The organism is Serratia sp. PF-27 (assembly GCF_030053255.1).
In the GTDB taxonomy this organism is placed as follows: Bacteria; Pseudomonadota; Gammaproteobacteria; order Enterobacterales; family Enterobacteriaceae; genus Serratia; species Serratia bockelmannii.
In genome coordinates this window covers 57,672-284,679 of the sequence record NZ_JASGBT010000022.1, presented here as the reverse complement: position 1 = coordinate 284,679, position 227,008 = coordinate 57,672, and the positions used below count along the sequence as shown (strand labels likewise).

Sequence of the window (227,008 nt, the reverse complement as noted above, 5' to 3'; positions counted from 1 at the left end):
CATAGTGGTTGGGCAGCGGCAGCGCTTTGCTGACGGCATCCTCCACCAGCCACAGCCCGGCCAACCCGTTGTAAACGTGCGGCGCCATACGGTTTGGGGTGTTGGCGTGGTACCAGCAGGTAGCCGCCGCCTGACGGATGGGCAGCACCGGCGACCAGTCAACGTTGGGCGACATCATGCGCGGCGCGCCGCCCATCAGGGTGCCCGGCACCTGCAGACCGCTGATGGTCATCGCCACCGGCTCCTGCAGACGGTTGCTGTAAATCAGTTTGACGTCGTCACCGCTGTAAACCCGCACCGTCGGCCCCAGGTACATGCCGTTGATGCCCCACACCGCCGCTTTGCGGTTATCCATAAACGCCCAGTGGGCGCGCTGCAAGGTCAGGAACAGCGGCTGACCGCGGCGAGACTCCAGCAGCGGAGGAATGGGTAACGGGATCTGCGTTCCGCTCGCTTCAGCCCTCAGCGGCACGGCGCCCGCGCACAGCGCCAGGCCCGATGCCTGTAAAAACTGACGTCGACTGAGTGACATATCTTCTCCATGAAAAGCAATAACTAAACCGTGTGCAAAACCCAAACGCCCGCCAATCAAGATTAGCAGGCGTTCAGGCGTTAACGGCGCTGAACGCCAATTAAAACCTTATTCTTTGAAGCCGGTAGACTCTTATTTTTTGGCGGCGTTGCGCTGGGCGACTTCAGCGTCCAATTCGGCGATTTTCGCCTCCATCAGCTCGCGGCAATGGGCCGCCAGCTCGCGCACGTTTTCTTTGCCGTATTTGCTGGTATCCACCGGCGCCAACATCTCGACGATCACATGCCCGTTATTCCAGCGATTAAGATTTATATTACCGCTGGTGGTGGATACACAGATCGGTACAATCGGCACGCCGGCGGCGATGGCCGCGTGGAACGCGCCGGTTTTAAACGGCATCAGCCCACGGCCACGGCTGCGGGTTCCTTCCGGGAACATCCAGATAGAAATGTCTTTCTTCTTGAACTGCTCCGCCACCTGGGCGATGGTGCCGTGCGCCTTGGCGCGATTATCACGATCTATCAGCAGATTACCGGTCAGCCAATACAGCGGGCCGAAAAACGGGATCCATACCAGACTTTTTTTACCGACGGTCACGGTGCGCGGCTGCACAATATTAGAAGCCGTCACCATGTCGTAGTTATTTTGGTGGTTGGCGATATAGATGCACTTGCCGTTGTTGGCCGCATCGGCCGGCACGCGGGTTTCAACCTTGATGCCGAACAGCGTCGACAGGCGGCCGAAAAGATGGCCGAAGGTCGCCACATGGCGGGGGTTGCGCGGGCTGAACAAGCAATAAATAGAACCGAAAATACACACCAGAATACAGAAGAGAGTGGCGAGAACGGCACGCAAAATCAATAACATAACAACCTCATTAGCACACTGCCAACGCAGTTTACTTCGCTGCGCAGATTCCTTTACTCATTATTTGCCGGCCGGGCGATAAGCACGCCCATGTCGCCCGCATTTCTCGCTATTTTCCTGCCAGGCGGCAGTACGCACAATAATTTTATGCGCAGAAATGTTAACTATTTGGAAAATAAACGCCAGCAAAAATAAATAAGGCGGCCACAGCATGCTGCGACCGCCCGTTAACGCTAGCGCCAACGCTTACTCTTCGCTGTCGCCACCCGACGCCCGCACCGGCGCATCCACTTCGACGCGATCGATGCGCTGCAGGCCACGCGGCAGCTGGGTACCCTTGCGGCCGCGCTCCGCGCGGAACTTCTGCAGATCTTCCGGGCGCAGCGTCAGCTTGCGTTTGCCAACGTGCAACGTGACGGACGCCTGCGGCGGCAGCACGAACAGCCAGGCCAGCTTGTCTTCACCGGCTGCGGCCTGCGCCGCCGGAATGGAGACGATCTTATTGCCCTTGCCCTTCGACAGCTGCGGCAGATCGGCGACCGGGAACATCAGCATGCGCCCGGCGGCGGTGATCGACAGCAGCATATCGTCTGCGCCGTGAATTTCCATCGGCGGCAGCGCTCTGGCGTTGTCCGGCAGCGTGATCATCACCTTGCCGGCGCGGTTGCGCGCCACCAGATCGTTGAAGGTACAGACGAAGCCGTAACCGGCGTCGGACGCCATCAGCAGCTTCTGATCGTCGGCCGCCATCAGCACCTGCTCAATGGTGGCGCCCGGCGGCGGTGTCAGCTTGCCGGTCAACGGCTCGCCCTGCCCGCGTGCCGACGGCAGCGTCATCGGATCGAGCGCATAGCTGCGCCCGGTAGAATCGATGAACACCACCGGCTGGTTGCTCTTGCCGCGTGCCGCACCACGGAAACTGTCGCCGGCCTTGTAGCTCAACCCGGCAGGATCGATATCGTGGCCCTTGGCGCTGCGCACCCAGCCCATTTCCGACAGCACAATGGTCACCGGCTCGGACGGCACGAAGTCATGCTCGCTCATCGCCTTGGCTTCCGCACGCTCGGTCAGCGGTGAACGGCGATCGTCGCCATAGGTTTGCGCATCGGCCTGGATCTCTTTCTTGATCAGCGTATTCAGCTTGCGCTCGGACGCCAGCAGCGCCTGCAGCTGATCGCGCTCTTTCGCCAACTCATCCTGCTCACCGCGGATCTTGACCTCTTCCAGTTTGGCCAGGTGACGCAGTTTCAGCTCGAGGATCGCTTCCGCCTGGGTATCGGAGATGCCGAAACGCTGCATCAGCACCGGCTTCGGCTCATCCTCGCTGCGGATGATGTGGATCACCTCGTCGATGTTGAGGAACGCCACCAGCAAACCTTCGAGGATATGCAGACGCTTGAGCACTTTCTCGAGGCGGTAGTTCAGGCGGCGGCGCACCGTATCGCGACGGTAGGCCAGCCATTCGGTGAGGATCTCCACCAGCCCTTTCACCTGCGGGCGGTTGTCCAGACCGATCATGTTCATGTTGATGCGGTAGCTGCGTTCCAGATCGGTGGTAGCGAACAGGTGATTCATCACCTGCTCCAGATCGATGCGGTTGGAACGCGGCACGATCACCAGACGCGTCGGGTTTTCGTGGTCGGATTCATCGCGCAGATCCTCGACCATCGGCAGCTTCTTGGCGCGCATCTGGCTGGCGATCTGCTCCAGCACCTTGGCGCCGGAAACCTGATGCGGCAAGGCGGTGATCACCGCGCTGCCATCCTCTTTCTTCCACACGGCGCGCATGCGCACCGAGCCGCGGCCACTCTGGTAAATTTTGCGAATCTCATCGCGCGGAGTGATGATCTCGGCTTCGGTCGGGAAGTCCGGCCCCTGCACGAACTCGAGCAGATCATCGAGCGAGGCGCCCGGTTTGTCGAGCAGCGCCACCGCCGCGGCGGCGACTTCACGCACGTTGTGCGGCGGAATGTCGGTCGCCATGCCGACCGCGATGCCGGTGGTGCCGTTCAGCAGGATGTTTGGCAGACGCGCCGGCAGCATCTTCGGCTCTTGCAGCGTGCCGTCAAAGTTCGGGATCCAGTCGACCGTGCCCTGGCCCAGTTCGGCCAGCAAGACTTCGGCGTATTTGGACAGGCGCGATTCGGTATAACGCATCGCCGCGAACGACTTGGGATCGTCCGGCGCCCCCCAGTTCCCCTGGCCGTCCACCAGCGGATAGCGATACGAGAACGGCTGCGCCATCAGCACCATGGCTTCATAACACGCGCTGTCACCGTGCGGGTGATATTTACCCAGCACGTCGCCCACGGTACGGGCGGATTTCTTGAATTTGGCGCTGTTGTTCAGCCCCAGCTCAGACATGGCGTAGATGATACGGCGTTGTACCGGCTTCAAACCGTCGCCAATGTACGGCAACGCCCGATCCATGATGACGTACATGGAATAGTTCAGATAGGCGTTTTCAGTGAATGTGTGCAGCGGTAAACGCTCTACACCGTCATGAGTCAGATCACTCATTACTCAATTATCCTCAGACCGTGGCTTGGCAATCCCTTGGACGACAAAAGGCATCGCTTGTCGATTCTGCCCGCGATAGTAACCCATCTGCGGGGTAGCTGTCACAGTTGGCGCAAGGATCGCCGGCGACGGCCAATTCCGCGATGCGGTTTATGCAAAATTTCGCTACCTGGCGGCTTCTTTATTGACTGGCAGTCAACACTGTTGTGCGCCGGATCGCATTTTTACTTGCCTGACTAACGATTACACTCGTCACCAGCGAGATGGTTTCCGCCTTTTCGGCGGGAAGCATGCCATATCTTAACTCTGACGGGAGCCGCGAAAGATGAGCAATATCCTGATTATCAACGCTAAAAAACAATTCGGCCATTCCAACGGCGAACTCAACCAAACCCTGAGCGACGTGGCGGAAAGCTTCCTGCGCGATCTGCAGCACGATGTGCAGGTCACCGTGGTCGACGACGGCTATGACATCGAAGCCGAAGTACAGAAATACCTGTGGGCCGACGCGGTCATCTATCAGATGCCGGGCTGGTGGATGGGCGAACCCTGGATCCTGAAAAAATACATCGATGAAGTGTTCACCGCCGGCCACGGTAGCCTGTATGCCAACGACGGCCGCTCTCGTTCTGACGAAAGCAAAAAATATGGCTCCGGCGGCCTGATCCAGGGCAAAAAATACCTGCTGAGCCTGACCTGGAACGCCCCGCTGGAGGCCTTCACCGATCCCGATCAGTTCTTCCACGGCGTCGGCGTCGACGGCGTTTACCTGCACTTCCACAAGGCCAACCAGTTCCTGGGGATGGAGGCGCTACCGACCTTTATCTGCAATGACGTGATAAAACAACCGGATATCGAAGCGGACATCGCACATTATCGCGAGCATCTGGCGAAAATTTTTGCTTAACTGACGCAGAACATACTCATCAACGAGGTAAGCATGATCACCGTAATCGCAGAAATCAAAGTGAAGCCCGGCCACCGCGCCACCGTACTGCAAGCCATTGAAAAACTGGTGCCGCTGGTACTGGCGGAAGACGGCTGCGGCGAATATACGCCGATGGTCGACAGCAATACCCAGGCGCCGTGGCAGAAGCGGTCGCCGGATTCGGTGTTCATGCTGGAGAAATGGGAAAGCATGGCGCATCTGGAAAAACACCTGGCCATTGAGCACATGCTCAAACACCGCGACACCCTCAAGGACAGCGTGCTGGACACCGAGATCTACATCCTGGAAAACGCCCTGTAATCCGTGTCTTATAACGTCTGCGCGTCGATGTGCGCGCTGACGTAGTCCAGAAAACAGGTGATACGCGCCGCCAATTGCGTATTGCGGTAATACACCGCATTGATTGGCTGGCGCACGTCCAGCGTCTCCTGCTCCAGCAACGTCACCAACTTGCCGGCTTCCCGATCGCGCCGGGTCATAAAGTCTGCCAGCTGTACGATCCCCTCGCCCCGCAGCGCCAATTGCCGCAGCGTTTCACCGCTGGACGCCGAGATCGTTGGCGTGATGGTGAAATGCGGCGCCTGGCGATAGCGCAACGGCCACTGGTTCAGTGATTCCGGCTGGGTAAAACCGAGCAGACAATGCCGATGCAACGCCTCCACGCTCTGCGGCGTGCCGTGCTGCTGCAGATAAGCCGGGCTGGCGAGGATGCGCAACCGGCTGGCGCCCAGCGCGCGCGCATGAATGGTCGAATCACGCAACGCACCGATGCGAATGGCAATATCCGTGCGTTTTTCCAGTAGATCGATAACCAGGTTGTCAGTATTCAGCTCGAGCGAAATTTGCGGATAACGTTCCCTGAACCCCGCTACCAGCGGCACGATGACGTGCTCCATAAAAGGCGCAGCCGCGTTTATCCGCAGTCGCCCGGCCGGCATCTGCCGGCGCACCGCCATTTGTTCTTCGGCATTTTCCACCGAGTTGATGATCGTACGCGCATGGCTCAGGAAGCTCTGCCCTTCTTCGGTCAGCTCTAACCGGCGCGTAGTGCGGCGCATCAGGGTGGTATCGAGCTTATTCTCCAGGCGGCTGAGCGCACGGCTGATGCCGGAGGTCGTCTGGCCGAGCCGATCGGCGGCGGAGGTGATAGAGCCGCTGTCGACCACCGAGGTGAACGCCAGCAATTCTTCGAGCGTGATCTTCATGCATTCCGGCCCTGGTTATCGGGCGCCGCATGAACGCCCTGCGGGAAAGCAGGCCCGGCGTTCACCGGGCCAGGGTCAGGCTCAGACCGCCAATTCGGCCATGTCGCCCTTGTCTTGCAGCCAGTTCCGGCGATCTTCCGAACGCTTCTTGGCCAACAGCATGTCCATCACCGCCAGCGTCTGATCGACGTCATCCTCTGCCACCGTCAGTTGCACCAGACGGCGGGTATTCGGATCGAGGGTGGTTTCGCGCAGCTGCAGCGGGTTCATCTCACCCAGCCCTTTAAAGCGTTGGACGTTCGGCTTGCCCTTCTTGCGCTTCAGCTGTTCCAGCACGCCGGCTTTCTCTTCTTCATCCAGCGCGTAGAACACCTCTTTACCGAGATCGATACGGTACAGCGGCGGCATGGCGACATAAACGTGGCCGCCTTTCACCAGCGAACGGAAGTGGCGCACGAACAGCGCGCACAGCAGCGTGGCGATATGCAGGCCGTCGGAGTCCGCATCCGCCAGGATGCAGATTTTGCCGTAGCGCAGCTGGCTGAGATCTTCGCTGTCCGGATCGATGCCGATCGCCACGGAAATGTCGTGCACTTCCTGCGAGGCCAGCACTTCATCCGAGGAGACTTCCCAGGTATTCAGGATCTTGCCCTTCAGCGGCATGATCGCCTGATATTCGCGATCGCGCGCCTGCTTGGCCGATCCGCCCGCCGAGTCCCCTTCCACCAGGAACAGTTCGGTCATGGCCAGATCCTGCGAGGTACAGTCCGCCAGCTTGCCCGGCAGCGCCGGCCCGCTGGTCAGCTTCTTGCGCACCACTTTCTTGGCGGCGCGCAGACGGCGCTGGGCGCTGGAAATCGCCAGCTCGGCCAGCTGTTCCGCCGCCTGAACGTTCTGGTTCAGCCACAGGCTGAAGGCGTCTTTCACCACGCCGGAAACGAAGGCCGCGCACTGACGCGAAGAGAGACGTTCTTTGGTCTGCCCGGCGAACTGCGGATCCTGCATCTTCACCGACAACACGTAGGCGCAGCGATCCCAGATATCCTCCGCCGACAGCTTCACGCCGCGCGGCAGGATGTTGCGGAATTCGCAGAACTCGCGCATCGCGTCCAACAGCCCCTGACGCAGGCCGTTGACGTGGGTGCCGCCCTGCATGGTCGGGATCAGGTTGACGTAGCTTTCGGTCAGCAGCTCACCGCCTTCCGGCAGCCACAGCAGCGCCCAGTCGACCGCTTCGGTGTCACCGGCGAAATTGCCGACGAACGGCGCTTCCGGCAAGGTGATCAGGCCATTAACCGCTTCCATCAGGTAGTCGGTCAGGCCGTCCTGGTAGCACCAACGCTGCTCGGTGTTGTTCACCTTGTCGATGAAATAGATCTCGACGCCGGGGCACAGCACCGCTTTGGCTTTCAGCAGGTGAGTCAGGCGCGATACCGAGAAACGCGGGCTGTCGAAGAACTGTTCGTCCGGCCAGAAGTGCACGCTGGTGCCGGTGTTGCGTTTGCCGCAGGTGCCAGTCACCGTCAGGTCTTGCACTTTGTCACCGTTTTCGAAGGCGATGCCGTAGACGTTGCCGTCGCGGCGCACGTTGACTTCCACCCGCTTCGACAGGGCGTTGACCACCGAGATCCCAACGCCGTGCAGGCCGCCGGAGAACTGGTAGTTTTTATTCGAGAATTTACCGCCGGCGTGCAGCCGGCACAGGATCAACTCAACCGCCGGCACGCCCTCTTCCGGGTGGATGTCCACCGGCATGCCGCGGCCGTCGTCGATCACTTCCAGCGACTGATCGGCGTGCAGGATCACGTCGATACGTTTGGCGTGACCAGCCAACGCTTCGTCGACGCTGTTATCGATCACCTCTTGGCCGAGGTGGTTTGGGCGCGTCGTGTCGGTATACATGCCGGGACGACGGCGCACTGGTTCTAGACCGCTGAGTACTTCAATGGCATCAGCGTTATAGCTGGATTGAGTCATCGTTGATTATTTTTTCGTGGTTAAAGGGAGGTGCCGGAACGGTCCGTCAGACCGCGTTTAGCCCTAAAAAATCCACAATCTGGGGGAAGTAGTGCTCGAAACCGACGAAGGCGTGGTTTCCACCCGACTCCACCGTTTGCCGACACGCGGTGTAATACGCCACTGCCTGGCCGTAATCGAGAATTTCATCGCCCGTTTGCTGCAGCAGCCAGATTAAATCCGGCGACTCCAAGGGATCGATCTGCATCACTTTCAGATCGTAAACGTGCCGAGACTCTAACACATATTGCTGGCCGGTGTAGGGGTTCTCGTTGGCGCCGAGATAGTCCACCAGTAGCTCAAACGGCTTGACCGCCGGGTTGACCACCACCGCCGGCAGGGAAAAACACTGCGACAGCCAGGTGGCATAATAGCCGCCCAGCGATGAGCCGACCAGCCCGAGCGTTTGCCCGGCGCGTTCCAGCACCATATTTTCCAGCATCTCGGCGGCCTCCGCCGGAAAGGCCGGCAGCTGCGGCACCAGCATCTCGATGTCGGGATGGTGCTCGGCCAGCCAGGCCTTGAAGGCCACCGCCTTGGCCGACTGCGGCGAACTATTGAAACCGTGCAGGTAGAGCAGCGTCGAAGGCATCAGTATCCATCCGAGTCCATATCGGGGCGGAAATCGTCGTTTTCCAGGCGGAACACCTGCGTCTCGACGCGGCCGTCCGGCAGCAGATCGAGGTAACGCCAGCCGGGGGAGACGTCGTCGATGGTAAAGTTAGTGCAGTGCGGCTTGAATTGCACGCAGGTGGACGGCGTCGCCAACAGGCGCCGGCCCTGCCATTCCAGATCCAGATCCTGATGAATGTGCCCGCACACTACGGTATTCACTTTCGGATAACGCAGCAGGATCGCGCCCAGCATATGCGGGTTGCGCAGGCTGTGCTGATCGAGCCAGGTGCAACCGGACGGCAGCGGATGATGGTGCAGCAGCAACAGCGTATAGCGCTCGGGGTGAGCCTGCAGGCAGCGCTCCATCCACTCGAGCTGATACTCGCTCAATTCGCCGTGCGGCACGCCGAACACCTGGCTGTCCAGCATCAGCACCTGCCAGTCGTCGCCCAGCAACACCTGTTTGGAAGGGGCAATGCCGGCGGCGGCCAACGCGTCGACCATCGCCGGTTGGAAATCGTGGTTACCCGGCAGCCACACGCAGGGGGCCGGCAATTGCGCGATGCCGGCGGCGAAGTGGCGGTACGCCTCTTGCGAATGATCCTGCGCCAAATCTCCCGTGGCGACGATCAAATCAACGTCGCGGCGCTGCGCCTGGATGGCGTCCAGCACCGCGTGATAGCTGCGATAGGTATTGATGCCGAGCAACGTCTCGTGTTCGCCGGCAAAAAGGTGGGTATCTGTTATTTGTAGAATCCTGACCGCGGCCCCACTCGCCACGGGCAGTTTAAACAGGCTTTCCAAATGGTGTCCTTTGTTATTTCAGTCTGTCTAACAAACCGGAACCGCCATCGCTCCATGCGCCAAACAGTAGCGCAGCCAATCAGCAAGAAACTGGTTAATTTGATGCTTTTCGTCGCGTTGATGCAACTTTTTATTAGGATAATCATAACGCGCTTTAAAGCGGTAGATCTGCTGACTGGAACACACTTCCGCAACCATGGCGTCATGGTACAACCGCACCGTCATCGCGGGCAGGCTCCAGTAGCTGACCGCCGGAAAGATCTGCTCGATCTCCACCAGCGACGTGTAACGCGTGGACTCAACGATGGTCAAACGATAGCCGGCGCCGTTCACCTGATAAGTCACCGTTTCGCCCGCTTCATCGTTGCGCGGCAGCAAGCGGCGCAATTGCGCGAAGTTGGTTTCGCACAATCTCATCATTTCGGGGAAATCAGGGGTATAGCGCTGTTTCATTAGTTGGCCCACTCTTTTCTCAACGATTCATGGTGCAACGCCAGCCATTGCAATGCAATCACTGATGCGGCGTTATCGATCGCGCCCTCCTCTACCCAGCGGTAAGCCTGCTCGCGGCTGACCACGTGGACGCGGATATCTTCATGCTCTTCCGCCAGACCGTGGATGCCCTCGGCGGTGCGGGCGTCCACTTCGCCGACCATGATCGACAAACGTTCGCTGGTACCGCCGGGGCTGGCCAGGTAGCTCAGCACCGGCTTACAGCGCCCGACCACCACGCCGGCCTCTTCCTGCGCTTCGCGGCGGCACACGTCTTCGACGCTTTCGCCGGTTTCGATCATACCCGCCACCATTTCCAGCAGCCAGGGCGAATTACGGGTATCGACCGCGGCGATGCGCAGTTGTTCAATCAGCACCACTTCATCGCGCACCGGATCATAGGGCAGCAGCACCGCCGCATGGCCGCGCTCGAAAATTTCACGCGTGATTTCAGGGCTCATTTCGCCATTGAACAACCGATGGCGAAACCGGTATAAATTGAGTGAAAAAAAACCACGGTACAGCGTCTCGCGTGCAATAATTTCTACATCTTTTTTATCGAAAGTAACGGGCGACGGCTGCGAACGGTTCATGCGCGAATTCTCCTGCTTGAGTATGCCGATAAAATAAACGGTTTTGATGACAGAAACAGCGGGACTCTCCGCCGCGGCTTTATGTTAGGCTGTTTCTCGCCGCCGGATGCGGCACGTTTGTGCGCTCGCAGGTAATAGCGGGAAACAATCCGGATTGTCAGCCATAATATCAGCTGCAGTCGACCGGGGCAGTACGCCAAGGTAAATGGGCGGTCTGAAAGGTAAAAGTTACGTGAGATGGCACATTCAGCCACCTGATGCGTACCGCAGACTCTGCTAGAATCGGCAACTATTTCGTCTATCGTCAGCGCTAACATAGCAATATTGCTGCACAACAAGGAATGCAAATGAAGAAACTGCTCCCCCTTCTTATCGGACTGAGCCTGGGCGGCTTCAGTGCAATGAGCCAGGCAGAGAACCTGCTGCAGGTCTACAAACAGGCCAGGGAAAGTAACCCGGATCTGCGCAAAAGTGCTGCTGACCGCGACGCCGCATTCGAAAAGATCAATGAAGCGCGCAGCCCGCTGTTGCCGCAGCTCGGTTTAACCGCAGGTTACGATTACACCAACGGTTATCGTGACAGCAATGGCGTTAACAGCAACGTGACCAGCGGTTCGCTGGCATTGACGCAAACCCTCTTCGACATGTCGAAATGGCGCCAGCTGACGCTGCAGGAAAAGACCGCCGGCATCTCCGACGTCACCTTCCAGACCGCAGAGCAGTCGCTGATTCTCAACACCGCCACCGCTTACTTCAACGTGCTGAAAGCGATCGACACGCTGTCCTATACCCAGGCGCAGAAAGACGCGGTCTACCGCACGCTGGATCAAACCACCCAACGCTTCAACGTGGGCCTGGTGGCGATCACCGATGTGCAGAACGCCCGTTCGAACTATGATACCGTGCTGGCGGCCGAAGTCTCCGCTCGCAACGATCTGGATAACGCGCTGGAAACGCTGCGCCAGGTGACCGGGGCCTTCTACCCGGAGCTGGCCTCGTTGAATACCGATCGCTTCAGTACCCAGCGCCCGGAAGCGGTGAACAACCTGCTGAAAGAAGCGGAAGCGCGCAACCTGAGCCTGCTGTCCGCCCGTCTGAGCCAGGATCTGGCGCGTGAGCAAATCCGCGCAGCCCAAACTGGCTATATGCCGACGATTGACGTCAGCGCGTCGACCGGCATCAGCAATACCAAATACAATGGCTCCAACACCGGCGGCGCGAATGCCGCACGCTACAGCGACTCCGATGCGGGCCAAAATAAGGTCGGCATCAGCTTCAACCTGCCGCTATACAGCGGCGGCGCGACCAACTCGCAGGTCAAACAAGCGCAGTACGGCTTCGTCGGCGCCAGTGAGCAGTTGGAAAGCTCCCACCGCAGCGTGGTGCAGACCGTGCGTTCGTCGTTCAACAACGTTAACGCCTCGATCAGCAGCATCAACGCCTACAAACAGGCGGTGATCTCCGCGCAGAGCTCCCTGGACGCGATGGAAGCCGGTTATCAGGTCGGTACCCGCACCATCGTCGATGTGCTGGACGCCACCACCACCCTGTATAACGCCAAACGTCAACTGTCCGACGCGCGTTATACCTATCTGATCAACCAGCTGAACATCAAGTCGGCGCTCGGCACGCTGAACCAGAACGATCTGCTGCTGCTGAATGGCGCGTTGGGCAAACCGGTGTCGACCGCGCCTGACGCCGTCGCACCGCAAAACCGCGCGCAGGACGCCTATGCGGACGGTTATCAGGACAATGCGCCGATGCAACAAACCGCGGCGCCGGCACCGGCGGCCACTCGCGTATCCGCGCCGGCCGTTACCACCAGCCAACCGGCTCGCAACAGCGGCAACCCATTCCGTAACTGATACGCGCACGTTGATAAACACGGGGTCCGGCCTGCGCCGCGCCCCGTTTTTTTTTTGCCCCGATTTCCCCGCTTCTGCCCACCGCCTCACAGCCGCCGCTACACCAGGTGGTATCATCTTCACTCTCGTTTTCGCAGCCTGGATGAGGTTCGATGGACAACGATTCACGCTGGCAGCGGCTGATTAACGACGGTGAACTGCCGCCGCCGCTGCGCCCGACACAAGCCGTTTACGCCTCCTGGCTACGCTGCCGCAGCCTGATGCAGCCAGACGTTTGGCAGGCACCGCACCGCGCTCAGGGCGCCACCTTCGAATCGATTTGCCGCCGCAAGAACGATCTGCTGACGCTTGGCCAGGCGGCGCTGGAAGACGCCTGCGAATACATGGAGCCGCGACGTTGTCTGTTGCTGATCCTCGACGAGAGCGGCTGCACGCTGTGGCATTGCGGCGACGCCCAAACCTGGGAGCATTTGCAGCAACTGGGATTCGCCCCCGGCGCTTACTGGGCCGAGGGACAGATCGGCACCAATGCACCGGCGCTGGCGGCGGCGGAAGGCCACCCGGTACGGGTGAGCGGTGAAGAGCATGTGCGCCAGGCGCTGCACGGCTGGTCGTTCTGCGCCACGCCGGTCTACGACAACAGCGGCCGCCAACGCGGCTCGATCGCCCTGGGTTGCCTGCTGCCCGATTGCGCCGCCGGCGATCTGTCGCTGACGCTGGCCATCGCCCGCGAAATCGGTAACTCGCTGAACGCCGACGGCCTGCTGGCGGAATCCAACCGCCATCTGAATCAGCTTTACGGCCTGCTGGACGGCGTGGACGACGGCGTCATGGCCTGGGATCACCGCGGCTACCTGCAATACATCAACCAGCGCGCCGCCGGCCTGCTGAAGCTGGACGAACAGCAGAGCCAGGGCAAGCCGCTGACGCAGCTGTTGACGCTGCCCGTGCTGCTCAAGCGCGCCATCGCCGATCGCCAACCGCTGCAACACGTCGAAGTCACCTTCGAAAGTCAGCGACAATTTATCGCCGCCTTGCTGACGCTCAAGCCGATTTTCGACGGCGATCGCTGCAGTTTCATCGCCCTGCTGCACCCGCTCGAACGGCTGCGCCAGTATGTCAGCAGCCAGCTGGGGCGCGTCAGCCACAGCTTCGAACAGATGCCCTCCACCTCGCTGGAAATGCGGCGACTGATCCGTTACGGGCAGCAGGCGGCCAAAGGCCAGCATCCGATCCTGTTGCGCGGGGAAGAAGGCGTTGGCAAAGAGCTGCTCAGCCAGGCTATCCACAACGCCGGCGAACGCGCCGCCGGGCCGTATATCGCCCTCAACTGCCAGCTGCTGACGCAGGCGCAGGGGCTGCGTGAACTGTTGGGCAGCGACGCCAGCGAAGAAGAGGCGGGCCAGCTCAGTAAATTCGAATTGGCCAACGGCGGCACGCTGTACCTCGAACAGATCGAATACCTGCCGGCGGAGATGCAGTCGGCGCTACTGCAGGTGTTGAAAACCGGCGTGGTGATCCGCCTCAATTCCAGCCGGGTGATCCCGGTCGATGTGCGTGTGATCGCCGGCAGCGCCGCCGATCTGCCGCTGCTGGTGCAGCAAAACCGTTTCCGCCGCCAGCTATTTTACAGCCTGCAGGCGTTCGAAATCCTGATCCCGCCTCTGCGCCAGCGGCTGAGCGATATTCCGCTGCTGGTCAAACACCATTTGCGCACGCTGGAGCTGCATTTTCAGTGTCGCTTCCGGGTCGATGACGAGGTGATGGCCCAGTTGGCGCTTTATCTGTGGCCGGGCAACGATTTGGAACTGAAAGGGGTGGTGGAGCGCGCGGCAATGATTTGCCACGGCCACCACATCCAGTTGGCGGATCTGCCGGCGCACCTGCTCGGCCAGCCGTCGCTGCTGGAAAGCGATCCGCAGCCCGGCGCACCGCTGTTGACGCTGACGGACATGGAACGCCAGGCGATCCTGCGCGCGGCGACCGTCAGCCGTGGCCAGGTGACGGAGATGGCGCAGCTGCTGGGCATCGGCCGCACCACGCTGTGGCGGAAGATCAAACAGCACGGGATCGACATCCGCCAGTTCAAGCTGCGTGCCTAGTGGCTGAGCTGCAATACCCCGCGCGCGGCGTCCAGCATCGCCTTCTGCCCGCTGCGGGTTTTGCTCAGGCAATCCTGCATGCCGACCACCATCGGAATGCCCATCGCCTTCGCCAGAATGGCGCTGTGCGACAGGGCATTGCCGCCGCTCAGGCAGATGCCGAGCACCAGCCGCCTGTCGAGCATCACCACCTCCGAGGGCATCAGCTCGTCCATCACCAAGATTGACGGTTCTGCGAGCGCCATGGCCGGCAGCGGTAGCCCCTGCAGATGGCACAGCGTGCGGCGCAGCATGTCGCGCACGTCCAATTCGCGCGCCCGCATGTAGTCGTCATCCAGCTCACGGTACTCTTCGGCGATCGCCCCCAGCACCTGCCGCCAGGCCTGCTCGGCGCAGCACAGCTGCTGCGCGATGCGGGTGTAAGCCGCCTGCTGCAGATCCGGATCGTCCAGCAGCATGCTGTGGGCGCCGAAGATCGCCGCCTGCGGCTTGCCGATCAGCGTGCCGGTACGCTCCGCCAGCCGGTTCAGATCGCTCAGCGTGTGCTGTAGTGCCTCCCGCAGGCGTTGCTGTTCGCCCAACACCTCGTCCGCACCAATCCGTCGATCGACGGTTGGCGGCCAGAAGCTGTGGGCCTGGAACACGGGTCCGCTGGTGACGCTTTCCGCCACCGGGATACCGTGCAGCGAAGGCTGCTGCCGCTCGGAGACCGTCTCGCCGAAATGTTGTTCCGCCAGCGCTTTGAACGCCGCCAGCGCCTCGTCCGCCTGCGCACCGTCGGCAATCAGGCGAACGGTGTCGCCGTGACGAACCTGCAGCAGCGCCAGCTGATTGAGGCTGCGCGGATCGACGCACTGCCCCTGCTTCTCCAGCACCAGCTCGGCCTTGAACGGCGCCAGCGTCTCGACCAGCCGCGCCGCCGGGCGCGCATGCAGCCCGTGCGGGTTCTGCACCGTCCAGGTTACGCTTTTGCCCTGCGCCAGCGGCAAGGCCACGCTTTTCGCCGTCGGTGAAGCCTCACCCAGCTGTGCCTGCTTGGCCTGCAGCGCCCCCTGCGCCTCCGCCACCACCTGTTCCAGCGAAGCACCGGAGTTGGCGGCCACCACCGCCGCCAAGGTGCCTTCAACCAGCGGCGCCGCGCACAGCCGCGCTTTGGCGGCCAGGTCCGGGTCCAGCAGATCGAGCGCGGTTTCGGCACTGAGCAGCGCGCTGCCCAGATCCATCAGCACCAGAACGCCGTCGCCGTCGGCGACCGCTTCGATCGCCTCCATCACTTTGACCGCGTCGGTACCGATCGGGTGCTGCTCGTCATCCACGCCCGCCGCCAGCGCCAGTTTGCAGCCGTCGCCGCGCATCATCTGCCGCGCCAACTGCTCAACGCCGCGCGCCAGCAACGCGCTGTGCGAAACCACCACGATATTAATCATCTCGCCTCCTGCTAACTGCCGGCGACCTCGGCCAGCGTTTTCATCATCAACATCACCGAAGTGGCGCCGGGATCCTGGTGGCCGATGCTACGCTCGCCCAGGTAACTGGCCCGCCCTTTACGCGCCTGCATGGTAATGGTGCTCTCCACCGCCCGCTCGGCGCTGTCGGCGGCGCGCTGCAGCGCCTCCGCCACGCTCAGGTTCTGCTGCGCGGCCTGGCCGAGGCTTTCCACCACCGGCCACCAGACGTCGCACATGGTCTTGTCGCCCGGCTCCGCCTTACCGCGCATCACCACGCCTTCCACCCCTTCCTGCATCACCTGATGCAGCTCCACCAGATCCAGGCTTTGCTTGGCGTTCGCCGCCTGCGCCGCGCGGATGAAGAAGGTGCCGAACAGCGGACCGCTGGCGCCGCCCACGCTCGACAGCAGCGTCATACCCGTGTTTTTCAGGATAAAGCCGATATCCTTGTCCGCCACCGACGGCAGCTTTTCTACCACCTTATTGAAACCGCGATTCATGTTCAGACCGTGGTCGGCATCGCCGATCTCGGTGTCCAGTTGGGTGAGAAAATCGCGCTCCCGGCTGAATACTTCGCCGCAACGCATCAGCCAATCGACGACCTGTTGTTTGGTCAACGCCATAATTCCTCCTCAGCAACCCCAACGCAGCGCAGGCGTTTTCACCGGCGCATCCCACAAGGACAACAGCTCGTCGTCCACGTTCAACAACGTGATGGACACACCCTGCATATCAAGCGAGGTGCAATAAGAACCCACCAGGTTGCGTTCGATAATGATGCCCGCCTCGGCGCAACGCTCCGCCAATCGATGGTAGACGCCATACAGCTCGGACAGCGGCGTGGCACCCAGGTTATTGACCAACGCGATCACCCGATCGCCGCGCGTCAGCGGCTGCTTGGTCTGCATCTCGTCGCGCCACTCGCCCTGCTGACGATCCCAGACGCGGATCGTGCGCTGATAGTGGCCGTGGTCGATCAACGTATGGAACATGTCGTCCACCGCCGCGTTGAGCGTGGTGAACGTGCGGCGCGCAATGCCCGGCTCGCCGTGAATGCCGACGCCGAACTCCATCTCGTTCTCCGCCAGGGTGAACGACGGTTTGCCGGCGGCGGGGACGGTACAGGCACCCAGCGCAATGCCAATCGAATGCCCGTGGTTGTTGATGCGATGCCCCAGCGTCACCACGCTGTCCAGATCGTCGCCGCGCGCTGCGGCGGCGCCCAGCAGTTTCTCCATCAGCACGGTGTTGGCCACCCCGCGTCGCCCAGCAGTGAACAGGCTGTCTTTGACCGCCACGTCGTCATCCACCAGCACCGTCGCCACCGCGACGCCGCTGTCGTGCAGCAGTTCGGTGGCGGTTTCGAAGTTGAGCACGTCGCCGGTGTAGTTCTTAATCAGCAGCAACACGCCGGCGCCGCCGTCGATCGCCTGACCGCACTCGTACATTTTATCCGGCGTCGGCGAGGTGAAAATCTCGCCCGGACAGGCGCCGTCGAGCATCCCTTCGCCGACGAAACCGCAGTGCATCGGCTCGTGGCCGCTACCGCCGCCGGACAGGATCGCCACCTTGCCCGCCACCGGCGCGTCGGCGCGGGTCACGAACACCGGATCCGCGTGCACCAGCAACTCGGGATGGGCCTCCGCCAGCCCCTGCAACTGCTCTTCCAACACCGACTCGACCTGATTAATCAGTTTTTTCACGATGATTTCCTCTGTAAGCCCAGGGGCGCGGCGCACCGCGCCCCAACGGTATCAATGACGCTGCAGCCAGGCGGCGCCCAGCCTGTCCGCCGTCAGGATCGCCGCCTGCACGCCCGCAGGGGTGACCTTGAACGGCATGTTGTGAATGGTTTCGCCGGCGGCGCAACTGGCCTCGGCCACCGCCATCATCTTCGCCGTCGCGTCGCCGGTGACGCCCATCTGCGCCAGCGTGATCGGCAGGCCGATGTCATGGCAAAACGCCAACACGGTTTCAATCTGCGCCATCGGGCTGTTCTGCAATACCAGCTGCGCCAAGGTGCCGAACGCCACTTTTTCGCCGTGATACAGGTGGTGGCACTCTTCCAGCACGGTGAAACCGTTGTGAATGGCGTGCGCCGCCGCCAGCCCGCTACTCTCGAAGCCGATGCCGCTCAAATACGTATTGGCCTCAATAATGCGCTCCACCGCTTCCGTTACCACGCCGGCCTCGACCGCCAGCTTGGCCTTCACCCCTTCGGCCAGCAGCGTGTCATAGCACAGCCGCGCCAGACTGAGCGCCGCCAGCGTCGATTTGCCGCCGGCCATGCTGGTGGCCTGAGCGTCGAAGCAGGCCTGCGCCTCGAAATAGGTGGAAAGCGCGTCGCCCATGCCGGCGACCAACAGGCGCACCGGCGCGTTGGCGATGATGGAACTGTCCATCACCACCATATCTGGGTTGCGCGGGTAGATCAGGTATTCGGCGAATTCGCCCTGTTCGGTGTAGAGAACCGACAGCGCGCTGGTCGGCGCATCGGTGGAAGCAATGGTGGGAATGAGCACCACCGGCAGCTGTTGGTAGTGGGCGACGGCCTTGGCGGTGTCGAGCGTCTTACCACCGCCGACGCCGATCACTCCGCGGCAACCGTGGGCCTGCAGCTCGCGGCCGAGCCGGTCTATCTCTTTGCGGCAGCACTCGCCGTTGAAGCGGGCCGCGTGATGTTTCACGCCGTGCTGCTGCAGGCTGCCCATTAGGGTGTCGCCCGCCAGCTGCATCACGAAGTCGTCGGCGATCACCAGGTAATGATCGGCGAGGGATTTGGCGTATTCGCCGACGACGGCTAGCGCATTGGCGCCCTGAATGTATTTACCTGGTGACTGGATGATTCTCAACATAACCGGATCCTTGTAGGGAGTTGGCGATGGTAACGTTCAGATATCAGGTGATGACGCGCCGACTTCGCCGTCGGCTTGTTGTTGTGCTTCGACTATGAGCGCCTGCCATCCGCCTGGCGAGCTTCGCGATTTTTGTTCCATTATGGAACATCATCATAGCGATAACGTTTCATGATGAAACGCCAACGCGCGTTTTTTCGCCGCGAAAGCGAACTGGCGCACACCCCAACGTATAACTGCGTAAAGAGTGGATTCTACGGGCGTTTCAGCTTTAATTTTGACCATGTTTCCCCTATCCTTAGCGCCACTACTGGGAAAGGGCGAAAACAGCCCGCATGATGGGATTGATAACGATGAAACGGACAAAAAACATCAACCAAGAGACGTTCCGCAAATCCTGGCGCAGCTACCGTGTCGCGCCCGTGGCCTTGGCGATCAGCGCCGTCTTTATGCTGGCCGGCTGCGAGAAGAGCGATGAAACGGTCTCCCTGTATCAGAATGCCGATGACTGTTCGCGCGCTAATCCTTCAATGAGCGAGCAGTGCACCACCTCCTACAACAACGCCCTGCAAGAAGCGGCGAAAACCGCGCCGAAATACGCCACCCGCGAAGACTGCGTCGCCGAGTTCGGCGAAGCGCAGTGCACCCAAGCGCCGGCACAGGCCGGCATGGCGGCGGAATCGCAAAGCAGCGGCAGCTTCTGGATGCCGCTGATGGCGGGCTACATGATGGGCCGCCTGATGGGCGGTTCCGGCTTCGCGCAGCAGCCACTGTTCACTTCCAAGAACGCCGCCAGCCCGGCGAACGGCAAGTTTGTCGACGCCAGCGGCAAGAGCTACGGCCCGGCCACCGCCGGCGGCCGCACCATGACGGTGCCGAAAACCGCCATGGCGCCAAAGCCTGCGGTCACCAACACCGTGACCCGCGGTGGTTTCGGCGAGACCGTGGCCAAGCAGACCAGCATGCAGCGCAGCAGCGCCACTTCCAACTCCGGCTCTCGCAGCATGGGCGGTTGATGCATGAAACGTATTGCTATTACCGAGCGCCCGGACTGGCGTGAAAAAGCGACCGAGTTCGGTTTCCGTTTCCACACCATGTACGGCGAGCCGTACTGGTGTGAAGACGCCTATTACCAGTTCACGCTGGCGCAGATTGAAGAGATCGAAAACGCCACCGCCGAGCTGCACCAGATGTGCCTGCAGGTGGTGGAAAAGGTGGTCGGCAGCGATGAGCTGATGGCCAAGTTCTGCATTCCGAAACACACCTGGGAGTTCGTGCGCAGTTCCTGGCGCACCAACCAGCCGTCGCTGTATTCGCGTCTCGATCTGGCCTACGACGGCGTCAACCCGCCGAAGCTGCTGGAGAACAACGCCGATACGCCAACCTCGCTGTATGAGGCGGCCTTCTTCCAGTGGCTGTGGCTGGAAGACCAGATCAACGCCGGCAAGCTGGATCCGGAATCGGATCAGTACAACAGCCTGCAGGAGAAGCTGATCGAGCGTTTCGCCGAGCTGAAAGCGCATCACGGCTTCGGCCTGTTGCACCTGGCCTGCTGCCAGGACAGCGAAGAAGATCGCGGCACGGTGCAATATCTGCAGGACTGCGCGCAGGAAGCCGGTCTGCCGACCGAGTTCCTGTTCATGGAAGAGATTGGCCTCGGCGAGAAAGGCCAGTTTACCGATCTGCAGGATCAGGTGATCGGCAACCTGTTCAAGCTCTACCCGTGGGAATTCATGCTGCGCGAGATGTTCTCCACCAAGCTCGAAGACGCCGGCGTGCGCTGGCTGGAGCCGGCCTGGAAGAGCATCATCTCCAACAAGGCGCTGCTGCCGCTGCTGTGGGAAATGTTCCCGAACCACCCGAATCTGTTGCCGGCTTATTTCGCGCAAGACGATCATCCGCCGATGGATCATTACGTCACCAAGCCGCTGTTCTCACGCGAAGGCGCCAATATCCAGATCGTCGAAAACGGTCAGGAAGTGGCGCGCGTCGATGGGCCGTACGGTGAAGAAGGCATGATCGTGCAGCAGTTCCATCCGCTGCCGAAGTTCGAAGACAGCTACACGCTGATCGGCAGCTGGCTGGTGAACGATCAACCCTGCGGCATCGGCCTGCGCGAAGATCGCGAACTGATCACGCAGGATCTGTCGCGCTTCTATCCGCACACCATCCTCGGCTGATCGCCCCGCTGAAGACAAAAACGCCAGTCTCTGACCGGCGTTTTTTCTTTACCCCACCTGCACCGACAGCATGCTCAGCGCCCCCATTTCGATACCGTCGATCGGCACGCTGATGGCCTCTTTTCCATCCCAGCCGCCAAGCACGTACAGCAATGGCAGATAGTGTTCCGGCGTCGGATTCGACAACGCCGCGCCCTCATGGCGCATGAAATCCACCAGCGGGTGGTTGTCGCCCCGATAGCGCAGGTTATCCCGGACAAAGTTATTGAACGATTCCGCCCACGGGTAGGCGCTGGTATCGCCCTGCCATTTCACCATGCGCAGGTTGTGTACCACGTTGCCGCTGGCGACGATCATCACCCCCTCATCGCGCAGCGCCGCCAGTTTACGGCCCAGCTCATAGTGATAGGCTGCCGGCTGCGTGCCGTCGACGCTGAGCTGCACCACCGGGATATCGGCATTGGGATACATCTTGATCAATACGCCCCAAGTACCGTGATCCAACCCCCACTCACCGAGATCGGCCGTCACCGGCACCGGCGCCAGAATGTGCTGCAGCTGCGTGGCCAGCGCGGGAGAGCCCGGCGCCGGATAACGGGTATCAAACAGCGCCTGCGGGAACCCGCCGAAGTCGTGAATGGTTTTGGGTTTTTCCATCGCGGTGACCGCAGTGCCGCGGGTGTACCAATGCGCAGAAACCGCCACGATCGCCTTCGGACGCGGCAATGACTCACCCAACGCACGCCATGCCCGGGTGTAACGGTTGTCTTCCAGCACGTTCATCGGGCTACCGTGGCCAAGAAACAGTGCAGGCATACGAGAGGTGTTCATAGGGGGATCCTTAGTTCAAATTGTGCTATGGCGTTACATTACGCGCTTTGCCGCAGCAACACAGCCGGATAACCGTGATGATGATATTCAATAAATTTGAATTAAAAAGCACAAAAATGCACCGGCCAACAGAAAGTTAAAAAATACATACTTTTCAATTAATTAATAAATTCTGTGAATACCATGGCATTACTGCCACACAGATCTAATTTGTGAACAATTTATGTATTTTTTGTTAACACAGTCGATACACTCCTCTTTCAGTCGACAGGGTGTTGGCAGCCCGTCGGCGCTACGGGAATCACGTCTCACCAAGGAGGAATTCATGTTCAGACTCACACTGGCAACCCGCCTGGCGCTTTCCATGACCTTGTTCGCCACGGGGGCAGTCGCCGCCGACGCGGTGGACAACGCGCCGCTGACGCAGCGCGAAGACCCTTACTTCCTTCAGGCGCAAGCCCAGCTGCAACAGCGGCTGAAGCAGACGCCAAACACCAACCGTGCCAAAAACGTCATTCTGGTGGTCGGCGACGGCATGGGATTTTCCACCGTGACCGCCGCCCGCATTTTTGAAGGGCAGCAGCGCGGCGTGGACGGTGAGTCCAACGTGCTGGCCTGGGAGGCCTTCCCCTATCTGGCGGCGGCCAAAACCTATTCCGCCGACGCCCAAATCACCGACTCCGCGCCCAGCGCGGTGGCAATGACCACCGGCGTCAAAACCATCAACGATCTGATGGGCCTCAACCATACGGCCACCCTCAACAATTGCGATGACCAGCAAACCAAGGCCGTCACCACGCTGTGGGAGATGGCCGCAACGCTCGGCATGGCCACCGGCGCCGTGACGACCGCGACCATCACCCACGCCACGCCGGGCGCCACCTATGCCCATATCGCCAACCGCGACTGGGAATCTGACGCCAAAATGCCGGCAGATGCTCTGGCCGCAGGCTGCCGCGACATCGCGCGCCAGCTGGTGGAAATGAAGTACGGCAACGGGCTGAACGTGGCGATGGGCGGTGGGCGCGCCAACTTCCTGCCCGACAGCGTGAGCGATCCGGAATATCCCGCCAAAACAGGCGCCAGAAAGGATGGCCGCGACCTGACGCAGGCCTGGCTGCAGCGCTACGGCGAGCGTGGGCAATACGTATGGAATCAGGCACAGTTCGATAAAATCGAGCCGGGTAAGGTCGACCACCTGTTAGCCCTGTTCGAGCCATCACACATGAACTTCGAGCACGATCGACGGCAAGACGCGGCGGGAGAACCTTCACTGGCAGAGATGACCGGCAAGGCCATCGATATTCTGGCCAGGAATCCCGAAGGCTATCTGTTGCTGGTAGAAGGCGGGCGCGTCGATCACGGCAGCCATAACGGCAACGCCTACCGCACGCTGAGCGACGCGGTCGCCCTGAACGAGGCGGTGAAAACCATCGTCGGCAAGGTCAACCTGGACGAAACGCTGGTGATCGTGACCGGCGATCACAGCCACACGCTGACCATCGCCGGCTATGCCAAGCGCGGCAATCCTATCCTCGGCATTTCCGTCGGCGTCGACGGTAAACCTCGGCTGGGCAGCGACGGCAAGCCCTACACCACCCTCGGTTTCGCCAACGGTCCCGGCGGCACAATCCCGCTGGCCGAGCGCCCGGCATTGACCATGGAGCAAACCACCGCGCCCGACTTTATTCAGCCGGCGCTGGTGCCGCTAAAAAGCGAGACGCACGGCGGGGAAGATCTCGGCATCTACGCCATCGGCCCCTGGGCGCATCTGTTCCAGGGTACGGTTGAGGAGAACTACACCTTCCACGTGATGAATTACGCCAGCCGCATCGGCGAACGCCTGTCAGAGCGGTAGCCACAAAAAAAGCCGCGTAACGCGGCTTTTTTATCGTTGAAAGCGGCCGGCTATCAGCTGGCTTTTTTCTCGTGCGCCTGGCGGTAGGCCACCAGATCTTCGATGGTCAGCACCACCATGTCGTGCTGTTTGGCGAAGGTAATCACTTCCGGCGCATGCGCCATGCTGCCGTCGTCATTGGTCAGTTCACACAGTACGCCGGCAGGTTTGAAACCGGCCATGGAGACCAGATCGATGGTCGCTTCGGTGTGGCCGCGACGGCTCAGCACGCCGCCCGGCTGCGCACGCAGCGGGAACACGTGGCCCGGACGGTTCAGGTCGCTCGGCTTGGCGCTGTCTGCCACCGCCGCGCGGATGGTGGTCAGGCGATCGGAAGCGGAAACCCCGGTGGTCACGCCCTGCGCCGCTTCGATGGTCACGGTAAAGGCGGTCTGGAACTGGCTGGAGTTGTTGGTCACCATCATCGGCAGTTCAAGCTGCTGACGGCGTTCTTCGGTGATGCACAGGCACACGATACCGCTGCCGTGGCGAATGGTCAGCGCCATCTGCTCAACGGTCATGGTTTCCGCGGCGAAGATCATATCACCTTCGTTTTCACGATTTTCATCATCGAGCACCATTACGCCGCGCCCGTTGCGCAGTGCGTCAATCGCGCGTTCAACGCGTTCTGTCGGCGTGCCGAAGTCTGAAAGTAGCGTCTGATTCATGGTAAAAAACCTCATTAAAAATTATGGATTACCAGAACCAGGGCGATCTTGAGGAGTAGCTAGCAATAGCTAAAAAAATAACGCAAGCGGGCGCATGCCCGGCAGATACCGTTACTCTCTCCCATCCGGACTATAACCGTCGGCCCCGGAATTACACCGGATCTGCTGACCTCTAACCGGCCTTTACAGGCTGGCTGAGCGCTCGCGGGCTTTCACCGTAGAAGGTGATTTACCGCCGGTGGGGACTTTCACCCCGCCCTGAGAATAAGCAAGATGACTATAACGCTAATGGATAGACAGGGCAATTGGCAAAAGCACAATTCGGCCACGCGCGGCGAATGCGCTTAATGGTGTTTATCCGGCGGGCAACTCGCATTACACTAAGCGGCAGCTATTAAACTCTGAAAGGGATACGCCATGATTGACCCGAAAAAAATCGAACAAATCGCACGCCAGGTTCATGAGTCCATGCCTAAAGGCGTTCGTGAATTCGGGGAAGACGTTGAGAAAAAAATCCGTCAGGTCCTGCAATCGCAGTTGACCCGCCTGGATTTGGTTAACCGCGAAGAGTTCGACGTGCAGACTCAGGTGCTGTTGCGCACCCGCGAGAAGCTGGCGCTGTTGGAACAGCGCATGGCCGAGCTGGAAAGCAAACTGAGCACGGCGCCGGCAGCCAAGCAGGAAGACGAATAATTCCCGCGAAGGGCGCGCACCTGTATGAACCGCGCGCCCTTGTTCTTTAGATTACCCGGCGTTAGCCGCGCCCGTCTTTAATCGCTTTGATGATGTTGGTGGTCGACAGGCCGTCTTCAAAGTTCAACACTTTGACATCGCCGCCGTTGGCCCACACTTCCGCACTGCCGGCAATCTCTTCCGGTTTGTAATCGCCGCCTTTCACCAGCAGATCCGGCAGAATGTCGGCGATCAAGCGCTGCGGCGTGTCCTCTTCGAACGGCACCACCCAATCCACCGCTTCCAGCGCGCCCAGTACAATCATGCGGTTCTCCAGCGCGTTGACCGGGCGTGTTTCCCCTTTCAGGCGCTTGGTCGACGCATCGCTGTTCACCGCCACGATCAGGCGATCGCCCAGCTTGCGGGCGTTGGCCAGATAAGAGACGTGGCCGGCATGCAAAATGTCGAAGATGCCGTTGGTCATCACCACTTTTTCGCCGCGCTGACGCGCCTGCGCGACGGCATGCTTCAACTGCGCTTCGGTCATCACGCCAAAACCGGTCTCGGCGCGGCCGCGCACCGCGTTTTCCAGCTCGATCGGCGACACGGTGGAGGTACCGAGCTTGCCCACCACCACGCCGGCGGCAGCGTTGGCCAGGAAACAGGACTCTTCCAGCGAGTTACCGGCGGCCAGCGAGGCGGCCAGCACGCCGATCACGGTGTCGCCGGCGCCGGTCACATCAAACACTTCCTGCGCCTGGGTCGGCAAGTGCAGCGGTTCAACGCCCGGCTGCAACAGCGTCATGCCGTGTTCTGAACGGGTAACCAGCAGCGCCGACAGCTCGAAATCCGCCACCAGCTTCATGCCGCGTTCCACCAATTCCGCTTCATCCTTGCAGTGGCCCACCACCGCTTCGAACTCGGACAGGTTCGGCGTCAGCAGCGTCGCGCCGCGATAGCGCTCGAAATCGGACCCTTTCGGATCGATCAGCACCGGCACCTTGGCGGCGCGCGCCAGTTGGATCATGCCCTGCACCTGGCTGAGCGCGCCCTTGGCGTAATCGGACAGCACCAGCGCGCCGATCTGCGGCAGCGCCTGCTGAATACGCTCCAGCATCGGCTGTGGATCAACGTTGGAGAAGCCTTCTTCGAAGTCGAGACGGATCAGTTGCTGGTTGCGGGACAGCACGCGCAGCTTGGTGATGGTCGGATGGGTCGGCACCGAGACGAAGTCGCAGCGCACGTTGACTTCATTCAGCTTGGCGCTCAGCGCCCGCGCCGCATCGTCGATGCCGGTCAGGCCCACCAGACGGGAAGTGGCGCCCAGCGAAGCGATGTTCATCGCCACGTTAGCCGCGCCGCCGGGACGCTCTTCGATGGTATCGACCTTGACCACCGGCACCGGGGCTTCCGGTGAAATGCGGCTGGTCGGCCCATACCAATAGCGATCCAACATGACGTCACCGACCACCAGCACACCGGCGCGGCGAAAATCAGGCAGCGTAACTTTCATCCGATAACTCCAAAAAAGAACAAAATTTTAGTGGCGCAGATATTACCACAGACCGCCGGAATACCCGCAAAAAGGTATTAATCCAGCCATTTGGCCCAGCTGGCGCGTACCTGTTCGCGCTCGGCGGCAAACAGCCCGCTGCCGACCTTGCCGGAATGCTCCTGCAGCGCCAGGTGGTGGATCTCGTCGCGCATGGTGACATAGGCCTGGGTCAGCGTGCGCGCTTCCTCTTCCGGCATGATGTCGTAATTGGCCATCAGCTCGAAGATGCGCACGTTGTCCGACCAACGCGTCAGGCGCGGTTCACCCGGCGCATAGCGTAAGACCAGATATTGGGCGATAAATTCGATGTCGGTTATGCCGCCCTCATCGGTTTTGATATCAAACAGATCGCGCTGCTTGCTGCCGAGATGGTTGCGCATCTTTTCGCGCATCTCGCGGACTTCGCGCTTCAGGGTCTCCACATCGCGCGTTTTGCACAGGATCTCGCGCCGGATTGCGTCGAACTGCTGATGCAGCGCCGGGTCGCCGTGCACGATGCGCGCGCGCACCAGGGCCTGATGCTCCCAGGTCCAGGCTTCGTTTTGCTGGTAGTCGGCGAACGCCTCGACGGTGCTGACCAGCATCCCCGCCGCGCCGGAAGGCCGCAGGCGCGCGTCCACCTCATACAGAATGCCGGAGGAGGTGCGAGTGCTGAACAGATGCATCACCCGTTGCGCCAGCCGCAGGTAGAACTGACGGCCGTCGATGCAGCGATCGCCGTCGGTCATCACTTCCGGCGGGCAATCCAACAGGAACACCAGATCGAGGTCGGAACTGTAACCCAGCTCCCAGCCGCCCAGTTTGCCGTAGCCGATCACCGCAAAGCCGCGCCCTTCGCGTTCCTGCAGATGGGTCGGCTGGCCGTAGCGCGCCACCATGTCGCTCCAGGCCTGTTGCACCACCGCGTCGATGATCGCCTCCGCCAGATAAGTCAGGTGATCGCTGACTTTCATCACCGGCAGCGCGCCGGCGATATCCGCCGCGGCGATGCGCAGCTGCTGCGCCTGTTTGAACTGACGCAGCGCCTCCAGCTTTTGCTCTTCGTCGTCTTCCGGCACCCGCAGCAGATACTGGCGCAGCTCGCTGCGGTAGGCGTCCAGCGCTACCGGCTGATACAGCGTGGCCGGATCCAGCAGCTCGTCCAGCAACAGCGGGTAACGCGACAGCTGGTTGGCGACCATCGGCGACGCGGCGCACAGGCGGATCAGATGGCTGAGCGCCGCGTGATACTCCACCAGCAGCTCGAGGTAGGTGGTGCGGGTGACGATGCTGAGCAGCAGCTGCGCCAGCCGCACCAGCGCGGTCGGCGCGTCCTGGCGCGGGCACACCTCCGCCAGCAGGCGCGGCATCAGCTGATCGAGCACGTCGCGGCCGCGCGGGCCGATGGTGCGCTTGTCGACGTCGTGGCGGAAATCGGCGATGGTGCGCAGCATCTGTCGGCGCCCCTCTTCATCGAGGTGCGGCGTCAGCGGCGCCAGCTCGTTCTCCTCCAGCGCGTCCTGCCACAGGCTGTGGTAGTGCTGGTAATCGGGATCTTCGCCGACATCCGGGCTATCGTCGCCGATCAGGTCGTCGAACACCGCGCGCACCGCCTGCATGTGCGCGTCCAGCGCCGCCATCAGCGCCGGCCAATCCGCCAATCCCATGCCGTAGGCCAACCGCGCCTGATCGAGTGCCTCCTGCGGCAGCGTCTGGGTTTGCTGATCGCCGATCGCCTGCAGCAAGTTCTCCAACCGCCGCAGGAACAGGTAGGCGGCGCTCAGCGCCCGCACCTGCTCGGCCTCCAGCAGCCCCAGCTCACCCACCGCCTGCAGCGTCGGCAGCAGCGAACGCCCCTGCAGCGCCGGCTCGCGGCCGCCGCGGATCAGCTGGAATACCTGGGTGATGAATTCGATTTCGCGAATGCCGCCGGCGCCCAGCTTGATGTTGTCCTTCAGACCGCGCCGCCGTACTTCACGGGCGATCATGCCCTTCATGTTGCGCAGCGACTGGATGACGCTGAAATCGATGTAGCGGCGGAACACGAACGGCCGCAGGGTTTTGCGCAGCTCCTGGCTGTAGGCGTCTTCCGCCCCGCCCATCAGGCGCGCCTTCACCATCGCATAGCGCTCCCAGTCGCGCCCCTGCTCCTGATAATAATCTTCCAGCGCCGCGAAGCTCATCACCAACGGGCCGCTGTCGCCGAACGGCCGCAGCCGCATGTCGACGCGATAGACGAAGCCGTCGATGGTCTGTTGATCCAGCGCCTTGATCAGCCGCTGGCCGAGGCGGGTGAAGAACTGGGCATTGTCCAACTCGCGCCTTCCACCCTGGGTCTGGCCGTTTTCCGGGTAGGCGAAGATCAGATCGATATCCGACGAGAAGTTCAGTTCGCCGCCGCCCAGCTTGCCCATGCCGAGGATCAGCAGCGGCTGCGGTTCGCCGGCGGCGTTGCACGGCGTGCCCCACTCGCGGCAGCAGGTTTGGTACAGCCAGTCGCGGGCGCTGACGATCAGCGTCTCCGCCAGCCCGCTCAGCTGCAGCAGCGTTTCTTCGGTCGAACACAGCCCCTGCGCCTGCGCCCAGGCGATACGCACCAGCGTCTCGCGGCGAAACAGGCGCAGCGTGCGCATCAGCTGCGCTTCATCACGCACCTCTTCCAGCTCGTCCTGCAGCCAGGCGGCATAGTGTTGCCACTCGCCGGGCGCCGGCGGCTGCTCGCGCAGCGTCGCGAGCCAGGCCGGCTGGGCGAGCAGCGCGTCGCTGACGAAGTCGCTCGACGCCAGCACCCACTGCTCCTGCTCGCTAAAGGCGCTGTCCGCGCCGTGAACTTCCTGAAAACGCTGCACAACCTGCTGTGCCTGAGCCTGTAACGCGGCTGAAAGTGGCGACATAGTGTATGACCCGTTCTGCGGCCCACGGCTGGCGGGCCGACTGGATTAACGAAGCGCGCCGTTTAACCAGAATGGCGCATGCGATAAGGCCTGTTTGCGGCTGGCTTCATACCAGCCCTGGCGGCGCTCGCTCAGCGCCGCCTGCAACTCGCGCCAGGCGTCGATATAAGGCCCGGTCTGCTCGTCGGGGTAAGCGCCCGACAGCAGGATCAGCGCCGAAATCTGACGCGTCAGGCGCGGCAATTGTTCCTGATATTCATCTTCGTTCAGGGTACGGCTGAAGGCTTCTTTCAGCTCCGCGCCGCTGCGCCCCAGCATGATGTCGCTAAAGCGTTTGAAAGAACCGTCCAGCTTGGTCTGCCCTTTGGCATCGATAAACGGCCTCCAGGCGCCGCTCACCAGCCATGATGTGAGCGCCAACTTACATTGCAGGTAAGCTGTGCTGTAGCACAGGGTCTCTGGTTGCGCGGCTTTATCCGCCAACAATGGTTCGAGTTCGCTCAGACGGGCGCGCAGATCGGCGCTGGCCTTGCGCGGCACCAGGCCGCCGAAGATCACCAGCGCCTGGCGGATCGTGCCGACCGCTTCGATGACCGCCCCGCGCGCCTGCGCGTCGCCGCGCAGCCACAGCTCTTCATGGTACTGCCAGTGGTTCAGCGCCAGTTCGAAGGAGGCGATCATCCCCTGCTCCACGGTCGCCTTCGCCGCCGGCTTCAGCACCTGCAGCGAGCGCACCTCGCGCGGCGGATTGCCCTGCGCCAGGTGGTAACCACGCGCCGCCTTGCTCAGGCTGCCCTGACGCAGCCCATCGTGCGCCGCCAGCTCACCGGCCAATGCCAGCAGATCGGCGGTGTTGCCTTTCAGCAACTCCAGTTCTATCTCGCTCAGGGCTTCGCTGAGCTCACCGGCGCGCACCTCACCCTGATCCAGGCCAATCTCTATCTCACTTTGGCCGTAAGTAACCACCCACTTCTCACGCACAAAATCGGTACGGAACAGCGGTTGCAACGCCTGCTGCAGCGCCGCGATATCGCAATCCTGCGGCCAGATGTCGGCAGGAAACTGCGCCAGCGCCAGCTGCGGTTCGGCGATGGCGACATTGTATTCCGGGCGCTGGTGCAGGCCGGCCACCACTTTACCTGCGGTTTTGATGGTCATCTCATAGCGATCGTCGAAACCGCGAATGCGCAGCCCCATGTCGTGACGGCGCAGGAAGTTGTCGGCCGTTTCGAAGTAAATGTTGGTCAGTTTTTGCGGCGCGGAATGCTGATGCGGCCAGGCGGCGAGCCAGTGTGGCAGTGCGGCCACCGCTTGCGGCGCGGCGATGAATTTCAGTTCAATTTCAACGGTCATAATTCTTTAACACCAATAAGTTACGCATTCACGTCGGTTTCAGCGCGGCGCGCTCGGCCCGCCGTATGCTGCCCACTGACGCACAGTTGCCGTTATCTTACCGCGATTCCCGGCGCCTTAACCCTGCTAACTGTAGAAAAAACCTGTTACGTTATAAAACGCTGCGCAACTCACAGAATCAGCCACAGTAAGATAGTTCTCATTCCGGTTTTGGCGTTGCGTCGTCAGACTGAACCCTCTACTATCGTTCCATAAATTCACCCAGAAACGATGAACTAATGCAGAAATTACGCCTGATTTTCCTTGCCGCGCTGAGCTTCAGCATCACTTGGGCCGCACATGCCGAAGATAAACGCTATATCTCCGATGAGTTAAGCACTTATGTCCATAGCGGCCCAGGTAATCAGTACCGTATTGTCGGCACTCTGAACGCCGGTGAAGAAGTGACCCTGCTGAGCGTCAACGACAGCACCAATTACGGCCAGATCCGCGATCCCAAAGGCCGCACCACCTGGATCCCGCTCGATCAGCTCAGCCAGACGCCAAGCCTGCGCACCCGCGTGCCCGAGCTGGAACAGCAGGTGAAAACCCTGACCGACAAACTGGCCAACATCGATAACACCTGGAACCAGCGCACCTCGGAAATGCAGGAAAAAGTCGCGGGCAGCGACAGCACCATCAGCAGCCTGCAGAAGGAAAACCAGGATCTGAAAAACCAGCTGGTGGTGGCGCAGAAGAAGGTCAACGCCGTTAACCTGCAGCTCGACGACAAACAGCGCACCATTATCCTGCAGTGGTTCATGTACGGCGGCGGCGTTGCCGGCGTCGGTTTGCTGTTGGGCCTGCTGTTGCCGCACCTGATCCCGCGTCGCAAGAACAACAATCGCTGGATGAACTGATTTCAGTATCGTTCAGTTTGAGTATGGGCGCCTGCGGGCGCCTTTTTCATTGGCGCCGACATCCCGCGGCCAATTCATGTAATCTGATAGACAGGGCCTTACACGATATTCAGGAGTCAACAGTGCAGATTTATCTGGTCGGCGGCGCCGTTCGCGACAGCCTGCTCAATATTCCGGTGGTCGATCATGATTGGGTGGTGGTGGGCGCCACGCCCGCAGAGCTGCTGGCATTGGGTTACCAACAGGTCGGCAAAGATTTCCCGGTGTTCCTCAACCCCGATTCTCATGAGGAATACGCGCTGGCGCGCACCGAGCGCAAATCCGGCCAAGGGTACACCGGTTTTACCTGCTATGCCGCGCCGGACGTCACGCTGGAGGAAGATCTGCTGCGGCGCGATCTGACCATCAACGCCATCGCCCGTTCCGCCGAAGGGGAGCTGATTGACCCTTACGGCGGCGTGGCCGATCTGCAGGCGCGCGTGCTGCGCCACGTTTCCGACGCGTTCGGCGAAGATCCGCTGCGAGTACTGCGCGTGGCGCGTTTCAATGCCCGCTTCGCCCACCTGGGTTTTCGCATCGCCGACGAAACGCTCGCCCTGATGCGCCGGATGGCGCACAGCGGTGAACTGGCCGCGCTGACCGCCGAACGCGTCTGGAAAGAAACTGAAAAGGCGCTGCAAAGCCAGAGCCCGCAGGTCTATTTTCAGGTGCTGCGCGACTGCGATGCGCTGGCGGTGCTGTTCCCGGAAATCGACGCGCTGTTCGGCGTGCCGGCCCCCGCCAAGTGGCACCCGGAGATCGACACCGGCGTGCACACGCTGATGGCGCTGGCGATCGCCGCCCGCCTCACGCCGGAGGTGGACGTGCGCTTCGCCACCCTGTGCCATGACCTCGGCAAGGGATTGACGCCAAAAGAGTTCTGGCCGCATCACCACGGCCACGGCCCGGCGGGCGTACGGCTGGTCGAGGCGCTGTGCCAGCGATTGCGGGTGCCCAACCCGGTACGGGATTTGAGCAAGCTGGTGGCCGAGTACCATGATTTGATCCACACCGTGAACAAGCTGCGGCCGGAGACCCTATTGAAGTTGTTCGACGCCATCGACGTCTGGCGCAAGCCCCAGAGGCTGGAGCAGATGATCCTGACCAGCGAAGCGGACGCGCGCGGACGCACCGGCTTTGAGAAGAATCCCTATCCGCAGGGCGACTATCTGCGCCAGGCGTATCAGGTGGCGAGCGCGGTATCGATTAAAGAGGTGGTAGCCAGCGGGCTGCAGGGCACCGCGATCCGCGACGAGCTCAAACGCCGCCGCCAGCAGGCGCTGGCCGAGTGGAAGCTCACCCAAACGATTATCAACGATCAGGCATAAAAAAACCCCGCAGAGCGGGGTTTTTTCTTGGTATCGGGCTTACAGGAACACCATGTAAACCACGGCCGCCACGATAAAGCGGTAGATGGCGAACGGCACGAACGAGATGCGTTTGATCAGCGACAGGAAGGTCTTGATCGCAATCAGCGCCACCACGAAGGCAGTAACGAAGCCGACGGCAAACATCGGCAGATCGCCCCAGGTCAGGAAGTGCAGGCTCTTGTACAGATCCAGGCCGCTGGCACCAATCATCATCGGCACCGCCAAAATGAAGGAGAACTCGGACGCCGCATAGCGGTTCACGCCCACCAGCATACCGCCGGCGATAGTAGAACCCGAACGGGAGAAGCCCGGCCACAGCGCCAGGCACTGGAAGCAGCCGATCATGAACGCCTGGCGGTAGGTGATGTCATCCAGCCCTTCCGCGCTCGGTTTCTTCGGCTTCAGCCATTCCGCCGCCAGCAGCAGCAGACCGCCGACCACCAACGCATACATCACGTTTTTCGGCGCGAACAGCGACTTGATGAAATCATGGAAGGCCAGGCCCAGCACCACCGCCGGGATCATCGCCAGCAGGATGTGCCCCAGCTTCAGCTGACCGCTGGTTTTACCCTCGTGCTCCACCGGCTTGCCGCCGAAATGGATGCCGATCAGGCCGAACAACCTGCGCCAGAACATCACGACGACGGCCAGGATCGACCCCAGCTGGATGATGACTTCAAAGGTTTTGGCTTTGTCGCCGGTAAAGCCCAGCCACTCGCCAACGATAATCATATGCCCGGTGGAAGACACCGGCAGAAATTCGGTTAACCCCTCGACAACCCCAAGAACAAACGCAATAAACAGTGAATGCATGTCAGCCATGTGCTTCGCTCACCCTATAAAATAACGGCTATCACATAAAAAAGCGGCAATGCTTAAAGACAATGCCGCTAAAACAATTCTCAGGATTAAGACCAGCTTAACGGTCTTTCGTTGCAAGCAGATGACATAAAATCATGCGGGACGAGTGCCGCGCTCAATGATCACGCCGACCCGATTGGCATGTGCTACAGCGCCCGGTTTGCTGACCTTAATACGGACCCACGGGGAATTGAAGCGCTGAAGCAAAATTTCAGATATTTCCTCCGCCACGCGTTCCACCAGGGCGAAGCGGTTCGACTCCACGTGTTGGATCACGGCATCGCTGACGTCGGCATAGCTCAGACAGTCAGTTACGTCGTCGCTGGCGGCGGCCGGCCGGTTATCCCAGCCCATTTCGATATCGAACACCAGCTTCTGACGAATGCCCTGTTCCCACTCATAAACGCCAATGGTGGTAATTACGGTAAGCTCTTCAATAAATACGATATCCATCACGTCATTCTCTGTTTTTGGCCTTGCCGGATACCACTTCCAGCGGAATGTGCGTATTATCCATAGATGTTGCGAGTAAAACGACCATTATTAAACGGAACCGCGTTATGAGTGCTACCGCGCTTGGCATGATTATCTTCGCGTATCTGTGCGGCTCGATTTCGAGCGCGATCCTGGTTTGCCGGATCGCCAGGCTGCCGGACCCGCGTGAGCATGGCTCAGGAAATCCCGGGGCGACCAACGTCCTGCGCATCGGCGGCCGGCTGGCGGCGGCGGCGGTGCTGGTGTTCGATATTCTGAAAGGGATGTTGCCGGTCTGGCTGGCCTACAAACTCGATGTGCCGCCGCTGTACCTAGGCCTGACGGCGATCGCCGCCTGTCTGGGGCACATCTACCCGGTGTTCTTCCACTTCCGCGGCGGTAAAGGCGTGGCGACGGCGTTTGGCGCCATCGCGCCTATCGGCTGGGATCTGACCGGCCTGATGACCGGCACCTGGCTGCTGACGGTGCTGCTCAGCGGCTACTCTTCGCTCGGCGCCATCGTCAGCGCGCTTATCGCCCCGTTCTACGTCTGGTGGTTCAAACCGCAGTTCACCTTCCCGGTAGCGATGCTCTCCTGCCTGATCCTGATGCGGCATCACGACAATATCCAGCGCCTGTGGCGCGGCCAGGAAGGCAAGATTTGGGGCAAGTTCCGCAAGAAGAAAAACGACGCGGATGAGGATAACGGCGACCAGCCGAAAGACGAATAACAGAAGGGCCGGATTATCCGGCCCTTTGCTTTATACCGCAGGTAGTTCCGCCAGCGGCCAGCGCGGCCGCACCGAAACGCTCAGCTCCGGGTTGGCGCCGCTCTTCAGCCGCACCATGCCGGCATAGGCGATCATCGCGCCGTTGTCGGTGCAAAATTCCGGGCGGGCATAGAACACTTCCCCGCCGCGTTTATGCATCATCTCCGCCAGCTTGGCACGCAATGTGCGGTTGGCGCTCACGCCGCCGGCCATCACCAGGCGTTTGAAGCCGGTTTGCTCGAGGGCACGTTTGCATTTGATCGCCAGCGTATCCACCACCGCATCCTCGAAGGCGCGGGCGATGTCGGCACGCGTCTGATCGTCGTTGCCGTTGGAGCGAATGGTGTTGGCGGCGAAGGTTTTCAGCCCGGAGAAGCTGAAGTCCAGCCCCGGACGATCGGTCATCGGCCGCGGGAAGGTGAAACGCCCCGCCGTGCCCTGCTGCGCCATCTTCGACAGCATCGGCCCGCCGGGATAATCCAGGCCGAGCAGCTTGGCGGTTTTGTCGAACGCTTCGCCGGCGGCATCGTCGATCGACTCGCCCAGCAGTGCATACTCACCGATGCCGGTGACGCTGATCAGCTGAGTGTGGCCACCGGAGACCAGCAGCGCGACGAACGGGAACGCCGGCGGGTTATCTTCCAGCATCGGCGCCAGCAAGTGGCCTTCCATGTGGTGTACCGGCACCGCCGGCACGTTCCAGGCGAACGCCAGCGCACGCCCGACGGTAGCGCCGACCAGCAGCGCGCCTACCAGGCCCGGCCCGGCGGTATAAGCCACGCCGTCGATATCGGCCGGAGTCAGGTTGGCCTCTTTCAGCGCCGCCTGAATCAGCGGCACGGTTTTGCGCACGTGATCGCGGGAGGCCAGTTCCGGCACCACGCCGCCGTAGTCGGCGTGCAGCTTCACCTGGCTGTATAATTGGTTGGCCAACAAACCGGTTTGATCGTCATACACTGCAATTCCGGTTTCATCGCAGGACGTTTCTATACCCAGTACTCGCATTACATTTCCCATCATTCACGTGCGGCCGCCAGTCTACCACATTCCGCCGCATTTACCGCCGATGCGGCGCATCTTGTCACCGGCTTGCGCCTATGTCGATGATTCATCCAGAAAATGCCCGAGCGATTAAACACGAGCATTTTTTTCTGATTAGTCTATAATCAGCGCCCGGTGCAAAATTGCGCACGTTGCGGCAGAGCGACGCGGGTTTCAATTTGCTGTGATGCTTTACAAAGCAGCATCCATTGGAGTAAAATTCCGCACCATTTTGAAAAGGCTGGCGCTTGGCCAGCAGCAAACCGAATTTTATTGAGGTGAGAGGCACATGCCGGTAATTAAAGTACGTGAAAACGAGCCATTTGACGTTGCTCTGCGTCGTTTCAAACGCTCTTGCGAAAAAGCGGGTGTTTTAGCTGAAGTTCGTCGTCGTGAGTTTTATGAAAAACCAACTACCGAACGTAAACGCGCTAAAGCTTCTGCTGTGAAACGTCACGCGAAGAAACTGGCTCGCGAAAACGCACGCCGCACTCGTCTGTATTAATTCTTCGGGGGCAACCCCACCGCGTGAATTTCTGATTTTCAAAATCGCGCAGACCGAGTAGTTGCATACGAAGGCCGTGCTTTCCGAAAGGAATGCGCGGCTTGTTCTCGTTTATAGGCTAATGAAGTAAGGGCTTATGGCTGGACGAATTCCGCGCGTATTTATCAATGACTTGCTGGCTCGCACCGACATCGTCGATTTGATCGACGCCCGCGTGAAGCTCAAGAAGCAAGGCAAGAACTACCACGCGTGCTGTCCGTTCCACCACGAAAAGACGCCTTCCTTTACCGTTAATGGCGAAAAGCAGTTTTATCACTGTTTTGGGTGTGGTGCGCACGGCAACGCCGTCGACTTTTTGATGAATTACGACCGACTCGAGTTTGTCGAAACCATCGAAGAGCTGGCGACCATGCACGGGCTGGAAGTGCCTTACGAAGCGGGCACCGGGCCGACCCAGATCGAACGCCATCAGCGCCAGAGCCTGTACCAACTGATGGAGCAGCTCAGCGCGTTCTATCAACAGTCACTGCAGCAGTCCTCCGGGGCACCGGCGCGCAGCTATTTGCAGCAGCGCGGATTAAGTGACGACGTTATTCGCCATTTCGCCATCGGCTTCGCGCCGGCGGGATGGGACAACGCCCTGAAGCGTTTCGGCCGCGATGCCGACTCGCGCCGCGCATTGAACGATGCCGGCATGCTGGTGACTAACGATCAGGGGCGTTCGTACGACCGTTTCCGCGAACGGGTGATGTTCCCCATCCGCGACAAGCGCGGGCGCGTGATCGCCTTCGGCGGCCGCGTGCTGGGCGACGGTATGCCGAAGTACCTGAACTCGCCGGAAACCGAAGTTTTCCATAAGGGCCGCCAGCTGTACGGCCTGTATGAAGCACAGCAGAACCACCCTACCCTCCAGCGGCTGCTGGTGGTGGAAGGGTATATGGACGTGGTGGCGTTGGCGCAATTCGGCATCGATTATGCCGTCGCCTCGCTCGGGACCTCGACGACGGCTGAACACATTCAGCTGCTGTTCCGCGCTACCGACAACGTCGTTTGCTGCTACGACGGCGACCGCGCCGGCCGCGAAGCGGCCTGGCGGGCGCTGGAAACCGCGCTGCCGTACCTGAACGACGGGCGCCAGCTGCGGTTCATGTTTTTGCCCGACGGTGAAGACCCGGACACCTTGGTGCGCAAAGAAGGTAAAGAAGCCTTCGAACAGCGAATGGAGCAGGCGCAGCCGCTGTCCACGTTCCTGTTCGAAAGCCTGCTGCCGCAGGTGGATTTGAGCAGCCCGGACGGGCGCGCCAAGCTGAGCACGCTGGCGCTGCCGCTGATTACTCAGGTGCCGGGCGAAACGTTGCGCTTGTACCTGCGTCAGGAGCTCGGCAACAAGCTGGGGCTGCTGGACGACAGCCAGCTCGACAAGCTGATGCCCAAGCAGGCGGAAAATGCGAATCCTTATCAGGCGCCCCAGCTAAAACGCACAACCATGCGTATACTGATAGGGTTACTGGTGCAAAATCCGCAGTTGGCTACACTTATCCCTTCGCTGGAAGGGTTGGAGCAGACCAAACAGGCGGGATTGCCGCTGTTCGTCGAACTGGTGCAGACCTGTTTGGCGCAGCCGGGCCTGACAACCGGGCAATTGCTGGAGCTGTATCGCGACAACAAATTCAGCCAGCAGCTTGAAACCTTAGCGACATGGAACCATATGATCGTTGAGGACATGGTCGAACAGACCTTTTTGGATACGTTGGCCAGCCTGTACGACTCGGTGCTCGAGCAACGGCTGGAAACGCTGATCGCCCAGGCCAGAACGCGCGGCCTGAGCCCGGAGGAACGTGAGGAAGTCCGTTCTCTCAACCAGGTTTTAGCGAAGAAAAACTGAATACCAAACGGCTTAAGTGCCGATAATTGCGAGGGCAGAGCCCTGCACAGTGCCGCCATAGTGGGCCGCGGCGATAACGAAAACGCCCCAAATGCTATTGTTGGCGGTTTCGCCGACCGACACCAACCTAAATACTCTGAAGTGTGGATACCGTCTTATGGAGCAAAACCCGCAGTCACAGCTGAAGCTACTTGTCACCCGTGGTAAGGAGCAAGGCTATCTGACCTATGCTGAGGTCAATGACCATCTGCCGGAAGATATCGTCGACTCCGATCAGATCGAAGACATCATCCAGATGATTAACGACATGGGCATCCAGGTGATGGAAGAAGCACCGGACGCCGATGACCTGCTGCTCGCCGAAAACTCGAACAGCACGGACGAAGATGCGGAAGAAGCCGCCGCACAGGTTCTGTCCAGCGTGGAATCCGAAATCGGCCGCACCACCGACCCGGTGCGCATGTACATGCGCGAAATGGGTACCGTCGAACTGCTGACGCGCGAAGGCGAAATCGACATCGCCAAGCGCATCGAAGACGGCATCAACCAGGTGCAGTGCTCGGTTGCCGAATACCCGGAAGCCATCACCTACCTGCTTGAGCAGTACGATCGCGTCGAAGCGGGCGAAGCGCGCCTGTCCGATCTGATCACCGGCTTCGTCGATCCTAACGCGGAAGAGGACATCGCCCCAACCGCGACCCACATCGGTTCTGAACTGTCGAGCGAAGAGCAAGACGACGACGAAGAAGATGAGGACGCCGAAGACGACGACACCGAAGACGACAACAGCATCGATCCGGAGCTGGCGCGTCAGAAGTTCGCCGAGCTGCGCGATCAGTATGAAGCGACACGTCTGGTGATCAAGAAGAACGGCCGCAGCCACGCCAGCGCAGCGGACGAGATCCTGAAGCTGTCTGAAGTGTTCAAGCAGTTCCGCCTGGTGCCGAAACAGTTCGACTTCCTGGTCAACAGCATGCGCACTATGATGGACCGCGTTCGCACCCAGGAACGCATCATCATGAAGCTGTGCGTTGAACAGTGCAAAATGCCGAAGAAAAACTTCGTCACCCTGTTCGCCGGCAACGAAACCAGCGATTCCTGGTTCGAAGCAGCAGTGGCGATGGCCAAGCCATGGTCGGAAAAGCTGAAAGACGTTGCCGAAGACGTGCAGCGCAGCCTGCAGAAACTGCGTCAGATCGAAGAAGAAACCGGCCTGACCATCGAGCAGGTCAAAGACATCAACCGTCGCATGTCGATCGGTGAAGCGAAAGCCCGCCGCGCGAAGAAAGAGATGGTTGAGGCCAACCTGCGTCTGGTTATTTCCATCGCCAAGAAATACACCAACCGCGGCCTGCAGTTCCTGGATCTGATCCAGGAAGGCAACATCGGCCTGATGAAAGCGGTAGACAAGTTCGAATATCGCCGCGGCTACAAGTTCTCGACGTACGCCACCTGGTGGATCCGTCAGGCTATCACCCGCTCCATCGCCGATCAGGCGCGCACCATCCGTATTCCGGTGCATATGATTGAGACCATCAACAAGCTCAACCGTATTTCGCGCCAGATGCTGCAAGAGATGGGCCGCGAGCCGACGCCGGAAGAGCTGGCCGAGCGCATGCTGATGCCGGAAGACAAGATCCGCAAGGTGCTGAAGATCGCCAAAGAGCCAATCTCGATGGAAACGCCGATCGGCGACGACGAAGATTCGCATCTGGGCGACTTCATCGAGGATACCACCCTCGAGCTGCCGCTGGATTCCGCGACCTCAGAGAGCCTGCGTTCCGCTACCCACGATGTGCTGGCCGGCCTGACCGCGCGCGAAGCGAAAGTGCTGCGCATGCGTTTCGGTATCGACATGAACACCGACCACACGCTGGAAGAGGTAGGCAAGCAGTTTGACGTTACCCGTGAGCGTATTCGTCAGATCGAAGCCAAGGCGCTGCGCAAGCTGCGTCACCCGAGCCGTTCCGAAGTGCTGCGCAGCTTCCTGGACGATTAAGTCCGGCTGCCGCACCAAAAGCAAAAACCCCGGCTTGCCGGGGTTTTTTTATGCCCTGAATATGCCCCGCCGCATCATTGCAACGCCAGGAACAGCTCGCGATAGCTGGCGGTAAGCTGCTCCAGCGTGGCGCGGTTCAATCCGCTGGGGTTAGGCAATACCCACACCTCAGTTTCCCCCAGCATCAGCGCCTGCTTGCCCCAGGGCGCGTTTTTCACCCCGAAGGCGGTGGTGAACGCCTGCTTGCCCAAAATCGCCAGCGCGCGCGGCTGATAGCGCAGGATTTTCTCTTGCAGCGCCTCGCCGCCGCTGCGCAGCTCGTCGCGCGACAGCTCGCTGGCCGCCACCGTCGGGCGCGCCACCAGCGCGGTAATGCCGCAGCCGTTATCCTTCAGCTGCTGCCACTGCTCCGGCGCCAGCTGGCGCTCGGTAAAGCCGGCCTGATGGATCACCTTCCAGAAGCGGTTGCTGCCGTTGGCGAAAGGGTAGCCCTGATGGGCGGAAGAAAGGCCGGGGTTGATGCCGCAAAACACCACCCGCAGGTTAGGCGCCAGAAGTTCCATGAGTGTCGTGAGTCCATTGCAGGGATTTACTGCGGTTATCGCAAAATCCGCCAGCAATTACAACAGGCTAGAACTGTGCAGAAAAGCAACATACGGGCGGGTAACAGTAGACCGCCGCTTAAGGATTCCCTATAATCTCGCGGCTTGGCCCCTTAGCTCAGTGGTTAGAGCAGGCGACTCATAATCGCTTGGTCGTTGGTTCAAACCCAACAGGGGCCACCAAATTTTAGCTGTTTTCACAGCCTTACAAGCCATCCTGTCCGGGATGGCTTTTTTGTTTCCCGCCGCCGTGCCACACTTCCCTCTCGGCATACCTGATTTATTCCGACTCATAAGGACCCCGCATGATCGTCAACTGCGACCACGACAACCTCGACGCCTGGCTGGCGCTGCGCTCGGCGCTGTGGCCCACTTGTCCGTTGGAAGAGCACCGCGCGGAGATGCGCGAGATATTGGCTTCGCCGCACCACACCGCATTTATGGCGCGGGGGCTGGACGGCGCTTTCGTTGGCTTTGCCGAGGTCGCACTCCGCTACGATTACGTCAACGGCTGCGAATCGTCGCCGGTGGCGTTTTTGGAAGGGATTTTTACCGTCGAGCGCGCCCGCCGCCAGGGCTGGGCGGCGCGTCTGATCGCGCAGGTGCAGGAGTGGGCCAAGCAACAGGAGTGCAGCGAGCTGGCGTCGGATACCGACATCGCCAATCTGGACTCCCAGCGCCTGCATACGGCGCTGGGCTTTGCCGAAACGGAACGGGTGGTGTTTTACCGCAAAACGCTGGGCTGATCAGGCGATCTTGCTTTGCCGCTGATGCGCCAACTGCTCGGCGCGCAGCAGGATCTCCTGCAGATCGTCCTCGTCGATATCGAACAGATCCCCCTCCATCAGCGCCTCGTGCAGATCGGCGCGGGTGATGGAAACGGCATCGATCGGCAAATTGGCCGGTTTGGCCTCCGCCGGCGCCAGCGCGTGCGGGTAGCGTCGCCCAGCCAGGTTATTGAACAGAATGGCCAGCGCCGCCAGCAGCACCGAGTTCAGCAGCACCGGGTACAGTACGAAGTGGTAGCCCATCTGGTGAATGCCGGGGCCGCCGAGGATGGCGGTCAGCGCCACCGCGCCGCCGGGTGGATGCAGGCAACGCAGCTTGAACATCAGGCCGATGGCCAGCGCCGCCGCGACGCCGCAGGCCAGGCCCGGATCGGGGATCAGCAGACCGGCGCTGACGCCCACCGTCGCCGCCACCGCATTGCCGCCGACGATCGACCAGGGCTGCGCCAGCGGGCTGTTGGGCACGCCGAACAGCAACACCGCCGAAGCGCCCATCGGCGCGATAAACCACAGGTTCACCTCACCCAAAATGAAGTGGCTGATCCAACCGGCGAGCATCAGCCCCAAACCGGCGCCGACGCTGGAAATCAGCATCTCTCGCTTGCCCACCGCCAGCGGGTGCGGCCACAGGCGCGCGCATCCCACTTTTACTCGTTCTATCCACTGCGTCTTCATGTTACCCAATACGGCTCAATTCACTTGTTGGCAACAAATATATCACATCACCCTGAAGGAACTCACGGCGCCGTAAACCGCGCCGCTCAAGAACTTTTAGGCTAACAGATTGATTTTTAGCCTCCCCTCGACAATGATGAATGTTCCCCCCTTAACCCCGAGGAACCGCCGATGTCTCAACCGATCACCGAACTTTATACCGACAGTGAATTTTTCAGCCCGTACGCCATGTCCGCCTTTGTCGTGCTGACGGAAAAAGGCATTCCGTTCACCGTGAAGCCGGTGAATCTGGCGAAAGAAGAGAACAAAGAGGCGGCCTACGCGGCGCTGTCGCTCACCCGCCGGGTGCCGACGCTGGCGATCGGCGAGTTCCAGCTCTCGGAGTCTTCGGCGATCGCCGAATACCTGGAAGACATCCACCCGGCCCACGCCGTGTACCCGCGCGACGTGAAGCTGCGTGCCAAAGCGCGCGAGATCCAGGCCTGGCTGCGCAGCGATCTGCTGCCGATCCGCGCCGAGCGTTCGACCGAGGTGGTGTTCAACAACGGCAAATTCCCGCCGCTGTCCGAAGCCGCGCAAGAGGCCGCGCGCAAGCTGATCGCCGCCGTGGAAAAGCTGCTGAGCCACGGGCAGGATAATCTGTTCAGGGAGTGGTGCATCGCCGACACCGATCTGGCGCTGATGCTCAACCGGCTGGTGATGCACGGCGATCCGGTGCCGGAGCGCGTGCGCCACTATGTGCACAAGCAGTGGCAGCGCCCGTCGGTGCAGGCGTGGCTGGCATTGTCGGAAAAACGGCGCGCCTGAGAAAAAAATCGGCGGCCACGACGCCGCCGTTCTCAATGCCGAGAAACAACATCACTGCTTGAGGGAAGGCAAATCACCATCCAGAGGGCAGATAGCCTAACAATGAAGCGATGGCGTACACCGCGCTGGCCAGGTACAGCAACACAATGCTGACCTGCAGCAACGGGTGCGTGATCCAGTTGCACTGCCAGCGCGGGGTCTGGTCGCCATGCTTGCGCGCGCCGCGCAGGATCAGCATCGGCATGATCGACAGGATCACCCCGCTGAACACCCCGGCGAAGTAGAGCGCGTTGACGAACGACACCAGCCCGCTGTAGGCCAGCACGAACGGCGGCACCACCACCAACAGCAGCACGCCGAAGCGGCGCAGCGGCAGCTCGTCGTTGCCCAGCCGAAACTTGTCGAAAATATTGGTCAGGAAGCTGCCGCCCAATCCCCAGTACGAGGTCAGCATCGCACACAGCGCGAAGATGTTGGCGGAGAAGAACGCCCACTGCCCCAGCGCCTGGCCCCAGGAGATGGTGGCCACGTCGGAGATGTCATCCAGCCCGCTGAGCGCGATCACCGACATCGGCACCGCCGCCAGCAAAATGAAGGTCACCACCATGCCGACGATGATCGCCTTCGGCAGTTGCTCGGGCTTGTCGGCAAAGCCGCGCGCCATCTCCGGCACGATGTACTGCGCCGAGAAGCAGAACACCACCACGTTGAACACCGGCACCATATAGCGCCAGTCGCCGTCCAGCAGGTTGCGCATCTGCGTGGTGTCTTTCAGCAGCGTTGCCGCCACCAGCGCGGTCAACATCACCACCATGCCGATGCTGATGAACTTCTCGCCGCGGCCGATCGCTTTCAACCCCAGGTACAGCACGCCGGCGGCGGGCACGAAGAACAGCAGGCTGCCCAGCGCCGGCGAGATGCCGAACAGCGATTGCAGCAGCTTGCCGCTGCCGGTCATATAGGCGGTGAGCGCCCCAACGCTGTTGACGCACACCGAAGCGAACATCAGCCAGGCGCCCAGGCCGCCGACGTAGCGCTTCGCCAGCCCGCTCAGCTGCAGATGCGCGCGGGTGCGCAGCGTGGATTCGGCAACGTACAGCATGGTGATGGTGGTCAGGCTTCCCACCAGCACCAGCCAGAACAGCAGCGGCAGAAAGCCGGCCTTGCTGGAGGCGTAGGCGATGGAGAGCACCCCGGCGCCGATGTTGGTGCCGACGATCATCGCCACCCCTTCGAGGAAACTTAACGATTTGGCGGGTGCAGGTGCTCGCACCCCGGCGGCAAGCGCCGGAGAAACAGAGATATTATCAGACATGCATCATCCTTTATCGCCCGGCGACGCTGGCCGCCGGGATGGGTTAACGTCCTGACGCTCAACAGCTCACATCGATACACAGGTATTTCAGCTCCAGATATTCTTCTATCCCGTAGCGCGATCCTTCACGCCCGAGCCCTGACTGTTTCACGCCGCCGAACGGCGCCACTTCGTTGGAAATCAGCCCGGTGTTGATGCCGACCATGCCGTACTCCAGCGCCTCCGGCACACGCCATTGGCGTGCGGCGTTCTGCGTGAACAGGTAGGCGGCCAGGCCGAATTCGGTGTCGTTGGCCATGGCGATGGCTTCCGCCTCGTCATGGAAGCGGAACAGCGGCGCCACCGGCCCGAAGGTTTCTTCTTTGGCGAAGCGCATCTTCTGCGTCACGCCGGTCACCACCGTCGGCTGGAAGAAAGTGCCGCCGAGCGCGTGCGGCTGGCCGCCGGTGGCGATCTGTGCCCCTTTGATCAGCGCGTCGTCGATATGGCTCTGCACCTTCGCCACCGCATCGCTGTCGATCAGCGGCCCCTGGGTGGTGCCTTCGTGGCTGCCGTCACCCACTTTCAACTGCTCGACCGCCGCCACCAGCTTCTCCGCCAGCCGCTCGTAGATGCCGTCCTGCACGTATATGCGGTTGGCGCACACGCAGGTCTGGCCGCTGTTGCGGAACTTGGAGGCCATGATGCCCGCTACCGCCGCGTCCAGATTGGCGTCGTCAAACACGATGACCGGCGCATTGCCGCCCAGCTCCAGCGACAGTTTCTTGATGCTCGGCGCGCACTGCGCCATCAGGATGCGGCCGACCTCGGTCGAACCGGTAAAGCTCAGCTTGCGCACCACCGGGCTGTCGCACAGCACTTTGCCCACCTGCGCCGCTTCGCCGGTCACCACCTGCAACACGCCGGCGGGAATGCCGGCGTCCTGTGCCAGCTTGGCCAGCGCCAGCGCGGTCAGCGGCGTTTGCTCGGCCGGTTTGACGATGATGGCGCAACCGGCCGCCAGCGCTGGCGCCACCTTGCGGGTGATCATCGCCGCCGGGAAATTCCACGGGGTGATGGCCGCGCACACGCCGATCGGCTGCTTCACCACCACCAGGCGCTGCGAAGCCTGCGGCGCCTGCAATACCGCGCCGTCCACCCGCTTGGCCTCTTCGGCGAACCAGGTGATGAACGACGCGGCGTACGCCACTTCGCCGCGCGCTTCCGCCAGCGATTTGCCCTGCTCGGCGGTCATCAGCTGCGCCAGATCTTCCTGCGCGGCCAACACCTTGTCGGCCCAGGCCAACAGCAGCGCAGAACGCTGCTTGGCGGTCAGCTGTTTCCAGTCATTTTGCGCCCGCTGCGCCGCCGCGATCGCCTGCTGGGTTTCCTCTTCGCTGACCAGCGGAATGCTGGCCAGTTCGGCGCCGGTGGCCGGGTTGATCACCGCTTCGCGTTTGCCACTCAGGGCATCGCACCATTCGCCGTTGATCAGACACTGGCTGCGCAACAGCTCGGGATTATTCAATTTCATGCCGATAGCTCCTTAGTGGGCCAGCGCGCGGGACAGAATGCCCATCGCCTTGGTGAACTGATCGTCCGGGATGGTCAGCGGGTAGAGGAAGCGGATCACGTTGCCGTTCACGCCGCAGCTCAGCAGCAGCAGCCCTTCCGCCATCGCCTTCTGCTGCACCTGACGGGTGATCTCCGCCGAAGGCTTGCCGGTAGATGGATCGTTGAACTCCACCGCCACCATCGATCCCTGCGCGCGCACATCGGCGATCGCCGGGCTGGTTTTGCGCGCCTGCTGGAGCACTTCCACCAGGTGCTGCCCCAAGCGCTGGGCGCGCTGGCACAGCTGCTCTTCGTCGATCACGTCCAGCACCGCGTGCGCGGCGGCCACCGCCAGCGGGTTACCGGCGTAGGTGCCGCCCAGCCCGCCCGGCGCCGGCGCGTCCATCACCTCGGCGCGGCCCGCCACCGCCGACAGTGGCATGCCGCCCGCCAGGCTTTTCGCCATGGTGATCAAATCGGGCTTAACGCTGTAGTGCTCCATGGCGAACAGCTTGCCGGTACGGGCGAAGCCGGTCTGCACCTCGTCGGCGATCAGCAGAATGCCGTGCTGGTCACACAGCGCACGCAGCGCCTGCATGAACTCGGCCGGCGCCACGTTGAAGCCGCCCTCGCCCTGCACCGGCTCCAGCACGATCGCCGCCACCTGCTTGGGATCGATATCCGCTTTAAACAGGCGATCCAGGCTGTTCATCGCGTCTTCGGTGGTCACGCCGTACAGCGCGTTCGGGTACTGGCCGTGGAACACCGAGCCGGGGAATGGGCCAAAGCCCAGTTTGTAAGGCGCCACTTTGCCGGTCAGCGCCATGGTCATATAGGTACGGCCGTGGAAGCCGCCGCCGAAGGTGATCAAGCCCGGACGGCCGGTGTAAGCGCGGGCGATCTTCACCGCGTTTTCCACCGCTTCCGCGCCGGTGGTGAAGAAGGCGGTTTTACACGGGCCGACGATCGGCGCGCGCTGGTTGATGCGCTCCGCCAACGAAACATAGCTTTCGTAAGGAACGATCTGATAGGCGGTGTGGGTGAAAGCCTGCAACTGCTTTTCAATCGCGGCGATCACCTTCGGGTGGCGATGGCCGGTGTTCAGCACGGCGATCCCCGAGGCGAAGTCGATCACTTCTTTGCCTTCCACATCCCACAGCGTGGCGTTCTCTGCGCGCTCGGCGTAAAAACCACACATCACGCCCACTCCGCGCGGGGTGGCGTCCTGACGGCGTTGGTTCAATTCTGCGTTTTTCATGCTGTTCTCTCCGGTCGGTGCCAGTTACACGTTTCGTTCACATTCGTGAAACAATGCCGTTTATTTACACAGGATGTGGCCCTATAATCGAGTGCCAGTTACGAATAATTGAGGGATCCAATTGCGCTCATTGAGTGGTGATCTGTTGCTGCAGCGCCTCGGCGAACAGCCCGATGACAAGCTGCACAAGCGGCTTTACAACGCGATCCGCACCAGCATTCTCGACGGCAGCCTGCCGCCCTCCAGCCGCCTGCCCGCCTCGCGCGATCTGGCGCAGGAGCTCAGCCTGTCCCGCAACACCGTATTAACCGTTTATGAACAACTGCTGGCGGAAGGCTACGTGTCGGCGCGCGCCGGCAGCGGCACCTTCGTCGCCGACACGGTGCCGGACAGCTGCCTCTCCACCGGCGGCGCTCCGGCGGACGGCAGCGGGCAACCGCGGCGCGTCGAACTGTCGGAGCGCGGCGCCACGCTGCTGCACCACGCCAGCGCCAGCCCCAAACAGTGGGGGGCATTCATTCCCGGCGTCCCCGACGTCAACGCCTTTCCCCATCAGCTGTTCAGCAAGATCCAGGCGCGCCTCAGCCGCCGCCCGGCGCCGCAGCGGCTGACCTACAGCAATCAGGGCGGCAGCCCGGAGCTGCAGCATGCGTTGGTGGAGTATTTACGGGTGGCGCGCTCGGTGCGCTGCTCGCCGGAACAGATCCTGATCACTGAAGGCATCCATCAGGCGATCGATCTGGTGACGCGCATGTTGTGCAATCCGGGGGATGACGCCTGGATCGAAGAACCGGGCTATTGGGGGATCCGCAATATCCTGCGCATCAATGCGTTGAACATCTGCCCGCTGGCGGTGGACGAGGCCGGGCTGGTGCCGCCGGAGCAGCCAACGACGCCACCCCGCCTGATTTTCGTCACCCCGTCGCACCAGTATCCGCTCGGCTCGGTGATGAGCCTGGCGCGCCGCCAACGGCTGCTGGCGCTGGCGCGCAACGCCGGCGGTTGGATCGTCGAGGACGACTACGACAGCGAATTCCGCTTTTCCGGCCAACCGATCCCGGCGCTGCAAGGGCTGGAGGCCGACGCGCCGGTGATTTACATCGGCACCTTCAGCAAGACGCTTTACCCGGCGCTGCGCCTCGGCTATGTGGTGTTGCCGCCGCCGCTGGTGCAAGCGTTGAAAACCGCCCACGCCGAGCTGTACCGCGGCGGGCACCTGCTGATCCAGAGCGCGCTGGCGGAGTTTATTCAAGAGGGGCACTACACCGCGCATATCCGCCGCATGCGGTTGCTGTACGCCCGGCGGCGCGCCTTCCTGACCGGATTGATCGAACAGCATCTCGGCAAACAGGCGCTCAGCGAATTCAACAGCAACGCCGGATTGCACCTGATCCTCAACCTGCCGGACGAGGCCGACGACGTGGCGATCGCCGCCGCCGCCGGCGCGCAGGGGGTGCTGGTGCGGCCGCTGTCGCGCTACTACATGCTGCCCAACCGCCGGCGCGGCCTGCTGATGGGATTTGCCTGCGTACCGGAAGAGCAGATGGCCGCGGCCTTCACCCAGCTGCTGGCGTGCATCAACACGCCCGAGGTGAAAAAGGCGGCCCCCTAGGGCCGCCTTCGCGCGTTACCAGGCCTGAAGCCGCCAGCCGTCCATCTGTCGCTGCAGACGGTGTGTCGGCCGCAGCGCCTGCAGGAAGTCTTCGTCGTGCGACACCACCAGCATCGCGCCGGGGAAATCCGCCAGCGCAGTTTCGATCGCCAGCGACGACGCCAGATCCAGGTGGTTGGTCGGCTCGTCGAGCAACAGCAGCTGCGCCGGTTGTCGCCGCCACAGCGCGCAGGCCAACGCCGCCTTGAGCCGTTCGCCGCCGCTCAGCGAGCCCAGCGGCAGCGCGATGCGATCCGCGCCAAGCTGCAACTGCGCCAACCGGGTGCGCAACGCGCCTTCCGCCAACGGTGAATCCTGCAGCCCCAGATGCTCCATCACCGACAGATTCGGGTCGAGCTGCGACAGGGTTTGATCGAGGTAGGCCGTCGACAGCGGGCAATGACAATGGCCGGAAAGCGCCGTCAGCTGACCGAGAACGGTCTTCAGTAAGGTGGACTTGCCACAGCCGTTGGGGCCGGTCAACGCCACGCGCATCGGGCCGTCGATACGCAGATCGAGCGGCGGCGCGCTGACGAACGGCAGCTGCAGCCGCTCGAGCACCAGCACCTGCTTGTTCGCGCTCACTTCGCTGCCGGGCAGTGCCAGCAACACCGGCTGTTCCTCTTCCACCCGCTGATAGGCTTCGCGCACCGCCGCATCGAGGCTGTCGCGCTGATCCTGATGCTGTTTGCGCAGCGTACCGAGGCTCTCCTTCGCCGCCGACTTGTAGGCCACCCGCTCAAAAGAGGCGATATTCAGCGTATCGACGACGCGCAGCGTTTGCGCCGAGCGCCGCTGGCTCATGTCGTGCTCTTTCTGCTGGCGAGCGCGGGTGCGGCGACGCTCCTCGCGCGCATGCTCCAGATCGGCGCGCGCCGCCTGCTGTTCCGTGTCGCGCTGGCGCCGGTAGTCATCGTAGTTGCCGCCGTAGCTGCGCAGCGCACCGGGTGTCAGTTCGACAATGCGCGCCATGCGCGCCAGCAGCTGCCGGTCATGGCTGGCGATCAGCAGCCCGCCGCGCCACTGATCCAGCTGCTGATACAGCCAGGCACGCCCGACGCTGTCGAGGTGGTTGGTCGGTTCGTCCAGCAGCAGAAAATCCGCTTCGCCCAGCAACGCCCCGCACAGCGCCGCGCGCATCCGCTCGCCGCCGCTCAGAGAGCTTGCGGATCGCAACGGATCGAAGGCCGGCAGCCCGGCGGCGACAAAGGCGTTTTGCAGACGATCGTTGAGATCCCAGCGCCCTTCCAGACGATCGATATCGTCCGCCAGCGGCTGCCCCTGCTCGAGACGCGCCAGCGCGGCAAACACCTCGCCATAGCCCAACAGCTGGGCCAGCGTGGTGTCCGCGGCGATCTCCGGCTGCTGCGCAACGTAAGCCAATGCGGCATGGGATTCGACGTAACCGTTACCCGGCCGATCCAACCCGGCGATCAGGCGCAGCAGCTGGGTTTTGCCGACGCCGTTGCGCCCCACCAGGCCACAGCGCTGCCGATCGAAAGCGAGATCCAGCGGGCCGAACAGCGTTTCGCCGTCAGCAAATTGGCAGGTCAGTTGATGTAAAACGAAATAAGGGGACTGCGCAAAATGAGCCATAAGCACTCCTGAATGAGATCAAAACATCCCCACAGGGCGCAAGAGCGCACAGCGTGGGACCAGATATCAACAGGTGTGGGTGTTCATTTTCGGTAGTGGCTCCGCAGAGAGAAGGAATTTACAACGCGCAAAGGTTAACCGATCTTTTGTTCGTTATGCAAACAGAGTCTGAGATTCATGACGTCTATCACATTCGGCGCAACGCAGATTCCCAAGCGGCATGACAACGGCTAGATTTATCTCATCCGACCACTTGTGTTCACATAATTATAACAACGGGCCCCGATTTCACCCGATGGAGAGTGCAATGAGCAATTACCCTCACCTGCTGGCGCCGCTGGATCTCGGCTTCACCACCCTGAAAAATCGGGTGCTGATGGGATCGATGCATACCGGCCTGGAAGAGCTGCCCGACGGCCCGCAGCGCCTGGCCGCGTTCTATGCCGAGCGCGCCGCCGCCGGCGTGGCGCTGATCGTCACCGGCGGCATTGCCCCGAACGAACAGGGCGTGGTGTTTCGCGGCGGTTCGATCCTCAACAGCGAGGAGCAATTGCCTCACCACCGCCCGGTGACTGAAGCCGTCCACCGGGCGGGCGGCAAAATTGCGCTGCAGATCCTGCACACCGGCCGTTACAGCTATCAACCTAAGCTGGTGGCCCCTTCCGCGCTGCAGGCGCCGATCAACCCGTTTACGCCGAGCGCGCTCAGCGCAGCGGAGATCGAGCAGACTATCGCCGACTTCGCCCGCTGCGCGGCGCTGGCGCAGCAGGCCGGCTATGACGGCGTTGAGGTGATGGGATCCGAGGGCTATCTGATCAACCAATTCTTGACGACGCGCACCAACCAACGCGACGACCAATGGGGCGGCAGCTTCACCAACCGCATGCGGTTCGCCGTCGAGACCGTCAGGGCGGTGCGCCAGGCCGTGGGCCCGGCATTCATTCTGATCTACCGGCTGTCGATGCTCGATCTGGTGGAGGACGGCTCCAGCTGGCAGGAGATCGAACAGCTGGCGCTGGCGGTCGAACAGGCGGGCGCCACGATCATCAATACCGGCATCGGCTGGCACGAAGCGCGCATCCCGACCATCGCCACCATGGTGCCGCGCGCCGGATTCAGCTGGGTAACCCGCAAGCTGATGGGCAAGGTCAGCATCCCGCTGATCACCACCAACCGCATCAACGATCCGGCGGTGGCCGAGCAGGTGCTGGCGGACGGCTGTGCCGACATGGTGTCGATGGCGCGCCCGTTCCTTGCCGACGCCGCCTTTGTGCAGAAAGCCGCCGAGGGGCGCGCCGACGAGATCAATACCTGCATCGGCTGCAACCAGGCCTGCCTCGACCAGATATTTGAAGGCAAGCTGACCTCCTGCCTGGTCAACCCGCGCGCCTGCCGCGAAACCGAAATGCCGCTGACGATGGCGGAGAAACCGAAAAAGCTGGCGGTGATCGGCGCCGGCCCCGCCGGGCTGGCGTTTGCCACCACCGCCGCCAGCCGTGGCCATCAGGTGACGCTGTTCGACGCCGCCGAGCAGATCGGCGGCCAGTTCAACATCGCCAAACAAATCCCCGGCAAGGAAGAATTCCATGAAACCCTGCGTTACTTCCGCCGCCAGTTGGCGCTGCGCGAAGTGACGGTCAGGTTGGGCGTCAAGGTCGAGGCGGCGGATTTAAGCGAATTCGACGAAGTGATCCTCGCCTGCGGCATCGTGCCGCGCACCCCGGACATCCCCGGCATCGGGCACGCCAAGGTGCTGAGCTATCTGGACGTGCTGCGCGATAAAAAACCGGTCGGCCAGCGGGTGGCGATCATCGGCGCCGGCGGCATCGGCTTCGACACCGCCGAGTACCTTAGCCAGCACGGCATGTCCAGCAGCCTGGATCAGACGGAATTCAACCGCGAATGGGGCATCGATGGTCGCCTTGAGCAACGCGGCGGGCTTGCAGCGCAAGGCCCTCAGGCGCCACGCGCCGCGCGGCAGATCTACCTGTTGCAACGTAAAACCAGCAAGGTAGGCGAAGGCCTGGGGAAAACCACCGGTTGGATCCACCGCGCCAGCCTGGCGATGCGCGGCGTGAAGATGCTCAATAGCGTCAGCTATCGGCTGATCGACGATGAAGGGCTGCACATCACCCGCGCCGAGCAGGAAAGTTGCCTGCCGGTGGACACGGTGATCGTCTGCGCCGGGCAGGAACCGCGCCGCGAGCTGCAGCAGCCGCTGCTGGCGATGGGGAAAATCGTGCACCTGATCGGCGGCGCCGACGTGGCTGCCGAGCTGGACGCCCGCCGTGCGATCGATCAGGGCACGCGGCTGGCGATGGCGCTGTAAAAAAAAAGGGCGCCCGGCGCCCCTTGTTATTCACTCAGCGACGCGCGCCGGATTTCACCGCTTTCAGGATCACGAACTTCTTGTTCGAGGCCACCAGCGTGCAGTTGCCGAACAGACGCTTGAGCTTCTGGTGATAGTCGAGGTGACGGTTGCCGACGATGCGCAATTCGCCGCCCACCTGCAGGCAGCGCTTGGCGTCGCAGAACATCTGCCAGGCGGTGTGATCGGTAATGGCGTGCTGCTGGTGGAACGGCGGGTTACACAGCACCGCCTGCACGCTTTCGCGCTCGATGCCCGCCAGCGCGTTGTTCACCTCAAACTGACAGCGATCCAGCTCTTGCGGCAGGTTGTGCTCCACATTCAGCTCGCTGGAAGCCACCGCCATGTAAGATTCATCGACGAAGGTCATCTGCGCTTCCGGGTTTTGCGCCAGCGCCGCCAGGCCAATCACGCCGTTGCCGCAGCCCAGATCGATGATATGGCCGTTCAGGCCACGCGGCAGATGATCCAGGAACAGGCGCGCGCCGATATCCAGGCTGCCACGCGAGAAGACGTTGGCGTGGTTGTGGATCAGCCAATCGGTGCCGTCCAGCGTCCAGTTGGTGGTTTCCGCTGCCGCCGGCGGGACGATGTCCGCCGCCTGACAGAAGATCAGGCGCGCCTTCTTCCACGCCAGGCTGGTGCGCGTCGGGCCCAGCACCTTTTCAAACAGCTGCATCGTCGAGGTATGCACGTCGCGCGCCTTGGCGCCGGCGACGATCAGCGTGTCTTCGGTCACGACGTGGCGCAGCGCGCGCAGCTGCTGTTCCAGCAACGCCAGCGCTTTCGGCACGCGAATCAGCACCACCGCCGGCGCCGCCGGCAGCTCGGCCAGGCTGTCCAACAGCGTGACCTGCTCGGGATCCAGACCGTTGAGCTTCAGGTTGTGGCGCGTCGCCAGCTGGCTCATGTACGAGTCGCTGACGCTGTAAGGACGATGCGCGTGCAGCGCACAGGCCAGGGTGCCGAAGTTATCGTTGAAAATCAGCACCGGACGGCCGCCGATATCTACGTTTTCAAGCTGTTGCAGCAGATATTCGTCCGCTGCTTCCCACGCCTGCAGTTGGGTGGATTCTTCCTGTTGGGGATAACGCTCCAGCTCAAGTTGCTGTGTTCCCAGATCGAGTTGGCTCATTGCCCCTCCTGACTGATAAAATTTGGGCTGTTTATCCCCTAAAAACGCCCGTCAGTAAAATGTTTTTTCGGATAAATTGCGTATGTCAGGATTTGAGCGAAAAAACAGCATAGAATGACCGGCTGAATGGCCGTTGATACGGAACAAGAATGTCTGAATTGACCTACCTGCAAGGCTACCCAACGCATCTGCAAAGCCAGGTGCAGCAACTGATCCATCAGAATCGGCTGGGGGACGTGCTGCTGCAGCGCTATCCGCAGGTGCACGACTGCACGACCGACAAATCGCTGTATCAGTTTACCGTCGATCTGAAAAACCAGTACCTGCGCAACGCCCAACCGCTGAGCAAGGTGGCCTACGACAGCAAGATCCACGTCATGAAGCACGCGCTCGGCCTGCATACCGCTATCTCGCGCGTGCAGGGCGGCAAGCTGAAGGCCAAGGCGGAAATCCGCGTGGCGACGGTGTTCAAGGTCGCGCCCGAGCCCTTCCTGCGTATGATCGTGGTGCATGAGCTGGCGCACCTGAAAGAGAAAGATCACAACAAGGCATTCTACAGCCTGTGCTGCCATATGGAGCCGGATTACCACCAGTTGGAGTTCGATACCCGGCTGTATCTGACGCACCTTTCGCTGTTCGGCGAGCTGTATGCATAGCGCGTGAGGGCGTGATAATCTGCGGTTTTAAGCCTGGACCGGAGCTCGCCATGATTCGCTTTGCCGTCGTCGGCACCAACTGGATTACGGAACGTTTTATCGATGCCGCCCATGAAAGCGGCAAACTCAAGCTGAGCGCCGTGTATTCACGCTCGCTGGAACAGGCGCAGGCGTTTGGCGCCAACTATCAGGTCACGCAGTTTTTCGACTCTCTCGAGGCGATGGCCCAGTCCGACGCCATAGACGCGGTGTATATCGCCAGCCCCAATTCCCTGCACTGCCCGCAATCGCTGCTGTTCCTGCGCCATAAAAAGCACGTGATCTGCGAAAAACCGCTGGCCTCCAACCAGCGCGAAGCGGAACAGCTGGTAGCCTGCGCGCGGGAAAATCAGGTGGTGCTGTTCGAGGCGTTCAAAAGCGCCTATCTGCCGAATTTTCTGGCGCTGCAACAGGCATTGCCGAAAATCGGCCGGCTGCGCAAAGCCTTCATCAACTACTGCCAATACTCTTCGCGCTACCCGCGCTACCTGGCCGGCGAGAACCCCAACACGTTTAATCCACAGTTCTCCAACGGCTCCATCATGGACATCGGCTACTACTGCCTGGCCAGCGCGGTGGCGCTGTTCGGCGCGCCGCAGTCGGTGCTCGCCAGCGCCACGCTGCTCGATACCGGCGTGGACGCCCACGGCACCGTCTGCCTGAACTACGGCGATTTCGACGTCACGCTTTCCCATTCCAAGGTCAGCGACTCGGCGATCCCCAGCGAGATCCAGGGGGAGGAAGGCACGCTGATTATCGACAAGATTTCCGAGTGCCAGGGCGTGGCGCTGACGCCGCGCGGCGGCAACCGCCAGGATCTGAGCCAGCCGCAGCACATCAACACCATGCTGTATGAGGCGCTGGCCTTCGCCGAGTTGGTTGAGAAGCGTCAGGTGGAACATCCAGGGCTGGAGAATTCGCTGATCGTCGCCCGCCTGCTGACCGACATCCGCAGCCAGACCGGCGTCGTTTTCCCCGCCGACGGAGAATGAGATGAAACCGCTGCTCGTGATGCAAACCGGCGACGCGCCGCAGGCCATTCGTCAGGAATTGGCCAACTTTGAAGGCATGTTTCTGCAACAGGGCAACATCGACGCCGAACGCGCGCACATCGTGCATCTGCCCGCCGGCGAGCGGCCGTTGCCGCCGGCCGCCTATTGCGGCGTGGTCATCACCGGCTCGCCGGCGATGGTGACCGAACGGCTGCCGTGGAGCGAGGAGGCCGCCGAATGGCTGCGCCAGGCGATGGCGATCAAACTGCCGCTGTTCGGCGTCTGCTACGGCCACCAGCTGTTGGCCTACGCGCTCGGCGGCGAAGTGGGTTACCACCCGCAGGGCATGGAGGTCGGCACGCTGGAGATCGAACTGCTGCCCGCCGCGGCCGAAGACCGGCGGCTCACCCTGCTGCCGCCGCGCTTCAAAGCCAACCTGATCCACTCGCAGAGCGTGCTGACGCCGCCCGCCGGCGCGCAGACGCTGGCGCGTTCGCAGCAGGATGCGCACCAGATCCTGCGCTATGGCGATCATGCCCTGACCACCCAGTTCCACCCGGAATTCAACGGCGCGGTGATGAGCCAGTATCTGCAGTGGCTCGGCGAGCTGCATCCCGAGCAGCAGGCCCGCTATCAGCAGCAACAACAACAGGTTAGCGACACGCCGTTCAGCCGCCTGCTGCTGCAGGGATTCGTCGTCAGCCTCGGCGCGCAAAAAGCGATGGCCGGCTAACGCGATTCACGTTGACCGCCGACACATTTTGCATTACTTTCTGCTCTGCAAAGGGGAGTAACTTCATTGCCGGTCAATCGTCATTACGATGCGCAAGCATCCGGTTACCGGGCAACCTGATGTCAAAGGTGTAATCACCTTCATCAACGTTGTAAGTGAGACCTTGCCGGAAGGCGAGGTTTGCTTGCAGCGTTCACAGAGCGGCTGGCGTCTTCCGACGTTGGCCGTTTTTGTTTTTGAAGGATACCTCTGATGATGAATTCCGTTGGCACACCGTGGTTATGGGGCAGCTTCGCCGCCGTCATAGTCGTGATGCTCGCAATCGATCTCCTGTTGCAGGGCCGTAAAGGCGCGCACACCATGACCCTGAAGCAGGCCGCCAGCTGGTCGCTGGTGTGGGTCAGCCTCTCTCTGCTGTTCAATTTCGGTTTCTGGTACTACCTGAATGAAACCGCCGGGCGCGCCGTAGCCGATACCCAGGCGCTGGCCTTCCTGACCGGCTACCTGATCGAAAAAGCGCTGGCGGTGGATAACGTGTTCGTCTGGCTGATGCTGTTCAGCTACTTCGCCGTGCCGGCCAACCTGCAACGGCGGGTGCTGATCTACGGCGTGCTGGGCGCGATCGTGCTACGCACCATCATGATCTTCGCCGGCAGCTGGCTGGTCAGCCAGTTCCAGTGGCTGCTGTATCTGTTCGGCGCTTTCCTGCTGTTCACCGGTATCAAGATGGCGCTGGCGAAGGAAGATGATTCGGCGATCGGCGACAAGCCGCTGGTGAAATGGCTGCGCAGCCGCCTGCGCATGACCGACAGCCTGGAAGGCGAGCGTTTCTTCGTGCGCCGCAACGGCATCCTGTTCGCCACCCCGCTGGTGCTGGTGCTGATCCTGGTGGAACTGAGCGACGTGATTTTCGCGGTGGACAGCATTCCGGCGATTTTCGCCGTGACCACCGACCCGTTCATCGTGCTGACCTCTAACCTGTTCGCCATCATGGGCCTGCGCGCCATGTACTTCCTGCTGGCCAACGTGGCGGAACGTTTCTCGATGCTGAAATACGGCCTGTCGGTGATCCTGGTGTTTATCGGTATCAAGATGCTGATTATCGACTTCTTCCACATCCCGATCGGCATCTCGCTCGGCGTGGTGGCGGGCATCCTGACGCTCACTTTGCTGATCAACGCCTGGGTCAATCGCCGCAACGATCGCCTGGCGAAGAAATAACCATAATCTGTTATCCGGGGCGCTAGTCGCCCCGCGATTGTTTGGCAATTCCCCCAAAACGCCAAACGTTATTGCGATCACACAAATGTAACCAGTATGTTATCAAGTGTTGATCCGCGCTCAGAATTTCACCCTCGCCTCTTTCCAACCTCATTCGATTGCTGAATACTAATTCGGCAAACACACTTAGTTACAGAATCATATAAAGCTGCCCGACGTCGTTCCCGCCGTGGCGGCCAGATAACATCAGGAAGAAAGCACTATGCAAAAACTATTACAAAGGATCACGCAGGGTAGCCTGGTCAAACAAATCATGGTCGGCCTGGTGGCCGGCATTCTGGTGGCGCTGGTTTCGCCGGCGGCCGCTGCGGCCGTCGGCCTGCTCGGTTCCCTGTTCGTCGGCGCGCTGAAAGCGGTGGCGCCGGTGCTGGTGCTGATTCTGGTGATGGCCTCGATCGCCAACCATAAACAGGGGCAGAAGACCAACATTCGCCCGATCCTGTTCCTCTACCTGCTGGGCACCTTTGCCGCCGCGCTGGTGGCGGTCGTCGTCAGCTTTATCTTCCCTTCTACGCTGGCGCTGACCACCGGCGCGACGGACATTACCCCGCCAGGCGGCATCGTGGACGTGATGAAAGGCCTGCTGCTGAGCGTAGTGGCCAACCCGTTCCATGCGCTGATTAACGCCAACTACATTGGCATTCTGGCGTGGGCCGTCGGGCTGGGGCTGGCGCTGCGCCACGCTTCCGACACCACCAAGGGGCTGATCAACGACATGTCCCATGCGGTTACGCTGGTGGTGCGCGCGGTGATCCGCTGTGCGCCGCTCGGCATCTTCGGCCTGGTGGCTTCCACGCTGGCGGAAACCGGCTTCGGCGTGCTGTGGGGCTACGCCCAGCTGCTGATGGTGCTGCTCGGCTGCATGCTGCTGGTGGCGCTGGTGCTCAACCCGCTGATCGTTTACTGGAAAATCCGCCGCAATCCGTATCCGCTGGTGTTCGCCTGCCTGCGCGAGAGCGGCGTGACAGCCTTCTTCACCCGCAGCTCCGCCGCCAACATCCCGGTGAACATGGAGCTGTGCAAAAAGCTGAATCTGAATGAGGACACCTACTCGGTTTCCATCCCGCTGGGCGCCACCATCAACATGGCTGGCGCGGCGATCACCATCACCGTGCTGACGCTGGCGGCGGTGAACACGCTGGGCATCGCGGTGGACGTCCCGACCGCTCTGCTGCTGAGCGTGGTGGCCGCCCTGTGCGCCTGTGGCGCCTCCGGCGTGGCCGGCGGCTCGCTGTTGCTGATCCCGCTGGCGTGCAACATGTTCGGCATTCCGAACGACGTGGCGATGCAGGTGGTGGCGGTCGGCTTTATTATCGGCGTGCTGCAGGATTCGGCGGAAACCGCCCTCAACTCCTCCACCGACGTGCTGTTCACCGCCGCCGCCTGCCAGGCGGAAGATCAACGGCTGGCGAACGAAGACCCGCTGAAGGTGCGTTAATCGCGCGTTGCTTCATAAAAAGGCGCTCCCTCGAGCGCCTTTTTTGTCAGCTTTAGAGCGTCACCCCGCTTTTAAAGATCGCCAGCTCGCGGAAATCGTTGGCTTCATTGCGCGCCGGGCGGCCGTTGGCGATCTCGACGATCAGATCGACGAAGCAGCCGAGCAAGGTCTCCATCGCCACGCCGTGAACCAGGCCGCCGGCGTCGAAATCGATCCAGTGCGGTTTCTTCGCCGCCAGCTCGCTGTTGGTGGCCAGCTTCACCGTCGGCACAAAGCCGCCGTACGGCGTGCCGCGCCCGGTGCTGAACAGCACCATATGGCAGCCGGCGCCGGCCAGCGCGCTGGTCGCCACCGCATCGTTGCCCGGCGCGCTGAGCAAATTCAGCCCCGGCACACGCAGCCGCTCGCCGTATTTCAGCACGTCTACCACCTGGCTTAGCCCCGCTTTTTGGGTGCAGCCGAGCGATTTCTCCTCCAGCGTAGTGATGCCGCCGGCCTTGTTGCCCGGCGACGGATTCTCATAAATTGGCTGTTGATGGGCGATGAAATAGCGTTTGAAATCGTTGATCATATCGACGGTTTTTTCGAAGGTCTCCCCATCGCGGCAGCGGCTCATCAGAATGCGCTCGGCACCGAACATCTCCGGCACTTCGGTCAGCACCGTGGTGCCGCCGTTGGCTATCACATAGTCGGAGAACCGCCCCAGCAGCGGGTTGGCGGTGACACCCGACAATCCGTCCGAACCGCCGCACTCCAGGCCGAACTTCAACTCGCTCAGGCGGCCCGGCTCGCGGCGATCGTAGCGCATCTCCCGGTACAGCTCGTGCAACAGCGCCAGCCCGGCTTCCACCTCGTCGTCCTGTTGTTGGCACACCATAAAGCGCAGCCGCCGCTCGTCCGCCATCCCCAGCGTGGCGCGAAAAGCATCTACCTGATTGTTCTCGCACCCCAACCCGATCACCAGCACCGCGCCGGCATTGGGATGGCGCGCCATGTTCTGCAGCATGATGCGGGTGTTGGCATGATCCTGCCCCAGCTGCGAGCAGCCGAACGGATGGCTGAACAGATGCACGCCGTCGATCCCCTCCGCCTGCGTTTGCTGCAAAAAGCGCTGCTGGATCTGGCGGGCGATGCCGTTGACGCAGCCGACGGTCGGCACGATCCACAGCTCGTTGCGGATCCCCACGTCGCCGCCGGCCCGGCGGTACAGCTGCACCTCGCGATCCGCCGCCTGCGGCGGCAACGCCGGGAACTGCGGCTGGTAACGGTAGCTGTCCAGATCGCTCAGGTTGGTTTTGGCGTTTTGCGAATGAATGTGCTCCCCAGGCGCAATGGCCGCGAGCGCATGGCCGATCGGCTGGCCGTATTTGATGATGTCTTCGCCCTCGGCGATCGGGCCGAGCGCAAACTTGTGCCCGCGCGCCACCGGCTGCGCCAGCTGAATACGCTCCCCGCCCAACTCAAGCATTTCTCCGGCGGCCAGATCGCGCAGCGCCACCGCCACGTTATCCTGCTCGTGAATCTTTATCGTACTTTGCATAAACCAGTCCCGGATAACGGCTACGCCAGTTCGATGGCGAAATAGTTTTTGGCGTTGTCGAAGCAGATGTTTTTCACCATCTCGCCCAGCAGCGCGATATCCGCCGGCGCTTCGCCGTCCGCCACCCAGCGGCCGATCATCTGGCAAAGGATGCGGCGGAAGTATTCATGCCGCGTATACGACAGGAAGCTGCGACTGTCGGTCAGCATGCCGACGAAGCGGCTCAGCAACCCGAGCTGGGCCAGCTGCGTCATTTGGCGCTGCATGCCGTCCTTCTGATCGTTGAACCACCAACCGGAGCCGAACTGCATCTTGCCCGGCGTGCCTTCGCCCTGAAAATTGCCGATCATGGTGCCGATCACTTCGTTATCGCGCGGATTGAGGCAATAGAGAATGGTTTTTGGCAGACCGCCCTGCCGCGCCTGAGCATCCAGCAGCCGCGACAGCGGTTCCGCCAGCGGCCGGTCGTTGATCGAGTCGAAGCCGATATCCGGCCCGACGGCGGCCAACATGCGGCTGTTGTTATTACGCAGCGCGCCGATGTGATACTGCTGCACCCAGCCTCGGCGCCGGTATTCGCCAGCCAAAAACAGCAGCACAGAGCTTTTGAACTGGGCGCTCTGTTCCGGCGTCGGCAGCTCGCCGTTCAGGCGGCGCAGCAGGATCGCATCCAGCGCCGCTTCATCGGCCTCGCCGAACACCACCACGTCCAGCGCATGATCGGCCACTTTGCAACCGTGAGTGGCGAAGTGATCCATGCGCTTGTACAGGGCGTCGCACAGCGCGCTGAAGCGGCCGATGGCGGTGTCCGCCGCCGCCTCCAGCTGCCGCAGATAGTCGTTGAAGCCGGGCGCATCGATGGTGAAAGCTTTGTCCGGCCGCCAGCTCGGCAGCACCTTGATATCGAAGCTATGATCGTCGGCGATCGCCCGATGATGGCGCAGATCGTCGATCGGATCGTCGGTGGTGCCGACCATTTTCACATTCATCTGCTGCATGATGCCACGTGCGCGAAACGCATCCTGCGCCAGCAGCGCATTGCCGCGCTGCCAGATTTCATCCGCCGTGGCCGGCGACAACAGCGTATCCGTGATGCCGAACGGCCGGCGCAGCTCCAGATGCGTCCAGTGATAGAGCGGGTTGCCGATGGTGTGCGGCACCGTGGCGGCCCAGGCGTCGAATTTCTCGCGATCGCCCGCATCGCCGGTGCACAACCGCTCCGCCACACCGTTGGTGCGCATCGCCCGCCATTTGTAGTGATCGCCCCGCAGCCAGATATCGTACAGGTTGCTGAAGCGGGTATTCTCCGCGATCTGCTGCGGCGGCAAATGACAGTGATAATCAAAAATCGGCTGCTGCGCCGCGTAGTCGTGATACAAGCGCCGGGCAAATTCGCTGTCCAGCAGGAAATCTTCGCTCAAAAACGTCGCCATCTCGGGCTCCTTACTTGCCGTGCGGCACGGGGTTCGAATCACAAAAGTTATCACACCAATTTTCACTAACGTCCAGCAGATTTTTCCCGAGGTCTGCCGTTCATCCTCTCTCTACGCCCTTTTTCGCTCAATTTACCGGCAAAAATGCCCTATTTCACCGACCACAGTATTGCTCAGGCGAATAATTCCTTTTGTGATATCACTCAACTTTTAAACCTGTATGACAGGTTATTGTCTCGCCAGCCGCATCGACGGCCACACCTTCAAACGGGGAGACACTTCGGATGCGTAAAATTAAAGGGTTACGCTGGTACATGATCGGACTGGTGACCATCGGCACCGTGCTGGGTTACCTGACCCGCAACGCCATTGCCGTGGCGGCGCCGACGCTGGAAGATACGCTGCACATCACCACCCAACAGTATTCCTATATCGTCGCCGCCTACTCCGCGTGCTACACCTTGATGCAACCGGTGGCGGGCTACGTGCTGGACGTGCTGGGCACCAAGGTCGGCTACGCCATGTTCGCCATTCTGTGGGCGCTGTTCTGCATGGGCACCGCACTGGCCAACAGTTGGGGCGGGCTGGCGTTGGCGCGCGGCGCGGTCGGCATGGCGGAAGCGGCAATGATCCCCGCCGGGCTGAAGGCCAGCAGCGAATGGTTTCCGGCCAAAGAGCGTTCGATCGCCGTCGGCTATTTCAACGTGGGCTCGTCGATCGGCGGCATGATCGCCCCGCCGCTGGTGGTATGGGCCATCGTCGCGCACAGCTGGGAGATGGCGTTCATTATCACCGGCGTGCTGAGCCTGATCTGGGCCATCTGCTGGCTGCTGTTCTACAAACACCCGAAAGATCAGAAGAAACTGAGCCAGGAAGAACGCCGTTACATCCTCGAAGGCCAGGAAGCGCAGCACCAGACCTCTAACGCCAAAAAGATGTCCGCCTGGCAGATCGTGCGCAATCGCCAGTTCTGGGGCATCGCGTTGCCGCGCTTTCTCGCGGAGCCGGCGTGGGGCACCTTCAACGCCTGGATCCCGCTGTTCATGTTCAAGGCCTACGGCTTTAACCTGAAAGAGATCGCCATGTTCGCCTGGATGCCGATGCTGTTTGCCGATCTCGGCTGCATCGTCGGCGGTTATCTGCCACCGCTGTTCCAGAAGTATTTCAAGGTCAACCTGATCGTCTCACGCAAGCTGGTGGTGACGATGGGGGCGGTGTTGATGATCGGCCCCGGCATGATCGGCCTGTTCACCAGCCCTTACGCGGCTATCGCGCTGCTGTGCGTCGGGGGCTTCGCCCATCAGGCGCTGTCCGGCGCGTTGATCACCCTCTCTTCCGACGTGTTCGGCCGCAATGAGGTGGCGACCGCCAACGGGCTGACCGGCATGGCGGCCTGGACCGCCAGCACGCTGTTCGCCCTGGTGGTCGGCGCCCTGGCGGACACCCTCGGCTTCAGCCCGCTGTTCGCCGCGCTGTCGGTCTTCGACATTCTCGGCGCCATCGTCATCTGGACGGTGTTGCAAAACCGCCCGGCCGCCGAACCGCAACCCGCCGCGCTGCAGCCCACCCCGGCGCGCAGCTGATCCCCCGCCCGGCCGCTGCGCCGGGCCCCTTGCTCCTCTGGCAGCGGTGCCGAATAAGTGGTATAACAAATCCGATGGCCACGCGCCCCTTCCCACCGCACCGTATAGAGCATTCACTATGGAATTCACTGAAACCAGACGCCTGTATCAGCAACTGGCCGCCGAGCTGAAGCAACGCATCGAAAGCGGCCGTTATCCGGTAGGCGACAAGCTGCCGGCCGAGCGATACATCGCCGAAGAGATGAATGTCAGCCGCACCGTGGTGCGCGAGGCGATCATCATGCTGGAAGTCGAAGGCTATGTGGACGTGCGCAAGGGATCCGGGATCCACGTGGTGTCCAACCAGCAAAAACACCTGGTGGTGCCGGGCGACAGCATCGAGTTCGCCACCGCCGGCCCGTTTGAGCTGCTGCAGGCGCGCCAACTGATAGAAAGCAACATCGCCGAATTTGCCGCCACCCAGGTGACCAAGCAGGATATCGTGCAACTGATGGAGATCCAGGAGCATGCCCGCAAAGAGGATCGTTTCCGCGACTCGCAGTGGGATCTGAAGTTCCACGTGCAGGTGGCGCTGGCCACCCAGAACACCGCCATGGCCACCATCGTGGAAAAAATGTGGGTGCAGCGGGTCAACAACCCTTACTGGAAGAAACTGCACGAGCATATCGACGAACGTTCGATCGCCAGCTGGTGCGACGATCACGATCAGATCCTCAAGGCGCTGATGCGCAAAGATCCTTACGCCGCCAAACTGGCGATGTGGCAGCACCTGGAAAACACCAAGCAGATGCTGTTCAACGCCACCAGCGACGACTTCGAATACAACGCCGATCGCTACCTGTTCGCCGAGAATCCGGTGGTGCATCTGGATGGCGTGAGCCACGAGCCGAAATAGCCACGGCGGTCAAAAACCGTCGGCTTATGTCAGGTAATGTAAAATCCGCTGAATCGATGCCGGAACCGCCGTTTGCCGTGTACTATTTCACCGTCGGCAACGTAGATTTCCCTGTTGCCAATCGTGCTATTTTGGTAGAGTTAGCCCACTTTTTTACCCATTGCTGCGGGGGCGGGACGCGAATAAATGCGCTGGTTGTTTGCCATGCTGATTGCTGTTTTCTGCTGGACCGGTTCGGTCTCCGGCCCACAGCTATGCGTGGCGTCACCCAAGCCCACCCCCAGCGCGCTGAGCAGCCTGCCGCTGTTGGCGGAGCCGGCGCTTTCCCCCTATGATCAGGTGTATCGGGCGCCGGCCGAAGCGCGCCGCAAAGCTCCCGGCAAGTTGCCGCTGCTGCTGCCCAGAGCGCACTCTTTCTCCGGCTCGCTGCTCGCCTCCTCCCTGCCGGTGCCGGTCTATACCCTGGCCGCAGAGCCGGGCTACCGAATTCGCTTCCCCCGCCAGGACACGCCGGCTCCCAACCGGCTTGCCCAGGTCGACGGGATGCTGGACGCCTCCAGGCAACAGAGTCGGCAGGCCGGCTGGAAAGAAAGTAACATGCAGTACCGTGGCACGCTGACTTACCACCTATGACCGGTGTCGCACCGCTTAGAAACCTTAAAGCAACGCCGTTTCATCGTTATCAGCATTCAGGATCGCCGCGCGTTTTCAGCCCACGCCCGTTCCACCGCTGAGATAAAAATAAACAATGACGTTTTAGGAACACCGGATGGATATCATTAAAGAACTGATACATGCCTTATGGCAGCAGGATTTTGAGACGCTGGCGAACCCTTCGCTGGTGTGGACCCTCTACATCCTGCTGTTCATGATCCTGTTTTTGGAAAACGGGCTGCTGCCGGCCGCTTTCCTGCCGGGCGACAGCCTGCTGATCCTGGTCGGCGTGCTGATCGCCAAAGGCACCATGGGCTTCCCATTGACCATCGTTATCCTGACCGTCGCCGCCAGCCTGGGCTGCTGGGTCAGCTATATACAGGGCCGGTGGCTCGGCAATACGCGAACGGTGCAAGGCTGGCTTTCGCATCTGCCGGCCCACTACCATCAGCGTGCGCATAACCTGTTCCACCGCCACGGCCTTTCCGCCCTGCTGGTCGGCCGCTTCCTGGCCTTCGTGCGCACCCTGCTGCCAACCATCGCTGGCCTGTCCGGCCTGAACAACGCGCGCTTCCAGTTCTTCAACTGGATGAGCGGCCTGCTGTGGGTTTTGATCCTGACGACGCTGGGCTTCGCCCTCGGGAAAACCCCGGTGTTCCGCAAGTATGAAGATCAGCTGATGTTCTGCCTGATGATGTTGCCGCTGGTGTTGCTGGTGGTTGGGCTGGTCGGCTCGCTGATCGTGCTGTGGCGCAAGAAACGCGCCAGCGGCCAGAACCCGGGGAAAGGGGCGTGACAGCAAAGCGCCCGCGCTGGCAATACGTCTTGATGATCGCGATCGCCCTACTGGCGTTGGCGACGCTGCTGGTGCCCTGTATGGTGCGCACCGAGAGCGAGCTGCGCATTCGCGCCAGCCAGCAAGGGCTGTCGCTGCCCGACGGCTTTTACGTCTACCAGCGCCTGGATGAGCGCGGCATCCGCATCAAAAGCATCACGCCGGAAGGTGATGGCCTGGTCATCCGTCTGGATTCGCCGGAGCAGCAGTTGCTGGCGCGCGAAGCGCTGCAAACCATCCTACCGCCCGGTTACCACATCGCGTTGAGCGAATCCCCCGTGCCATCGCATTGGGTGCGCGAATTTGCGCGTTCCCCACTCAATCTGGGATAATCCCCCTTCAGATGAAGGGGTTTCCTTTCACTGCCATTATCTTCATTTTCATTCGCACCGATTAGCTCAAGAATTAATCAGTCAGCACTGAGTCACGGCTGATTCTTTGGGGGCACGCCGGTTTCATGACTATGCTGAAGGATAACTTCAGCCGGCGATGAACGCCCTCCTCTCGCGCTGCCGCCTTCGGCAGCCAGGAAAGCGGGTGCCTGTGCAGGTACCCATGAAAAGGAACTGAAAGATGAAATTACGCCACTCCCTGTTACTGCTGTTGCCTCTCTGCACGCTGCCGGCCCTCGCTGCGGCCGCTGAGGGCGGTTGTGCCGCCAAAGCGCAAAACATCCAACAGCAAATCGACTACGCCACCCAGCACGGTAACACCCACCGCGTGGACGGGCTAAAAAAAGCGCTGAGCGAAGTGCAGACTCACTGCACCGAAGCCGGCCTGCAAGCCGAACGCCAAAAAAACATCGCAGAGAAACAGCGCAAGGTCGACGAGCGCCGGCAGGAACTGAAAGAAACGCAGCAAACCGGCAAGCTGGACAAGGTCGCCAAGAAGCAGCAAAAGCTGGCGGAAGCGCAAGCTGAGTTGAAACGCGCCCAGGCGGAATAATTTTTTCACACCAGCGGATTTATCGATGAGAGCCCCATCACACGGGATTTCTTAAGCATATGAAATTGATGTCTGGTGTTATCTGCTGGCCATCACCCCTTTGCTCCGGCGAAAAAATCCGCTATGTTAAAAGTCTGTCGAAATAAACGTTAAGGAATAATCACATGGCACATGATTCAAATGCAGAAAACTTACGCGCTGAACTGAAGTCCTTAGCCGATACGCTGGAGGAAGTGCTGAACTCCTCCACCGACAAGCCGAAAGCCGAGCTGGAGAAGCTGCGCTCGAAAGCGGAAGGCGCGCTGAAAGAGACCCGCGCTCGCCTGAGCGACGCCGGTGACAAGCTGGCTTCGCAAACCAAGCAGATCGCCGGCCAGGCCGACGACTACGTGCGCGACAACCCGTGGACCGGCATCGGTATCGGCGCGGCGGTCGGCGTCGTGTTGGGCGTGCTGCTCGCGCGTCGTTAATCATGGCTGAACAACCGCAAGTGCGCGCGCAGGGCCCCGCTAAAGGGGTCCTGGATATCGGTCAGCGCATCATCACGATCCTGGTCGGCATGGTGGAAACCCGCGTCCGCCTGGCAGTGGTCGAGCTGGAAGAGGAGAAAGCCAACCTCATTCAGCTGCTGATCATGGCCGGCATGACGCTGCTGTTCACCGCCTTCGGTTTGATGAGCCTGCTGATCCTGATCTTCTGGGCCATCGATCCGGTCTACCGGCTGGTGGCGCTGGGCGCGACAACCGGCGTGCTGCTGTTCCTCGCCGTGGTCGGCACCATCTGGACGCTGGTCAAGGCCCGTCGCACCACGCTGCTCGGCGCCACGCGCAAGCAGTTGGAACTCGATCGCGCCGAGCTGGAGCGCGAGCCATGAGCCGCCGCCGCTATCTGGAATGGAAAAAAGAGAGGCTGATTCGGCAGATCCAGCAACAGCGTCTGGATCTGGCCGAACACAAGTCTCTGTGGCTGGAAAAGACCGAACGCATCGACCGCGGCTGGCAAACGGTGTTTGGCCTGCGCCGCTATCTGGTGCTCGGTTCCAGCGTCATGGCGCTGTACGGCATCCGCCATCCCAGCAAGATGATCCGCTGGTCGCGTCGCGCTTTCGGCGCATGGAGCGCTATCCGTCTGTTTAAAAAGACGTTTCCCGCCAAGTAAGCCGCTTAGTCTTTCCTTCAAACCTCCTGTTGCTCTGCCCGCATTTTCTCCCTTGATACAACGCGTCCAACCCCGGGGCCGGGCAACCTGCTGATCGGCGGCATTTTATTAGCACGCTAAAGATTCAGATTTTTTGAAAAATTACGACAGTTTTACTTGCTAACAACCTGAGCACTTCCCGCTTAACATTCACTCCATCAATACGATACGGAGCGGACAGGGTCAGAGACCCGCTACGCCGCCCGTTGATATGACTACCGCCGAACAGGCGCACAAAAACACTTTGGAGTAGATGATGAAAAAATTAGAAGATACAGGTTTGTTGGTTGCTCGTATTCTGATGCCAATCCTGTTTATCGTGGCAGGCTACGGCAAAATGGGTGACGCATATGCCGGTACCCAACAGTACATGCAATCGATGGGCGTGCCTGGCTTCTTGCTGCCGCTGACCATCCTGCTGGAATTTGGCGGCGGTCTGGCGATCCTGTTCGGTTTCCTGACCCGCACCGTGGCGCTGTTCACTGCCGGTTTCACCATCCTGACCGCGCTGCTGTTCCACACTGACTTTGCGGAAGGCGTAAACCAGCTGATGTTCATGAAAAACCTGACCATTGCCGGCGGCTTCATCGTGTTGGCGGTCGCAGGCCCGGGCGGCTTCAGCATCGACCGTCTTCTGAACAAGAAATGGTAATCTAAACTGTCATTCAGGGCCCGGCATGCCGGGCTCTGTCGTTTTTTAACTCGGACACCAAGGAGATTCCCATGGGACAACTCGTCGATGGCGTTTGGCAAGACATCTGGTATGACACCAAATCTACCGGCGGCCGTTTCAAACGTTCAACCGCTCAGTTTCGCAATTGGGTGACCGCCGACGGTCAGCCGGGCGAACACGGCGTGGGCGGCTTCCAGGCCGAAGCGGGCCGTTATCACCTTTATGTTTCTCTCGCCTGCCCCTGGGCGCACCGCACGCTGCTGATGCGCAAATTGAAAGGGCTGGAGCAGATCATTCCGGTCTCGGTGGTGCACCCGCTGATGCTGGAAAACGGCTGGACCTTCGGCCAGGATTTTCCGGAAACCACCGGCGATCCGCTGTATCACGCCGACTTCCTGTACCAGATCTACCTGCGGGCCGATCCGCACTACAGCGGACGCGTGACCGTGCCGGTGCTGTGGGATAAACAGCGGCAAACCATCGTCAGCAACGAATCCGCCGACATCATCCGCATGTTCAACAGCGCATTTGACGGCGTCGGCGCTCGGGCAGGTGACTACTACCCGACCGCGCTGCGCGGCAAGATCGATGAGCTGAACGGTTGGATTTACGATCAAGTGAACAACGGCGTGTACAAAGCCGGTTTTGCCACCAGCCAGGAAGCCTATGACGAAGCGGTCAACGGGGTATTCAACGCGCTGGAGCGCCTGGAGCAGATCCTGGGGCAGCATCGCTACCTGACCGGCGATCGGCTGACCGAAGCCGACCTGCGTCTGTGGACCACGCTGGTGCGTTTCGATCCGGTGTACGTCACCCACTTCAAGTGCGATAAACACCGCATCAGCGACTACCTCAACCTGTACGGCTTCCTGCGCGACATCTACCAGATGCCGGGCATCGACGAGACGGTCAGCCTGCCGCACATTCGCAACCACTACTACCGCAGCCACGCCACCATCAACCCGCACGGCATCATTTCCATCGGGCCGGCGCAGGATCTGGACGAGCCGCACGGCCGCGACCAGCGCTTCGGCTAAGGCAAAAAAATCCCCTTGCCGCCCGGCAAGGGGATGTCATCCAACCGACTTAACGCTGCGCGAACAGGCGCGGAATTTCGCGCAGGAACCAGGCTTTCGCCTCCCCCATGCTGTCGCGCCGCCAGGCCATGATGATATCGGCTTCGCGGCTGTATTCCGGCCCCACCACGCGCAGCCGCCCGGCCTCGATATCTTTCTCCACCATCGGATACGGCATGGTCGCCACCCCCAACCCGGCCAGCAGCGCCAGACGTTTGTCTTCAATGGTGCTCACCGTCAGACGCTGCTGCTTATCCAGCAGCTGTACGGTCAACACCGGGCGCTCGCGAGCGGTATCCGCCACCGCGATGCCGCGGTATTTCACGCGGGTCACTTCGGAAAGCGGCTCCGGCTCCAGGTGGATAGGATGATCCGGCGCGGCGACATAAACGCTCATCACCTTATACAGTTTGCGGGTGTTGATCTCGGACGACGCGCGAAAATGCATGTCCGGCGCGATCACGATGTCGGCGCGCCCCTGCTCCAGCCGCTCCCAGGCGCCCGCCAGCACCTCGGTGAAAATCGACACCTGGGTGTTGGCCTTCAGCGCCAGCTTGTCCACCAGCGGGAACAGCAGGCTCGGCGGCGACAGCGCTTCGCTGACGATGGTCAGGTGAGTTTCCCAACCGCGCGCCAGCGCCTCGGCGTCGGTGGTCAGTTTGTCGGCCGCTTCCAGCAGCACCCGCCCGCGTTCCAGCAACATGCGCCCCACGTTGGTGAACTTGGTGCGGTGGCCCGAACGGTCGAACAGCACCACGTCCAATTCTTCTTCCAATTTTTGCATGGTGTAGCTGAGTGCCGACGGCACCCGGCCCAATTCGTCGGCGGCCGCGGCGAAACTGCCGCGCCGGTCGATCGCGTCCATCACTCTCAGCGCTTCAAGCGTGAGCGCCCGATCTCTGGCCATCGCATCCCTCTGTCAGGAAATTTGAATATGCCGACCAGATTAACTGGCTAACAATCCGACGTCCAGATGCTTACCATTTGGATAATGAATTTAGAGAGCCGATTGCCATGATTACATGCAGAACAGCACAACAATGCGGGCAAGCTGACTTTGGTTGGCTGCAGGCTCGCTACACCTTTTCCTTTGGTCACTACTTCGATCCCAAACTGATGGGCTACGCGTCGCTGCGGGTGCTGAATCAGGAGGTGCTGGCGCCGGGCGCGTCGTTCCAGCCGCGCACCTATCCCAGCGTCGATATCCTGAACCTGATCCTGCAAGGCGAGGCGGAATACCGCGACAGCGACGGCAACACCGCACGCGCCAAAGCCGGCGAAGCGCTGCTGTTGGCCACCCAGCCAAGCCTGAGCTACAGCGAACAGAACGTCAGCAGCGATACGCCACTGACTCGTCTGCAGCTGTGGCTGGATGCCTGCCCGGAACGCAACAACGAGCGGGTGCAGCGTCTGACGCTGCCGGCGGCAGGCAACCTGCTGCTGGCCTCGCCTGACGGCGCGCAGGGCAGCCTGCAGCTGCGCCAGCAGGTCTGGATCCATCATCTCGATCTGCAGCCGGGCGAAGAACACACGCTGACGATTAATGGGCCGCGCGCTTATCTGCAGTCGATACACGGTACCATCGCCGCCACCGGCGAGCGCCACGAAGCGCAACGCCTGACCTGCGGCGACGGCGCCTTCGTGCGTGAGGAAAACCGCCTGACGATCCGCGCCGAGACGCCGCTGCGCGCGCTGTTGATTGACCTGCCGGTGTAAGGCCGGCCGGAAAACGAAAAACCCCGCGCAACGCCAGTTGCGCGGGGTTTTCTTTTGTCGAGGGAGTTGACCGGTAAGCCGGGTTCTGTCGTGGACAGTCATTCCTCTAGGCCAGCAATCGCTCACTGGCTCAAGCAGCCTACCCGGGTTCAGTACGGGCCGTACCATGTGAACCCCTATTTGGCCTTGCTCCGGGTGGAGTTTACCGTGCCACGAACTGTTGCCAGCCGCGCGGTGCGCTCTTACCGCACCCTTTCACCCTTACCTGATCCCGCTTGCGCGGGCCATCGGCGGTTTGCTCTCTGTTGCACTAGTCGTAGGCTTGCGCCTCCCAGGCGTTACCTGGCACCCTGCCCTATGGAGCCCGGACTTTCCTCCCCTCCATCTGTCTCCCCGAAGAGGACGGCAATGAAGCGGCGACTGTCTGGTCAACTCCGGCGCGGATAGTAGCGTTGCGGCGGCGGCAGGTCAACCGCTTTACGGCTGTTGTTGCTCCAGCGCGTGCTTATACAACGCATTTTTCTTCACGCCGTGGATTTCCGCCGCCAGCGCCGCCGCCTTTTTCAACGGCAGCTCTTTTTGCAGCAGCGCCAGCGTGCGCAGCGCCTCGAGCGGCAACGCATCCTCCTGCGCTTTGTGGCCTTCGACGATCAGCACCATCTCACCGCGGCGGCGCACTTCATCTTCCTGCACCCACGCCAGCAGCTCGCCCACCGGCGCGCCGTGGATAGATTCCCAGGTTTTGGTCAGCTCGCGCGCCAGCACGACATAACGCTGCGGGCCCCAAACGGTGACCATGTCCTGCAGACTTTCCAGCAGACGGTGAGTGGATTCATAGAAAATCAGCGTGCGCGGTTCCTCCGCCAGCGCCATCAGCGTATCCTTGCGCCCCTTGGTTTTCGCCGGCAGAAAACCTTCGTAGCAGAAACGGTCGGAAGCGACGCCCGCGGCGCACAGCGCGGTAGTGGCGGCGCAGGCGCCCGGCAGCGGCACCACGCGAATGCCGGCCTCGCGGCAGCGGCGCACCAGGTGATAACCGGGATCGTTGATCAGCGGCGTGCCGGCGTCGGACACCAGCGCGATGCTCTGGCCTTCCTGCAGTTTCGCCAGCAGCTGATCGGCCTTTTGCTGTTCGTTGTGGTCATGCAGCGCGAACAGACGCGCGTTGATCGCGAAGTGTTGCAACAGCAATCCGGTATGGCGCGTGTCTTCCGCCGCGATCAGATCAACGCTTTTCAGTACCTCTAACGCGCGGTGGGTAATATCGCCCAGATTGCCGATGGGGGTGGGCACCACATACAGCGTTGATGCAGAAATGACTGATTGTTGGTGTTGATTCATTGTTTCATCCGGGTTGCCGATTTAATATTGAGCATCTTGAAAAAAACATCACTGGATACAGTATGCTTTCCTCAACATTCGTTCGTACCAAAGCAGGGCGTTCCAAGCCTGTCCGACTTACCGCAGTCATCGCGGCCGCCCTTTTCCTGGCAGGCTGTCCAAGTCGGGCCCCGCAAACGCCGCCCGCCAATATACAGGACGAAGCGAGCGCCAGCTCCGATTACTACCTGCAGCAGTTGCAGCAAAGCAGCGATGATAACAAGGCTGACTGGCAATTACTTGCTATTCGCGCCTTGCTGCGCGAAGGAAAACTGCCGCAGGCCGGCGACCAGTTGAATCAGTTGCCGAAAAACCTCAGCGGCGCACAGCAGACTGAGCGCCAGTTGCTGACCGCCGAACTGCAGATCGCCAACAAGAGCTACGTCAGCGCCCGCAGCACGCTGGGCCACCTGGACAGCGGTGCGCTGTCGCCGAATCAGAAGGTGCGCTACTACCAGGCGCAGATCGCCGCCAATCAAGGCAAAGCGTCGCTGCCATTGATCCGCGCCTATATCGCTCAGGAGCCGTTGCTGACCGGCAAACCGCACCAGGACAATCTGGATCAAACCTGGCAGGCCCTGCTGCAGCTGACGCCGCAGGAGATGAACAGCCTGGTGATCAACGCCGACGAGAACGTGCTGCAAGGCTGGCTGGATCTGCTGCGCGTCTATCAGGACAACAAGCAGGATCCCGATCTGCTGAAGGCCGGCATCAAAGATTGGCAGAACCGTTATCCGAAGAACCCGGCAGCCAAAACGCTGCCGGCTCGCCTGAACCAGGTGCTGAACTTCACCCAGGCCTCCACCTCGAAAATCGCCCTGCTGCTGCCGTTGAACGGCCAGGCGAAAGTGTTCGCCGACGCCATCCAGCAAGGCTTCGAAGCGGCGAAAAACGGCGGTTCCATGCCGGCGCCGCAACCTCAAGCCGCGCAACCTGCCAGCGCACCGGCCCAAACGGCGCCGGCCGATCAGGCCGCAGCGGGTGACATCAACGCCAACGGCGCGGTCAGCCCTTCGGCGCAAGAGAGCCAGCCGGCCGTGACCGCCGCGCAACCCGCTGCACCGTCCAGCGCGCCGATAACGCCGCTGCAGGCCGCTAATGCGCAGGTCAAAGTGTACGACACCACCAGCCAGCCGCTGGCCGCCTTGCTGAGCCAGGCGCAGCAGGATGGCGCTACTCTGGTGGTCGGGCCGCTGCTCAAAGAGAACGTCGATCAGCTGTCCGCCAGCACCACCACGCTGAACGTGCTGGCGCTCAACCAGCCGGAAACGCCGAAGGACAACCTGAACATCTGTTACTTCGCCCTGTCGCCGGAAGATGAAGCGCGCGACGCCGCCCGCCACATCTGGGAACAGCAGAAGCGTCAACCGCTGCTGCTGGTGCCGCGCGGCGCCTTCGGCGATCGCGTCGCCAAGGCCTTTAACCAGGAATGGCAGAAGCAAGGCGGGCAAACCGTGCTGCGTCAGGACATCGGCTCTGCCGGCGAGCTGCGCCAGATGGTGAACAGCGGCGGCATCCGCATGACCGGCACGCCGATGTCGAGCGCCCCGGCGCCGCAGAGCGTCACCATCGCCGGGCTGACCATTCCTGCGCCGCCGAGCGACGTGCCCGCCGCCACCGGCGGCAGCGTCGACGCGGTGTATATCGTCGCTACCCAGTCCCAACTGACGCTGATCAAACCGATGATCGACATGGCCACCAGCTCGCGCGGCAAACCGGCGATGTACGCCAGCTCGCGCAGCTACCAGGCCGGCGCCGGCCCGGACTTCCGTCTGGAAATGGAAGGCCTGCAGTTCAGCGATATCCCGCTGCTGGCCGGCTCAAACCCTCAGCTGCTGCAGCAGGCCAGCGCGCGCTTCCGCAACGATTACTCGCTGGTGCGCCTGTATGCAATGGGGATGGATGCCTGGACATTGGCCAACCACTTTGCTGAAATGCGCCAGCTGCCGGGTTTCCAGGTTTCCGGCACCACCGGTACGCTGAGCGCATCGCCGAACTGCGTGATCAACCGCAAGCTGCCTTGGCTGCAATACCGTCAGGGTACGGTCGTTCCGGTCTCTTGAACCCACGCGCCTCCGGGGCGGGCTACGAGTTACTGGCCCGCCGTCACCTGGAACACGCCGGGCTCACCTTCTGCGCCGCCAACGTCGCGGTGCGCGGCGGTGAGCTCGACCTCATCATGCGCGACGGCACTACCTGGGTATTCGTCGAAGTGCGCTACCGCCGCAACGACGCCTTCGGCGGCGCGGCCGCCAGCGTCACCTTTCGCAAACAACAGCGGTTGCTGCACGCCGCCGCCGTCTGGCTGGCGGGGCGCGGAGCCAGTTTTGACACATCATCTTGCCGTTTTGATGTTTTGGCCATTACCGGTAGCCAGTTAGAATGGATACCCAACGCCTTCAATGCGGATTAATTGGGGTTTTGCGGCGCAGACCGGCCCTTTGACTTAGTGGATTAATACAACGTGCTGGATAGAATTAAAGTCTGTTTTACCGAAAGCATCCAAACCCAGATCGCGGCGGCGGAAGCACTGCCGGACGCCATTTCCCGCGCTGCGATGACGCTGGTTCAATCCTTACTCAACGGCAACAAAATCCTGTGCTGCGGCAACGGCACCTCGGCGGCCAACGCGCAGCACTTCGCCGCCAGCATGATCAACCGTTTTGAAACCGAGCGCCCCAGCCTGCCAGCCATCGCCCTCAACGCCGACAACGTGGTGCTGACGGCGATCAGCAACGATCGGTTGCACGACGAAGTGTACGCCAAGCAGGTGCGCGCACTTGGGCACACCGGTGACGTGCTGCTGGCGATTTCCACCCGCGGCAACAGCCGTGATATTGTGAAAGCGGTCGAGGCGGCCGTGACCCGCGATATGACCATCGTCGCGCTCACCGGCTACGACGGTGGCGAACTGGCCGGGTTGCTCGGCCAGCAGGATGTCGAGATCCGCATCCCGTCGCACCGCAGCTCGCGCATTCAGGAAATGCATATGCTGACCGTAAACTGCCTGTGCGACCTGATAGACAATACGTTATTCCCCCACCAGGACGATTAAGGAACTGAGATGAAGCTAAAAGCCACATTTGCAGTGCTGTCCAGCGCCCTGCTGTTGCAAGGCTGTATCGCCGGCGTCGTCGTCGGCAGTGCGGCCGTCGCGACCAAAACCGCCACCGACCCACGCAGCGTCGGGACCCAGGTGGATGACGGCACGCTGGAAGCCAGGGTCGAAAGCGCCCTGAGCAAAGACCAGCAGTTGAAGAAAGATGCCCGGGTGGTCGCCACCGCCTATCAGGGCAAGGTGCTGTTGACCGGCCAGTCGCCTAACGCCGATCTCACCGCGCGCGCCAAGCAGATCGCCATGGGCGTGGAAGGCACGACCGAAGTGTATAACGAGATCCGTCAGGGCACGCCGGTCAGCCTGAGCACCGCGTCCTCCGACACCTGGATCACCACCAAGGTGCGTTCGCAGCTGCTCACCAGCGATACGGTGAAATCGTCCAACGTGAAGGTTACTACCGAAAACGGCGAAGTGTTCTTGCTGGGCCTGGTCACGCAGCAGGAAGGGCAGTCAGCGGCGCAGATTGCTAGCCAGGTCAGCGGCGTGAAGCACGTCACTACCGCCTTTACCTATGTGAAATAAACCGCTTGGCGGGAGCGGCACCGTGCCGCTCCCGCCCGTTTAATCCAGCTTGTTCTCGCGTAAAAACGCTTCCCCGCCCAGTTGCCGCATTTGGCGCATAATCCATTGTTGACGCTGCACCACATAGCCGGACGGCGCATCGGCCCTGAAGCGGTGCGGATTCGGCAATACCGCCGCCAGCAGCGCCGCTTCGGCCGCGCTCAGACGTTTGGCCGGCTTATGGAAAAAGCGCTGTGAAGCCTCTTCCACGCCGAACACCCCGTCGCCGAACTCGACGATGTTCAGATACACCGTCAGAATACGTCGCTTGGTCCACACCAGCTCGATGCCCGACGTCAGCCCGGCCTCCAGCCCTTTGCGCAGCCAGCTGCGGCCATCCCACAGAAACAGGTTTTTAGCGGTCTGCTGCGACAGCGTGGATGCGCCGCGGATGCGCGTCGGGCGTTTCTCGTTGTGGCTGAGCGCCTTTTCAATGGCCGCCACATCGAAGCCCCAATGGTCTGGAAACTTCTGATCCTCCGCCGCCATCACCGCCAGCGCCATTTGCGGCGAGATATCGTCCATCGACACCCAGTCCGAATGGGCGACGTAGCCGAAGTCGCCGCTCAGCCAGGCGCTGACTTGCCTCTCCACCATCACGGCGGAAAACGGCACCGGCAGGAAGGCAAAGAGCACAATGCCCAACACCCACAGGCCGATAATCGCGATAACGCCGCGCTTCAGCCAATACCACGGACGCAGCCGCCGCCATCCGCCGTGCGATTTTCTCATTCAGCCAGTTCCAGCACCCGCGCCACCAGCTTATCGATGCCGAGGGCCGCCTGCGCGATCGACGGCGCCAGCATATAGGCTGGCGTGGTCACGATCTTGTGCTCGCTGTCCACCACGATGTCGTCCACCGGACAAATCACCGGCTCGCCGCCCATGGCGTCAATCACTTCCCCCAGGTCCGGATCGTTGCCAATGGTGAGCCGCGCTTGTTGATCCAGCAGTTTCGGCAACAGCGCCGGCGCGATGCACATCAGGCCAATTGGTTTGTTGGCCTTATGCATCTCGCGCGTCAGGCGCGCCAAATCCTCATCGACCCAACATTCCGCGCCGGCTTCGGCGAAATTGCTGAGGTTCTTGGCGGCACCAAAGCCACCGGGCACGATCAGCGCATCCAGCTGGGCGGCTTCCGCCAGCGCCAGCGGCTGCACGGCCCCGCGGGCAATGCGCGCCGATTCAATCAGGACATTGCGCGACTCCGCCATCTCCTCACCCGATAAGTGATTAATAACATGGCATTGTGGTTTATCAGGCGCAAAGCACACCGCCTGGGCGCCGGCACGGTCCAACGCCAGCAGCGTCAGCACCGCTTCATGGATCTCCGTACCGTCATAAACGCCGCTGCCGCTGAGGACTACACCCACCTTTTTCATCACTCTTACTCCTGTCGCTGCTGTCAACTGGTTCGTGCTCTGAGTTGACAAACACTAATCTACATCACACATTTTAATGAATCTTCTAACAAGAGCGCTTACATTTGCTATGTTGTTGGCTGTATGATGTTTAGGAATTCGCAACAACCTGCTCGACCAGAACACTGAAACCAATACGCAGGTTCACAATTTCCCTGGTGTTGGCGCAATATTCGCGCACCCCGGCTTAGGTCGGGGTCATTTTTTTTCAGCGTTCTCAACCCAAGCCCGCAGTACCTGCACATCGTTGCGCCACTCTTGCTTCAACTCATCCACCCAATCCTGCACGTTATCCCACCAGGCCGGCAGCGTCGGCGTTTGAATCTGCTGCGCCAGCTGCTGCAGATGGCGCAGACCGACCGAACCGGCGGCGCCCTTGATCTTGTGCCCTTCCTCGGTGATGCCTTTCTGATCGCGCGCCGTCATGTTGGAGTCCAGCACCGCTAGGTAGCCCGGCATCATCTGTTCGAACATCTCCAGGCTTTGGTGGATCAGCTGCGGGCCAACCAGATCCATGTACTGTTCCAGCATCGCGGTATCGAGTAACGACTCATTAATCTGCATCGCCTTGTGCTCCGTTTTCTTTGAAGTGTGAGAAGGTTGATGATCCCAATAGTGTTTGATGACCTGGGTCAGCGCCGGCACCGACAACGGCTTGCTCAGCACATCGTCCATGCCCGCCTCGAGATACTCTTTTTTGTCTTTCAGCACGTTGGCGGTCAAAGCCACCAGCGGCGGCAGCGCCTGCCCGGCATAGCGTTCGCGCAGCGCCCGGGCGATATCCAGCCCGGTCATGTCCGGCAGTTGAATGTCCAGCAGAACCAGATCGAACTCGTCCGGGTCGAACATCGCCAGCGCATCGTGGCCGTTCATCGCCACATCGACGCTGTTGCCCAATTTCTCCAGCACCGATCGCGCCACGATCACGTTCAGTTCGATATCCTCCACCAGCAGGATGTGCAGCGCCGGCAACGGCAGCTCCTCCTCCTCCGATACCTCGCTGACGGCTTCCTGCACCGCCGGCGCCTGGATGGTCAGAGTGAAGCAAGAACCGTGCCCCTGTTCGCTGCGCACGGTGATGTCACCCCCCATGCTCTGCGCCAGCCGCTTGGAGACCGCCAGCCCGATGCCGGTGCCGGTGGCCGGGCGGCCGCCGCGCTGATCTTTCACCTGGTAATACATGGCGAAGATCTTGTCCTGCTCGTCCTGCGGGATGCCCATGCCCGAGTCTTCCACCTCGAACACCAGCTTCTCCTGCGCCTCGCGCCGCACGCGCACCACGATTTGCCCCTGCTGGGTAAATTTCACCGCGTTGCCGATCAGGTTCCACAAGATCTGCCGCAGGCGCGTGCCGTCGGTCACGATCTGCTGCGGCAGCGGCGTCTGCGGATCCATGATGAACTGCAGCCCTTTCGGCTGCGCCAGCAGGCCGGAGAGGTTCTCCAGATCTGCCAGGAAACCGGTGAAGTCCACCGGCTGGTTGTCGAGCTGCACCTTGCGCCGCTCGAGCTTATCCATTTCGATAATGTCGTTGAAGATATTGCCGAGGGTGATGGCGCTGACGTGGATGGTCTTCAGGTATTTCAGTTGCTCGTCATTCAGCTCGGTATCGAGCAGGATGCGGCTCAGGCCGACGATGCCGTTAAGCGGCGTACGCAGCTCGTGGCTGATGGTGGAGATAAAGGTGGTCTTCTCCCTGCTGGCGTTCTCCAGCGCGTCCTGGTAGCGCTTACGCTCGGTAATATCGCGGCCGAAGCCCATCAGCCCGTGGCGTTTGCCCACCCGGTCGTAAAACGGGACCTTGCGCAGCTCGAAACAGGCCTTGCGGCCGTCGGGATACACCAGCCACTGTTCGTAGGTCAGCGAGACGTTGTGGCGGAACACCTTCTCGTCGGTCTCAATGACCTTTTCGGCGATTTCCTGGCCGTAGACGTCGAACGGCGTCAGGCCGATCAGCTGCTTCTCGCTTTTGCCGGTCAGCAGCTCCATCGCGCGGTTGCAGCCGGAGAACTCTTTGTCTTCGTTGCGGTAGTAGACCAGATCCGGCGAGGCATCGAGGAAGGAACGCAACAGCGCCGATTGCTGGCCCAGCTCAATCTGCGCCAGCTCGCGCTGTTCCATCTCTTCGGTCAGCTTTTCCATCACCTGCAGGCGCTCTTCTTCCGCCTTGATACGGTCGGCAATCTCCTGATTCAGCTGGCTGATATTGTCTTTGAGCTGCTGATTGAGCTCCAGATCGCGGTGGCGCATCTCTTCGAGCTTGTCCACCAGCCGCGCCAGCCGTTGGCGCGACTCTTCCAACTGTTCCACCACCACCGAGAGAAAATAGACCGCCCACGGGGTGATCAACAGGCCGAAGAAGATCGAACGCACCACGTCGATGCTTTCCACTTCGCCGCGCAGCAGCATGGTCACCGCCATCTGCACCACCATCGCCAGCACCACCAGCGCCGAGGCCAGCAGCAGCGAGAAGCGTACCAACCCCAGTTTCACCATTAAATCAACGTAGTACTGGGCCAACACCCGGATTTGCTTCATAGCGGCTCCCATCAGACACAATCTTTTGAATCATACCGTAAAACCGCGGTGAGATAAGGCGGCAAACGCCGAAGTGTGGCAAAGATTGCACTTCAGAGCGGCATTCCAGGGCGGTAGCGCCACTTTTCATCCAGCGCGCTGCCCTGCCCACCGCGCTGTTGCAGATAAGCACCGACCGCCTGCATGCCACTCCAACGGTTTTCGCACCACAGCGGCGCCAGCAGCGTCGGCCGACGGGCGCTGGCGGAAAGACGGTGATACACCACCTCGCCCGGCGTGTGGCGGATCATCTCCCCGGCGCTGACGGCGTAGTCCTCCAACGCCAGTTCGGACAAGCGCCCGGCGCGCCACGCTCGTGCCAGGGTACTGCCGGTCACGACGTGCAGCGGATGCAGTTTGATGCCATCCACGCCAGTCTCCACCACCCGCTGCAGCGTGAGCAGATGATCGCGCTGAGTTTCTCCCGGCAGCCCGACGATCAGATGGCAGCACACCTTCAGCCCGCGCTGCCGGGCCAGCCGCGCCGTCTGCTGATAACAGCGAAAATCATGGCCGCGATTGATGCGCTTCAGCGTTTTATCGTGCGCCGTCTGCAGCCCCAGCTCCAGCCACACTTCATAGCCTTGCTCGCGGTATCCCGCCAGCAGATCCAGCGCGGCGGGCGGCACGCAGTCCGGCCGGGTGCCGACGCACAGGCCGACCATGGCGCTCTGCGCCAACGCCTGCCGATACATCGACGCCAGCCGTTCGATCTGCGCATAGGTGCTGGTATAGGCCTGGAAATAGGCCAGATAGCGCCGCGCCCGATCGACCCGCGCGGCCTGTTGCGCCAGCTGTTCGTCGATGCTCTGGCGCTGCATCGCTTCATCGGCGAACGAGGCGACATTGCAGAACGTACAGCCTCCGCGCCCCAACGTGCCGTCGCGGTTAGGGCAGCTGAATCCGCCGTGCAGCGTGAGTTTATGGATCTTTTCGCCATAGCGGCGCTGGAGATCTGCGCCAAACATATTGACTAATTGCGGCAACTGCATAATCTTGGTGATTCTCTGTGTTCAAAGCCGCGATGCTAATAAGAAACGGCTTTTCCCGCGATGACAGAGATCAACGCTTTCCCCGCAAGGCGCCACCAGGCATAACTATTCATCATAAACGCAAATCAATTCACTATAATTCTGATGAATTATTCTAATCGTCACGCAACCGTTAACGGCAATATGACAACACGGTGAAAAATAGTCATAAACATCAGCCAAGCAATATCTTATAGAATAAAATTCTGGCATTAACCCCCGCACTAGCATGGTGCAGAGATTAAGGGGTTGCACTATAGTGAGACAGCTCACACTTCTGCGGGGATCGGTGTTGCCCCACGACAGTGCAAAAATGCATTAAATTACTTATTTATCAAATAAATAAACATCATTAATTCGATAAGAATCTATCTTAAGCCCACATTTGACCTGCGAATTCTTTCTCGCTAAGTTGGAAGTCCGCTGGAAGCTTTCTGGACGGGCAAACGTCTCGTCATATTTATGCAGTAATTGAAGACTCCCTCTTAAAACAAGTCCTATACCACTTGTGAGACCGTCACGAGAGGCCATTGATGGAGGGCGGAAAAGCAGATTGGCGGGGTTAACTTGCTGATTGGACTTCTGCCTGAAATTGGGAAGCCCCCTCGCAGTAGGTTGTGAGAGTCACGCAGAGCCTGGGGAGGTTCACGATATGTTGTACGATAAATCCCAAGAGAGGGACAACTGTGGTTTCGGCCTGATCGCCCACATAGAAGGCGAACCTAGCCACAAGGTGGTGCGCACCGCCATTCACGCGCTGGCCCGCATGCAGCACCGCGGCGCGATCCTGGCCGACGGCAAGACCGGCGACGGCTGCGGCCTGTTGCTGCAAAAACCCGATCGCTTCTTCCGCATGGTGGCGGAAGAGCGCGGCTGGCGTTTGGCCAAGAACTACGCCGTCGGCATGATGTTCCTCAGCCAGAATGAAGAGGAAGCGCGCCTCAGCCGCCGCATCGTGGAAGAAGAGCTGCAAAACGAAACGCTGTCGATCGTCGGCTGGCGTGAAGTGCCGACTAACCCGGACGTGCTGGGTGAAATCGCCCTCTCCTCCCTGCCGCGCATCGAGCAAATCTTCGTTAATGCCCCGGCCGGCTGGCGCCCGCGCGATATGGAGCGCCGCCTGTTCGTGGCGCGTCGCCGCATCGAGAAACGCGTGCAGGACGACAGCTTCTACGTCTGCAGCTTCTCCAACCTGGTGACGATCTATAAAGGCCTGTGCATGCCTGCGGATCTGCCGCGCTTCTATCTCGATCTGGCGGACCTGCGCCTGGAGTCGGCCATTTGCCTGTTCCACCAGCGCTTCTCCACCAACACCGTGCCGCGCTGGCCGCTGGCGCAGCCGTTCCGCTACCTGGCGCACAACGGCGAAATCAATACCATCACCGGCAACCGCCAATGGGCGCGTGCCCGTACCTACAAATTCCAAACGCCGCTGATCCCGGATCTGCAGGCCGCCGCGCCGTTCGTCAACGAAACCGGCTCCGACTCCAGTTCGCTGGACAACATGCTGGAGCTGCTGCTGGCGGGCGGGATGGATCTCATCCGCGCCATGCGCCTGCTGGTGCCGCCGGCCTGGCAAAACAACCCGGACATGGACGGCGATCTGCGCGCCTTCTTCGACTTCAACTCGATGCACATGGAGCCGTGGGACGGCCCGGCCGGCATCGTGATGTCCGACGGCCGCTACGCCGCCTGTAACCTCGATCGCAACGGCCTGCGCCCGGCGCGCTACGTGATCACCAAAGACAAGCTGATCACCTGCGCCTCCGAAGTCGGCATCTGGGATTACCAGCCGGATGAAGTGGTGGAAAAAGGCCGCGTTGGCCCCGGCGAGCTGATGGTGATCGACACCCGCAGCGGCCGCATCCTGCACTCAGCGGAAACCGACAACGATCTGAAAAGCCGCCACCCGTATAAAGAGTGGATGGAGAAAAACGTCAAACGCCTGGTGCCGTTCGAAGATCTGCCGGACGATCAGGTCGGCAGCCGCGAGCTCGACGACGCGCAGCTCGAAACCTACCAGAAACAGTTCGGCTACAGCAGTGAAGAGCTGGATCAGGTGATCCGCGTGCTGGGCGAGATTGGCCAGGAAGCCACCGGTTCGATGGGCGACGATACCCCGTTCGCCGTGCTCTCCAGCCGGCCGCGCATCGTTTACGACTACTTCCGCCAGCAGTTCGCGCAGGTCACCAACCCGCCGATCGATCCGCTGCGCGAAGCGCACGTCATGTCGCTGGCCACCAGCATCGGCCGTGAAATGAACGTGTTCTGCGAAGCCGAAGGCCAGGCGCACCGCCTGAGCTTCAAATCGCCGATCCTGCTGTACTCCGATTTCAAACAGCTCACCACGCTGGAAGGCGAATACTATCGCGCCGAGACGCTCGATCTGACCTTCGATCCGCAGCAGCAGGATCTGGAGCAGACCATTCGCGCCCTGTGCGACGAAGCGGAACGCAAGGTGCGCGAAGGCGCAGTGCTGTTGGTGCTGTCCGACCGCGCCATCGCGCCCGGCCGCCTGCCGGTACCGGCTCCAATGGCCGTTGGCGCCGTGCAAACCCGCCTGGTGGAGAAAAGCCTGCGCTGCGACGCCAACCTGATCGTTGAAACCGCCAGCGCCCGCGATCCGCACCACTTCGCCGTGCTACTCGGCTTCGGCGCGACCGCCATCTACCCGTATCTGGCCTATGAAACCCTGGCCAAGCTGGTGGACAGCCAGGCGATCGACAAGAAATACCGCGACGTGATGCTGAACTACCGCAACGGCATCAACAAAGGCCTGTACAAGATCATGTCCAAGATGGGCATCTCGACCATCGCCTCTTACCGCTGCTCCAAGCTGTTCGAAGCGGTCGGCCTGCACCGCGATCTGGCGGATCTGTGCTTCCAGGGCGTGGTCAGCCGCATCGGCGGTGCCAGCTTCAGCGACTTCCAGCAGGATCTGCAGAACCTCTCCAAGCGCGCCTGGCTGAAACGCAAGCCGCTGGAGCAAGGCGGCCTGCTGAAGTTCGTACACGGCGGCGAATACCACGCCTACAACCCGGACGTGGTGAACTCACTGCAAAAAGCGGTGCACAGCGGCGAGTACAGCGACTACCAGGCCTACGCCAAGCTGGTGAACGAGCGACCGATCGCCATGCTGCGCGATCTGCTGGCCATCACGCCGAAAGGTGAACCGATCCCGGTCGATCAGGTCGAACCGGCGGAGTCGCTGTTCAAACGCTTCGACACGGCGGCGATGTCGATCGGCGCACTGAGCCCGGAAGCGCACGAGTCGCTGGCGATCGCCATGAACGGTCTCGGCGGCTTCTCCAACTCTGGCGAAGGCGGCGAAGATCCGGCGCGCTACCGCACCAACAAGGTGTCGCGCATCAAACAGGTGGCCTCCGGCCGCTTCGGCGTGACGCCGGCCTACCTGGTAAACGCCGACGTGATCCAAATTAAGGTCGCGCAAGGCGCCAAGCCGGGCGAAGGCGGCCAGCTACCGGGCGACAAAGTCACTCCGTACATCGCCAGATTGCGCTATTCAGTGCCGGGCGTGACGCTGATCTCCCCGCCGCCGCACCACGACATCTACTCGATCGAAGATCTGGCGCAGCTGATCTTCGACCTGAAGCAGGTCAACCCGAAGGCGGTGATCTCGGTGAAACTGGTGTCCGAGCCGGGCGTGGGCACCATCGCCACCGGCGTGGCGAAAGCCTATGCCGATCTCATCACCATCGCCGGTTACGACGGCGGCACCGGCGCCAGCCCGCTGTCCTCGGTGAAATATGCCGGCTGTCCGTGGGAACTGGGCCTGGTGGAAACCCAGCAGGCGCTGGTGGCCAACGGCCTGCGCCACAAGATCCGCCTGCAGGTGGACGGCGGCCTGAAAACCGGCGTGGACATCGTCAAAGCGGCGATCCTGGGCGCGGAAAGCTTCGGCTTCGGCACCGGGCCGATGGTGGCGCTGGGCTGCAAATACCTGCGCATCTGCCACCTCAACAACTGCGCGACCGGCGTCGCGACTCAGGACGACAAGCTGCGCCGCGATCACTACCACGGCCTGCCAGAACGCGTGACGAATTACTTCCAGTTTATCGCGCGTGAAACCCGCGAGATCATGGCCCAACTGGGCGTGAGCCAACTGGTGGATCTGATCGGCCGCACCGAGTTCCTGACCGAGCTGGACGGCATCTCCGCCAAGCAGAACAAGCTGGATCTGTCGCCGCTGCTGAAAACCGCCACGCCGCATCCGGGCAAAGCGGTGTACTGCACCGAAAGCAGCAACCCGGCGTTCGACAAGGGCCTGCTGAACAAAGAGCTGCTGGCGCAGGCGCAGCCGTACATCGAAGCGAAGCAGGGTAAAACCTTCTACTTCGACATTCGCAACACCGACCGCTCCGTGGGCGCCATGCTGTCCGGCGCGATCGCCGACGTGCACGGCGATCAGGGCATGGCGGCCGATCCTATTAAGGCGCACTTCTCCGGCACCGCCGGGCAGAGCTTCGGCGTTTGGAACGCCGGCGGCGTCGAGCTGACCCTGACCGGCGATGCCAACGACTATGTCGGCAAAGGCATGGCCGGCGGCAGCATCGCAGTGCGTCCGCCGATCGGCTCCGCCTTCCGCAGCCATGAAGCCAGTATCGTCGGCAACACCTGCCTGTACGGCGCCACCGGCGGCAAGCTGTTCGCTGCCGGCCGCGCGGGCGAACGCTTCGCGGTGCGCAACTCCGGCGCCATCACCGTGGTGGAAGGCATCGGCGACAACGGCTGCGAATACATGACCGGCGGCATCGTCTGTGTGCTGGGTAAAACCGGCATCAACTTCGGTGCCGGCATGACCGGCGGCTTTGCCTACGTGTTGGACGAAGACGGCGAGTTCCGCAAGCGCGTGAATCCGGAGCTGGTGGAAGTGCTGGATGTCGATCAGCTGGCGATCCATGAGGAGCACCTGCGCGGCCTGATCACCGAACACGTGCAGGCGACCGGCTCTTCCCGCGCGGAAGAGATCCTGGCCAACTGGCCGGAGTGGGCGCCAAAGTTCGCCCTGGTCAAACCGAAGTCTAGCGATGTCAAAGCGCTGTTGGGTCACCGTAGCCGCTCCGCAGCCGAGCTGCGGGTGCAGGCGCAGTAAGAGGTAGGTCATTAATGAGCCAGAACGTTTATCAATTTATCGACCTGCAGCGTGTTGATCCGCCAAAGAAACCGCTGAAGATCCGCAAAATCGAGTTCGTCGAGATCTACGAACCGTTTTCGGAAACCCAGGCCAAGGCCCAGGCGGACCGCTGTCTGTCCTGCGGCAACCCGTATTGCGAGTGGAAGTGCCCGGTGCACAACTACATCCCGAACTGGCTGAAACTGGCCAACGAAGGCCGCATCATGGAAGCGGCGGACCTGGCGCATCAGACCAACAGCCTGCCGGAGGTGTGCGGCCGCGTATGCCCGCAGGATCGCCTGTGCGAAGGGTCTTGCACCCTGAACGACGAGTTCGGCGCGGTCACCATCGGCAATATCGAGCGTTACATCAGCGATAAGGCCATCGAAATGGGCTGGAAGCCGGACATGTCGCACGTGCAGCCGACCGGCAAGCGCGTGGCGATCGTCGGTGCCGGCCCTGCCGGGCTGGCCTGCGCCGACGTGCTGACCCGCAACGGCGTCAAAGCGGTGGTGTATGACCGTCATCCTGAGATCGGCGGCCTGCTGACCTTCGGTATCCCGGCCTTCAAGCTGGAAAAGGAAGTGATGGTCAAACGCCGCGGCATCTTCAGCGAGATGGGCATCGAGTTCCAGCTGAACACCGAAGTGGGCAAAGACATCAGCATGGAGACCTTGCTGAGCGAGTACGATGCGGTGTTCCTCGGCGTCGGTACCTATCAGTCGATGCGCGGCGGCCTGGAGAACGAAGAGGCGCAGGGTGTGTACGACGCGCTGCCGTTCCTGATCGCCAACACCAAGCAGCTGATGGGCTATGAAACCGAGCAGCATGAGCCTTACGTCAGCATGGAAGGCAAGCGGGTAGTGGTGCTGGGCGGCGGCGATACCGCCATGGACTGTGTGCGTACCTCGGTGCGTCAGGGCGCGACGCAGGTCGTCTGCGCCTACCGCCGCGACGAGGCCAACATGCCGGGTTCCAAGCGCGAAGTGAAGAACGCGCGGGAAGAAGGGGTGGACTTCCAGTTTAACCTGCAGCCGCTGAGCATCGAACTGAACAGCGCCGGCCGCGTGGCCGGGGTGAAAATGGTGCGCACTCAGCTGGGCGCACCGGATGCCAACGGCCGTCAGGCGGCGGAGCAGGTGCCGGGTTCCGAACACGTTATCGACGCCGACGCGGTGGTGATGGCGTTCGGCTTCCGCCCACACCGTATGGATTGGCTGGCGACGCACGACGTGCAGCTCGATAAACAGGGCCGCATCGTGGCGCCGGAAGGCAGCGACAACGCATTCCAGACCAGCAACCCGAAAATCTTCGCCGGTGGCGACGCGGTCCGCGGCTCCGACCTGGTGGTGACGGCGATCGCCGAAGGCCGCAAAGCGGCAGACGGCATCATGAACTACCTGGAAGTGTAAACCTTCCGTACCGCCAAAGGCCCGGCACGTTGCCGGGCCTTTGTTTTAACCGGCCACGCTTTGTAACAACCGCCCCCCTCCCCACCGCCTCAACGCGCTATAGTATTGAGTTAGCACCATTGCAGGGCGCGGCTGCGCCTGACACCGAGATAAGGATAGCGAACATGAAATGCTCCATTTCCCTGTTGGCCGGCGCGCTGCTGGCCGTCAGTTTCAGCGCCTCAGCCCTCGCGCTGGATTCGCAGGAGGTCGGTTACAATATCGAAGCGCGCGGCGCGCGGCCGGTCGTGGCGCAGTTGGGCAAGGCCGGGCAGTTCAGCGCCGTGGAAAACAGCATCCGGTTGGGGGACGACAATTGGATTGCTCTGGCGCCCAAGCTGGCCGGCGGCGGCAATGCCGGATTTACCGCCGGCATTAAATCTGCCCTCTCCGCGGCCCTGATCTACAACCCGGCGGCGGTATTGCAGGCGCTCAACAAAGGCAACGATCTGCCGCTCAATGACATCTGCACCGCGCCACCGGAAGTGCAAGGCGACACCGCCATCACCAGCTTCCGTGAGCGTGCAGCCCACGCGCTGTCCACCGTGCGCGTAGGCGATCTCAGCGCGCCGCGCGATGCCTGCATTGCCGCCTTGAAAGGCTGATCCGCTTCGTCCGGGCAAAAAAAAGCACCCCACGGGGTGCTTTTTCGTTTGTTCACGCGGGCTTATTTCACCACACGCAGCGCCGGGCGGCCACCGCGCGGCGGCTGCGGCGGTTCGTCGTCCGGGCCGTCATCTTCCGCGGTATCCGGGCGATCGCCGTCGATCACCGACATCAGGGTTTCCGAAGGGATCGTCTCATTGTCCAGACCTTCGAACACGCCTTCGCTCTCGTCGTAGGCGGCTTCCGGTTCGAACATCGTGCCGGCGCCGTTTTCACGCGCATAAATCGCCAGTACGGCTGCCATCGGCACCGAAACCTGACGCGGCACGCCGCCGAAACGTGCGTTAAACTGCACGTCTTCGTTGCCCAACGCCAGGTTGCCTACCGCGCGCGGCGCGATATTCAACACGATCTGGCCATCACGCGCGAACTCCATCGGCACCTGAACATCCGGGCGAGTCACGTCGACCACCAGGTGCGGCGTCAGCTGGTTATCCAGCAACCAGTCGTAGAACGCCCGCAGCAGATACGGGCGACGCGGCGTCATCTGAGACATGTCCATCGCGCTTAGCCCCGGGTTTGCAGGCGCATTTCACGCTCGGCTTCGGTCAGGGAAGCCAGGAAAGCGTCGCGTTCGAAGACGCGGGTCATATAGCCTTTCAGCTCTTTAGAGCCGGCGCCGCTCAATTCGATGCCCAGCTGCGGCAGACGCCACAACAGCGGTGCCAGGTAGCAATCCACCAGGCTGAACTCTTCGCTCATGAAATACGGCGTCTGGCCGAAGATAGGCGCGATCGCCAACAGCTCTTCACGCAGCTGACGACGGGCGGATTCCGCTTCCTGACCGCTGCTCTTCTCGATCTTGTCCATCAGCGAGTACCAGTTCTTCTCGATGCGCAGCATCATCAGACGGCTCTCACCACGGGCAACCGGGTAAACCGGCATCAGCGGCGGGTGCGGGAAGCGCTCATCCAGGTATTCCATGATGATGCGGGATTCATACAGGGTCAGTTCGCGATCGACCAGCGTAGGCACCGTCTGGTAAGGGTTGAGGTCAATCAGATCTTGCGGCAGGTTATCCATTTCGACCTGCTCGATCTCGACGCTGACACCTTTCTCCGCCAGTACGATACGTACTTGATGGCTAAAAATGTCGGTCGGGCCAGAGAACAGCGTCATTACCGAACGTTTGTTGGCAGCGACAGCCATGAAAACCTCCAAGTTATCTAGAAAATACTGCGAATAGCCAACTGACAGGCTGCTATCCTGAATAATCTTGCCGCAGGCCGGCAGCACGCAGCGCGACCCGAACCCATAAAAAACCGGCCCAGGAGGTCAACTGCACGGCGAACAGGCGCAAAAGTGGGTGATAGTTTACCAGATTTTGCTTGTTTTGTGGGGGCAGTGCGGCGAATTCATGTTGAATTGTCTGATATGCCACAGATTTTAGTCGGGGACGGCGGATTTCAGGCATAAAAAAACCCGGTGAAGCACCGGGTTTTTTGCGTAAATCGCACTGCCGAAGCAGCGAAAATTAACGCTTGGAGAACTGCGGACGACGACGTGCTTTACGCAGACCGACTTTCTTACGTTCAACCTGACGAGCGTCACGGGTGACGAAGCCAGCTTTACGCAGTTCAGAACGCAGAGTCTCATCGTACTCCATCAGTGCACGGGTGATACCGTGACGGATAGCGCCAGCTTGACCGGAGATACCACCACCTTTAACGGTGATGTACAGATCCAGTTTGCCAACCATGTCGACCAGTTCCAGCGGCTGACGAACTACCATGCGGGCAGTTTCGCGACCGAAGTACTGTTCCAGGCTGCGCTGGTTGATAACGATGTTACCGTTGCCCGGCTTGATGAAGACGCGAGCGGCGGAGCTTTTGCGGCGACCAGTGCCGTAGTATTGATTTTCAGCCATTGCCATTAATCCCGATTAAATGTCCAGAACTTGCGGTTGCTGTGCCGCGTGATTGTGCTCGGTGCCCGCGTAAACTTTCAGTTTACGGAACATAGCACGACCCAGCGGGCCCTTTGGCAGCATGCCTTTAACCGCGATTTCAATCACGCGCTCAGGACGGCGGGCAATCATCTCTTCAAAGGTCGCTTGCTTGATACCACCGATGTGGCCGGTGTGGTGGTAGTACACTTTGTCTGTACGCTTGTTGCCGGTTACAGCAACTTTGTCAGCGTTCAGAACGATGATGTAATCACCGGTATCCACGTGCGGGGTGTATTCCGCTTTATGCTTGCCGCGCAGGCGACGAGCCAGTTCAGTAGCGAGACGGCCTAAAGTTTTACCATCTGCATCAACAACGTACCAGTCGCGTTTTACGGTTTCTGGTTTAGCTGTAAAAGTTTTCATTAGAAAGCTTACCCAATAATTAGTTACACGTTGGTGAACACCCAAACGCTCGAAAACAGTTGAGGCTCACACGACCATACAAGTCCAGCAAACCTACCCCTTCGAATAGCCATTGCCGGCACTATAAAGTTTTTGGGAAAAAAAACTTTGTTGTAACGTGGGGTCGCAAGATTATAGAGAAGTCGCTCACAAAGATCGAACGGTTTTTGAATGGAAAATAAATTTATCGCCGGCGGCGGACAACCGGCGATATGGCGGCGGCAAGCCCGGCAGATTCAGGGCAGATGCGGCAGCTTGAGGTACTCTTCGCTCTGCATTTCCTGCAGGCGCGACAGGCAGCGCTGGAATTCAAATTTCAGCTGCACCCCCTGATAGATCTCGAACATCGACGCTTCGGCGCCGATCACCAGCTTGATGTGCCGTTCGTAGAATTCGTCCACCAACGCCAGGAAACGGCGCGCGGTATTCTCTTTCAGCGGCCCCATCACCCGCACATTATACAGGATCACGCTGTGATACAGCCGCGACAGCGCGATGTAGTCCAGTTGGCTGCGCGCCTCTTCGCACAACGTGTGGAAATCCACCGCCAGTACGCCGTCCACCGAACGGATCGCCTGCAGCGGCCGATGGTTGATCTGCAGCACCGGCGCGTCCTCCCCTGACTTGCCCGCCAGCTTGACGAACATCCGATCCAGCGTCTCGCGCGTCTGGTCGCTCAGCGGCGTCAGGTAGAGGTGCGCCTGGGTCAGGGTACGCAGACGATAGTCGATGCCGGCGTCGACGTTCATCACGTCGCAGTACTCGTTGATCAGATCGATGGCCGGCAGGAAACGCGCCCGCTGCAGACCGTTGCGGTACAGATCGTCCGGCGGGATGTTCGACGTGGCCACCAGCGTGATGCCGCGCGCGAACAGCGCCTGCAGCAGCGTGGCCAGCAGCATGGCGTCGGTGATGTCGGACACGAAGAATTCGTCGAAGCACAACACATCGGTCTCGGCCTTGAAGCCGTCGGCGACGATTTCCAGCGGGTTTTCCCGCCCTTGCAACTCGGTCAGCTCTTCATGCACCCGCAGCATGAAGCGATGGAAGTGCAGACGCATTTTGCGATCGCCCGGCAGGCTGTGGAAGAACATGTCCATCAACCAGGTTTTGCCGCGCCCGACGCCGCCCCACATATACAGCCCCTGCACCGGACGCTGCGGCGCCGTTTCGCCGCCCTTGCCCAGCAAGCGATTGAGCTTGCCGCGCAGCCCGCCGGTCGGCGCGCTCGCCGCAGGCTTTTGCAGCAGGGCCTGATAAATGCGATCCAGTTGAGTAACGGCCCGACGTTGAACCTCATCGGCCTGATATTCCCCCGCGTCCAGCGCCTGCTGGTAGCGAGATAACGGTGATAGTGCCTGCATCTGTTCGATGTTCCCTAAGAACGCTTAGAAATTATTTAGCCAACGTTGGCGGCAAGTTGATGCCGATTCGCACCGTTATCGCCACAAATGCCCGCTGCGGGCGCCGCTGAAAACCCTGTAAAAATTAGGTGGAAGCGCATCAGGATTCCACTCGGACAAGGTTAACGGTTATAGTGGATATTATTAAGTGAAAAATCCCTGCGGAACAACGAAGTCAAAATAGGAGTCATCATGACCTGGGAGTATGCGCTGATTGGTTTGGTCGTCGGTATCGTGATTGGTGCGGTGGCGATGCGTTTTGGCAACCGTAAATTACGTCAACAACAAGTCCTGCAGAACGAATTGGACAAGAGCAAAACCGAGCTGGAAGAGTACCGTCAGGAGCTGGTCGGCCACTTTGCCCGCAGCGCCGAGCTGCTGGACAACATGGCACGCGATTATCGTCAGCTGTATCAGCACATGGCGAAAAGCTCCAACAACCTGCTGCCGGACCTGCCGATGCAGGAAAATCCGTTCCGCTATCGCCTGACCGAAGCGGAAGCAGACAACGATCAGGCGCCGGTGGAAATGCCGCGCGACTATTCGGAAGGCGCCTCCGGCCTGCTGCGCGGCCAAAGCGCGCGCCGCGACTGATATCCCTTCGCCCGCGGGGCCACCCGCGGGTTTTCCCCCGTTTACCGTCTTGACCTTCCCTCGTATTACCTTTACTGAACTTTGCACGCAAATTCACGGTCTTACCCTTCACTATGACAAGGTGATTGCCTTATCATCAAATTTTCATCGGCAGGTATTGAGAGAGTTATCATCAATGAAGAAAAAGTCTTTAATTCTTAGTGCATTGGCAATTAGCCTCGGCCTGACGCTCAGCTCCGTACCGGTGGCCAACGCGGCCCTGCCCGTTGCCGTTCAGGGGCAGCCGCTGCCGAGCCTGGCACCGATGCTGGAAAAAGTCCTGCCCGCCGTAGTGAGCGTGCATGTCGCTGGCACTCAGGTGCAGCGTCAACAGTTGCCGGAAGAGTTCAAACGCTTCTTCGGCCCTAACTTCCCCGGTCAACAGCAGAGCTCCCGCCCGTTTGAAGGGCTGGGTTCCGGCGTCATCATCGACGCCACCAAAGGCTACGTGCTGACCAACAACCACGTCATCAACAACGCCGATAAAATCCGCGTGCAGTTGAACGACGGGCGCGAGCTGGACGCCAAGCTGGTTGGCCGCGATGAGCAATCCGATATCGCCTTGCTGCAGCTCAGCGACACCAAAAACCTGACCGCCATCAAGATGGCCGACTCCGATCAGCTGCGCGTCGGCGACTTTGCCGTCGCGGTCGGCAACCCGTTCGGCCTGGGCCAAACCGCTACCTCCGGCATTATCTCGGCGTTGGGGCGTTCCGGCCTGAATCTGGAAGGGCTGGAAAACTTCATTCAGACCGACGCCTCGATCAACCGCGGTAACTCCGGCGGCGCGCTGGTTAATCTGAATGGTGAGCTGATCGGCATCAATACCGCCATTTTGGCGCCGAGCGGCGGCAACGTCGGCATCGGCTTCGCTATTCCAAGCAATATGGCGCAGAACCTGAGCCAGCAGCTGATTGAATTCGGCGAAGTGAAACGCGGCCTGCTGGGCATCAAGGGCAGCGAAATGACTCCGGATATGGCCAAAGCCTTCAACACCGACGCACAGCGCGGCGCCTTCGTCAGCGAAGTGTTGCCGAAATCCGCCGCCGCCAAGGCCGGCATCAAGGCCGGCGATATTCTGGTTTCCGTCGACGGTAAACCGGTGAGCAGCTTCGCTGAGCTGCGCGCCAAGGTGGGCACCACCGCGCCGGGCAAAACCCTCAAAGTGGGCCTGCTGCGCGACGGCAAACCGCAGGAAGTCTCGGTCACGCTGGACAACAGCGAGAGCGCCTCGACCAATGCCGAAACGCTGTCGCCGGCGCTGCAGGGCGTTTCCCTCAGCAACGGTGCGCTGCCGACTGGCGACAAAGGCGTGAAGGTGGAAAACGTGGACAAAGGCTCGACGGCGGCGCAAATCGGCCTGCAAAAAGGCGACGTGATCATCGGCGTCAACCGTCAGCGCGTGGACAGCATCACCGCGCTGCGCAAGGTGCTGGAAGCCAAACCACCGGTGATGGCGCTCAATATCGTACGCGGTAACGAAACCATTTATCTGCTGCTGCGTTAATTTGTGCAAAAACCGGGCTCGGTGACATACTGCGCCCGGTTAACTCATGCTATCCTCCGAGCATCGTTCACCACACCACGAAAACTCCATGTTTGCTAAGCTCTTGCGTTCTGTCGTTATCGGTCTCATCGTTGCCGGCCTGCTGTTGGTCGCTCTGCCCATGCTGCGCTCTTCCAACGGCCTGTTTGCAGAGAAAACCGAGAATACCAGCGACGAAACGCCTGTGAGCTACAACAAGGCAGTGCGCCGCGCCGCGCCCGCCGTGGTGAACATCTACAACCGCAACCTGAACGGCGCCGCCAACGTGCTGTCGCTCGGTTCCGGCGTGATCATGAACGAACGCGGCTATATCATCACCAACCGCCACGTGATCAAAGACGCTCAGCAGATCACCGTGGTATTGCAGGATGGCCGCCGCTACGAAGCGCTGCTGGTCGGCTCCGACGGCCTGACCGATTTGGCGGTGCTGAAGATCGATCCCGGCAATTTACCGGTGATCCCGACCAATAAAAATCGCGTTGCCCACGTCGGCGACGTGGTGCTGGCAATCGGCAACCCGTATAACCTGGGGCAGACCGTCACTCAGGGCATCCTCAGCGCCACCGGGCGCATCAGTATGAGCACCACCGGCCGCCAGACGTTCCTGCAGACTGACGCCTCAATCAACCGCGGCAACTCCGGCGGCGCGCTGGTCAACTCGCTGGGCGAGCTGATCGGCATCAATACCCTGACCTATGACAAAATCACCGACGGTGAAACGCCGGAGGGTCTCGGCTTTGCCATTCCGATTGAACTGGCCACCAAAATCATGGACAAGCTGATCCGCGACGGCCGCGTTATCCGTGGCTATTTCGGCATTCAGGGCAAGGAGATCATTCCGCTGCGCTCCTCCAATTCCGGCATCGATCGCCTGCAGGGCATCATCGTGACCGAAATTACGCCGAACGGCCCGGCGAGCAGCGCCGGTTTCCAGATCAATGACATCATCATCAACGTGGATAACAAACCGGCGGTATCCGTGCTGGAAACCATGGACCAGGTCGCGGAGATCAGGCCGGGCACCGAGATACCGGTTATCGTACTGCGCGACGGCAAACGCATTACGCTGAAAATGACGGTGGGTGAATTCCCGGATGACAGTAATTAAAAAAGGGCCGGCATTGATAGCCGGCCCTTTGATTTTCATCCTGCCGACGCAGCCGCGCCGGCGCTAATGACTTACTCGCCTTTCACGCGTTCGATGTTCGCACCCAGCGCGCGCAGCTTGTCTTCAATACGCTCATAGCCGCGATCGATGTGATAGATGCGATCGACGACGGTCACGCCGTCGGCGATGCAGCCGGCGATCACCAGGCTGGCGGAAGCGCGCAGATCGGTCGCCATCACCTGAGCGCCGGACAGCTGCTCAACGCCGTGGCAGATCACGGTGTTGCTCTCGATTTCCGCGTGCGCGCCCATGCGGATCAGTTCCGGCACGTGCATGAAGCGGTTTTCGAAGATAGTCTCGGTGATGACGCCGGTGCCTTCCGCCACCAGGTTCAGCAGGCTGAACTGGGCCTGCATGTCGGTTGGGAAACCCGGGTGCGGCGCGGTGCGCACGGTGACCGCTTTCGGGCGTTTGCCGTGCATGTCCAGGCTGATCCAGTCTTCGCCCACTTCGATATCGGCACCGGCTTCGCGCAGCTTGGCCAGCACCGCATCCAGCGTATCCGGACGGGTGTTGCGGCACATCACTTTGCCACCGGAAACCGCGGCGGCGATCAGGAAGGTGCCGGTCTCGATGCGGTCTGGCAGCACGCGATACACGCCGCCGCCCAGACGCTCGACGCCTTCGATGGTGATCTTGTCGCTGCCGGCGCCGCTGATCTTCGCGCCCAGCGTATTGAGGAAGTTGGCGGTATCGACAATTTCCGGCTCACGCGCGGCGTTCTCGATAACGGTGGTGCCGGTCGCTAGGGTCGCGGCGCTCATGATGGTTACGGTCGCGCCCACGCTCACCTTGTCCATGACGATGTGCGCGCCCTTCAGACGGCCCTCGACGGACGCCTTGACGTAGCCTTCTTCCAGTTTAATCTCGGCACCCAGTTGCTCCAGGCCGGTGATGTGCAGATCGACCGGACGCGCGCCGATCGCGCAGCCGCCCGGCAGGGAAACCTGGCCACGGCCGAAGCGCGCCACCAGTGGCCCCAGCGCCCAGATGGAAGCACGCATGGTTTTCACCAGATCGTAAGGGGCGCAGAACTCGTTCACGCCGCTGGCGTCCACGAAGACCGAACCGTTGCGCTCAATCTTGGTACCCAACTGGTTGAGTAGTTTAATGGTGGTGTCGATGTCCTTCAGCTTAGGGACATTCTGCAGCTCGACCGGCTCTTCCGCCAACAGGGCGGCGAACAGGATCGGCAGGGCGGCGTTTTTGGCACCGGAAATAGACACTTCACCGCTCAGGCGGGTCCGACCCTGCACACGAAATTTATCCATCTGACTACTCTCTGTTATCTAATCTGAAGCTGCCCGCCCGGCAGGGCAAACAGCCTTAAAATCCGTTGAGTTTGCGGTCTCGCTGCCACTCTTCAGGGGTGTACGCCTTGATAGACAAGGCATGAATGCGGTTGTCCGCAATGTATTCCATCAGCGGTGCATAAACCGTCTGCTGTTTTTTGACGCGGCTCATGCCGGCGAACAGTTCACCGACCACGATCGCTTGAAAATGGCTGCCGTCGCCCGTCACATGTGCTTCATCCAGTGCCAATGCCTGCATCAGCACGTCTTTAATCTCATTGGTTTCCATAGTATCCAGTTCTGCCGCTAAAGGATCATAAACAGCCTAGTATCTTAGTGGAATACGATGTTTTCTTAAACTAAAGAAAAAGCCCCTGCGTAACAGGGGCTTTGTATCGTTTTACCACGCAAGGGCGGCGAAAAACGCCGCTAACCGGCGGTATCGACAGGCATTATCGCCTGCAGGTTGTAGAGCGCGATCAGCGTTTTCAGGCGCTCGGTGGCACCGAAAATTTTCAGCGCGACGCCGCGTTGGCGCTGCTCTTCCTGCAGATGCAGCAACAGCGCCAGCCCGGCGGAGTCCACGCGCTGCAGTTGCGCCACGTCGATCGCGGTTTTATCCGCCATCAGCGCGTCGCGCTGCCGCCACAGCGGCTGCAGCGTTTCCCGATCCAGTTCACCGCGCAGGATCAGCGTCTGCTGCTCTGATTCGAAGCTGAGCGCTGCCGACATCAGTTTTTCTTGTCCAGCGTGATAGGCTGCGCGGCGGCGGCCTGCAGCTGTTTGGTCAGGCCGTCGATGCCCTGAGTACGCAGCGTAGACGCCCACTCGTTCTGCTTGGTAGTGATCATGCTGACGCCTTCGGCGATCATGTCATACGCCTGCCAGTAGCCGGTTTTGCTGTTCTTACGCCATTGGAAATCCAGACGCACCGGCGGACGGCCGCCGTTGTCGATGATGGTGACACGAATAGCCACGATGTCGGCATTGCCCAGCGGCTGTTCAGGCGCGATCTGGTAAGTCTGGCCGTGATACATCGCCAGCGCCTGGCCGTAAGCCTGCTCCAGGTAAGCCTGGAAGGCGGTGAAGTAAGCTTCGCGCTGCGCAGGCGTTGCCTCTTTGTAGTAACGCCCCAGCACCAGCGCGCCGGCGTATTTCACCTGCACGAACGGCATCAGTTCCTGATGCACGATGGCACGCAGGTAGTTCGGGTCCTGCTTGATCTTCGGCTGTTCGTTCTTCAAACGGCTGAAAGTCTTCTGCGCCGCGTCTTGCATCATGCTGTAAGGATTGGTTTGGTCGGCTGCGCTCGCCAGCGGTGCAACCACCAGCAGAGCCACCATCAGTAAACGTTTAAACATGCAGGTATCCTCTCTTAATGATTTGGAACAGCGGGTTGCGGTGCGGCGCCGGCAGCCGGCTCAGCGGCCGCGTCTCCCGATTTGGCGCTGTCCTGACCGCCACTTTTATACAGGAACTGGCCGATCAGGTCTTCCAGAACCATGGCTGATTTGGTGTCCTGAATGGTGCCGCCGTCTTTCAGGATGGTGGTGCCCATATCAGGATCTTCAAAGCCCACGTTAAGCGCCAGGTATTGCTCGCCCAGCAGGCCGGAGGTGCGGATCGCCAGCGAGCTGGTATCTGGGATTTGGTCGTACTTTTTCTGGATATCCAGCGCCACGCGCGGCGTGTAGGTTTTCGAATCGAGTTCGATGTCAGCCACGCGGCCGATCACCACGCCGCCAATCTTCACCGGCGAACGCGGTTTCAGGCCGCCGATGTTGTCGAACGTTGCGTAAATGCGGTAGGTCGGCTCGCTGCCGATCGATTTAAGGTTCGCCACCTGCAGGCAGATAAACACGATGGCGCACAGCGCGATCAGCATAAATGCCCCAACCCAGATTTCACTCTTCTTCGTTTGCATCGAATCAATTCCCAAACATCAGTGCTGTCAGCACGAAATCCAATCCCAACACCGCCAGTGACGAATGCACCACGGTACGCGTCGTCGCCCGGCTAATCCCTTCAGAGGTAGGCACGGCGTCGTACCCGTTGAAAATGGCAATCCAGGTTACGGTAATGGCGAATACCACACTCTTGATCAGGCAGTTGAGCAGATCTTTTTTCCACTCTACGGCGCCCTGCATCGCCGACCAGAAGAAGCCGCTGTCGATGCCTTTCCAGTCCACGCCGACCACCGAGCCGCCCCAAATGCCGATCGCCACGAAAATGATGGTCAACAGCGGCATGCTGATCAGCCCCGCCCAGAAGCGCGGCGCCACGATGCGCCGCAGCGGATCGACCGCCATCATTTCCAGGCTGGAGATCTGCTCCGTCGCCTTCATCAGGCCGATTTCCGCCGTGAGCGCGGAACCGGCGCGGCCGGCGAACAGCAGCGCCGTGACCACCGGCCCCAGTTCGCGCAGCAGCGACAGCGCCACCATCATGCCGAGGCTGGCCTCGGCGCTGTAGGTGGTGAGCACGATATAGCCCTGCAGGCCCAGCACCATGCCGATAAACAGCCCGGAAACCATGATGATCAGCAGCGACTGCACGCCGACGCTGTAGAGCTGTTTCAACAACAGCGGCCACTGCTTGCCGGGTTCCGGCCGGCCAATCAACGCGTTGAACAGCATCAACCCGGCGCGGCCGAAGCTGGCGCTGGTGTTGATGCCACTGCGCCCCAACGACGCTAACGCTCTTAATAACATGAGCTTATTTACTCCCTAAGCCTAGCAGTTCGGCCTGATAATCCCCGGCCGGATAGCGGAACGGCACCGGCCCATCCGCTATACCATCCAGGAACTGGCGCACGCGCGCATCAGGATTGTTCTGCAATTGCTGCGTGGTGCCTTCAGCGATCACCCGGTGATCGGCCACGATGTAAGCGTAGTCAGCGATGCTCAGCACCTCCGGTACGTCGTGCGACACCACGATGCAGGTAATGCCCAGCGCATGGTTCAGCTCGTCGATCAGCTTGACCAGCACCCCCATGGTGATCGGATCCTGGCCAACGAAAGGTTCGTCGAACATGATCATTTCCGGGTCCAGCGCGATCGCACGCGCCAACGCCGCCCGGCGCGCCATACCGCCGGAAAGCTCATTGGGCATCAGCTGAGCCGCGCCGCGCAGCCCCACGGCTTCCAGCTTCATCAGCACCGTGCTGCGCAACAAAGGCTCCGGCAGGTTGCTGTGCTCGCGCAGCGGGTAAGCCACGTTTTCGAATACGGTCAAATCGGTAAACAGCGCGCCCGACTGGAACAGCATGCTCATCTTTTTGCGCGCGTCGTATAACTGACGGCGGGACAACGCGGGAATGTTGTCGCCGTCGAACCAAATCTCCCCGCTGTCCGGCGCCAGCTGGCCGCCTATCAGGCGCAGCAGCGTGGTTTTGCCGATGCCCGATGGCCCCATGATCGCCGTGACCTTACCGCGAGGCACCGTCAGGTTGATGTCTTCAAATATCCGTCGGTCGCCGCGCGAGAAGCTCATGTCGCGCACTTCGACCAAATTATCTGCCTTTTGGAGCATGTTAATGGACCCTTTACGACTCATCTTTTGCTGAATCTACCCGTGATGTTAAAGCAATGGGCGCAATCCGTCTCATCTTTACAAAAACTTACTGCCATTTCGCAACCAATGGTGCCATTGGTTTTACTTTTCCGCGCCACCCGGTCAAAATTGGCGCCATAACGAAAAAAAACGAAACTGTTCAACAATTAGCCGGGAAAAACCGTTGCTGCGGCTCAAACGCGCGCAACGGAGGGCAAGCAATACCGCCGCATTGACGGCTTTAACCAACGAACCGGGATAATACCCGACAAAGGACCCTGCATGTTTCTCGCGATAGCATTATTAATCGTTGGTTTATTTCTACTGGTGTATGGTGCAGACCGCTTAGTTTATGGTGCTGCCGTGATTTCCCGCTCGCTCGGCGTACCGCCGTTGATCATCGGCATGACCATCGTCGGCATCGGCACGTCGCTGCCGGAGCTGATCGTGTCCACCACCGCCGCGTTGAACGGGCAGATAGATATGGCCGTTGGCAACGTATTAGGGTCCAACATCACCAACATCTTATTGATCCTGGGGGTGGCGGCGCTGATTCACCCGCTGGCCGCGCGCTCCGAGATACTGCGGCGCGAACTGCCGCTGATGTTAGCGGTCACAGTATTGTGCGGTTTCGTGTTGATGGACGGTACCCTGAGCAGGCTGGACGGCGTGCTGCTGCTGACCGCCGCCGCCGGCTTCATCTTGTTGATGCTGAAAATCGCGCGGCTGGCGCAGCGCGAGGGCAGTGACAGCCTGACTATGGAGCAGATCGCCGAACTGCCGCAGGACAGCAGCAATACCGTGGCGGTGCTGTGGCTGGTGCTGGCGTTTATCATTCTGCCGCTCTCTTCCAGAATGGTGGTCGATAACGCGACGGTGATTGCACACTATTTCGGCCTGAGCGAACTGGTGGTCGGCTTGACCATTATTGCCATCGGCACCAGCCTGCCCGAACTGGCCACGTCCATCGCCGGGGCGCTGAAGGGCGAGGATGATATGGCGATTGGTAATATCATCGGCTCCAATATTTTCAACACGGTGATCGTGCTGGGCGTACCCGCCCTGCTGTCGCCGGGTAGCGTGGATGCCGCCGCCTTCCAGCGCGATTACTGGGTGATGCTGGCGGCCAGCGTCCTGCTGAGCGTACTGTGCATCGGCCGCAAGCATCGCATCGGCCACCTGGCGGGCGCGCTGTTATTATGCGGCTTTATTGCGTATCTTGCGGTGCTGTTCTTTAACCCTTTCAGTACTTTCGGCTAAACCGACGGGAATGAGTATGTCGAACATTGAGTTGCAACCGGGCTTCGATTTTCAACAGGCCGGCAAAGAAGTGCTTCAGATAGAGCGTGAAGGGCTGGCTCAGCTCGACCGCTACATCAACGCAGACTTCACCCGCGCCTGCGAAACGATCGCCGCCTGCGGCGGCAAAGTGGTGGTGATGGGCATGGGCAAATCCGGCCATATCGGCTGCAAGATCGCCGCGACCTTCGCCAGCACCGGCACCCCCTCATTTTTCGTTCATCCGGCGGAGGCCAGCCATGGCGATTTGGGCATGGTCACCCCGCAGGACATTGTGCTCGCCATCTCCAACTCCGGTGAGTCCAGCGAGATCCTGGCGCTGATCCCGGTGTTGAAACGTCAGCAGATCACCCTCATCTGTATGACCAACAATCCAGAAAGCTCGATGGGCAAGGCGGCGGATATCCACCTGTGCATCAAGGTGCCGCAGGAAGCCTGCCCGCTGGGGCTGGCACCGACCACCAGCACCACCGCCACGCTGGTGATGGGCGATGCGCTGGCCGTCGCGCTGCTGAAAGCGCGCGGTTTCACGCCGGAAGATTTCGCGCTGTCGCATCCGGGCGGCGCACTCGGCCGCAAACTGCTGCTGCGGGTTAGCGATATCATGCACAGCGGCGACGAAATGCCCCACGTCAGCGCCGACGCCTCGTTGCGCGATGCGCTGCTGGAAATTACCCGAAAAAATCTGGGCCTGACGGTGATTTGCGACGATCTGATGAAAATCGCCGGCATCTTCACCGACGGTGACCTTCGCCGGGTGTTCGACATGGGCATCAACCTGCACGAGGCGAAGATTGCCGACGTCATGACGCCGGGCGGCGTGCGGGTGCGCCCCAATATTCTGGCGGTCGATGCATTGAACCTGATGCAACAACGCCACATCACCGCGCTGCTGGTTGCCGATGGCGACCAGTTGCTGGGTGTGGTACATATGCATGACATGCTGCGCGCCGGCGTCGTTTAATTAAGGAATAGAACGGAATGGGTATGGTAGAAACCTGCTACGGGCCGGTAGAACAAGAGGTTATGGCGCGTGCCGGGAACATCCGCCTGTTGATTTGCGACGTTGACGGCGTGCTGTCGGACGGCCTGATCTTCATGGGCAACAACGGTGAAGAATTGAAGGCGTTCAACGTGCGCGACGGTTACGGCATCCGCTGCTTGAAAACCTCGGGCATCGAGGTGGCGATCATCACCGGACGCTCCGCCAAGCTGCTGGAAGACCGCGCGCAGACGCTCGGCATCACCCATCTGTATCAGGGGCAGTCCGATAAGCTTTTGGCCTTCCGTGAACTGTTGGATAAACTGTCGTTAACGGCGGATCAGGTCGCCTATATCGGCGATGACCTGATCGACTGGCCAGTGATGGCGCAGGTCGGCCTGGCGGTCGCGGTGGCGGACGCCCACCCGCTGCTGACGCCGCGCGCCCACTACGTCACCCGCATTGCCGGCGGCCGCGGTGCGGTACGCGAACTGTGCGACATCATTCTTTTGGCTCAAAATAAGCTGGAGGACGCCAAAGGGCTGTCGATATGAGTAAAACCAAACTGTGGATCACCATCCTGTTGACGGTGATCGTTCTGGCGCTGATCGGCTGGAACATGACGGACTTCAGCGACGACACGGCCCCGGGCCCGGTCAACGATCAGGATCCGACTTACCAGAGCCAGCACACGGTCACCGTGGTGTACAACCCAGCCGGCAAGCTGAATTATAAACTGGTGGCGGAAGACGCGAAGTATTACACCGCCGGCGAGCTGAGCTGGTTCACCCAGCCGGTGATGACGCTGTTCGATGAGAATGCGGTGGCCACCTGGTCAGTTCGCGCCGATCGCGCCAAACTGACTAAAGACCGGATGCTGTATCTGTATGGTCACGTCGAGGTGAACAGCCTGACCACCACCTCGCAGCTGGAAAAAATTAAGACGGACAACGCTCAGGTAAACCTGGTCACCCAGGACGTCACCTCCGATGACGAAGTCACGCTTTACGGGACCAATTTTACCTCTAACGGCATGAAAATGCGTGGGAACCTGCGGACCAAAACCGCTGAGCTGATTGATAAGGTTAAGACCAACTATGAAATTCAGAACCAAAAACCAACTCCGTAACCTGTTGCTCGGCAGCTTAGTTTTGGCCGCCAGCGCCCCCGCTCTGGCGCTGAAATCCGACTCCAGCCAGCCGGTCAGCATCGACTCGCTCAAGCAGTCGTTGGACATGCAAAGCAACGTCAGCACCTTCACTGACAACGTGGTGATCAAACAGGGCACCATCGATATTCGTGCCGACAAGGTGGTCGTCACCCGCCCGGGCGGAGATCAGAATAAGACCTATATTGAAGCGTTCGGCAACCCGGTAACCTTCTACCAGATGCAGGACAGCGGCAAGCCGGTCAAAGGCCACGCGCAAAAAGTGCGCTACGACGTGGCGACCCAGCTGGTGACCCTGACGGGCAACGCCTATCTGGAGCAGCTCGACAGCAACGTGAAAGGCGATCGCATCACCTATCTGGTGCAACAGCAGCAAATGCAGGCGTTTAGCGACAAAGGCAAACGCGTGACAACGGTTCTGGTACCGTCGCAGTTGCAAGACAAAAACGGGCAAAAAAAGAGTAACTAATCACTTATGGCAACACTCATCGCAGAAAACCTGGCGAAAGCCTACAAGGGCCGTAAAGTTGTCGAAGACGTCAGCCTGAAAGTGAAATCCGGCGAGATCGTCGGCCTGCTCGGGCCGAACGGCGCCGGTAAAACCACCACCTTCTACATGGTGGTCGGCATCGTGCCGCGCGACGCCGGGCGCATCGTGATCGACGAAGAAGACATCAGCCTGCTGCCGCTGCACGCCCGCGCGCGCCGCGGCATCGGCTATCTGCCGCAGGAAGCGTCGATCTTCCGCCGCCTGAGCGTGTACGACAACCTGATGGCGGTGCTGGAGATCCGTCCCGATCTCACCAGCGAACAGCGCGAAGACCGCGCCAAAGAGCTGATGGAAGAGTTCCATATCTCCCATCTGCGCGACAGCCTCGGCCAGGCGCTGTCCGGCGGCGAACGCCGCCGCGTCGAAATCGCCCGCGCGCTGGCGGCCAACCCGAAATTCATTCTGCTGGACGAACCCTTTGCCGGGGTGGATCCGATTTCCGTTATCGATATCAAGAAAATCATCGAGCACCTGCGTGACAGCGGCCTGGGCGTGCTGATCACCGACCACAACGTGCGCGAGACGCTGGACGTGTGTGAACGCGCCTACATCGTCAGCCAGGGCAAACTGATTGCCCACGGCACGCCGGATGCTATTCTGGCCGACGAGCAGGTTAAACGCGTTTATCTGGGCGAAGAGTTCCGCCTCTAAGCGCCGGCGCGCCCTGCGGGGCGACACCGTTAACGGAAGTAGACAGAAAACTATGAAGCAAGGTTTGCAACTCAGGCTCAGCCAACAGCTGGCCATGACACCTCAGCTCCAGCAGGCGATCCGCCTGCTGCAGTTGTCCACGCTTGAGCTTCAGCAAGAGATCCAGCTGGCGCTGGAGAGCAATCCGCTGCTTGAACAGACCGATCTGCACGACGAAATCGACGCCAAAGAAACCCAGGAGACCGAGGGGCTCGATACCCGCGAGGCGCTGGAACAGAAAGACATGCCGGAAGAGCTGCCGCTGGACGCCACCTGGGATGAGATCTACACCGCCGGCACACCGTCCGGCACCGGCACCGACTACAGCGACGACGAGCTGCCGGTCTATCAGGGCGAAACCACCCAAACGCTGCAGGATTATCTGATGTGGCAGGTGGATCTGACGCCGTTCTCCGATACCGATGCCGCCATCGCCACTTCCATCGTCGACGCGGTGGATGACACCGGCTATCTCACCGTCCCGCTGGAAGACATCCTGGAAAGCCTGGGCGACGAGAACGTGACCCTCGAGGAAGTCGAGGCGGTGCTGAAGCGCGTGCAGCGTTTTGATCCGATCGGCGTCGCCGCGCGCGATCTGCGCGATTGCCTGCTGGTGCAGCTCTCCCAATACGCCAAAGATACGCCTTATCTGGCCGAAGCGCGGCTGATCATCAGCGAGCATCTGGATCTGTTGGCCAACCATGACTTTCGCAGCCTGATGCGATCAACCCGGCTAAAAGAAGATACACTGAAAGAAGCGATGCTGCTGATTCAGTCGCTCGATCCGCGCCCGGGGCAGTCGATCAATACCGGCGAATCGGAATACGTGATCCCGGACGTGCTGGTGCGCAAGACGCAGAACAAATGGACGGTCGAGCTCAACGGCGACAGCGTGCCGCGTTTGAAGATCAATCAGCAGTACGCCGCGCTGGGCAACAGCGCCCGCAGCGAAGCCGACGGCCAGTTTATCCGCAGCAACCTGCAGGAAGCCAAGTGGCTGATTAAAAGCCTGGAGAGCCGTAACGAGACGCTGCTGAAGGTCACCCGCTGCATCGTCAGCCAGCAGCAGGCGTTCTTCGAGCAAGGCGAAGAGTTTATGAAACCCATGGTGCTGGCGGATATCGCCCAGGCCGTGGAAATGCATGAATCGACGATCTCGCGCGTCACCACGCAGAAGTTTCTGCACAGCCCGCGCGGCATTTTCGAATTGAAATATTTCTTCTCCAGCCACGTGAATACCGACAGCGGCGGCGAAGCCTCCTCGACGGCGATCCGCGCGTTGGTGAAGAAATTGATTGCGGCGGAAAACCCCGCCAAACCACTCAGCGACAGCAAGCTGGCCACCCTGCTCGCCGATCAGGGGATCATCGTGGCGCGGCGCACCGTCGCCAAGTACCGAGAGTCTTTGTCCATCCCGCCGTCGAACCAGCGTAAACAGTTGGTTTGACCTCTATTGAGAAGGAAGACACTATGCAGCTCAACATTACCGGACACCACATCGAAATCACCGATCCGTTGCGCGAGTTCGTGAACAACAAGTTCGCCAAACTCGAACAGTATTTTGATCGCATCAATCAGGTGTATGTTGTATTAAGTGTGGAAAAAGTGCAGCAAATTGCGGAAGCAACGGTGCACGTGAATGGAGGCGAGTTGCACGCCACCTCGGAAGACGAGAATATGTATGCCGCAATTGATACGCTGATCGACAAATTGGCACGTCAATTGAACAAACATAAAGACAAATTGAAGCAACACTGACACCCTAACCCATTCCATGAGGCGGCATCCGTCGCCGCCTCACCCTTCGGCGCGTGACCCGCATGGGTGACGCGCCGAACGGTAATCAGGGTTAAAACCGACGAAAAACCGCCTTGCCGGGCGCGCCCGGCGGCGCGGTTTTAAGTGAAGATGAGATGAACAACGAATATATGCAATTAAGCTCGGTGTTAAACATCGAGTGCACCAAAAGCTCGGTACACTGCACCAGCAAGAAGCGGGCTTTGGAAATTATCAGCGAACTGGCCGCCAAACAGCTCAATCTGCCTTCGCAGGTGGTGTTTGACGCGGTTCTCACCCGGGAACGCATGGGCAGCACCGGTATCGGCAACGGTATCGCCATTCCCCACGGCAAACTGGAAGAGGACACACTGCGGGCCGTTGGCGTGTTTATCCGTCTCGACCAACCCATCGCTTTCGACGCTATCGATAACCAGCCGGTCGACCTGCTGTTCGCGCTATTGGTGCCTGCCGATCAGTGCAAAACCCATTTGCATACCCTGTCGCTGGTCGCCAAACGCCTGGCCGACAAAACCGTATGTCGCCGCCTGCGCGCCGCGCAAAGCGACGAAGAACTTTACCAAATCATCACCGAGTGATGCCCGGCCGGCGTGACTTCCAGCCCGGATAACGTTACTGTTTCACGATGATGGATCCGGCCTCGGCCGGAATAACAAAGTTTACACCGGTGGCGATGAACGCCGCCGCGATGCCAGGGGAGTTGCCACATGGTGCTGATGATTGTCAGCGGCCGTTCCGGTTCCGGAAAATCCGTCGCCTTGCGGGCGCTGGAAGACATGGGTTTTTACTGCGTTGACAACCTGCCGGTGGTTCTGCTGCCGCAGCTCGCCAATACGCTGGCGGAACGCAATATCTCCGCGGCGGTCAGCATCGACGTGCGCAACATGCCGGAATCGCCGGAAGTGTTCGAATACGCGATGACTCAACTGCCGGACAGCTTCTCGCCGCAGCTGCTGTTCCTCGACGCCGATCGCAACACGCTGATCCGCCGTTACAGCGACACCCGCCGCCTGCACCCGCTCTCCAGCAAAAACCTGTCGCTAGAAAGCGCCATTGACGAAGAGAGCGATCTCCTCGAACCGCTGCGCTCCCGGGCCGACCTGATTATCGACACCTCGGAAATGTCGGTGCACGAACTGGCCGAAATGCTGCGCACCCGCCTGCTCGGCAAGCGCGAGCGCGAACTGACGATGGTGTTCGAATCCTTCGGCTTCAAGCACGGTATTCCGATCGACGCCGACTACGTGTTCGACGTGCGCTTCCTGCCGAACCCGCACTGGGATCCGAAGCTGCGGCCGATGACCGGTCTGGACAAGCCGGTGGCGTCGTTCCTCGATCGCCATACCGAAGTGCACAACTTCATCTACCAGACCCGCAGCTACCTGGAACAATGGCTGCCGATGCTGGAAACCAACAACCGCAGCTACCTGACGGTCGCCATCGGCTGTACCGGCGGCAAACACCGTTCGGTGTACGTGGCGGAACAGCTGGCCGATTACTTCCGCTCGCGCGGCAAGAACGTGCAATCGCGCCACCGCACGCTGGAAAAGCGCAAGCAATGACGGTCAAACAGACGGTTGAAATCAAAAACAAGCTGGGCATGCACGCGCGCCCGGCGATGAAACTGTTCGAACTGGTGCAAAGCTTCGACGCCGAAGTGATGCTGCGCAACGAAAGCGGCACCGAAGCCGAAGCCAGCAGCGTCATCGCGCTGCTGATGCTGGACTCCGCCCAAGGTCGGCACATCGAAGTCGAAGCGACCGGCCCCGATGAAGTCAACGCGCTGGCGGCGGTGGTCGAGCTGTTCAACTCCGGGTTTGATGAAGATTAGTCGCTGAGGGCACTTCTGCGCCCAATCACTCACATGCCCCTCAACTCCGGCTCAGGCAGTCCAGCGCCACCGCTTTGAAGCTGTCGAAGCTGTCGCTGCCCAGCAGGCGGCTCATTGAGCGTTCACGCACGAAGGTGACGAACAGCTCGTAGATCGCCATCGCCTCTTCATAGTCGCTCTTGCTGATCGCCAGCAGGAAAATCACGTGCGCGATCTCACCTTCCCCCCAGGCGACCCCCTGCGGCGCTAGCAGCGTCACTACCACGGTCTTTTTCGCCAGCAGCCCCAGCGAGTGCGGCAGCGCGATGCCTTCACCCAGCAGCGTGGAGACGATCGCCTCACGTTCGACCAGCGACGGATAAAAGTCCGCGCCGACGTACCCTTCCTGCTCCAGCTGGCCGCACACCCGGCTGAACAGCTCCGCCTGCGTCAGCGGCTCGTTGAGCACCATGAAATGCTCGGCGTCGAAAAACTTCTCCAGCATGTACGGTTTGGTGCGATCCACCAGCACCAGCTTGCCCAGTTGCTCCAGCTGATAATCGGTCGGGAACGGCGACATTACCACCACCGGCTTGTTCTTTTCGCCGATGCGGGCGTTGGAAATCACGAAGTCTTCGTCGATGTGCGCAAGCATCTCGTAATCGCGCAGCGAGACGATGCGCGTCATCACCAGCTGCGGGTACTTGCGCGCAATCTGCGCCTGGATCATCCGCACAGTTGAGTTGCCGGTATCGCACACCAGCATCACCTGCGGGTGGCGTTCATAACCGATGTTGTAATGCCGCTCCAGCCCCACGCCAATATGTAACACCAGATAGCCTATCTCGTTCTCGCTCAGGGTATAGGGGGTGTATTTGCCCCAGCTGGAGACCGCCGCCAGCGTCACGTCGTAAGCCATCGGATAGTGCTGCTTGATATTGGCCAATAGCGGATTGGGGATATTGATCTGGTATTTCACCCGCGTAATCATGGTTTTGATATGGGTAAGCAGATCGGCCCGCAGCTGCTCGTCGCCCTGCAGGTTGTAGTTATAGTGTGCGTTGATGTAGGACAGGATGTAGTCCACCAACGCTTCTTCATCGTCGGCATTGATCTCGGTCGGTTGCACGTCCTGCACGCGGCGCGCGGCGATGTTGACCCGCAGATAGGCCTCTTCGGCCATCGAGATCTCTTTGCCGGAGGCCGCACGCAGCTCCGCCGCCAGGCGGGTCGACACCTGGCGCACCGCGTCGTCGCCGTCCTCCACCTCGAAGTCCGGCAGCGGATAGCCGTCGTTGATGCGCCGCAGCGCCACCGCGCAGTAGAAAATCAGGTACTGTTCGCCCTCATCGGTCAGGCGAATGGCATATTGCGACAACAGCGGATGCAGCAATCCGGCGAACGCCGCTACCTGCGGCTGCAGCAGGATCTCGTTGTTGAGCAGCGGGTTCTCGGCATCGGCCAGCTGCAGCTGGAACAGCAGATCGGTGAGGCAGGCGCGGATCGCCATCTCGGCGCCGAACAGCTTCATGCCGTAGCGCGGTTTGGTTTCGATCGTCAATTGATAGTGCGCCAGACGTTCCCTCACCTCAGCCATGTCGTTTTGCAACGTACCGCGGCTGACGAACCATTCGTCGGCCAGATCTTCCAGTTTAAGGGAGAAGGCTGAGGTCAAAAAACGCACCAGCAGATAATGCACCCGCTCTTGCGCGCTGCGCGGGGTAGCATGCTTGCGGCGCTCCTGATGCTGCAGGGCGCTGAATAGCGCGGCGTTATCGACCTGCAGGCGATAGCCGGCCCCACGGCTATGCACGAAACGCGCGCCGTACTTGTCCAGGATCTCGTTCAGCGCGGTGATATCCGCCCGCACCGTGCGGGTTGACACGGCGAAACGCTTCGCCAGCTCATCCTGCGGCAAAGTCTCGGTTTGCAAAGCATCGAACAAGTAAGCCAAACGCGGGTAAGGAAATCGCACCATTCTGTATCCGTCAATCAGGCGGCCCACCCGGCGAACCGGGCGGGCCACGGGTTACTTCGCCGGCGGCAGAAACGCCATTTGCGAGGGGCTGCCGATCGGCAGATAGCCGCCCACAAAGCTGAGCTTGCCGTCCGTCGGGTTGACGCTGAAGCGAGTGACGTTATCGCTGCGCTGGTTCAACGCATACAGATAGCGGCCATCCAAGCTCAGCGCCAGCGAACGCGGGTAATCGCCGCGGGTCCAGGTTTCCGCCACCGGTTTCAACTCGCCGCCGGCGCCCACGCTGAACTGGGCAATGCTGTTATGCAGCCGGTTGGCGACGTACAACGTGTCGCCGTTCTTGCTGAGCGCCAGCCCCGAAGCGAAGCTGGTACCCTGATAGTCGGCGGGCAGCGCGGAAACTGCATGCAGTTGTTTCAGAGTACCTTTTTGGCGATCAAAACGGTAGCTGGTCAACGTTGAAGCCTCTTCGTTCACCAGCAGCACGGTGTCGCCATCCGGATGAAACACAAAGTGACGCGGGCCGGCGCCGGCGGACGAGGCAGCGATCCACGGTGGATCGTTGGGCGTCAGCCGGCCGCTCGCGGCGTCAAAGCGCCATTGGTAGATGCGATCCAATCCCAGATCGGTAGAGAACACAAACTTGCCGCTTGGATCGCTGGCGATCATATGGGCATGCGGGCCGTTGTGATCGCTGATGGCGAAGCTGCCGTTCACCGCCGCCGCCGGTTTGGCCGCGCCCGCCGGGCCCTGTTGTTGCTGCACCGAGCTGGCGGTGCCCAGGCGGCCGTCCGCTTCGATCGGGAAAGCCGCCACGCTGCCGCTGACGTAGTTCGCCACCAGCAGATGCCGCCCGTCCGGCGTCGATGAGAGATACACCGGCCCCGCCCCCTGCGAATCCACCTGGTTGAGCTGCGTCAGGCCGCCGTCGGCCGGATTGACCCGGTAGGCGGTGATGCCGCCGTGCTTACCGCCGTTGAAATCGGCCACTTCGCTGGCGACATACAGCGTTTTGCCGCCGACGCCCAGCGTCAGCTGCGCCGGATTCGGCACGTTGCTGACCAGCGTGGCGTGGCTCAGCGCGCCGCTGGCCGGATCGACCTGCACCCGGTAAACGCCTTCGCCGTTGGGATTGTAGGTGCCGATATAGGCAAAATGAGATGACGTGGAGTTCATTGCATCCTCAGCATGCAGCGCCGGGCCGGTCACGGCCAGCAGCGCCAGGAACAACGCGGTGCGTCGGGTTGGAGCCTGCCAGTTTCGCATAGTAGTCCTCAGTATAGGTAACGGCGCGGCATGCCGCGCCACGGGAAAACCTTCGCCTCCCAGCGTTTACCTCATCCCATTGTGCGTTCAGCCCACCAGCTTTTTGGTCATCGCCAGCAGGGTTTTCACGTCCTGCGGACGCGTGTCGCCGCTGGCGGCGTCGATGATCGAGCTGTAGATATGCGGGATCACGCGTTTCACGCCGGCCGCCAGCGCGATCTCGACGATCGGCTCAAAGTTCTCCAGATCGATGCCGCCGGTCGGCTCCAGCATAAAGTCATGCTCGGCGCAGGCCTTGGCGACGTACTGGTATTCGTCCTTGCACTTCAGGCCGCCCATCGGGAAATACTTGATGGAGCTGCCGCCCATGTCCTTCAGCAAGGCGATGGCGGTTTCCACCGGCACGATGCCGTCCGGCGCCGCGGCGCTCAATGGGCCGGTAGAGATCTTCACCCAACCGACGCGGCCGGTCGGCGACACCAGGCCGTTGACCACGCTGTCGTTCTGGCCCAGCAGCGCGCGGCTAGCGCCGACGCCGGTAAACACCTGGTTAACGTGCTGCGGCTGCACCTGCTGAGCGATCAGGCTGACCATCGCCGACTGCTTCGGATCGCCGGCGCCCAGGCCGACCGACAGCGCGTTTTCGATCAGGCGAGCATAGCGCAGCATGTCGGTCACCGCGCTGTCGACGTCCGGGTAGTTCTTGGAGAGCACGCCCACCAGCACATGGCCTTCCGCCGCGGCGTAGATGTCCTGCGCGTTGGCTTTGGAGCCGGCCAGCACGTTCAGGCAGACGCGGTCGCGATAGTAGTTAGGCTGCAGCTTCATGCTTGTTTCTCCGTAAACAGGTTTTTGATACAGCGAAAGACGGTCATCAGCTGTTGCTCGTCGACGCTGCGCACGTCGACCTCAATCTTACCCTCGTTGGCCTTATAGCCGCGGAAGTAGATGGCGATGTCGCCGGTTTTCAGCGCCTGGACGATGTCATAGGTCGACCGTCCCAGCACCGCCTCATCAAAGGTGATCTCGGCGCGGGCGATATCGCGGCCGGCGCTGTCCCAGACGGTCTTGGCGCTGACGCCGGTCAGGGTGTTGAGGCTGTTGAGGAATGGCGTCATCCGCTCCACCATCTGTTGCCCGGTGGTTTTCTCAAGCGTCAGATAGCTTTCAATCGCCTGCGTCAGGCCGAGGATGCCCTCTTTACCGACCTTCATCGCCCGGCCTATGCCGCCGGATTGCAACTTCACCCACTCGACGTACTGTTTCTTGCCGACAACCAGACCGCTGGTCGGCCCCTCGATGGCTTTGGCGCCGCTGTAGATCACCAGATCGGCCCCCATCTGGTAGTAACACATCAGATCTTCTTCCGCCGCGGCGTCGACGATCAGCGGCAGGTTATGCTTGCGCGCCACCACCGCCGCCTGTTCGACGGACAAAATGCTTTTCTGCACGCAGTGGTGCGATTTGACGTACAGGATCGCCGCAGTCTGCGGCGTGATGCAGGCTTCAATCTGCTCCGGCGAACATTCGTTGGCGTACCCCGCCTCCACCACCTTGCCGCCGCCCAGCGCCACCATGGTGTCCACCGGCGCGCCGAAGTTGACGTTGTGGCCGCGCGGCAGCACGATCTCGCGCGGCACGGTCACCGGCATCGAGTGCAGGTTCACCAGCAGATTGGCGTTATCTTTGACGATCACGGCAGCCACCGACTGGGCGATGCCCGCCGAGGCGCAGGAAACGATCACCGCGTCCTCCACATTGAGCAGATCGGCGATGTAGGCGCCGGTCTTATTGACCAGATCCTTGATTTCGAAATAGTGGTTCAGACCGTAATCAACGGCGTCGATCACGTCCTGGCGCGGCGTAGAAACGCCGAGAATGGTCATGCGGCCGGAGGTGTTGATCACCTGCTTCAAACCGTATTTTTCATAAATCGAAGACATGGCTTGCCTCCCCTTGTTCGGTTAATAGGATTTCCCCGGCCACCACGGCGGCCAGCGGCACCAACAGCTGTTCGCCCTCGGCGGTTTGCCCTTCGGCGTCGGCGAACACCTGCGGTTCCCGGCGCAGTTCAAACAGCGTGAAGTCGGCGTCATAGCCCGGCTCCAGCCGCCCTTTGCCGCTCAGCTGCAGCGCCGACGCAGCGTTCTCCGTCACGCAGGCGATCACCTGCGGCAGCGTCAGGCCGACGCTGAAGAATTTGGACATCACCGTCGCCAGGCTATGCACCGGCCCGTTCATGCGGTTGCGGCAGTAAATATCGGAGCTGATGGTGTGCGGCAAAATACCCCGCGTGATCGCCTGGCGCGCCACCTCGAAGCTGAAGCTGGCGGTGCCGTGCCCCACGTCGAGCAGCACGCCGCGCCGCAGCGCGCGCTGGATAGACTCGCGCAGCGTGCCCGCCGGCGTCAGAATGCGGTTCGGTTTGCCGTTGTAGCAGTGGGTGATGATGTCGCCGCGGGTCAGCAGATCGGCGATCTCGTCCAGATCCGGCGGGTTATTGCCGATATGCACCATCAGCGGCAGCTGGCGGTTTTCCTGCTGGATCTCTTTGGCCAACACCAGCGGGCGAGTGCCGTTCTTGCCCACCACGCTGCTGCTCATGCGCGCCTTGATACCGATGATGAAACCGGGATGGTTGGCGATGGCCTGGCCGGCCTCGCGCTTGTCGATGTCCGTCATCTCCGCCAGCTCGTTCTGCCGCAGCAGGCCGATGCGCGAGATATTGAGGAAGGCGAAAACGTTGGTTTTAGCGCTGCGCGTCAGCTGATAAAAAGCGTCGATATCGTCGGCGCCGGTGCTGCCGGCATCGACCACGCTGGTGACGCCGCTGGCGACGCCGACCCGATCCGGCTCGTCATGGTAGATCGGCGATTCGGGATAGCAGTGCACGTGCGCATCGATCCAACCGGCGCTCAGGCGGCAGTTGCCCGCCAGATCCAGCTGGCGAACGGCGCGGACATCCGCCGCCAGCCGCCCCACCGAGGCTATTTTGCCGTCTTTCACCGCCAGATCGATCAGCGTATCGTCCGCCAGTCTGGCGCCTCTGATTACTAAGTCATACATACCGCATTGCTCCTGTTAGCCCGGGCGCCGCCGCAGCCTCGGGCGGCGCCTGGCGCAGGCCTCTTAAGAAATGGCTACCGGGAAGATCGCCCCCAGGATCATCGCGCCGAGGATCGCTCCGCCGGTGATCGGTTTACCCCAGATATAGAACAGCAGCGCGCCGAGCAGCGAACCGATGCCGATCGGGATCGAGGCGGTCATCGCCGACAGGATGATCAACGGCCCGAGGAAGCGGCCCGAGGAGTTGCCCGCCCCCATCATCACGTCCGCCCCGTAGGTGGAGTTGCTTTGATTGATGGTGAATTTACGCGCCAGAATGATCACATAACCGATCGCCAGGCCGATGATCAGGCCGGTGGCCAGCGAAGCGGCGAAGTTGGCGACCGGGAACACGATGCCGGCCCCCAAAAGCAGCGCCGGCACGCCCAGCCCGACGCCGGTCTGGATCGCACCGCCGATGTCCAGGATGCCCACCAGCGAGCCTTCGATGATGCGCGCGAACAGGAAGCTGGCGCCGAACGCCGCCACCGCGCCATACACACCGGTATCCATCCCCGCCCGCAGCATGGAGACGAAGGCCACTTCGTTAAAGGCGCCGATGCCGTACAGGTAGTACATGTGCGTCCCGGCGAACACGCCGGAGGACAGCAGGCCAACAAAAATCGGGAATGACCAGTCGGCGTACCAGAAGCCCTTTTGGGTTTGCTCTTCCATCATCCCGCTCCTTATTTACCGCTCAGGGTATTGTGAATGGCGTCCAGCCAGCCCGGCACGCCGAGGCTGAAGGACTCGAGAACTTTCATGTCGAAGCCGCGGAAGAAGCCGCTCAGCACGAACAGCAGCACGATCACCGCCATCATGATCTTGGTGATCTTGTTCCAGCCGCTCTCTTCCACGCCTTTGCCGATCAGAATGCCCAGCACCAGGCCCGGTACGGCGTTGCCCATGATCAGCTGCGCCAGGCCGCCGAAGATGGTGCCCCAGAAGCCGGAACGGCGCCCGGCGTCGATCGCCGCCAGCCAGAAGATCACCGGCATCACGGTATTCACCAGCAGGTTGGCCGCCGGCACCAGCACCTTGATCGCGGTGACCTGCAGCGCGGCAGGCACGGCGGAAGCGGTGGTATTGAGGAAGGCCACCACCAGCATGCCGATGATGCCGCAGGCGATGGCCATTTTTTTCGGATCGTGCAGCGTTTGCGCCAGATTGCGGTTCTTGACCATCAGGGCCGCCGCGCCCCAGTGCGGGATGATGCGGTGATCGACGTCCTGCGTGAAGGAACCCGCCGCTACGGAAGACGCCCAGGCGTTGAAGAAGAAGCCCAGACCGAATGAGAAGTGGGAAGCCGGATCGCCCTCGCAGGAGTTCAGCTCGCCCAGGGTACGAAACGCCCCCATGCCCTGTGTTGTCGGTGCGTGGAACATGCGTGCGGCGCCGGCCCCTACGCCGACTCCCACCAGCCCACCGATAATTATCGATTTAAATAAGATGATTAAAAACATCAGTATACCCTTTCATTTATGCTAACGTTTTTATTTCGTGACGAAGACAACCTTCTCGGTATTGATAATGGTTACGTTCACGGTTATTTCCAGAGAAACGGCATAGCTCTTTCTTTCACGCGGCAAAAAGAAGAAAAGAAATTTCTCTTTAGTTATTTTCTCTTCCGCTTTCACTACGCTGACGTCCTGCGGCTCGATGCGCAGCAGAATATTGTTGGTGGACTTTAATACCGCGCCCTGCACATTAGCCAAGGCGGAAGCAAAAGCTTTCGCTTTGCTGTCGCCTTTACCCTCCACCTTTACCGATGTGGTATATTGCTCTTTCATTATGGGTTGCCATGTTTTTTGACGTAGGCTTCCACCAGTTTCTGGCCCAGCTCTTCTTTATCCATAAAGCCGAAACCCAGCACGTTGCAGCCTTCATTAATTGCCGTCACGCCCTCTTCCACCGAACGCATGCCGTATTTGGCTTTGTAGCCGTATTTGGTTTGCGCGGTAATTGCGCCGGCGCCACCGCTACCGCAAAAAGAGATGCCCAGCTGCGCGTTTTCCGCTTTCATGACGTCGCCCAGCTTCATGTCCGCCGCCACGCCGGGGATAACCACCGCTTTTCCGCCTGCGTTTTCAACGCCCTGGCCGACTTTTTGCCCTTTGCCCAAACGATCGCCGATCACTACGGTAATTTGACCCATGTTATATTCTCCTGATTTAAATCGATGCATTAACCGCTATGCGTTATTATCTTTCGCCACTTCGAAGTGCACTGACAATAAATAGGCTTCTTCGATAGGCAATGTGTCAAACTGATCCACCACGCGCTCCGCCATTTGCATGGATTCGGCGGAGATTTCGTCGAACAATGATTTATCTACCTCCGGCAACGGCTCGCCGGTTATTGAACGCAGCACCATGGCACGAATATGCGATTCCAGCATCTGTTGCTGCACCGCATTGGTATAAATATTTTCAGCATTCAGCATCGCGGTAATATCCGCCAACACCCGAGCGGCGATCGCCCCGGCTTCGCTGACATCGGATTGTTCAATTTCTTTTATCGAAGCAGATCCATCATTCACTTTTCAGTACCCCTAGATCCCACATTAATCAGTAAGCCGTAAAGCGCATCACCTGAATAACCCGCTTTCTGTGATGTCTTTACCCTACTCCCGGTAGGATTTTCTGTGTAGACCGGTTTTTTCCAGTTCGAAGTGGAAATCGAATGACACGCGGAGATCCATTTCGCAAAACGGCGCTGCGGCGAAAAAGTGAATGAGATAACAATTACATAACCCGGCTAACGGTTTTTTTTGCCTCGATTGACGATAAAAGCCTTCGTGATCGGGATCTCTTTCTTTTCTTGCCCCAACCGCCTACTATCACTAGGACAAATCGACATTACCCACACCCCCGCTCCTCTGGCGCGGGGGTGTTGCTTTGTGTTGTTTTTCCGAATTTATGGGCGCACAGACTGGCGCCCTTTGATTTGACTGGAGAGTGGAATGACCAAACCCATCATTACTATTAATGAGCTGGATGCGGAACGCCTGGATGCGCTATTGGAACAACCGGCCTTTGCCAATACCGACGTCGCCGCCGCGCTGAACGACGAATTGGATCGCGCGGAAATCCTGCCGCCGGAGAAAATGCCGGCCAACGTGGTGACCATGAACAGCCGCGTGCGTTTTCGCGATCTGCACACCGATGAAGAGCACGTGCGCACGCTGGTTTACCCGGCATCGCTGAAAGACAGCCACGATCAGCTGTCGGTGATGGCGCCGCTGGGCGCAGCGCTGCTTGGCATGCACGTCGGCAAGCAGATCTCCTGGCAATTGCCGAACGGTGAAGAAGCGCGGATTGAAGTGCTGGAGTTGTTGTACCAGCCGGAAGCGGCGGGCGAATACCACCGTTAAGCGGTTTTCAGGGCGGCATCCGGCCGCCCTTTCTGTCTCAGAGGCAGATAGCGATCAGCACGGCGATCAGCAGCAGCACGTAGATTTTGGCATGCAGCGCATCGCTCACCTTCGGCAAACAGCGCCTGGCAAACACGATCCCCGCAATCCCCGCGACCACCAACAACCCCAGAATGTTCAGATTGACGTAGCCCAGATACTGCGGCCCGCTCATCTCGTGCCACCCCAACACGATATACATCAGCGCCCCGATCACCGCCACCGGGATCGACAGCGGGTTGGCGGCGCTGACGCAATATTTCATGTCGTAGCCGTGGCGGCGCAGCAGCGGTACGGTCATCACGCTGCCGCCCACCCCCAGCAGCGTGGCGATGCCGCCGATCAGCGGCCCCCCGCCCCACAGCGTGACGGGGGACAGCTCGGCGCGCGCCGGTTTGATCAAAAAACCCCGGCGGAACAGACAATCGGCGATGGTCACCGCCATATAGACCACAAACAGCCCGCGGATCACGCCGTCCGCCAGCAGCGAAGAGGCGAACGCACCCAGCGCCGCGCCGATGCCGATGAAAAAGATCAGCGGCACGATGGTTTCACGCAGCAGGTTGCCGCTGCGCCAGTTGGTCAGCGTGGCGTAACTCGCGTTGAGGATCATCACCGCCGTCGAGGTCGCCACCGCGATATGCATCGCCTGGCCGGGCTGCTCGCCCGAGGCGGAGATCAGGTGGTAGACGAAAGGCACCACCACAAAGCCTCCGCCGAAGCCGAACAGAATGGTGGTGATGCCGGTCAGAAAACCGGCACCCAGTACAATCAAGGTTTCAATCATGGCCGTGCGCCCGCACGAAGTCGTCGAACCCGGCGCAGAACTGCCCCGCCAGCGGGTGGAAGCGATCGCCGACGAACAGCCCCAGATACTGCTCACGCACGGCGTCATGGTCCACCAGCTCAATGCCCGCCTGTTCCGCCTGCGCCAGCGTCTGCGCATCCGGGAAACCCCAGTAGCGCGAATCGCCCTGCTTTTCCGCCGTTATCGCTTCGCTGTGCTCCGCCCGCATCAGCTGGCGCGCCAAAAAGGTGCCGCTTTGTACGCCCAGCAACATCATGTTTTCCAGGAACGACAGATCGTGGCGCAGCTCGGCGGGCAGACGGGCGATCACCGGGCCGGCGTCCCAGTGCTCATCCATTTCATGCAGCGTTACCGCACAGTCCCTGTCACCGTTCATCATCGCGCGGAACAGCGTCATCACCCCGCGATAGCGTGGCAAATCTCCCGGATGCAGGTTCCACAGCAGCTTGCCGTGTCGGCTGAAGGCGCGCACATAGTCGGCGGAAAATTTCTGATAACAGCGTAAAGAGATCACCCCGTCCATATGGCCCAGGCTGCTGATAAACGCGGCGTCATTGATGTCGAGAACGCGATGCGCTTTGACCCCGGCGGCGGCCAGGAACAGAGCCGGCGGCTGATAGGCGCCCTCACAGGCGGCGGCGTTGCGGCCAACGAACGGGAACACGAAATCATTCAGCACCTCGCGCTCATACAGCCCCAGGCGGCGAACCGCTGGCTCCTGCGTGCGCCCGGCGCTTTTCGCCAGGGGAAAATACACCGTAAAAGTACACTCGTCCCTCAGGGCGGCGATCAGATCCTGACACACCAGCCAGGAGAAAATGTCGTTGCCGACAAAGAGCGCTACGTTTTTCATACTTCAGCCTTCTTTGCATTGAAAATAGGGTTGTTGAACACGATCTTGCTGATATCCCGCGTGATGGATTCCATCGCCGAGGTGTAAAACAGATCGCCCTTGGCGGGCGCGCCGAGCGAGTAGAGATGCTGCTCACGGCCGCGTCGGTCGGCGATTTTCAGCGTGTGCGGGTTGCACTTCACGCCGCCGAACAGGTTCTCTTGCACCAGCCCGTCTTGCAGCAGCTGATGGCTCAGGCGGTTGGGCGGCAGTTGATAAGAAGGCGTGGTGCAGTTGAACAGATACTGCGCATGCACCCGCGTCTCATGGCAACGAAGGATAAACCCGTCCGCCCCCTTACTGATATCCACCAGGCCGCCGCAGGCACGCAAGCGTTGGCTCTCCAGCGCCGCCACGATCTTGCTGGCGTTCTTTAGCGGCATGGCATGTCGATTGCGCATCCAGGAGGAGTTGTAAAAGCGCATGAAGACCTGCCGGTTGTTGGCATCCATCTTGACCCAGGCGGCGCACACCGCCGGGTGGATCGCCGCCAGATAGCTGCAGATATGCTCCCGGGCAAAACGCGCGCGATCGAGACTGTCTGCCAGATCGCGATAGCAATCGCGCCTTTCCCCCAGCGCCGAGAGCACCGTCAGCCGCTCCGGCCCCGGATAGTGGCGCGCCAGCGCGGCATTGATCGCATGCACCAGCTGATGCGCGTCAATAAAATCGCGGCCGGCGACAAAGCGCCGCAGCGCCTCAACAAACGCTTCCGGCGGCGGACGCATCAGCGCCGGCTGCACGCTGGGGAACAGGCCCGAGCGCGACAGGGCACAGATGTCGGTCGCCCCCAGGCGCTCCATCAGCTCAACGATGGCGTCAATCGCCGTCAGGCTGCAGCCGATCACGCCGATGCTCGAATAAGGGTTGATCGGCGGCAGATCCTGGTGGGCCTGATAAGCGATCACGCCATCCACCGGATAGAGACATTCCGGCGGGTTGTGCCCCGAACACAGCACCAGCGCATTCATCTGTTCGGCGCTGCCACAGGTGGTGGTCAGCCGGTAGCCGGCTTCGAGCGGCGCGATGGCATTTACTTCGGCGGTCACGAAATTCAGCGCGACGTTACTGTCCGCCGCCATATAAATCGTCATGTCGCGAATAAAATCGAGATATTCCCGATACAGCCAGCGCGGCGGATAACGATCCTGGCAAAACTGCGGGAAATGCATGGTGATCCAATCAACGAAGTGCGTGTCGTCGAAAATATCCGCCGACATATTTTCCGGCGTCATATTTAATATATGGCTGTCAAAATCGCTGCTGTATGCCATTCCGCCCTTGAAGCCCTGCTTGTCGAACACCGTCAGGGAAAGCGGCCTTTTGCAATGATTAACCGACTTATTTTTTATAAAGTTATACGCAAAAGCGATCCCGGCGGCTCCGCCGCCAACCACACCGAACTTATACATGAAATATCACCTTATAGTCATTGAACTGCGCTAAGAACTATTGCTTCAGGTGTTGGAATAAAATGACGCTTTATTCCTTATTAACTTCTTGTATTGCGAGAACGAAAACCTTCGTCCCACCCCGGTGTGAAAACTTGCACGGGCTTTATGGCCGATAAAATAACGGCACCGCGAACAAGCATTATTTTTCTGCCCCGATAGTAGGGCGGCGGCCGCTGGCTTGCTTTATATGAAAGGCCAACTATCATTGCGTTTCGGCCAATCTGCCCGCCAAAGGAAACACATGCGCAACGTCCGCATTGATGACATCGACCACGTAACGCGCGCGGTGATCGCCATCGGCACCGATTATCCGCCGGGACACCTGCTGCCGATGCACAGCCACCGGCGCGCGCAGTTGCTGTACGGCGCCACCGGCGTCATGCACGTTTTCACGCAGCAAGGCAATTGGGTCGTCCCGCCGCAGCACGCGGTATGGCTGCCGCCGCAGATGCCGCACGCGGTGAGGATGGTCGGCGTCACCACCCGCAGCCTATACCTCGAACCCGGCGCGTTGCCCGCCGAACGGCCGCAGGTATGCCAGGTGGTCAGCGTCACTCCGCTGATGCGCCAGCTGTTGATGGCGGCGGTGGATATGCCGCTGGAGTATGAACAAGAGGGGCGCGACGGAGCGCTGGCAACACTGCTGCTGCATGAGCTGGCCAGGCTGCAGCCCTTGCCGTTGCACATCCCGCTGCCCGCCGATCCTCGGTTAGGCGAGCTGTGCCGCGCCTTTTTGCAGCACCCCGACGCCCACGACTCCGCGCAGCGGTGGGCGCCTCGTCTGTACATGAGCATTCGCACCTTCAGCCGCTTCTTTCGCGCGCAGACCGGCCTGCCGTTTTCGCAATGGCGCCAGCGCGCCTGCGTGGTGCTGGCGTTGGCGCTGCTGGCCGAAGGGCGCAGCGTGACGCAGGTGGCCATGGAGATGGGATATGACAGCAGCGCGGCGTTTTCAACCATGTTTCGCCGCGTGCTGGGGCAGGCGCCCTCCTCCTATCTGACGGAAGACGGGCGCGACGGTTGACGGGTTAGCGGAATTTCTTGTGGTTGGCGTCGCGGGTTTGCTTGAAGCCCTGCGCCAGCTGCTTGGCATCGGCGACTTTGCCCTGATTGGCCAGCACCAGCGCCTGATCGATCTGGCCGATCAGGGTATCCAACCCGCTGCGGAAATCTTTCATCTCCGGGCTGTCGGCGGCTTTGTCTTCCAGCTTCGGCGGAGTACCCTGCTTGGCATCCTGCGCGGCGGCGCGCATGTTCTGCAGGCTCTGTTTGAGGGTGGCGGCGGAGTCGGTATTCAGCACCGTTTTGTAGTTTTCCGCCAGGGTGTCCATATCGTCGCCCAGATCGGCGGCGGCCGCCAGCGAACTGGCCGCCAGCAGCGTCAACGCCGCCAGCGCTTTCAGGGTATTCTGCATGTTTGCTCACCTTCCAGTTATTGTTTTAGTTAACCCACCGCTACCATAGGCAAGGCCGGGCAAAACCGAAACCGGAGATTTGTAAGCAAGGTTGAGGCGGGATAACGCGCGGCCGGCGGGCGCCGGCCGCACAGAGGATCACTGGCCGGCGATCTTCATTTCCGGCAGCAGCACCGAACCGCACTGGATATTGCTGCGGGTTTCGATATCGCTGCCGACGCTGACGATGTTGCGCAGCATGTCTTTCAGGTTGCCGGCGATGGTGATCTCGCTGACCGGGTACTGGATCTCGCCATTTTCCACCCAAAAACCGGCGGCGCCGCGAGAATAATCGCCGGTGACGCCGCTGACGCCCTGGCCCATCAATTCGGTGACCACCAGGCCGGTGCCAAGCTGTTTCAGCATGCCGGCGAAGTCTGCGCCCTGCCCGGCAATGCGCCAGTTATGGATGCCGCCGGCATGGCCGGTGCTGTGCAGGCCCAGCTTGCGCGCCGAGTAGCTGGTCATCAGCCAGGTTTGCAGCACGCCATCCTTGACGATATCGCGCCGTTGGGTGCGCACGCCCTCGCTGTCGAACGGCGTTGACGCCAGCCCTTTCAGCAGATGGGGATGTTCCTCGACGGTCAGCCACGACGGCAGGATCTGTTTGCCGAGCGCGTCCAGCAGGAAAGTGGATTTGCGGTAGACGCTGCTGCCGCTGATGGCCCCCACCAGATGGCCGAACAGCCCGGTGGCCACTTCGGAGGCGAACAGCACCGGCGCCTTCATGGTCGACAGCTTACGCGGCGCGAGACGCGCCAGCGTGCGGCGAGCGCACTCCTGCCCCACCCACTCGGGGCTGTGCAGATCGCCCATCGCACGGCCGATGGTGTAAGCGTAATCCCGCTCCATGTCGCCGTCCTGCTCCGCAATGACGCAGCTGGACAGCGAATGACGGCTGGAACAGTAGCTTTGCAGCATGCCGTGGCTGTTGCCGAACACCTTGATGCCGTAGTGGCTGTTGAAGCTACCGCCTTCGGTGTTGGTAATGCATTTGTCCGCCGCCAGCGAAGCCTGCTCGGCGCGCGCCGCCAGCTCGATGCCGCGCTCGGCGTCCAGCTCGGTCGGGTGGAACAGATCGAGATCCGGCGCCTCGAACGCCAGCAGATCTTTCTCCGCCGGGCCGGCGCAGGGATCTTCAGAGGTGTAGCGCGCGATGTCCAGCGCCGCCTGTACGGTGCGGGCGATGGCATCCGGGCTGAGATCGGTGGAAGAGGCGCTGCCTTTGCGCTGGCGGTGATACACGGTGATGCCCAGCGCGCCATCGCTGTTGAACTCGACGTTTTCCACCTCGCCGAAGCGGGTGCTGACGCTGATGCCGGTCGATTTGGTGACCGCGACTTCCGCCGCGTCGGAACCGGCGCGGGCCAGCTCCAGCGCCTGAGAAACGGCCTGTTCCAGCGCCTTGCGCTGTTCTGCAACTTGAGTGACTACTTTCATCAATCTGCCATAATTAATCAGAAAATCGTTGAGAAAAGTGCCGGAGCGGCGTAGTTGTGCACGCGGGGCGGCGCGCAAAAATCCTGAGATCTCTGCCGTTGAGTCTAACAGGAACCGCGTTGAATTTCGCATAAAGCCGGCAACCTGTTAGGATTAGCCTCTTTTTAACGGAGCCTACCATGAACAAACAGCCTGAAGACTGGCTCGACGATGTCCCGGAGAATGAAAACGAGGACGATGACGAGATTATCTGGGTCAGTAAAAGTGAAATTAAACGTGATGCCGAAGCGCTGAAAGACCTGGGGGCCGAAATGGTCGATCTGGGCAAAAACGCGCTGGATCGCATTCCATTGGACGAAGATTTGCGCGCCGCCATCGAGCTGGCGCAGAAGATCAAGAAAGAAGGCCGTCGCCGTCAGCTGCAGCTGATCGGCAAGATGCTGCGCGCCCGCGATATCGAGCCGATTCAGACCGCGCTCGACAAGCTGAAAAACCGCCACAACCAGCAGGTTTCGCTGTTCCATAAGCTGGAAGCGCTGCGCGACCGCCTGGTGGAAGAGGGCGATGACGTCATTCCGTCGATCCTGGATCTGTATCCAGCAGCCGATCGTCAACAGCTGCGTTCACTGGTGCGCAACGCGCAGAAAGAGAAGGCCGCCAACAAGCCGCCTAAGGCTTACCGCCAGATCTTCCAATACCTGCGCGAGCTGGCCGAAGCGGCTGACTAAGCGCCGCCGCCGTCCCGGGATGAACCCGTTTCATCCCCGGTGATGCGCCGGTTCGCCGCTGCTTTCGCGGATATTGAAGCGCAGGCTGCCTTCCAGCTCTTCTTCCGCTTCTTCAAACAGCAGAATGATTGCGCCGAAACGACGCTTGCTGCGGGCATTGAGGTGGGTGAACTCGATTTCCACCGGCAGACCGATATCGCCGGTCACCACGTCCCACAGCGCGTCGAGGTTGGCGCCAAACCCCTCGTCCAGCGCAAACTTGTGCGCGAAATCGCGGTAGAAGGTTGGCACGTCCTGGATCTGCTCAAAATCAAACTCTACTTTTGCCATCAAACTCACTCCACACGAATGAAGTTTTTGTAATGGTCGCGCGTAACGAAGATCAGACCGTCGCTCGAATACAACAGGCGATCGGCGCCGCGCCGGCCACACTGGTAATTGATGTCCGCTTCGCGCCAGACCCGGCCGCCGGCGCTCGGCAGTTGCCCTTCACGGTTAGAGAATCGATCGCCGCCAATCGCCTTGCCCGGCAATACTGCACAAAGGTTGCCTGAACGCGGATCCCAGCCCTGCTCGCGCGCCTGCTTCTTGGTGACGTAATAGTCCGGCAGCCGCTGATGCTGCTGCAGGTAGCTCACCACCGTTTGCTGCTGCGTGAGCCGGTCGATGCTCTGCTGCTGGCCCGCCGGTGCCGGCACCCTCGCCGGATTGCCGTCGATCGCACGGTGCTCGTTGCCGCGCAGCGCGCTGAAGACGGCGATGACCACGGCGATGACAATCGCCAACAGAATCCGCTTGTTCATGACATTCCCTGAAATTATGCCGCCGAAGGTGCCGCAGCCCCCCCAGGCTAGTTAGGTATATAGTCGACCTGGATGAAACTAAGATGACCGGCACGTCACGTTTTCGCGGCGGTAAGCGTTTCATCCATTCATGACAATGATGCCACTTTCCAGCCGTTCTGGCACTCGGAGTCTCTCTGAAAACGGGCCGCCTCTTATGAGACGGCCCGCCAGATCGGGCACTGCTTTCAGTATAGTCAGGGAAGACGCCGCACAACGCGGCGCAACAGGAGGGAACGCATCAATCGATCAAGGCGTGACGATAGCGATGCAGCATATCGGCCAGGCGTTTCACGGGCCCGGTGACGCTGAGCGGTGCCTGATTGTCCACCAGCTTCTGCTGGTACTCGTTCATCTCACCCAGCAAGCGATCGTAGTAATAGGCGCGCTTGACGTCGTTCTTGGCGGAGACCACCCGATCGGCGGTGCTGCGGATCTGGCGGTGGAAGGCCGACAGCTCTTCGCTGGCCGGAATTTCCGCTCGCTGCATGCGCTGGTGGGCGATGATCAGGTTCAGCGCCAGACGATACTTGGCGATGTCGTTCGGGAACATCATCAGCAGCTGATTAAGCTGCTGATACAGCGCAGGCAGGTGGTTTTGCCGACGGCGCGCCGCCTTGGTGGTCAGCGCCGACACCGCGCTGCTGACGAACTGGTTGAGCAACGTGCGGCCGGTGCGTTCGCGCGAATTATCGCGGATCAGCAGCAGCACCATCAGCCCAACGCAGCTGCCGAGGAACTGGCCCAGCGCCCCATCGAGAAACTGGGTCACGTTGAACTCCATCGGGTTGCTCAGCACCAGAATGTTGATGGTCCCCGCCAGCAGCCCCAGCGAACCGAGCCGCCGCTTCTGCACCTCGATGCCGATGAAAAACGCCAGCAGGCCGAGGCTGAGACACAGCAGCAAAATGCTCTGCTGGGTCGCCGGCAGGATCACCATGAAGAACAGGGAACCGACCGGGATCGCCGCCAGCATGCCCAGCACGAAATCCATCGCCACCATGCGCGGCGCCGGGGTGCGCATCGCCAGCGAGGTGATCACAGCGATGATCACCATAAAACCGCTGCCGGACGTCCAGCCGGTCCACAGCCACAGCAGGCTGCCGAAGGCCGTCGCCACAAAGGTACGCAAGCCGTTGATCATCGCGTGATGCCCTTCCGCCGAAGTCGGTTTGACCACGGTTTCGTTGCTCAACACGCCCTCTTCCACCGCGCTGATGCTGCAGTTGGCGTGCACGCCTTTCGACAGCAACAGGTAGCGCGTCGCCGCGCCGACCCAGCCGGTGATGGTCGGCAGCGTTTCCTCGGAACGATGCGTGGTCAGCACCTGGCGCAACAGCTTCATGCGCTTGTGGATCTCCTGCGGGGTTTCCGCCGGGACCATCAGTTGCTCCCGCAGGCTGTCTTTCAGTGCCTCCGGGTGATTCAACAAGATCAGATAGGTTTCGCAGGCCTGGGTGATCAACGTCAGCGACAGTGTATGCAGCGCCTTCACCCGTCGATTGACCTTCTGCCAGCGCGAGGACTCCATCATCAGGTTGTTGCGCATGCCGTCCAGCGCCGTGGTGCTCTTGACCAGATTGCTCCAGGCGCGATCGATGTCTTCTTTATCGGCGTTGCTGATGCACATCTGCATCAGGCGGTATTGAGCCACCAGCAGCTGATCCACCGCCCGATCGATGTCCTGTTTGATCGAACGCGGCGAGAACAGCAGATCCGCCAACACGGCGCTGACGATCCCCAGCACGATCTCGCTGCAACGCTCGATGGCGAACTGCGGCGCTTCCAGCAGATGAGACTCGCTGGTAGCGACCGTCACGATGATGATCAGCGCGGTATATCCGGCCAGCCCCCAGGCATAGGAGTTCTCCACCTTGATGAGTGAAGAAAGCCAGGTGCAGAAACCGGCCCAGATGCAGCACAGCAACAGCATCACCACCGGCGCGCGGGCGGTGGTGATGATAATGATCAGGCCGACGAAGCAGCCGATAAAGGTGCCGATGATACGCAGCCAGCCGCGGTGGCGGATGGCGCCGGAGAAGGGTTCACCGCCGGCGGCAAAGGCCGGGCCGGCGGCGACGATGGCGGCGGTCATCGCCGACCAGCGCGGGGTTTCCAGATTGAGATGGAAGCCGACGAACAGCGCAAACACAATCGCGAAGCTGAGTTTGAAGGCGAATCTCAGCCGGATAAAGGTTGGGCTGCTCATTAGCCGAACTCACGCAGCCGGTGCATCAGGCGCACAAAAGGTGAGCCGCTGTCGGCATTGCGATCGTTTTTGCCAACGATCACCACGGTGGCAGTGGTGCCGGCCGGGTACGGATGCTGTTGATCCTTGGCGTCCAGCAGGATTTTCACCGGCACGCGCTGCGCCAGGCGTACCCACTCCAGGTTGCTGTCGATCGAGGCCAACCCTTTGTTGTTCACCGTGCTGCTGCTGTTGTTCACCGCCGCCGCCACGCTGTCGACGGTGCCGTGCATGATGCGGTTACTGCCGAGCGGAGTGATCTCCGCGCGATCGCCCTTATTCAGGCCGTTCAGCTTGGTCTCTTCCAGGTACGCCAGGATGTAGAAGGAATCTTTCTTCACCAGCGCCACCGCCACCGACCCACGGGTGATGTATTCACCGGCGTGTACGTTGAGGTTGGTGATCCAGCCATCGGCCGGGGCGCGCACCGTGGTGCGCTCCAGATCCAGCTGCGCCAGCTCGCGCGCCGCAATGGCCTTCGCCAGCTGGTGCTGCACGGTCTGCAGCGAGTTGTTCGACTGGTCAATCTCTTCCTGCGACATCGCCTGCACGCCCAACTTCACGCGGCGGCCGGCCTCACGCCGTTTCTCCGCCGCCAACGTCTGATAGTAGGCGACGTCGGCGCCGGCTTCCGCCAAGGCCTGCTCATAACGCGGCCGATCGACCACGAACAGCACCTGACCTTTCTTCACCAGCTGGTTGTCCACCACCGGCACGTCGGTCAGCAGGCCGCTGACGTCCGGCGCGATCGCCACCACGTCGGCGGTGAACTTGGCATCACGCGTCCACGGCGACTCGGTGTAGAACACCCAGGCCTTGAATACCGCGGCAATGCCCAGCAGCACAAGAATCAAAGTGATCGCGATTCGGGTTATTTTTATCGAAAAATTTTTCACAGCGACCTCAAACAAAAAGACACGAAATCAGATAAAACAAGCAGCAATACAGCGCGGTATTAAACAGCGCCGGATGCCAGACAAAATCGTAAATCCCCGTCGGCTGCAGCAGGCGGCGCAAGAGAAAAAACAGCGCCAGCGACACCAACAGCTCGAAAAACACCGGCGGAAACGACAGTCCGAAGATGACCATAACCGGAAGCAAACTCATCAATTTTTCCTTATTGTTCACTGCGCCGGAGGAGGACAGGCCTTGCCATTCACATTCTCTTTACATTTTAGCGTGCGCGCGCCACAAATCTTGACCAGACAGCTTGTCCAGGTCACGAACCCGAAAAAAGGTTAAACTTTGGGGCAGACATCCACGACAGGGATTGCGAGGGTGCCGGAGGAGCGGCAGGATTACGTCGCCGATCGCTCTCGCACGTTGGTAAGGTCTATTCACCCGACCACGTTATATTAGCCTGCTTACTATCAAGGCATCAACAATCTGTGATCTAAATCACTTTTAAGCCAGAGTGAATAATGGAAAGATTAAAACGGATGTCGGTATTCGCCAAAGTGGTTGAGTTCGGGTCGTTTACCGCGGCCGCGCGCCAACTCGGCATGAGCGTTTCATCGATCAGCCAAACCGTCTCGAAACTGGAAAATGAGCTGCAGGTCAAGCTGTTGAACCGCAGCACGCGCAGCATCGGCCTGACCGAGGCCGGCAAAATCTACTATCAGGGCTGCCGACGCATGCTGCAGGAAGTCAGCGAAGTGCATGAGCAACTGTATGCGTTTAACAATACGCCCGCCGGTACGCTGCGTATCGGCAGCTCATCCACCATGGCGCAAAACGTGCTGGCGAACATGACCGCCGAGATGATGAAAGAGTATCCGGGTCTGACGGTCAACCTGGTGACCGGCATTCCGGCACCGGACCTGATCACCGACGGGCTGGATCTGGTGATCCGCACCGGCGCGCTGCAGGACTCCAGCCTGTTCTCCCGCCGCCTGGGGCAGATGCCGATGGTGGTGTGCGCCGCCAAAAGCTACCTCAGCCAGCACGGCACGCCGCAGAAGCCGAGCGACATGGTCAACTTTTCCTGGCTGGAGTACAGCGTGCGGCCCGACAGCGAATTTGAACTGATGTCGCCGGAGGGCATCACCACGCGCATTTCCCCGCAGGGGCGCTTCGTCACCAACGATTCCTCCACTATGATCCGTTGGCTGAAAAACGGCGCCGGCATCGCCTACGCCCCGCTGATGTGGGTGATCGAAGAGATCAAACGCGGCGAGATCGAGATCCTGTTCAAAAGCTACCATTCGGATCCGCGGCCGATCTACGCGCTCTATACCGAGAAGGACAAACTGCCGCTGAAGGTGCAGGTGTGTATCAACTACCTAACCGACTATTTCGAACGCGTGGCGGCGGTCTATCAGGGCTATCGCTGAGCGCCGCTCAAATAACGGTGCGCCAGCGCGCCCAGCAGCACCAGCGCCAGCATGCCGAGGCCCCATAGCAGCCAGACGGCGTAGCCCGCCCAGGTCAGCAGCAGAGGAAAATAGCTCGCCAGTCCGCTGCCCAGCTGTTTCAGCCACGGCAGCCAGGCATCCAGCACCGTCTGCGGCACCAGGCTCAGCGCACCGTTCACCGGCAACGATGCGTTCCCGGCCGCCTCCGCCAACGCCGGGAGCCAGGCCAGCACCCCGGCTACGCCCCAGGCCAACACGGTCCACAGCGCCATGGCGCCCAGCAGCAGCGCGAGCGTCCAACCGCCCCGGTTCACGGCACACCACCGCCGCACTGCGGGCAAAAGCGGCTGCCCGACGGCAGCGGTGCGGCGCACTGGCCGCAGGTGGCGCTCACCGCGGCAAACGGCTGACCGCAGCGGTGGCAATAACGCGCGCCCGATTTATTCACCGCCCGGCATTCCGGGCACTGCGGCCCCGGCTCGCCATGCTGGTTATAGCGGTTACCATGATGGCCCCCGCCGTGGCCCGCGCGCTGATGACCACCGTTAACACCGCCTTGCCCCAACAACCTTTTCAGTAAGCTCATCCCACCTCTCCTCTGTGCATTGACGCTGAAGCTCACTGTAAACCCTGGAGTAAACTCCAGGGTAAAGCCCGACGATGAGGATTTACGTTTCATTACATCGTAAAAGTGGCAAGGCTTTGATGCCGTTAACAAAAGCATCATCGGCATTATCCCACGTCGCCGCGCTGCGCTATGCTGCGGGAACCTCTCCCTGTATCAGGAATAACCATGAAAAAAATCATACTGGACTGTGACCCGGGGCATGACGACGCGATTGCCCTGCTGCTGGCCTGGGGCAATCCACAGATCGACCTGCTGGCGGTCACCACCGTGGTGGGTAACCAGACGCTGGACAAAGTGACGCGCAACGCGCTGGCGGTGGCGCGCATCGCCAATATCACCGGCGTGCCCTTCGCCGCCGGCTGCCCGCGCCCGCTGGTGCGCAATATCGAAGTGGCGCCCGACATTCACGGCGATTCCGGCCTCGATGGCCCGGTGCTGCCGGAATCCCACCTGCAGCTGGACTCGCGCCACGCGGTGGATCTGATCATCGATACCGTGATGGCTCACCCGCCCGGCAGCGTAACGCTGGTGCCGACCGGCGGTCTGACCAATATCGCCATGGCGGTGCGTAAAGAGCCGCGCATTGCCGAGCGGGTCAAGGAAGTGGTGCTGATGGGTGGCGGCTACCATGTGGGCAACTGGAGCGCGGTGGCGGAGTTCAATATCAAAATCGATCCCGAGGCGGCACACATCGTGTTTAACGAAAAATGGCCGCTGACCATGGTCGGGCTGGATCTCACCCACCAGGCTTTGGCCACGTCGGCAGTCTGCGAACGCATCGCCGCCCTGGGCACCCGGCCGGCCGCCTTCGTCGGCGAGCTGCTGGCATTCTTTGGCCGTATGTACCGGCAGGCGCAGGGCTTCAGCGCCCCGCCGGTGCACGATCCTTGCGCGGTGGCCTATGTGATCGATCCGAGCGTCATGTCGGTGCGTAAAGCGCCGGTGGATATCGAGCTGACCGGCACCCTGACGTTGGGCATGACGGTCGCGGACTTCCGCGCGCCGCCGCCGCCGGACTGCCACACCCAGGTCGCGGTCAAACTGGATCAGGATAAATTCTGGGATCTGGTGGTGGATGCGCTGGAACGGATTGGCGAAGTGGAGTGAGGTTTGTGAAGAGTGGATTAACGCGCTTTGGCAGGCGCGTTAGTCTGTATTCTGCCGCGGCAACGGGGAGGCTCAAGTCATAACCGCTTTTATTTCCAATGCAGCAGAACAATCCTAATAATAAATCATTTCATGAAAATTTAAAAAAACAGATAAAGACAAGAAGAATCCTAATAAAAATAATAAAATGAAAATCACATTGAATTTAAAAATCAGCAATGAGAAACGATGAGATAAATTTCCGCCGTCGCGCCGACACTGACGACATCAATTAAAAAATCAGATACCTCTTCTATTCTTCACAGGGCCTGACAATATAGGCCATTGCCGGGATACTCCACGATATTCACGCACGCAGGGATCACAACCAACCATTTGATTTCAATTGATAAAAACAAGAATTAGATAATGAATTGACTGAATCACAATAGATTTGAGAAAATGGCGCGTCTGTTTTTGCAAACAACAAACATACCTTTTTCGGGTGAAAAATACGGATTAAACTTTCTTTGGGTACACAGCCTCGCGCATTCTCAGGGCAAACATTATTTATCGCTTCACCATAAAGACGGTTTAAATTTCCCGTGAAACATTTGCGAATTGAACATTACACGCATTTCAATATCAGGACAAAGGAAAGGGAATAATAAAAACATGCATTCAATAAACGCTATCAGGCCATGGCAGGTTAACCATGGCCGATAAATCTCCCGCTAACGCAGCGACCATCGCCGTGCTGCCCCTGCTGCTGATCTGGATGACGGTGATCCTGCCGATTTATTACCCCAATATGGGCGGCGACGGTCTGGCGCTGCCGCAAAACATTCTGGCCTGGGCCGTCATGGCGCTCACCACGCTGATAGTGACGTTCACCGTTTGCCTTGGCCGCACCCGTCTTTCGCTGACCCCCACCGCACGCCTGTTGCTGCTCGGCATCGCCGTGCTGGCGCTGCCGCTGCTGTATACTCGCTCCGAGTGGCGCGAAGACGCCCTGTGGCGCTGCGCCGGTCTGCTCGGTGGTTGGCTTTTCTATGTCGCCTGCCTGCAACTGCGCCTAACCCCCAGGCAGCGCAACCTGTTGCTGTACGGTCTGCTGTTCGCCGTCGGCGTTCAGGCACTGCTGGCGGCTCTGCAACTGTTCGCCCCCGCGCTGGCTTGGGTATCCCCTAACGGCAGCCGGGTCTACGGCGTCTTTCAGCAACCGAACGTGCTGGGCAGCTTTATCGCCACCGGGTTGGCTTTGGCGCTCTGGCAGCTGCTGGCTCCCCTCTCTGCGCCAACGCGGCGGCGGCAAATCCCGCTGCTCGCGCTGCAGGCCGCTTTCTCCGCCCTGCTGGTGCTGATCCAGTCGCGCGCCGCCTGGTTGGGGGCCGCATTGGCGGCGGCGCTGCTGCTGTGGCGCTTTGCCCGCCAACGCCCGGCCGCAAGCCGCTGGGCCGGCGGCGCGCTGCTGCTGGGCGCCGCGATCGGTCTGACGGTGCTGTTCACCGGTTTCGGTCTGGATGGCCGCGCTGGCCTGATCGGACGGGAGCTTTCCAACAGCGCGCGCCTGACCATGCTGCACGACGTCGGCGCCATGATCCTGGCCAAGCCGCTGCTGGGCTGGGGCTATGGCGGCTTTGAATACAGCTTCGCGCACTTCCGCCTGCAGACAATGCCCTGGCGAGAAGTGCTGGAAGTCGCCGGGCATCCGCACAATGAAATCCTGCTGTGGTGGGTTGAGGGCGGCCTGCCGGCGCTGGCAGGTATCGCTATCGTCATCGTCGCCGGCGCGCTGCTGCTGAAACGCGCCTGGCAACGGGATCGCGAAGCGCCGGCCGGTGCGCGCGTCGGGCTGTTTCTGGTGCTGCTGCCAATGTTGATACACACCCAACTGGAATACCCTTTCTATCTGTCTGCGCCGCATTGGCTGGCGTTTCTGCTGCTGCTGGCACTGTTGGACGGCCAAACCGGCGCCCCACGCCCGCTGCCGTTAGCCAAAGCCCTGAGTCTGCCTGTAGCAATGGCGGCGCTCGGCGTGTTAGTGATGGCGGTCTTCGCCTGGCAAGGGCGCATGGCGCTCACCCAATCGGAGCGCACGATGCTGGCCACCATCGACAGCATCGAGCAGATGCCGCCGCCGGCCGCCTGGATCTATCGGGAGCGCAAAACGTTCGACGAGCAATCTCACGCGCTGCTGGTCTATAACCAAACGCGCGATGATGCCCTGTTGACCGGCTATCGGCAGTGGGCCAATGCCTATCTGCAGCGCCGCATCGACGCCAACGTCTACGCCACGCTGATCATGATCTTGCGCTATCAGGGGGATCAGGCACAAGCCGACGCTCGCCAGCGGGAGGCCGCTTTTCTGTTTTCTCGGGATGCGCGGTTTAGGTAAACCCTATAGAGGTTGGAATGGCGGAAATCAATTTTATTGCTCCCGCCGTTTCAACTTAAACCCAACGTTTAATGATGATGGAGGTATTGATGCCGCCAAACGCGAAATTATTGCTCTGTAAGTATTCACAATCGATGCGCCGGCTTTCCCCCATAATATAATCCAGCTCACCACACTGCTCATCCGGCTGATGAAGGTTAAGCGTTGGCGCAAACCAGCCTTCTCGCATCATTTGCAAACTCATCCAGGCCTCCAGCGCGCCGCAGGCTCCCAGCGTATGGCCAAAATAGCTTTTCAGCGATGAAATCGGCGTTTGGCCGCCAAAAATAGCTGCCGTAGCCTGGCTTTCAGCGATATCCCCTCGATCGGTGGCAGTGCCATGAGCGGAAATATAGCCGATGTCCCGCACATTCAAGCCAGCTATCTTCAACGCCTGCTCCATGCATATTTGCATCGTTTCACGCTGCGGTTGAGTGATATGCGCCGCATCGCAATTGGTGGCAAAACCGACAATTTCACCGTAGATAACGGCGCCGCGCGCTTTCGCATGTTCCAACTCTTCCAGGACCAACGTCCCGGCACCTTCGCCAATCACCAAGCCATCACGCTGCCGATCGAAAGGGGACGGTGTGCTTTTAGGGCTATCGTTACGCTGGCTCGTTGCGAATAGCGTATCGAACACCGCGGCCTCCGAGGGGCAAAGCTCTTCTGCGCCACCAGCAACCATAACCTTCTGATAACCGTGACGAATAGCCTCCCAGGCATAGCCAATCGCCTGGCTCCCTGAGGTGCATGCGCTGGAGGTCGGGATCACTCGGCCGCGCAGGCCGAAAAACAGACCGGTGTTAACCGCTGTGGTATGTGGCATCATCTGCACATAAGTGGTGCCAGTGATGTTGTTGGTATGTTTTTCAGTAAGCATAGTGGCAAATTCGCTCACGGGGCCGGTGCTTCCCGTCGAAGAACCGTAGGCGATGCCGGTTTGGCCGTTAGTCAGTACCGGATCGTCAATCAGCCCCGCTTGTTCCAATGCCAGTTCAGTAGCGCGAGTGGAAAGGAGTGAGACTCGCCCCATTGCGCGAATGCGCTTTCGGGTGTAATGCTCAGGCAGGACGAAATCATCGATTGGTGCGCCCAGTAAGGTATGCAATCCATCATAAATCTGCCACTCGGGCATTGTCCGCACCGCATTTTCATATGCCAACAGACGCCGGGAAACATCCTGCCACCGTTCCCCAAAGGCGGTTACGCCGCCCATGCCGGTGATGACAACACGACAAGTCATAACATTCCTCCGTTGATGGAAATGACCTGGCGGGTGATGTAGCCCGCAATATCGGACATTAAATAGCTCGCCAGGCCGGCAACTTCATCCGTCTGGCCCATGCGCTTCATTGGAATGATCGCCATCGCTTCTTTCAATGCGGCCTCTTCCATTTCGATCATCCCCGTGTCGATCAGGCCTGGAGCAATGCAGTTAACGGTGATTTTGCGCTTCGCAAGCTCAATGGCCAATGCTTTGGTGGCGCCGATGATCCCCGCTTTAGCGGCGCTATAATTGACCTGACCGCGATTGCCCATCATTCCCGATACCGACGACAACGTAATGATTCGACCACCTCTACGTGCGCCGATCATCGGCATGATGCAAGGATGAATGACGTTATAAAAACCGTCGAGATTGGTGTGGATCACGCTGTCCCAATCGTTCTCGCTAAGCGCAGGGAACGCCCCATCCCGGGCGATGCCTGCATTGCAGACCACACCGTACCAGGCGCCGTGGGCAGCCATATCCTTTTCCAGCACTTCACGGCACTGATCACGTTCACTTACGTCAAAGTTCAGCAGGCGACCTTGCCCCCCAGACTGTTCAATGGCTGCGAGGGTTTCCTGGGCGCCGGCCTGATCTCGGTGATAATGGACGCCGACGATAAAACCATCAGCGGCAAGCTGACGAGCAATCGCGCCCCCAATTCCCTTACTAGCCCCGGTGACCAGAACTGAACGACTCATGCGGTCTCTCCCTGATTAAAAAGCGATGTCAATTCTTCTGACGTTGGCTGGAAAGTATTCACACGGCCAGATGCCAGGCACTCTTCCCCTACGGTAATGGTGCAGTCAAAGCTGCCGAAACGTTCGTCTTGCATCAGCAACCTAGCTTGAACATTCAACGTCGCATTGCCTGGTAGATGCCCGGCCGCACAGGTTAACTCGCGGGCGCCAAGCACCATGCCCAATGAAATTTCATGCAACCCCGCTTGGCGGCGATGCCAGCCGGACCAAACCCCCACCGTTTGCGCCATCAACTCCAGCGCAAACCATCCCGGCAGATTGCCCTGAGCATCGAGAAAGGGTCCCAACACTCCGCCAAGATGCACGCTAACCTGACAGTGAACATCGTTTTCAGTCACGTTGACGACCTCATCCAGTAGCATCATCGGCTCAGCATGAGGCAAGTACTCGGACGGCGGCAAATATTCGTTCATACATCTTTCCCTAATAGAATACTGGCGTTATTTCCGCCAAAGGCGAAAGAGTTAGAGAGGATTATCGGTCGAGCCAACGGTTGGCTGGTATGCATGACACCGCAAGCGGGGAGCGCGGAGTCTGCTGGCGAAGCGCTGAAATCTTGGGCGGGTAAAGGTAAATTGCGCAGTAAAATCAGCGCGCTGATAGCCGCCTCCGTGATCCCCGCAGCCCCCAGAGTATGGCCGGTTAAATGCTTGGTCGAACTGCATGGTACCTGTTCACCAAACAGCGAATGCACTACGCGGGACTCGATTTGGTCGTTAAGCAGTGTCGCGGTGCCGTGCAGATTAATGTAACCAACCTGTTTCGCCTCGATATCCGCTTCGGCCAAGGCTTGTTCAATGGCACGAATGGCACCCTCTCCCTGAGGATGCGGTGCTGATATATGCCAAGCATCGCTGGATTCCCCCACCCCTAATAGAACAAGAGGCTGAGGCTCGCGGGTCAGCACCATGAGTGCAGCGCCTTCACCGATAGTGATGCCGCAACGGTTTTGGGCGAACGGCTGGCAAAGCTCAGACGATAGCGACTCAAGGCTGTGAAAACCGTTGATCGGCATTCTGCTCAACGTATCGGCGCCGCCAACAATGGCGACATCGGCAAGCCCCGCTTCGATCAGCCGCCGCCCGCTGATAATGGCTCGGGCGCTGGAAGAGCAAGCTGTCGAAAGCGTAAATGCTGGCCCATCGACCTGTAGCCAGCGGCTGAGAAATCGCGACGGATCGCCGAGCTCCTGCTGAGGATACCGCCAACGCGGGCTAACTTCGCCGTTGAGCGTCAGCTGTACATGCTCATCGCCTTCGTTTAACCCGGAGGTGCTGGTGCCCATCACGACGGCAATCCGATCGCGGCCAAACCTGGCGATGGCTTCATCAACCTGCGGCTGGATCTGCTCCAGCGCGGCCAGCAACAGTTGATTATTACGGGAACGATGAGCGGAAAACGACGCAGGGATAACGGGTAACTCTCCCTCAACGCCGCCCAGCACGGCTTCCGGGTTCCCCTGTAGCCACCCCGCTCTCGGACGCATACCCGGCGCAGAGCCGCGAGCGAGGTTTGCGGCTATCTCATCCAGAGAATTCCCAAGCGCATTAATCATACCGACGGCAGAGATGTAAATCATGTTATTCACCCAGGTATTGAATGGTGATTTGGTATTTAAAAGCATGTTGTTGAATGCTAATCGGCTCTCGCAGGCCATTACGCTGAAGATAGGCGATCTCGGTCACCAGCTTGCCGCTGGCGTTGCGCAGCTCGCGCTGATTACCCTTATCGACGATCGTCCAGCCATTCGGCAGCCGCGCCCGCCAAGTTTCAAGCGGCCAAAGGCTAAGCATGACATCGGCCAACACCTGGCTTGCCGGTGGTAATTGAGGAACGATGATAGATTGCTCGGCGTGTAACCCATTCTCATCATAGGTAAGCTTAAACAGCCGAATTCCCACGGAGGAAAGCCCGGCGAGGGTGATTTTCTGCTCATCAGCATGCAACATGACCAACAGCGACTGGCTTTTGCCGTTGAAAGTACCGGTCAGCAGTTGCTGCTTATCGATCGCAGGTGACAAACCAGGCGCAGGCAACACCACGCGGGTGCCCGGTTCTAGCCAGGCCTGTGGGAACGTGTCATTCCCCGGAGCAATCGAATGGCTGCAGCCGGCTATCCCCATCACAACGAGCAGCGCAGCGAATCGCCAGCAATTACGTACCATCATCTTTTTTCTCTTTTTTTATTTGGCATCGCCAGTGGTGAAAGTAGCCAGGCGACGAAAATTCCGCTGACCAAAACAATTCCGAAACAGCTGATTGCCTGCGTGTCACTGAACAACAACATGCCAAGCGTTAGCAAAGTCGTCATCATCGCCAACGTAATGGCTAGCAGCGAAGTCAGCGGCGTCCCCTGCGGGTTACTGAAAAACAGTGTGTAATTGATGCCAATGCCCAATACCAGCACTAATGCCAACAGCGAGAATAGGTTTACGCTATACCCGCAAAACGAGAGCACAGCCAACCCACATCCCAGCGACAACAGGGACGGTATCAGGCTGACAAGCCCTTTACGCCACCCTTGGCGAACCATCGCGCCACAGGCGATCACAACCAACGCGATACCCAACAACCCCGTCAATACGGAACGGTAGAGCGCGAAGAGCGAATCAAAAGACTGTTTGCGGTCCACCCATGCCACACCGGCCTGCTTGTCCGCCAGCTCTCCCAATTGATTGCCTGACGTTACACCATCGACGGGAACCAGCGCCCCACTCTGGCCGTTGGGCAGAGTCAGCCACAACAAACGCCAACCTTCGCTGATGCTGCTTTCCAGCCATGTGGGTACGGAAACCGGCATTGCGTTCAGATCGGGGTTAGCCATATCAAGCCCCGCATTTTTTAGCGCAAGAAGCACGGTTGGTGCCGCGTCACGCAGCAGACGTAAATCCTGCTCTTGGCGCGCCAGCGAATTAAGGGGGATCGCGCGGAAATGGCTAATCATTCCCTCATGTTGCGCTCGCTCCAGGTGCGGCAGGAAAGTTTCCAACCGCCGCAGTGTCTGTTCTGGAGTAGCGCCATAGACCACGAACCATTTTTGATCGACATTTTGCCCGATCAATCGGCTAATCTTGTTCTCCTGCGCCAGCAGTGAAGACGGCAACGCCTGCAGTTGGGAAATATCATCATTCACACGCAACGTGGCAATCCCAGCCATTGACAGCAGAGCCAAGGCCGTCGGCACCCCTACGCGCACTGCTTTATTGCGCCGCCAGGCCGCCAACCAACGCAGCATCACCCCCATCGCCGGAACCGGCCGCACCGGTAAGCCGCGGCACAACCAGGGATGCCAAAAAAATACGGTCAGGCACGATGCGCTAAGTCCGATGGCGGCAAACACGGCCATCTGGCGAATGCCGGGGAAAGGAGCCAACATCATGATTAGATAGGCCGCCACCGTCGTCAACAATGCCAACAAAAGCGCTTTGCCAACCTTCGTCAGGCTTTGCCAGGGCGACATGACCGCGCCATGCACCATGCGTTCGGTCAGATAGTAGAGCGTATAATCGGCAGAAATCCCGATGATGCTCATGCTCATCACCAACGTCATCAGGTGCAGTTCGCCATACAGCACCAACGTGGCCACCGTCCCCGCCAATGCTCCGACGCTGAGAGAAAGTAGACACAACAGCAACGGTCGCAATGAACGAAAGACCACGATAATTAACAGAACCACGCCCAGGATCGTGGCAGCGCCGAGGGTGGCGATATCCCGCTTCGCTTGCTGGCTGGCGTAGTCGCTGTAGAACACCGTCCCCCGAGAAAGCAGCTGCGCCTGCGGATAGAGCGCCTTCAGTGACGCTTCCTGTACCGCGAGCTCCGCCACCAAGCGATGGGTTTGTTGCATATCGAAGGAGTCACCCACCAGCTCCCCGTGTAACAAATACCAGTAGTTTTGCTGCTCGTCCTGAGTGACAAGCCAGCCATCCATCAGCCGCAGTCGCTGACCGTTTTGCGCAAGCGCCAACTGGGAGCCACGCATCAGCATCAATGGATCGTTCCGCAACTCTTTGCCACTAACGCCAGAAAAAGCGGAATAGAGCTGTGACAGAACCCATTGCGCTTGCGCTTCACCGCCATTTTGCAAGCGCATGCGAGTGGCGCTATCGATAAGCCCGTTGCGGTGCTGCCAGAAAAAGGCTCCCCAGGCTTTCTGGCTTTCGGCGTTCATCTTTCCTTTAACTTCAGACAACGCGGGTGACTGTTGAAGTTGCGCCAACCACGTTTCTGCTACTCGCGGATCCGGCTGTTTACCGGGGCTGACCAACCACACTACCTGTTTATCCAGGCGCTGCATAAAGCCGTCACTTATCGCGAGCGGAACCGAACCCAGCGCCTGCTTGGGCAGCATCGCCAACACGCTGCTGTTCAAACGTGCGCCCGGCAGCAACGCCAACAACACGCCGAGCAGCATCAAACATACCAATCCCCATAACAGGGCGAGGCGGCGGGAATTAGTCGGCGGCAAAGCGTTGGCGTTCGTCATCAGTCAGGGTCGCAGGGGTCAGTCGATGTTGAGAAAGTATAATTTCCGTACGATCGCCTTGTTTATCATAGAGCTGAATAGACTCCAGATAAGTTTCACCAGACAAATCGATTGAGGAGAAAATTTTATCCAATGGCGTGGTCGTCGGCGTCAGGCGAAGTACCCAACGCCCCTCTCCCTTATCCTGAAAACCTACGCGGAAATTCTGTTCCAGCGCCTTGCGATCGGCCTGAAATAGTCCGCGCAACAGATGGTTAAACTGGAACATCTGCGGATTATTTTCGGCGGTAACCGTTTGTTGAGGCTGGCCATTCACCTGTTGAACCATACGAAAATCGTTCAGCATCAGCAGCATGGGGAAAGGACTCTTTTGATCCCACAACAACCCTTGATCGCGGGCAAGCAGCATTTCCCCCTGTGAGCGAAGCGGTTGCGGCATGTCCTTAATCGTACGCGTCTGTGCGAAATGAGCCCGGATCACCGGCTGCCCGGTAAAACGTTGCTGAAGCTCATCCAGCGTGACGGCATGCACCCACGGCGCCAGCAAAAGCAGGCATAAAGGCAAAAGTCTCATGGCGCTACTCCCATTCGTTCAAACAAAATATCTGGACTCACGAAGCACATTTCACGGCTTTTCTCTTCTACCGCAACCTGAATGGTGTAACCCGTTGTGGTCCGTTTCGCAGTCAAGACATCGAATATCTGGTAAGCGATGCGCAAGCGGTTTTCATACTCTTCCAACTGTGCGCGAACGCGGATGCGCTGCTCAAATGTCAGCACGTCGCGGTATTTCACCCGAGTATCGACAACCGGCCAAACATACCCGGACGCCTGCATTTGCCGGTAACCGTAATCAAACTGGTTCAGCAGCGCCTCACGAGCGATCTCAAAATAACGAAAATAGTTGCCGTGCCACACCACTCCCATCATGTCGACATCATGAAACGGGATGGTGAGTTCAACGTCAGCCGTAAAGCGAGGGTCGTTAAGCACCCATTACTCCTTATCGGCGGTGTCAGGCAGCCGCCAAAAATCGAAAAAGTTAAACCAGTCCAACGGGGACATCAGTGCGAAATGTTCAAGACGGGCAGCATAGCGATCGATAGCCAGCTGAAGGGCCTGTTGACGTTCAGCTCGCGGTAATGGCAGCGGATCGGCGAAAGCCTCACAATGTATGTGCAGTTTTCCCTCCCGTTGCAAAGCAAAGATCAACAATACCGGGCAACGCAGCAGTGCGGCTAGAATAAACGGCCCTTGCGGGAAAGGCGCGGGCTGCCCCATAAACGAACTCCAGCTGACGCGCCAATCGCCACCACGCTGCGGATTTACCGCAATGCGATCGCCAACGATAGCCACCCACTCACCGCGATCCAATTTATCCTTCAGCAACATTGCCGTTTCAGGGCCAATGTCATTCACCGGGAGCAGGTTTATTCCCGCCTGCGGCGCCATTTCTTCCATCACCTGTTTAAAGCGTTGGGCGTTTTCGCTGAAGACCAGGGCGTTCACCACTTTCCCACCTTGCCGCTGCGCCAGCGCCCGACACGCTTCCACATCCCCCAGGTGTGAAGCCAATAACAGCTTCCCCTGCGTACTGGCGCTGTTTAGTGCCTCTTCCGCCCCCGGAGCAAAAACGATATCTCGCCCCAATTTCAGCTCACCCCGCCAACCGGCGACCTTATCCAACATGGCGTGCCCAAATCGCAGAAAGTGGCGGTAGCTATTCAGATACGGGGGAATTGCCTGCCGGCGCAAAACAAGCTGTTGACGTACGCGTGCAAGCCACTGCCGGGATGCCCGTCTCGGCGCCGCCGCGCTCAACCAATAGACGCCAACCACCGGCCACAGCAAAAGCGAAAATGCGCGGCGACCGAGCAACCGCCACACCGCTAACATGAAGCGCATGCCCCACATTCCTTTGACTTCCGCTTGTTTCGCCCAATGCGCATTTGTGCTGCGACATAACAGTGAAGGAATGCGCGGCAACATGCCGAAAAATAAGCGGGTGTGCATCATCGAAATACGAACGTTGTCCTTCAATGTATCGAAATGCGATACACCATCCTGGGGATAGGTCACTCGCGTCGGGACGAAATAGCTGGTGTTACCCTGCCAATAAAGGCGCACCATCACCTCCGTATCGAAATCCATCCGCCTCCCCAGTGAAACGCGCCCGGCAAGCCGTAAAGTCGGGGCTAACGGGTAAACGCGAAAGCCGCACATACTATCTTTCAACTGCAGAGAAAGCGTTTCAATCCATACCCAAACATGCGTCACCCAACGTCCGTAGAGGCGCGCTCGCGGCACGGAATCATCGTATATCGGCAACCCGGAAATCAGCGCTTCCGGATACCGTTCGCTGAGCGCTAACAGTGCAGGGATGTCTTCAATCGCATGTTGCCCATCGGCATCGACCTGCACCGCATGGGTAAAACCAGCGCATGCCGCCGCCTCCAAACCGCGAATAACGGCCACGCCTTTACCAGCGTTGACATCCAGACGAACCAGAGTCACTCGTTCATATTGCTCAGCCAGAGCATCAAGCTCCCGCCGCGTGGTGGCATCGCTGCCGTCATCGACGATGATGCAAGGCAAGGCCAACGGCTCAAGACGTGACAGTACGCGCGCCATCATCGCGCCGTGGTTGTAGCAGGGGATCACGACACAGGGAAAATAACTCAACGACATAACCGGATTTTCCCGCTGCTGGCGGTATGAAGGGTTGCGCCATCATGCCGCAAGTAAGCGAAAGTAAGGCTGCCTCGCTCCTCATGCCAATTGAGCCTCAGCGTCACTCGATTTTCCGGCAACAACGGCGCTTGAAATTTGACGTTCTGAATACTGTGGAAGTAAAAACCCGGCGTGAGCAACATCGCGGAAAAATGCATTACCCAGTCGAGTTGCGCTACGCCCGGTAACAGCGGCTGCACGGCGAAATGCCCTTTGAACCAGAACAGTTCCGGCTCAAGAGAAAAGGTGATCTCGGCTTGACCAGGCTGCGGCTGGTGGCATTCGATTTTATGGGGCGTCATTGAAAAACTCCTGTAATTGCGTATCAACGCGCTTATTCATGCTGTTTACCGGGATTTCATTAACCACCCGCCAATAACGAGGAATAGCCATCGGCTCAAGCCACGGGGACAGTGCACGACGCCACGACAACTCCAACGCGTTACCGTGCTTTTCTCGCCAGGCATCCTGCCGTTCACGATCTAACACCAGCAGTGCGCCGATACCTTGGCGTCCTCGACGAACAACCGGCAACGCCGCCGCGTCCTGAATGCCGTCCAGCGCCATCAGCCGGCGTTCAACTTCACTCAGTGAGATGCGTTTTTCTTCTATTTTCACCACTCGTCCACGGCGCCCTTGCAAACGGAAACGGCCATGCCCGATAAACTGCAGCTCATCATCCAATAATTGCCCGTCAGGTTGCGCAATCAACGGTGATACGGCGCGGAAGGCATCGCCCTCCGCCGTGAGCCTCACCCCCGGAAACAGTTGCCACGGAATGTCATCTTGTTCACGGTAGCGCCAAGCAAGAATGCCGGTTTCAGTACAGCCGTAAATTTCATCCGGCCAGACGCCAAGCCATGCCTGCGTCGCCATAACGTCTTTCCATGGCAACATGCCGCCTGCGGAGAAAATCATGCTGACCGATGGCGCAGCCAACCGGGGATCGAGCCGTTTGAGGAAAGCAGGGCTGCTGACGAATAGATAGCGATAAGAACGATCAAAAGCGGCCAGCTGTTCGGCGTAATGAACCATTGCCGCATGCAGAGGTAATCCCTGCGACATAGGCAAGAAAATGCGAAACGTGAGGCCATAGAGATGCAGGGGAGCAACTGATGCCACCACACGGCAACCGTCCAACTGCCCAGAAAAGCGGGTTGCCAACAGCCTGGCTTCATAATCCAGAACCGCGACCCGCTTAATGACTCTTTTGGGTTGCCCGGTGGATCCGGAAGTAAACAGTTCGATGCTGGCGTCATCGGCGATCGCCGGTAGACATATCTTCGTCGGCGCCGACTTTTGGGCTGACGCCACAACGAGCAGCCCCTCGCTCCAGCACAGTTCGGCATCACTTAACACGCCGCTGAACAGCGACCGTTGCTCCTCAAGCAGTGAGAGCCGGCGATGGCCTGGGATCACCGGTGTTTTGCCGGCGTACAAGACAGCCAACAACGCCACAATGAACAAATAGCTGTTTTCAAAGCACAGCGCCCAGCGATCGGCTTCTTGCTGACGCAAACGATCGAGCAATATCGATACGTCATAGCGCAATTGGCCGAGTGTCCAGGTCTGTTCGCCAAGCCAAGCAATGGGCGTTTCATCGGAGCGCGATGCACTTAACCATTGCGACAGTGAAAGAGGGGGAGTCATCGCACATCTCGCTGCATTACTCGACGACGCACCAACCATTCGCCGGCCATCAGCGCGCCTATCAGCAGATAAGCAATCATGCCGTTCCACATTGTCCAAAGCGCCATATCTCCATGCAAGGCGGTTAAACAGGCCATGGAGCCGTTGAACACGAAAAAGATGCACCAGACCTGGGTAACTCGACGCGTATAACGAACGCCTTCGGGCGGCAGCCGCGGCTCGCGCAGCCGAGCCAAACGCTCAACCAACGGCATATCACTCCACAGCGAACCCCCAAAGCCGCACAGCATCACCAAATTGACAATTACGGGCCACCACAGCAGCAGTTGATGGGCGCGTAACAGCGCGCTGGCAACGCATAACGCAACCCCAGCAAATGCCACGTACTGCATAATGCGATGCATCGGCCCGGCTTTTCGCCGCAGCTGACGTAAGCGTAGAAACAGCATCAGTGCCATCGATGGCAGCAGCCAATGCAGGCCGTCATGCAGCAGGCCAAACCAAACCAAAAACGGCCAAGCTAACAATATTAGCGCCATCATAACCTGTAGCACCGACAACCTTTTCCCCTGCACGATGGATCAGGCTTCCCGCAGCAAACGTTCTACCGCTTCGACGACATCTTGAACGGTTCGCACAGCTTTAAACTCTTCCGGTTTGATCTTCCTGCCGGTTTTCTTTTGCAATTGCACAATCATGTCGACCGCATCGATGCTGTCGAGCTCAAGATCTTCATACAAGCGGGCTTCCGGTGTAATCGACGCGGGATCAATTTCAAAGAGTTTGATCAGAAGCGCGGAGACTTCTTCATAAATAGCGTGTTGTTCTGTCATGGCGGATTCTTTCTCAGGCTCGTTGCGAATGAATAAAAGAAGCCAGCGTTGCTACAGAGTAAAAGTGCTGGCGCATTTCTTCACTTTCGGCGGAAAGCACGATGCCGTACTTATTTTTTACCGCCAGCCCGAGTTCAAGCGCATCGATGGAGTCCAGTCCTAATCCTTCCCCGAACAGAGCCGCCTGCGTTTCAATATCATCCGCCGTCAGCTCCTCCAAATTCAATGTATCAATAATGAGATTTTTAATTTCTAGATAAAGCGCTTGCATCATTAAGTTCCGAAAAAGGTATTTCAACGAATTGTAATTGTTGCGAAAGGTACCGGTTCAGCTGCCTTGCCGCCAATGCCGGCTCTGGTGTTTTGCCATCATAAAAATGCTCGATCGGCACTCGACCGCGTACTTTGATCTCAAAGAGCGGCTTTGTAAGGGGGACATCGTACCATTTGCTCTGTTTATCCAATAAATGTTCACTGCAGCAAATCGCCACAATACGCAGATCGCGGCGGCAACGGACGGCAATATTGGCCGCCCCGCGCTGCAGAGACATCTTTTTCCCCGGTTCGGTACGCGTGCCCTCAGGAAAAATTAAAAGGGTGTCACCACGCCCCAATCTTTCCTGACACTGTGGCAACAAAGTCTCAGCCTGGCTGTTAACCAGATAATCCGCTGCACGAATCACCCCGCTGACAAACGGATTTTTCAGTAATGCACTTTTCACCAGGCAATCCGTTTCCGGCATCACGGAAGCCAGCAGCACATAATCAATCAACGTAGGATGGTTCGCCACTACCAGACAGCCGCGTTCATTACGCAGGCAATCGGCGCCATGGATACGGTAATCTAATACGCCAATGCTCCTCGCCACCGTCAAGAACAATCGAAAACTGGCTGAAATACTGCGCCGCGCTATGCGGCAGCGCTTATTGTCATCACGTACAACAAGCAACAGCAAATTAAACCAGGTCAGGGAAAGCAGCAGCCCGCCGAGCCCGAATAACGCGAAGCAAAACCCGGTCATTACCAGGCGCCAGATGCGATTTAATCCGGTTACAGCATTCATTTCATGAGACTCCAACGCCACTGCACTCGTTCTCCGTCAATCGTAAAGTGGGGCGTCTGCGCGAGATAGTGCCTTAAAAACCGCAAGCTTTGCGGCAAAGACATTTCATTGCCTGCATAATCACTCTCCGTGGAGCATTGCAACGTATCCCCCGCCTCAAACAGCAGCGCCACGGCATACGCCCAGGTGGGCATTTGCGCAGGCAGCCCCGGATGGTAAAACGCTGGGATCACACCATCAAAATCCACCATCAATACACGCTGATGGCCGGCCTGCAGCAAGCAAACCACTTCACAAAGCCCTTGCTGAAACGTATCCATGCCAGCAGAAAGCGAAGAAGATACTATCGGTTGCCTAGCAACGATCGTCAGATTTCCAACCGCGGAATTATGAACCGACATGGTAAAATCCGTCGGCGAAACAGACTGGCCGGTCGCCAATGCATGGAGGATACGGTAGTTGCGCTCCAGCTCCCCGTGACGGCTGGTATAGAGCACTGCATCAACGGCATGACGACGAAGCAAAGAAAGCCCGCAATCAACCGCCAGCTTACTGCCGGAGCTCAAGCGACGCGCGGCCATCATCGGCAATTCATCAGGCAACGCCTGAGGCGCGCTCGGATCAATGGCATCAGGCTGGTGCGCCCATGCAAGCCACTGGGACACGGCGCTCAGGCCGGGTGCTCGTGCCTGCCAGTCGACAATGTTCAAGGCAAATTTCATTAATGCAAATCCGTGGTGTATCCGTTATCCCTGGCACAACGCGCCAAACTGACGCCTCTTTTCAAGTCAAATTTTCTTGCATATGAGTAAGGTATGACCAACACCGAGATGATCGACGCGTTGTTCCACCTCAAATCCTGCCGCTTCCAGGTAGCGATAAAATTTCTCTACGCTGTAAAAACGGCTATTACCGTTAGCCATGCACGTGAAATAAAGCGACGTGGCGTTCAGGCTGAATGACGCCGCCTCAAATTTTTGCGCATCCCAGAACAGCTCCATAACGCACAACCGAGCGCCGGGTTTCATCACCTTAGCGATACGCTCCAACATGCCAATTATCTGCTGCGGAGCGAAACAGTCGAGGAACTGGCTCATCCACCAGATATCCGCTTCGCCAGGCAAGGTGGCCTCTTCGAGCATATCAACCGCATGAAAGCCAATGCGGTGAGAAAAACCGGCATTTTCGACATTTTGGCGGGCAAGTGCAATTTGTTGCGGCAAATCCAGTATCGTAATCGTGACGTCGTCATCGTATTGGCAGCAACGCAGCGCCCATTTTCCCGTATTTCCCCCAACATCGTACAGGCTTAAGGGTTTGCCGGCGAAAATATGCGGCAATGCCGCACTAAAGGCCGCATCAGAGTAGTAATGATCGAATGCAAACCAACTTTCGCGAGCTGGGGATGGTAACTGGGACAGCACAGGATAGATAGTTTCCGTGTCACTGAACACCTGGAGCCCCGCAGGCTTGGACTCCTTCAGCGCTTGCGCCAGAAAGAACAACCCCTGGTAACAGACATCCTGTGTGAAATCCATATTCACACGGGTCATCGCGTCATGCAGCAGGAAGTGCCCCACTTTGGACAGGCGGTAGCGCTCGTCGCGACAGATAATGATGCGGCCACTCAATCCCATATCCAACAGCACGCTGGTGGCATAATCATTCAGACTGCTATTAGCAACGATTTCATCCAGAAACGCGCCTTGTTCACCTTGCTTATCCAGATAGGCCAACACCCCCCCAATTGCGCAAACAAAGCGCCGTTTGAAACAGCATGGGAGCGAAAGCTATGCGTTGCGCTTCGGTTATGGCATCAAGCGCATTAAAGGTGTCTTGTTCGTACATAACGATGATAAGCGTCCTGTGCTAAAAATATTTATCGGGCCATACTTGGCCCGACTAAAAAGATATTACTGCAGTGCATTCGTGGCGAGACTGACCTGAATATCTTTATCCAGATTGCGTACCCAACGATTATAATTCTTATGAATCTTACCTTGAGAAGCGAGCAGATTCTGGCTGCTGTCATAATCGATAGAATAAGCTGTTGCCGAGTAGGTAATACGCACCTCCGCACTGTGATTGCGGTTTTGCTGACGCGCCTTGATGACACCTGGCCCCACATCATTCATGATCCATTGGCGTTGGGCGCCAGCCTTAAGGATTGCGTTTCTGACTTGAGCCTCACTATGCCCGGCACTAACCGTCGAATGAACATTATCAACGGGTGCTGTACGCGCGCATCCCACTAAGGCCACCGCCACGGAAAATGCGATTAACAACTTGGAAACCCTTTTCATACAACCTCCATATTAAAGTAATTCTGATAACTTTCATCAATGGATAAATGAATACCGGCACACTCACCGCCAGATGAAACCGCGATTTATTTATTAACCGGAAACCTTACTGTATTTCAAAATAAATTCATCAGCCATCGGCAGGCTGAAAAATCAATATAAAAAACTGAAAGACTCGCAATTCAATGAACTATTGGACAGGTTTAACTTGTAACCATTAAATATTCATTTAAGCTATCGGTGATTACATCGATTAAATTAACATCATCAAAGCGCTTATTCATGTCCATCAGCTCCGGCCATTAAAGTACTCCAATCAATACCCTTACTCAAGAAAAAATGTAACCAAATTATACCATCCCTCTGGCTCTCAAAGCCAAGCATGGCTGGCTAAATGGGAACTGCAGGGATAATGGCTGATACACCTGCACAGGCCGGTTAATCAGCATCGTGTAGCGAGACATTCTTGAGCTCAACGCGGCAATATCGCGCACTCTTTATCCAGCAGCGACTCTACCGAAGCGCGGTTGCCAACGTCCCAGCCGCGCTTCGAGGCCAGCAAGATAAAACCCCGTTGGCCGGCAAACGTGGTGGGCACTAACGCCACGCCATATTCCGCCAGCTGCTGCGGCGACAGATGGAAATAACCCGCCAGATCCTTAATCGGGTAAATGCCCATCGCGGTTGGCTGCATCACGCGTCGGGCATAGTAAGTGTGGCGCAACAGCTTATCCGGCAAAGGCCGCCATTGTTCCTGTATGTAGGGGCGTTCCGCCTGCAATTGACGCCGAACATCTTCGCGCAGACAGGTCAGGTGAATATGCAATTGGTTCTGGCTACGGCCGTAAGCGGAGTTGATCGCCATGCCCAACATATCATCCGGCACCGGCCCGCCATACTCGGCGGCCAACCGGTAACGCATCAGCCATGCATAGCCAAAATAGTCCGTCCGTTCCCCGGCCAGCAGCTGCGGGCTTTCAATACCGGAGAGCGGCGCCGTCGGCACCAGGATGAAGTGATAGGGATAACGCGGGTTTTGCAGCACGCTGAAGCCCTGCGCTTTCCCCTGCGGCATATAAATCTGCTCACACGGGGCCGGATCGCGCTTTTGTTGATAGTTGGCCATGCAGAGCTTATCGACCACGCCCCACAGCGCATCGGAACGGGCGCACCCCGTCAAGGAGAGAACCCCCAGCACCAGCAGCCAACGCCGGGTAGACACACCAAAGCACGCCATCGTCATCTTTCTCGGCATCATCGCCGCACAGCACTCTTTGCGCGGGCGAGAGAAAACTCAAAATGGGGAATGAACAAGGGGCCAATGCGGCCCCTTGAGGAAAAATTACGCCGTGCCGCCGACGGTCAGCGTGTCCAGTTTCAGCGTCGGTTGGCCGACGCCCACCGGCACACTCTGGCCTTCCTTGCCGCACACGCCCACGCCTTTATCAAGCGCCAGATCGTTGCCGACCATCGAAATCTGCTGCATCGCCTCGATGCCGGAGCCGATCAGCGTCGCCCCCTTCACCGGCTTGGTGATACGCCCTTTCTCGATCAGATAGGCTTCGGTGGTGGAGAACACGAACTTGCCGGAGGTGATGTCCACCTGGCCGCCGCCAAAGTTCGGCGCGTACAGGCCGTACTCGACGCTGGCGATGATCTCTTCCGGCGTCGATTGGCCCGCCAGCATGTAGGTATTGGTCATGCGCGGCATCGGCAGATGCGCATAGGACTCGCGGCGGCCGTTGCCGGTCGGGGCGACGCCCATCAGCCGCGCGTTGAGCTTGTCCTGCATGTAGCCTTTCAGCACGCCGTTTTCGATCAGTACGTTGTACTGGCCCGGCACGCCTTCGTCGTCGATCGCCAGCGAGCCGCGGCGCCCTTGCAGGGTGCCGTCATCCACCACGGTGCACAGCTCGGACGCCACCAGCTCGCCCATATGGCCGCTGAACACCGAGGTGCCGCGCCGGTTGAAGTCGCCTTCCAGGCCGTGGCCCACCGCCTCGTGCAGCAGTACGCCTGGCCAACCGGCCCCCAGCACCACCGGCATATTGCCGGCCGGCGCCGCCACTGCGCCAAGATTGACCAGCGCCATGCGCACCGCCTCTTGGGCATAGATATCGGCGCGCACCTCGCCGTCGACGGCTTCCAGGAAGTAGTCATAGCCGAAACGGCCGCCGCCGCCGCTGGAGCCGCGCTCACGCTTGCCGTCCTGCTCCACCAGCACGCTGACGGAAAGGCGCACCAGCGGGCGAACGTCCGCTGCCAGCGTGCCGTCGGTGGCGGCTACCAGCACCTGCTCGTAAACGCCGGTGATGCTGGCGTTCACTTCCTGCACCCGCGCATCGGCGGCGCGCGCCACCTTGTCGACGCGGTGCAGCAGGGCGATTTTCTCTTCGCGCGGCAGGCTTTGCAGCGGATCGAGCAGCGGGTACAGCGCCTGATAACCGATTTCGCCCAGAGTATGCGCCCGCCCGTCGCCCTGCTCGCGCACGATGCTGCGCGCCGCCTGGGCGCTTTGCTGCAGCGCATTCAGGGTGATCTGATCGGCATAGGCGAAGCCGGTCTTCTCGCCGCTGACGGCGCGCACGCCGACGCCCTGGTCGATATTGTAAGAGCCATCCTTGATGATGCCGTCCTCGATCACCCAGGCTTCGTGATAGCTGGACTGGAAATAGAGATCGGCGTAGTCGATACGGCGTTCTGCCAGTTGACCCAGTACCCTGTACAGGTCTTGATGACTCAGCTTGTTGGTAGCGAGTAACTGCTCACTGACAAACGTCAGGCTCATAATGGTTTCACTCTTGATTGGAGGATTACTTGTCAGACGGCGCCGTCAGCGACGTCTGGAATCGGTTGTGCTGCAGCACCGGCATCTGCGCACGAATATTTTTCAGGCTTGCGGCGTCCACACGCACCTTCAGTGCCGCCACGGCGTCCGCGTTCTCGGCCAACACCTTGCCCCAGCCGTCGACAGCCATCGAGTGGCCCCAGGTGCGGCGGGTCGGCCCGTGGCGCCCCACCTGCGCCGGCGCCAGGATCATGCACTGGTTTTCGATCGCCCGGGCGCGCAGCAGGATTTCCCAATGCGCCTCGCCGGTTACCCGGGTAAAGGCCGCCGGCACCGAAATCAGTTCGGCGCCCTGCGCCCGCAGCGCCTGGAACAGCGCAGGGAAGCGCAGATCGTAACATATGGTCATGCCCAAACGCCCGACCGGCGTATCCACCACCGTCAGGTGCTGCCCGTGCTGGTAGGTATCCGACTCGCGGTAATGGCCGTGCGCGTCGTTGATGTCCACATCGAACATGTGCAGCTTGTCGTAGCGGGCGCGGATCTCACCCTGCTCGTCGAACAACAGGCTGCTGGTGGTGATAAGCTCCGGGTTCTCACGGCTGACGAGCGGCATCGAGCCCACCAGCAACCACACGCCATAACGGCGCGCCAGTTCGCGCACCGCGTTCTGCAGCGGACCATCGCCCTGTTTTTCCGCCTGTTGGCGATAGGCCGCGGAGTTGGCGAACAACAACGCGTTCTCCGGCGTCATGACCAGTTTTACCCCAGCATTGAGCTGCTTGATCTGCTGTTCAATCTGGGCCAGGTTATCGCGCACCTGATCGCCACTGCACAACTGCAACAACGCAACGTTAGCATTCCTCATGACGCCTTATCCTCCTTTGCCTTACGAAGTACCTCATTGATCTTCGGCTGGTCGAGATCGCCGCTGATATGGTAGCGAATCAGCGAAATCTTGCTCCACAGCGGCCCCAGCACCTGCGAGGCGGCAAATACCGCCGCGCCGACGATCGGGTTGACGACAAACGCCGTGGCCACGCCGACGGTCGCTGAAATCGCCGGCGCCACCACCGCTTCCATATCGATGCGGCGGCGCGCCAAATCGATCTGGCCGCTCATAGCAATATCCGCCGCCAAGCCGTCGATCAATAGATTATCTGTATGCATTATGCCATCTTTCAGCCAGGCGGTACTGCGGATGGAATCAAAGTAGAAGCCTTTGCCGAAGGTATCGCTGAAATCGAACTGCAGCTTGCGCAGCAGGGCATCGAAACTGACCAGCCGCAGCAGCTGACCGGCACGGCCACCGCCCATACTGTCGATTTCACCCTTGCCCATCTTGACCTGCAGCGCACCGCTCAGCGTATCGACCCGTGGCTGCCACGGCGTGCCATGCCAGTACAGATCGAAATCCACGTCATAAGGCGCGCCCTTAAGCGGAATGGTGATGCCGAAGAAGGCGGCGGTTTCATCGATCTTGCCGCCAAGCAGCTTGCCTTTCAGCGAGCTGCGCTCTTCCTGCGCATTTTGTTTCCACAGGCCGGTGGCGGTCATGCGCCCTTTGCCGGTATCGACCAGGCCGTGATCCAGCGTCAGGGTATCGCCCCGATTGGTCAGATCCGCCTCGACCCTGCCGAGGTTCTGCCCCAACACCCAGCACGATTTGCAGCGCAGCATCAACGAAGGCCAGTCGCGGAAGGAAACGTTCTCTGTCGACGGCGGCGGCGTGCCCGCCGCGTTTTTCGTCTCTGCGAACTGCGGGTTGTAATACAGGTAGTTGATATCGGCGCGCCACGGCCCGCGATCGGCCACCCGCAGGCTACCATCCACTTCGTCGCTCTTGGCGCTCACCAGGGTAGCGCCAAGCTGTTTCTCGGCCGACAGCGTCAGCTTATGCCAGGCCTGGCCGCCCAACAGCAGCTGCGGCGTGGTCAGCGCCACGGTGGTGGGGAAGCTGAAACCGCCCACCTGACCGCTGCCGCCGCCCTGTTTCAGCGCCGGTGCCAGCAGCGCCAGCCACTGCTCGCCGTCCAGCGCTGGCAGGTTCAACGTCATCGACTTGCCGGCCGGCAGAGGCGGGGTGCCGCCCCCGTTGGTTTGCCAGGCGGCGCGCGCCAGGTTCACCTGTTTTTTATCGAAGTTCCATTCGCTGTTGAAGCGGTTCTGTTTGCCCGCGCTGCCGGTCAACATAAAGCCGTTCAAACCGCCTTTGACCTTGACGTTCACCGGCAGCGCCTCTCCCGACGCCTTGTCCAGTGGCGAAGGTAAGTGACTGCTCACTTTCTTCAGGTCTGCGTCAAGGCCGATATCGTAGCTGGCCGAGCCCTGATGCGGCAGCGTGATGGCCACCTGGCTCTGCCAGGGCGCACTGCCGCTGAGCGCATCGGCGGCCTCTTTTGGCAGGCCGGGGAACTTGCCCGGCTGCCAGTCTCCTTTCAGACCGACGTTGATCTTGTAGTCACGCTCGCCTTCCTGCGTAGTGAAGTTGACCGCCACCGGTTGCCCGAACCAGTTGGCCGACAGGGTGTCGCTCTCCAGATTGCCATTGTCGAAGCGGAACTTGCCGCTGAGCTTCTGCAGCTCGCTTTCCAGCGGTTTTATCAGCAACGAATTGTTGTTCAGCGCCACTTCACCGGTGGCTCTGACCTGCTCGCCGTCCAGGGGGATATCGAGATGTAAGCGCCCACTGACATCACCCCCAATCTGCAGCTGATCCAGCGCCGCCCCCAGCGAATCGTGCAACGGTGTCTGCATGAAGTAGTCATGTACGTCGCTGCCCGCACCCGCGACTTCGGCGTCGATCAGCAACCGCTCTTTCAGGTAATCCGGGATCACCGCGCTGATATTTTTGCCCGCCACCTTGCCCAAGCGGGTTTGCGGCGCATGCATCCACAGCCCCTCGTTGGCGAAATCGAGATCGATCGCCAAATCGGTCAGCGCCGGCCAGCCCGGTTGGAACTGGAAGGTGGCGTGACGCAGCGGTACGAAGACTTCGAACTGCCCTTCGTTTTTGCGGTACGGGAAATGCTGCGGATCGCCGGAATAAATCAGCGTGGCGTTATCCACCTGGCCGCCCTGAATGGCGCCGCCCAGGTAGTCCACCAGATGCTTGCCCATCAGCGGTTCCGGGAAATAGCGCCAGGCGTCGGCGCCGTCATACAGGCGGATGCCCGCCAGGATATTCAGCCACGGATCGCCCTTGGCCGGCTGCTGATAACGGAAATCGCCGTTGACCCACAGCGACTTCGCCTTGACGTCCAGCCCCTGACTCGCCAGCTCCCAGCCTTGATCGTTGTAACGCCAGGTCAGCGCGCCACGCGCGCTGCTGATTTCAAGCGGGGCGCGGAACATGTCGCCGTAAGGCAGGGTGCTGTCGGTGAGCCCCAGCGTCAGGCGGCCGTTCTCCACCCCGCCACTCAACGCGCCGGAGAAGTGGTTGACGCCCGGCAGCAGTTCCCAACGCTGCCAGCTGACATCGCGCCACAGCGCCTGAAAACGGCTCTTTTCCGGCTGCTTGAGCGGGATGTCCAGCGCCAGCGCTTCCATCTTCCCCTGCGGCTGCAGATCGTTCCAGCGATCGAGCACGTCCGGGCTGAGGAACGAGAAGGTCGGCAGCAACGCCGATAGACGCTCCAACTGAAGATGGGTCGCGCGCACCCGCAGCTCTTCATTCTGCGCCGGCCCCATAAATTCGGTGTTTTCCGGCAGCCACAGCGCAGAAAGCGCGCCCTGCGGCCAGGCCTGGCCGTCGGTGCTCAACCGCAGCTGCGGCACGTCGAGCTGCCAACCGGTGCCCTGGCGGCGCAGCGACAGCGCCAGATTGTCTACGTCCAGCCGGTGCTGCGCGGCGCCGGTATTCCAGTTGGCCGCCCCCTGCTTGAGCAACGCATGGCCGCCGGCGATCTCGCCGTTTTGCACCTGCAGCCAGGCTGCCAGGCTGAAGTCTGCGCTTTCCAGCCCGGTGTTGGCGCGCAGCCAGCGGGTAAACCAGGGTTTCATGTCGATGTTATCGGCCTGCAGATAGACCGTGCCGGTGTCCAGCAGGCCCTGATTATCGCGCAGGTCCATGCGCAGCTGCACCACACCGTGCTGGCCGTTCAGCGTCGACAGGCTGATCTGCCCCTCGGCGCGGTGGCGATCGCGGCCGTTGAGCCAGGTCAGTTGGGGAATGTCGAATTCGGCGCGCGCGCCGGCGGGCGTCAGGAACGAGATACGGCTGTCGCGCAGATCGAAGTGGTCGAGCTGGCGCAGCATCAGATCGCTGATTTTACCGGGCTCAAGGCCGTCGCCCTCACGATCGCCGCCCAGCGTGGCGTTCAGATCGAGGCGGAATTGATAGAAGGTCAGATCGCGGAACTGCCAGCGCCAGTGCAGCAGCGACTGCCACACGTCCAGCGCCAGCGTCACGCGTTCGATATGCACATCGCTTTTGGGCAGCGTAACGCTCAGGTTGCGCACTTCAAGCTGTGGGCCGAACGTTTCCCAACTGCCCTGCAGGAAATCCATCTGCACAGGCACACCGGATAGCTTCTCCACCTGCGCCAGCAGTTGAGGACGATAGTCGTTCAGCTTCGGCAGCATCAGGCGCAGCCCGCTGATCAGCAGCGCCACAATCACGATTAGGGTGGCGCCTGTTGCTAACAGAATCCCAGGCAGTCGCCTCACGCAGTTCTCCTTGCTCCGCTGCCTGGCAACGGGAATATCTATGCACTGACGGGCCCGGCGTGCCGGGCCCCTACCGATGTCGGGCGGGCTACATCATGACGACGTCGAACTGCTCCTGGCTGTACAACGGTTCGATCTGCACCTTCACCTGTTTGCCGACGAAGATCTCCACTTCGGCCAGCGCATGCGACTCTTCGCTCTTCAGCGCTTCGCCAACCGCCGCGGAGGCGTACACCAGGAAGCGATCGGAATCGTAAGCATGGTGCACGCGTACAATCTCGCGCAGGATCTCGTAGCACACGGTTTCCACCGTTTTCACGGTGCCGCGCCCATTGCAAGTAGGACAATCGTGACAGAGCACATGTTCAATGCTTTCACGCGTGCGTTTACGCGTCATTTCAACTAAGCCTAGCTGAGAGAAGCCGTTGATCGTGGTTTTTACCCGATCTTTACTCAATGCCTGCTCCAGCGAGTGCAGCACCCGGCGGCGATGCTCTTCGTTGTTCATATCGATAAAGTCGATGATGATAATGCCGCCCAGGTTGCGCAGCCGCAGCTGGCGCGCGATGGCCTGCGTCGCCTCGATGTTGGTATTGAAGATGGTTTCGTCGAGGTTGCGGTGGCCGACGAAGGCACCGGTGTTGATGTCAACGGTGGTCATCGCCTCGGTCTGATCGATGATCAGATAGCCGCCGGACTTCAGCTCCACCTTGCGCTCCAGCGCGCGCTGGATTTCGTTTTCCACGTCGTACAGATCGAAAATTGGCTGGCTGCCGGTGTAGAGTTCGAGCTTGTTGGTAATGTCCGGGATGTACTCGCCGGTAAACTCCACCAACAGATCGTGCGTCAGCCGCGAATCGACGCGAATGCGATCCAGCGCCGCGCCGGCGAAATCGCGCAAGATGCGCTGCGCCAGCGCCAGCTCGCCGTACAGCTTGTATTTGGTCTGGTTGCGCTTCTTGCGCTCCATCACCTTGGTCCACAGGCGTTTGAGGAACGCGGCATCCTGCGCCAGCTCTTCCTCGCCGATGCCTTCCGCCGCGGTGCGGATAATAAAGCCGCCCAGCTCGTCGCAGTGCGGCGCAACGATGGACTTCAGGCGCTCGCGCTCGGCTTCGCTGTCGATGCGCTGCGAAACGCCGACGTGCGCCGCGCCCGGCATGAAGACCAGATAGCGCGAAGGCAGCGTAATGTCGGTAGTCAGACGCGCGCCCTTGGTCCCGAGCGGATCTTTCACCACCTGCACCATCAGGTCTTGCCCCTGGCGCACCAGCTCGGCGATGTCGCGCACATGAAAGTTTTTCCGCTCGTCGCCGGCGACGCATTCGGTATGCGGCATGATGTCGGAGGCGTGCAGGAAGGCGGCCTTGTCCAGGCCGATGTCGACGAACGCCGCCTGCATCCCCGGCAGGACGCGGCTGACGCGCCCTTTATAGATATTGCCGACGATGCCGCGTTTGGATTCGCGTTCGATATGAATCTCTTGCAGAATGCCGCCATCGATATAGGCGACCCGCGTTTCAGACGGTGTGATATTAACCAGTAGCTCAGCTGTCATGCCTTCTCCTCAGAGCCGGTCGATAATGGCAGCGCCCATCAACCGGTTCTTACATCACGTAATGCGACAAAATTACTGAGCAGCTCATGTGTTTCGACCAGCGGCAGACCGACCACCGCGTGATAACTCCCGGTTATCGTTCTGACGAAACAACCACCCTTTCCTTGAATTCCATAGGCGCCCGCTTTATCCATCGGTTCGCCCGTAGCAATATAGTCGCGGATATCCTGTTGTGACAGGCTGCGGAACGTCACGTCGGTCACCACCAGCTGGCAGCGCACGTCGTGGCGATCGGCGATCGCCACCGCCGTCATCACCTGATGCTGTTTGCCCGACAGAGCCGCCAGCATGTCCGCCGCATGGGCTTCGTCGCGCGGCTTCTCCAGCACCCGGCCGTTGAGCACCACGATGGTGTCTGCGCCCAGCACCGGCCGATCTTCCTGCGCCAGCGCCACGCCCGCCTTGGCCTTGTCCTGCGCCAGACGGCGCACATAGGCCTCTGCGGCTTCGCCTTCCCGGCGCTGCTCTTCGGTATGCGTCAGCAGAATGTCAAACGACACGCCCAACAGGGTCAACAGTTCACGTCGACGTGGGGAGCCGGAGGCCAGATAAAGCGAAGTCATTGATATACCCTTACTGTACGGCGAACTGACGGCGGATTTTGCGCATCAACAGGAATAACCACGGCCACAAAATGCCGTTTACCACACTACTCCAGAATACCTCTGGGCGGAAAGAGACGTTGATCACTAAAAACTCAGCCCAGAACACCACCACATCCATCGACAGCGACAGCAGCACGACGATCAGCGCCTGTTGCCACAGCGCCATATTGCGGAACAGTTGGAATTTGAACGCCACCAGATAGGCGATGATGCCCAGCGCCAGCGCGCGTACGCCCAGCGTAGAGCCGAGGATCAGATCCATAATCAACCCCAGCACGAAGCCGGTACCGACGTTGACACGATGCGGCAAGGCCATTACCCAGTAGATCAGAATCAGCACCAGCCAGGAAGGCCGGAACATGTAGATCTGCTCCGGCCACGGCATGATTTGCAGCACCAACGCCACCAGGAACGACAGCCAGATGATCCAGCGCCCGTGGCTGCGGTAACTGTTCATTGCACCACTCCCGCCGCGGCAGGCTGAGCAGATGGCGTAGCGCCGGCGGGTTGCGGCGCTACGCCGGTAGCCGGAGCCGGCAGCTGCGGCCCGACCGAACCGGCAGGCGGCAGCACCTGCGGCATCATCTGCATCAGGCGCTCATTGGCCACGCGGTGCACTTCGTCCGGCGGCAACGGCATGTCGCCGTTGCGATCGGCGCCCCACAGCAGCAGCAGGTAGCGCAAGCGCTGCAGACCGGCGGTCGGCCGCGCCTGAATCACGGTGTAAGCGCGCTGATTGTCGACCTTGACCGAGGAAACTACCGCCACCGGATAGCCTTCCGGGAAGCGGCCGCCGAGGCCGGAGGTCACCAGCACGTCGCCAACGCGGATATCGGTGTTGTTCGGCAGATGCTCCAGTTGCAGATCGTCGGCGCAGCCGCTGCCCGCGGCGATCACTCGAATATCGTTACGCAGCACCTGAATCGGCAGCGCGTGCGAGGCATCGCAGATCAGCAGCACGCGGCTGGTGACTTTCGCCACCGCCACCACCTGGCCAACCACGCCCTTGTCGCTGATCACCGGCTGGCCTTCATAGACGCCGTTGTCCGACCCTTTGTCGATAACGACCTGGTCGCTATACGGATCGGAACCGGTGGAGATCACCTGGGTGACCATCTTGTGTTCGTCCTGGCGCAGCGGAGAACCCAGCAGCTCGCGCAAGCGGGCGTTTTCCTGCTTGAATTGGCCAAGAAGAAGAATATCGCTGTTTTTCAGCAGCAGTTCCTGCCGCAGAGCGCGGTTTTCCAGCTCCAGCTGTTGGCGGGTGGCCAGCGTCTCTGACACGCTGTCCAAAACTTTACGTGGCCCGTTGGCCAGAAAATAGAAAGGGCTGACTGCGGTGTCCATGTAGTTGCGTATCTTCACGAACGTGCCGAGCCGGCTGTCGGCAACGATCAGGCCAATGGCCGCAATCACCGCCAAAAAAAGTCGCAGTTGCAGGGAAGGCCCCCTGCTAAAAATCGGCTTCATAAATTATGCGAGTTCCTCGACAACAGAAAGAGGAACCGTACCCGATTTTCGCTGTGCGCATTCATCCGATACGATTCCTCCTTCCTGGGGCTGACTATTCTTCGCTGAACAAATCGCCGCCGTGCATGTCGATCATTTCCAACGCCTTGCCGCCACCGCGCGCCACGCAGGTCAGCGGATCTTCCGCCACCACGACCGGAATGCCGGTTTCTTCCATCAGCAGGCGATCGAGGTTGCGCAGCAGCGCGCCGCCGCCGGTCAATACCATGCCGCGTTCGGAAATGTCGGAGGCCAATTCTGGCGGGCACTGCTCCAGCGCAACCATCACCGCGCTGACGATACCGGTCAGCGGCTCTTGCAGGGCTTCGAGGATTTCATTGGAGTTCAGGGTAAAGCCGCGCGGTACGCCTTCAGCCAGGTTACGGCCGCGCACTTCGATTTCGCGCACTTCGTCGCCCGGATAGGCAGAACCGATTTCGTGCTTGATGCGCTCTGCGGTGGCTTCGCCGATCAGCGAGCCGTAGTTGCGGCGCACATAATTGATGATGGCTTCATCGAAACGGTCGCCGCCGATGCGCACGGAAGAAGAGTACACCACGCCGTTCAGCGAGATCACCGCCACTTCAGTGGTACCGCCACCGATATCCACCACCATGGAGCCAGTCGCTTCGGAGACCGGCAGACCTGCGCCGATCGCCGCCGCCATCGGCTCTTCAATCAGGAACACTTCACGCGCGCCGGCCCCTTGGGCGGACTCGCGGATAGCGCGGCGTTCAACCTGGGTCGCGCCGACCGGCACACAGACCAGCACGCGCGGGCTTGGGCGCATAAAGCTGTTGCTGTGAACCTGTTTGATAAAGTGCTGCAGCATTTTTTCAGTCACGAAGAAATCGGCGATCACGCCGTCTTTCATCGGGCGAATAGCCGCGATGTTGCCGGGGGTGCGGCCCAGCATCTGTTTGGCGTCATGACCGACGGCCGCGACGCTCTTTGGGGAGCCGGCACGATCCTGACGAATGGCAACCACCGAAGGTTCATTCAGTACGATGCCTTGCCCTTTAACATAAATCAGGGTATTGGCGGTACCCAAGTCGATGGACAAGTCGTTGGAAAACATGCCACGAAATTTCTTAAACATAACGAAAGGATAATCCTGCAAGCTGGGGGCGGAAAATAAAATCCGCCTACTTTACCAACCACACGAAGCAGCGACAAGGCGCAAAAACGTTCTACTTCGGTGAAAAATAGTCTGTATTGTTTCTGCTCGAATGCACGGAAATTGGATGAGGCCTGAATTCCCTGAACAAAGGCTCAGTTTACCACCCTGTCAACGCACGAAACGGCGTAACACAGCTCATAAAATCTAACATATTCCCTGATTGCCGCCGATGGTAAGCACCTACCAACGCCAACCAGATAAAAGCTGACAAGAGCCTATCTCAAATAGGCGTCGTTGTCGCAGGCAGATTGGAGAAAACTCCAAAATGACGGGTGACATGGCCCAGATGGATCCGGCGCTCATTCTACGTCAATTTTTGTCCGGCAATCAGCTTAAACACGATAACGACGTGAATATTTTTTACGCCCCGCGTCGATAGGTTCCGGCGATGCGAAAAAGTCGCCCTGCCCGCCGTGGATCCCCCGCTCTTTCAGCGTCTGCCATTCGTTGCGCGTACGTACGCTGGCCGCGAACACCTGAGCACGCGTGCCCGCGCAGGCGCCGGTCAGGCTCTGCACGAACAGCTGGTTTTCGTCCCGCTTATCGATGCTCCGCACCAGCCCCGGGTGGAGCTTGACGATCTCCACCTGCAGCGACTTGATATAGGACGTACTGACCACGGTTAACCCCGCTTTGGACACCGCGAGACGGCAGCCCAGCCCTGACAACAGCCTCAGCACCGGACGCAAACGGTCGATATGTTGACACACATCTGCCTCCGCAAGTTCAATCAGAATTCGCCGGCGTTGGCTTTTTTCGCATTGCAACAGCGTATCGCGCAGCCAGCGCTGGAAAGAGCGCTGCAAAATCGAGTCCACGCACAGCGGAAACGCCAGCGTTTCCTCGGGCCACTGCGCCAACAAGGGAATGATGCGGCTCACCTGTTGGCGATCGTAACTCTCCGCCAACCCCAACTGCTGCACCAGCGGCATATATTCCGCCGGCAGCAATTCCTGGGTGCCGTCATAGATCCGGCTCATGATCTCACGATGGTGCACCTCGCCTTCCACGGTCACCGCCGGTTTCTGATACAGCCGCGGGCCGCCGCGCGCCAGCACCTGTTCCAGCAGCGTGCGCCACTTGACGCTGCCGCGCCCCTTTTCCGGCACCTGGCTGTCGTACACATACCACCCGTTTTCGCCCTGCAGCGTAGCGTGGCGCGTCGCCTGCTCCGCATAGTCGATTACCTGCTCGGTGGTTTGACCGCTGCGGTACGCCACGATGCCGATGTGCAGGAAGGCCTCGCGATCGATCAGCGCCGTGGAAGGCAAGGCATCGATGGCGTTGACCAGCTGTGAAGCGATGCCGTCGGCTTCCTTCAGGGTTCGATGCGGCAACAGCACGGTAAAATCGCTGTGGAAGTAGCGCGCCAGCAGCGCCGACGGGTAGCGCATCACGAAGGTAGACAGCAGGTTGACCAGCGAATACATCAGCTCTTGCACCGCCATGCTGCCGTGCGTCTCGCGCAGGGTCTCGAAGTCGGGCAGCCGCACCATCATCACGATGCCGTGCGAGCCTTCATCTTCCAACTGAGTGGTCAATTGGTTATCGAAAAACAGGCGATTATTCAGCCCGGTTTTGGCATCCTGCGCGGCGAAGGCGCGGATCAGCGTATCGACCCGGCTGCGCTCTTCCCGCGCTTCCGCCAGATCGGCCAGCAGGCGGTCGAGCGCGCCGCTGACGTTGGCTGGCCACTCACGCACGTCGCCCTGCATGACGTTTTCACGCTCGCCGTTCAGAATGCGCCGCGCACGGCGTTCCAGACGATCTTCGCCGTCGGCCTGCTCACGCAGCCAGCGCAGGCTGAACAGCAAAACCACCACCATGACGACGATCGACAGCGTGACGGCGGCGGTGGATTGCAGCGTGCGCACGTCGCTGGCGAAGGGATCGAGGTAGGTGATGTGCAGCGTACTGCCCGGGTGCTGCAACAGAGTTCGCGAGACCTGACGATAGCCGTTCAGCGCATCCCAGGGCTCTTTTTTCAGCGTCGGCAATTTATAGTCGAGGAGCTTGCTGGTACCGGCCTCTACGCGGATCGACACAATGCCGAGCGGACGCATGACAATCGGCAACCATTTCTCCTGATCGCGCGGCGATTCCTGCAACATGGCTTGATCGAGAGAGGTGACCAGCGAATCAAAGCGGCGCTCCTGGCGATCCTGGGTAACGTAAAAGAAGCTGTATGAGCATCCCATCAGCATCAAAAACATCGCCAGCGCGACCAACAGAGTGATCAATGCAGAGAGTTTGGTGGTAAATCGCATCCCTGTGCCTTGTCCGCTATGGTTAAGTGAGTGTTCACCCTTTAGCTAAAAGGGGCCGTCCAACCCTAACAAGCCTTGCCGAGGAATTAAACCTGCAAGCGCCGTTTTTGTCCTTTATCAGGACTTGGGCCGCTTATTATGCATATAGTCAAATAAATGTGATTCAGCCATTGATAGAAAAGTGTAAACGAGAGGAAGAGTGACATGCGTGCACTGTTATTGGAACAACAAGACGACCAAACTCTGGCTCATATCAAAGATATCGGCAGCGATCGGTTGCCGGAAGGCGATGTCACCGTCGACATCAACTGGTCAAGCCTGAACTATAAAGATGCGCTGGCGATCACCGGCAAAGGCAAGATCGTGCGCAACTTCCCGATGGTGCCGGGCATCGACTTCGCCGGCACCGTGCGCCACAGCCGCGACGATCGCTTCAAAGAGGGGCAAAGCGTGGTGCTCACCGGTTGGGGAGTGGGCGAACACCATTGGGGCGGCCTGGCCGAGCAGGCGCGCGTCTCCGGTGAGTGGCTGGTGCCGCTGCCGAACGGCCTGGATGAGCGCAAGGCGATGATCATCGGCACCGCCGGCTTTACCGCCATGCTGTGCGTGATGGCGCTGGAAGAAGGCGGCGTACACCCGGACGACGGCGATATCCTGGTCACCGGCGCCAGCGGCGGCGTGGGCAGCACCGCCATCGCCCTGCTGGCGGCGCTGGGTTACCGGGTGACCGCCATCAGCGGCCGCGACAGCAATACCGAGTACCTGAAAGCGCTCGGCGCCAAAGAGGTCATGTCGCGCGATGGCTATATCGACACGCCGCGTCCGCTGGAGAAACAGCTGTGGGCCGGCGCGGTGGACACCGTCGGCGACAAACTGCTGGCGCGGGTGCTGGCGCAGATGAACTATAACGGCACCGTCGCCGCCTGCGGCCTGGCGGGCGGTTATCAACTGCCGACCACCGTGATGCCGTTCATTCTGCGCAACGTGCGCCTGCAGGGCGTGGATTCGGTGCATACGCCGCTGCACCGCCGCCAAACCGCCTGGGAACGGCTGGCCGGTATTCTGCCGGACAGTTTCTATCAGCAAGCCACGCACGAAATCACCCTCGAACAGGCGCCGGCCACCGCCGCCGCGCTGCTGAACAACCAAATCACCGGCCGCACCCTGGTGAAAATCCGCTGACGGACTCCCCCCGGCGACGGGGGGTTCGCCCGCATCTGCGAAATTTCATATTTTCCCGCTCCCGCTCGCTTCCGGCCGGCTTTAGCGCCATGCTTATTTCATGAAGACCCGTCAGTCGCTCGCGGACGGCGGGAATCCGTCGCGGAGAGCATAAGCATGAACAAACACCCGAAATTAACCGAGGCCGACGTCACGCCGGAGAGCGTGTTCCACCAGCGGCGCAAGGTGCTGCAGGCGCTCGGCATCACCGCCGCTACGCTGGCGCTGCCTACCGGCGCGCAGGCGGACCTGCTGTCGTGGTTCAAGGGCAACGATCGCCCCAAGGCGCCGCCGGGCAAAGCGCTGGAATTCAGCAAACCGGCCGCCTGGCAGGCGCAGCTGGCGATGACGCCGGAAGACAAGGTCACCGGCTACAACAACTTCTATGAGTTCGGTCTCGACAAAGCCGATCCGGCCGCCAACGCCGGCGGGCTCAAGACCGAAGGCTGGAAAGTGCGCATCGACGGCGAAGTGGCGAAACCGATCACGCTGGATATCGACGATCTGATGAAGCGTTTCCCGCTGGAACAGCGCATTTACCGCATGCGCTGCGTCGAGGCCTGGTCGATGGTGGTGCCGTGGATCGGTTTCGAACTGGGCAAGCTGCTCAAGCTGGCTGAACCGAACAGCAACGCGCGCTACGTGGCCTTCCAGACGCTGTACGATCCGGAGCAGATGCCCGGCCAGAAAGATCGCTTTATCGGCGGCGGCCTGAAATATCCCTACGTCGAAGGGCTGCGGCTGGACGAGGCGATGCATCCGCTGGCGCTGCTGACCGTCGGCGTGTACGGCAAAACTCTGCCGCCGCAAAACGGCGCGCCGCTGCGGCTGATCACGCCGTGGAAATACGGTTTCAAAGGCATCAAATCGATCGTGCATATCCGTTTGGTACGCGATCAGCCGCCGACCACCTGGAACCAATCCGCGCCGAACGAGTACGGTTTTTACGCCAACGTGAATCCGCACGTCGATCATCCGCGCTGGTCGCAGGCCACCGAGCGCTTTATCGGCTCCGGCGGCATTCTCGACGTCAAACGGCAGCCGACGTTGCTGTTCAACGGCTATGCCGATCAGGTAGCGTCGCTGTATCGCGGCATGGATCTGCGGGAGAATTTCTAAGTGCGCCTGACGCCTGTTCATATCAAATGGCTGAAAGCCGCCCTGCATCTGGCGGCGTTTTTGCCCTTTCTCTGGCTGGTGTTGGCGGTGGATCAAGGCTGGTTCAGCGCCGATCCGTCTAAAGACATCCAGCATTTTACCGGCAGGATGACGCTGAAACTGCTGCTGGCCACGCTGATGATAGCCCCGCTGGCGCGCTACGCCCGGCAGCCGCTGCTGATCCGCTGTCGCCGTCTGGTGGGGCTGTGGTGCTTTGCCTGGGGCACGCTGCACCTGATAAGCTACTCCACGCTGGAGCTGGGACTGAGCAATCTCGGCCTGCTGGGCAGCGAACTGGTGAACCGGCCCTATCTGACGCTCGGCATCCTCACCTGGCTGATCCTGCTGGCGCTGGCGGCCACGTCGACGCTGTGGGCGATGCGCAAGCTGGGTGCCAAATGGCAAACGTTGCACAACTTCGTCTATCTGGCGGCGATCCTCGCCCCCATCCACTACCTGTGGTCGGTCAAAACGTTTTCCCCCCAGCCGTTCATTTACGCGCTGTTAGCGGTGGCGCTGTTGGGCCTGCGTTACAAGAAATTCCGCGCCTGGTGGCGCTGAATCGCGCGGCGGTGCGCGTTATTGGCGCGGAAAAACGCGCGCCGCCGGCGGGAACTTTTTCTGTGTTCCAGCGCTCATATTCCTGTCACGGATCCCCCAGTTCCTCGATTTGGGGTTGAATATCTTCGCTGATAAGACCAGTATTTAGCTGCGAATTGCTACGATATCGTTATAATGCCCGACCTTGTTTCTGTTCTCAGGGTGAATTTGCCCCTTAACAGGTGACAAATCGGTAACATCGGGTTATTTTCTACGATGATGGTTTTATTGCCGGAGATACCAGCACAATGGCGGATAAGTTTCACATTTTGCTTCTGAACGGCCCCAATCTCAATCTGCTGGGGACGCGTGAGCCGGAGAAGTACGGCAGCACGACGCTGACAGAGATTGTTAACGGATTGGAAAACCAGGCATCCGCATTGGATATTACCCTGAGCCATCTGCAATCCAACGCCGAGCATCAGCTGATCGATCGCATTCATCAGGCGCGCGGCAACACCGATTTCATTCTGATAAACCCGGCGGCGTTCACGCATACCAGCGTGGCGCTGCGCGATGCGTTGCTGGCGGTGCAGATCCCGTTCATCGAGATCCACCTGTCCAACGTGCACGCCCGCGAACCTTTCCGCCATCACTCTTATCTCTCAGACGTAGCGGTAGGCGTGATTTGCGGCCTCGGCGCGGATGGCTACGCTTTCGCTTTACAGGCAGCGGTTAACCGTCTGTCGAAAACCCACTAATTGCTCCACAAAAAGAGTACGGAATCACACTCATGGATATTCGTAAAATCAAGAAACTGATCGAACTGGTTGAAGAATCAGGTATTTCTGAACTGGAAATCTCTGAAGGCGAAGAATCGGTTCGCATCAGCCGTGCCGCACCGGCGCAGGCTTATCCCGTCATGCAGCAGGCTTACGCGATGCCGGCACAGCAGCAGCCAGCCCTGGCTACCGCCGTTGCCACCGCGCCTGCGGCAGAAACCCCTGCAGCACCGGCGGCCGTGAGTGGCCATGTCGTTCGTTCCCCAATGGTAGGCACCTTCTACCGCACCCCAAGCCCGGACGCGAAAGCCTTCGTGGAAGTGGGCCAGAAAGTGAACGCCGGCGATACCCTGTGCATCGTTGAAGCCATGAAAATGATGAACCAGATCGAAGCGGACAAGTCCGGCGTCGTGAAAGCCATCCTGGTGGAAAACGGCCAGCCGGTCGAATATGACGAGCCGCTGGTCGTCATCGAATAACGAGGCGCCCCCATGCTTGATAAAATTGTTATCGCCAACCGCGGCGAGATCGCGCTTCGCATCCTGCGTGCCTGTAAAGAATTGGGCATCAAGACCGTTGCGGTTCACTCCGCAGCCGACCGCGATCTGAAACACGTTCTGCTGGCCGACGAGACCGTCTGCATCGGTCCTGCGCCATCGGTAAAAAGCTACCTGAACATCCCGGCCATCATCTCGGCGGCGGAAATCACCGGCGCCGTGGCGATCCACCCGGGCTACGGCTTCCTGTCGGAGAACGCCGACTTCGCCGAGCAGGTTGAACGCTCCGGCTTCATCTTCATCGGCCCGAGAGCCGAAACCATCCGCCTCATGGGCGACAAGGTTTCCGCGATCAACGCCATGAAAAAAGCCGGCGTGCCCTGCGTACCGGGCTCCGACGGCCCGCTGACCGACGACATGGATAAAAACCGTGCCTTCGCCAAGCGCATCGGTTATCCGGTCATCATCAAGGCCTCCGGCGGCGGCGGCGGTCGCGGCATGCGCGTCGTGCGCAGCGACAAAGACCTTGAGCAGTCCATCAACATGACGAAAGCGGAAGCCAAAGCGGCTTTCAACAACGACATGGTGTATATGGAAAAATACCTGGAGAATCCGCGCCACATCGAGATTCAGGTATTGGCCGACGGCCAGGGCAACGCCATCTATCTGGCCGAGCGCGACTGCTCCATGCAGCGCCGCCACCAGAAAGTGGTCGAAGAGGCGCCGGCGCCGGGCATCACCAGCGAAATGCGCCGCTACATCGGCGAGCGCTGCTCGAAAGCCTGTGTGGAAATCGGCTACCGCGGTGCGGGCACCTTCGAGTTCCTGTATGAAAACGGCGAGTTCTATTTCATCGAAATGAACACCCGTATTCAGGTAGAACACCCGGTTACCGAAATGATCACCGGCGTGGATCTGATCAAAGAGCAGCTGCGCATCGCTGCCGGTCAGCCGCTGTCGATCAAACAGGAAGAAGTGAAGATCCACGGCCACGCGGTAGAATGCCGCATCAACGCCGAAGATCCGAACACCTTCCTGCCGAGCCCGGGCAAGATCACACGCTTCCACGCGCCAGGCGGTTTCGGCGTGCGTTGGGAATCTCATATCTACGCCGGTTATACCGTACCGCCGTACTATGACTCCATGATCGGCAAACTGATCACCTTCGGCGAAAACCGTGACGTGGCGATAGCCCGCATGAAAAACGCCTTGGCTGAACTGATCATCGACGGCATCAAAACCAACGTTGAGCTGCAGCAGAAGATCATGAACGACGAAAACTTCCAGCACGGTGGCACCAACATCCACTATCTGGAGAAGAAGCTGGGTCTGCAGGAAACCTAAGGCAGCCACGCAGCATCGTCTGACGAAAGGCCGGTTAATCACCGGCCTTTTTCTTTGGCGCTGCCGCCAGTAACGGCTTGGCAAAACGCCGTCATGCCGTAAAATTCCCTACCTTTGATGAATCCATCACCGTAAACCTATGGGAGACACGGATGGACAAACGCTTTATTCAGGCGCACCGCGAAGCGCGCTGGGCGCTGGGGCTGACGCTGCTCTACCTGCTGGCCTGGGGGCTGGCAGCCTACCTGCCGGACAGCGCCATCGGCGTCACCGGCCTGCCGCACTGGTTCGAAATGGCCTGCCTGCTGGTCCCGCTGCTGTTCACCGGCCTGTGCTGGCTGATGGTGCGCACGGTGTTCCGCGACATTTCGCTGGAGGACAGCGATGCAAACTGAAGTGATCCTGCCGCTGGTCGCCTACCTGTTGCTGGTATTCGGCCTGTCGGTGTATGCCTACAGCCGCCGCCAGAGCGGGAATTTCCTCAGCGAATACTTTCTCGGCAACCGCTCGATGGGCGGCTTTGTGCTGGCGATGACCTTGACCGCCACCTACATCAGCGCCAGTTCGTTTATAGGCGGCCCCGGCGCCGCCTATAAATACGGCCTGGGCTGGGTGCTGCTGGCGATGATCCAGCTACCGGCGGTGTGGCTGTCGCTCGGCGTGCTGGGCAAGAAATTCGCCATCCTGGCGCGGCGCTACAACGCCATCACCCTCAATGACATGCTGTATGGCCGCTACCAGAGCCGCCTGCTGGTGTGGCTGGCCAGCCTCAGTCTGCTGGTGGCGTTCCTCGGCGCCATGACGGTGCAGTTTATCGGTGGCGCCCGCCTGCTGGAGACCGCCGCCGGCATTCCCTACGACACCGGCCTGCTGATCTTCGGCATCAGCATCGCGCTGTACACCGCCTTCGGCGGCTTCCGCGCCAGCGTGCTGAACGACGCCATGCAGGGGCTGGTGATGCTGCTCGGCACCGTACTGCTGCTGGTGGCGGTGATCCACGCCGCCGGTGGGTTGCACAGCGCGGTGGACAAGCTGCAGCAGATCGATCCGGCGCTAGTGTCGCCGCAGGGCGGCGATCAAATCCTCAGCCTGCCGTTTATGGCGTCGTTCTGGATCCTGGTGTGCTTCGGGGTGATCGGCCTGCCGCACACCGCCGTGCGCTGCATCTCTTACAAAGACAGCAAGGCGGTGCATCGCGGCATTCTGCTCGGCACCGTGGTGGTGGCGGTGCTGATGTTCGGCATGCACCTGGCCGGCGCGCTCGGCCGCGCGGTCTTGCCGGACCTCAAGATCCCCGATCAGGTGATCCCGACGCTGATGATCACCGTGCTGCCGCCGTACGCCGCCGGGATCTTTTTGGCGGCGCCGATGGCGGCGATCATGTCGACCATCAACGCCCAGCTGCTGCAATCCTCCGCCACCATCATCAAGGATCTCTATCTGGGCGTACGCCCACAGCAGATCCACAACGAGCGGTTGATCAAGCGCTTCTCCAGCCTGACCACGCTGATCCTCGGTCTGCTGGTGCTGCTGGCGGCCTGGCGGCCGCCAGAGATGATCATCTGGCTCAACCTGCTGGCTTTCGGCGGGTTGGAGGCGGTCTTCCTGTGGCCGCTGGTGCTGGGCCTGTATTGGGAACGCGCCAATGCTCAGGGAGCGCTTAGCTCAATGGTGTCGGGTGCGGTATGCTATACGCTATTGGCCAGCTTCAACCTGCAACCGGCGGGGCTGCATCCTATCGTGCCTTCGCTGTTGCTCAGCCTGTTGGCGTTTTATCTCGGTAACGTCGTCGGCGAAAAGCGCCGGGCGGCGTCATCATTACCCTCTTAAAGAGAATTGCTATGCCTTGGATCCAACTCAAACTGAACACCACCGGCAGCCAGGCGGAAGACCTGAGCGACGCGCTGGTGGAAAGCGGCGCCGTGTCGGTGACCTTCCAGGACACCCACGACAACCCGGTGTTCGAACCGCTGCCGGGTGAAACCCTGCTGTGGGGCGATACCGACGTGATCGGCCTGTACGACGCCGAAACCGATATGGCCGAGGTGGTGGCGATGCTGGAACAGCACCCGCTGCTGGGCGCCGGTTTCCGCCACAAGATAGAACAGCTGGAAGACAAGGACTGGGAGCGCGAGTGGATGGACAACTTCCACCCGATGCGCTTCGGTGAGCGCTTGTGGATCTGCCCGAGCTGGCGCGACGTTCCCGATCCCGACGCGGTTAACGTGATGCTCGATCCGGGCCTGGCGTTCGGCACCGGCACCCACCCGACCACCGCGCTGTGTCTGCAGTGGCTGGACGGCCTCGATTTGGCGGGCAAAACCGTCATCGACTTCGGCTGCGGTTCCGGCATCCTGGCAATCGCCGCGCTGAAGCTGGGTGCGGCGCGCGCTATCGGCATCGACATCGATCCCCAGGCCATTCAGGCCAGCCGCGACAACGCACAGCGTAACGGCGTTTCAGAGCGTCTGGAGCTGTATCTGCCGAAAGACCAGCCGGCGGACCTGCTGGCGGACGTGGTGGTCGCCAACATCCTCGCCGGCCCGCTGCGCGAGCTGGCGCCGCTGATTGGTTGCCTGCCGAAGGCCGGCGGTCATCTGGGGCTGTCCGGCGTGCTGGCCAGCCAGGCGAGCAGCGTAGCGGAAGCCTACGAAGAGAAGTTCACGCTCGATCCGGTCGCCGAGCGCGAAGAGTGGTGCCGTATCACCGGCCGCCGCAAGTAAGCGTCACGGTCTATTGCCCCCTCATCCACCGGCCCTGCGCCGGTGGATTTTTTTTGTCCGGCGATCGCCAGACGGACGAGACAAAATTTTATGCAATTTTTTGCCGTTCAACGACGGATCGCCCTGACAATGCGCCTTCCAGACAGGCTATACCAGCAAAAATAGCGGGCGAATGCAGATAATATTCTGCACAAAGGCGAATATTTTGCCGCACACAAAATAAGCACTTTTCGTCAACTCATTGTAAAATATATATAATATTTTTATGAATCGCCGCGTAGCGCATTTTTCGCCCTAATACAGGGCCAATTGGTTAAAGTTTGGCCTTTCATCTCGACGCAAAAATGCGTAATATACGCGCCCTTGCGGACACAGTATGGTCACTCTTTGTCTATGCGCATTGGACACCACCAGCTTACTAATTGCCTGATTGCGGCCCCGATGGCCGGTATTACAGATCGCCCGTTCAGAACCCTCTGTCATGCAATGGGTGCTGGGATGGCTGTATCCGAAATGCTCTCCTCCAACCCGGAGGTGTGGCGGACGGATAAGTCGCGTCTGCGTATGGTGCATAGCGATGAACCAGGGATCCGCTCCGTGCAGATTGCCGGATGCGATCCTGATGATATGGCCGCCGCCGCGCGTATCAACGTGGCCAGCGGCGCGCAGATCATCGATATCAATATGGGATGCCCGGCCAAAAAAGTGAACCGGAAGCTTGCCGGGTCCGCTTTGTTGCAGTACCCGGATCTGGTTAAACGGATCCTCCACGCGGTGGTTGACGCAGTGGATGTGCCGGTAACGCTGAAGATTCGCACCGGCTGGGCGCCAGAGCATCGTAACTGTGTAGAGATTGCCCAACTGGCCGAAGACTGTGGTATTCAGGCCCTGACGATTCACGGCCGAACCCGCGCCTGTCTGTTTAACGGCAACGCGGAATACGACAGCATTCGGGCAGTTAAGCAGAGTGTTTCCATTCCGATTATCGCGAATGGGGATATTACTGACCCGCATAAAGCCAGAGCAGTGCTCGACTACACCGGGGCCGATGCCCTGATGATAGGCCGCGCTGCTCAGGGGAGACCCTGGATCTTCCGGGAAATCCAGCATTATCTGGACACTGGGGAGTTGCTGCCGCCGCTGCCGCTTGGCGAGGTGAAGCGCTTGTTGATTGGGCACATTCGGGAATTGCACGGCTTTTATGGCCAAGGCAAGGGATTCCGGATTGCTCGTAAGCACGTGTCCTGGTATCTCCAGGAACACGCTCCGAATGACCAGTTTCGGCGCACATTCAACGCCATAGAGGATGCCAGCGAACAGCTGGAGGCGTTGGAGGCATATTTCGAAAATCTTAGCGTAAAAAAAGAGCTGACAGAACTATGTTCGAACAACGCGTAAATTCTGACGTACTGACCGTTTCTACCGTTAACTCACAAGATCAGGTGACTCAAAAGCCTCTGCGTGACTCGGTTAAACAAGCACTGAAGAACTATTTTGCTCAACTGAACGGTCAAGACGTAAATGACCTGTATGAGCTGGTACTGGCTGAAGTTGAACAGCCACTGTTGGACATGGTGATGCAATACACCCGTGGCAACCAAACCCGCGCAGCCCTGATGATGGGCATCAACCGCGGCACGCTGCGCAAGAAGCTGAAAAAATACGGCATGAACTGATACTAGTCAGTTAACGTGTTGAAAAGGCGCTTTATCTCATTTGATAAGCGCCTTTTTCTTTGTCTGATTTATGCCTACATTGGCGGGGCTTTGCGCGGAATGCGCTTATCAATATATCCGGCAATGAAATAGCAAATACCCGCCACGGCCGCGACCATCACGGAGCGCTTCCACCCGTCCAACTCCACACCCAGGCTATCCAGCCCGCTCAACACCCCAAACACCAGCAGACCCAAGATAACCGATGCTCTGCCTGTCCAGGTTGGTGAGGGTGTCAATAAACGCCTTACCCAGTGGGATCTCATAGAGCTTCCTCCTTGCTTACGATTGAGTCGCCAATCGATGAAGAATACTCTCACGTTTTACTCGGGGCGACAAAGCGGGGGCATAGGCTCTGGTTTGCGGGCAATAAAAAAGGCCGCAGCGCGGCCCTTGGGGTAAAGCGGAGACCTTATTCGGTCGCTTTGTTCTTGAGGCTTTCCGCCCCTTGCTTGGTCTTGTCCCAAGCCTTCTCCGTACCCTGTTTGGTGGAGTGCCAGGCCTTTTGCGAGCCTTCGCTCACTTTGCTGCCGACGCTGTCGCTCTTGCCTTCGGCGGCGTGCTTGGCTTTCAGCTTCAGCTCTTCACCCTTGTCCTGAGACTGGTGCAGCTTTTCTTTGGCGGTATCCGCCCCTTTATGCGCCTCAGCGACGACCTCGTTGCTGGCATGAGCGGCGGTGTCGGTCGCAGTTTCAGCAGCGAACACCGGGGAAGCGAGCAGCAGTGCAGACAAGGCAATGATTGATTTCTTCATAAGTCCCTCTTTTCTCAGATACGTGCCATTCGTCATGAAACAAGATGGCATGAAATGCCCCTTGAACGATTTAAGAATAGGACTAAAACCAAAAAAATCGATACAAAATTTTATTACCAACGGTTTTATTGATTTTTTATGCCACCAAGCAGTATGAGCGGGGGAAAGCGCACGAAAAAGTTAAATTTTTCCTGTCACAAAACTATAATTTGTACGAATTTTTAACAAGCACCAACAGGGATGGATTCTATGGTTGCCGCGATCATTATCGGCATTTTTATCATCAGCTTCCTCTACGCACACTCCCGCGGCAAAGAGAAACAAAAGCTTACCCGCCAACTGTTCGATCACTCCACCTTTATGGGGCCGATCAACATGTTTATGACCGGCTTCTCCCGTTTGCCCGCCAAACAGCCCTATTTCGACGAAAAAGGCTTCCCGGAGCTGCAGACGCTGACCGACAACTGGCAGGTGATCCGCGAGGAAGCGGTGCGCTTGCAGGATCACATCAAAAAGGCGCAGTCGCACAACGACGCCGGATTCAACACCTTCTTCAAGCGCGGCTGGAAACGTTTTTATCTGAAGTGGTACAGCGACAGCCACCCTTCGGCGCAAACGCTGTGCCCGAAAACCGTCGAGCTGCTCAACCGCATCCCGTCGGTCAAGGCCGCGATGTTCGCCGAGCTGCCGCCCGGCAGCCATTTAGGTAAACACCGCGATCCTTACGCCGGCTCGGTGCGCTACCATCTGGGGCTGATGACGCCCAACGACGATCGCTGCTTCATCGAGGTCGATGGCGAGCAGCACAGTTGGCGTGACGGCGAGGCGGTGATCTTTGATGAAACCTACGTGCACTGGGCGCAGAACGCCACCGATCAGACGCGCATCATTCTGTTTTGCGACGTCGAACGGCCGATGAAATGGCGCTGGGCGCAGGCGGTCAACCACTGGGTCGGCGCCACGCTGATGTCGGCAGCCAGCTCGCCGAACGACGATCAGGACCGCACCGGCGGCATCAACCGCATCTTCAAGTACGTCAACGCAGTGCGCGATGCCGGCCAACGCCTGAAAGCGCGCAACCGCCGTGGTTACTACCTGCTGAAGTGGCTGGTGATCGTCGCTATTTTCGCCGCCATCATCCTCCCCAGCCTGTAAACCGTCGCCAATCGTCAACACAGGGGCAACGCGAATGAGAATATTCGCATGCCCCTCTTCCGCCACACCCCGTACCCTGTGTTAACATACACGTTCCTAGAGCCGCCTCCGCTGGCCAACAGCTATCCCTCCGAAGCCTGATAGCAGCGCAAACCGCCCTTCGAATGTAAATGTTTAGTCAATTATGGAATTCCGACTAAACCCTGGCCGTACCTGGGTGTCTGAGTAGTCGTATCGCTATCGAGTGGAACCTTTATATGCGTTACAGCTTGCTGCCCCTTTTAACGTATAAAAAGAGTTTCTATGAAATCAGCCAAAGCATTTCAACTGGCCTTGCTGCACCCGCGCTACTGGTTAACCTGGTTCGGCCTCGCCCTGCTGTTCCTGCTGGTCCAGCTCCCCTACCCGTTGCTCAATCGGCTGGGAGTGTGGATGGGGCGTACCTCGATGCGATTTCTCAAACGCCGCGTCACCATCACTCGTCGCAACCTCGAGCTGTGTTTCCCCGAGATGGACGAAGCGCAGCGCGAGCGCAAGGTGGTGGGCAACTTCGAATCGCTCGGCATGGGCCTGTTGGAAACCGGCATGGCCTGGTTCTGGTCGGATAAACGCGTCAAACGCTGGTTCAACGTCTCCGGCATCAACCACCTCAAAATGGCGCAGCGCGACGATCGCGGCGTGCTGGTGATCGGCGTGCACTTCATGTCGCTGGAGCTGGGCGGCCGGGCAATGGGCCTGTGCCAGCCGATGATGGCGATGTACCGTCCGCACAACAATAAAGCGATGGAGTGGGCGCAGACCAAAGGCCGCATGCGTTCCAACAAGGCGATGATCGACCGCAAAGATCTGCGTGGCATGGTGCACGCGCTCAAGCGCGGCGAGGCGGTATGGTTCGCGCCGGATCAGGACTACGGCCCGCGCGGCAGCGTATTCGCCCCGCTGTTCGCCGTCGATCAGGCCGCTACCACCAGCGGCACCTTTATGCTGGCGCGCATGGCCAACCCGGCGCTGGTGCCGGTAGTGCTGATCCGCCGCGAAGGCGGCCGCGGCTACGACCTGCTGATCCAGCCGGCCCTGGAAGACTATCCACTCAGCGACGAACAGGCGGCGGCGGCTTACATGAACAAAGTGATCGAGAAAGAGATCATGCGAGCGCCGGAGCAATACATGTGGCTGCACCGCCGTTTCAAAACCCGACCGGCTGGTGCGCCCTCGCTGTACTGACCTTTTTTTTCAGCCCGGCCAATGCCGGGCTTTTTTGTGCGCCACTTTTAAAAAACGGCGGCTCGACACTCTACTTTCCTGTAATCTCCTTCTTTACCCGCACAGGAACGGAAATGATGAAAGCTCAAGTTCGCATTGCTCTGGTCGGTGATTACAACCCGCAAGCCGTGGCCCATCAGGCCATCCCCGTGGCGCTCCAGCTCACCGCCGCCCATCTCGATATTGACGTGCAGCCCCAGTGGCTACCGACCGAAACCTTGATCTCCCCCGAAACGCTGCAAAATTTCGACGCCATCTGGGTGGTGCCAGGCAGCCCGTATCGTTACGACGACGGCGCCTTTATGGCGATCCGTCATGCGCGGGAAAACGACGTGCCGTTCCTCGGCTCCTGCGGTGGTTTTCAATACGCCATCGTCGAATACGCCCGCAACGTGATGGGCTGGCACGACGCCGGCCATGCGGAAACCGACAGCGGTGGCCGGCTGGTGATCGCCCCGCTGAGTTGCTCGCTGGTGGAAAAAACCGGCGACATCGTTTTTCAGCCCGACACCCGCGTCGCACAGGCCTACGGCAGCCTGAACACCCATGAAGGCTACCACTGCAACTTTGGCGTGAATCCGGAATTCGTCGCCGATCTTGAGCGCTTCCCGCTGATCATCAGCGGCCACGACAGCGAAGGCGACGTGCGCGCCATCGAACTGCCGGGCCGGCGTTTTTACGTCGCCACGCTGTTCCAGTCGGAACGCGCCGCGCTGCGCGGCGAGCTTTCACCGCTGGTGGTGGAACTCGTCAAAACAGCCGCCAACGGGTAAAAAAAAGCCCTCCTGCGAGGGCTTCATTGACAAGCAACGCGGTCAGCGTCGGACGAGCGAATTCAGCACGGCGCTGATGCGCTCCCCTAAGCCGCGCCGGTTCACGGCTTCCGACATCATGGTGACATGATCGCCATCAACCAGGTTGACCGTCACCGCCGACGCCGGCAAATGCCCCTCCCAGCCGAGTGCCGAGCCGTCGCGGCGGTTGTAACCCGCCGGCTTGATGCGCTGCCAGTAGGCTTCCAGATCGTCGTTCAGCAAGCCGGGCATCTCCTCCACCGCTTTAAACAGGTGCAGATTAAGGCCGAGCGGCCGGATGACGCTGGCGCCGACCAGGGTCGCATAGTGATAACGCTTGCGCCATAACGCGGCTTCCTTCAGCGGATCGTCGAGGAAAGTGCTGATGCCCTGGCCGTGCAGCACCGCCAACGCCTCCTCCACCGACAGCGGCTGCAGGCGGGAGAACAGCGGCGCCTCCAGCGTCGGATGTTCCACCTCCAGCCAACTGAGGAATAGCTGTGTCGCATCGCGCATCGCCTGCTGCGGCCGCAGGGTGTCGAGCAGGCCCACCAGCGCCACCTCTTCCCCCTCCGCCTGCAGCCGTTCCGCCACCATGTAGGTCAAGATCCCGCCCGAAGAGTAACCGAACAGGTGATACGGCCCGCTGGCTTGCGCCTGCCGGATAACGCCGGCAACGATCTCCGCCATCGCCTCCATCGTTGCCGGCGGCGCGTCGGTCATCTCTGGCCACGGCACGGCATAAATCGGGAAGTCCGCATCGATCTCTTTGGCTATTTCATAAACATAGGAGTGATCGCCATAACCGGTCGGCATGAAGAAGACCGGCGGGCGCTGGCCGCTGCGGCGCGCCGGTAATGCCCTGAGCGGCTGTCCGCCCGTGCGCTGCTCGACATGCGCCGCCAGATCCGCCAGCACCGGGTGGTCAAAGATCGCCTGCACCTGCAGTGCGATCCCCCACTGCTGCGCCAGGCTGGCCTGACGGACCGCCAGCAGCGAATGGCCGCCCAGTTCGAAGAAGTTGTCGTGTCTGCCGATCTGCGGCAGCCCCAGCAACTCCGCCCACGCCTGCGCCAACAGCGTCTCGGTATCGCCGCGCGGCGCTTCGTAGGCTTCGCCTGCGGCGGCGGCCATCTCCGGCGCCGGCAGAGCCCGCCGATCAATCTTGCCGTTTGGCGTCAGCGGCATCGCCGCCAGCCAGACAAAGGCCGCAGGCAGCATATAGTCCGGCAGTTGCGCCGCCAGGTGCTGACGCAGCTCACCGGCCAACCCGTCGCTCGCCACGTTCTCACGCACGCTGATCCAGGCGATCAACCGCGTATCCGCACCGACGCAGCAGGCATCGACCACCGCTTCGTTCACCGCCGGGTGCGCCGCCAGGCGCGCCTCTATCTCACCCATCTCGATACGGAAGCCGCGAATTTTCACCTGACGATCGTTGCGTCGCTGATACTCGAGGTTGCCGTCCGCCCGGTAACGCACCAGATCGCCGGTGCGATACATGCGCCCGCCCGGGTTAAACGGATCGTTCAGGAAACGTTCCGCGGTCAGTTCCGGCCGGTTGAGGTACCCCAGCGCCACGCCGACGCCGCCGATATACAGCTCGCCAATCACGCCCAGCGGCGCCGGTCGGCCGCGCGCATCCAGCACATAGGCGCGGGTGTTGCCGATCGGTAAACCGATCGGCAAACGCATGGCGCCTTGCACCTCGGCGATCGCCGCCGTCGTGGCGAAGGTCGTCGCTTCCGTCGGCCCATAGGCATGGATCAGCTGTACCGGCCCCGCTTCCTGCAGCAGGCGTTCGAAGGCGCTCGGCTCCTCCTTTTCCCCACCGCAGATCAGATAGCGCAGCTGGGCGAGCGTCGCGCCCATGCTGTACACATACTGATTGAACAACGCGGTCGTCAGGAACAGCGTCGTCACGCGATGCTGCGTCAATGCGGCGCTCAAGCGCGCCGCATCCATCACGGTTTCCGCCGGGATCACCACCAGTTCGCCGCCGTTCAACAACGCCGCCCACACCTCCATCGTCGCGGCGTCGAAGGCCGGGTTAGCGGCATAAGCCACCCGTTCGGTCGCATCGAACGCCGCATAACGGTTGTTGATCACCAACCGAGTGATGCCCTGGTGCGGCGTCATCACGCCTTTAGGCAGCCCTGTGGAGCCGGACGTGTACATGATGTATGCCACCTCAGCGCTCGACAGCGACAGCGCCGGGTCGTTCTCGTCACCGCCGGAGATTGCCGGCCGCAGCAGCGGCAAGGTATCCCCGTCCGTCGCTTCACCGACGATAAGGCGCGCGCCGCTGTCCTCCAGGATCCACTGCTGACGCGCCGCTGGCAGCTGCGGGTCGATAGGTACATACACCGCGCCGGCCTTGAAGATCGCCAGTTGCGTCGCCACCAGATCGATGCTGCGCGTCAGACGCGTCGCCACGCGCTCGCCCGGTTGAATGCCGTGGGCGATCAGAGCATGCGCCAGCCGGTTAGCCTGGGCATTCAACGCCGCATAGCCGATCCGACGGTCGCCTTGCACGATCGCGACAGCCTGCGGCGCACGCTGCGCCTGGCGTTCAAACAGCTGATGCACGCAAAGCTCTGCCGGATAAGGCGCCGTCGTCTGATTCCATTCCTCCAGCAGCAGCCGGCGCTCAGACGGCGGCAGGATCTCCAGCTCGCTCGCCGGCAGGGTCGGCTGGCTTTCCAACGCCTGCGCCAATGAGGCCAGCGCCTGTTGCATATAGCCGCAGATCCTCGCCGCCGGCACCGGTTCGCTGACCTGCGCCGTCAGCCCCAGAGAGTCGCCGCCGTCTTCCACCGACAGGACGAACGGATAGTTGGTGCGCTCCTGCGCGCTCAACAGCGTCATGCCTTCCGGCAACACCAGCTCGCTGCCGTTGTTGTGGCGATAGTTGAGCAACGCGCTGAACAGCGGCATCCCCGCCGCCACGCCGCTGCAGCGCTGCGCCAGCGCCAGCGGCGCGTGCTCATGCTGCAGCAACCCGCTCAGCCGCGCGTGGGCCTGGCGCGCCGCCGTCGCCACATCGTCATCGCCGATGTCGAGGCGCAGCGGCAAGGTATTGATAAACAGCCCCATCGCTCGCTCGGCGCCTTCCCCCGCCTGCATGCGTCCCAGCAGCACGGTACCGAACACCACGCGGTCGTGGCCGCTGGTGCGGGCCAAGACCTGCGCCCAGGCCAAATGGCACAGGCTGGCCAGGCTCACGCCCAACCGTTTGGCCTGATGCCGCAGACGTTCGTTCAGCGCCTTGTCGATAGGCTGGTGCGCCGTGGTGACGCCCTTGCCATCGCCGCGCACGTTGCCGAGCCCGAACGGCAGCACCGGCTCTTCGATGTCCGCCAGCATGGCGCGGAAGAAGGTTTCATGTTCTTGCGCGCTGATGCTCAAACGCGCCTGCGCCACCGCATTGCGGAACGGCGGCGCGGCGCCCAGCTCGGCGCCTTTGCCGGCGAGGATCGCGGCGATCTCTTCTTCGATCAATGCCGCCGTGGAATGATCCCCCACCAAATGATGCCATTGCTGCAGCATCCACCAGCCGCCATCGCTATCTTGCGCCACCACGACGTTCAGCAGCGGCGCACGGCTGAGATCCAGACGCGCATGCTGCGGATCGAAGCGCGCCAGCAGTTGATCGCCAATCGCCCCCTGCGCCGGATCGAGCGTCAGCTCAGTCCACGGCAGCGCGGCGGCGCGCCAAACGACCTGTACCGGCTCGCGGATCGCCTCACTGATGAACGCTGTGCGCAGAATATCGTGGCGATCGATCACCTGTTGCATCGCGGCCCGCCAACGATCCAGACGCTCGCGGTTCTCAAAGCGCAACAGCGTAGACAGCAGGTACGGATCGCCCCGTTCCGCCAACAGGTGGTGGAACAGAATCCCCTCCTGCAACGGCGACAACGCATAGATATCCTGCACGTTGGCCACCCCGCCCGGCACGCGCGCCACGATGCTGTCGATCTCAACCTGGTTCAGCGAGGCCAGCGGCAGCAACTCAGGCGTGATGCGCGCGCTATCCGGCCGCAGCAGGTTCTCGGGGATCTCGATTTCGCAGCGCGCCTCCAGCGCCTCCGCCAGCGAGGCCAGCGTCGGGGCGGTAAACAGCGTTTGCACGTTCGCCGTCAGGCCGCAGCGACGCAGCTCCGCGATCAGTTTCACCGCCAGCAGCGAATGCCCGCCCAACTCGAAGAAATTGTCATGTCGGCCGACATTCGGCAGACCGAGCAATTCACCCCAGATCGCCGCCAACAGGGTTTCCGTGTCGCCCTGAGGCGCTTCATGGCCCACGCGCGCAAAGTCGCCGGCCTGTGGCGTCGGCAACGCGCGGCGATCCACTTTACCATTCGGGGTCAACGGCAAGTCGGCAAGCATCAGACAGGCCGCCGGCACCATGTAGTCCGGCAGCTGCGCCGCCAAATGCCGCCGCAGCTCGTCGGTCAGATCGCGGCCCTCGGCCTCGGCTTGCGGCACGATCCAGGCGATCAACGCAGAATGCGCACCGCGCACGTCAACCACCGCTTCGCGCACCGCCGGGTGCATTTCCAGCAGGACTTCAATCTCGCTGCACTCGATGCGGAAGCCGCGGATCTTCACCTGCTGATCGTTGCGTCCGCAGTAATCGAGGTTGCCGTCCGGCAGATAGCGCGCTAAATCGCCGGTGCGATACATGCGGCCTCCCTCGTTAAACGGATCCGCCAGGAAACGCTCGGCCGTGAGGTCTTCGCGATTAAGGTAACCCAGCGCCACGCCCACGCCGCCGATATACAGCTCGCCGATCGCGCCCAGCGGCACCGGCTGGCGATGTTCGTCCAGCAGATACACCCGCGTATTACCGATCGGCCGGCCAATCGGCAAACGGTGCCGCCCCGCCGCCACGGTGATGTGCGCCGAGGTAGCGGCAGTGGTGGCTTCCGTCGGGCCGTATCCGTTGATCAGCTGCACCCGGCCCCCCTCCTTCAGCACCCGGGTATAGGCATGAGGATCCGCCGCTTCGCCGCCGCTGATCAGGTATTTCAGCCCCGCTAACGTCGCGGGAATGCTGTGCGCATGCTGATTGAACAGCGAGGTTGGCAGCACCAGCACCGTAATCGCCTGGCGCGTCAGCAAATCGGCGAACGCCGAGGCGTCCAGCAAGACCGCCGGCGGCACTACCACCAGCGCGGCGCCGTTCAGCAAGGCTCCCCAAACTTCCAGCGTCGCCGGATCGAACGCCGGGTTGATGGCGAAAGCGATACGATCCGAGTCGCTGAACTCCGCATAACCGTTATTGATCACCAGTCGGTTGATCCCCTGATGCGGCACCATCACGCCTTTCGGCTTACCGGTTGAGCCGGAGGTGTACATGATGTAGGCCAGATCCAGACTGTTGCTCGCCAATATCGGCGCGCCGGACAGCAGGTCCGCGTCATCGCTTTGAGGCAGACGAGCGACGCCGACGCCGATCTGCGTGTCGTCCTCGCCGCCATTCAGCAACAGTACTGCACCGCTGTCGGCGATGATCCAGTTCTGGCGGCCGGCCGGCAGCTGCGGATCAACCGGCACATAGGCAGCACCGGCCTTAAGGATCGCCAATTGGGCGATCACCAGGGCGGCGCTGCGCTCAAACCGGACCGCCACGCGCTGGCCGGGCTCCACGCCCGCCTTAATCAGGCGCCAGGCCAGCCGATTGGCGTGCTCCGCCAACTGCGAGTAGCAAATAAGCTGCTCGCCATCGACCAACGCCGTCGCCTGCGGCGTGCGCCGCGCCTGCTCGTCGAACAGTTGATGCACGCACGCCTGCGCCGGATACGCCCGCTCGGTGCGGTTCCACTCGTGCAGCAGCAGCTGACGTTCGGCCGCAGGCAGCAGATCGACGCGCGCCGCCGGCTGGTCAAGATCCGCCGCCATCGCTCGCAGCGCCTGCTGCAGATACGCGCCGTAGCGCACCGCCGTGTCGCGATCGAACAAGGCGCTGGCGTAGTTCAACGAGCCGACAATGCCGCTGCCGCTTTCCGCCAACTCGAGCGTCATGTCGAATTTCGCGACGTCATAGCTCAGCCCGGCATCCGTCGTTTGCAGGCCCGGCAATGCGATATCGCGCACCGAGCCGTCCTGCCAGGCCAGCATCACCTGGAACAGCGGCGTCGCGTCCAGCTGGCGCGGCGGATTGACCACCTCCACCACCTGTTCAAACGGCAGATCGCCGTTTTCCCGCGCCGCCAATACCGTCTCGCGCACGCGTTCGAGCAAGATTTTCAGCGTCGGCTCACCGCGCAGATCGACATGCATCGCCAGCGTGCTAACGAAGAAGCCGGCCAGCGGTTCGATTTCCAGCCTGCTGCGGTTGGCCTCCGGGGTGCCAATCACCACCTGCGGTTGGCCGGCCATGCGGGACAACACCAAACTCCAGGCGGCCAGCACCGTCATGAACAGCGTGCCGCCGTATTGGCGGCTCAACCGCCGCAGCGCGTCGGTGAGCGCCGCGTCGATAACCAGAGGCACCTCGCCGCCGGCGAACGACTGCATCGCCGGACGCGGCCGATCGGTCGGCAGCGTCAGCAGCGCCGGCGCATCGCCCAGCGTCTGGCGCCAGAACGCCGCCTGCTCGGCCAACCGTTCCTGCGTCAGCCACTGGCGCTGCCAAACGGCATAATCGACATAGTGCACCGCCAGCGGCGGCAGCGGAGACGGTTCACCGCGTTGGAAGGCGCCATACAATGCGCTCAACTCCCGCATCAGGATCCCGGTAGACCAGCCGTCGGAAACGATATGGTGGCAGGTCAGCAGGAACAGATGCCGCCGCTCGCTCACTTGCAGCAAGCAAGCCCGCACCAGCGGCCCCCTTTCCAGATCGAACGGCGCTTTCATCGCCGTTTCGGCTAGCGCGTGCAAACGTTGCTCCGCATGACGCTCGCCGCGCAAGTCGTGATGCGCCAGCGGCATGGCCGCCTCCGGCAAGATCCGCACCTGAGGTTGCCCATCCTGGCAAACAAACACGCTGCGCAAGGCTTCGTGGCGGGCATACAGCGCGTCGAGGCTGCGTTGGAACGCCGGCGCATCCAGGTCGCCGTCAAGGCGCAACGCCAGAGGGATATGGTAAGTCTCGCCGATCCCGCCCATTTGGCTCAGGAACCACAGCCGCTGCTGGGCAAACGACAACGGCAATGCGTCGTGACGTGGGGTCGGCACGATGGCCGTCGGCTGCGTCGCCCCCTCCCGTTCCAGCCACTGCGCCAGCGCCTGCAACACCGGCGCAGCGAACAGCGCCGACAGCGGCAGCCGCCAGCCGGCCTGCTGTACCCGATTGGCCAACTGTACCGCCAGCAGCGAATGTCCGCCCAGAGCGAAGAAATCATCATGACGACCTACGCGTTCAACATTCAGCAACTGACGCCAGATGGACGCCAGCAGGCGTTCTCGTTCATTGGCCGGCGCTTCATAAACGGCGCGCGCGGCGGCCCCCAGCTCAGGCGCCGGCAGCGCGCGTTTGTCCAGTTTGCCGTTGGTGGTCAGCGGCAACGCGTCCAGCCACACAAAGGCCGTCGGCACCATATAGTCCGGCAGACGGCCGGCCAGATGCTGGCGCAGCCGCAGCGCCAGCGTTTCCCGATCTCCCTCTTCGCCCGGCACCGCCCAGGCCACCAAACGTTTGTCGCCGCCGTTGTCCTGCCAGGCGTCAACCGCCACGCTGCGGACCTCAGGATGGTCCAGCAGCGCCGCCTCCACCTCACCGCACTCAATGCGGAAACCGCGAATTTTCACCTGCTGGTCGTTGCGCCCCAGGTACTCCAGCTCACCGTTCGGCAGATAGCGCGCCAGATCGCCGGCGCGATACATCCGTTCTCCCGCCACGAAAGGATCGTCGAGGAAACGTTGCGCATTCAGCTCCGGCCGATTCAGGTAGCCGCGCGCCACGCCCAGCCCGCCGACATACAGCTCACCCACTGCGCCCTGCGCCACCGGCTGACCGTGTTCGTCAAGCAGATACAGGCGCAGATCCGGGATGCGGCGGCCGATCGGGCTGCCGCTGCCGGTGATGTCCGCAGGAGACATTTCCCGGTAGGTGACGTGCACCGTCGTTTCCGTTATGCCGTACATATTGATTAACCGCGGCGCGTCCGGCCGATTACGGGCATACCACGGCGCCAGATCGGCCGGATTCAGCATTTCGCCGCCGAAGACGATGTAGCGCAGCCGATGCGGCGTGTCGTCCTGAGCTTGAATGAACGCTTTAAAGGCGCTTGGCGTCTGATTCAGCACCGTCACGCCCTGGTGACAAACCAACTGATAGAACGCGGGGGCAGAGCGCGCCGTTTCCTGCGGCACGATCACCAACCGGCCGCCGTGGCGCCACGCGCCCCAGATTTCCCATACCGAGAAATCGAAGGCGAACGAGTGGAACAGACACCAGACATCCCCGGCGTCAAAGCCGAAACCGGCGTCGGTCGCGGTAAACAGGCGCTCAACCTGACGGTGTTCCACCATCACGCCTTTCGGCTTACCGGTCGATCCGGAGGTATAGATCACATAGGCCAGATTGGCCGCCGTCAGCCCCGCAACCTGCGGATTGGCGGCCTCGGTGCCCCAGTCTTCCTCCAGCGCCATCGTCGGCACATCAGCCCCGCTCAGCGCCGAACGCCCTGCGGCGTCGGCCAGCAGCAACACCGGCCGGGCATCGTGTAAAATGTACTCCAGACGTTCGCCGGTATAAGCCGGATCGAGCGGCACATAGGCGCCGCCCGCTTTCAGGATCGCCAGCAACCCGACCAGCATCGGCGTGCTGCGCTCCGCACACAGCGCCACCAGACGATCGGGCCCGACGCCGCGCGCGATCAACACCTGCGCCAACGCGTTGGCTCGTTCATTGAGCGCCCGATAGCTGAGGCGTTCTTCTCCGCACACCACGGCGATCGCCTCTGGCGTGCGCAGCGCCAGCCGCTCCAGGTGATGGTGCGGGCAGAGATCCGCCCGCGGTTCGTCCGGCGTCCGGTTCCAGCCATGCAACAACCGCTGCCGTTCGTTCTGCGGCAACAGCGCAAGCTGCGAAACCGGCTGCGGCGCCGCCAACGCGATGCTCTGCAACACCTGGCGCAGATAGATCCCGTAGCGCTCGGCGGTTTCACGATCGAACAGCGCGGTGGCGTAATACAGCGAACCGGCGATCTCTTCGCCGATCTCGGTCAGATCCAGCGTCATGTCATATTTCGCCGCGGCATAGCCGGCATCGATCGCTTCCGCCTGCAGCCCCGGCAGGCCGATGTCGTGCACCGAACCGTCCTGCCAGCTCAGCATCACCTGGAACAACGGAGTATGGCCACGATGACGCGGCGGGTTCACCTGTTCAACCACCTGCTCGAAAGGCAGATCGCCATGATCGCGCGCCGCCAGCAGCGTATCGCGCACGCGCAGCGCCAACGTCGACAAATCCGGATCGTCGGACAGATCGATGCGCAGCGCCAAGGTGCTGACGAAGAAGCCGATCATCGGCTCCGTTTCCAGCCGGCGACGGTTGGCCTCCGGCGTGCCGATCACCAGATCGCGCTGCCCCGACAAACGGGACAGCACGACGCTCCACGCCGTCAACAGCGTGATGAACAGCGTGCATCCCTGACGCAGGCTGAATTGCCTCAGCGCTGCAGTCAGTTCGGCATCGAGCGAGACGGCCACCCGATCCCCGGCGAATGACTGCACCGCCGGGCGCGGACGGTCGGTCGGCAGCGTCAACAGCGCTGGCGCATCGCCCAACGTCTGGCGCCAATAATCGGCCTGCTTCGACAACCGCGCCGGCTGCAGCCATTGCCGCTGCCAGTGGGCGTAATCCGCGTATTGCAACGCCAGCGGCGGCAGCGGCGATGGTTCGCCGCGACACAACGCGCCATACAACGCACCCAGCTCCCGCAGCAATATGCCGTTCGACCAACCATCGGAAATGATGTGGTGGCAGGTCAACGTGAACAGCTGTTCCTCGTCGCTCAGCCGGATAAGGCTGGCGCGCAACAGCGGGCCCCCGGCCAGATCAAAGGGCGCCGCAGCCTCTTCCCGTATCAGCATGGCGGCACGCGCCTGCGCATCCGCGTCACCGCGCAGATCGTGGATCGTCAGCGGCAAACCGGCGATCGGCAAAATGAGCGCCTGCGGCTGGCCGTCGCGGCTGATAAAGACGGTACGCAACGCGTCGTGGCGCGCATAAAGCGCGTCGAGGCTGCTCTGCCAGGCGGCCAGATTCAGCGGCCCACGCAGCCGCAGCGCCAGCGGCATGTGGTAAATTTCGCTCATGCCGTCCAGTTGGGTCAGGAACCACAGGCGCTGCTGAGCGAACGACAGCGGTAAGGCCGCATCGCGCGGCGCAGGCAGAATCGGCGGCAGGCTTTCCGCCTGCGTGATCTGGCGCGCCAGCGCCTGCAGGACCGGGTTGGCGAACAGCGCCTGCAGCGACAGCGGCAACCCGCTTTGCTGCAGGCGGTTGGCCAAACGCACCGCCAACAACGAATGGCCGCCCAGGGCGAAGAAGCTGTCGTTGCGGCCAACCTGATCCACGCCCAGCAGTTCTTCCCACAGCGCAGCCAGACGCTGCTCGACGTCCCCCAGCGGCGCCTCGTAGGCTTCACGACGATAGGCCTCGCCCGACGGGTCGGGCAATGCGCGGCGATCGAGCTTGCCGTTTGGTGACAGCGGCAGCGCCTCCAGCAGCACGCAAGCGGCCGGCACCATGTAATCCGGCAGTTTGTCGGCCAAATGCCGGCGCAGCACCTCCGCCAGCGACGCCTCATCGGCACCTGGCTGCGGCACCACCCAGGCGATCAGGCGTTTCTCACCGCCGTCGCCGCCGTGCGCATCCACCACGGCTTCGCGCACCTGCGGATGCGCGGCCAGCGCCGCCTCTATCTCGCCGCATTCGATACGGAAACCGCGGATCTTCACCTGCTGATCGTTGCGGCCCAGATACTCGATATTGCCGTCCGGCAGGTAGCGGGCCACGTCGCCGGTGCGGTACATGCGGCCGCCGTGGCCGGCATCGAACGGATCGGCCAGGAAGCGCTCCGCCGTCAGTTCAGGCCGGTTGAAATAGCCGCGCGCTACCTGGATGCCGCCGATATACAGCTCGCCAACCGCCCCCAGCGGCACCGGCTGCCCTTGTTCATCGAGCAGATAGATCCGCGTATTGGCCACCGGCCGCCCAATGGGCACCGACACCAGCCCGGGTTGGCGGGTGCAGTGCCAAGCGGTCACGTCCACCGCCGCTTCGGTCGGACCATAGAGGTTATGCAACTCGACATGCGGCATCTGGCGGTAGAACTCCGCCACCAGCGAGGCGGGCAGCGCCTCGCCGCTGCACATGACGCGCACCACCTGCCCACAGCGGCGGCTCGCGCCTTCATACAGCAGGAAGCTTTGCAGCATCGACGGCACAAAGTGCAGCGTTGTCACGCCATACTGTTCAATGGCGCGGCTCAGGTACTCCGGATCCTTGTGGCCTTCCGGGCGCGCCATCACCAGGCGCGCGCCATACATCAACGGCCAGAAGAATTCCCACACCGAGACGTCGAAGCCGAACGGCGTTTTCTGCAGCACCGTATCCGCCGGCGTCAACCCATAAGCCTGCTGCATCCAGATCAGGCGGTTAACGATGCCGCGATGCTCATTCATCGCGCCTTTCGGTTTTCCGGTCGAGCCGGAGGTATAAATCACGTAGGCCAAATGATTGGGCTGCGCGCGCGGCGCCGGGTTATCGGCGTTCAGATCGTCCGGCAACGGTTCATCCAGCGCCAGCAGCGGCACCGCGTGTTCGCCCAGCGCCGCGCGGCCGGCGGCGTCCGCCAGCAGCAGCATCGGATCGGCGTCCTGCAGGATATATTGCAGACGTTCGCCCGGATAAGCCGGATCCAGAGGCACATAGGCGCCGCCGGCCTTGAGGATGCCGAACAATGCCGTCACCATCGCCAGGCTGCGCTCGGCGCACACTGCCACCCGGCAATCCGGCCCGACGCCGCGCTGCATCAGCGCGTGCGCCAGGCGATTGGCCTGCGCGTTCAGTTGGGCGTAGCTCAGTTCGGCGTCGCCGCAAACCAGCGCCACGGCGTCCGGCGTGCGGCGCACCTGCGCTTCAAATAGCCCATGCAGGCAAACGTCCTGCGGATAAGGCTGTGCCGTTGCGTTCCAACCATTGATCAGCAAGGCGTACTCGTCGTCCGGCAGAATCGACAGTTCACGCACCGGCATTTCCGGCGTGTGTTCCAGCGCATTCACCAGAGCGGTCAACGCCTGTTGCATATAGCGGCACACCCGCGAGGCTTCAATGGGGTCGATGACCTGCGCCGTCAACGCCAGCGAATCCATGCCGTCGTCCACCGACAGCACGAACGGGTAGTTGGTGCGTTCGTCCGCGCCGATCAGGCTGACCCCTTCCGGCAGCGCCAAGGCTTCCCCGTCGTTGTGGCGGTAGTTCAGCAGCGCACTGAACAGCGGCGCACCGCTTTTCACGCCGCTGCAGCGCTGCGCCAACGCCAGCGAGGCGTGCTCATGCGCCAGCAAGCCGCTCAGGTGCGCATGCGCCTGCCGCACCGACGCCTCAACGCTGCGCCCGTCCATATCCAGCCGCAGCGGCAGCGTATTGATGAATAGCCCCAGCGCCCGGTCGGCGCCTTCGCCCGATTCCATGCGGCCCAGCAGCACCGTGCCGAACACCACGGCATCACGCCCGCTGGTGCGCGCCAGCACCTGCGCCCAGGCCAGATGACACAGGCTGGCCAGGCTGACGCCCAGCCGCTTCGCCTGTCGACGCAGGCCGGCATTCAGCGCAGGCGCCAGCGCCAGACGGCCGGTATTGGCGCACTGTCCGTCGCCGTGTACGTTGCCGAGCCCGAACGGCAGCACCGGTTCGTCGATATCCGCCAGCATGCCGCGGAAGAAACGCTCATGTTCCTGTTCGCTGAGCCCCAAACGCGCTTGCGCCACCGCATTGCGGAACGGCTGCGCGCAGCCCAGCGTATCGCCGCGCCCGGCCAGAATGGCGTTGACTTCTTCTCCCATCATCGCCAGCGTCGAGTGGTCGCCAATCAGGTGGTGCCACTGCTGCAAGACGTACCAGCTGCCGTCGCTCTCTTCGGCGATAACGTAATACAGCAGCGGTGCCCGCGTCAGATCCTGCCGGATCCGTCGGGGGTCGAAGCGCGCTTCCAGCTGACGGCCGACCGGCCCCTCGGCCGGATCCAGCGCCAGCTCGATCACCGCTAAACGCGCCCGACGCCAGACGACCTGTACCGGTTCGGACAGCCCCGCACCGACAAAGGCCGTGCGCAAAATGTCATGACGCTCCACCACCTGCTGCATCGCCGCCAGCCAGCGATCGAAACGCGCCCGGCTGTCGAAACGCAGCAGTGCCGACAGCAGGTAGGGGTCGCCCTCTTCCGCCAGCATGTGGTGGAACAAGATCCCTTCCTGCAACGGGGAAAGGGCGTAGATATCCTGTACGTTGTCGATGCCCCCCTCCACACCGTCGACGATCTGATCGATCTCCGCCTGAGTCAGATCGGCCAGCGGCAGCATCTGCGGCGTGATTGCACGGCAGCCCGGCGCAATCACGTTTTCCGGCACCTGAATCCGCTGCTGCGACACCAGCGTTTGTGCCAGAGCCGACAGCGTTGGCGTGGAGAACAGCGCCTGAACGCTCGCCGACAGCCCGGCCTGGCGCAGCTGCGCCATCAGCTTCACCGCCAACAGCGAATGGCCGCCCAACTCGAAGAAGTTGTCGTGACGCCCCACGCGTTCAACGCTCAGCAACCCCTGCCAAATCTGAGCCAGCAGCGTTTCGGTTTCCCCCTGTGGCTCGACATAGGCTTCGCGCATGGTGGCGTCCGGCGCCGGTACCGGCAACGCGCGCCGATCCAGTTTGCCGTTCGGCGACAGCGGCAGCGCCTCCAGCCACACAAAGGCCGTCGGCACCATATAATCCGGCAACGTTGTAGCGAGTGCCCGGCGCAACGTCTGCGCCAGCGCCTCACGCTCCGCCTCCGGCTGCGGCACGATCCAGGCCACCAGACGTTTGTCGCCTTCGCCATCCGTGAGCGCATCCACCACCGCGTCGCGCACGGCGGCATGCATAGCCAGCTGCGACTCGATTTCACCGCATTCAATGCGGAAGCCGCGAATTTTTACCTGCAGATCGTTGCGGCCCAGATACTCCAGGCTGCCATCCGGCATATAGCGCGCCAGATCGCCGGTGCGGTACATGCGGTCGCCCGGCGCGAAAGGATCGGCCAGGAAACGCTCCGCCGTCAGCGCCGGCTGGTTCAGGTAACCGCGCGCCACCTGCGCGCCGCCGATATACAGTTCACCCACGGCGCCCAGCGGTACCGGCTGGCCATCGTCATCCAGCAAGTACGCCCGGCCGTTGGCGATAGGCCGGCCGATAGACGGCATCGCCGTACCGACCGCCGGCTCGCCCGAAGTCGCTACCACGGTCGTCTCCGTCGGCCCATAGTTATTCACAATGGTTACACCAGGCGGCGCCGGCAGCGGCCAGCGGCGAATGCTGTCGCCGCCGATCAGCAGCATCCGCAGATCGGCAGGCATCTCGCCCATCAGTGCGATCTCAGCCAGCGGCGTCACCATAAACCCGACCTGCACACCGCTGCCACGCCACCATTGCAGCAGCGCTTCGCCATTGCCCGCCGCCTCTGCCGGTGGCAGCAGCAGCGTCGCCCCCTGCGTCAACGTCGGCCAGATTTCCCAAACGCTGGCGTCAAAACCCAACCCCGCCATGCTGGTCGTTCGCTCACCAGCCTGCAAACCGGTCGCTTCGCAGTGCCACATGATCAGGTTGATCAGGTGCGCCTGCTCCACCATTACCCCTTTCGGTTTGCCGGTCGAGCCCGAGGTGTAAACCACATACGCCAGGCTGCCTGGCTGCGCGCGCGGCGGCAGGTCGTGATCCTGCTCTGGCAGCGCGTCTTCCAGCGCCAACAACGGCGCTGCTACCGCCCCCAGCGCGGCGCGGCCGGTACTATCCGCCAACAGCAGCGCCGGCGCGCAGTCCTGCACGATATAGTGCAGACGCTCAGCGGGATAAGCCGGATCCAGCGGCACATAGGCGCCGCCGGCTTTCAGGATCGCCAGCAGTGCGACGATCATCTCCGGGCTGCGCGCGGCGCAGACCGCTACGCGGCTTTCCGGCCCTACGCCGCGTGCCGTCAGGTAATGCGCCAGCCGGTTGGCGCGCGCGTTCAATTCCGCATAGCTCAGCGACATCGCCCCCTGAGACAGCGCCGGCACCGTCGGCGTACGCCGCGCCTGCGCTTCAAACAGGGCCGACACGCTCGACGCCTGCGGGAAAGCCCGGTGCGTGCGGTTGCGCACGTTGAGCAATAGCTCTCGCTCCGCCTGGCTCAGTAAACGATCGCCTCGCACCGGCGCATTCGGCGCCGCAGCGGCCTGCCGGAGCAGCAATAGCAGATGCTGCGCGGCACGCAGCATCTGCTCGTCCCCCACCGCGGCGCTGTCGTACACCCAACGGAAAGCGGCGTTGCTTTCACAGATTTGCAGCACTGCCCGAGCGCCGGAGCGTTTCACCGCCGCTGCGCCCTCCTGACTGTCGTCGAATCCCGGCGAGGTGTCGCGGCGCAATAGCGTCACGACGGTTGACCAGGCGCGCGAACGCGTGTCCAGGCCGAGCAATGCCGGATGGTAGGCGCGACGCGCGCGCGCCTGCTGCCATTCGCGTCGCATCTGCACCTGCGCCTCGGCGAAACCCAGCGTCGGATTCAGCGAGATCTGCAGCGGCAGTGTCCAAACCTGGCCCGGTTCGCCGATGACGTCGTCCGTCGCGTTCAGCCAGCCAAGTTGGAAATCACTTTCGCCGCCCATCAATCCCAGATACAGCGCCAGCCCGGTCAACACCGCTTCAACCTCGATCTTGCCCGCGTGTTGCCAGGCCGTAGCCTGCCATGCCGGCCGGGCTTCGCGCTGCCAGGCCACCGGGAACGCCGCCGGGGCAAACTGCGCCAATCGCGGTTGCCAGAAGGCCGCATGATGCCCACCGGCCGCCTGTCGCTCCTCCAATCGTTTCGCCTGCGAAGGATCAAGCAACGGTAACGGCTCGCCCACCGTCAAACCGTGCAGCTGCGCCAGCGCTTCCCCCGCCGTCAGCTCGCCTTCGGCGGTGAACCAGCCCCCGATCCGCACCGCCCCTTCCGCCGTGGCGATATTCCAACCCGCATCGTCGACGCAGAGCAGCGTACCGGGTGGCGCATTGTCGGCGTCAGGCAGCATTTCCAGGCGCCCAACGCCCAGCGCCCGGTCGGCCAACAGGATTTTCAGCGGGCAATTCCCCGCAGGATGGCCGAGTGACGTCGCGAGGCGCACCAGCTCAGCAGCAGGGCGATCCCAGCGGATGAAGCCGGCGGCCGGCGGCAGTCGACGGAGATCATAGAAACTGCCGCTGACGTCCGCTTCAGGCTGCGCAGAGATCTGTTGCATCACCTGGGCAATGCTGCCTTCAGGTTGTTCAGAGAGGAGCCGCAGAATAAATTGGAAACGCCGTTGTAAACTCTCAAGCTGGCTTAATGAATGGGCATGCGGCGCATCGGCAAACATGACGTCCAACTCTTGCGCCTGCTGATCTTCGTAAAATAGAATTTGCATATCGCTGACGGCGATGTTGCCACCGTAGTACCAACGTGTCTTACATCCCCAAAACGGATCGCCATGATCGAAGGAAACGATATTGATGGCGGGACCAAACCAGGATGAACTCATGGTGCTGCGATCGCGACGAATATCCTCACCGCGATATAATTGCCGACGAACCACTTTGGCTATTTCCGCAGCGACCTGTTGTGCAAAATCAGCCAGACGACTTTCAGGGTTAATAGCTAAAATCAGTGGCACCACATTCGCAGTCATACCAATACTGTTTCGCTCTCGCGTACCGGTCACCGGCAGGCTGAAATTCAATAAGGTCTGACCAGTAATACTATGGAAACATAATGCGACGGCCGCCGCCAATATATGAGCGCGATGTACGCCGGCTTTTTCCGCCCCCCGATCAATCGCCGCTATCTCATTTATTTTTAATGTGTGATTGCTGATTTGCATGGACGAATAAGGGACGAGTTTCTCCTGACGCGTCAGGCTATGAGGCGCGGCGAGCGTATAGCCTTGCCAGAACTGTTTATCGGTGGCGAAGCGGGAAGAATCGCGGTACTGCAGGTCGTGTTCATAGAGCCGGGTAAAACTGCAATTACTGAATTCAGGAATGTTTTTTTTCTCAGCTAATGCGTTGTAATACAGCGCGATACGACGCATAAACTCTTCGGCGCTGCGGCCATCTACCAGCATGTGGTGAAAACGTCGGTAAAGGATATAGTTGCCCGGCGCCAACGTCAGTAAGGCAAAACCGAACAGGTCCTGATCCAGCGCGGAGATCACGCGATCGGCATCTTGCCGCATCCAGCGCTGCGCCGCCAGCTCAGGGTATTCCTGGCTGCTGAAGTCATGCACGGAAAGCGGGTCATGACTGCGCGCCGCACGGTATTGATAAAGCTCGCCGTCTTGTTCGGTGAAATGGGCCTGCATCGCCGGCGTTTCTTCAATGATCGCGTCTATCGCCTGGCGCAGCAGGGCTATCTGCAACGGCCCTTGTATCGTGCCGTATCCCCACATATTGAATGGCAAGCCTTCAGACATGCTGGCGCTCAGCCAAAGCTCGCGCTGAGCGGTGGTAATTTCATGCAGTTCGACTTTTTCCAACGAAATATGAGCACCCGTACGGAATTCCCCACTCTTCACATCAGTTTGTTTGTTCATAATATTCTCTAGCACGTTTTCATTACGTTAATGAAAGGGACCGTCCGGATTTAGGCAAAGCCTGGCCGTCCGACAGTTCAAGTCAGAATAAAAAACCGTAGAAAAGCTGGGTCTCCCCCAACTAAGAAAGAATGAAATGGTTAATCCAGAGGTTCCCCCCTGTGCCTCAATTTGTAGAGCTGTGAAGTATAGGAGAGGATATTTTTTTTGGCGAAATGTGCGAAAGGGAATAAATGACCATTTTATTTCCCCGATATTACTCAGGGATGACGAGCGAATTCCTCTTGTATTAATCCGATATAATTAGAGAGAAATTCATATTCTTTTGTATTATTCACCACAGTTAATGTGCAACAATACTTACGATAAGAGCCTCTCCATATCAATAAGTTATACTTTATTGTTTCAATAAAAATAATTTACCTATTAATTAATTCATTGCCATTTAAAATGGGCGGCGATTTTGCCTGCGGCGCATCTATCGTTTTTTGTTATAACGATGGGAAAAATTATGCTGAAAAATTTCTTCGTTTTTTCTGGCGTCCATCAACGGCACCGTTCCCAACGACAGATAACGTAAAAGGGGCGGCAGAGCCCGCCCCGAGAGGTCTTACCACATCAGCCGGCCGATCAATGGCGCGGCCACGACCGTAATGATGCCGGCCAGCATCATCACCAAACTCGACACTACGCCCTCCTGCGGCCCCAGCTCATAAGCGCGAGCGGTGCCGGCACCGTGCGACGAGGCGCCAAATCCGGCGCCCTTCGCCAGACGGCTGCGCACCGCCAGCCGCAAAAACAAAATATCCCCCACCGCCATGCCGAACACCCCGGTGATCACCACGAACAGCGCCACCAGATCCGGCTGCCCGCCCATCTGTTTGGCGGCCTCCAGCGCGAACGGCGTGGTGATCGACCGCACCGCCAGGCTGCGCTGCACCTCTTCCGGCAACGTCAGCAGGCGCGCCAGCCACACCGAGCTGTACACCGCCACCAGCACCGCCGTCGTTACGCCGGCGGTCAGCGATAGCCAGTGGCGGCGGATGATATGCAGGTTCTCATACACCGGCACCGCGAAAGCGATGGTTGCCGGCCCCAGTAGCCACAGCAGCCAGTGAGTTTCACCAATATAGTCCTGATAGGAGATGTGGGTGACCACCAGCAGCAGCACCAGGATCATTGGCGTCAGCACCAGCGGCATCAGCAACAGCGTGCGCCGGCGGCGATACAGCTTCTTGTTGGCGAAGTACAGCGCCAGCGTCGCCAGAAAACAGGCCAAGCTAAGGATAAAATCATTCATGACGCTGCTTCCGACGCTGCAGCCAAATCTCCAGCCGATACACCCTGTCCACCACCAGCCCGGTGGCGCCCAACGTCAGCATGGTGCTGACCGCGATCACCAAAAAGATCTTCCAACCCTCGACCATCAACAGCTGGGCATAGTTGACCACCGCCACCACCGCCGGCACGAAAAACAGCAGCATTTCCGCCAGCAGCCAGCGGGAGCCGGCCTTAACCCAGCTCAGCGGCAGAATGCGCAGCAGGATTAGCGCCAGCAGCATCAACATGCCGACGATATTGGCGGGGAGCGGCAGGTGGAATTGTTGCACCAGACGATCGGCGATCAGGAACAGCGCCGCATACAACGCCACCTGAATCGGCACCTGCAAGCGGGTCAGCAGGGAGGGGGCAACGCGGCGTAACGCCAGAGACATGAAAGATGACCTCAAACAATAAATTAACGGCCTACAGTATACGCAGCCGGGAAACCACGCCTGAAATGAATTAAAATTATCGACATCATGCCGTCCGGGAATAGTTTCCCGCCGGTAGCGTCCCCAAGGAGAACCCTAACGTGGATGTCCGCACCCTGCGCTACTTCGTTGAAGTGGTGCGCCAGCAAAGCTTCACCCGCGCCGCGGAAAAACTGTTCGTCACCCAGCCCACCATCAGCAAGATGCTGCGGCATCTGGAGGAGGAGCTGGAGTGCACGCTGCTGATCCGCGAAGGCCGCAAGCTGCGCCTGACCGACAGCGGCCAGGCGGTGTATCAGCGCGGCCTGACGATCCTCGACGAATTCCGGCAACTGGAGGCGGAGCTGGAAGACATCAGCTCGGTGAAAAAGGGCGTGCTGCGGCTGGGCATTCCGCCAATGGTGGGCAGGCAGATCGCCGATCTGATCCGCCGCTTTCGCCAAACCTACCCCGGTATCGAATTGAAGATTTCCGAGCTGGGCGGGCTGTCGGTCGAACAGGCGGTGATGTCCGGCGAACTGGATCTGGCGATGACGGTGTTGCCCTTCGACTCGGAGCAGCCGCTGACCTTTCTGCCGCTGCTGGGCCATCCGATGTGCGTAGTGGCGCCGCGCACGCCGCAGTGGCTCAACCGCACCCGCATCAATATCGCCGAATTGGCCGACAGCCCGATCCTGATTTATAACGAAGACTTTGCGCTTTACAAGATGCTGATGAAGGCGTTTCGCCAGGCCGGTTTTGAACCGCAAATCGCGGTGCGCAGCGGCCAATGGGACTTCCTCGCCTCGATGGTGCAGGCCGGCGTGGGCATCGCCATGCTGCCGGAGCCGGTTTGCCGCTGGCTGGACAAGGAAAACCTGGTCTGGCTGCCGCTGGAGCCGCGCATGGAGTGGAAAATCGGCCTGATCTGGCGCCAGGGCAGCTACCTGTCGCACAGCGCGCAGGCTTGGATCGCCTGCTGCCGCGACTATTGGCCGCCGCTCAAGTAGCCAAAAAACAAGGGCCGCACAGGCGGCCCTTCAGAACAGAAATAAAGAGGAAAAACGTTAATTCCTCCTCTGAGGTTTAGCCTTCGCGCTCGATCAGCAGCGCTTCGAGCAGGTCGAGATCGTGCAGCAGTTTTTGCAGCGTCTCGTTGCTGATTTTCTGCGTGGCGCGCAGATGGTACAGCTCGCCGCGCTCGGCGCGCAGCGCCGTCAGGCGGAAACGCCGCTCGAGGTTTTCCATCGCCAACGCATTCTCGATATCGTCTTTCGACGCGATGCGCCGCCGCAGCATGCCCGTCACCCGCGAGCTGACCTCTTTCAACACCTGCGGGTCGAGGTTTTCTTCGGTATCGGCAACCAGGCGCTCTTCCATTTTATTCACGCTTTCGATCGCCACCTCGGCCGCCATGGCGATCGCCATGCGCTCTTCCTGCTTGCTGGCGCTCTTGTCGGCCACCTGCACGCCGCGCAGCAGCAGCGGCAACGCCAGCACGCCGACAATCAGCGACAGCAGGATCACCCCGGCGGCGATAAACACCAGCTGATAGCGCGCCGGGAAGGCGGTGCCGTCACTCAGCAACAGCGGTATCGACAGCACGCCGGCCAGGGTAATCGCCCCGCGCACCCCGGCGAACGACGCCACCCACAGCTCACGCGTGCTGTAATCGCCGAACTGCAGCGGACGCTTTTTCATAAAGCGGTTACTGGCCTTCTTCATCACCCACAGCCAGGTGAAACGCAGCACCAGCAGTGCGGCGTAGATGGTAGCCACGTCGGCGAACAGATACCAGGTCTGGATGGTCGGATCCAGCTCCGCCTGCAGGATGGAGGTTTCAAGAATGCCCGGCAGCTGCAGGCCCAGCATGATGAACACCATGCCGTTGAACACGAACTCCAGCATCGCCCATACGCTGTTGGCGCGCAGACGCATCGCCAGCGGCGCGTTGCGGATCACGCCGGATTGGCTGATGGTCATCCCCGCCGCCACCGCCGCCAGGATGCCGGAGACGCCGATGTGTTCGGCAATCAGGTAAGAAGCGAACGGCAGCAGCAGCAGGAACACGATCTGGGTCGCCGGATCGTCGCCGCTCCAGCGGCTCATCACCCGCAGCGATTTACTGTAGGTCCAGGTGACCGCCACGCCGGCCAACAGGCCGCCGATCGCCACTTTGAGGAATTCAAGGGTCGCGCCGCCCACGGTGAACACCATGGTGCCCATCGCCACCGCGATGGCGAACTTGAGCGATACCAGGCCGGACGCGTCGTTCATCAGCGCCTCGCCCTCGAGCACGCCCATGATCGGCTTGGGAATCCGCCCTTTGCCGACGATGCCGGACAGCGCCACGGCATCGGTCGGCGACAGCACCGCCGCCAGCGCGAAGGCCGCCACCAGCGGAATGCCCGGCACCATGGCGTAGATCAGGTAACCGACGCCGACCACGGTGATCAGCACCAGCACCAGCGCCAGGCCGAGAATTTCACGCCCGTGATGCAGGAACTCGCGCGTCGGCGTTTTCCAGCCGTCGGCGAACAGCAGCGGCGGGATGAACAGCACCAGGAACAGTTCGGGATCAAAGTCGACGTGCAGCCCGAAATGCGGCCAGGCCAACAGGGCCCCGATGGCGATTTGCATCAGCGGCAGCGGCACCTGGAACGGCAACATGCGCGTCACCACCCCGGACAGGGAGACCACCAGGATCAAAATGAGGATTGTAAAAAAGATTTCCATGCTTTCCTTAGACTCTACGATTCAGACGACATCGGCTCAGGGCCTGCGTTGGTCCCGATAGTAGATCACTTTTTTTACAGCCGTTAAAGCTTGTTGTGCCTTTCAAAACGCGGTGCAGAGCAGAAGAAGACTTATCTTAAGAAGGGAATTGCCGTCACAGGCTCCCCCGCCCGATGGGCGAGGGAAACCCAAGAGGCTTAAATCGCCCAGCCGCCGGCGTAGAACGCCACCAGCGCCACGGCGATCAGCACGGTGCCGATGTTCAACTTGCGCCATTCGCCGGAGAAGATGCGGCCGATGACCAGCGAGCTGAAGCCCAGCATGATGCCGGTCACGATGTTGCAGGTCAGCACGATGAACACCGCGCACAGCAGGCCGGCCATTGCGTCGACGAAGTCGTTGAAGTCCAGCTTGGTGACGTTGCTCAGCATCAGCAGGCCGACGTACATCAGCGCCGGCGCGGTGGCGTAGACCGGCACCAGATAGGCCAGCGGCGACAGGAACAGGATCAGCAGGAACAGGATGCCGACCACGGTGGCGGTCAGGCCGGTTTTGCCGCCCGCGGCGGTGCCGGCAGCGGACTCGATGTAGACCGCGGCGGGCGCGGCGCCCACCAGGCCGGAGAAGATGCTGCTCAGGGAATCCGAGGTCAGCGCCTTGCCGCCGTTGATGATCTGCCCGTCTTTATCCAGCAGGTTGGCCTGCCCGGCCACCGCGCGGATGGTGCCGGTGGCGTCGAACACCGCAGTCATCACCAGCGCCAGCACGCTCGGCAACACCACCGGCTGCAACGCGCCCATGATATCCAGACTGAAGATCAACGATTTGCCGTCAGCGTCCGCCAGGCTAGGCATGGCGAACAGCCCCTGGTATTTCACCGCCGGATCGACGATCAGGCCGATGATGGAAATGGCGATGATCACCAGCAGAATGCCGCCGGGCACGCGCAGCTTCTCCAGGCCGAAGATCACCGCCAGGCCGACCAGCGTCATCACCACCGGGAAGGAGGTGAAGGCGCCAAGCGCCACCGGCAGGCCATCCAGCGGGTTCTTCACCACCAGGCCGACACCGTTGGCGGCGATCAGCAGCAGGAACAGACCGATGCCGATGCCGGTGCCGTGCGCCACGCCCATCGGCAGGTTACGCAGGATCCAGGCGCGGATGCCGGTGACCGAGATGACGGTAAACAGCACGCCCATCACGAACACCGCGCCCAGCGCCACCGGAATGCTGATGTGCTGACCCAGCACCAGGCTGAAGGCGGTGAAAGCGGTCAATGAGATCGCACAGCCGATGGCCATCGGCAGGTTAGCCCACAGCCCCATCAGCAGCGAGCCCAGCCCGGCCACCAGGCAGGTAGAGACAAACACCGCCGCCGGCGGGAAGCCCGCTTTGCCCAGCATGCTCGGCACCACGATCACCGAGTACACCATCGCCAGGAAAGTGGTCAGCCCCGCCACCACTTCCTGTCGCACGCTGCTGCCGCGCGCGGAAATTTTAAAATAGCCATCAAGCCCGCCGGTTGGTTTTGCGGCGTGGTTCGCTTGAGAGTTCGACATAGGTTACTTCCCCTGTGTTTCATTAATCGGCCCGTCACAGCAGGCCTGTCATCTCGCCCGCGCCCGATCGCCACGTAATCGTTTACGTCACGTTCCGCTTCCTTGCCCTTCCGTCGCATCGCCAACGGCAATGCGCACCAAGGCAAACGTTTAACTCGCAGCGCGCGGTACGGGTAATTTATGGTGGTTTATTCAAGGCAAACGATTATCCTGCCTTCCATGGCGTCTAATCAACTAAAGATCGCGGCAATTTATGCAGAAAGTGGCTGGAATGGCGTCTGCACGATAAAACCGGGGCGACGGACGCCCCGGCGAGATTATTGCGCCTGTACCGCAGCGGGATCCATATACATCAATTCCCAGATATGGCCGTCCAGGTCCTGAAAGCCATGGCCGTACATCATGCCGTAGTCGCGTGGCTGATGATAAGTGTTGCCGCCGCCGGCGATCGCCTTGCGCACCAGTTCGTCCACCGCCGCCCGGCTGGGTTGCGACAGGCACACCAGCACCTCGGTGGCCTGTTTGGCGTCGCCGATCGGGTTCGGGGTAAACATCCTGAATTTGTCATGGGTCAGCAGCATCACGTAAATCGTGTCGCTGACCACCATGCACGCGGCGGTATCGTCGGTAAATTGCGGGTTGAAAGCGAACCCCAGGTGGGTGAAAAACGCCATCGAGGCGGGCAGATCGCGTACGGGTAGGTTAACGAAGATTTGCGTAGCCATGGGCTACCTCCGATGAAGAATGACCCCATCGAGTATAGCCCATCCGCTTAACTCAGCAGGTCGTAAGGGCCGCCCTGCTCCAATGCCCGCTGGTAGGCGGGCCGGGCATGAATGCGCTGCAGGAAGCCGCGCAGTTTCGGGCAATTGTCCAACGCGCCGCGCGCCGCCATCGCCTCCAGCGGAAAGCTCATCTGAATATCCGCCGCGCTGAAATCGTTGCCGACAAACCAGCTGCCCTTGTTCAGGTGCTGTTCGAGGTATTCGCAGTGCGGCGCGATCTGTTTGTCGAGGTATTCGCGCTGCACGCCCTTGCCGATCGCGCCGGCCACCGGCCGCAGCAACCAGGGGATCGGCGGCTGGCCAAGGCGGCTGAACACCAGCTTCATCACCAACAGCGGCATCAGCGATCCTTCGGCGTAGTGCAGCCAATAGCGATACTGCTGGCGCGCGTGGAAGTCGGTCGGCATGAACATGCCCTGCGCGTCATAGGCTTCCTGCAAGTATTCGATGATGGCACCGGATTCCGCCAGCGTCAGATCGCCGTCGACGATCACCGGCGATTTGCCCAGCGGATGGATCTTTTTCAGCGCCGCCGGCGCCAGCAGGGTCTGCGGATCGCGCTCGTAGCGTTGCACCTGATAGGGCACACCCAGCTCTTCCAAAAACCACAGAATGCGCTGCGATCGCGAGTGGTTGAGATGATGAACAATGATCATGACGAAGCCTCTGTCCGCTGCCACACCAGTTCGCCAACCTGCACGCCGTTGCCGAGCGGCAAGGGCACCGTGCGCAACGTCAGCCGATCGCCGCTGAAAGCGTAAAAACGCACCTGACGGCTGCCTACCCAATTGGGGAACGAACAGCCTTCGACCTGATGCACCACTCGCTGCTCGTTTTCCTCCACCTGATAGCAGCCGAAGTAGCAAATCATATTGATGAAGGCGGTGCGGATCTCCCGCTCGGACCCCTGCGCCAAATCGTCGGCGGCGAAGCGCGGCCGCACGGCACTGTAAAGCTGCGCCGCCATCGTGCCGTTGGCCTCATAGTGGATGCGCCCCAACACCTGCTCGCCCAGCGGGTAATTCAGCTCACCGTCCTGGTTTTCAAATGCCGAGGACACCAGCGCCCAGCTGCCGATAAACGCGTTTACCGTCATTACGCTTCTCCGGTTAAGGATCGTCTGTAAAGGGTAGTGGCGATTTTTACCGCGCGCCAGCGGGTGAAAAAATAATCAGTTTATTTGAATGAGATACTCAAAACTCTCCGGTTTTTTATTCCAACCTGCCGCACTATTATTTAACACATCGAGAGACAACGTGCTCTCACCCAATCAATACGCTGAGGAATACATCATGAAAAACGTCAAAATTTTTGCTACCGCCGCGCTGCTGGCTACCGCTTCTTTCGCTACCTTCGCCGCTGACCTGCCTTCCAGCCAACCCGCTGCAGACGCCCAGAAAATCGGTGTCGTCTCCGTTAGCGGCGCCACCAACCTGAGCGCGTTGGAAAGCGAACTGGCCAGCAAAGCCGCCGCGTCGGGCGCCAGCTCATACCGCATCGTCGCCGCCGGCGGTCAGAACAAACTGTACGGCACCGCAGAAATCTTCAACTGATCGTCGAACAGCCAACCGACGGAAGAAAGAAGCCCCGCAAGGGGCTTTTCTCGTTATGGGCAGGCAAAGCTCTTTGTGAACAGTGGCCGCCAGACATTTCACCGATACTGGGAATCACGCCTTACCCTCACCCACTTTGGAGAAATAACATGACCACAGCACACCCTCTGCAAGGCAAAGTCGCGTTCGTTCAGGGCGGCTCACGCGGCATCGGCGCTGCCATCGTGAAACGGTTGGCGAACGAAGGCGCCGCCGTCGCCTTTACCTACGCCGCCTCGGCCGATCGCGCCGAAGCAGTGGCGAGCGCCGTTACTGTCGCCGGCGGCAAAGCCCTCGCCATCAAGGCCGACAGCGCCGATGCCGCGGCGCTACAGCAGGCGGTGCGCCAGGCGGTCAGCCACTTCGGCAACCTGGATATTCTGGTGAACAACGCCGGGGTATTTACGCTGGGCAGCACCGAGGAGCTGGCGCTGGACGATTTGGATCGCATGCTGGCGGTCAACGTGCGCAGCGTGTTCGTCGCCAGCCAGGAAGCGGCGCGCCACATGAACGACGGCGGCCGCATCATCCACATCGGCAGCACCAACGCCGAGCGCGTGCCGTTCGGCGGCGCGGCGGTGTATGCAATGAGCAAATCGGCGCTGGTCGGCCTGACCAAGGGCATGGCGCGCGATCTCGGCCCGCGCGGCATCACCGTCAATAACGTGCAGCCCGGCCCGGTGGACACCGAAATGAACCCGGACGCCGGCGAATTCGCCGATCAACTCAAGCAGCTGATGGCGATCGGCCGCTACGGCAAAGATGAAGAGATCGCCGGCTTCGTCGCCTACCTGGCCGGCCCGCAGGCGGGTTATATCACCGGCGCCAGCCTGAGCATCGACGGCGGCTTCTCGGCGTAACCATTCTTCGATGCAAAAAGCCCCGCAAGGGGCTTTTTTAATGGCGAATTACGCTTCGGTACCGTCGCCGTCAATGCAGACCACCGCGCTTTCGTTCGTCCCCACAGGGAAATGGCGGTCAAAGCGATCCTTCAGATCCTCCAGGGTGATTTCGGCAAAGCGCGCCAGCAGCGCCTGCTCGGCCTCATCCAGCACGTTGCCCAGCGCCTGATTTACCGCCGCCTCCACCGCACATTCCGGATGCTGTTCCCCACCGCCGATGGCGAACAACTGCTTAACGCCCACCGCCCGGTAGATATCGAGCAGGCTGATGTTCCGCAGATCGTCGGCGATACGCCACCCTCCGTGATGGCCCTTTTCCGACGCAACGAAACCGGCATCACGCAGGCCGGCCAAGGTGCGTCTGACGACGGCGCTGTTGGTGCCCAGCATCGCGGCGATCTGTTCCGAGGTGTAAACCCCCTTGTGGCGCGCCATATGCAGTAACACGTGCAGCATGCGCGAAAGCTTGTTGTCCTGACGCATTCCCATCTTCCTTTCAGCTCAGCATATTCTCGTATCTTACAATGATACGAAAGATTGACAACGGCGAATATCACGTGCTTTTATAGGTTACATGAAATAACCGGCGTTCTCTTGGGCGCTGAAAACCCATTGCACCATGACCTCGTAAGGAATAATGATGACTCCCGTATCGGCTTCAGATCTCTCGGTATGCCTGATGATCGCGCTGGCGTCGGCCAGTATTTCCATGACCCTGACACAAACCGAACTCTTCACGGCGCTGCGGGCCTGGGCGGCGCGCAAAAATGCCCTGCTGGGCCATTTGTTCCAATGCTTTTACTGCATGAGCCACTGGGTGGTGATTGCAGGAATGCTGGTTTACCGCCCGGCGCTGTTGCACAGCGGCATCGGCCCGATCGATTGGGTGATGACCGCCTTCATCGTGCTCACCGTCACCACCTTTATCAACGGCCTGCTGTTTAAAGTATTTCAGGCGGCTGTGCGCACTCATGTGATGAAACACGAGGCGCAGCACATGTTGAATTCGCATGAGCAGTGATGAGGCCGCGCATGAACCAGAACACCAATGACATTTTCAACGGCGAATTCTCCCGCCGGTATGACGCCGGCAACGCGCGCTTCAATACGATTAGTGACAATCTTCACTTTTTGATTGTGCTGCTATTGAAGGATTTGCCCGTCAATGCTCACATCCTGTGTGTTGGCGTAGGAACCGGTACCGAGATGATCCATTTGGCCCGCCAGAACCCGAGCTGGCGTTTCACCGGCGTGGATCCTTCCGCCGACATGCTGGCGGTGTGCGCTGCCAAGCTACGGCAGGCGGAGATTGGCGAACGCTGCACGTTGGTGGAGGGCTATCTGCAGGATCTGCCGAGCGTGCCAGATTACGACGCCGTACTGTGTCTGCTAGTGACCCATTTTATTCTCGATGACGCGCGTGGCGACCTCTATCGCCATATGGCGTCACGGTTAAATACCGCAGGCCGGGTGGTGATTGCGGAAATTTCCGGTGATACGACGGCGGCGGATTTTGACCAGCACCTGGCCAGCTGGGCCGCCATGCAGTCTCTTGACGGTCAAACTCCGCGCACGCCGGTTGAGCTCCGAGCCCAGTTGCAGCAACGGCTGTTGCTGCTGCCGCCGGAACGCACCGAACGGTTGATCGCCGAAGCCGGATTTTCTCCGCCGCAGCGTTTCTTCCAGTCGTTGCTGATCCACGCTTGGACGGCCCGTAAATCGGCATAAAAAAACCCCGCCTAAGCGGGGTTTTTCGCGATCTTTTCCAGGCGAACCTTAGAACGGAATATCGTCATCGAAATCCATTGGTGGTTCGTTGCTGCTGGCCGCCGGAGCGCTGTTCTGCGCCGGGCGAGACTGCTGCTGGCCGCCGCTGAACTGGTTGCCGCCCTGTGGCTGCTGAGGCTGGCCCCAACCGCCCTGGCCGCCGGCAGATTGACCGGCCGGTGCGCCGCCGCCCTGACGGCCGCCCAGCATCTGCATGGTACCGCCAACGTTAACCACCACTTCGGTGGTGTATTTTTCCACGCCGGACTGATCGGTCCATTTACGCGTCTGCAGGGAGCCTTCGATGTAGACCTGAGAGCCTTTACGCAGGTATTCGCCCGCCACTTCGGCCAGTTTGCCGAACAGCACGACGCGGTGCCACTCGGTCTTTTCTTTCTGTTCGCCGGTCGCCTTGTCACGCCAGCTTTCGGAGGTCGCCAGGGTAATGTTGGCCACTGCGCCGCCGTTCGGCATGTAACGGACTTCTGGATCCTGACCCAGATTCCCGACCAGAATTACTTTGTTTACGCCTCTGCTGGCCATGAGCACTTCTCCCGATGATTGATTTCTACACAGTATAAACGCGTCAGTTTACCACGCTGAGTACGAAACCACACCCGTGTTGATAAGTGCGAATTGCATTCCAGAATTGTCTTTTCGATCGACCTTGTTGCATTCTCATACTGGATATTCATTCAGGTTTTTTTGTGTCATAATTATGCGTTTCGACCTGGCTGTGCCGGTTTTTTGCGAGATCCATCACAAAATCCCCCGCAAAAATCGCGACAGGCGCGGTGTATCATCAAGACGGGAAGTGTAAATGGACAATATCGAAGTTCGTGGTGCTCGAACCCATAATCTGAAAAACATCAACCTGATCATCCCGCGTGACAAACTGATCGTCGTCACCGGCCTGTCCGGTTCCGGCAAGTCTTCGCTGGCTTTCGATACGCTGTACGCCGAAGGGCAGCGGCGCTATGTCGAATCACTCTCCGCCTATGCGCGCCAGTTCCTGTCGCTGATGGAAAAGCCGGACGTCGACCATATTGAAGGTCTGTCGCCGGCGATCTCCATCGAGCAGAAATCCACCTCGCACAACCCGCGGTCCACGGTCGGCACCATCACCGAGATCCACGACTACCTGCGCCTGCTGTTCGCCCGTGTCGGCGAGCCACGCTGCCCGGATCACCATGTGCCGCTGGCGGCGCAAACCGTCAGCCAAATGGTCGATAACGTGCTGAGCCAGCCGGAAGGCAAGCGCCTGATGCTGCTGGCGCCGGTAGTGAAAGATCGCAAGGGCGAGCACACCAAAACGCTGGAAAACCTGGCCGCCCAAGGCTATATCCGCGCGCGCATCGACGGTGAAGTGTGCGATCTGTCCGATCCGCCGAAGCTGGAGCTGCAGAAAAAACACACCATCGAAGTGGTGGTCGATCGCTTCAAGGTGCGCGACGACATGGCGCAACGCCTGGCCGAATCGTTCGAAACTGCGCTGGAGCTGTCCGGCGGCACCGCGGTGGTGGCGGACATGGACGACGAAAAAGCGGACGAGTTGCTGTTCTCCGCCAACTTCGCCTGCCCGATCTGCGGCTACAGCATGCGCGAGCTGGAACCACGCCTGTTTTCCTTCAACAACCCGGCCGGTGCCTGCCCGACCTGCGATGGCCTGGGCGTGCAGCAGTTCTTCGATCCGGATCGCGTGGTGCAAAACCCCGAGCTGTCGCTGGCCGGCGGCGCGATCCGCGGCTGGGATCGCCGCAACTTCTACTATTTCCAGATGCTGCGTTCACTGGCGGAGCACTATGAGTTCGACGTCGAAGCGCCGTTCAACACCCTGAGCGCCGACGTACAGAAGGCGGTGCTGAGCGGCTCTGGCAAAGAGTCGATCGAATTCAAATACATCAACGATCGCGGTGACACCACCGTGCGCCGCCATCCGTTCGAAGGCGTGCTGCACAACATGGAGCGCCGCTATAAAGAGACCGAATCCAGCGCGGTGCGCGAAGAGCTGGCGAAGTTCATCAGCAACCGCCCTTGCGCCTCGTGTCACGGCACCCGTCTGCGTGAAGAAGCGCGCAACGTGTTCGTCGAAGACACCACGCTGCCGGAGATCTCCGATCTGAGCATCGGCCATGCGATGACCTTCTTCCAGAACATGAAGCTCAGCGGCCAGCGCGCCAAAATCGCCGAGAAAGTGCTGAAAGAGATCGGTGACCGCCTGAAATTCCTGGTGAACGTCGGCCTGAACTACCTGTCGTTGTCCCGTTCGGCGGAAACGCTCTCCGGCGGTGAAGCGCAGCGTATTCGTTTGGCCAGCCAGATTGGCGCCGGCCTGGTGGGCGTGATGTACGTGCTGGATGAGCCGTCGATCGGCCTGCACCAGCGCGATAACGAACGCCTGCTGGAAACGCTGATCCACCTGCGCAACCTCGGCAACACAGTGATCGTGGTGGAGCATGACGAAGACGCCATCCGCGCCGCCGACCACGTGATCGACATCGGCCCCGGCGCCGGCGTGCACGGCGGCCAGGTGGTGGCAGAAGGCACCGTCGACGACATCATGGCGCAGCCGGAATCGCTGACCGGCCAGTTCCTCAGCGGCAAGCGCGAGATCGCCATTCCCGCGCAGCGTGTGCAGGCCGATCCGACCAAAGTGTTGAAGCTGAGCGGCGCGCGCGGCAACAACCTGAAGGACGTGACGCTGACGCTGCCGGTCGGTCTGTTTACCTGCATCACCGGCGTGTCCGGCTCCGGCAAATCGACGCTGATCAACGATACGCTGTTCCCGATCGCCCAGCGCCAGCTTAACGGCGCCACCATCGCCGAGCCGGCGCCGTTCCGCGAAGTGACCGGCCTGGAACATTTCGACAAGGTGATCGACATCGATCAGAGCCCGATCGGCCGTACGCCACGCTCCAACCCGGCCACCTACACCGGTATCTTCACCCCGGTGCGCGAGCTGTTCGCCGGCGTGCCGGAATCGCGCAGCCGCGGTTATACGCCGGGCCGCTTCAGCTTCAACGTCAAGGGTGGGCGCTGTGAAGCCTGCCAGGGCGACGGGGTGATCAAGGTCGAAATGCACTTCTTGCCGGACATCTACGTGCCGTGCGACCAGTGCAAGGGCAAGCGTTATAACCGCGAAACGCTGGAAGTGAAGTACAAGGGCAAGAGCATCCACGAAGTGCTGGAGATGACCATCGAAGAAGCGCGTGAGTTCTTCGACGCGGTGCCGGCGCTGGCGCGCAAGCTGCAAACCCTGATGGATGTCGGCCTGTCCTACATCCGCCTCGGCCAGTCGGCCACCACGCTCTCCGGCGGGGAGGCGCAGCGCGTCAAGCTGGCGCGCGAGCTGTCGAAACGCGGCACCGGCCAGACCCTGTATATTCTCGACGAACCGACTACCGGCCTGCACTTCGCCGATATCCAACAGCTGTTGGCGGTGCTGCATCAGTTGCGCGATCAGGGCAATACCATCGTGGTCATCGAGCATAACCTGGACGTGATCAAGACCGCCGACTGGATCGTCGATCTGGGGCCGGAAGGCGGCAGCGGCGGCGGCGAGATCCTGGTCGCCGGCACGCCGGAAACCGTGGCCGATTGTGAGAAATCGCACACCGCGCGCTTCCTGAAACCGCTGTTGAACAAGTAGTATCGCCAACGTGCGGGCCGTCGTTCAGGCGACCCGCACGCTGACCCGTTTCATTGCAATCAAACAGAAACGGGCAAGATTTCGACATTTTCAGGCATTTCCCTCCGCACTCACCGCTTTTATCATCAATGTTCCCTCGGCGGCCGCCCTGTCTGATTCAGGCCGCATCTCACCGGCACTCCGCTGCCGGCCAAGCGTTGTCCCCCCTACATTGATAACTGGAGCGACCATGAACATTACCCATGCCTATGCCGCGCATGATGCGAAGTCTGCGCTGGTGCCTTTCGATTACCCACCCCGCGCCCTGCGCGACCACGATGTGCAAATTCAGGTGTTGTTCTGCGGTGTCTGCCATTCGGACCTGCATCAGGCTCGCAACGAATGGAGCAATACGATTTACCCGGTGGTACCAGGCCATGAAATCGTCGGGCGCGTCAGCGCCGTCGGCGGCCATGTCTCGCGTTACCGGGTCGGCGATCTGGTCGGCGTCGGTTGCATGGTGGATTCCTGCCGCAGCTGTCCGAGCTGCGATGAGGGGTTGGAACAGTATTGCGAGAACGGCTTTACCGGCACCTATAACGGCCAGGATCGCCAGACCGGCGCCGCCACCTATGGCGGCTACTCCACCAATCTGGTGGTAGATCAGGACTTCGTGCTGCGCGTGCCGGAAAATCTCGATCCGGCCGGGGTCGCGCCGCTGCTGTGCGCCGGCATCACCACCTATTCGCCGCTGCGCCAGTGGGGCGCGGGGCCAGGCAAAAAGGTCGGCATCGTCGGCCTCGGCGGGCTGGGGCACATGGGCGTCAAACTGGCGCGGGCGATGGGCGCGCACGTGGTGCTGTTCACCACCTCGCCGTCGAAAATCGAAGACGCCAAGCGCCTCGGCGCCCATGAAGTGGTGATTTCGCGCAACCCGGATGAGATGGCACAGCACGTTAATAGCTTCGACTTCATCCTCAACACGGTAGCGGCTCAGCACGATCTGAACCCGTTCCTCAACTTGCTGCGCCGCGACGGCACCCTGACGCTGGTCGGCGCGCCGGAGCACGATCATCCGTCGCCGCAGGTGTTCAACCTGATCATGAAGCGCCGCCGTATCGCCGGTTCGCTGATCGGCGGCATCGCGGAAACGCAAGAGATGCTGGACTTCTGCGGCCAACACGGCATCACGTCCGATATCGAGCTGATCCCGATGCAGCAAATTAATGAGGCCTATGAGCGCATGCTGAAAAGCGACGTGAAGTACCGCTTCGTGGTGGATATCGACTCGCTGCGAGCCTGATGACAGCGGGCGCCCGGCGGCGCCCGTTTTTTTTATAGCTGCTTGATGACCCTGGCCGGGTTGCCGCCCACCACGCAGTTGGCCGGCACGTCTTTGGTCACTACCGCGCCGGAGGCCACGACCGCATTATCGCCGATGGTCACGCCCGGATTGATCACCGCGCGCCCGCCGATCCACACGTTGTTGCCAATCTTGACCGGCTTGCCGAACTCCGCGCCGCCGGCGCGGGTCTCGGCGTCCAGCGGATGGGTGGCGGTGTAGATATGCACGCCCGGCGCCAGCAGGCAGTTGTCGCCGATATGCACCTCGCACACGTCGAGGATCACGCAGTCGAAATTGGCGTAGAAGTTCTTGCCGAGATAGATGTTATAGCCGTAGTCGCAGCGGAACGTCGGCTCAATGGTGCCGCCCTGATAGCCGCCCAGCAGCTCGTCCAGCCATTGTTTGCGCAGCTCGCCCTCTTCCGGCGAGGAGTGGTTATAGCGATGCGTCAACTGGCGCGCGCGCCGACGTTCGCTGCGCAGCAGGTTATCACCGGCGTCGTACAGCTCCCCGGCGATCATCTTGCGCTTTTCTTCGCTGATGGCCATGTCGGCCTCCTTAATCTTATCCGCGTTTCTTGAATGCCCAAGCGTAGCCGTTTTTTCCTGACGACAAAAAGGGAACGTTCCCAATTTAAAACCGCGATCACGATTTAACACGAAAAAGCAGGAGAAAAACGGGCGGTGCCGCCGCCCGGCAATCAGGCGCGCAGTTCCTGGCGCACGTGTTCGGGCAGGCCTTCCACCACCAGCTGATAGGAGCTGTCGATCAGCGTATAAAACTGCGAGTTCGGCAGGTTGCCGTCGAGAAACACCGTATTCCAGTGCGCCTTGTTCAGGCCGTCGCAGGCGACGATCTCCGGGTGGTGCTCGCGCAGGCTTTCCGCCAGCTCCGGGCTGGACTTGATTGCCAGCGCCGGCCGCCCTTCGACCTCGCACACCATCGCGAACATCACGTCGCCCACCTTGATCTGGCTGGCCTGCCACTGGTTCTGGTCGCTCTGCTCCGCGCCCGGCTTCGCCATGCAGTACTCCAGCAATGCGCTGTTATTCATTGGGTTATTCCCCCTGTAATGTGGCCACAATACGGCGTGCTCCGCCGTGGATGCGGTGCTCCCCCAGCCAGATGCCCTGCCATGTGCCCAACATCAGCCGCCCGTGCCTGACGGGCAGCGTCAAGGAAGCGCCCAGCAGCGAGGATTTGATGTGCGCCGGCATGTCGTCCGGCCCTTCGTAGTCATGCTGATAGGGTGCGTTTTCCGGCACCTGGCGCAGGAAATGCTGCTCCATATCGGCTCGCACCGTGGGATCGCAGTTCTCGTTGAGCGTCAGCGAGGCCGAGGTATGCTGCAGCAACAGATGCAGCAGGCCGGTTTGCAGGCGGTGTAAGTGGGTTAACTGGTTGACGATCTCGTCGGTAACCAGATGAAAGCCACGCGCTTTTGCGCTGAGGATTAGCGTTTGCTGATGCCACATGAGTGAGCGCCCCTCAATCAGTATATTCTCTCTCCGGTTTGCGGCAACTTCGGCAGCGCGCCGGCAATAAAAAAGGAGCGATATCGCTATCGCTCCCCGATGAACGTCCGTTCAGACTAACAGGCGTTACTGCACCGCGGCAAACGCCTCGGCCACCTGACGCACGTTGTTGTGGTTCAGGCCGGCCACGCACATGCGGCCACTGTGGATCAGGTAGACGCCGAACTCTTCACGCAGGCGATCGACCTGCGCCGCGCTGAAGCCGGTGTAGCTGAACATGCCGCGCTGAGCCAGCAGGTAATCGAAGTTGCGCTGCGGCAGCGCGCTCTTCAGGGTGTCCACCAGCGCGTGACGCATCTCGAGAATGCGGGTACGCATGCTCTCCACTTCGTCCAGCCATTGGGTTTTCAACTGGGCGTCGTTCAGCACCTTGGCCACCAGCTGCGCGCCGAAATTCGGCGGGCTCGAGTAGTTGCGGCGCACGGTGGCCTTCAGCTGGCCCAGTACGCGCCCGGCCGCCTCTTCGCTTTCGCACACCACCGACAGGCCGCCGACGCGCTCGCCGTACAGCGAGAAGATCTTCGAGAACGAGTTGCTCACCAGGCACGGCAGGCCGGCCGCCGCGATGGCGCGAATGGCGTAGGCGTCCTGCTCCATGCCGCCGCCGAAGCCCTGATAGGCGATGTCGAGGAACGGAATGATTTCACGCTCGGCGATCACCTTGACCACCTCATCCCACTGGGCAGGGGTCAGGTCGGAACCGGTCGGGTTGTGGCAGCACGGATGCAGCAGCGCGATGCTGTGCTTCGGCAGCTGTTTCAGCGCAGCGAGCATGGCGTCGAACTTCACGCCCAGGCTTTCGCTGTCGAAATACGGATAGGTATTCACCTTGAAACCGGCGCCGCTGAAGATGGCGACGTGGTTTTCCCAGGTCGGATCGCTGACCCACACCTGCGAATCCGGGAAGTAGCTTTTCAGGAAGTCGGCGCCCACTTTCAACGCGCCGGAACCACCGACGGTCTGAATGGTGGCGATGCGCCCCTGCTGCAGCATCGGATGCTGCGCGCCGAACAGCAGCTGCTGGATGGCGGAACGATAGGGTTGCAGCCCTTCCATCGGCAGGTATACCGAGGCGCCGTGCTCGACGCTGTTCAACTGCGCTTGCGCCGCGGCGACCGCCCGCATCTGGGGGATGATGCCCTGCGCATCGTAGTACAGGCCGATACTCAGGTTCACCTTGTGCGCGCGCGGGTCTTGTTTGAATTTTTCCATCAGCGACAGAATGGGATCGCCGGCATAGGCGTCAACGTTCTGGAACACGGGGTTTTTCTCCTGGTTTATTTATTGTGGTTTAGGCACAGCGTTACGTTCCTAATATAGACGGAAAAGCGCATTCGGTTTCAGCTTTCTCGCGTCACCGGCAACAAACCGTTTTCCTTGATGCGATTGAGCACCACCGCCGTTTTGATATGCGCCACGCTTTTGTGCGGCGACAGCGTCTGGCTGATGAATTCGCTCAGCGCCGGCAGGTCAGCCACCGCCACTTTCAGCAGGTAATCGGCGTCGCCGGTGGTCTTGTAAGCGTCAAGGATCGCGTCCACGTCCTCCAGCATCTGATGAAAGCTGTCGATCTGCTCCTGCGCATGCGTGATCAGGCTGACTTCAATCAGCCCCACCAGCCCCAGGCCGACCGCCTCCGGCGCCAGCCGCGCGTGGTAGCCGCGGATCAGCTGCGCCTGCTCCAGGCTGATGCGCCGCCGCGAACATTGGGAGGCCGAGAGCCCCACCAGTTCGCTCAGCTCCTGATTGGTCAAACGGCCGTTGGCCTGTAACAGCGTCAGGATTTTCATATCAAAATCGTCAATGTTGTACATAGCCACCTGTAAACTGTGTTAATAAATGTTGACGTTACAGCCTACCAGTTTTTTTACCGTTGCCGACGTCACACCCTGGCGCTTGAATCGCGTACAGCAGCAACGCCCGGCGTTTTCGCCGGTAAGCGGCATAAAAAACGGCTAACTCATGCAGACAAACGACAATTAACGGCGAAGTAACGCATAAAACCACGAATGTATAAAAAGGACGCCAGATGAAAAAGCTACTCCCCCTCGCGCTGCTGCTCGCCGCCGGCAGCGCCAGCGCGCAATCCCACCTGGACAAAGTGCTGCAGCAAAAGACCCTGGAGGTCTGCACCACCGGCGACTACAAGCCCTATACCTTCCTCAAGGAAGACGGCAGCTATGAAGGCATCGACATCGACATGGCGCAATCGCTGGCCAAGAGCCTGGGCGCCAACGTGAAGTGGGTGAAAACCAGCTGGAAAACCCTGACGCCGGACTTCGCCTCCGGCAAGTGCGACATCGCGATGGGCGGCATCTCCGTCACGCTGGAGCGGCAAAAACAGGTGTTCTTCGCTGACAAGCTGGATACCGACGGCAAAATCCCGCTGGTGCGCTGCACCGACGTGAAGAAATACCGCACTCTCGAACAGATCAACAAGCCGTCGGTGCGTCTGTTGGAACCGGCGGGCGGCACCAACGAAGCCTTCGTGCACGCCTATCTGCCGAAGGCCAAACTGACGCTCACGCACGACAACATGAGCATTTTCCAGCAGCTGGTGGATCGCAAGGCGGACGTGATGATCACCGACGCCTCCGAGGCGCTGTACCAGCAGAAGCGCTATCCGAAGCTGTGCGCGGTGAATCCGACCAAACCGATGCAGTACGGCGAGAAGGCTTACATGCTGCCGCGCGACGATCTGAGCTGGAAACTGTATGTGGATCAGTGGCTGCACCTGGCCAAGGCGACCGGCGAGTATCAGAAGGTTATCGACAAGTGGTTGGCGGTAAAGAAGTAACCCGCTGAGAAACGGGGCCGACGCGCGTCGGCCCCTGCGGCGCATCAGTCGCCGATGTATTCCATCGCCACACGCTGCGTGAGCTTGGTGATCAGTTCGTAAGCGCTGATGCCGGTGCAGGCGGCGATGCGTTCGACCGGCAGCGCCTGGCCCCACAGCACCGCTTCATCCCCCACCTTATCGGCGGCGTCCGGCCCGAGATCGACCGAAATCATGTCCATCGACACCCGGCCGACGATCGGCACTTCGCGGCCGTTGATCAGGATTGGCGTACCGGTCGGCGCGCTGCGCGGGTAACCGTCGCCGTATCCCATCGCCACCACGCCCAGCCGGGTATCGCGCGGGCTGACCCAGGTGCCGCCGTAGCCGACCGCTTCGCCGGCCTTGTGCTCGCGCACCGCGATCAGGCTGGATTTCAGGGTCATCGCCGGCTGCAGACCATGCTCGGCGCCGCTGCCGTTATCCAGCGGCGACACGCCGTACAGAATGATGCCGGGGCGCACCCACTCGTTGTGGGCGTCCGGCCACAGCAGCGTGCCACCGGAGGCGGCGACCGAGCGCTGGCCCGGTTTACCGCGCGCGAACTGCTCAAAGCAGGCGATCTGTTTCAACGTGGTGTCGGACTCCGGTTCATCGGCGCGGCTGAAGTGGCTCATGATATTGACCGGCTGCGCCACGTTGCGGCAGGCGCACAGGCGCTGATAAAACGCCTCCGCGTGTTCGGGGCGCACCCCCAGCCGATGCATGCCGGTATCGAGCTTCATCCACACCGGCACCGGGCGCGCCAGCTCGGCCTGCTCCAGCGCTTCGAGCTGTTCGATGCAGTGCACCGCGGTTTCGATGTTGTTCGCCACCAGCACCGGCAGATCTTCGGCACTGAAGAAGCCTTCCAGCAGCAGGATCGGTTTGACGATGCCGCCGGAACGCAGCATCAGCGCCTCGTCGATGCGCGCCACGCCGTAGCAGTCGGCGTCTTGCAGGGTGTGTGCTGTTTCCAGCAGGCCATGTCCATAAGCGTTTGCTTTCACAACGGCAATCAGGCGGCTTTGTGGCGCCTGGCGGCGCACCTGTTGCAGATTATGTCGCAGAGCGCGGCGGTCGATTACAGCGGTTGCCGCTTTCATTTCAGTTCCTTAGCTGATTATTCGTCATCGTATTGTGGCCCCGCGTAGTTGTCGAAACGCGACCACTGGCCGTTAAAGGTAAGGCGCACGGTACCGATCGGGCCGTTACGCTGCTTACCGATAATAATTTCCGCGATCCCTTTCAGATCGCTGTTCTCGTGATACACCTCATCACGATAGATGAACATAATCAGGTCGGCGTCCTGCTCGATAGAGCCGGATTCACGCAGGTCGGAGTTAACCGGGCGTTTGTCGGCGCGCTGCTCCAGGCTTCGGTTCAGCTGCGACAGCGCCACCACCGGCACCTGCAGCTCTTTCGCCAGCGCCTTCAGCGAGCGCGAAATCTCGGCGATCTCCAGCGTACGGTTGTCGGACAGGGCCGGCACGCGCATCAGCTGCAGGTAGTCGATCATGATCAGGCTAAGCCCGTCGTGCTCGCGGAAAATGCGCCGCGCGCGCGAGCGCACTTCGGTCGGCGTCAGGCCGGAGGAATCGTCGATGTACATGTTGCGCTTCTCCAGCAGGATACCCATGGTGCTGGAAATGCGCGCCCAGTCCTCGTCGTCGAGCTGGCCGGTACGGATGCGCGTCTGATCCACGCGCGACAGCGACGCCAGCATACGCATCATGATCTGCTCGCCGGGCATCTCCAGGCTGAAGATCAGCACCGGTTTTTCCTGGGTCATCGCGGCGTTTTCGCACAGGTTCATGGCGAAGGTGGTTTTCCCCATCGATGGACGGGCGGCGACGATGATCAGATCGGACTTTTGCATGCCCGCGGTTTTCTTGTTGAGGTCCTGATAGCCGGTATCGACCCCGGTCACGCCGTCGTGCGGCTGCTGATACAGCTGTTCGATGCGCGATACGGTGTCTTCCAGGATGCGTTCGATGCCCTTCGGGCCTTCGTCTTTGCTGGCGCGGTTCTCGGCGATTTGGAATACGCGGGATTCCGCCAGATCGAGCAGGTCTTCGCTGCTGCGCCCCTGCGGATCGTAGCCGGCGTCGGCGATTTCGTTAGCCACCGAGATCATTTCGCGCACCACCGCGCGCTCGCGCACGATGTCGGCGTAGGCGCCGATGTTGGCGGCGCTCGGGGTGTTTTTCGACAGCTCGGCCAGGTAGGCGAAGCCGCCGACCGAGTCCAGTTCACCCTTCTGCTCGAGCGATTCGGACAGGGTGATGAGGTCGATAGGCTTGCTCATCTCCAGCAGACGCTGCATCTCGGTAAAGATCAGGCGATGTGGGCGGCTGAAGAAGTCGTTGGCGACCACGCGCTCCGCCACGTTGTCCCAGCGCTCGTTATCCAGCATCAAACCGCCCAACACCGACTGCTCGGCCTCCAGCGAGTGCGGCGGCATCTTCAGCCCTTCCATCTGACGATCTCTGGAACGCTCTCTGGTTTCGTCCGCGTTTGTTTTGTTGGTTGGTTTTTTTCCTGCCATGAAACGTAGTCTTTATCCGGTTGCGAATGAAGGATCTTGACGCGAGAGTATACGTGATTTTTGCGTCATAACCGATGCAAAAAAGGTATTGAATCCCGCACGGGTGAACTGGATCTCCGATACTAAAAAGAATAGGGTGAAATCAGACACCCAAACGAGGTAACGATATGGCCAAGCGCATTCAATTCTCCGCCACCGGCGGGCCGGAAGTCTTGCAATACGTTGATTTTACACCGCTCGATCCCGCCGCCGGCGAAGTGCAGGTCGAGAACAAAGCGATCGGCATCAACTACATCGACACCTATGTGCGCAGCGGGCTGTACGCGCCGGCGAGCCTGCCGAGCGGCCTCGGCACCGAGGCGGCCGGCGTGGTGGTCAAGGTTGGCGCCGGCGTCAGCGCGATCAAACCGGGCGACCGGGTGGTGTATGCGCAGTCGTCGCTCGGCGCCTACAGCGAGATCCACAACGTGCCGGAAGAGAAAGTGGCGCTGCTGCCGCATAACCTCAGCTTTGAGCAGGGTGCCGCCTCTTTCCTCAAAGGGCTGACGGTACACTACCTGCTGCGCCAGACCCACGACGTGCAGCCGGGTGAAGTGTTCCTGTTCCATGCCGCCGCCGGTGGGGTTGGGCTTATCGCCTGCCAATGGGCCAAAGCGCTGGGCGCGCGCCTGATCGGCAGCGTCGGTTCCGACGAGAAGGCGGCGCTGGCGAAGCAGGCCGGCGCCTGGGCCACCATCAACTACCATAAAGAGGATATCGCCCAGCGGGTGGCCGAGCTGACGCACGGCGAGAAGGTCGGCGTGGTGTACGATTCGGTGGGTAAAAGCACCTGGCTGGCCTCGCTCGACAGCCTGAAGCGTCGCGGCCTGATGGTGAGCTTCGGCAACGCGTCCGGCCCGGTGACCGGCGTCGATCTGGCGCTGCTGAATCAGAAGGGCTCGCTGTACGTCACCCGCCCTTCCCTCAACGGCTACATCACCAACCGCGCCGAGCTGCAGTACGCCAGCAACGAGCTGTTCTCGCTGATCGGCAGCGGCGCCATTCGGGTGGAGGTGAAAGACGAGCAGAAATTCGCGCTGGCCGACGCCCAGCGGGCACACCAGGTGCTGGAAAGCCGCAGCACCAGTGGCTCCAGCCTGCTGATCCCCTGATAGCGGCAAAAGAAAAGGGCTCCTTACGGAGCCCTTTCTGTTACTGCGTTTTGTAGGGGTAGAGCAGAGTCCGCCAGAGACAGGGGGTTGCTTCAGCAACACGAATTTTGATTGTCTCTCACGGTGATGAAATCGATCGCATCACTGCATCGACCCACATCCTAACAGCCCCGTCCGGCAAAAAACACGCTTTATGTGCCACATCGCGCGGTAAAACTGCCAAGCTGTGATCGCTGCCGCATTAGCGGGGCGGCAAGTTGTGCAAGTTTCATCGCGACTGACTGATTATTCAGCAAAAAATCAGTAACGCCTGGCCTGCGGTTTCTGCATCGACCGGTAAATCCATACCCCGACGACCGCCAAAATCAGCCACGGCAGCAGCTTGATGACCACCGCGAACAACCCGCCCAACAGCATGAACGCCGCCGCCACCAACAGCGCAGCGAAGATCCCCAGCAGCGAGATGCCGGTCACCATCAGCATCACCACAAAGCCAATGAGAAAGAAGATTTCCAACATGATTGCTCCTTTGCAACTCAACGTATCTGCAGAGTGGATTACAAGAAGCGTGCCAGAACGGCGAAAGGGCTAACCTATTGAAAAAACGGGGCAGGCATCCGGCAATGGGCCGAATGCCTGGCGAAAAAGACTAACTGTTGGTCAAATTTTTGGTGGGTTACGCCATTTCGACACGCGGCTGACGCACCAGCGCCAGCGCCTGCTCCACCACCCGCGCATCGGCGCCCGGCTTGTGGGCGTTCTCGCTCAGGTGGCGACGCCACTGGCGCGCGCCCGGCACACCCTGGAACAAACCGAGGATGTGGCGGGTGATGTGGCCGAGATAGGTGCCGTTGGACAACTCGCGCTCAATATACGGATACAGCGCTTCGACGATCGCCACGCTGTCCGGCACCTCGGTCTGCGCGCCGAACAGTTCGCTGTCGACCCGCGCCAGGATACCCGGATTCTGATACGCCTCGCGCCCTATCATCACACCGTCCAGATGCTGCAGATGCTGCTGCGCCTCTTCCAGCGTTTTCACCCCGCCGTTAATGGCGATGGTCAGCGCCGGGAAATCCCGCTTCAGCTGATAGACGCGCGGATAATCCAGCGGCGGCACTTCGCGGTTTTCTTTCGGGCTGAGGCCGGAGAGCCAGGCCTTGCGCGCGTGGATGGTGAACATGTCGCACTCGCCGCGCCCGGCGACGGTCTCGATAAAGTCACACAGGAAGGCGTAGCTGTCCTGATCGTCGATGCCGATGCGGGTCTTCACCGTCACCGGGATCGACACCACGTCGCGCATCGCCTTGATGCAATCGGCGACCAGCGCCGCCTGGCCCATCAGACAGGCGCCGAACATGCCGTTTTGCACGCGATCGGACGGGCAGCCGACGTTGAGGTTAATCTCGTCGTAACCGCGCTGCTCCGCCAGCTTGGCGCAATGCGCCAGCGCGGCCGGATCGCTGCCGCCCAGCTGCAGCGCCACCGGATGCTCTTCTTCGCTGTAGGCCAGATAGTCGCCCTTGCCGTGGATGATCGCGCCGGTGGTCACCATTTCGGTGTACAGCAGCGTTTCCTTGGTCAGCAGGCGGTGGAAGTAACGGCAATGACGATCGGTCCAGTCGAGCATCGGCGCGATGGAGAAACGATTGGCGGCGTAGGTTGGGGCGTGGTTGTCTTTCGTCATGCTGAGTTACTGGCTACCTGAGTCTGTCTGGGTTCAACGAACGGCGCGCGGCCGCAAACGGCTATTATAACGACAATCGGCGCCGTTGGGAAAACCCGCTTGCCGCCGGCAAAAATAAGCGGAGACAAGGCGAATAAACCCACTCGTTCAGGTGTTATCTCATTACGGGCGCGCACGGCGCCTCTGCCTTGAGGACACAACCATGAACAGCTTCATTAAACGCCTGCTGGCATCGGCCATTGCCGGCTGCCTGCTGTTTTCCGGCGCGGCGCTGGCGATGGGCGGCGACGGCAGCAGCCAAACCCCGCCGACCTGCCCGAAAGGCCAGGTCTACGACAGCAAAACTCAGACCTGCATGGTGGATAAAAGCGGCAAGGTCGACGACGTCGACCGCACTCACTACGCCTATGCGCTGGCGAAAAGCGGCCGCTATCAGGAAGCGCTCGATATGCTCAACACGCTGAAAGATCCCAACACCGCCGTTGCGCTGAACTATCGCGGCTACGCCACGCGCAAACTTGGCCGCACCGATGAGGGTATCGGCTATTATTTAAAATCAGTAGCTCTCGATCCGAAATACCCTAAAGTGCGCGAGTACCTGGGGGAAGCCTACATGCTGAAAGGCCGACCCGATCTGGCGCGCCAGCAGCTGCAGGTGATCCAGTCGCTGTGCGGCACCAAATGCGAGGAGTACCGCGATTTGGCGGCGGCCATCGACCGCCACCCGGAATCTTGATCCGACGCGCCTGCGGAGGTGACTATCAGCGGCGATGCGATACGCGATGAACTCGGTCACTATCTCTCCCGCCTGTGGCGCTATGCGCTGGTGCTTTCGCACCGGCGGGATATCGCCGACGATCTGGTGCAGGCGACCTGCCTGCGTGCGCTGGAGCGCGCTGCGCAATTCACTCCCGGTTCGCACCTGGATCGCTGGTTGTTTTCCATCCTGCACTCCATCTGGCTCAATGAAGTTCGCGCCCAACATCTTCGCCAAGGGCAAGGCTGCATGGCGGCGGAAGAGCTGGACGATGCGGACAACGGTGAACAGCCGGTCTGGCTCCATGAAGTGATGCGACGCGTCAGCCGGCTGCCGGCGGCTCAGCGCAACGCGCTGTTTCTGGTGTATATCGAAGGGCTATCCTATCGGGAGGCCGCGAAAGTGCTGGCGGTGCCAATCGGCACCGTCATGAGCCGCCTGGCGGCCGCACGCTTGGCGTTGGCCGATGACCGCCCGTTGGCAAACGACGGCCCGCACCGCAAAGAGAGCCATCCCGCCCCCTTGCCTCCTGCTCGTCGATAACGCCCTATTCCAACGAGCGGATAACCCGGCATGGCTGCCCCAGCGCCAGCACGTTGGCCGGGATGTCGCCGGTGACGATGCTGCCCGCGCCGATGGTCGTGCCGTCGCCGATGGTCACTCCCGGCAGGATCACTACGTTGCCGCCGATCCAGACGTTGTTGCCAATGGACACCGGCTGCGCCGAGGTGCGGAAAGGGAAATCCGGATCGCCGGTGAAGCGCTCTGCGGCCTTCAGCGGGTGGCTCGGCGTATAGATTTGCACGTTGGGGCCGATCAGCGTGTTGTCGCCGATGGTGATGGTATTACAATCGAGGAACACCGCATTGACGTTGATAAAACAGTTTTTACCGATGCGGACATGCTGCCCGTAGTCGCACCAGAATGGTGTTTCAATCCAACTCGCCTTCCCCCAGGCGCCAAACAGCTCGCCGAGCAGGCGGTTTTTCTCGTCCGCCTGATGCGAGTCCAGCGCCCCCAAGCTTTTGGTCAACGCCCTCGCCCGATGGTACAGGGCGATCAGTTCTTCATCGCGGCTGTTGTACTCCAGGCCGCTTAACAGCTTCTCTCTTTCCGTCATCACACAGGGCTCCTGCTCATCACGCGGGTGAAAGGCGTTATACCGCTCTCGTCCCCCGCTCTCCAGCGCTAAAACCGGCAACGTTGATTTGCCGCCCGACGGCGGGGAAAAGTTGTGATGCAACTCTCTTTTCGCGCGATCGACGCGCCTTTCCCTGCGCTATCCTCAGGGGAAAAGGGGGCAACTCTCGGCGATTCGCCGTAATCATGGTAAAATCGGCTTTTTTACGTACCGGGATATTTGCGATGAACTCAACCACCCAGGAAAAGCTGCTGGCGCAGGCTGAACGCCTCTGCCAGCAACGCAATGTGCGATTGACGCCGCAACGGCTGGAAGTGCTGCGTCTGATGACTCAGCAACCCGGTGCAATCAGCGCATATGACCTGCTCGATCTGCTGCGCGTCGCCGAACCGCAGGCCAAGCCGCCGACGGTCTACCGCGCGCTGGATTTTCTGCTGGAGCAAGGGTTTATCCATAGAGTGGAATCGGCCAACAGCTACGTGCTGTGCCACCATTTCGAACAGCCGATGCATACGTCCGCGCTGTTTATCTGCGACCGCTGCGGCCAGGTGACCGAACGCACCACCGAAGGCGTGGAAGAAACGCTGCAGAAGCTGGCGCAGGAAGCCGGATTTGCGCTGCGGCACAGCGTGGTGGAAGCGCACGGTCTGTGCGCCGGTTGCGTTGAAGTTGAGGCTTGTGACAGCAAGCATGACTGCGCCGAACACGATCACAGCATCGCCATCAAGAAGAAGTAAGACGAAGTCAGGTACTTCCCTGTACCTGCAGCCGGGGCGCCAGAGGATGGAGCGACGCCGGCCTGCGCTGTTGCCGGCCGCCGTCAGTGGCGGCCCTGCTGTTACCAGCGGTGTTTGGTGTGATCTTCCCAGGCTTTCACCTCTTTCTCGGCCGCCTCTTTCTGGTAACCGTAGCGCTCCTGGATTTTACCGACTAGCTGTTCGCGTTTCCCTTCGATGACCGTCAGATCGTCATCGGTCAGCTTGCCCCATTTTTCCTTCACTTTGCCTTTCAGCTGCTTCCAGTTACCGTCGGCTTGATCTTTATTCATAGTCTCTCCGTTAACCTGTGGTGAATCAGTGATCCCTGTCGCCGGCCGGGGTTAAACAGAAATTTTTCTGGTTGATACTCCCTTCACCTTAAGAAGCACCGCTCCCCTTCATTCACCAGCCACATGATTCATTCTAGTTAAACATGGAAATAAAAAAGCCAAACATCAGAATAAAAAACCATTAAAAAGAAAAATAAACACAAAAAACGCTAACAAACAACGAACTAAACCGGAAATATTCAGGCTGGAAACATGTAAGCAAACATGAATAAAAACATAAGATAAATTAATAATTAACCCAACAAAGCGTCCGGTCTAACGTGCAGCAAACCAGCTGCCGCGCACCTGATGACGGTGCCAAATCCAACCCAGCGCCACGCCACGCAACGTCAGAAACACCGCCAGCGCCAGCCAGAGCCCGTGGTTGCCTAGCAGCGGCACGCTGAACAGCGTCAGACCATATCCTGCCGCGGCCACCGCCATACTGTTACGCATCTCGGCGCCGCGCGTGGCACCGATAAACATGCCGTCCAGCAAATAGCACCACACCCCGACCAGCGGCAGAATGACCTGCCACGGTAAATAGTGGGCGGCCAACGCACGCAGCTCCGGCAAGGAGGTCAACGCCGCCACGATCTGCTGGCCGGTAACGGCATACGCCAGGCCGAAAGCCAACGCGACCAGCCCAGCCTGCCTGCAGGCCGCGTGCCACACCTTACGCAGTTGGCTGCCGTCCCGGGCACCGTAGGCGTGGCCGGAATGGGCCTCCACCGCATAAGCGAAGCCGTCGAGCGCATAGGCGGTAAACGTCAGCAGGTTCATCAACACCGCGTTAACCGCCACCACATCGCTCCCCAGGCGAGCGCCGAAAATGGTCAGCGACGCAAAACACAGCTGCAGCAGCAATGAGCGCAACATGATGTCGCGATTGAGCGC

General features: G+C 60.4%; 208 protein-coding genes, 1 tRNA gene, 1 other RNA gene, 1 pseudogene and 1 riboswitch (2 of these 212 only partly in view). Of the genes and pseudogenes, 89 read left to right on the top strand and 122 right to left on the bottom strand.

Annotated features, from left to right (window positions below):
- The 3 genes from ftsP to parC form a co-directional block, all read right to left on the bottom strand.
- Positions 1–532 carry the 5' portion of a cell division protein FtsP gene (ftsP, locus tag QMZ29_RS20825; RefSeq protein ID WP_173888582.1) on the bottom strand. 884 nt of this gene lie to the left of the window's left edge, so only the first 532 of its 1,416 coding nucleotides appear in the window; it begins with the start codon at positions 530–532; its stop codon lies beyond the left edge, outside the window.
- A gap of 132 nt (positions 533–664) precedes the next feature.
- Positions 665–1,399: a 1-acylglycerol-3-phosphate O-acyltransferase gene (locus QMZ29_RS20820; protein WP_025304300.1), complete on the bottom strand. Its 735-nt coding sequence runs from the start codon at positions 1,397–1,399 to the stop codon at positions 665–667.
- Between the two features lie 246 nt (positions 1,400–1,645).
- Positions 1,646–3,919, bottom strand: a complete 2,274-nt coding sequence (gene parC / locus QMZ29_RS20815; RefSeq protein WP_025304301.1) for a DNA topoisomerase IV subunit A — start codon at positions 3,917–3,919, stop codon at positions 1,646–1,648.
- A 325-nt stretch (positions 3,920–4,244) separates the two neighbouring features.
- On the opposite strand from parC, the gene QMZ29_RS20810 reads away from it, so the two are divergent.
- Positions 4,245–4,826 carry an NAD(P)H-dependent oxidoreductase gene (locus tag QMZ29_RS20810; protein ID WP_261425139.1) on the top strand — a complete coding sequence of 194 codons (582 nt, stop codon included), beginning with the start codon at positions 4,245–4,247 and terminating at the stop codon, positions 4,824–4,826.
- 33 nt (positions 4,827–4,859) lie between these two features.
- Positions 4,860–5,168: a putative quinol monooxygenase gene (locus QMZ29_RS20805; RefSeq protein WP_025304303.1), complete on the top strand. Its 309-nt coding sequence runs from the start codon at positions 4,860–4,862 to the stop codon at positions 5,166–5,168.
- A gap of 8 nt (positions 5,169–5,176) precedes the next feature.
- On the opposite strand, the gene QMZ29_RS20800 is transcribed toward QMZ29_RS20805, so the two are convergent.
- The 6 genes from QMZ29_RS20800 to nudF form a co-directional block, all read right to left on the bottom strand.
- Positions 5,177–6,073: a LysR substrate-binding domain-containing protein gene (locus QMZ29_RS20800; protein ID WP_173888580.1), complete on the bottom strand. Its 897-nt coding sequence runs from the start codon at positions 6,071–6,073 to the stop codon at positions 5,177–5,179.
- An 81-nt stretch (positions 6,074–6,154) separates the two neighbouring features.
- On the bottom strand, positions 6,155–8,050 hold the full coding sequence (parE, locus tag QMZ29_RS20795) for a DNA topoisomerase IV subunit B (RefSeq protein ID WP_025304305.1): 1,896 nt from the start codon (positions 8,048–8,050) through the stop codon (positions 6,155–6,157).
- A gap of 46 nt (positions 8,051–8,096) precedes the next feature.
- A complete protein-coding gene (gene yqiA, locus QMZ29_RS20790) occupies positions 8,097–8,681 on the bottom strand; it encodes an esterase YqiA (protein WP_025304306.1) in 585 nt (194 codons plus the stop codon).
- Complete coding sequence (gene cpdA, locus QMZ29_RS20785; protein WP_060434581.1) at positions 8,681–9,508, bottom strand: 3',5'-cyclic-AMP phosphodiesterase; 828 nt, start codon at positions 9,506–9,508, stop codon at positions 8,681–8,683. The genes yqiA and cpdA overlap by 1 nt, the downstream gene beginning before the upstream one ends.
- Positions 9,509–9,535: 27 nt before the next feature.
- A complete protein-coding gene (locus QMZ29_RS20780; protein ID WP_004937244.1) occupies positions 9,536–9,961 on the bottom strand; it encodes a DUF1249 family protein in 426 nt (141 codons plus the stop codon).
- Positions 9,961–10,593 carry an ADP-ribose diphosphatase gene (gene nudF, locus QMZ29_RS20775; RefSeq protein ID WP_043142088.1) on the bottom strand — a complete coding sequence of 211 codons (633 nt, stop codon included), beginning with the start codon at positions 10,591–10,593 and terminating at the stop codon, positions 9,961–9,963. Before nudF ends, QMZ29_RS20780 begins: the two co-directional genes overlap by 1 nt.
- A 347-nt stretch (positions 10,594–10,940) precedes the next feature.
- Between nudF and hasF the strand changes: the two genes are divergently transcribed.
- Together hasF and dhaR are read left to right on the top strand one after the other, a co-directional pair.
- Complete coding sequence (gene hasF, locus QMZ29_RS20770) at positions 10,941–12,458, top strand: multidrug efflux transporter outer membrane subunit HasF (protein ID WP_025304309.1); 1,518 nt, start codon at positions 10,941–10,943, stop codon at positions 12,456–12,458.
- A gap of 152 nt (positions 12,459–12,610) precedes the next feature.
- Positions 12,611–14,560: a dihydroxyacetone kinase operon transcriptional regulator DhaR gene (gene dhaR, locus QMZ29_RS20765; RefSeq protein ID WP_261425137.1), complete on the top strand. Its 1,950-nt coding sequence runs from the start codon at positions 12,611–12,613 to the stop codon at positions 14,558–14,560.
- Here the strand turns inward: dhaR and dhaM are convergent.
- From dhaM to QMZ29_RS20745, 4 genes are read right to left on the bottom strand one after another with little or no spacing between them, the layout of a single operon-like run.
- A complete protein-coding gene (gene dhaM / locus QMZ29_RS20760; protein WP_197836186.1) occupies positions 14,557–15,987 on the bottom strand; it encodes a dihydroxyacetone kinase phosphoryl donor subunit DhaM in 1,431 nt (476 codons plus the stop codon). The genes dhaR and dhaM overlap by 4 nt on opposite strands.
- A gap of 11 nt (positions 15,988–15,998) precedes the next feature.
- Complete coding sequence (gene dhaL, locus QMZ29_RS20755; protein ID WP_060448049.1) at positions 15,999–16,631, bottom strand: dihydroxyacetone kinase subunit DhaL; 633 nt, start codon at positions 16,629–16,631, stop codon at positions 15,999–16,001.
- Between the two features lie 9 nt (positions 16,632–16,640).
- Positions 16,641–17,711: a dihydroxyacetone kinase subunit DhaK gene (gene dhaK / locus QMZ29_RS20750; protein ID WP_025304313.1), complete on the bottom strand. Its 1,071-nt coding sequence runs from the start codon at positions 17,709–17,711 to the stop codon at positions 16,641–16,643.
- 51 nt (positions 17,712–17,762) lie between these two features.
- Positions 17,763–18,863, bottom strand: coding sequence for a glycerol dehydrogenase (locus QMZ29_RS20745; RefSeq protein WP_049296259.1), 1,101 nt, complete (start codon positions 18,861–18,863; stop codon positions 17,763–17,765).
- A 353-nt stretch (positions 18,864–19,216) separates the two neighbouring features.
- Here QMZ29_RS20745 and QMZ29_RS20740 point away from each other — a divergent pair, with 353 nt between their 5' ends.
- Both QMZ29_RS20740 and QMZ29_RS20735 read left to right on the top strand, forming a co-directional pair.
- Positions 19,217–19,879 carry a DUF1190 family protein gene (locus QMZ29_RS20740; protein WP_025304315.1) on the top strand — a complete coding sequence of 221 codons (663 nt, stop codon included), beginning with the start codon at positions 19,217–19,219 and terminating at the stop codon, positions 19,877–19,879.
- Positions 19,880–19,882: 3 nt separating this feature from the next.
- On the top strand, positions 19,883–21,043 hold the full coding sequence (locus tag QMZ29_RS20735; RefSeq protein WP_025304316.1) for a glutathionylspermidine synthase family protein: 1,161 nt from the start codon (positions 19,883–19,885) through the stop codon (positions 21,041–21,043).
- A 48-nt stretch (positions 21,044–21,091) separates the two neighbouring features.
- On the opposite strand, the gene ygiD is transcribed toward QMZ29_RS20735, so the two are convergent.
- Positions 21,092–21,874 (bottom strand): 4,5-DOPA-extradiol-dioxygenase, encoded by a 783-nt coding sequence (gene ygiD, locus QMZ29_RS20730; protein WP_025304317.1) that lies wholly within the window; start codon positions 21,872–21,874, stop codon positions 21,092–21,094.
- Positions 21,875–22,199: 325 nt separating this feature from the next.
- Here ygiD and QMZ29_RS20725 point away from each other — a divergent pair, with 325 nt between their 5' ends.
- Positions 22,200–23,732, top strand: a complete 1,533-nt coding sequence (locus QMZ29_RS20725; protein ID WP_261425133.1) for an alkaline phosphatase — start codon at positions 22,200–22,202, stop codon at positions 23,730–23,732.
- 53 nt (positions 23,733–23,785) lie between these two features.
- On the opposite strand, the gene ribB is transcribed toward QMZ29_RS20725, so the two are convergent.
- Complete coding sequence (gene ribB, locus QMZ29_RS20720; RefSeq protein ID WP_004937218.1) at positions 23,786–24,439, bottom strand: 3,4-dihydroxy-2-butanone-4-phosphate synthase; 654 nt, start codon at positions 24,437–24,439, stop codon at positions 23,786–23,788.
- 109 nt (positions 24,440–24,548) lie between these two features.
- A riboswitch (FMN riboswitch) is annotated at positions 24,549–24,709 on the bottom strand.
- 147 nt (positions 24,710–24,856) lie between these two features.
- On the opposite strand from ribB, the gene ubiK reads away from it, so the two are divergent.
- The gene (gene ubiK / locus QMZ29_RS20715; protein ID WP_025304319.1) at positions 24,857–25,132 is read left to right on the top strand and encodes a ubiquinone biosynthesis accessory factor UbiK; all 276 of its coding nucleotides are present in this window, start codon (positions 24,857–24,859) and stop codon (positions 25,130–25,132) included.
- Between the two features lie 61 nt (positions 25,133–25,193).
- Here ubiK and hldE read toward each other — a convergent pair whose 3' ends face one another.
- The 3 genes from hldE to QMZ29_RS20700 all read right to left on the bottom strand — a co-directional run bounded on the left by hldE (position 25,194) and on the right by QMZ29_RS20700 (position 30,892).
- A complete protein-coding gene (hldE, locus tag QMZ29_RS20710; protein ID WP_019453075.1) occupies positions 25,194–26,624 on the bottom strand; it encodes a bifunctional D-glycero-beta-D-manno-heptose-7-phosphate kinase/D-glycero-beta-D-manno-heptose 1-phosphate adenylyltransferase HldE in 1,431 nt (476 codons plus the stop codon).
- A gap of 77 nt (positions 26,625–26,701) precedes the next feature.
- A complete protein-coding gene (gene glnE, locus QMZ29_RS20705; RefSeq protein ID WP_261425132.1) occupies positions 26,702–29,539 on the bottom strand; it encodes a bifunctional [glutamate--ammonia ligase]-adenylyl-L-tyrosine phosphorylase/[glutamate--ammonia-ligase] adenylyltransferase in 2,838 nt (945 codons plus the stop codon).
- Between the two features lie 45 nt (positions 29,540–29,584).
- A complete protein-coding gene (locus QMZ29_RS20700) occupies positions 29,585–30,892 on the bottom strand; it encodes a CYTH domain-containing protein (protein ID WP_261425130.1) in 1,308 nt (435 codons plus the stop codon).
- 278 nt (positions 30,893–31,170) lie between these two features.
- On the opposite strand from QMZ29_RS20700, the gene QMZ29_RS20695 reads away from it, so the two are divergent.
- Positions 31,171–31,791: a TIGR04211 family SH3 domain-containing protein gene (locus QMZ29_RS20695; RefSeq protein WP_016930153.1), complete on the top strand. Its 621-nt coding sequence runs from the start codon at positions 31,171–31,173 to the stop codon at positions 31,789–31,791.
- Between the two features lie 122 nt (positions 31,792–31,913).
- Entirely contained in the window at positions 31,914–33,158 is a 1,245-nt protein-coding gene (locus tag QMZ29_RS20690) for a multifunctional CCA addition/repair protein (protein ID WP_060434595.1), read from the top strand.
- Positions 33,159–33,197: 39 nt separating this feature from the next.
- On the opposite strand, the gene bacA is transcribed toward QMZ29_RS20690, so the two are convergent.
- Complete coding sequence (gene bacA / locus QMZ29_RS20685) at positions 33,198–34,022, bottom strand: undecaprenyl-diphosphate phosphatase (protein ID WP_004937204.1); 825 nt, start codon at positions 34,020–34,022, stop codon at positions 33,198–33,200.
- A 132-nt stretch (positions 34,023–34,154) separates the two neighbouring features.
- A complete protein-coding gene (gene folB / locus QMZ29_RS20680) occupies positions 34,155–34,514 on the bottom strand; it encodes a bifunctional dihydroneopterin aldolase/7,8-dihydroneopterin epimerase (protein ID WP_004937203.1) in 360 nt (119 codons plus the stop codon).
- A 107-nt stretch (positions 34,515–34,621) separates the two neighbouring features.
- Between folB and plsY the strand changes: the two genes are divergently transcribed.
- Entirely contained in the window at positions 34,622–35,266 is a 645-nt protein-coding gene (gene plsY / locus QMZ29_RS20675) for a glycerol-3-phosphate 1-O-acyltransferase PlsY (protein ID WP_025304323.1), read from the top strand.
- Positions 35,267–35,296: 30 nt separating this feature from the next.
- Here the strand turns inward: plsY and tsaD are convergent, their stop codons facing one another.
- On the bottom strand, positions 35,297–36,310 hold the full coding sequence (tsaD, locus tag QMZ29_RS20670) for a tRNA (adenosine(37)-N6)-threonylcarbamoyltransferase complex transferase subunit TsaD (RefSeq protein ID WP_060434597.1): 1,014 nt from the start codon (positions 36,308–36,310) through the stop codon (positions 35,297–35,299).
- Between the two features lie 325 nt (positions 36,311–36,635).
- On the opposite strand from tsaD, the gene rpsU reads away from it, so the two are divergent.
- The 3 genes from rpsU (at position 36,636) to rpoD (ending at position 40,735) form a co-directional block, all read left to right on the top strand.
- The gene (gene rpsU / locus QMZ29_RS20665; protein WP_001144069.1) at positions 36,636–36,851 is read left to right on the top strand and encodes a 30S ribosomal protein S21; all 216 of its coding nucleotides are present in this window, start codon (positions 36,636–36,638) and stop codon (positions 36,849–36,851) included.
- Positions 36,852–36,987: 136 nt separating this feature from the next.
- Positions 36,988–38,736 (top strand): DNA primase, encoded by a 1,749-nt coding sequence (gene dnaG, locus QMZ29_RS20660; RefSeq protein ID WP_025304325.1) that lies wholly within the window; start codon positions 36,988–36,990, stop codon positions 38,734–38,736.
- A 157-nt stretch (positions 38,737–38,893) separates the two neighbouring features.
- On the top strand, positions 38,894–40,735 hold the full coding sequence (rpoD, locus tag QMZ29_RS20655; RefSeq protein ID WP_043142056.1) for an RNA polymerase sigma factor RpoD: 1,842 nt from the start codon (positions 38,894–38,896) through the stop codon (positions 40,733–40,735).
- Positions 40,736–40,809: 74 nt separating this feature from the next.
- Here the strand turns inward: rpoD and mug are convergent, their stop codons facing one another.
- Entirely contained in the window at positions 40,810–41,298 is a 489-nt protein-coding gene (gene mug, locus QMZ29_RS20650; RefSeq protein ID WP_141972500.1) for a G/U mismatch-specific DNA glycosylase, read from the bottom strand.
- A gap of 146 nt (positions 41,299–41,444) precedes the next feature.
- On the opposite strand from mug, the gene QMZ29_RS20645 reads away from it, so the two are divergent.
- Positions 41,445–41,520 (top strand) — tRNA-Ile (locus QMZ29_RS20645).
- 122 nt (positions 41,521–41,642) lie between these two features.
- Entirely contained in the window at positions 41,643–42,083 is a 441-nt protein-coding gene (gene aac(6'), locus QMZ29_RS20640) for an aminoglycoside 6'-N-acetyltransferase (RefSeq protein WP_261425126.1), read from the top strand.
- On the opposite strand, the gene QMZ29_RS20635 is transcribed toward aac(6'), so the two are convergent.
- Positions 42,084–42,800 (bottom strand): HPP family protein, encoded by a 717-nt coding sequence (locus QMZ29_RS20635; RefSeq protein ID WP_261425125.1) that lies wholly within the window; start codon positions 42,798–42,800, stop codon positions 42,084–42,086.
- A 171-nt stretch (positions 42,801–42,971) separates the two neighbouring features.
- On the opposite strand from QMZ29_RS20635, the gene yfcF reads away from it, so the two are divergent.
- On the top strand, positions 42,972–43,607 hold the full coding sequence (gene yfcF / locus QMZ29_RS20630) for a glutathione transferase (protein ID WP_197811438.1): 636 nt from the start codon (positions 42,972–42,974) through the stop codon (positions 43,605–43,607).
- Between the two features lie 73 nt (positions 43,608–43,680).
- Here yfcF and QMZ29_RS20625 read toward each other — a convergent pair whose 3' ends face one another.
- The 3 genes from QMZ29_RS20625 to QMZ29_RS20615 are packed head-to-tail and all read right to left on the bottom strand — an operon-like array spanning position 43,681 to position 47,713.
- Complete coding sequence (locus QMZ29_RS20625; protein WP_033639324.1) at positions 43,681–44,922, bottom strand: aromatic amino acid transport family protein; 1,242 nt, start codon at positions 44,920–44,922, stop codon at positions 43,681–43,683.
- Positions 44,923–44,980: 58 nt separating this feature from the next.
- Positions 44,981–46,435: an NAD-dependent succinate-semialdehyde dehydrogenase gene (locus QMZ29_RS20620; RefSeq protein ID WP_043142047.1), complete on the bottom strand. Its 1,455-nt coding sequence runs from the start codon at positions 46,433–46,435 to the stop codon at positions 44,981–44,983.
- A 12-nt stretch (positions 46,436–46,447) separates the two neighbouring features.
- Entirely contained in the window at positions 46,448–47,713 is a 1,266-nt protein-coding gene (locus QMZ29_RS20615; RefSeq protein ID WP_197780867.1) for a 4-aminobutyrate--2-oxoglutarate transaminase, read from the bottom strand.
- 121 nt (positions 47,714–47,834) lie between these two features.
- Here QMZ29_RS20615 and pdxR point away from each other — a divergent pair, with 121 nt between their 5' ends.
- Positions 47,835–49,325, top strand: a complete 1,491-nt coding sequence (gene pdxR / locus QMZ29_RS20610; RefSeq protein ID WP_141972449.1) for a MocR-like pyridoxine biosynthesis transcription factor PdxR — start codon at positions 47,835–47,837, stop codon at positions 49,323–49,325.
- A 15-nt stretch (positions 49,326–49,340) separates the two neighbouring features.
- Here the strand turns inward: pdxR and QMZ29_RS20605 are convergent, their stop codons facing one another.
- Positions 49,341–50,960 carry an ABC-F family ATP-binding cassette domain-containing protein gene (locus QMZ29_RS20605; RefSeq protein WP_261425124.1) on the bottom strand — a complete coding sequence of 540 codons (1,620 nt, stop codon included), beginning with the start codon at positions 50,958–50,960 and terminating at the stop codon, positions 49,341–49,343.
- Between the two features lie 307 nt (positions 50,961–51,267).
- Between QMZ29_RS20605 and QMZ29_RS20600 the strand changes: the two genes are divergently transcribed.
- Positions 51,268–53,289, top strand: a complete 2,022-nt coding sequence (locus tag QMZ29_RS20600; RefSeq protein WP_197811442.1) for an oxidoreductase — start codon at positions 51,268–51,270, stop codon at positions 53,287–53,289.
- Between the two features lie 34 nt (positions 53,290–53,323).
- Here the strand turns inward: QMZ29_RS20600 and rlmG are convergent, their stop codons facing one another.
- Entirely contained in the window at positions 53,324–54,463 is a 1,140-nt protein-coding gene (gene rlmG / locus QMZ29_RS20595; RefSeq protein WP_060434619.1) for a 23S rRNA (guanine(1835)-N(2))-methyltransferase RlmG, read from the bottom strand.
- Between the two features lie 149 nt (positions 54,464–54,612).
- Here rlmG and QMZ29_RS20590 point away from each other — a divergent pair, with 149 nt between their 5' ends.
- The 5 genes from QMZ29_RS20590 to sstT all read left to right on the top strand — a co-directional run bounded on the left by QMZ29_RS20590 (position 54,613) and on the right by sstT (position 59,602).
- Positions 54,613–55,119: a M48 metallopeptidase family protein gene (locus QMZ29_RS20590; RefSeq protein WP_004937154.1), complete on the top strand. Its 507-nt coding sequence runs from the start codon at positions 54,613–54,615 to the stop codon at positions 55,117–55,119.
- Positions 55,120–55,169: 50 nt separating this feature from the next.
- Entirely contained in the window at positions 55,170–56,150 is a 981-nt protein-coding gene (locus QMZ29_RS20585; protein ID WP_197811443.1) for a Gfo/Idh/MocA family protein, read from the top strand.
- Between the two features lies 1 nt (position 56,151).
- Positions 56,152–56,883, top strand: a complete 732-nt coding sequence (locus QMZ29_RS20580; RefSeq protein ID WP_060434620.1) for a glutamine amidotransferase — start codon at positions 56,152–56,154, stop codon at positions 56,881–56,883.
- A gap of 252 nt (positions 56,884–57,135) precedes the next feature.
- Positions 57,136–58,104 carry a TerC family protein gene (locus QMZ29_RS20575; protein WP_025304345.1) on the top strand — a complete coding sequence of 323 codons (969 nt, stop codon included), beginning with the start codon at positions 57,136–57,138 and terminating at the stop codon, positions 58,102–58,104.
- A gap of 262 nt (positions 58,105–58,366) precedes the next feature.
- A complete protein-coding gene (sstT, locus tag QMZ29_RS20570) occupies positions 58,367–59,602 on the top strand; it encodes a serine/threonine transporter SstT (RefSeq protein ID WP_197759147.1) in 1,236 nt (411 codons plus the stop codon).
- 52 nt (positions 59,603–59,654) lie between these two features.
- On the opposite strand, the gene QMZ29_RS20565 is transcribed toward sstT, so the two are convergent.
- Positions 59,655–61,142, bottom strand: coding sequence for a UxaA family hydrolase (locus tag QMZ29_RS20565; protein ID WP_197759145.1), 1,488 nt, complete (start codon positions 61,140–61,142; stop codon positions 59,655–59,657).
- A 20-nt stretch (positions 61,143–61,162) separates the two neighbouring features.
- On the bottom strand, positions 61,163–62,575 hold the full coding sequence (uxaC, locus tag QMZ29_RS20560) for a glucuronate isomerase (RefSeq protein ID WP_261425123.1): 1,413 nt from the start codon (positions 62,573–62,575) through the stop codon (positions 61,163–61,165).
- Positions 62,576–62,859: 284 nt separating this feature from the next.
- Here uxaC and QMZ29_RS20555 point away from each other — a divergent pair, with 284 nt between their 5' ends.
- The 11 genes from QMZ29_RS20555 to QMZ29_RS20505 all read left to right on the top strand — a co-directional run bounded on the left by QMZ29_RS20555 (position 62,860) and on the right by QMZ29_RS20505 (position 70,394).
- Positions 62,860–64,158 (top strand): MFS transporter, encoded by a 1,299-nt coding sequence (locus QMZ29_RS20555; RefSeq protein WP_060434628.1) that lies wholly within the window; start codon positions 62,860–62,862, stop codon positions 64,156–64,158.
- A 118-nt stretch (positions 64,159–64,276) separates the two neighbouring features.
- Positions 64,277–65,053: a transcriptional regulator ExuR gene (gene exuR / locus QMZ29_RS20550; protein ID WP_033636102.1), complete on the top strand. Its 777-nt coding sequence runs from the start codon at positions 64,277–64,279 to the stop codon at positions 65,051–65,053.
- Between the two features lie 186 nt (positions 65,054–65,239).
- Complete coding sequence (locus tag QMZ29_RS20545) at positions 65,240–65,686, top strand: hypothetical protein (RefSeq protein WP_025304351.1); 447 nt, start codon at positions 65,240–65,242, stop codon at positions 65,684–65,686.
- Positions 65,687–65,822: 136 nt separating this feature from the next.
- Positions 65,823–66,503 (top strand): DedA family protein, encoded by a 681-nt coding sequence (locus QMZ29_RS20540; RefSeq protein ID WP_025304352.1) that lies wholly within the window; start codon positions 65,823–65,825, stop codon positions 66,501–66,503.
- The gene (mzrA, locus tag QMZ29_RS20535; protein ID WP_261425122.1) at positions 66,500–66,874 is read left to right on the top strand and encodes an EnvZ/OmpR regulon moderator MzrA; all 375 of its coding nucleotides are present in this window, start codon (positions 66,500–66,502) and stop codon (positions 66,872–66,874) included. Before QMZ29_RS20540 ends, mzrA begins: the two co-directional genes overlap by 4 nt.
- 241 nt (positions 66,875–67,115) lie before the next feature.
- Positions 67,116–67,487 (top strand): DUF1090 domain-containing protein, encoded by a 372-nt coding sequence (locus tag QMZ29_RS20530; RefSeq protein ID WP_025304353.1) that lies wholly within the window; start codon positions 67,116–67,118, stop codon positions 67,485–67,487.
- A gap of 164 nt (positions 67,488–67,651) precedes the next feature.
- Positions 67,652–67,957 (top strand): ElaB/YgaM/YqjD family protein, encoded by a 306-nt coding sequence (locus tag QMZ29_RS20525; protein ID WP_004937125.1) that lies wholly within the window; start codon positions 67,652–67,654, stop codon positions 67,955–67,957.
- Positions 67,958–67,959: 2 nt separating this feature from the next.
- On the top strand, positions 67,960–68,361 hold the full coding sequence (locus QMZ29_RS20520) for a phage holin family protein (RefSeq protein ID WP_015379160.1): 402 nt from the start codon (positions 67,960–67,962) through the stop codon (positions 68,359–68,361).
- Positions 68,358–68,645, top strand: coding sequence for a YqjK-like family protein (locus QMZ29_RS20515; protein WP_261425120.1), 288 nt, complete (start codon positions 68,358–68,360; stop codon positions 68,643–68,645). The genes QMZ29_RS20520 and QMZ29_RS20515 overlap by 4 nt, the downstream gene beginning before the upstream one ends.
- A 295-nt stretch (positions 68,646–68,940) precedes the next feature.
- Entirely contained in the window at positions 68,941–69,336 is a 396-nt protein-coding gene (locus QMZ29_RS20510) for a DoxX family protein (protein WP_004937119.1), read from the top strand.
- 71 nt (positions 69,337–69,407) lie between these two features.
- On the top strand, positions 69,408–70,394 hold the full coding sequence (locus QMZ29_RS20505) for a glutathione S-transferase family protein (protein WP_049208330.1): 987 nt from the start codon (positions 69,408–69,410) through the stop codon (positions 70,392–70,394).
- A gap of 49 nt (positions 70,395–70,443) precedes the next feature.
- Here QMZ29_RS20505 and QMZ29_RS20500 read toward each other — a convergent pair whose 3' ends face one another.
- Positions 70,444–71,340, bottom strand: a complete 897-nt coding sequence (locus QMZ29_RS20500; protein ID WP_025304355.1) for a LysR family transcriptional regulator — start codon at positions 71,338–71,340, stop codon at positions 70,444–70,446.
- Positions 71,341–71,447: 107 nt separating this feature from the next.
- On the opposite strand from QMZ29_RS20500, the gene QMZ29_RS20495 reads away from it, so the two are divergent.
- Positions 71,448–72,149, top strand: a complete 702-nt coding sequence (locus QMZ29_RS20495; protein ID WP_261425116.1) for a pirin family protein — start codon at positions 71,448–71,450, stop codon at positions 72,147–72,149.
- A 58-nt stretch (positions 72,150–72,207) separates the two neighbouring features.
- Here QMZ29_RS20495 and rnpB read toward each other — a convergent pair.
- Positions 72,208–72,585, bottom strand: an RNA gene (gene rnpB / locus QMZ29_RS20490) — RNase P RNA component class A.
- A gap of 41 nt (positions 72,586–72,626) precedes the next feature.
- On the bottom strand, positions 72,627–73,490 hold the full coding sequence (gene rsmI, locus QMZ29_RS20485; RefSeq protein ID WP_004937108.1) for a 16S rRNA (cytidine(1402)-2'-O)-methyltransferase: 864 nt from the start codon (positions 73,488–73,490) through the stop codon (positions 72,627–72,629).
- Between the two features lie 62 nt (positions 73,491–73,552).
- Here rsmI and QMZ29_RS20480 point away from each other — a divergent pair, with 62 nt between their 5' ends.
- Genes QMZ29_RS20480 through dolP form a run of 4 tightly spaced genes read left to right on the top strand, consistent with a single transcriptional unit; the run spans position 73,553 to position 77,169 of the window.
- Positions 73,553–75,592: a penicillin-binding protein activator gene (locus tag QMZ29_RS20480; RefSeq protein ID WP_043141990.1), complete on the top strand. Its 2,040-nt coding sequence runs from the start codon at positions 73,553–73,555 to the stop codon at positions 75,590–75,592.
- Complete coding sequence (locus QMZ29_RS20475) at positions 75,589–75,942, top strand: YraN family protein (RefSeq protein ID WP_015379164.1); 354 nt, start codon at positions 75,589–75,591, stop codon at positions 75,940–75,942. Before QMZ29_RS20480 ends, QMZ29_RS20475 begins: the two co-directional genes overlap by 4 nt.
- Before the next feature lie 51 nt (positions 75,943–75,993).
- The gene (gene diaA, locus QMZ29_RS20470; RefSeq protein ID WP_004937103.1) at positions 75,994–76,584 is read left to right on the top strand and encodes a DnaA initiator-associating protein DiaA; all 591 of its coding nucleotides are present in this window, start codon (positions 75,994–75,996) and stop codon (positions 76,582–76,584) included.
- Positions 76,585–76,593: 9 nt separating this feature from the next.
- Positions 76,594–77,169 carry a division/outer membrane stress-associated lipid-binding lipoprotein gene (dolP, locus tag QMZ29_RS20465; protein ID WP_004937101.1) on the top strand — a complete coding sequence of 192 codons (576 nt, stop codon included), beginning with the start codon at positions 76,594–76,596 and terminating at the stop codon, positions 77,167–77,169.
- A gap of 39 nt (positions 77,170–77,208) precedes the next feature.
- Here the strand turns inward: dolP and mtgA are convergent, their stop codons facing one another.
- From mtgA to mnmL, 4 genes are all read right to left on the bottom strand, one after another.
- A complete protein-coding gene (gene mtgA, locus QMZ29_RS20460) occupies positions 77,209–77,940 on the bottom strand; it encodes a monofunctional biosynthetic peptidoglycan transglycosylase (protein WP_197811447.1) in 732 nt (243 codons plus the stop codon).
- Positions 77,937–78,590, bottom strand: a complete 654-nt coding sequence (gene elbB / locus QMZ29_RS20455; protein WP_060448034.1) for an isoprenoid biosynthesis glyoxalase ElbB — start codon at positions 78,588–78,590, stop codon at positions 77,937–77,939. The genes mtgA and elbB overlap by 4 nt, the downstream gene beginning before the upstream one ends.
- Positions 78,591–78,827: 237 nt before the next feature.
- On the bottom strand, positions 78,828–81,167 hold the full coding sequence (arcB, locus tag QMZ29_RS20450) for an aerobic respiration two-component sensor histidine kinase ArcB (RefSeq protein ID WP_261425113.1): 2,340 nt from the start codon (positions 81,165–81,167) through the stop codon (positions 78,828–78,830).
- A gap of 92 nt (positions 81,168–81,259) precedes the next feature.
- Positions 81,260–82,198: a tRNA modification radical SAM protein MnmL/YtqA gene (mnmL, locus tag QMZ29_RS20445; protein ID WP_060434639.1), complete on the bottom strand. Its 939-nt coding sequence runs from the start codon at positions 82,196–82,198 to the stop codon at positions 81,260–81,262.
- Positions 82,199–82,889: 691 nt separating this feature from the next.
- Here mnmL and gltB point away from each other — a divergent pair.
- The 3 genes from gltB to QMZ29_RS20430 all read left to right on the top strand — a co-directional run bounded on the left by gltB (position 82,890) and on the right by QMZ29_RS20430 (position 89,427).
- The gene (gltB, locus tag QMZ29_RS20440) at positions 82,890–87,350 is read left to right on the top strand and encodes a glutamate synthase large subunit (protein ID WP_025304362.1); all 4,461 of its coding nucleotides are present in this window, start codon (positions 82,890–82,892) and stop codon (positions 87,348–87,350) included.
- A 14-nt stretch (positions 87,351–87,364) separates the two neighbouring features.
- Positions 87,365–88,783: a glutamate synthase small subunit gene (locus QMZ29_RS20435; RefSeq protein WP_060448032.1), complete on the top strand. Its 1,419-nt coding sequence runs from the start codon at positions 87,365–87,367 to the stop codon at positions 88,781–88,783.
- A gap of 164 nt (positions 88,784–88,947) precedes the next feature.
- Positions 88,948–89,427, top strand: coding sequence for a hypothetical protein (locus QMZ29_RS20430; protein WP_025304364.1), 480 nt, complete (start codon positions 88,948–88,950; stop codon positions 89,425–89,427).
- 62 nt (positions 89,428–89,489) lie between these two features.
- On the opposite strand, the gene sspB is transcribed toward QMZ29_RS20430, so the two are convergent.
- The 5 genes from sspB to zapE form a co-directional block, all read right to left on the bottom strand.
- On the bottom strand, positions 89,490–89,990 hold the full coding sequence (gene sspB, locus QMZ29_RS20425; RefSeq protein WP_025304365.1) for a ClpXP protease specificity-enhancing factor: 501 nt from the start codon (positions 89,988–89,990) through the stop codon (positions 89,490–89,492).
- Positions 89,991–89,995: 5 nt separating this feature from the next.
- Positions 89,996–90,637: a stringent starvation protein SspA gene (gene sspA / locus QMZ29_RS20420; protein WP_025304366.1), complete on the bottom strand. Its 642-nt coding sequence runs from the start codon at positions 90,635–90,637 to the stop codon at positions 89,996–89,998.
- Positions 90,638–90,962: 325 nt separating this feature from the next.
- On the bottom strand, positions 90,963–91,355 hold the full coding sequence (gene rpsI, locus QMZ29_RS20415; protein WP_004937080.1) for a 30S ribosomal protein S9: 393 nt from the start codon (positions 91,353–91,355) through the stop codon (positions 90,963–90,965).
- 15 nt (positions 91,356–91,370) lie between these two features.
- Positions 91,371–91,799: a 50S ribosomal protein L13 gene (gene rplM / locus QMZ29_RS20410; RefSeq protein ID WP_004937079.1), complete on the bottom strand. Its 429-nt coding sequence runs from the start codon at positions 91,797–91,799 to the stop codon at positions 91,371–91,373.
- A gap of 275 nt (positions 91,800–92,074) precedes the next feature.
- Entirely contained in the window at positions 92,075–93,202 is a 1,128-nt protein-coding gene (zapE, locus tag QMZ29_RS20405; RefSeq protein WP_261127513.1) for a cell division protein ZapE, read from the bottom strand.
- 231 nt (positions 93,203–93,433) lie between these two features.
- Here zapE and zapG point away from each other — a divergent pair, with 231 nt between their 5' ends.
- The 3 genes from zapG (at position 93,434) to degS (ending at position 96,528) form a co-directional block, all read left to right on the top strand.
- Entirely contained in the window at positions 93,434–93,835 is a 402-nt protein-coding gene (gene zapG / locus QMZ29_RS20400) for a Z-ring associated protein ZapG (protein ID WP_004937074.1), read from the top strand.
- A gap of 175 nt (positions 93,836–94,010) precedes the next feature.
- Positions 94,011–95,381, top strand: a complete 1,371-nt coding sequence (gene degQ, locus QMZ29_RS20395; protein WP_141972408.1) for a serine endoprotease DegQ — start codon at positions 94,011–94,013, stop codon at positions 95,379–95,381.
- An 88-nt stretch (positions 95,382–95,469) separates the two neighbouring features.
- Positions 95,470–96,528 (top strand): outer membrane-stress sensor serine endopeptidase DegS, encoded by a 1,059-nt coding sequence (degS, locus tag QMZ29_RS20390; RefSeq protein WP_261127511.1) that lies wholly within the window; start codon positions 95,470–95,472, stop codon positions 96,526–96,528.
- A 71-nt stretch (positions 96,529–96,599) separates the two neighbouring features.
- Here degS and murA read toward each other — a convergent pair whose 3' ends face one another.
- From murA to mlaF, 7 genes are all read right to left on the bottom strand, one after another.
- Entirely contained in the window at positions 96,600–97,859 is a 1,260-nt protein-coding gene (murA, locus tag QMZ29_RS20385; RefSeq protein WP_004937068.1) for a UDP-N-acetylglucosamine 1-carboxyvinyltransferase, read from the bottom strand.
- Positions 97,860–97,914: 55 nt separating this feature from the next.
- Complete coding sequence (gene ibaG / locus QMZ29_RS20380; protein WP_025304370.1) at positions 97,915–98,169, bottom strand: BolA family iron metabolism protein IbaG; 255 nt, start codon at positions 98,167–98,169, stop codon at positions 97,915–97,917.
- A gap of 140 nt (positions 98,170–98,309) precedes the next feature.
- Positions 98,310–98,612: a lipid asymmetry maintenance protein MlaB gene (mlaB, locus tag QMZ29_RS20375; RefSeq protein ID WP_033639304.1), complete on the bottom strand. Its 303-nt coding sequence runs from the start codon at positions 98,610–98,612 to the stop codon at positions 98,310–98,312.
- A complete protein-coding gene (mlaC, locus tag QMZ29_RS20370) occupies positions 98,612–99,241 on the bottom strand; it encodes a phospholipid-binding protein MlaC (RefSeq protein ID WP_025304372.1) in 630 nt (209 codons plus the stop codon). The genes mlaB and mlaC overlap by 1 nt, the downstream gene beginning before the upstream one ends.
- A 14-nt stretch (positions 99,242–99,255) precedes the next feature.
- Positions 99,256–99,804: an outer membrane lipid asymmetry maintenance protein MlaD gene (gene mlaD / locus QMZ29_RS20365; RefSeq protein WP_004937061.1), complete on the bottom strand. Its 549-nt coding sequence runs from the start codon at positions 99,802–99,804 to the stop codon at positions 99,256–99,258.
- Positions 99,805–99,808: 4 nt separating this feature from the next.
- A complete protein-coding gene (gene mlaE, locus QMZ29_RS20360; RefSeq protein WP_004937059.1) occupies positions 99,809–100,591 on the bottom strand; it encodes a lipid asymmetry maintenance ABC transporter permease subunit MlaE in 783 nt (260 codons plus the stop codon).
- 4 nt (positions 100,592–100,595) lie between these two features.
- Entirely contained in the window at positions 100,596–101,411 is an 816-nt protein-coding gene (mlaF, locus tag QMZ29_RS20355; RefSeq protein WP_043141965.1) for a phospholipid ABC transporter ATP-binding protein MlaF, read from the bottom strand.
- Between the two features lie 303 nt (positions 101,412–101,714).
- Here mlaF and QMZ29_RS20350 point away from each other — a divergent pair, with 303 nt between their 5' ends.
- The 11 genes from QMZ29_RS20350 (at position 101,715) to npr (ending at position 109,749) form a co-directional block, all read left to right on the top strand.
- Complete coding sequence (locus QMZ29_RS20350; RefSeq protein WP_033644493.1) at positions 101,715–102,692, top strand: calcium/sodium antiporter; 978 nt, start codon at positions 101,715–101,717, stop codon at positions 102,690–102,692.
- A 16-nt stretch (positions 102,693–102,708) separates the two neighbouring features.
- Positions 102,709–103,695 carry an arabinose-5-phosphate isomerase KdsD gene (gene kdsD / locus QMZ29_RS20345; protein WP_049198526.1) on the top strand — a complete coding sequence of 329 codons (987 nt, stop codon included), beginning with the start codon at positions 102,709–102,711 and terminating at the stop codon, positions 103,693–103,695.
- 17 nt (positions 103,696–103,712) lie between these two features.
- Positions 103,713–104,267 carry a 3-deoxy-manno-octulosonate-8-phosphatase KdsC gene (kdsC, locus tag QMZ29_RS20340; protein ID WP_060440977.1) on the top strand — a complete coding sequence of 185 codons (555 nt, stop codon included), beginning with the start codon at positions 103,713–103,715 and terminating at the stop codon, positions 104,265–104,267.
- Positions 104,264–104,842 (top strand): LPS export ABC transporter periplasmic protein LptC, encoded by a 579-nt coding sequence (gene lptC / locus QMZ29_RS20335; protein ID WP_004937047.1) that lies wholly within the window; start codon positions 104,264–104,266, stop codon positions 104,840–104,842. Before kdsC ends, lptC begins: the two co-directional genes overlap by 4 nt.
- Positions 104,811–105,350 carry a lipopolysaccharide ABC transporter substrate-binding protein LptA gene (gene lptA / locus QMZ29_RS20330; protein ID WP_025304377.1) on the top strand — a complete coding sequence of 180 codons (540 nt, stop codon included), beginning with the start codon at positions 104,811–104,813 and terminating at the stop codon, positions 105,348–105,350. The genes lptC and lptA overlap by 32 nt, the downstream gene beginning before the upstream one ends.
- Before the next feature lie 6 nt (positions 105,351–105,356).
- On the top strand, positions 105,357–106,082 hold the full coding sequence (gene lptB, locus QMZ29_RS20325) for an LPS export ABC transporter ATP-binding protein (RefSeq protein WP_004937040.1): 726 nt from the start codon (positions 105,357–105,359) through the stop codon (positions 106,080–106,082).
- Between the two features lie 52 nt (positions 106,083–106,134).
- A complete protein-coding gene (gene rpoN, locus QMZ29_RS20320; RefSeq protein WP_043141961.1) occupies positions 106,135–107,568 on the top strand; it encodes an RNA polymerase factor sigma-54 in 1,434 nt (477 codons plus the stop codon).
- Positions 107,569–107,591: 23 nt separating this feature from the next.
- Positions 107,592–107,879 (top strand): ribosome hibernation promoting factor, encoded by a 288-nt coding sequence (hpf, locus tag QMZ29_RS20315; RefSeq protein ID WP_004937038.1) that lies wholly within the window; start codon positions 107,592–107,594, stop codon positions 107,877–107,879.
- Between the two features lie 155 nt (positions 107,880–108,034).
- A complete protein-coding gene (gene ptsN, locus QMZ29_RS20310; protein WP_016930212.1) occupies positions 108,035–108,496 on the top strand; it encodes a PTS IIA-like nitrogen regulatory protein PtsN in 462 nt (153 codons plus the stop codon).
- Between the two features lie 129 nt (positions 108,497–108,625).
- Positions 108,626–109,480 (top strand): RNase adapter RapZ, encoded by an 855-nt coding sequence (rapZ, locus tag QMZ29_RS20305; RefSeq protein WP_015379177.1) that lies wholly within the window; start codon positions 108,626–108,628, stop codon positions 109,478–109,480.
- Complete coding sequence (gene npr / locus QMZ29_RS20300) at positions 109,477–109,749, top strand: PTS phosphocarrier protein NPr (protein WP_004937034.1); 273 nt, start codon at positions 109,477–109,479, stop codon at positions 109,747–109,749. The genes rapZ and npr overlap by 4 nt, the downstream gene beginning before the upstream one ends.
- Before the next feature lie 40 nt (positions 109,750–109,789).
- Here npr and QMZ29_RS20295 read toward each other — a convergent pair whose 3' ends face one another.
- The 10 genes from QMZ29_RS20295 to QMZ29_RS20250 all read right to left on the bottom strand — a co-directional run bounded on the left by QMZ29_RS20295 (position 109,790) and on the right by QMZ29_RS20250 (position 118,595).
- A complete protein-coding gene (locus tag QMZ29_RS20295) occupies positions 109,790–111,706 on the bottom strand; it encodes a BglG family transcription antiterminator (protein WP_049208316.1) in 1,917 nt (638 codons plus the stop codon).
- 51 nt (positions 111,707–111,757) lie between these two features.
- A complete protein-coding gene (locus QMZ29_RS20290) occupies positions 111,758–112,972 on the bottom strand; it encodes a lactonase family protein (protein WP_197832239.1) in 1,215 nt (404 codons plus the stop codon).
- A gap of 87 nt (positions 112,973–113,059) precedes the next feature.
- On the bottom strand, positions 113,060–113,800 hold the full coding sequence (gene dagF / locus QMZ29_RS20285) for a 2-dehydro-3-deoxy-phosphogluconate aldolase (RefSeq protein ID WP_025304381.1): 741 nt from the start codon (positions 113,798–113,800) through the stop codon (positions 113,060–113,062).
- Entirely contained in the window at positions 113,797–114,915 is a 1,119-nt protein-coding gene (locus tag QMZ29_RS20280; RefSeq protein ID WP_147823187.1) for a DgaE family pyridoxal phosphate-dependent ammonia lyase, read from the bottom strand. The genes dagF and QMZ29_RS20280 overlap by 4 nt, the downstream gene beginning before the upstream one ends.
- A complete protein-coding gene (locus QMZ29_RS20275; protein WP_261425102.1) occupies positions 114,899–116,038 on the bottom strand; it encodes an amidohydrolase/deacetylase family metallohydrolase in 1,140 nt (379 codons plus the stop codon). The genes QMZ29_RS20280 and QMZ29_RS20275 overlap by 17 nt, the downstream gene beginning before the upstream one ends.
- 63 nt (positions 116,039–116,101) lie before the next feature.
- Positions 116,102–116,752, bottom strand: coding sequence for a DUF4310 family protein (locus QMZ29_RS20270; RefSeq protein ID WP_004937013.1), 651 nt, complete (start codon positions 116,750–116,752; stop codon positions 116,102–116,104).
- 11 nt (positions 116,753–116,763) lie between these two features.
- Positions 116,764–117,540, bottom strand: a complete 777-nt coding sequence (locus tag QMZ29_RS20265) for a DUF4311 domain-containing protein (protein ID WP_004937006.1) — start codon at positions 117,538–117,540, stop codon at positions 116,764–116,766.
- 30 nt (positions 117,541–117,570) lie between these two features.
- The gene (locus tag QMZ29_RS20260; RefSeq protein ID WP_004937003.1) at positions 117,571–117,867 is read right to left on the bottom strand and encodes a DUF4312 family protein; all 297 of its coding nucleotides are present in this window, start codon (positions 117,865–117,867) and stop codon (positions 117,571–117,573) included.
- Positions 117,867–118,232, bottom strand: coding sequence for a glycine-rich SFCGS family protein (locus QMZ29_RS20255; protein WP_004937000.1), 366 nt, complete (start codon positions 118,230–118,232; stop codon positions 117,867–117,869). Before QMZ29_RS20255 ends, QMZ29_RS20260 begins: the two co-directional genes overlap by 1 nt.
- 36 nt (positions 118,233–118,268) lie before the next feature.
- Positions 118,269–118,595, bottom strand: coding sequence for a glycine dehydrogenase (locus QMZ29_RS20250; protein WP_373275261.1), 327 nt, complete (start codon positions 118,593–118,595; stop codon positions 118,269–118,271).
- A 444-nt stretch (positions 118,596–119,039) separates the two neighbouring features.
- Here QMZ29_RS20250 and rnk point away from each other — a divergent pair, with 444 nt between their 5' ends.
- The gene (gene rnk / locus QMZ29_RS20245; protein WP_004936993.1) at positions 119,040–119,450 is read left to right on the top strand and encodes a nucleoside diphosphate kinase regulator; all 411 of its coding nucleotides are present in this window, start codon (positions 119,040–119,042) and stop codon (positions 119,448–119,450) included.
- A 37-nt stretch (positions 119,451–119,487) separates the two neighbouring features.
- On the opposite strand, the gene QMZ29_RS20240 is transcribed toward rnk, so the two are convergent.
- From QMZ29_RS20240 to QMZ29_RS20230, 3 genes are read right to left on the bottom strand one after another with little or no spacing between them, the layout of a single operon-like run.
- Positions 119,488–120,276: a sulfite exporter TauE/SafE family protein gene (locus QMZ29_RS20240; protein ID WP_060424644.1), complete on the bottom strand. Its 789-nt coding sequence runs from the start codon at positions 120,274–120,276 to the stop codon at positions 119,488–119,490.
- Positions 120,269–121,150, bottom strand: coding sequence for a formyltransferase family protein (locus QMZ29_RS20235; RefSeq protein WP_060448025.1), 882 nt, complete (start codon positions 121,148–121,150; stop codon positions 120,269–120,271). Before QMZ29_RS20235 ends, QMZ29_RS20240 begins: the two co-directional genes overlap by 8 nt.
- Positions 121,147–122,601: an FAD/NAD(P)-binding protein gene (locus QMZ29_RS20230; RefSeq protein WP_261425097.1), complete on the bottom strand. Its 1,455-nt coding sequence runs from the start codon at positions 122,599–122,601 to the stop codon at positions 121,147–121,149. The genes QMZ29_RS20235 and QMZ29_RS20230 overlap by 4 nt, the downstream gene beginning before the upstream one ends.
- Before the next feature lie 283 nt (positions 122,602–122,884).
- Here QMZ29_RS20230 and QMZ29_RS20225 point away from each other — a divergent pair, with 283 nt between their 5' ends.
- Complete coding sequence (locus tag QMZ29_RS20225) at positions 122,885–123,667, top strand: AraC family transcriptional regulator (protein WP_025304388.1); 783 nt, start codon at positions 122,885–122,887, stop codon at positions 123,665–123,667.
- Between the two features lie 4 nt (positions 123,668–123,671).
- On the opposite strand, the gene cybC is transcribed toward QMZ29_RS20225, so the two are convergent.
- Both cybC and pmbA read right to left on the bottom strand, forming a co-directional pair.
- Positions 123,672–124,058: a cytochrome b562 gene (gene cybC, locus QMZ29_RS20220; protein WP_197811455.1), complete on the bottom strand. Its 387-nt coding sequence runs from the start codon at positions 124,056–124,058 to the stop codon at positions 123,672–123,674.
- A gap of 138 nt (positions 124,059–124,196) precedes the next feature.
- Positions 124,197–125,537: a metalloprotease PmbA gene (pmbA, locus tag QMZ29_RS20215; RefSeq protein ID WP_261425094.1), complete on the bottom strand. Its 1,341-nt coding sequence runs from the start codon at positions 125,535–125,537 to the stop codon at positions 124,197–124,199.
- Positions 125,538–125,716: 179 nt separating this feature from the next.
- Here pmbA and yjgA point away from each other — a divergent pair, with 179 nt between their 5' ends.
- The gene (gene yjgA, locus QMZ29_RS20210) at positions 125,717–126,265 is read left to right on the top strand and encodes a ribosome biogenesis factor YjgA (RefSeq protein WP_004936968.1); all 549 of its coding nucleotides are present in this window, start codon (positions 125,717–125,719) and stop codon (positions 126,263–126,265) included.
- 30 nt (positions 126,266–126,295) lie between these two features.
- Here yjgA and QMZ29_RS20205 read toward each other — a convergent pair whose 3' ends face one another.
- The 5 genes from QMZ29_RS20205 to aaeX form a co-directional block, all read right to left on the bottom strand.
- Positions 126,296–126,595, bottom strand: a complete 300-nt coding sequence (locus QMZ29_RS20205) for a barstar family protein (RefSeq protein WP_004936963.1) — start codon at positions 126,593–126,595, stop codon at positions 126,296–126,298.
- Positions 126,596–126,600: 5 nt separating this feature from the next.
- Positions 126,601–127,068 carry a ribonuclease gene (locus tag QMZ29_RS20200; RefSeq protein ID WP_025304391.1) on the bottom strand — a complete coding sequence of 156 codons (468 nt, stop codon included), beginning with the start codon at positions 127,066–127,068 and terminating at the stop codon, positions 126,601–126,603.
- 280 nt (positions 127,069–127,348) lie between these two features.
- Entirely contained in the window at positions 127,349–129,316 is a 1,968-nt protein-coding gene (aaeB, locus tag QMZ29_RS20195) for a p-hydroxybenzoic acid efflux pump subunit AaeB (protein WP_025304392.1), read from the bottom strand.
- Positions 129,316–130,251 carry a p-hydroxybenzoic acid efflux pump subunit AaeA gene (gene aaeA, locus QMZ29_RS20190; RefSeq protein ID WP_033644462.1) on the bottom strand — a complete coding sequence of 312 codons (936 nt, stop codon included), beginning with the start codon at positions 130,249–130,251 and terminating at the stop codon, positions 129,316–129,318. Before aaeA ends, aaeB begins: the two co-directional genes overlap by 1 nt.
- Before the next feature lie 7 nt (positions 130,252–130,258).
- On the bottom strand, positions 130,259–130,462 hold the full coding sequence (gene aaeX, locus QMZ29_RS20185; RefSeq protein WP_004936952.1) for a p-hydroxybenzoic acid efflux pump operon protein AaeX: 204 nt from the start codon (positions 130,460–130,462) through the stop codon (positions 130,259–130,261).
- Between the two features lie 314 nt (positions 130,463–130,776).
- Between aaeX and aaeR the strand changes: the two genes are divergently transcribed.
- Positions 130,777–131,688 carry an HTH-type transcriptional activator AaeR gene (gene aaeR / locus QMZ29_RS20180; RefSeq protein WP_025304394.1) on the top strand — a complete coding sequence of 304 codons (912 nt, stop codon included), beginning with the start codon at positions 130,777–130,779 and terminating at the stop codon, positions 131,686–131,688.
- Here the strand turns inward: aaeR and QMZ29_RS20175 are convergent.
- Together QMZ29_RS20175 and QMZ29_RS20170 are read right to left on the bottom strand one after the other, a co-directional pair.
- A complete protein-coding gene (locus QMZ29_RS20175) occupies positions 131,679–132,023 on the bottom strand; it encodes a hypothetical protein (protein WP_197811456.1) in 345 nt (114 codons plus the stop codon). The two genes, aaeR and QMZ29_RS20175, sit on opposite strands and share 10 nt — an antisense overlap.
- Entirely contained in the window at positions 132,020–132,295 is a 276-nt protein-coding gene (locus QMZ29_RS20170; RefSeq protein WP_060434671.1) for a zinc ribbon domain-containing protein, read from the bottom strand. Before QMZ29_RS20170 ends, QMZ29_RS20175 begins: the two co-directional genes overlap by 4 nt.
- A 207-nt stretch (positions 132,296–132,502) precedes the next feature.
- Here QMZ29_RS20170 and uriH point away from each other — a divergent pair, with 207 nt between their 5' ends.
- Both uriH and QMZ29_RS20160 read left to right on the top strand, forming a co-directional pair.
- Entirely contained in the window at positions 132,503–133,444 is a 942-nt protein-coding gene (gene uriH, locus QMZ29_RS20165) for a uridine-preferring nucleoside hydrolase UriH (protein WP_261425092.1), read from the top strand.
- Between the two features lie 694 nt (positions 133,445–134,138).
- A complete protein-coding gene (locus QMZ29_RS20160) occupies positions 134,139–135,821 on the top strand; it encodes a PglL family O-oligosaccharyltransferase (RefSeq protein ID WP_261425091.1) in 1,683 nt (560 codons plus the stop codon).
- A 55-nt stretch (positions 135,822–135,876) separates the two neighbouring features.
- Here QMZ29_RS20160 and QMZ29_RS20155 read toward each other — a convergent pair whose 3' ends face one another.
- The 28 genes and pseudogenes from QMZ29_RS20155 to csrD all read right to left on the bottom strand — a co-directional run bounded on the left by QMZ29_RS20155 (position 135,877) and on the right by csrD (position 165,595).
- Entirely contained in the window at positions 135,877–137,106 is a 1,230-nt protein-coding gene (locus QMZ29_RS20155) for a beta-ketoacyl-ACP synthase (RefSeq protein WP_025304399.1), read from the bottom strand.
- Positions 137,103–137,834, bottom strand: a complete 732-nt coding sequence (locus QMZ29_RS20150; RefSeq protein WP_004144506.1) for a 3-ketoacyl-ACP reductase FabG2 — start codon at positions 137,832–137,834, stop codon at positions 137,103–137,105. The genes QMZ29_RS20155 and QMZ29_RS20150 overlap by 4 nt, the downstream gene beginning before the upstream one ends.
- On the bottom strand, positions 137,831–138,307 hold the full coding sequence (locus QMZ29_RS20145) for a hotdog family protein (RefSeq protein WP_004144507.1): 477 nt from the start codon (positions 138,305–138,307) through the stop codon (positions 137,831–137,833). Before QMZ29_RS20145 ends, QMZ29_RS20150 begins: the two co-directional genes overlap by 4 nt.
- Positions 138,304–139,473 carry a beta-ketoacyl-[acyl-carrier-protein] synthase family protein gene (locus QMZ29_RS20140; RefSeq protein ID WP_261425090.1) on the bottom strand — a complete coding sequence of 390 codons (1,170 nt, stop codon included), beginning with the start codon at positions 139,471–139,473 and terminating at the stop codon, positions 138,304–138,306. The genes QMZ29_RS20145 and QMZ29_RS20140 overlap by 4 nt, the downstream gene beginning before the upstream one ends.
- A 1-nt stretch (position 139,474) precedes the next feature.
- Positions 139,475–140,062 carry a DUF3261 domain-containing protein gene (locus QMZ29_RS20135; protein ID WP_004144509.1) on the bottom strand — a complete coding sequence of 196 codons (588 nt, stop codon included), beginning with the start codon at positions 140,060–140,062 and terminating at the stop codon, positions 139,475–139,477.
- Positions 140,059–142,380, bottom strand: a complete 2,322-nt coding sequence (locus tag QMZ29_RS20130) for an MMPL family transporter (protein ID WP_049204349.1) — start codon at positions 142,378–142,380, stop codon at positions 140,059–140,061. Before QMZ29_RS20130 ends, QMZ29_RS20135 begins: the two co-directional genes overlap by 4 nt.
- Positions 142,349–142,954 (bottom strand): outer membrane lipoprotein carrier protein LolA, encoded by a 606-nt coding sequence (locus tag QMZ29_RS20125; RefSeq protein ID WP_025304403.1) that lies wholly within the window; start codon positions 142,952–142,954, stop codon positions 142,349–142,351. The genes QMZ29_RS20130 and QMZ29_RS20125 overlap by 32 nt, the downstream gene beginning before the upstream one ends.
- A complete protein-coding gene (locus tag QMZ29_RS20120; RefSeq protein WP_025304404.1) occupies positions 142,951–143,373 on the bottom strand; it encodes an acyl-CoA thioesterase in 423 nt (140 codons plus the stop codon). The genes QMZ29_RS20125 and QMZ29_RS20120 overlap by 4 nt, the downstream gene beginning before the upstream one ends.
- Before the next feature lie 3 nt (positions 143,374–143,376).
- Positions 143,377–145,068: a glycosyltransferase family 2 protein gene (locus tag QMZ29_RS20115; protein WP_025304405.1), complete on the bottom strand. Its 1,692-nt coding sequence runs from the start codon at positions 145,066–145,068 to the stop codon at positions 143,377–143,379.
- Entirely contained in the window at positions 145,059–145,412 is a 354-nt protein-coding gene (locus tag QMZ29_RS20110; RefSeq protein ID WP_025304406.1) for an ApeI family dehydratase, read from the bottom strand. The genes QMZ29_RS20115 and QMZ29_RS20110 overlap by 10 nt, the downstream gene beginning before the upstream one ends.
- The gene (locus tag QMZ29_RS20105) at positions 145,399–146,760 is read right to left on the bottom strand and encodes an AMP-binding protein (protein WP_261425087.1); all 1,362 of its coding nucleotides are present in this window, start codon (positions 146,758–146,760) and stop codon (positions 145,399–145,401) included. Before QMZ29_RS20105 ends, QMZ29_RS20110 begins: the two co-directional genes overlap by 14 nt.
- On the bottom strand, positions 146,757–147,335 hold the full coding sequence (locus tag QMZ29_RS20100) for a COG4648 family protein (protein ID WP_127146315.1): 579 nt from the start codon (positions 147,333–147,335) through the stop codon (positions 146,757–146,759). Before QMZ29_RS20100 ends, QMZ29_RS20105 begins: the two co-directional genes overlap by 4 nt.
- Before the next feature lie 6 nt (positions 147,336–147,341).
- Positions 147,342–147,593: an acyl carrier protein gene (locus tag QMZ29_RS20095; protein ID WP_025304409.1), complete on the bottom strand. Its 252-nt coding sequence runs from the start codon at positions 147,591–147,593 to the stop codon at positions 147,342–147,344.
- 13 nt (positions 147,594–147,606) lie between these two features.
- On the bottom strand, positions 147,607–147,864 hold the full coding sequence (locus QMZ29_RS20090) for a phosphopantetheine-binding protein (RefSeq protein WP_049204340.1): 258 nt from the start codon (positions 147,862–147,864) through the stop codon (positions 147,607–147,609).
- A complete protein-coding gene (locus tag QMZ29_RS20085; protein ID WP_025304411.1) occupies positions 147,839–148,657 on the bottom strand; it encodes a lysophospholipid acyltransferase family protein in 819 nt (272 codons plus the stop codon). The genes QMZ29_RS20090 and QMZ29_RS20085 overlap by 26 nt, the downstream gene beginning before the upstream one ends.
- On the bottom strand, positions 148,654–149,379 hold the full coding sequence (locus QMZ29_RS20080; RefSeq protein WP_261425078.1) for a beta-ketoacyl synthase chain length factor: 726 nt from the start codon (positions 149,377–149,379) through the stop codon (positions 148,654–148,656). The genes QMZ29_RS20085 and QMZ29_RS20080 overlap by 4 nt, the downstream gene beginning before the upstream one ends.
- Before the next feature lie 66 nt (positions 149,380–149,445).
- A pseudogene (locus tag QMZ29_RS20075) lies at positions 149,446–150,505 on the bottom strand (methyltransferase).
- Between the two features lie 65 nt (positions 150,506–150,570).
- Positions 150,571–150,960, bottom strand: a complete 390-nt coding sequence (locus QMZ29_RS20070) for a hypothetical protein (RefSeq protein WP_025304414.1) — start codon at positions 150,958–150,960, stop codon at positions 150,571–150,573.
- A gap of 472 nt (positions 150,961–151,432) precedes the next feature.
- Complete coding sequence (locus QMZ29_RS20065) at positions 151,433–152,197, bottom strand: CDP-diacylglycerol pyrophosphatase (RefSeq protein ID WP_043142154.1); 765 nt, start codon at positions 152,195–152,197, stop codon at positions 151,433–151,435.
- 105 nt (positions 152,198–152,302) lie between these two features.
- Positions 152,303–153,748 (bottom strand): metalloprotease TldD, encoded by a 1,446-nt coding sequence (tldD, locus tag QMZ29_RS20060; RefSeq protein WP_025304416.1) that lies wholly within the window; start codon positions 153,746–153,748, stop codon positions 152,303–152,305.
- A gap of 25 nt (positions 153,749–153,773) precedes the next feature.
- Positions 153,774–154,616: a deaminated glutathione amidase gene (gene nit1 / locus QMZ29_RS20055; protein WP_038629939.1), complete on the bottom strand. Its 843-nt coding sequence runs from the start codon at positions 154,614–154,616 to the stop codon at positions 153,774–153,776.
- Positions 154,613–158,416 carry an AsmA2 domain-containing protein YhdP gene (gene yhdP / locus QMZ29_RS20050; RefSeq protein WP_261425066.1) on the bottom strand — a complete coding sequence of 1,268 codons (3,804 nt, stop codon included), beginning with the start codon at positions 158,414–158,416 and terminating at the stop codon, positions 154,613–154,615. Before yhdP ends, nit1 begins: the two co-directional genes overlap by 4 nt.
- A gap of 88 nt (positions 158,417–158,504) precedes the next feature.
- Positions 158,505–159,974 (bottom strand): ribonuclease G, encoded by a 1,470-nt coding sequence (gene rng / locus QMZ29_RS20045; RefSeq protein WP_025304418.1) that lies wholly within the window; start codon positions 159,972–159,974, stop codon positions 158,505–158,507.
- A 38-nt stretch (positions 159,975–160,012) separates the two neighbouring features.
- Positions 160,013–160,597 carry a Maf family protein gene (locus QMZ29_RS20040; protein WP_004936921.1) on the bottom strand — a complete coding sequence of 195 codons (585 nt, stop codon included), beginning with the start codon at positions 160,595–160,597 and terminating at the stop codon, positions 160,013–160,015.
- Positions 160,598–160,607: 10 nt separating this feature from the next.
- Positions 160,608–161,096 carry a rod shape-determining protein MreD gene (gene mreD / locus QMZ29_RS20035; RefSeq protein WP_004936918.1) on the bottom strand — a complete coding sequence of 163 codons (489 nt, stop codon included), beginning with the start codon at positions 161,094–161,096 and terminating at the stop codon, positions 160,608–160,610.
- Entirely contained in the window at positions 161,093–162,109 is a 1,017-nt protein-coding gene (gene mreC / locus QMZ29_RS20030; protein WP_025304420.1) for a rod shape-determining protein MreC, read from the bottom strand. Before mreC ends, mreD begins: the two co-directional genes overlap by 4 nt.
- Positions 162,110–162,203: 94 nt before the next feature.
- Positions 162,204–163,247 (bottom strand): rod shape-determining protein MreB, encoded by a 1,044-nt coding sequence (mreB, locus tag QMZ29_RS20025; protein WP_003855260.1) that lies wholly within the window; start codon positions 163,245–163,247, stop codon positions 162,204–162,206.
- Between the two features lie 413 nt (positions 163,248–163,660).
- A complete protein-coding gene (gene csrD / locus QMZ29_RS20020; RefSeq protein ID WP_025304421.1) occupies positions 163,661–165,595 on the bottom strand; it encodes an RNase E specificity factor CsrD in 1,935 nt (644 codons plus the stop codon).
- A gap of 204 nt (positions 165,596–165,799) precedes the next feature.
- Here csrD and acuI point away from each other — a divergent pair, with 204 nt between their 5' ends.
- The 11 genes from acuI (at position 165,800) to fis (ending at position 175,536) form a co-directional block, all read left to right on the top strand.
- Positions 165,800–166,777: an acrylyl-CoA reductase (NADPH) gene (acuI, locus tag QMZ29_RS20015; protein WP_021505125.1), complete on the top strand. Its 978-nt coding sequence runs from the start codon at positions 165,800–165,802 to the stop codon at positions 166,775–166,777.
- A gap of 156 nt (positions 166,778–166,933) precedes the next feature.
- Entirely contained in the window at positions 166,934–167,935 is a 1,002-nt protein-coding gene (gene msrP / locus QMZ29_RS20010; protein ID WP_025304423.1) for a protein-methionine-sulfoxide reductase catalytic subunit MsrP, read from the top strand.
- Entirely contained in the window at positions 167,936–168,535 is a 600-nt protein-coding gene (gene msrQ, locus QMZ29_RS20005) for a protein-methionine-sulfoxide reductase heme-binding subunit MsrQ (protein ID WP_004936895.1), read from the top strand.
- A 287-nt stretch (positions 168,536–168,822) separates the two neighbouring features.
- The gene (aroQ, locus tag QMZ29_RS20000) at positions 168,823–169,275 is read left to right on the top strand and encodes a type II 3-dehydroquinate dehydratase (protein ID WP_004936891.1); all 453 of its coding nucleotides are present in this window, start codon (positions 168,823–168,825) and stop codon (positions 169,273–169,275) included.
- A gap of 32 nt (positions 169,276–169,307) precedes the next feature.
- Complete coding sequence (gene accB / locus QMZ29_RS19995) at positions 169,308–169,775, top strand: acetyl-CoA carboxylase biotin carboxyl carrier protein (protein WP_004936889.1); 468 nt, start codon at positions 169,308–169,310, stop codon at positions 169,773–169,775.
- 12 nt (positions 169,776–169,787) lie between these two features.
- Positions 169,788–171,137 carry an acetyl-CoA carboxylase biotin carboxylase subunit gene (accC, locus tag QMZ29_RS19990; protein ID WP_019453177.1) on the top strand — a complete coding sequence of 450 codons (1,350 nt, stop codon included), beginning with the start codon at positions 169,788–169,790 and terminating at the stop codon, positions 171,135–171,137.
- A gap of 152 nt (positions 171,138–171,289) precedes the next feature.
- Positions 171,290–171,532 (top strand): YhdT family protein, encoded by a 243-nt coding sequence (locus QMZ29_RS19985; protein ID WP_025304424.1) that lies wholly within the window; start codon positions 171,290–171,292, stop codon positions 171,530–171,532.
- On the top strand, positions 171,522–172,967 hold the full coding sequence (gene panF / locus QMZ29_RS19980; protein WP_049208301.1) for a sodium/pantothenate symporter: 1,446 nt from the start codon (positions 171,522–171,524) through the stop codon (positions 172,965–172,967). The genes QMZ29_RS19985 and panF overlap by 11 nt, the downstream gene beginning before the upstream one ends.
- 11 nt (positions 172,968–172,978) lie before the next feature.
- A complete protein-coding gene (gene prmA / locus QMZ29_RS19975; RefSeq protein ID WP_016930246.1) occupies positions 172,979–173,860 on the top strand; it encodes a 50S ribosomal protein L11 methyltransferase in 882 nt (293 codons plus the stop codon).
- Between the two features lie 393 nt (positions 173,861–174,253).
- Positions 174,254–175,258: a tRNA dihydrouridine synthase DusB gene (dusB, locus tag QMZ29_RS19970; protein WP_025304426.1), complete on the top strand. Its 1,005-nt coding sequence runs from the start codon at positions 174,254–174,256 to the stop codon at positions 175,256–175,258.
- On the top strand, positions 175,240–175,536 hold the full coding sequence (gene fis / locus QMZ29_RS19965; protein WP_000462905.1) for a DNA-binding transcriptional regulator Fis: 297 nt from the start codon (positions 175,240–175,242) through the stop codon (positions 175,534–175,536). The genes dusB and fis overlap by 19 nt, the downstream gene beginning before the upstream one ends.
- A gap of 451 nt (positions 175,537–175,987) precedes the next feature.
- Here the strand turns inward: fis and QMZ29_RS19960 are convergent, their stop codons facing one another.
- On the bottom strand, positions 175,988–176,329 hold the full coding sequence (locus QMZ29_RS19960) for a KPN_00521 family repetitive protein (protein ID WP_016930249.1): 342 nt from the start codon (positions 176,327–176,329) through the stop codon (positions 175,988–175,990).
- 249 nt (positions 176,330–176,578) lie between these two features.
- Between QMZ29_RS19960 and lpxO the strand changes: the two genes are divergently transcribed.
- From lpxO to QMZ29_RS19945, 3 genes are all read left to right on the top strand, one after another.
- The gene (lpxO, locus tag QMZ29_RS19955) at positions 176,579–177,484 is read left to right on the top strand and encodes a lipid A hydroxylase LpxO (RefSeq protein ID WP_025304427.1); all 906 of its coding nucleotides are present in this window, start codon (positions 176,579–176,581) and stop codon (positions 177,482–177,484) included.
- A 303-nt stretch (positions 177,485–177,787) separates the two neighbouring features.
- Positions 177,788–178,708, top strand: coding sequence for a kdo(2)-lipid IV(A) palmitoleoyltransferase (lpxP, locus tag QMZ29_RS19950; RefSeq protein WP_016930250.1), 921 nt, complete (start codon positions 177,788–177,790; stop codon positions 178,706–178,708).
- Between the two features lie 113 nt (positions 178,709–178,821).
- The gene (locus QMZ29_RS19945) at positions 178,822–179,520 is read left to right on the top strand and encodes a CTP synthase C-terminal region-related (seleno)protein (protein WP_169540440.1); all 699 of its coding nucleotides are present in this window, start codon (positions 178,822–178,824) and stop codon (positions 179,518–179,520) included.
- A gap of 42 nt (positions 179,521–179,562) precedes the next feature.
- On the opposite strand, the gene QMZ29_RS19940 is transcribed toward QMZ29_RS19945, so the two are convergent.
- The 3 genes from QMZ29_RS19940 to QMZ29_RS19930 all read right to left on the bottom strand — a co-directional run bounded on the left by QMZ29_RS19940 (position 179,563) and on the right by QMZ29_RS19930 (position 199,058).
- Positions 179,563–197,343 carry a non-ribosomal peptide synthetase gene (locus QMZ29_RS19940; RefSeq protein WP_282980867.1) on the bottom strand — a complete coding sequence of 5,927 codons (17,781 nt, stop codon included), beginning with the start codon at positions 197,341–197,343 and terminating at the stop codon, positions 179,563–179,565.
- 610 nt (positions 197,344–197,953) lie between these two features.
- Positions 197,954–198,643 carry an LrgB family protein gene (locus tag QMZ29_RS19935; protein WP_004936833.1) on the bottom strand — a complete coding sequence of 230 codons (690 nt, stop codon included), beginning with the start codon at positions 198,641–198,643 and terminating at the stop codon, positions 197,954–197,956.
- A complete protein-coding gene (locus QMZ29_RS19930; RefSeq protein WP_004936830.1) occupies positions 198,636–199,058 on the bottom strand; it encodes a CidA/LrgA family protein in 423 nt (140 codons plus the stop codon). Before QMZ29_RS19930 ends, QMZ29_RS19935 begins: the two co-directional genes overlap by 8 nt.
- 140 nt (positions 199,059–199,198) lie before the next feature.
- Between QMZ29_RS19930 and QMZ29_RS19925 the strand changes: the two genes are divergently transcribed.
- Entirely contained in the window at positions 199,199–200,086 is an 888-nt protein-coding gene (locus QMZ29_RS19925; protein WP_025304429.1) for a LysR family transcriptional regulator, read from the top strand.
- A 76-nt stretch (positions 200,087–200,162) separates the two neighbouring features.
- On the opposite strand, the gene QMZ29_RS19920 is transcribed toward QMZ29_RS19925, so the two are convergent.
- The 5 genes from QMZ29_RS19920 to QMZ29_RS19900 all read right to left on the bottom strand — a co-directional run bounded on the left by QMZ29_RS19920 (position 200,163) and on the right by QMZ29_RS19900 (position 205,252).
- Complete coding sequence (locus tag QMZ29_RS19920; RefSeq protein ID WP_033636184.1) at positions 200,163–201,812, bottom strand: Na+/H+ antiporter; 1,650 nt, start codon at positions 201,810–201,812, stop codon at positions 200,163–200,165.
- Between the two features lie 197 nt (positions 201,813–202,009).
- Complete coding sequence (locus QMZ29_RS19915) at positions 202,010–203,371, bottom strand: NCS2 family permease (protein WP_025304431.1); 1,362 nt, start codon at positions 203,369–203,371, stop codon at positions 202,010–202,012.
- Positions 203,372–203,688: 317 nt separating this feature from the next.
- On the bottom strand, positions 203,689–204,096 hold the full coding sequence (locus QMZ29_RS19910; RefSeq protein WP_025304432.1) for a VOC family protein: 408 nt from the start codon (positions 204,094–204,096) through the stop codon (positions 203,689–203,691).
- A gap of 47 nt (positions 204,097–204,143) precedes the next feature.
- The gene (locus tag QMZ29_RS19905; RefSeq protein WP_025304433.1) at positions 204,144–204,812 is read right to left on the bottom strand and encodes a glutathione S-transferase family protein; all 669 of its coding nucleotides are present in this window, start codon (positions 204,810–204,812) and stop codon (positions 204,144–204,146) included.
- Positions 204,809–205,252 (bottom strand): lipocalin-like domain-containing protein, encoded by a 444-nt coding sequence (locus tag QMZ29_RS19900; protein WP_261425061.1) that lies wholly within the window; start codon positions 205,250–205,252, stop codon positions 204,809–204,811. The genes QMZ29_RS19905 and QMZ29_RS19900 overlap by 4 nt, the downstream gene beginning before the upstream one ends.
- Before the next feature lie 196 nt (positions 205,253–205,448).
- Here QMZ29_RS19900 and bhsA point away from each other — a divergent pair, with 196 nt between their 5' ends.
- Positions 205,449–205,709: a multiple stress resistance protein BhsA gene (bhsA, locus tag QMZ29_RS19895; RefSeq protein WP_025304435.1), complete on the top strand. Its 261-nt coding sequence runs from the start codon at positions 205,449–205,451 to the stop codon at positions 205,707–205,709.
- Positions 205,710–205,858: 149 nt separating this feature from the next.
- Positions 205,859–206,608: a 3-oxoacyl-ACP reductase family protein gene (locus tag QMZ29_RS19890; protein ID WP_141972312.1), complete on the top strand. Its 750-nt coding sequence runs from the start codon at positions 205,859–205,861 to the stop codon at positions 206,606–206,608.
- Between the two features lie 48 nt (positions 206,609–206,656).
- Here QMZ29_RS19890 and QMZ29_RS19885 read toward each other — a convergent pair whose 3' ends face one another.
- The gene (locus QMZ29_RS19885; RefSeq protein ID WP_060434693.1) at positions 206,657–207,133 is read right to left on the bottom strand and encodes an Rrf2 family transcriptional regulator; all 477 of its coding nucleotides are present in this window, start codon (positions 207,131–207,133) and stop codon (positions 206,657–206,659) included.
- Positions 207,134–207,290: 157 nt separating this feature from the next.
- Here QMZ29_RS19885 and QMZ29_RS19880 point away from each other — a divergent pair, with 157 nt between their 5' ends.
- Together QMZ29_RS19880 and QMZ29_RS19875 are read left to right on the top strand one after the other, a co-directional pair.
- The gene (locus QMZ29_RS19880) at positions 207,291–207,671 is read left to right on the top strand and encodes a hypothetical protein (RefSeq protein ID WP_060434695.1); all 381 of its coding nucleotides are present in this window, start codon (positions 207,291–207,293) and stop codon (positions 207,669–207,671) included.
- Positions 207,672–207,682: 11 nt separating this feature from the next.
- The gene (locus QMZ29_RS19875) at positions 207,683–208,378 is read left to right on the top strand and encodes a class I SAM-dependent methyltransferase (protein WP_060434750.1); all 696 of its coding nucleotides are present in this window, start codon (positions 207,683–207,685) and stop codon (positions 208,376–208,378) included.
- A 48-nt stretch (positions 208,379–208,426) separates the two neighbouring features.
- Here the strand turns inward: QMZ29_RS19875 and ssb1 are convergent, their stop codons facing one another.
- Entirely contained in the window at positions 208,427–208,960 is a 534-nt protein-coding gene (gene ssb1, locus QMZ29_RS19870) for a single-stranded DNA-binding protein SSB1 (protein ID WP_063988542.1), read from the bottom strand.
- Between the two features lie 277 nt (positions 208,961–209,237).
- Here ssb1 and uvrA point away from each other — a divergent pair, with 277 nt between their 5' ends.
- A complete protein-coding gene (gene uvrA, locus QMZ29_RS19865; protein ID WP_261425058.1) occupies positions 209,238–212,066 on the top strand; it encodes an excinuclease ABC subunit UvrA in 2,829 nt (942 codons plus the stop codon).
- Between the two features lie 229 nt (positions 212,067–212,295).
- Positions 212,296–213,348 carry an NAD(P)-dependent alcohol dehydrogenase gene (locus QMZ29_RS19860; protein ID WP_261425056.1) on the top strand — a complete coding sequence of 351 codons (1,053 nt, stop codon included), beginning with the start codon at positions 212,296–212,298 and terminating at the stop codon, positions 213,346–213,348.
- A 32-nt stretch (positions 213,349–213,380) separates the two neighbouring features.
- Here QMZ29_RS19860 and maa read toward each other — a convergent pair whose 3' ends face one another.
- The 5 genes from maa to QMZ29_RS19835 all read right to left on the bottom strand — a co-directional run bounded on the left by maa (position 213,381) and on the right by QMZ29_RS19835 (position 216,739).
- Positions 213,381–213,938, bottom strand: coding sequence for a maltose O-acetyltransferase (gene maa / locus QMZ29_RS19855; protein ID WP_147823173.1), 558 nt, complete (start codon positions 213,936–213,938; stop codon positions 213,381–213,383).
- 152 nt (positions 213,939–214,090) lie between these two features.
- The gene (locus QMZ29_RS19850; RefSeq protein WP_025304442.1) at positions 214,091–214,444 is read right to left on the bottom strand and encodes an MmcQ/YjbR family DNA-binding protein; all 354 of its coding nucleotides are present in this window, start codon (positions 214,442–214,444) and stop codon (positions 214,091–214,093) included.
- A 4-nt stretch (positions 214,445–214,448) separates the two neighbouring features.
- Positions 214,449–214,865, bottom strand: coding sequence for a secondary thiamine-phosphate synthase enzyme YjbQ (locus tag QMZ29_RS19845; protein ID WP_004936779.1), 417 nt, complete (start codon positions 214,863–214,865; stop codon positions 214,449–214,451).
- A 126-nt stretch (positions 214,866–214,991) separates the two neighbouring features.
- On the bottom strand, positions 214,992–216,185 hold the full coding sequence (locus QMZ29_RS19840) for an amino acid aminotransferase (protein WP_049195296.1): 1,194 nt from the start codon (positions 216,183–216,185) through the stop codon (positions 214,992–214,994).
- Between the two features lie 80 nt (positions 216,186–216,265).
- Entirely contained in the window at positions 216,266–216,739 is a 474-nt protein-coding gene (locus QMZ29_RS19835; protein ID WP_025304444.1) for an Lrp/AsnC family transcriptional regulator, read from the bottom strand.
- Positions 216,740–216,954: 215 nt separating this feature from the next.
- Here QMZ29_RS19835 and QMZ29_RS19830 point away from each other — a divergent pair, with 215 nt between their 5' ends.
- On the top strand, positions 216,955–217,722 hold the full coding sequence (locus QMZ29_RS19830; RefSeq protein WP_060434701.1) for a transporter substrate-binding domain-containing protein: 768 nt from the start codon (positions 216,955–216,957) through the stop codon (positions 217,720–217,722).
- A 44-nt stretch (positions 217,723–217,766) separates the two neighbouring features.
- Here QMZ29_RS19830 and alr read toward each other — a convergent pair whose 3' ends face one another.
- Positions 217,767–218,846 carry an alanine racemase gene (gene alr, locus QMZ29_RS19825; protein ID WP_049204323.1) on the bottom strand — a complete coding sequence of 360 codons (1,080 nt, stop codon included), beginning with the start codon at positions 218,844–218,846 and terminating at the stop codon, positions 217,767–217,769.
- 17 nt (positions 218,847–218,863) lie between these two features.
- Complete coding sequence (gene dnaB, locus QMZ29_RS19820; protein ID WP_025160134.1) at positions 218,864–220,288, bottom strand: replicative DNA helicase; 1,425 nt, start codon at positions 220,286–220,288, stop codon at positions 218,864–218,866.
- A 167-nt stretch (positions 220,289–220,455) separates the two neighbouring features.
- Here dnaB and QMZ29_RS19815 point away from each other — a divergent pair, with 167 nt between their 5' ends.
- Complete coding sequence (locus QMZ29_RS19815) at positions 220,456–221,439, top strand: quinone oxidoreductase (protein ID WP_197770349.1); 984 nt, start codon at positions 220,456–220,458, stop codon at positions 221,437–221,439.
- 300 nt (positions 221,440–221,739) lie between these two features.
- Here the strand turns inward: QMZ29_RS19815 and pspG are convergent, their stop codons facing one another.
- The gene (pspG, locus tag QMZ29_RS19810) at positions 221,740–221,958 is read right to left on the bottom strand and encodes an envelope stress response protein PspG (protein ID WP_025304448.1); all 219 of its coding nucleotides are present in this window, start codon (positions 221,956–221,958) and stop codon (positions 221,740–221,742) included.
- Positions 221,959–222,115: 157 nt separating this feature from the next.
- Positions 222,116–223,126, bottom strand: a complete 1,011-nt coding sequence (gene dusA, locus QMZ29_RS19805) for a tRNA dihydrouridine(20/20a) synthase DusA (protein WP_197815219.1) — start codon at positions 223,124–223,126, stop codon at positions 222,116–222,118.
- A 202-nt stretch (positions 223,127–223,328) separates the two neighbouring features.
- Between dusA and QMZ29_RS19800 the strand changes: the two genes are divergently transcribed.
- Together QMZ29_RS19800 and QMZ29_RS19795 are read left to right on the top strand one after the other, a co-directional pair.
- The gene (locus QMZ29_RS19800; RefSeq protein WP_197770346.1) at positions 223,329–223,862 is read left to right on the top strand and encodes a tetratricopeptide repeat protein; all 534 of its coding nucleotides are present in this window, start codon (positions 223,329–223,331) and stop codon (positions 223,860–223,862) included.
- An 18-nt stretch (positions 223,863–223,880) separates the two neighbouring features.
- Entirely contained in the window at positions 223,881–224,426 is a 546-nt protein-coding gene (locus tag QMZ29_RS19795) for an RNA polymerase sigma factor (RefSeq protein ID WP_261425049.1), read from the top strand.
- A gap of 4 nt (positions 224,427–224,430) precedes the next feature.
- On the opposite strand, the gene QMZ29_RS19790 is transcribed toward QMZ29_RS19795, so the two are convergent.
- The gene (locus QMZ29_RS19790) at positions 224,431–225,003 is read right to left on the bottom strand and encodes a sugar O-acetyltransferase (RefSeq protein ID WP_025304451.1); all 573 of its coding nucleotides are present in this window, start codon (positions 225,001–225,003) and stop codon (positions 224,431–224,433) included.
- A 245-nt stretch (positions 225,004–225,248) separates the two neighbouring features.
- Between QMZ29_RS19790 and zur the strand changes: the two genes are divergently transcribed.
- Complete coding sequence (gene zur / locus QMZ29_RS19785; protein WP_015379223.1) at positions 225,249–225,761, top strand: zinc uptake transcriptional repressor Zur; 513 nt, start codon at positions 225,249–225,251, stop codon at positions 225,759–225,761.
- Between the two features lie 101 nt (positions 225,762–225,862).
- Here zur and QMZ29_RS19780 read toward each other — a convergent pair whose 3' ends face one another.
- Positions 225,863–226,072 (bottom strand): CsbD family protein, encoded by a 210-nt coding sequence (locus QMZ29_RS19780; RefSeq protein WP_004936743.1) that lies wholly within the window; start codon positions 226,070–226,072, stop codon positions 225,863–225,865.
- Positions 226,073–226,387: 315 nt separating this feature from the next.
- Positions 226,388–227,008 carry the final stretch of an MATE family efflux transporter DinF gene (gene dinF / locus QMZ29_RS19775; RefSeq protein WP_025304452.1) on the bottom strand. The gene runs 717 nt beyond the window's last position, so 621 of the gene's 1,338 nt are visible here — the last part of the coding sequence; its start codon lies off the right edge, out of view; it ends in the stop codon at positions 226,388–226,390.

What these genes read in the sequence shown, in the direction of transcription:
- QMZ29_RS20820 (WP_025304300.1), bottom strand. Translation starts at nt 1,399, where the DNA reads ATGTTATTGATTTTGCGTGCCGTTCTCGCCACTCTCTTCTGTATTCTG.
- parC (WP_025304301.1), bottom strand. Translation starts at nt 3,919, where the DNA reads ATGAGTGATCTGACTCATGACGGTGTAGAGCGTTTACCGCTGCACACA.
- QMZ29_RS20810 (WP_261425139.1), top strand. Translation starts at nt 4,245, where the DNA reads ATGAGCAATATCCTGATTATCAACGCTAAAAAACAATTCGGCCATTCC.
- QMZ29_RS20805 (WP_025304303.1), top strand. Translation starts at nt 4,860, where the DNA reads ATGATCACCGTAATCGCAGAAATCAAAGTGAAGCCCGGCCACCGCGCC.
- QMZ29_RS20800 (WP_173888580.1), bottom strand. Translation starts at nt 6,073, where the DNA reads ATGAAGATCACGCTCGAAGAATTGCTGGCGTTCACCTCGGTGGTCGAC.
- parE (WP_025304305.1), bottom strand. Translation starts at nt 8,050, where the DNA reads ATGACTCAATCCAGCTATAACGCTGATGCCATTGAAGTACTCAGCGGT.
- yqiA (WP_025304306.1), bottom strand. Translation starts at nt 8,681, where the DNA reads ATGCCTTCGACGCTGCTCTACCTGCACGGTTTCAATAGTTCGCCGCAG.
- QMZ29_RS20780 (WP_004937244.1), bottom strand. Translation starts at nt 9,961, where the DNA reads ATGAAACAGCGCTATACCCCTGATTTCCCCGAAATGATGAGATTGTGC.
- nudF (WP_043142088.1), bottom strand. Translation starts at nt 10,593, where the DNA reads ATGAACCGTTCGCAGCCGTCGCCCGTTACTTTCGATAAAAAAGATGTA.
- hasF (WP_025304309.1), top strand. Translation starts at nt 10,941, where the DNA reads ATGAAGAAACTGCTCCCCCTTCTTATCGGACTGAGCCTGGGCGGCTTC.
- dhaR (WP_261425137.1), top strand. Translation starts at nt 12,611, where the DNA reads ATGGACAACGATTCACGCTGGCAGCGGCTGATTAACGACGGTGAACTG.
- dhaM (WP_197836186.1), bottom strand. Translation starts at nt 15,987, where the DNA reads ATGATTAATATCGTGGTGGTTTCGCACAGCGCGTTGCTGGCGCGCGGC.
- dhaL (WP_060448049.1), bottom strand. Translation starts at nt 16,631, where the DNA reads ATGGCGTTGACCAAACAACAGGTCGTCGATTGGCTGATGCGTTGCGGC.
- QMZ29_RS20745 (WP_049296259.1), bottom strand. Translation starts at nt 18,863, where the DNA reads ATGTTGAGAATCATCCAGTCACCAGGTAAATACATTCAGGGCGCCAAT.
- QMZ29_RS20740 (WP_025304315.1), top strand. Translation starts at nt 19,217, where the DNA reads ATGAAACGGACAAAAAACATCAACCAAGAGACGTTCCGCAAATCCTGG.
- QMZ29_RS20735 (WP_025304316.1), top strand. Translation starts at nt 19,883, where the DNA reads ATGAAACGTATTGCTATTACCGAGCGCCCGGACTGGCGTGAAAAAGCG.
- ygiD (WP_025304317.1), bottom strand. Translation starts at nt 21,874, where the DNA reads ATGAACACCTCTCGTATGCCTGCACTGTTTCTTGGCCACGGTAGCCCG.
- QMZ29_RS20725 (WP_261425133.1), top strand. Translation starts at nt 22,200, where the DNA reads ATGTTCAGACTCACACTGGCAACCCGCCTGGCGCTTTCCATGACCTTG.
- ribB (WP_004937218.1), bottom strand. Translation starts at nt 24,439, where the DNA reads ATGAATCAGACGCTACTTTCAGACTTCGGCACGCCGACAGAACGCGTT.
- ubiK (WP_025304319.1), top strand. Translation starts at nt 24,857, where the DNA reads ATGATTGACCCGAAAAAAATCGAACAAATCGCACGCCAGGTTCATGAG.
- hldE (WP_019453075.1), bottom strand. Translation starts at nt 26,624, where the DNA reads ATGAAAGTTACGCTGCCTGATTTTCGCCGCGCCGGTGTGCTGGTGGTC.
- glnE (WP_261425132.1), bottom strand. Translation starts at nt 29,539, where the DNA reads ATGTCGCCACTTTCAGCCGCGTTACAGGCTCAGGCACAGCAGGTTGTG.
- QMZ29_RS20700 (WP_261425130.1), bottom strand. Translation starts at nt 30,892, where the DNA reads ATGACCGTTGAAATTGAACTGAAATTCATCGCCGCGCCGCAAGCGGTG.
- QMZ29_RS20695 (WP_016930153.1), top strand. Translation starts at nt 31,171, where the DNA reads ATGCAGAAATTACGCCTGATTTTCCTTGCCGCGCTGAGCTTCAGCATC.
- bacA (WP_004937204.1), bottom strand. Translation starts at nt 34,022, where the DNA reads ATGGCTGACATGCATTCACTGTTTATTGCGTTTGTTCTTGGGGTTGTC.
- folB (WP_004937203.1), bottom strand. Translation starts at nt 34,514, where the DNA reads ATGGATATCGTATTTATTGAAGAGCTTACCGTAATTACCACCATTGGC.
- plsY (WP_025304323.1), top strand. Translation starts at nt 34,622, where the DNA reads ATGAGTGCTACCGCGCTTGGCATGATTATCTTCGCGTATCTGTGCGGC.
- tsaD (WP_060434597.1), bottom strand. Translation starts at nt 36,310, where the DNA reads ATGCGAGTACTGGGTATAGAAACGTCCTGCGATGAAACCGGAATTGCA.
- rpsU (WP_001144069.1), top strand. Translation starts at nt 36,636, where the DNA reads ATGCCGGTAATTAAAGTACGTGAAAACGAGCCATTTGACGTTGCTCTG.
- dnaG (WP_025304325.1), top strand. Translation starts at nt 36,988, where the DNA reads ATGGCTGGACGAATTCCGCGCGTATTTATCAATGACTTGCTGGCTCGC.
- rpoD (WP_043142056.1), top strand. Translation starts at nt 38,894, where the DNA reads ATGGAGCAAAACCCGCAGTCACAGCTGAAGCTACTTGTCACCCGTGGT.
- mug (WP_141972500.1), bottom strand. Translation starts at nt 41,298, where the DNA reads ATGGAACTTCTGGCGCCTAACCTGCGGGTGGTGTTTTGCGGCATCAAC.
- QMZ29_RS20635 (WP_261425125.1), bottom strand. Translation starts at nt 42,800, where the DNA reads ATGAAGACGCAGTGGATAGAACGAGTAAAAGTGGGATGCGCGCGCCTG.
- yfcF (WP_197811438.1), top strand. Translation starts at nt 42,972, where the DNA reads ATGTCTCAACCGATCACCGAACTTTATACCGACAGTGAATTTTTCAGC.
- QMZ29_RS20625 (WP_033639324.1), bottom strand. Translation starts at nt 44,922, where the DNA reads ATGTCTGATAATATCTCTGTTTCTCCGGCGCTTGCCGCCGGGGTGCGA.
- QMZ29_RS20620 (WP_043142047.1), bottom strand. Translation starts at nt 46,435, where the DNA reads ATGAAATTGAATAATCCCGAGCTGTTGCGCAGCCAGTGTCTGATCAAC.
- QMZ29_RS20615 (WP_197780867.1), bottom strand. Translation starts at nt 47,713, where the DNA reads ATGAAAAACGCAGAATTGAACCAACGCCGTCAGGACGCCACCCCGCGC.
- QMZ29_RS20605 (WP_261425124.1), bottom strand. Translation starts at nt 50,960, where the DNA reads ATGGCTCATTTTGCGCAGTCCCCTTATTTCGTTTTACATCAACTGACC.
- QMZ29_RS20600 (WP_197811442.1), top strand. Translation starts at nt 51,268, where the DNA reads ATGAGCAATTACCCTCACCTGCTGGCGCCGCTGGATCTCGGCTTCACC.
- rlmG (WP_060434619.1), bottom strand. Translation starts at nt 54,463, where the DNA reads ATGAGCCAACTCGATCTGGGAACACAGCAACTTGAGCTGGAGCGTTAT.
- QMZ29_RS20590 (WP_004937154.1), top strand. Translation starts at nt 54,613, where the DNA reads ATGTCTGAATTGACCTACCTGCAAGGCTACCCAACGCATCTGCAAAGC.
- QMZ29_RS20585 (WP_197811443.1), top strand. Translation starts at nt 55,170, where the DNA reads ATGATTCGCTTTGCCGTCGTCGGCACCAACTGGATTACGGAACGTTTT.
- QMZ29_RS20580 (WP_060434620.1), top strand. Translation starts at nt 56,152, where the DNA reads ATGAAACCGCTGCTCGTGATGCAAACCGGCGACGCGCCGCAGGCCATT.
- QMZ29_RS20575 (WP_025304345.1), top strand. Translation starts at nt 57,136, where the DNA reads ATGATGAATTCCGTTGGCACACCGTGGTTATGGGGCAGCTTCGCCGCC.
- sstT (WP_197759147.1), top strand. Translation starts at nt 58,367, where the DNA reads ATGCAAAAACTATTACAAAGGATCACGCAGGGTAGCCTGGTCAAACAA.
- QMZ29_RS20565 (WP_197759145.1), bottom strand. Translation starts at nt 61,142, where the DNA reads ATGCAAAGTACGATAAAGATTCACGAGCAGGATAACGTGGCGGTGGCG.
- uxaC (WP_261425123.1), bottom strand. Translation starts at nt 62,575, where the DNA reads ATGGCGACGTTTTTGAGCGAAGATTTCCTGCTGGACAGCGAATTTGCC.
- QMZ29_RS20555 (WP_060434628.1), top strand. Translation starts at nt 62,860, where the DNA reads ATGCGTAAAATTAAAGGGTTACGCTGGTACATGATCGGACTGGTGACC.
- exuR (WP_033636102.1), top strand. Translation starts at nt 64,277, where the DNA reads ATGGAATTCACTGAAACCAGACGCCTGTATCAGCAACTGGCCGCCGAG.
- QMZ29_RS20545 (WP_025304351.1), top strand. Translation starts at nt 65,240, where the DNA reads ATGCGCTGGTTGTTTGCCATGCTGATTGCTGTTTTCTGCTGGACCGGT.
- QMZ29_RS20540 (WP_025304352.1), top strand. Translation starts at nt 65,823, where the DNA reads ATGGATATCATTAAAGAACTGATACATGCCTTATGGCAGCAGGATTTT.
- QMZ29_RS20530 (WP_025304353.1), top strand. Translation starts at nt 67,116, where the DNA reads ATGAAATTACGCCACTCCCTGTTACTGCTGTTGCCTCTCTGCACGCTG.
- QMZ29_RS20525 (WP_004937125.1), top strand. Translation starts at nt 67,652, where the DNA reads ATGGCACATGATTCAAATGCAGAAAACTTACGCGCTGAACTGAAGTCC.
- QMZ29_RS20520 (WP_015379160.1), top strand. Translation starts at nt 67,960, where the DNA reads ATGGCTGAACAACCGCAAGTGCGCGCGCAGGGCCCCGCTAAAGGGGTC.
- QMZ29_RS20515 (WP_261425120.1), top strand. Translation starts at nt 68,358, where the DNA reads ATGAGCCGCCGCCGCTATCTGGAATGGAAAAAAGAGAGGCTGATTCGG.
- QMZ29_RS20510 (WP_004937119.1), top strand. Translation starts at nt 68,941, where the DNA reads ATGAAAAAATTAGAAGATACAGGTTTGTTGGTTGCTCGTATTCTGATG.
- QMZ29_RS20505 (WP_049208330.1), top strand. Translation starts at nt 69,408, where the DNA reads ATGGGACAACTCGTCGATGGCGTTTGGCAAGACATCTGGTATGACACC.
- QMZ29_RS20500 (WP_025304355.1), bottom strand. Translation starts at nt 71,340, where the DNA reads ATGGCCAGAGATCGGGCGCTCACGCTTGAAGCGCTGAGAGTGATGGAC.
- QMZ29_RS20495 (WP_261425116.1), top strand. Translation starts at nt 71,448, where the DNA reads ATGATTACATGCAGAACAGCACAACAATGCGGGCAAGCTGACTTTGGT.
- rsmI (WP_004937108.1), bottom strand. Translation starts at nt 73,490, where the DNA reads ATGAATCAACACCAACAATCAGTCATTTCTGCATCAACGCTGTATGTG.
- QMZ29_RS20480 (WP_043141990.1), top strand. Translation starts at nt 73,553, where the DNA reads ATGCTTTCCTCAACATTCGTTCGTACCAAAGCAGGGCGTTCCAAGCCT.
- dolP (WP_004937101.1), top strand. Translation starts at nt 76,594, where the DNA reads ATGAAGCTAAAAGCCACATTTGCAGTGCTGTCCAGCGCCCTGCTGTTG.
- mtgA (WP_197811447.1), bottom strand. Translation starts at nt 77,940, where the DNA reads ATGAGAAAATCGCACGGCGGATGGCGGCGGCTGCGTCCGTGGTATTGG.
- elbB (WP_060448034.1), bottom strand. Translation starts at nt 78,590, where the DNA reads ATGAAAAAGGTGGGTGTAGTCCTCAGCGGCAGCGGCGTTTATGACGGT.
- arcB (WP_261425113.1), bottom strand. Translation starts at nt 81,167, where the DNA reads ATGAAGCAAATCCGGGTGTTGGCCCAGTACTACGTTGATTTAATGGTG.
- mnmL (WP_060434639.1), bottom strand. Translation starts at nt 82,198, where the DNA reads ATGCAGTTGCCGCAATTAGTCAATATGTTTGGCGCAGATCTCCAGCGC.
- gltB (WP_025304362.1), top strand. Translation starts at nt 82,890, where the DNA reads ATGTTGTACGATAAATCCCAAGAGAGGGACAACTGTGGTTTCGGCCTG.
- QMZ29_RS20435 (WP_060448032.1), top strand. Translation starts at nt 87,365, where the DNA reads ATGAGCCAGAACGTTTATCAATTTATCGACCTGCAGCGTGTTGATCCG.
- QMZ29_RS20430 (WP_025304364.1), top strand. Translation starts at nt 88,948, where the DNA reads ATGAAATGCTCCATTTCCCTGTTGGCCGGCGCGCTGCTGGCCGTCAGT.
- sspB (WP_025304365.1), bottom strand. Translation starts at nt 89,990, where the DNA reads ATGGACATGTCTCAGATGACGCCGCGTCGCCCGTATCTGCTGCGGGCG.
- sspA (WP_025304366.1), bottom strand. Translation starts at nt 90,637, where the DNA reads ATGGCTGTCGCTGCCAACAAACGTTCGGTAATGACGCTGTTCTCTGGC.
- rpsI (WP_004937080.1), bottom strand. Translation starts at nt 91,355, where the DNA reads ATGGCTGAAAATCAATACTACGGCACTGGTCGCCGCAAAAGCTCCGCC.
- rplM (WP_004937079.1), bottom strand. Translation starts at nt 91,799, where the DNA reads ATGAAAACTTTTACAGCTAAACCAGAAACCGTAAAACGCGACTGGTAC.
- zapE (WP_261127513.1), bottom strand. Translation starts at nt 93,202, where the DNA reads ATGCAGGCACTATCACCGTTATCTCGCTACCAGCAGGCGCTGGACGCG.
- zapG (WP_004937074.1), top strand. Translation starts at nt 93,434, where the DNA reads ATGACCTGGGAGTATGCGCTGATTGGTTTGGTCGTCGGTATCGTGATT.
- degQ (WP_141972408.1), top strand. Translation starts at nt 94,011, where the DNA reads ATGAAGAAAAAGTCTTTAATTCTTAGTGCATTGGCAATTAGCCTCGGC.
- degS (WP_261127511.1), top strand. Translation starts at nt 95,470, where the DNA reads ATGTTTGCTAAGCTCTTGCGTTCTGTCGTTATCGGTCTCATCGTTGCC.
- murA (WP_004937068.1), bottom strand. Translation starts at nt 97,859, where the DNA reads ATGGATAAATTTCGTGTGCAGGGTCGGACCCGCCTGAGCGGTGAAGTG.
- ibaG (WP_025304370.1), bottom strand. Translation starts at nt 98,169, where the DNA reads ATGGAAACCAATGAGATTAAAGACGTGCTGATGCAGGCATTGGCACTG.
- mlaB (WP_033639304.1), bottom strand. Translation starts at nt 98,612, where the DNA reads ATGTCGGCAGCGCTCAGCTTCGAATCAGAGCAGCAGACGCTGATCCTG.
- mlaC (WP_025304372.1), bottom strand. Translation starts at nt 99,241, where the DNA reads ATGTTTAAACGTTTACTGATGGTGGCTCTGCTGGTGGTTGCACCGCTG.
- mlaD (WP_004937061.1), bottom strand. Translation starts at nt 99,804, where the DNA reads ATGCAAACGAAGAAGAGTGAAATCTGGGTTGGGGCATTTATGCTGATC.
- mlaE (WP_004937059.1), bottom strand. Translation starts at nt 100,591, where the DNA reads ATGTTATTAAGAGCGTTAGCGTCGTTGGGGCGCAGTGGCATCAACACC.
- mlaF (WP_043141965.1), bottom strand. Translation starts at nt 101,411, where the DNA reads ATGCTCCAAAAGGCAGATAATTTGGTCGAAGTGCGCGACATGAGCTTC.
- QMZ29_RS20350 (WP_033644493.1), top strand. Translation starts at nt 101,715, where the DNA reads ATGTTTCTCGCGATAGCATTATTAATCGTTGGTTTATTTCTACTGGTG.
- kdsD (WP_049198526.1), top strand. Translation starts at nt 102,709, where the DNA reads ATGTCGAACATTGAGTTGCAACCGGGCTTCGATTTTCAACAGGCCGGC.
- kdsC (WP_060440977.1), top strand. Translation starts at nt 103,713, where the DNA reads ATGGGTATGGTAGAAACCTGCTACGGGCCGGTAGAACAAGAGGTTATG.
- lptC (WP_004937047.1), top strand. Translation starts at nt 104,264, where the DNA reads ATGAGTAAAACCAAACTGTGGATCACCATCCTGTTGACGGTGATCGTT.
- lptA (WP_025304377.1), top strand. Translation starts at nt 104,811, where the DNA reads ATGAAATTCAGAACCAAAAACCAACTCCGTAACCTGTTGCTCGGCAGC.
- lptB (WP_004937040.1), top strand. Translation starts at nt 105,357, where the DNA reads ATGGCAACACTCATCGCAGAAAACCTGGCGAAAGCCTACAAGGGCCGT.
- rpoN (WP_043141961.1), top strand. Translation starts at nt 106,135, where the DNA reads ATGAAGCAAGGTTTGCAACTCAGGCTCAGCCAACAGCTGGCCATGACA.
- hpf (WP_004937038.1), top strand. Translation starts at nt 107,592, where the DNA reads ATGCAGCTCAACATTACCGGACACCACATCGAAATCACCGATCCGTTG.
- ptsN (WP_016930212.1), top strand. Translation starts at nt 108,035, where the DNA reads ATGAACAACGAATATATGCAATTAAGCTCGGTGTTAAACATCGAGTGC.
- rapZ (WP_015379177.1), top strand. Translation starts at nt 108,626, where the DNA reads ATGGTGCTGATGATTGTCAGCGGCCGTTCCGGTTCCGGAAAATCCGTC.
- npr (WP_004937034.1), top strand. Translation starts at nt 109,477, where the DNA reads ATGACGGTCAAACAGACGGTTGAAATCAAAAACAAGCTGGGCATGCAC.
- QMZ29_RS20295 (WP_049208316.1), bottom strand. Translation starts at nt 111,706, where the DNA reads ATGGTGCGATTTCCTTACCCGCGTTTGGCTTACTTGTTCGATGCTTTG.
- QMZ29_RS20290 (WP_197832239.1), bottom strand. Translation starts at nt 112,972, where the DNA reads ATGCGAAACTGGCAGGCTCCAACCCGACGCACCGCGTTGTTCCTGGCG.
- dagF (WP_025304381.1), bottom strand. Translation starts at nt 113,800, where the DNA reads ATGAAGCTGCAGCCTAACTACTATCGCGACCGCGTCTGCCTGAACGTG.
- QMZ29_RS20280 (WP_147823187.1), bottom strand. Translation starts at nt 114,915, where the DNA reads ATGTCTTCGATTTATGAAAAATACGGTTTGAAGCAGGTGATCAACACC.
- QMZ29_RS20275 (WP_261425102.1), bottom strand. Translation starts at nt 116,038, where the DNA reads ATGTATGACTTAGTAATCAGAGGCGCCAGACTGGCGGACGATACGCTG.
- QMZ29_RS20270 (WP_004937013.1), bottom strand. Translation starts at nt 116,752, where the DNA reads ATGGAAGAGCAAACCCAAAAGGGCTTCTGGTACGCCGACTGGTCATTC.
- QMZ29_RS20265 (WP_004937006.1), bottom strand. Translation starts at nt 117,540, where the DNA reads ATGTTTTTAATCATCTTATTTAAATCGATAATTATCGGTGGGCTGGTG.
- QMZ29_RS20260 (WP_004937003.1), bottom strand. Translation starts at nt 117,867, where the DNA reads ATGAAAGAGCAATATACCACATCGGTAAAGGTGGAGGGTAAAGGCGAC.
- QMZ29_RS20255 (WP_004937000.1), bottom strand. Translation starts at nt 118,232, where the DNA reads ATGGGTCAAATTACCGTAGTGATCGGCGATCGTTTGGGCAAAGGGCAA.
- rnk (WP_004936993.1), top strand. Translation starts at nt 119,040, where the DNA reads ATGACCAAACCCATCATTACTATTAATGAGCTGGATGCGGAACGCCTG.
- QMZ29_RS20240 (WP_060424644.1), bottom strand. Translation starts at nt 120,276, where the DNA reads ATGATTGAAACCTTGATTGTACTGGGTGCCGGTTTTCTGACCGGCATC.
- QMZ29_RS20235 (WP_060448025.1), bottom strand. Translation starts at nt 121,150, where the DNA reads ATGAAAAACGTAGCGCTCTTTGTCGGCAACGACATTTTCTCCTGGCTG.
- QMZ29_RS20230 (WP_261425097.1), bottom strand. Translation starts at nt 122,601, where the DNA reads ATGTATAAGTTCGGTGTGGTTGGCGGCGGAGCCGCCGGGATCGCTTTT.
- QMZ29_RS20225 (WP_025304388.1), top strand. Translation starts at nt 122,885, where the DNA reads ATGCGCAACGTCCGCATTGATGACATCGACCACGTAACGCGCGCGGTG.
- cybC (WP_197811455.1), bottom strand. Translation starts at nt 124,058, where the DNA reads ATGCAGAATACCCTGAAAGCGCTGGCGGCGTTGACGCTGCTGGCGGCC.
- pmbA (WP_261425094.1), bottom strand. Translation starts at nt 125,537, where the DNA reads ATGAAAGTAGTCACTCAAGTTGCAGAACAGCGCAAGGCGCTGGAACAG.
- yjgA (WP_004936968.1), top strand. Translation starts at nt 125,717, where the DNA reads ATGAACAAACAGCCTGAAGACTGGCTCGACGATGTCCCGGAGAATGAA.
- QMZ29_RS20205 (WP_004936963.1), bottom strand. Translation starts at nt 126,595, where the DNA reads ATGGCAAAAGTAGAGTTTGATTTTGAGCAGATCCAGGACGTGCCAACC.
- QMZ29_RS20200 (WP_025304391.1), bottom strand. Translation starts at nt 127,068, where the DNA reads ATGAACAAGCGGATTCTGTTGGCGATTGTCATCGCCGTGGTCATCGCC.
- aaeB (WP_025304392.1), bottom strand. Translation starts at nt 129,316, where the DNA reads ATGAGCAGCCCAACCTTTATCCGGCTGAGATTCGCCTTCAAACTCAGC.
- aaeX (WP_004936952.1), bottom strand. Translation starts at nt 130,462, where the DNA reads ATGAGTTTGCTTCCGGTTATGGTCATCTTCGGACTGTCGTTTCCGCCG.
- aaeR (WP_025304394.1), top strand. Translation starts at nt 130,777, where the DNA reads ATGGAAAGATTAAAACGGATGTCGGTATTCGCCAAAGTGGTTGAGTTC.
- QMZ29_RS20170 (WP_060434671.1), bottom strand. Translation starts at nt 132,295, where the DNA reads ATGAGCTTACTGAAAAGGTTGTTGGGGCAAGGCGGTGTTAACGGTGGT.
- uriH (WP_261425092.1), top strand. Translation starts at nt 132,503, where the DNA reads ATGAAAAAAATCATACTGGACTGTGACCCGGGGCATGACGACGCGATT.
- QMZ29_RS20160 (WP_261425091.1), top strand. Translation starts at nt 134,139, where the DNA reads ATGGCCGATAAATCTCCCGCTAACGCAGCGACCATCGCCGTGCTGCCC.
- QMZ29_RS20155 (WP_025304399.1), bottom strand. Translation starts at nt 137,106, where the DNA reads ATGACTTGTCGTGTTGTCATCACCGGCATGGGCGGCGTAACCGCCTTT.
- QMZ29_RS20150 (WP_004144506.1), bottom strand. Translation starts at nt 137,834, where the DNA reads ATGAGTCGTTCAGTTCTGGTCACCGGGGCTAGTAAGGGAATTGGGGGC.
- QMZ29_RS20145 (WP_004144507.1), bottom strand. Translation starts at nt 138,307, where the DNA reads ATGAACGAATATTTGCCGCCGTCCGAGTACTTGCCTCATGCTGAGCCG.
- QMZ29_RS20140 (WP_261425090.1), bottom strand. Translation starts at nt 139,473, where the DNA reads ATGATTTACATCTCTGCCGTCGGTATGATTAATGCGCTTGGGAATTCT.
- QMZ29_RS20135 (WP_004144509.1), bottom strand. Translation starts at nt 140,062, where the DNA reads ATGATGGTACGTAATTGCTGGCGATTCGCTGCGCTGCTCGTTGTGATG.
- QMZ29_RS20130 (WP_049204349.1), bottom strand. Translation starts at nt 142,380, where the DNA reads ATGACGAACGCCAACGCTTTGCCGCCGACTAATTCCCGCCGCCTCGCC.
- QMZ29_RS20125 (WP_025304403.1), bottom strand. Translation starts at nt 142,954, where the DNA reads ATGAGACTTTTGCCTTTATGCCTGCTTTTGCTGGCGCCGTGGGTGCAT.
- QMZ29_RS20115 (WP_025304405.1), bottom strand. Translation starts at nt 145,068, where the DNA reads ATGTCGTTGAGTTATTTTCCCTGTGTCGTGATCCCCTGCTACAACCAC.
- QMZ29_RS20110 (WP_025304406.1), bottom strand. Translation starts at nt 145,412, where the DNA reads ATGACGCCCCATAAAATCGAATGCCACCAGCCGCAGCCTGGTCAAGCC.
- QMZ29_RS20105 (WP_261425087.1), bottom strand. Translation starts at nt 146,760, where the DNA reads ATGACTCCCCCTCTTTCACTGTCGCAATGGTTAAGTGCATCGCGCTCC.
- QMZ29_RS20095 (WP_025304409.1), bottom strand. Translation starts at nt 147,593, where the DNA reads ATGACAGAACAACACGCTATTTATGAAGAAGTCTCCGCGCTTCTGATC.
- QMZ29_RS20090 (WP_049204340.1), bottom strand. Translation starts at nt 147,864, where the DNA reads ATGCAAGCGCTTTATCTAGAAATTAAAAATCTCATTATTGATACATTG.
- QMZ29_RS20085 (WP_025304411.1), bottom strand. Translation starts at nt 148,657, where the DNA reads ATGAATGCTGTAACCGGATTAAATCGCATCTGGCGCCTGGTAATGACC.
- QMZ29_RS20080 (WP_261425078.1), bottom strand. Translation starts at nt 149,379, where the DNA reads ATGAAATTTGCCTTGAACATTGTCGACTGGCAGGCACGAGCACCCGGC.
- QMZ29_RS20070 (WP_025304414.1), bottom strand. Translation starts at nt 150,960, where the DNA reads ATGAAAAGGGTTTCCAAGTTGTTAATCGCATTTTCCGTGGCGGTGGCC.
- QMZ29_RS20065 (WP_043142154.1), bottom strand. Translation starts at nt 152,197, where the DNA reads ATGGCGTGCTTTGGTGTGTCTACCCGGCGTTGGCTGCTGGTGCTGGGG.
- tldD (WP_025304416.1), bottom strand. Translation starts at nt 153,748, where the DNA reads ATGAGCCTGACGTTTGTCAGTGAGCAGTTACTCGCTACCAACAAGCTG.
- nit1 (WP_038629939.1), bottom strand. Translation starts at nt 154,616, where the DNA reads ATGAGGAATGCTAACGTTGCGTTGTTGCAGTTGTGCAGTGGCGATCAG.
- rng (WP_025304418.1), bottom strand. Translation starts at nt 159,974, where the DNA reads ATGACAGCTGAGCTACTGGTTAATATCACACCGTCTGAAACGCGGGTC.
- QMZ29_RS20040 (WP_004936921.1), bottom strand. Translation starts at nt 160,597, where the DNA reads ATGACTTCGCTTTATCTGGCCTCCGGCTCCCCACGTCGACGTGAACTG.
- mreD (WP_004936918.1), bottom strand. Translation starts at nt 161,096, where the DNA reads ATGAACAGTTACCGCAGCCACGGGCGCTGGATCATCTGGCTGTCGTTC.
- mreC (WP_025304420.1), bottom strand. Translation starts at nt 162,109, where the DNA reads ATGAAGCCGATTTTTAGCAGGGGGCCTTCCCTGCAACTGCGACTTTTT.
- mreB (WP_003855260.1), bottom strand. Translation starts at nt 163,247, where the DNA reads ATGTTTAAGAAATTTCGTGGCATGTTTTCCAACGACTTGTCCATCGAC.
- csrD (WP_025304421.1), bottom strand. Translation starts at nt 165,595, where the DNA reads ATGCGATTTACCACCAAACTCTCTGCATTGATCACTCTGTTGGTCGCG.
- acuI (WP_021505125.1), top strand. Translation starts at nt 165,800, where the DNA reads ATGCGTGCACTGTTATTGGAACAACAAGACGACCAAACTCTGGCTCAT.
- msrP (WP_025304423.1), top strand. Translation starts at nt 166,934, where the DNA reads ATGAACAAACACCCGAAATTAACCGAGGCCGACGTCACGCCGGAGAGC.
- aroQ (WP_004936891.1), top strand. Translation starts at nt 168,823, where the DNA reads ATGGCGGATAAGTTTCACATTTTGCTTCTGAACGGCCCCAATCTCAAT.
- accB (WP_004936889.1), top strand. Translation starts at nt 169,308, where the DNA reads ATGGATATTCGTAAAATCAAGAAACTGATCGAACTGGTTGAAGAATCA.
- accC (WP_019453177.1), top strand. Translation starts at nt 169,788, where the DNA reads ATGCTTGATAAAATTGTTATCGCCAACCGCGGCGAGATCGCGCTTCGC.
- QMZ29_RS19985 (WP_025304424.1), top strand. Translation starts at nt 171,290, where the DNA reads ATGGACAAACGCTTTATTCAGGCGCACCGCGAAGCGCGCTGGGCGCTG.
- panF (WP_049208301.1), top strand. Translation starts at nt 171,522, where the DNA reads ATGCAAACTGAAGTGATCCTGCCGCTGGTCGCCTACCTGTTGCTGGTA.
- prmA (WP_016930246.1), top strand. Translation starts at nt 172,979, where the DNA reads ATGCCTTGGATCCAACTCAAACTGAACACCACCGGCAGCCAGGCGGAA.
- dusB (WP_025304426.1), top strand. Translation starts at nt 174,254, where the DNA reads ATGCGCATTGGACACCACCAGCTTACTAATTGCCTGATTGCGGCCCCG.
- fis (WP_000462905.1), top strand. Translation starts at nt 175,240, where the DNA reads ATGTTCGAACAACGCGTAAATTCTGACGTACTGACCGTTTCTACCGTT.
- QMZ29_RS19960 (WP_016930249.1), bottom strand. Translation starts at nt 176,329, where the DNA reads ATGAAGAAATCAATCATTGCCTTGTCTGCACTGCTGCTCGCTTCCCCG.
- lpxO (WP_025304427.1), top strand. Translation starts at nt 176,579, where the DNA reads ATGGTTGCCGCGATCATTATCGGCATTTTTATCATCAGCTTCCTCTAC.
- lpxP (WP_016930250.1), top strand. Translation starts at nt 177,788, where the DNA reads ATGAAATCAGCCAAAGCATTTCAACTGGCCTTGCTGCACCCGCGCTAC.
- QMZ29_RS19945 (WP_169540440.1), top strand. Translation starts at nt 178,822, where the DNA reads ATGATGAAAGCTCAAGTTCGCATTGCTCTGGTCGGTGATTACAACCCG.
- QMZ29_RS19940 (WP_282980867.1), bottom strand. Translation starts at nt 197,343, where the DNA reads ATGAACAAACAAACTGATGTGAAGAGTGGGGAATTCCGTACGGGTGCT.
- QMZ29_RS19935 (WP_004936833.1), bottom strand. Translation starts at nt 198,643, where the DNA reads ATGAATGATTTTATCCTTAGCTTGGCCTGTTTTCTGGCGACGCTGGCG.
- QMZ29_RS19930 (WP_004936830.1), bottom strand. Translation starts at nt 199,058, where the DNA reads ATGTCTCTGGCGTTACGCCGCGTTGCCCCCTCCCTGCTGACCCGCTTG.
- QMZ29_RS19920 (WP_033636184.1), bottom strand. Translation starts at nt 201,812, where the DNA reads ATGGAAATCTTTTTTACAATCCTCATTTTGATCCTGGTGGTCTCCCTG.
- QMZ29_RS19915 (WP_025304431.1), bottom strand. Translation starts at nt 203,371, where the DNA reads ATGTCGAACTCTCAAGCGAACCACGCCGCAAAACCAACCGGCGGGCTT.
- QMZ29_RS19910 (WP_025304432.1), bottom strand. Translation starts at nt 204,096, where the DNA reads ATGGCTACGCAAATCTTCGTTAACCTACCCGTACGCGATCTGCCCGCC.
- QMZ29_RS19905 (WP_025304433.1), bottom strand. Translation starts at nt 204,812, where the DNA reads ATGATCATTGTTCATCATCTCAACCACTCGCGATCGCAGCGCATTCTG.
- QMZ29_RS19900 (WP_261425061.1), bottom strand. Translation starts at nt 205,252, where the DNA reads ATGACGGTAAACGCGTTTATCGGCAGCTGGGCGCTGGTGTCCTCGGCA.
- bhsA (WP_025304435.1), top strand. Translation starts at nt 205,449, where the DNA reads ATGAAAAACGTCAAAATTTTTGCTACCGCCGCGCTGCTGGCTACCGCT.
- QMZ29_RS19890 (WP_141972312.1), top strand. Translation starts at nt 205,859, where the DNA reads ATGACCACAGCACACCCTCTGCAAGGCAAAGTCGCGTTCGTTCAGGGC.
- QMZ29_RS19885 (WP_060434693.1), bottom strand. Translation starts at nt 207,133, where the DNA reads ATGCGTCAGGACAACAAGCTTTCGCGCATGCTGCACGTGTTACTGCAT.
- QMZ29_RS19880 (WP_060434695.1), top strand. Translation starts at nt 207,291, where the DNA reads ATGACTCCCGTATCGGCTTCAGATCTCTCGGTATGCCTGATGATCGCG.
- QMZ29_RS19875 (WP_060434750.1), top strand. Translation starts at nt 207,683, where the DNA reads ATGAACCAGAACACCAATGACATTTTCAACGGCGAATTCTCCCGCCGG.
- ssb1 (WP_063988542.1), bottom strand. Translation starts at nt 208,960, where the DNA reads ATGGCCAGCAGAGGCGTAAACAAAGTAATTCTGGTCGGGAATCTGGGT.
- uvrA (WP_261425058.1), top strand. Translation starts at nt 209,238, where the DNA reads ATGGACAATATCGAAGTTCGTGGTGCTCGAACCCATAATCTGAAAAAC.
- QMZ29_RS19860 (WP_261425056.1), top strand. Translation starts at nt 212,296, where the DNA reads ATGAACATTACCCATGCCTATGCCGCGCATGATGCGAAGTCTGCGCTG.
- maa (WP_147823173.1), bottom strand. Translation starts at nt 213,938, where the DNA reads ATGGCCATCAGCGAAGAAAAGCGCAAGATGATCGCCGGGGAGCTGTAC.
- QMZ29_RS19850 (WP_025304442.1), bottom strand. Translation starts at nt 214,444, where the DNA reads ATGAATAACAGCGCATTGCTGGAGTACTGCATGGCGAAGCCGGGCGCG.
- QMZ29_RS19845 (WP_004936779.1), bottom strand. Translation starts at nt 214,865, where the DNA reads ATGTGGCATCAGCAAACGCTAATCCTCAGCGCAAAAGCGCGTGGCTTT.
- QMZ29_RS19835 (WP_025304444.1), bottom strand. Translation starts at nt 216,739, where the DNA reads ATGTACAACATTGACGATTTTGATATGAAAATCCTGACGCTGTTACAG.
- QMZ29_RS19830 (WP_060434701.1), top strand. Translation starts at nt 216,955, where the DNA reads ATGAAAAAGCTACTCCCCCTCGCGCTGCTGCTCGCCGCCGGCAGCGCC.
- alr (WP_049204323.1), bottom strand. Translation starts at nt 218,846, where the DNA reads ATGAAAGCGGCAACCGCTGTAATCGACCGCCGCGCTCTGCGACATAAT.
- dnaB (WP_025160134.1), bottom strand. Translation starts at nt 220,288, where the DNA reads ATGGCAGGAAAAAAACCAACCAACAAAACAAACGCGGACGAAACCAGA.
- QMZ29_RS19815 (WP_197770349.1), top strand. Translation starts at nt 220,456, where the DNA reads ATGGCCAAGCGCATTCAATTCTCCGCCACCGGCGGGCCGGAAGTCTTG.
- pspG (WP_025304448.1), bottom strand. Translation starts at nt 221,958, where the DNA reads ATGTTGGAAATCTTCTTTCTCATTGGCTTTGTGGTGATGCTGATGGTG.
- dusA (WP_197815219.1), bottom strand. Translation starts at nt 223,126, where the DNA reads ATGACGAAAGACAACCACGCCCCAACCTACGCCGCCAATCGTTTCTCC.
- QMZ29_RS19800 (WP_197770346.1), top strand. Translation starts at nt 223,329, where the DNA reads ATGAACAGCTTCATTAAACGCCTGCTGGCATCGGCCATTGCCGGCTGC.
- QMZ29_RS19790 (WP_025304451.1), bottom strand. Translation starts at nt 225,003, where the DNA reads ATGACGGAAAGAGAGAAGCTGTTAAGCGGCCTGGAGTACAACAGCCGC.
- zur (WP_015379223.1), top strand. Translation starts at nt 225,249, where the DNA reads ATGAACTCAACCACCCAGGAAAAGCTGCTGGCGCAGGCTGAACGCCTC.
- QMZ29_RS19780 (WP_004936743.1), bottom strand. Translation starts at nt 226,072, where the DNA reads ATGAATAAAGATCAAGCCGACGGTAACTGGAAGCAGCTGAAAGGCAAA.